This window comes from Citrobacter sp. LST-B2 (genome assembly GCF_057983045.1).
In genome coordinates this window covers 1960833-2186601 of sequence record NZ_CP192598.1, presented here as the reverse complement: position 1 = coordinate 2186601, position 225769 = coordinate 1960833, and the positions used below count along the sequence as shown (strand labels likewise).

Annotated in this window: 231 protein-coding genes, 1 tRNA gene, 1 other RNA gene and 4 pseudogenes (2 of these 237 only partly in view); 91 read left to right on the top strand and 146 right to left on the bottom strand. The window is 52.7% G+C overall.

Annotated elements, in window-relative coordinates; genetic code table 11:
• Positions 1-135, top strand: the 3' portion of a protein-coding gene (locus ACQ0PY_RS10455; RefSeq protein WP_044265499.1) for a YqhG/Tai3 family protein. 369 nt of this gene lie to the left of the window's left edge; the window shows 135 of its 504 coding nt (coding positions 370-504); its start codon lies beyond the left edge, outside the window; the stop codon is at positions 133-135.
• Between the two features lie 60 nt (positions 136-195).
• On the opposite strand, the gene ACQ0PY_RS10450 is transcribed toward ACQ0PY_RS10455, so the two are convergent.
• Positions 196-942, bottom strand: a complete 747-nt coding sequence (locus ACQ0PY_RS10450; protein ID WP_043000925.1) for a MipA/OmpV family protein — start codon at positions 940-942, stop codon at positions 196-198.
• A gap of 444 nt (positions 943-1386) precedes the next feature.
• Between ACQ0PY_RS10450 and yeaG the strand changes: the two genes are divergently transcribed.
• From yeaG to ACQ0PY_RS10430, 4 genes are all read left to right on the top strand, one after another.
• On the top strand, positions 1387-3321 hold the full coding sequence (gene yeaG / locus ACQ0PY_RS10445; protein ID WP_043000926.1) for a protein kinase YeaG: 1935 nt from the start codon (positions 1387-1389) through the stop codon (positions 3319-3321).
• A gap of 205 nt (positions 3322-3526) precedes the next feature.
• The gene (locus tag ACQ0PY_RS10440) at positions 3527-4810 is read left to right on the top strand and encodes a YeaH/YhbH family protein (protein WP_043000927.1); all 1284 of its coding nucleotides are present in this window, start codon (positions 3527-3529) and stop codon (positions 4808-4810) included.
• 137 nt (positions 4811-4947) lie between these two features.
• Positions 4948-6438, top strand: coding sequence for a diguanylate cyclase DgcJ (gene dgcJ, locus ACQ0PY_RS10435; RefSeq protein WP_044265530.1), 1491 nt, complete (start codon positions 4948-4950; stop codon positions 6436-6438).
• A 40-nt stretch (positions 6439-6478) separates the two neighbouring features.
• Positions 6479-6982 carry a YbaK/prolyl-tRNA synthetase associated domain-containing protein gene (locus tag ACQ0PY_RS10430; protein WP_044328181.1) on the top strand — a complete coding sequence of 168 codons (504 nt, stop codon included), beginning with the start codon at positions 6479-6481 and terminating at the stop codon, positions 6980-6982.
• 4 nt (positions 6983-6986) lie between these two features.
• On the opposite strand, the gene yoaI is transcribed toward ACQ0PY_RS10430, so the two are convergent.
• Both yoaI and ACQ0PY_RS10420 read right to left on the bottom strand, forming a co-directional pair.
• A complete protein-coding gene (gene yoaI / locus ACQ0PY_RS10425; RefSeq protein ID WP_086512617.1) occupies positions 6987-7091 on the bottom strand; it encodes a small membrane protein YoaI in 105 nt (34 codons plus the stop codon).
• 29 nt (positions 7092-7120) lie between these two features.
• Entirely contained in the window at positions 7121-7309 is a 189-nt protein-coding gene (locus tag ACQ0PY_RS10420; protein WP_157959993.1) for a hypothetical protein, read from the bottom strand.
• On the opposite strand from ACQ0PY_RS10420, the gene ACQ0PY_RS10415 reads away from it, so the two are divergent.
• On the top strand, positions 7296-7742 hold the full coding sequence (locus ACQ0PY_RS10415) for a DUF441 domain-containing protein (protein ID WP_043000929.1): 447 nt from the start codon (positions 7296-7298) through the stop codon (positions 7740-7742). The genes ACQ0PY_RS10420 and ACQ0PY_RS10415 overlap by 14 nt on opposite strands.
• Here ACQ0PY_RS10415 and ACQ0PY_RS10410 read toward each other — a convergent pair.
• Positions 7723-8517, bottom strand: coding sequence for an AraC family transcriptional regulator (locus tag ACQ0PY_RS10410; RefSeq protein WP_061070215.1), 795 nt, complete (start codon positions 8515-8517; stop codon positions 7723-7725). The two genes, ACQ0PY_RS10415 and ACQ0PY_RS10410, sit on opposite strands and share 20 nt — an antisense overlap.
• Before the next feature lie 99 nt (positions 8518-8616).
• Between ACQ0PY_RS10410 and ACQ0PY_RS10405 the strand changes: the two genes are divergently transcribed.
• Entirely contained in the window at positions 8617-9798 is a 1182-nt protein-coding gene (locus ACQ0PY_RS10405) for a CynX/NimT family MFS transporter (RefSeq protein WP_043000931.1), read from the top strand.
• Positions 9799-9833: 35 nt separating this feature from the next.
• Here ACQ0PY_RS10405 and ACQ0PY_RS10400 read toward each other — a convergent pair whose 3' ends face one another.
• Entirely contained in the window at positions 9834-10541 is a 708-nt protein-coding gene (locus tag ACQ0PY_RS10400) for a CTP synthase C-terminal region-related (seleno)protein (RefSeq protein ID WP_109740183.1), read from the bottom strand.
• Between the two features lie 154 nt (positions 10542-10695).
• Here ACQ0PY_RS10400 and ACQ0PY_RS10395 point away from each other — a divergent pair, with 154 nt between their 5' ends.
• Entirely contained in the window at positions 10696-11205 is a 510-nt protein-coding gene (locus ACQ0PY_RS10395; protein ID WP_109740182.1) for a 2-thiouracil desulfurase family protein, read from the top strand.
• The gene (locus ACQ0PY_RS10390; protein ID WP_090049953.1) at positions 11189-11536 is read left to right on the top strand and encodes a DUF488 domain-containing protein; all 348 of its coding nucleotides are present in this window, start codon (positions 11189-11191) and stop codon (positions 11534-11536) included. The genes ACQ0PY_RS10395 and ACQ0PY_RS10390 overlap by 17 nt, the downstream gene beginning before the upstream one ends.
• Here ACQ0PY_RS10390 and ACQ0PY_RS10385 read toward each other — a convergent pair.
• Positions 11522-11833: a hypothetical protein gene (locus ACQ0PY_RS10385; protein WP_044254899.1), complete on the bottom strand. Its 312-nt coding sequence runs from the start codon at positions 11831-11833 to the stop codon at positions 11522-11524. The two genes, ACQ0PY_RS10390 and ACQ0PY_RS10385, sit on opposite strands and share 15 nt — an antisense overlap.
• Before the next feature lie 188 nt (positions 11834-12021).
• Between ACQ0PY_RS10385 and ACQ0PY_RS10380 the strand changes: the two genes are divergently transcribed.
• Both ACQ0PY_RS10380 and yoaJ read left to right on the top strand, forming a co-directional pair.
• Positions 12022-12120 (top strand): YoaK family small membrane protein, encoded by a 99-nt coding sequence (locus ACQ0PY_RS10380; protein ID WP_042287604.1) that lies wholly within the window; start codon positions 12022-12024, stop codon positions 12118-12120.
• Positions 12121-12123: 3 nt separating this feature from the next.
• The gene (gene yoaJ / locus ACQ0PY_RS10375) at positions 12124-12198 is read left to right on the top strand and encodes a protein YoaJ (protein ID WP_086513017.1); all 75 of its coding nucleotides are present in this window, start codon (positions 12124-12126) and stop codon (positions 12196-12198) included.
• 62 nt (positions 12199-12260) lie between these two features.
• Here the strand turns inward: yoaJ and ACQ0PY_RS10370 are convergent, their stop codons facing one another.
• A complete protein-coding gene (locus tag ACQ0PY_RS10370; protein WP_043000937.1) occupies positions 12261-12509 on the bottom strand; it encodes a GlsB/YeaQ/YmgE family stress response membrane protein in 249 nt (82 codons plus the stop codon).
• 462 nt (positions 12510-12971) lie between these two features.
• Between ACQ0PY_RS10370 and fdhF the strand changes: the two genes are divergently transcribed.
• Complete coding sequence (gene fdhF / locus ACQ0PY_RS10365; protein ID WP_109740181.1) at positions 12972-15119, top strand: formate dehydrogenase subunit alpha; 2148 nt, start codon at positions 12972-12974, stop codon at positions 15117-15119.
• Between the two features lie 113 nt (positions 15120-15232).
• Positions 15233-15438: pseudogene (locus tag ACQ0PY_RS10360) on the top strand (site-specific integrase); the annotation flags it as partial.
• Between the two features lie 701 nt (positions 15439-16139).
• Here the strand turns inward: ACQ0PY_RS10360 and ACQ0PY_RS10355 are convergent.
• From ACQ0PY_RS10355 to ycgZ, 3 genes are all read right to left on the bottom strand, one after another.
• Positions 16140-16406 (bottom strand): biofilm development regulator YmgB/AriR family protein, encoded by a 267-nt coding sequence (locus tag ACQ0PY_RS10355; protein WP_043001947.1) that lies wholly within the window; start codon positions 16404-16406, stop codon positions 16140-16142.
• A 41-nt stretch (positions 16407-16447) separates the two neighbouring features.
• A complete protein-coding gene (locus ACQ0PY_RS10350; protein ID WP_051642342.1) occupies positions 16448-16753 on the bottom strand; it encodes a hypothetical protein in 306 nt (101 codons plus the stop codon).
• A gap of 70 nt (positions 16754-16823) precedes the next feature.
• Positions 16824-17063 (bottom strand): regulatory protein YcgZ, encoded by a 240-nt coding sequence (ycgZ, locus tag ACQ0PY_RS10345; protein WP_043000940.1) that lies wholly within the window; start codon positions 17061-17063, stop codon positions 16824-16826.
• A 324-nt stretch (positions 17064-17387) separates the two neighbouring features.
• On the opposite strand from ycgZ, the gene ACQ0PY_RS10340 reads away from it, so the two are divergent.
• Both ACQ0PY_RS10340 and ACQ0PY_RS10335 read left to right on the top strand, forming a co-directional pair.
• Positions 17388-18608: a diguanylate phosphodiesterase gene (locus ACQ0PY_RS10340; protein ID WP_099434072.1), complete on the top strand. Its 1221-nt coding sequence runs from the start codon at positions 17388-17390 to the stop codon at positions 18606-18608.
• Positions 18609-18829: 221 nt separating this feature from the next.
• Positions 18830-19561, top strand: coding sequence for a MerR family transcriptional regulator (locus tag ACQ0PY_RS10335; RefSeq protein ID WP_061070222.1), 732 nt, complete (start codon positions 18830-18832; stop codon positions 19559-19561).
• Between the two features lie 199 nt (positions 19562-19760).
• Here the strand turns inward: ACQ0PY_RS10335 and ACQ0PY_RS10330 are convergent, their stop codons facing one another.
• Both ACQ0PY_RS10330 and icd read right to left on the bottom strand, forming a co-directional pair.
• On the bottom strand, positions 19761-19970 hold the full coding sequence (locus ACQ0PY_RS10330) for a hypothetical protein (protein WP_224788339.1): 210 nt from the start codon (positions 19968-19970) through the stop codon (positions 19761-19763).
• 470 nt (positions 19971-20440) lie between these two features.
• Complete coding sequence (icd, locus tag ACQ0PY_RS10325; protein ID WP_043000943.1) at positions 20441-21691, bottom strand: NADP-dependent isocitrate dehydrogenase; 1251 nt, start codon at positions 21689-21691, stop codon at positions 20441-20443.
• A 171-nt stretch (positions 21692-21862) separates the two neighbouring features.
• Between icd and rluE the strand changes: the two genes are divergently transcribed.
• Genes rluE through purB form a run of 5 tightly spaced genes read left to right on the top strand, consistent with a single transcriptional unit; the run spans position 21863 to position 26206 of the window.
• Positions 21863-22528 (top strand): 23S rRNA pseudouridine(2457) synthase RluE, encoded by a 666-nt coding sequence (gene rluE, locus ACQ0PY_RS10320; protein ID WP_061070223.1) that lies wholly within the window; start codon positions 21863-21865, stop codon positions 22526-22528.
• Between the two features lie 3 nt (positions 22529-22531).
• Positions 22532-22993, top strand: a complete 462-nt coding sequence (locus ACQ0PY_RS10315; protein ID WP_044265517.1) for an NUDIX hydrolase — start codon at positions 22532-22534, stop codon at positions 22991-22993.
• Between the two features lie 54 nt (positions 22994-23047).
• Positions 23048-24154 (top strand): tRNA 2-thiouridine(34) synthase MnmA, encoded by a 1107-nt coding sequence (gene mnmA / locus ACQ0PY_RS10310; RefSeq protein ID WP_044254911.1) that lies wholly within the window; start codon positions 23048-23050, stop codon positions 24152-24154.
• Positions 24155-24190: 36 nt separating this feature from the next.
• On the top strand, positions 24191-24832 hold the full coding sequence (gene hflD, locus ACQ0PY_RS10305) for a high frequency lysogenization protein HflD (protein ID WP_109740623.1): 642 nt from the start codon (positions 24191-24193) through the stop codon (positions 24830-24832).
• 3 nt (positions 24833-24835) lie between these two features.
• Positions 24836-26206 (top strand): adenylosuccinate lyase, encoded by a 1371-nt coding sequence (gene purB / locus ACQ0PY_RS10300; protein WP_109740180.1) that lies wholly within the window; start codon positions 24836-24838, stop codon positions 26204-26206.
• A gap of 300 nt (positions 26207-26506) precedes the next feature.
• Here the strand turns inward: purB and ACQ0PY_RS10295 are convergent, their stop codons facing one another.
• Positions 26507-27817, bottom strand: coding sequence for an AppA family phytase/histidine-type acid phosphatase (locus tag ACQ0PY_RS10295; RefSeq protein ID WP_109740179.1), 1311 nt, complete (start codon positions 27815-27817; stop codon positions 26507-26509).
• Between the two features lie 608 nt (positions 27818-28425).
• On the opposite strand from ACQ0PY_RS10295, the gene iraM reads away from it, so the two are divergent.
• From iraM to roxA, 5 genes are all read left to right on the top strand, one after another.
• Positions 28426-28755: an anti-adapter protein IraM gene (gene iraM / locus ACQ0PY_RS10290; RefSeq protein ID WP_072185388.1), complete on the top strand. Its 330-nt coding sequence runs from the start codon at positions 28426-28428 to the stop codon at positions 28753-28755.
• A 618-nt stretch (positions 28756-29373) separates the two neighbouring features.
• Positions 29374-30297, top strand: coding sequence for a lipid A deacylase LpxR family protein (locus tag ACQ0PY_RS10285; protein WP_224788347.1), 924 nt, complete (start codon positions 29374-29376; stop codon positions 30295-30297).
• A 1048-nt stretch (positions 30298-31345) separates the two neighbouring features.
• Positions 31346-32017 carry a two-component system response regulator PhoP gene (gene phoP / locus ACQ0PY_RS10280; protein WP_043000951.1) on the top strand — a complete coding sequence of 224 codons (672 nt, stop codon included), beginning with the start codon at positions 31346-31348 and terminating at the stop codon, positions 32015-32017.
• Entirely contained in the window at positions 32017-33480 is a 1464-nt protein-coding gene (phoQ, locus tag ACQ0PY_RS10275) for a two-component system sensor histidine kinase PhoQ (protein ID WP_043000952.1), read from the top strand. The genes phoP and phoQ overlap by 1 nt, the downstream gene beginning before the upstream one ends.
• Before the next feature lie 96 nt (positions 33481-33576).
• On the top strand, positions 33577-34698 hold the full coding sequence (roxA, locus tag ACQ0PY_RS10270; RefSeq protein WP_044254920.1) for a [50S ribosomal protein L16]-arginine 3-hydroxylase: 1122 nt from the start codon (positions 33577-33579) through the stop codon (positions 34696-34698).
• A gap of 103 nt (positions 34699-34801) precedes the next feature.
• On the opposite strand, the gene pepT is transcribed toward roxA, so the two are convergent.
• The gene (gene pepT, locus ACQ0PY_RS10265) at positions 34802-36028 is read right to left on the bottom strand and encodes a peptidase T (protein ID WP_043000954.1); all 1227 of its coding nucleotides are present in this window, start codon (positions 36026-36028) and stop codon (positions 34802-34804) included.
• A 372-nt stretch (positions 36029-36400) separates the two neighbouring features.
• Here pepT and potA point away from each other — a divergent pair, with 372 nt between their 5' ends.
• From potA to potD, 4 genes are read left to right on the top strand one after another with little or no spacing between them, the layout of a single operon-like run.
• On the top strand, positions 36401-37537 hold the full coding sequence (gene potA, locus ACQ0PY_RS10260) for a spermidine/putrescine ABC transporter ATP-binding protein PotA (RefSeq protein ID WP_043000955.1): 1137 nt from the start codon (positions 36401-36403) through the stop codon (positions 37535-37537).
• Positions 37521-38378 (top strand): spermidine/putrescine ABC transporter permease PotB, encoded by an 858-nt coding sequence (gene potB / locus ACQ0PY_RS10255; RefSeq protein ID WP_043000956.1) that lies wholly within the window; start codon positions 37521-37523, stop codon positions 38376-38378. Before potA ends, potB begins: the two co-directional genes overlap by 17 nt.
• A complete protein-coding gene (gene potC / locus ACQ0PY_RS10250; protein WP_054176609.1) occupies positions 38375-39166 on the top strand; it encodes a spermidine/putrescine ABC transporter permease PotC in 792 nt (263 codons plus the stop codon). Before potB ends, potC begins: the two co-directional genes overlap by 4 nt.
• Entirely contained in the window at positions 39163-40209 is a 1047-nt protein-coding gene (gene potD, locus ACQ0PY_RS10245) for a spermidine/putrescine ABC transporter substrate-binding protein PotD (RefSeq protein WP_044254924.1), read from the top strand. The genes potC and potD overlap by 4 nt, the downstream gene beginning before the upstream one ends.
• Before the next feature lie 35 nt (positions 40210-40244).
• On the opposite strand, the gene cobB is transcribed toward potD, so the two are convergent.
• The 5 genes from cobB to lolC all read right to left on the bottom strand — a co-directional run bounded on the left by cobB (position 40245) and on the right by lolC (position 45220).
• On the bottom strand, positions 40245-41066 hold the full coding sequence (cobB, locus tag ACQ0PY_RS10240) for a Sir2 family NAD+-dependent deacetylase (protein ID WP_043000959.1): 822 nt from the start codon (positions 41064-41066) through the stop codon (positions 40245-40247).
• Between the two features lie 15 nt (positions 41067-41081).
• Positions 41082-41993, bottom strand: a complete 912-nt coding sequence (nagK, locus tag ACQ0PY_RS10235) for an N-acetylglucosamine kinase (RefSeq protein ID WP_150547112.1) — start codon at positions 41991-41993, stop codon at positions 41082-41084.
• A gap of 89 nt (positions 41994-42082) precedes the next feature.
• On the bottom strand, positions 42083-43327 hold the full coding sequence (gene lolE / locus ACQ0PY_RS10230) for a lipoprotein-releasing ABC transporter permease subunit LolE (protein WP_043000961.1): 1245 nt from the start codon (positions 43325-43327) through the stop codon (positions 42083-42085).
• A complete protein-coding gene (gene lolD / locus ACQ0PY_RS10225; protein ID WP_043000962.1) occupies positions 43327-44028 on the bottom strand; it encodes a lipoprotein-releasing ABC transporter ATP-binding protein LolD in 702 nt (233 codons plus the stop codon). The genes lolE and lolD overlap by 1 nt, the downstream gene beginning before the upstream one ends.
• Positions 44021-45220, bottom strand: a complete 1200-nt coding sequence (lolC, locus tag ACQ0PY_RS10220; RefSeq protein WP_044254927.1) for a lipoprotein-releasing ABC transporter permease subunit LolC — start codon at positions 45218-45220, stop codon at positions 44021-44023. The genes lolD and lolC overlap by 8 nt, the downstream gene beginning before the upstream one ends.
• 252 nt (positions 45221-45472) lie before the next feature.
• Here lolC and ACQ0PY_RS10215 point away from each other — a divergent pair, with 252 nt between their 5' ends.
• From ACQ0PY_RS10215 to ldtC, 3 genes are all read left to right on the top strand, one after another.
• Positions 45473-46546 (top strand): acyltransferase family protein, encoded by a 1074-nt coding sequence (locus ACQ0PY_RS10215; protein WP_109740178.1) that lies wholly within the window; start codon positions 45473-45475, stop codon positions 46544-46546.
• A gap of 109 nt (positions 46547-46655) precedes the next feature.
• Positions 46656-50102 (top strand): transcription-repair coupling factor, encoded by a 3447-nt coding sequence (mfd, locus tag ACQ0PY_RS10210; protein WP_043000965.1) that lies wholly within the window; start codon positions 46656-46658, stop codon positions 50100-50102.
• Between the two features lie 199 nt (positions 50103-50301).
• Positions 50302-51267, top strand: coding sequence for a L,D-transpeptidase LdtC (ldtC, locus tag ACQ0PY_RS10205; protein WP_044254958.1), 966 nt, complete (start codon positions 50302-50304; stop codon positions 51265-51267).
• A 96-nt stretch (positions 51268-51363) separates the two neighbouring features.
• On the opposite strand, the gene bhsA is transcribed toward ldtC, so the two are convergent.
• Complete coding sequence (bhsA, locus tag ACQ0PY_RS10200; protein WP_043001950.1) at positions 51364-51621, bottom strand: multiple stress resistance protein BhsA; 258 nt, start codon at positions 51619-51621, stop codon at positions 51364-51366.
• Between the two features lie 243 nt (positions 51622-51864).
• On the opposite strand from bhsA, the gene comR reads away from it, so the two are divergent.
• Together comR and ACQ0PY_RS10190 are read left to right on the top strand one after the other, a co-directional pair.
• Positions 51865-52500 carry a TetR family copper-responsive transcriptional repressor ComR gene (gene comR, locus ACQ0PY_RS10195; protein WP_043000966.1) on the top strand — a complete coding sequence of 212 codons (636 nt, stop codon included), beginning with the start codon at positions 51865-51867 and terminating at the stop codon, positions 52498-52500.
• Positions 52501-52730: 230 nt separating this feature from the next.
• Complete coding sequence (locus ACQ0PY_RS10190) at positions 52731-54917, top strand: TonB-dependent siderophore receptor (protein WP_044257981.1); 2187 nt, start codon at positions 52731-52733, stop codon at positions 54915-54917.
• Between the two features lie 57 nt (positions 54918-54974).
• Here ACQ0PY_RS10190 and ACQ0PY_RS10185 read toward each other — a convergent pair whose 3' ends face one another.
• From ACQ0PY_RS10185 to hinT, 8 genes are all read right to left on the bottom strand, one after another.
• Positions 54975-55514, bottom strand: a complete 540-nt coding sequence (locus tag ACQ0PY_RS10185) for a glycine zipper 2TM domain-containing protein (protein ID WP_043000968.1) — start codon at positions 55512-55514, stop codon at positions 54975-54977.
• Positions 55515-55699: 185 nt separating this feature from the next.
• Positions 55700-57004 carry an NADH-quinone dehydrogenase gene (gene ndh, locus ACQ0PY_RS10180; RefSeq protein WP_044267520.1) on the bottom strand — a complete coding sequence of 435 codons (1305 nt, stop codon included), beginning with the start codon at positions 57002-57004 and terminating at the stop codon, positions 55700-55702.
• A 245-nt stretch (positions 57005-57249) separates the two neighbouring features.
• Entirely contained in the window at positions 57250-57792 is a 543-nt protein-coding gene (ycfP, locus tag ACQ0PY_RS10175; RefSeq protein WP_043000970.1) for an alpha/beta hydrolase YcfP, read from the bottom strand.
• A 21-nt stretch (positions 57793-57813) separates the two neighbouring features.
• Positions 57814-58839, bottom strand: coding sequence for a beta-N-acetylhexosaminidase (gene nagZ / locus ACQ0PY_RS10170; protein ID WP_043000971.1), 1026 nt, complete (start codon positions 58837-58839; stop codon positions 57814-57816).
• Positions 58840-58849: 10 nt separating this feature from the next.
• Entirely contained in the window at positions 58850-59674 is an 825-nt protein-coding gene (thiK, locus tag ACQ0PY_RS10165; RefSeq protein WP_043000972.1) for a thiamine kinase, read from the bottom strand.
• Positions 59655-60287, bottom strand: a complete 633-nt coding sequence (lpoB, locus tag ACQ0PY_RS10160) for a penicillin-binding protein activator LpoB (RefSeq protein WP_043000973.1) — start codon at positions 60285-60287, stop codon at positions 59655-59657. Before lpoB ends, thiK begins: the two co-directional genes overlap by 20 nt.
• 22 nt (positions 60288-60309) lie before the next feature.
• Positions 60310-60684, bottom strand: a complete 375-nt coding sequence (locus ACQ0PY_RS10155) for a YcfL family putative periplasmic lipoprotein (protein ID WP_043000974.1) — start codon at positions 60682-60684, stop codon at positions 60310-60312.
• The gene (gene hinT / locus ACQ0PY_RS10150) at positions 60684-61046 is read right to left on the bottom strand and encodes a purine nucleoside phosphoramidase (protein WP_043000975.1); all 363 of its coding nucleotides are present in this window, start codon (positions 61044-61046) and stop codon (positions 60684-60686) included. Before hinT ends, ACQ0PY_RS10155 begins: the two co-directional genes overlap by 1 nt.
• A gap of 351 nt (positions 61047-61397) precedes the next feature.
• On the opposite strand from hinT, the gene fhuE reads away from it, so the two are divergent.
• Positions 61398-63593: a ferric-rhodotorulic acid/ferric-coprogen receptor FhuE gene (fhuE, locus tag ACQ0PY_RS10145; RefSeq protein ID WP_109740177.1), complete on the top strand. Its 2196-nt coding sequence runs from the start codon at positions 61398-61400 to the stop codon at positions 63591-63593.
• Positions 63594-63653: 60 nt separating this feature from the next.
• On the opposite strand, the gene ptsG is transcribed toward fhuE, so the two are convergent.
• From ptsG to yceD, 14 genes are all read right to left on the bottom strand, one after another.
• Complete coding sequence (gene ptsG, locus ACQ0PY_RS10140; RefSeq protein WP_042319612.1) at positions 63654-65087, bottom strand: PTS glucose transporter subunit IIBC; 1434 nt, start codon at positions 65085-65087, stop codon at positions 63654-63656.
• A 265-nt stretch (positions 65088-65352) separates the two neighbouring features.
• Positions 65353-66177: a metal-dependent hydrolase gene (locus ACQ0PY_RS10135; RefSeq protein ID WP_043000978.1), complete on the bottom strand. Its 825-nt coding sequence runs from the start codon at positions 66175-66177 to the stop codon at positions 65353-65355.
• Positions 66178-66187: 10 nt separating this feature from the next.
• Positions 66188-67192, bottom strand: a complete 1005-nt coding sequence (gene holB, locus ACQ0PY_RS10130) for a DNA polymerase III subunit delta' (RefSeq protein ID WP_109740176.1) — start codon at positions 67190-67192, stop codon at positions 66188-66190.
• A complete protein-coding gene (tmk, locus tag ACQ0PY_RS10125; RefSeq protein ID WP_043000980.1) occupies positions 67189-67830 on the bottom strand; it encodes a dTMP kinase in 642 nt (213 codons plus the stop codon). Before tmk ends, holB begins: the two co-directional genes overlap by 4 nt.
• Positions 67820-68842: a cell division protein YceG gene (gene yceG / locus ACQ0PY_RS10120; protein WP_109740175.1), complete on the bottom strand. Its 1023-nt coding sequence runs from the start codon at positions 68840-68842 to the stop codon at positions 67820-67822. The genes tmk and yceG overlap by 11 nt, the downstream gene beginning before the upstream one ends.
• 2 nt (positions 68843-68844) lie before the next feature.
• Entirely contained in the window at positions 68845-69654 is an 810-nt protein-coding gene (gene pabC, locus ACQ0PY_RS10115) for an aminodeoxychorismate lyase (RefSeq protein ID WP_150547111.1), read from the bottom strand.
• Between the two features lie 119 nt (positions 69655-69773).
• The gene (gene fabF, locus ACQ0PY_RS10110; protein WP_043000983.1) at positions 69774-71015 is read right to left on the bottom strand and encodes a beta-ketoacyl-ACP synthase II; all 1242 of its coding nucleotides are present in this window, start codon (positions 71013-71015) and stop codon (positions 69774-69776) included.
• 86 nt (positions 71016-71101) lie between these two features.
• Positions 71102-71338, bottom strand: a complete 237-nt coding sequence (gene acpP / locus ACQ0PY_RS10105; RefSeq protein WP_000103754.1) for an acyl carrier protein — start codon at positions 71336-71338, stop codon at positions 71102-71104.
• Between the two features lie 277 nt (positions 71339-71615).
• A complete protein-coding gene (fabG, locus tag ACQ0PY_RS10100; RefSeq protein ID WP_042319622.1) occupies positions 71616-72350 on the bottom strand; it encodes a 3-oxoacyl-ACP reductase FabG in 735 nt (244 codons plus the stop codon).
• 12 nt (positions 72351-72362) lie between these two features.
• Positions 72363-73292, bottom strand: coding sequence for an ACP S-malonyltransferase (fabD, locus tag ACQ0PY_RS10095; RefSeq protein WP_043000984.1), 930 nt, complete (start codon positions 73290-73292; stop codon positions 72363-72365).
• Between the two features lie 15 nt (positions 73293-73307).
• Positions 73308-74261 carry a beta-ketoacyl-ACP synthase III gene (gene fabH, locus ACQ0PY_RS10090; RefSeq protein WP_043000985.1) on the bottom strand — a complete coding sequence of 318 codons (954 nt, stop codon included), beginning with the start codon at positions 74259-74261 and terminating at the stop codon, positions 73308-73310.
• 77 nt (positions 74262-74338) lie between these two features.
• Positions 74339-75415 carry a phosphate acyltransferase PlsX gene (gene plsX, locus ACQ0PY_RS10085; protein WP_046402096.1) on the bottom strand — a complete coding sequence of 359 codons (1077 nt, stop codon included), beginning with the start codon at positions 75413-75415 and terminating at the stop codon, positions 74339-74341.
• A 146-nt stretch (positions 75416-75561) separates the two neighbouring features.
• The gene (gene rpmF / locus ACQ0PY_RS10080; protein ID WP_000290727.1) at positions 75562-75735 is read right to left on the bottom strand and encodes a 50S ribosomal protein L32; all 174 of its coding nucleotides are present in this window, start codon (positions 75733-75735) and stop codon (positions 75562-75564) included.
• 16 nt (positions 75736-75751) lie between these two features.
• The gene (yceD, locus tag ACQ0PY_RS10075; protein ID WP_109740174.1) at positions 75752-76273 is read right to left on the bottom strand and encodes a 23S rRNA accumulation protein YceD; all 522 of its coding nucleotides are present in this window, start codon (positions 76271-76273) and stop codon (positions 75752-75754) included.
• A gap of 197 nt (positions 76274-76470) precedes the next feature.
• Here yceD and ACQ0PY_RS10070 point away from each other — a divergent pair, with 197 nt between their 5' ends.
• Positions 76471-77055, top strand: coding sequence for a Maf family protein (locus tag ACQ0PY_RS10070; protein WP_043000988.1), 585 nt, complete (start codon positions 76471-76473; stop codon positions 77053-77055).
• 107 nt (positions 77056-77162) lie between these two features.
• On the opposite strand, the gene rluC is transcribed toward ACQ0PY_RS10070, so the two are convergent.
• A complete protein-coding gene (rluC, locus tag ACQ0PY_RS10065; RefSeq protein WP_043000989.1) occupies positions 77163-78116 on the bottom strand; it encodes a 23S rRNA pseudouridine(955/2504/2580) synthase RluC in 954 nt (317 codons plus the stop codon).
• A 573-nt stretch (positions 78117-78689) separates the two neighbouring features.
• Here rluC and rne point away from each other — a divergent pair.
• On the top strand, positions 78690-81986 hold the full coding sequence (rne, locus tag ACQ0PY_RS10060) for a ribonuclease E (protein ID WP_150547110.1): 3297 nt from the start codon (positions 78690-78692) through the stop codon (positions 81984-81986).
• Positions 81987-82025: 39 nt separating this feature from the next.
• Here the strand turns inward: rne and ACQ0PY_RS10055 are convergent, their stop codons facing one another.
• Positions 82026-82961, bottom strand: a complete 936-nt coding sequence (locus tag ACQ0PY_RS10055) for a LysR family transcriptional regulator (protein ID WP_109740172.1) — start codon at positions 82959-82961, stop codon at positions 82026-82028.
• A 110-nt stretch (positions 82962-83071) separates the two neighbouring features.
• Between ACQ0PY_RS10055 and ACQ0PY_RS10050 the strand changes: the two genes are divergently transcribed.
• Complete coding sequence (locus ACQ0PY_RS10050) at positions 83072-84265, top strand: MFS transporter (protein ID WP_104010320.1); 1194 nt, start codon at positions 83072-83074, stop codon at positions 84263-84265.
• An 83-nt stretch (positions 84266-84348) separates the two neighbouring features.
• Here ACQ0PY_RS10050 and flgL read toward each other — a convergent pair whose 3' ends face one another.
• From flgL to flgB, 11 genes are all read right to left on the bottom strand, one after another.
• Positions 84349-85302, bottom strand: a complete 954-nt coding sequence (gene flgL / locus ACQ0PY_RS10045) for a flagellar hook-associated protein FlgL (RefSeq protein ID WP_043000994.1) — start codon at positions 85300-85302, stop codon at positions 84349-84351.
• A gap of 14 nt (positions 85303-85316) precedes the next feature.
• Positions 85317-86951 (bottom strand): flagellar hook-associated protein FlgK, encoded by a 1635-nt coding sequence (flgK, locus tag ACQ0PY_RS10040; RefSeq protein ID WP_044258013.1) that lies wholly within the window; start codon positions 86949-86951, stop codon positions 85317-85319.
• Positions 86952-87016: 65 nt separating this feature from the next.
• Positions 87017-87967, bottom strand: coding sequence for a flagellar assembly peptidoglycan hydrolase FlgJ (flgJ, locus tag ACQ0PY_RS10035; RefSeq protein ID WP_109740171.1), 951 nt, complete (start codon positions 87965-87967; stop codon positions 87017-87019).
• Positions 87967-89064, bottom strand: a complete 1098-nt coding sequence (locus tag ACQ0PY_RS10030) for a flagellar basal body P-ring protein FlgI (protein WP_043000997.1) — start codon at positions 89062-89064, stop codon at positions 87967-87969. Before ACQ0PY_RS10030 ends, flgJ begins: the two co-directional genes overlap by 1 nt.
• 12 nt (positions 89065-89076) lie before the next feature.
• Positions 89077-89775, bottom strand: a complete 699-nt coding sequence (gene flgH / locus ACQ0PY_RS10025) for a flagellar basal body L-ring protein FlgH (RefSeq protein WP_042319652.1) — start codon at positions 89773-89775, stop codon at positions 89077-89079.
• A gap of 57 nt (positions 89776-89832) precedes the next feature.
• On the bottom strand, positions 89833-90615 hold the full coding sequence (gene flgG, locus ACQ0PY_RS10020) for a flagellar basal-body rod protein FlgG (RefSeq protein WP_042319653.1): 783 nt from the start codon (positions 90613-90615) through the stop codon (positions 89833-89835).
• Positions 90616-90628: 13 nt separating this feature from the next.
• Positions 90629-91384: a flagellar basal-body rod protein FlgF gene (gene flgF / locus ACQ0PY_RS10015; RefSeq protein ID WP_044258017.1), complete on the bottom strand. Its 756-nt coding sequence runs from the start codon at positions 91382-91384 to the stop codon at positions 90629-90631.
• A gap of 20 nt (positions 91385-91404) precedes the next feature.
• Positions 91405-92685: a flagellar hook protein FlgE gene (gene flgE / locus ACQ0PY_RS10010; protein ID WP_044258019.1), complete on the bottom strand. Its 1281-nt coding sequence runs from the start codon at positions 92683-92685 to the stop codon at positions 91405-91407.
• A 25-nt stretch (positions 92686-92710) separates the two neighbouring features.
• Complete coding sequence (flgD, locus tag ACQ0PY_RS10005; RefSeq protein WP_043001000.1) at positions 92711-93409, bottom strand: flagellar hook assembly protein FlgD; 699 nt, start codon at positions 93407-93409, stop codon at positions 92711-92713.
• A 12-nt stretch (positions 93410-93421) separates the two neighbouring features.
• Positions 93422-93826: a flagellar basal body rod protein FlgC gene (flgC, locus tag ACQ0PY_RS10000; RefSeq protein WP_043001001.1), complete on the bottom strand. Its 405-nt coding sequence runs from the start codon at positions 93824-93826 to the stop codon at positions 93422-93424.
• A gap of 3 nt (positions 93827-93829) precedes the next feature.
• Positions 93830-94246, bottom strand: a complete 417-nt coding sequence (gene flgB / locus ACQ0PY_RS09995) for a flagellar basal body rod protein FlgB (RefSeq protein ID WP_042319669.1) — start codon at positions 94244-94246, stop codon at positions 93830-93832.
• Positions 94247-94402: 156 nt separating this feature from the next.
• Between flgB and flgA the strand changes: the two genes are divergently transcribed.
• From flgA to flgN, 3 genes are all read left to right on the top strand, one after another.
• The gene (flgA, locus tag ACQ0PY_RS09990) at positions 94403-95059 is read left to right on the top strand and encodes a flagellar basal body P-ring formation chaperone FlgA (protein WP_043001002.1); all 657 of its coding nucleotides are present in this window, start codon (positions 94403-94405) and stop codon (positions 95057-95059) included.
• Between the two features lie 93 nt (positions 95060-95152).
• Entirely contained in the window at positions 95153-95446 is a 294-nt protein-coding gene (flgM, locus tag ACQ0PY_RS09985; protein WP_043001003.1) for a flagellar biosynthesis anti-sigma factor FlgM, read from the top strand.
• Between the two features lie 8 nt (positions 95447-95454).
• A complete protein-coding gene (gene flgN, locus ACQ0PY_RS09980) occupies positions 95455-95877 on the top strand; it encodes a flagella biosynthesis chaperone FlgN (RefSeq protein WP_043001004.1) in 423 nt (140 codons plus the stop codon).
• An 84-nt stretch (positions 95878-95961) separates the two neighbouring features.
• On the opposite strand, the gene murJ is transcribed toward flgN, so the two are convergent.
• The 4 genes from murJ to rimJ all read right to left on the bottom strand — a co-directional run bounded on the left by murJ (position 95962) and on the right by rimJ (position 99774).
• Positions 95962-97497, bottom strand: a complete 1536-nt coding sequence (gene murJ, locus ACQ0PY_RS09975) for a murein biosynthesis integral membrane protein MurJ (protein WP_109740170.1) — start codon at positions 97495-97497, stop codon at positions 95962-95964.
• Between the two features lie 110 nt (positions 97498-97607).
• The gene (locus ACQ0PY_RS09970; RefSeq protein WP_043001006.1) at positions 97608-98531 is read right to left on the bottom strand and encodes a Gfo/Idh/MocA family protein; all 924 of its coding nucleotides are present in this window, start codon (positions 98529-98531) and stop codon (positions 97608-97610) included.
• Position 98532: 1 nt separating this feature from the next.
• Positions 98533-99180, bottom strand: a complete 648-nt coding sequence (locus ACQ0PY_RS09965; protein WP_044266033.1) for a YceH family protein — start codon at positions 99178-99180, stop codon at positions 98533-98535.
• Positions 99181-99189: 9 nt separating this feature from the next.
• Complete coding sequence (gene rimJ, locus ACQ0PY_RS09960; protein WP_043001008.1) at positions 99190-99774, bottom strand: ribosomal protein S5-alanine N-acetyltransferase; 585 nt, start codon at positions 99772-99774, stop codon at positions 99190-99192.
• A 292-nt stretch (positions 99775-100066) separates the two neighbouring features.
• Here rimJ and mdtH point away from each other — a divergent pair, with 292 nt between their 5' ends.
• From mdtH to ACQ0PY_RS09910, 10 genes are all read left to right on the top strand, one after another.
• Entirely contained in the window at positions 100067-101275 is a 1209-nt protein-coding gene (gene mdtH / locus ACQ0PY_RS09955) for a multidrug efflux MFS transporter MdtH (RefSeq protein ID WP_044258032.1), read from the top strand.
• Positions 101276-101338: 63 nt separating this feature from the next.
• Positions 101339-101986, top strand: coding sequence for a glutaredoxin 2 (gene grxB / locus ACQ0PY_RS09950; RefSeq protein ID WP_109740169.1), 648 nt, complete (start codon positions 101339-101341; stop codon positions 101984-101986).
• A gap of 130 nt (positions 101987-102116) precedes the next feature.
• Complete coding sequence (locus tag ACQ0PY_RS09945; RefSeq protein ID WP_043001011.1) at positions 102117-102677, top strand: lipoprotein; 561 nt, start codon at positions 102117-102119, stop codon at positions 102675-102677.
• A gap of 102 nt (positions 102678-102779) precedes the next feature.
• Positions 102780-103826 (top strand): dihydroorotase, encoded by a 1047-nt coding sequence (gene pyrC, locus ACQ0PY_RS09940; protein WP_043001012.1) that lies wholly within the window; start codon positions 102780-102782, stop codon positions 103824-103826.
• Between the two features lie 76 nt (positions 103827-103902).
• Positions 103903-104148 carry a DNA damage-inducible protein I gene (gene dinI, locus ACQ0PY_RS09935; RefSeq protein WP_042319691.1) on the top strand — a complete coding sequence of 82 codons (246 nt, stop codon included), beginning with the start codon at positions 103903-103905 and terminating at the stop codon, positions 104146-104148.
• A 333-nt stretch (positions 104149-104481) separates the two neighbouring features.
• The gene (bssS, locus tag ACQ0PY_RS09930) at positions 104482-104736 is read left to right on the top strand and encodes a biofilm formation regulator BssS (RefSeq protein ID WP_043001951.1); all 255 of its coding nucleotides are present in this window, start codon (positions 104482-104484) and stop codon (positions 104734-104736) included.
• 115 nt (positions 104737-104851) lie between these two features.
• Positions 104852-105973 (top strand): N-methyl-L-tryptophan oxidase, encoded by a 1122-nt coding sequence (solA, locus tag ACQ0PY_RS09925; RefSeq protein ID WP_043001013.1) that lies wholly within the window; start codon positions 104852-104854, stop codon positions 105971-105973.
• Positions 105974-106019: 46 nt separating this feature from the next.
• On the top strand, positions 106020-106133 hold the full coding sequence (locus tag ACQ0PY_RS09920) for a YceO family protein (protein WP_043001014.1): 114 nt from the start codon (positions 106020-106022) through the stop codon (positions 106131-106133).
• A gap of 261 nt (positions 106134-106394) precedes the next feature.
• Positions 106395-106967, top strand: coding sequence for a cytochrome b (locus ACQ0PY_RS09915; RefSeq protein ID WP_044258037.1), 573 nt, complete (start codon positions 106395-106397; stop codon positions 106965-106967).
• Positions 106964-107539, top strand: a complete 576-nt coding sequence (locus tag ACQ0PY_RS09910; protein WP_044258038.1) for a YceI family protein — start codon at positions 106964-106966, stop codon at positions 107537-107539. Before ACQ0PY_RS09915 ends, ACQ0PY_RS09910 begins: the two co-directional genes overlap by 4 nt.
• Before the next feature lie 51 nt (positions 107540-107590).
• On the opposite strand, the gene trhO is transcribed toward ACQ0PY_RS09910, so the two are convergent.
• A complete protein-coding gene (gene trhO / locus ACQ0PY_RS09905) occupies positions 107591-108643 on the bottom strand; it encodes an oxygen-dependent tRNA uridine(34) hydroxylase TrhO (RefSeq protein ID WP_044258040.1) in 1053 nt (350 codons plus the stop codon).
• 224 nt (positions 108644-108867) lie between these two features.
• On the opposite strand from trhO, the gene ACQ0PY_RS09900 reads away from it, so the two are divergent.
• The 3 genes from ACQ0PY_RS09900 to ACQ0PY_RS09890 all read left to right on the top strand — a co-directional run bounded on the left by ACQ0PY_RS09900 (position 108868) and on the right by ACQ0PY_RS09890 (position 111624).
• On the top strand, positions 108868-109788 hold the full coding sequence (locus tag ACQ0PY_RS09900) for a Kdo(2)-lipid IV(A) acyltransferase (RefSeq protein WP_044327398.1): 921 nt from the start codon (positions 108868-108870) through the stop codon (positions 109786-109788).
• Between the two features lie 159 nt (positions 109789-109947).
• A complete protein-coding gene (gene mdtG, locus ACQ0PY_RS09895; protein WP_061070248.1) occupies positions 109948-111168 on the top strand; it encodes a multidrug efflux MFS transporter MdtG in 1221 nt (406 codons plus the stop codon).
• Positions 111169-111249: 81 nt separating this feature from the next.
• Complete coding sequence (locus ACQ0PY_RS09890) at positions 111250-111624, top strand: MysB family protein (RefSeq protein ID WP_043001020.1); 375 nt, start codon at positions 111250-111252, stop codon at positions 111622-111624.
• Here ACQ0PY_RS09890 and ACQ0PY_RS09885 read toward each other — a convergent pair whose 3' ends face one another.
• The 3 genes from ACQ0PY_RS09885 to mdoG form a co-directional block, all read right to left on the bottom strand.
• A complete protein-coding gene (locus ACQ0PY_RS09885) occupies positions 111625-111864 on the bottom strand; it encodes a YceK/YidQ family lipoprotein (protein ID WP_192927005.1) in 240 nt (79 codons plus the stop codon).
• A 72-nt stretch (positions 111865-111936) separates the two neighbouring features.
• The gene (mdoH, locus tag ACQ0PY_RS09880; protein WP_109740167.1) at positions 111937-114465 is read right to left on the bottom strand and encodes a glucans biosynthesis glucosyltransferase MdoH; all 2529 of its coding nucleotides are present in this window, start codon (positions 114463-114465) and stop codon (positions 111937-111939) included.
• The gene (gene mdoG, locus ACQ0PY_RS09875; RefSeq protein WP_080343312.1) at positions 114458-115993 is read right to left on the bottom strand and encodes a glucans biosynthesis protein MdoG; all 1536 of its coding nucleotides are present in this window, start codon (positions 115991-115993) and stop codon (positions 114458-114460) included. Before mdoG ends, mdoH begins: the two co-directional genes overlap by 8 nt.
• Before the next feature lie 280 nt (positions 115994-116273).
• Here mdoG and mdoC point away from each other — a divergent pair, with 280 nt between their 5' ends.
• Positions 116274-117434, top strand: coding sequence for a glucans biosynthesis protein MdoC (gene mdoC, locus ACQ0PY_RS09870; RefSeq protein WP_044266051.1), 1161 nt, complete (start codon positions 116274-116276; stop codon positions 117432-117434).
• A 14-nt stretch (positions 117435-117448) separates the two neighbouring features.
• Here the strand turns inward: mdoC and ACQ0PY_RS09865 are convergent, their stop codons facing one another.
• The 6 genes from ACQ0PY_RS09865 to csgB form a co-directional block, all read right to left on the bottom strand.
• Complete coding sequence (locus ACQ0PY_RS09865; protein ID WP_044266054.1) at positions 117449-118930, bottom strand: phospholipase D family protein; 1482 nt, start codon at positions 118928-118930, stop codon at positions 117449-117451.
• On the bottom strand, positions 118872-119405 hold the full coding sequence (ymdB, locus tag ACQ0PY_RS09860; protein ID WP_044266056.1) for an O-acetyl-ADP-ribose deacetylase: 534 nt from the start codon (positions 119403-119405) through the stop codon (positions 118872-118874). Before ymdB ends, ACQ0PY_RS09865 begins: the two co-directional genes overlap by 59 nt.
• 89 nt (positions 119406-119494) lie before the next feature.
• Positions 119495-119818 carry a type 1 fimbrial protein gene (locus ACQ0PY_RS09855; protein WP_044266059.1) on the bottom strand — a complete coding sequence of 108 codons (324 nt, stop codon included), beginning with the start codon at positions 119816-119818 and terminating at the stop codon, positions 119495-119497.
• Between the two features lie 145 nt (positions 119819-119963).
• Positions 119964-120296, bottom strand: coding sequence for a curli assembly chaperone CsgC (gene csgC, locus ACQ0PY_RS09850; RefSeq protein WP_043001026.1), 333 nt, complete (start codon positions 120294-120296; stop codon positions 119964-119966).
• Between the two features lie 60 nt (positions 120297-120356).
• On the bottom strand, positions 120357-120809 hold the full coding sequence (gene csgA, locus ACQ0PY_RS09845; RefSeq protein ID WP_044258048.1) for a curli major subunit CsgA: 453 nt from the start codon (positions 120807-120809) through the stop codon (positions 120357-120359).
• Between the two features lie 40 nt (positions 120810-120849).
• Positions 120850-121305, bottom strand: coding sequence for a curli minor subunit CsgB (csgB, locus tag ACQ0PY_RS09840; protein WP_043001954.1), 456 nt, complete (start codon positions 121303-121305; stop codon positions 120850-120852).
• A gap of 762 nt (positions 121306-122067) precedes the next feature.
• On the opposite strand from csgB, the gene csgD reads away from it, so the two are divergent.
• From csgD to csgG, 4 genes are read left to right on the top strand one after another with little or no spacing between them, the layout of a single operon-like run.
• Complete coding sequence (csgD, locus tag ACQ0PY_RS09835; RefSeq protein ID WP_044258049.1) at positions 122068-122718, top strand: biofilm master transcriptional regulator CsgD; 651 nt, start codon at positions 122068-122070, stop codon at positions 122716-122718.
• 4 nt (positions 122719-122722) lie between these two features.
• Positions 122723-123112: a curli production assembly/transport protein CsgE gene (gene csgE, locus ACQ0PY_RS09830; protein ID WP_043001029.1), complete on the top strand. Its 390-nt coding sequence runs from the start codon at positions 122723-122725 to the stop codon at positions 123110-123112.
• A gap of 26 nt (positions 123113-123138) precedes the next feature.
• Positions 123139-123555, top strand: a complete 417-nt coding sequence (gene csgF / locus ACQ0PY_RS09825) for a curli production assembly/transport protein CsgF (protein ID WP_044258050.1) — start codon at positions 123139-123141, stop codon at positions 123553-123555.
• A 25-nt stretch (positions 123556-123580) separates the two neighbouring features.
• Positions 123581-124414, top strand: a complete 834-nt coding sequence (csgG, locus tag ACQ0PY_RS09820; RefSeq protein ID WP_044258051.1) for a curli production assembly/transport protein CsgG — start codon at positions 123581-123583, stop codon at positions 124412-124414.
• A gap of 31 nt (positions 124415-124445) precedes the next feature.
• On the opposite strand, the gene ACQ0PY_RS09815 is transcribed toward csgG, so the two are convergent.
• From ACQ0PY_RS09815 to ghrA, 4 genes are all read right to left on the bottom strand, one after another.
• Positions 124446-124937 carry a DUF1097 domain-containing protein gene (locus ACQ0PY_RS09815; RefSeq protein ID WP_130097828.1) on the bottom strand — a complete coding sequence of 164 codons (492 nt, stop codon included), beginning with the start codon at positions 124935-124937 and terminating at the stop codon, positions 124446-124448.
• A 100-nt stretch (positions 124938-125037) separates the two neighbouring features.
• Entirely contained in the window at positions 125038-125592 is a 555-nt protein-coding gene (locus ACQ0PY_RS09810; protein ID WP_043001033.1) for a TorD/DmsD family molecular chaperone, read from the bottom strand.
• 23 nt (positions 125593-125615) lie between these two features.
• On the bottom strand, positions 125616-126353 hold the full coding sequence (locus ACQ0PY_RS09805) for a phosphatase (RefSeq protein ID WP_043001034.1): 738 nt from the start codon (positions 126351-126353) through the stop codon (positions 125616-125618).
• Positions 126354-126439: 86 nt separating this feature from the next.
• Positions 126440-127378, bottom strand: coding sequence for a glyoxylate/hydroxypyruvate reductase GhrA (gene ghrA, locus ACQ0PY_RS09800; protein WP_043001035.1), 939 nt, complete (start codon positions 127376-127378; stop codon positions 126440-126442).
• 234 nt (positions 127379-127612) lie between these two features.
• On the opposite strand from ghrA, the gene ACQ0PY_RS09795 reads away from it, so the two are divergent.
• Both ACQ0PY_RS09795 and ACQ0PY_RS09790 read left to right on the top strand, forming a co-directional pair.
• Positions 127613-127700, top strand: a tRNA-Ser gene (locus tag ACQ0PY_RS09795).
• Between the two features lie 43 nt (positions 127701-127743).
• Positions 127744-127876: non-coding RNA, RtT sRNA (locus ACQ0PY_RS09790), on the top strand.
• 188 nt (positions 127877-128064) lie between these two features.
• On the opposite strand, the gene phoH is transcribed toward ACQ0PY_RS09790, so the two are convergent.
• From phoH to putP, 5 genes are all read right to left on the bottom strand, one after another.
• Positions 128065-128853: a phosphate starvation-inducible protein PhoH gene (phoH, locus tag ACQ0PY_RS09785; protein ID WP_043001036.1), complete on the bottom strand. Its 789-nt coding sequence runs from the start codon at positions 128851-128853 to the stop codon at positions 128065-128067.
• A 518-nt stretch (positions 128854-129371) separates the two neighbouring features.
• Complete coding sequence (efeB, locus tag ACQ0PY_RS09780) at positions 129372-130655, bottom strand: iron uptake transporter deferrochelatase/peroxidase subunit (protein WP_043001038.1); 1284 nt, start codon at positions 130653-130655, stop codon at positions 129372-129374.
• Positions 130656-130660: 5 nt separating this feature from the next.
• Entirely contained in the window at positions 130661-131788 is a 1128-nt protein-coding gene (efeO, locus tag ACQ0PY_RS09775) for an iron uptake system protein EfeO (protein ID WP_109740165.1), read from the bottom strand.
• A 56-nt stretch (positions 131789-131844) separates the two neighbouring features.
• Positions 131845-132678, bottom strand: coding sequence for an iron uptake transporter permease EfeU (gene efeU / locus ACQ0PY_RS09770; RefSeq protein ID WP_046402040.1), 834 nt, complete (start codon positions 132676-132678; stop codon positions 131845-131847).
• 223 nt (positions 132679-132901) lie between these two features.
• Entirely contained in the window at positions 132902-134410 is a 1509-nt protein-coding gene (gene putP / locus ACQ0PY_RS09765) for a sodium/proline symporter PutP (protein WP_043001041.1), read from the bottom strand.
• 397 nt (positions 134411-134807) lie between these two features.
• On the opposite strand from putP, the gene putA reads away from it, so the two are divergent.
• On the top strand, positions 134808-138770 hold the full coding sequence (gene putA / locus ACQ0PY_RS09760) for a trifunctional transcriptional regulator/proline dehydrogenase/L-glutamate gamma-semialdehyde dehydrogenase (protein WP_109740164.1): 3963 nt from the start codon (positions 134808-134810) through the stop codon (positions 138768-138770).
• Positions 138771-138829: 59 nt separating this feature from the next.
• A complete protein-coding gene (locus ACQ0PY_RS09755) occupies positions 138830-139225 on the top strand; it encodes a lysozyme inhibitor LprI family protein (RefSeq protein ID WP_043001955.1) in 396 nt (131 codons plus the stop codon).
• On the opposite strand, the gene rutR is transcribed toward ACQ0PY_RS09755, so the two are convergent.
• Both rutR and ACQ0PY_RS09745 read right to left on the bottom strand, forming a co-directional pair.
• A complete protein-coding gene (gene rutR / locus ACQ0PY_RS09750) occupies positions 139222-139860 on the bottom strand; it encodes an HTH-type transcriptional regulator RutR (protein ID WP_044258058.1) in 639 nt (212 codons plus the stop codon). The genes ACQ0PY_RS09755 and rutR overlap by 4 nt on opposite strands.
• 163 nt (positions 139861-140023) lie before the next feature.
• The gene (locus ACQ0PY_RS09745; RefSeq protein ID WP_043001044.1) at positions 140024-140197 is read right to left on the bottom strand and encodes a con-10 family general stress protein; all 174 of its coding nucleotides are present in this window, start codon (positions 140195-140197) and stop codon (positions 140024-140026) included.
• Between the two features lie 383 nt (positions 140198-140580).
• Here ACQ0PY_RS09745 and wrbA point away from each other — a divergent pair, with 383 nt between their 5' ends.
• Complete coding sequence (wrbA, locus tag ACQ0PY_RS09740; protein WP_043001045.1) at positions 140581-141177, top strand: NAD(P)H:quinone oxidoreductase; 597 nt, start codon at positions 140581-140583, stop codon at positions 141175-141177.
• 20 nt (positions 141178-141197) lie between these two features.
• A complete protein-coding gene (locus ACQ0PY_RS09735) occupies positions 141198-141425 on the top strand; it encodes a YccJ family protein (RefSeq protein WP_042319758.1) in 228 nt (75 codons plus the stop codon).
• Positions 141426-141461: 36 nt separating this feature from the next.
• Here the strand turns inward: ACQ0PY_RS09735 and agp are convergent, their stop codons facing one another.
• The 16 genes from agp to ACQ0PY_RS09655 all read right to left on the bottom strand — a co-directional run bounded on the left by agp (position 141462) and on the right by ACQ0PY_RS09655 (position 157057).
• Positions 141462-142703, bottom strand: a complete 1242-nt coding sequence (gene agp, locus ACQ0PY_RS09730; RefSeq protein ID WP_043001046.1) for a bifunctional glucose-1-phosphatase/inositol phosphatase — start codon at positions 142701-142703, stop codon at positions 141462-141464.
• Positions 142704-142790: 87 nt separating this feature from the next.
• A complete protein-coding gene (locus tag ACQ0PY_RS09725; RefSeq protein ID WP_044258062.1) occupies positions 142791-143498 on the bottom strand; it encodes an ArsR/SmtB family transcription factor in 708 nt (235 codons plus the stop codon).
• A 49-nt stretch (positions 143499-143547) separates the two neighbouring features.
• Positions 143548-144306 carry a sulfite exporter TauE/SafE family protein gene (locus ACQ0PY_RS09720; protein ID WP_044327673.1) on the bottom strand — a complete coding sequence of 253 codons (759 nt, stop codon included), beginning with the start codon at positions 144304-144306 and terminating at the stop codon, positions 143548-143550.
• A gap of 86 nt (positions 144307-144392) precedes the next feature.
• Positions 144393-144881, bottom strand: a complete 489-nt coding sequence (locus ACQ0PY_RS09715) for a MarR family transcriptional regulator (protein WP_044327672.1) — start codon at positions 144879-144881, stop codon at positions 144393-144395.
• A gap of 24 nt (positions 144882-144905) precedes the next feature.
• Positions 144906-145391, bottom strand: a complete 486-nt coding sequence (locus ACQ0PY_RS09710; protein ID WP_043001050.1) for a TlpA family protein disulfide reductase — start codon at positions 145389-145391, stop codon at positions 144906-144908.
• Positions 145378-146073, bottom strand: a complete 696-nt coding sequence (locus ACQ0PY_RS09705) for an ABC transporter ATP-binding protein (protein WP_043001051.1) — start codon at positions 146071-146073, stop codon at positions 145378-145380. Before ACQ0PY_RS09705 ends, ACQ0PY_RS09710 begins: the two co-directional genes overlap by 14 nt.
• Positions 146074-146077: 4 nt before the next feature.
• On the bottom strand, positions 146078-147208 hold the full coding sequence (locus ACQ0PY_RS09700; RefSeq protein ID WP_109740163.1) for an ABC transporter permease: 1131 nt from the start codon (positions 147206-147208) through the stop codon (positions 146078-146080).
• The gene (locus tag ACQ0PY_RS09695; protein ID WP_044327670.1) at positions 147198-148481 is read right to left on the bottom strand and encodes an ABC transporter permease; all 1284 of its coding nucleotides are present in this window, start codon (positions 148479-148481) and stop codon (positions 147198-147200) included. Before ACQ0PY_RS09695 ends, ACQ0PY_RS09700 begins: the two co-directional genes overlap by 11 nt.
• 2 nt (positions 148482-148483) lie before the next feature.
• On the bottom strand, positions 148484-149863 hold the full coding sequence (locus tag ACQ0PY_RS09690; protein ID WP_109740162.1) for a Fe-S-containing protein: 1380 nt from the start codon (positions 149861-149863) through the stop codon (positions 148484-148486).
• 66 nt (positions 149864-149929) lie between these two features.
• The gene (locus ACQ0PY_RS09685; protein WP_042319779.1) at positions 149930-150457 is read right to left on the bottom strand and encodes an iron transporter; all 528 of its coding nucleotides are present in this window, start codon (positions 150455-150457) and stop codon (positions 149930-149932) included.
• A 29-nt stretch (positions 150458-150486) separates the two neighbouring features.
• Entirely contained in the window at positions 150487-152424 is a 1938-nt protein-coding gene (locus tag ACQ0PY_RS09680) for an FTR1 family iron permease (protein WP_109740161.1), read from the bottom strand.
• Positions 152425-152687: 263 nt separating this feature from the next.
• Positions 152688-153440, bottom strand: coding sequence for an NADH:ubiquinone reductase (Na(+)-transporting) subunit C (nqrC, locus tag ACQ0PY_RS09675; RefSeq protein WP_109740160.1), 753 nt, complete (start codon positions 153438-153440; stop codon positions 152688-152690).
• A gap of 191 nt (positions 153441-153631) precedes the next feature.
• Positions 153632-154138, bottom strand: coding sequence for a protein disulfide oxidoreductase (locus ACQ0PY_RS09670; RefSeq protein ID WP_044258074.1), 507 nt, complete (start codon positions 154136-154138; stop codon positions 153632-153634).
• On the bottom strand, positions 154128-154769 hold the full coding sequence (locus tag ACQ0PY_RS09665; RefSeq protein WP_109740159.1) for a DsbA family protein: 642 nt from the start codon (positions 154767-154769) through the stop codon (positions 154128-154130). Before ACQ0PY_RS09665 ends, ACQ0PY_RS09670 begins: the two co-directional genes overlap by 11 nt.
• A complete protein-coding gene (locus ACQ0PY_RS09660) occupies positions 154766-156646 on the bottom strand; it encodes a cytochrome c biogenesis protein CcdA (RefSeq protein WP_109740158.1) in 1881 nt (626 codons plus the stop codon). The genes ACQ0PY_RS09665 and ACQ0PY_RS09660 overlap by 4 nt, the downstream gene beginning before the upstream one ends.
• 48 nt (positions 156647-156694) lie before the next feature.
• The gene (locus ACQ0PY_RS09655) at positions 156695-157057 is read right to left on the bottom strand and encodes a hypothetical protein (RefSeq protein ID WP_043001957.1); all 363 of its coding nucleotides are present in this window, start codon (positions 157055-157057) and stop codon (positions 156695-156697) included.
• 181 nt (positions 157058-157238) lie between these two features.
• Between ACQ0PY_RS09655 and cbpA the strand changes: the two genes are divergently transcribed.
• The 3 genes from cbpA to ACQ0PY_RS09640 all read left to right on the top strand — a co-directional run bounded on the left by cbpA (position 157239) and on the right by ACQ0PY_RS09640 (position 159661).
• A complete protein-coding gene (cbpA, locus tag ACQ0PY_RS09650) occupies positions 157239-158159 on the top strand; it encodes a curved DNA-binding protein (protein WP_109740157.1) in 921 nt (306 codons plus the stop codon).
• Positions 158159-158464, top strand: coding sequence for a chaperone modulator CbpM (gene cbpM, locus ACQ0PY_RS09645; RefSeq protein WP_044258082.1), 306 nt, complete (start codon positions 158159-158161; stop codon positions 158462-158464). Before cbpA ends, cbpM begins: the two co-directional genes overlap by 1 nt.
• Before the next feature lie 117 nt (positions 158465-158581).
• Positions 158582-159661 (top strand): 4Fe-4S binding protein, encoded by a 1080-nt coding sequence (locus ACQ0PY_RS09640; RefSeq protein ID WP_109740156.1) that lies wholly within the window; start codon positions 158582-158584, stop codon positions 159659-159661.
• A gap of 40 nt (positions 159662-159701) precedes the next feature.
• On the opposite strand, the gene ACQ0PY_RS09635 is transcribed toward ACQ0PY_RS09640, so the two are convergent.
• Positions 159702-160817, bottom strand: coding sequence for an AI-2E family transporter (locus ACQ0PY_RS09635; RefSeq protein WP_043001062.1), 1116 nt, complete (start codon positions 160815-160817; stop codon positions 159702-159704).
• A 305-nt stretch (positions 160818-161122) separates the two neighbouring features.
• Complete coding sequence (locus tag ACQ0PY_RS09630) at positions 161123-161905, bottom strand: lipoprotein YafT (protein ID WP_044264196.1); 783 nt, start codon at positions 161903-161905, stop codon at positions 161123-161125.
• A 395-nt stretch (positions 161906-162300) separates the two neighbouring features.
• Between ACQ0PY_RS09630 and pitA the strand changes: the two genes are divergently transcribed.
• Positions 162301-163800 (top strand): inorganic phosphate transporter PitA, encoded by a 1500-nt coding sequence (pitA, locus tag ACQ0PY_RS09625; RefSeq protein ID WP_044264045.1) that lies wholly within the window; start codon positions 162301-162303, stop codon positions 163798-163800.
• A 69-nt stretch (positions 163801-163869) separates the two neighbouring features.
• Here pitA and ACQ0PY_RS09620 read toward each other — a convergent pair whose 3' ends face one another.
• Positions 163870-164604 (bottom strand): dTMP kinase, encoded by a 735-nt coding sequence (locus tag ACQ0PY_RS09620; RefSeq protein ID WP_109740155.1) that lies wholly within the window; start codon positions 164602-164604, stop codon positions 163870-163872.
• A gap of 171 nt (positions 164605-164775) precedes the next feature.
• Between ACQ0PY_RS09620 and ACQ0PY_RS09615 the strand changes: the two genes are divergently transcribed.
• From ACQ0PY_RS09615 to lptG, 7 genes are all read left to right on the top strand, one after another.
• Positions 164776-165519 (top strand): nucleoside/nucleotide kinase family protein, encoded by a 744-nt coding sequence (locus ACQ0PY_RS09615; protein WP_044258095.1) that lies wholly within the window; start codon positions 164776-164778, stop codon positions 165517-165519.
• 11 nt (positions 165520-165530) lie between these two features.
• On the top strand, positions 165531-166322 hold the full coding sequence (locus ACQ0PY_RS09610; RefSeq protein WP_044258098.1) for a nucleoside/nucleotide kinase family protein: 792 nt from the start codon (positions 165531-165533) through the stop codon (positions 166320-166322).
• A 92-nt stretch (positions 166323-166414) separates the two neighbouring features.
• A complete protein-coding gene (locus tag ACQ0PY_RS09605; RefSeq protein ID WP_174217527.1) occupies positions 166415-167770 on the top strand; it encodes a lipopolysaccharide biosynthesis protein in 1356 nt (451 codons plus the stop codon).
• Positions 167767-168591 carry a hypothetical protein gene (locus ACQ0PY_RS09600; RefSeq protein WP_109740153.1) on the top strand — a complete coding sequence of 275 codons (825 nt, stop codon included), beginning with the start codon at positions 167767-167769 and terminating at the stop codon, positions 168589-168591. The genes ACQ0PY_RS09605 and ACQ0PY_RS09600 overlap by 4 nt, the downstream gene beginning before the upstream one ends.
• Positions 168592-168643: 52 nt before the next feature.
• Positions 168644-169216 (top strand): YtfJ family protein, encoded by a 573-nt coding sequence (locus tag ACQ0PY_RS09595; protein ID WP_109740152.1) that lies wholly within the window; start codon positions 168644-168646, stop codon positions 169214-169216.
• Positions 169216-170286, top strand: a complete 1071-nt coding sequence (lptF, locus tag ACQ0PY_RS09590; RefSeq protein WP_109740151.1) for an LPS export ABC transporter permease LptF — start codon at positions 169216-169218, stop codon at positions 170284-170286. Before ACQ0PY_RS09595 ends, lptF begins: the two co-directional genes overlap by 1 nt.
• Positions 170283-171350: an LPS export ABC transporter permease LptG gene (gene lptG / locus ACQ0PY_RS09585; protein WP_061070265.1), complete on the top strand. Its 1068-nt coding sequence runs from the start codon at positions 170283-170285 to the stop codon at positions 171348-171350. Before lptF ends, lptG begins: the two co-directional genes overlap by 4 nt.
• Positions 171351-171439: 89 nt before the next feature.
• On the opposite strand, the gene spt is transcribed toward lptG, so the two are convergent.
• From spt to ACQ0PY_RS09565, 4 genes are read right to left on the bottom strand one after another with little or no spacing between them, the layout of a single operon-like run.
• Positions 171440-172612 carry a serine palmitoyltransferase gene (gene spt / locus ACQ0PY_RS09580; protein WP_043001070.1) on the bottom strand — a complete coding sequence of 391 codons (1173 nt, stop codon included), beginning with the start codon at positions 172610-172612 and terminating at the stop codon, positions 171440-171442.
• Positions 172599-172859 (bottom strand): acyl carrier protein, encoded by a 261-nt coding sequence (locus ACQ0PY_RS09575; RefSeq protein ID WP_043001963.1) that lies wholly within the window; start codon positions 172857-172859, stop codon positions 172599-172601. Before ACQ0PY_RS09575 ends, spt begins: the two co-directional genes overlap by 14 nt.
• Before the next feature lie 29 nt (positions 172860-172888).
• A complete protein-coding gene (locus tag ACQ0PY_RS09570; protein WP_109740150.1) occupies positions 172889-173803 on the bottom strand; it encodes an NAD-dependent epimerase/dehydratase family protein in 915 nt (304 codons plus the stop codon).
• The gene (locus tag ACQ0PY_RS09565) at positions 173800-175533 is read right to left on the bottom strand and encodes a fatty acyl-AMP ligase (RefSeq protein ID WP_206268216.1); all 1734 of its coding nucleotides are present in this window, start codon (positions 175531-175533) and stop codon (positions 173800-173802) included. Before ACQ0PY_RS09565 ends, ACQ0PY_RS09570 begins: the two co-directional genes overlap by 4 nt.
• A 383-nt stretch (positions 175534-175916) precedes the next feature.
• Here ACQ0PY_RS09565 and ACQ0PY_RS09560 point away from each other — a divergent pair, with 383 nt between their 5' ends.
• Positions 175917-177041: an N-acetyltransferase gene (locus ACQ0PY_RS09560; protein WP_109740148.1), complete on the top strand. Its 1125-nt coding sequence runs from the start codon at positions 175917-175919 to the stop codon at positions 177039-177041.
• A gap of 100 nt (positions 177042-177141) precedes the next feature.
• Positions 177142-177299 (top strand): annotated as a pseudogene (locus ACQ0PY_RS09555) (deoxyribose-phosphate aldolase); the annotation flags it as partial.
• A 51-nt stretch (positions 177300-177350) separates the two neighbouring features.
• On the opposite strand, the gene ACQ0PY_RS09550 reads toward ACQ0PY_RS09555, so the two are convergent.
• The 9 genes and pseudogenes from ACQ0PY_RS09550 to ACQ0PY_RS09510 all read right to left on the bottom strand — a co-directional run bounded on the left by ACQ0PY_RS09550 (position 177351) and on the right by ACQ0PY_RS09510 (position 183688).
• The gene (locus ACQ0PY_RS09550) at positions 177351-177842 is read right to left on the bottom strand and encodes a hypothetical protein (RefSeq protein WP_446894207.1); all 492 of its coding nucleotides are present in this window, start codon (positions 177840-177842) and stop codon (positions 177351-177353) included.
• Complete coding sequence (locus ACQ0PY_RS09545; RefSeq protein ID WP_164593909.1) at positions 177824-178804, bottom strand: IS5-like element ISKpn26 family transposase; 981 nt, start codon at positions 178802-178804, stop codon at positions 177824-177826. Before ACQ0PY_RS09545 ends, ACQ0PY_RS09550 begins: the two co-directional genes overlap by 19 nt.
• 40 nt (positions 178805-178844) lie before the next feature.
• Positions 178845-179135, bottom strand: a complete 291-nt coding sequence (locus ACQ0PY_RS09540) for a hypothetical protein (RefSeq protein ID WP_446894202.1) — start codon at positions 179133-179135, stop codon at positions 178845-178847.
• Positions 179136-179810: 675 nt separating this feature from the next.
• Positions 179811-180557, bottom strand: a complete 747-nt coding sequence (locus ACQ0PY_RS09535; protein ID WP_061070267.1) for an SAM-dependent methyltransferase — start codon at positions 180555-180557, stop codon at positions 179811-179813.
• Between the two features lie 55 nt (positions 180558-180612).
• Positions 180613-181160: pseudogene (locus tag ACQ0PY_RS09530) on the bottom strand (GNAT family N-acetyltransferase).
• A gap of 10 nt (positions 181161-181170) precedes the next feature.
• The gene (locus tag ACQ0PY_RS09525) at positions 181171-181428 is read right to left on the bottom strand and encodes a YjhX family toxin (RefSeq protein ID WP_043001077.1); all 258 of its coding nucleotides are present in this window, start codon (positions 181426-181428) and stop codon (positions 181171-181173) included.
• A 378-nt stretch (positions 181429-181806) separates the two neighbouring features.
• Positions 181807-182004: pseudogene (locus tag ACQ0PY_RS09520) on the bottom strand (tryptophan synthase subunit alpha); the annotation flags it as partial.
• An 18-nt stretch (positions 182005-182022) separates the two neighbouring features.
• Positions 182023-182415 (bottom strand): VOC family protein, encoded by a 393-nt coding sequence (locus tag ACQ0PY_RS09515; RefSeq protein WP_044258118.1) that lies wholly within the window; start codon positions 182413-182415, stop codon positions 182023-182025.
• Between the two features lie 481 nt (positions 182416-182896).
• The gene (locus ACQ0PY_RS09510) at positions 182897-183688 is read right to left on the bottom strand and encodes a PhzF family phenazine biosynthesis protein (RefSeq protein ID WP_109740146.1); all 792 of its coding nucleotides are present in this window, start codon (positions 183686-183688) and stop codon (positions 182897-182899) included.
• A gap of 235 nt (positions 183689-183923) precedes the next feature.
• Here ACQ0PY_RS09510 and ACQ0PY_RS09505 point away from each other — a divergent pair, with 235 nt between their 5' ends.
• The 4 genes from ACQ0PY_RS09505 to ACQ0PY_RS09490 all read left to right on the top strand — a co-directional run bounded on the left by ACQ0PY_RS09505 (position 183924) and on the right by ACQ0PY_RS09490 (position 189056).
• Positions 183924-184712 (top strand): IclR family transcriptional regulator, encoded by a 789-nt coding sequence (locus ACQ0PY_RS09505; protein ID WP_043001081.1) that lies wholly within the window; start codon positions 183924-183926, stop codon positions 184710-184712.
• 4 nt (positions 184713-184716) lie between these two features.
• A complete protein-coding gene (locus ACQ0PY_RS09500) occupies positions 184717-185622 on the top strand; it encodes a dihydrodipicolinate synthase family protein (protein WP_043001082.1) in 906 nt (301 codons plus the stop codon).
• 10 nt (positions 185623-185632) lie between these two features.
• Positions 185633-187612, top strand: a complete 1980-nt coding sequence (gene yjhG, locus ACQ0PY_RS09495; RefSeq protein ID WP_109740145.1) for a xylonate dehydratase YjhG — start codon at positions 185633-185635, stop codon at positions 187610-187612.
• Between the two features lie 94 nt (positions 187613-187706).
• Positions 187707-189056, top strand: a complete 1350-nt coding sequence (locus tag ACQ0PY_RS09490; RefSeq protein ID WP_043001084.1) for a GntP family permease — start codon at positions 187707-187709, stop codon at positions 189054-189056.
• Between the two features lie 118 nt (positions 189057-189174).
• On the opposite strand, the gene ACQ0PY_RS09485 is transcribed toward ACQ0PY_RS09490, so the two are convergent.
• The gene (locus ACQ0PY_RS09485; protein WP_044264009.1) at positions 189175-189567 is read right to left on the bottom strand and encodes a YdeI family stress tolerance OB fold protein; all 393 of its coding nucleotides are present in this window, start codon (positions 189565-189567) and stop codon (positions 189175-189177) included.
• A gap of 155 nt (positions 189568-189722) precedes the next feature.
• On the opposite strand from ACQ0PY_RS09485, the gene ACQ0PY_RS09480 reads away from it, so the two are divergent.
• The 5 genes from ACQ0PY_RS09480 (at position 189723) to ACQ0PY_RS09460 (ending at position 193569) form a co-directional block, all read left to right on the top strand.
• On the top strand, positions 189723-190211 hold the full coding sequence (locus tag ACQ0PY_RS09480) for a hypothetical protein (protein ID WP_224788345.1): 489 nt from the start codon (positions 189723-189725) through the stop codon (positions 190209-190211).
• A gap of 9 nt (positions 190212-190220) precedes the next feature.
• On the top strand, positions 190221-190667 hold the full coding sequence (locus tag ACQ0PY_RS09475; protein ID WP_043001087.1) for a DUF421 domain-containing protein: 447 nt from the start codon (positions 190221-190223) through the stop codon (positions 190665-190667).
• A 741-nt stretch (positions 190668-191408) separates the two neighbouring features.
• Positions 191409-191678, top strand: coding sequence for a hypothetical protein (locus tag ACQ0PY_RS09470; RefSeq protein ID WP_044258129.1), 270 nt, complete (start codon positions 191409-191411; stop codon positions 191676-191678).
• A 384-nt stretch (positions 191679-192062) separates the two neighbouring features.
• Positions 192063-192752, top strand: coding sequence for a helix-turn-helix transcriptional regulator (locus ACQ0PY_RS09465; protein ID WP_109740143.1), 690 nt, complete (start codon positions 192063-192065; stop codon positions 192750-192752).
• Between the two features lie 70 nt (positions 192753-192822).
• On the top strand, positions 192823-193569 hold the full coding sequence (locus ACQ0PY_RS09460) for an SDR family NAD(P)-dependent oxidoreductase (RefSeq protein WP_109740142.1): 747 nt from the start codon (positions 192823-192825) through the stop codon (positions 193567-193569).
• 884 nt (positions 193570-194453) lie between these two features.
• On the opposite strand, the gene ACQ0PY_RS09455 is transcribed toward ACQ0PY_RS09460, so the two are convergent.
• From ACQ0PY_RS09455 to ACQ0PY_RS09430, 6 genes are all read right to left on the bottom strand, one after another.
• Positions 194454-194828 (bottom strand): hypothetical protein, encoded by a 375-nt coding sequence (locus ACQ0PY_RS09455; protein ID WP_150547107.1) that lies wholly within the window; start codon positions 194826-194828, stop codon positions 194454-194456.
• Positions 194825-195355 (bottom strand): lysozyme, encoded by a 531-nt coding sequence (locus ACQ0PY_RS09450; RefSeq protein WP_150547106.1) that lies wholly within the window; start codon positions 195353-195355, stop codon positions 194825-194827. Before ACQ0PY_RS09450 ends, ACQ0PY_RS09455 begins: the two co-directional genes overlap by 4 nt.
• Complete coding sequence (locus ACQ0PY_RS09445) at positions 195336-195563, bottom strand: phage holin (RefSeq protein ID WP_150547105.1); 228 nt, start codon at positions 195561-195563, stop codon at positions 195336-195338. The genes ACQ0PY_RS09450 and ACQ0PY_RS09445 overlap by 20 nt, the downstream gene beginning before the upstream one ends.
• A gap of 107 nt (positions 195564-195670) precedes the next feature.
• Entirely contained in the window at positions 195671-198223 is a 2553-nt protein-coding gene (locus tag ACQ0PY_RS09440) for a tail fiber/spike domain-containing protein (protein WP_150547104.1), read from the bottom strand.
• A gap of 20 nt (positions 198224-198243) precedes the next feature.
• Positions 198244-199854, bottom strand: coding sequence for a phage terminase large subunit (gene terL, locus ACQ0PY_RS09435; protein WP_150547103.1), 1611 nt, complete (start codon positions 199852-199854; stop codon positions 198244-198246).
• On the bottom strand, positions 199851-200192 hold the full coding sequence (locus ACQ0PY_RS09430; protein ID WP_150547102.1) for a hypothetical protein: 342 nt from the start codon (positions 200190-200192) through the stop codon (positions 199851-199853). The genes terL and ACQ0PY_RS09430 overlap by 4 nt, the downstream gene beginning before the upstream one ends.
• A 133-nt stretch (positions 200193-200325) precedes the next feature.
• On the opposite strand from ACQ0PY_RS09430, the gene ACQ0PY_RS09425 reads away from it, so the two are divergent.
• Positions 200326-200739 carry a hypothetical protein gene (locus ACQ0PY_RS09425; RefSeq protein ID WP_150547101.1) on the top strand — a complete coding sequence of 138 codons (414 nt, stop codon included), beginning with the start codon at positions 200326-200328 and terminating at the stop codon, positions 200737-200739.
• On the opposite strand, the gene ACQ0PY_RS09420 is transcribed toward ACQ0PY_RS09425, so the two are convergent.
• The 27 genes from ACQ0PY_RS09420 to ACQ0PY_RS09290 form a co-directional block, all read right to left on the bottom strand.
• A complete protein-coding gene (locus tag ACQ0PY_RS09420; protein WP_150547100.1) occupies positions 200736-203627 on the bottom strand; it encodes a hypothetical protein in 2892 nt (963 codons plus the stop codon). The genes ACQ0PY_RS09425 and ACQ0PY_RS09420 overlap by 4 nt on opposite strands.
• A complete protein-coding gene (locus tag ACQ0PY_RS09415) occupies positions 203627-206335 on the bottom strand; it encodes a transglycosylase SLT domain-containing protein (protein ID WP_150547099.1) in 2709 nt (902 codons plus the stop codon). The genes ACQ0PY_RS09420 and ACQ0PY_RS09415 overlap by 1 nt, the downstream gene beginning before the upstream one ends.
• On the bottom strand, positions 206335-206778 hold the full coding sequence (locus tag ACQ0PY_RS09410) for a hypothetical protein (RefSeq protein ID WP_102602531.1): 444 nt from the start codon (positions 206776-206778) through the stop codon (positions 206335-206337). The genes ACQ0PY_RS09415 and ACQ0PY_RS09410 overlap by 1 nt, the downstream gene beginning before the upstream one ends.
• On the bottom strand, positions 206778-207224 hold the full coding sequence (locus tag ACQ0PY_RS09405; protein WP_150547098.1) for a GNAT family N-acetyltransferase: 447 nt from the start codon (positions 207222-207224) through the stop codon (positions 206778-206780). Before ACQ0PY_RS09405 ends, ACQ0PY_RS09410 begins: the two co-directional genes overlap by 1 nt.
• Positions 207225-207226: 2 nt before the next feature.
• Positions 207227-209215 carry a phage tail protein gene (locus ACQ0PY_RS09400; protein WP_150547097.1) on the bottom strand — a complete coding sequence of 663 codons (1989 nt, stop codon included), beginning with the start codon at positions 209213-209215 and terminating at the stop codon, positions 207227-207229.
• A gap of 1 nt (position 209216) precedes the next feature.
• On the bottom strand, positions 209217-209780 hold the full coding sequence (locus ACQ0PY_RS09395; protein WP_102602534.1) for a phage connector family protein: 564 nt from the start codon (positions 209778-209780) through the stop codon (positions 209217-209219).
• 57 nt (positions 209781-209837) lie between these two features.
• Complete coding sequence (locus ACQ0PY_RS09390) at positions 209838-210749, bottom strand: phage capsid protein (protein ID WP_150547096.1); 912 nt, start codon at positions 210747-210749, stop codon at positions 209838-209840.
• Positions 210750-210962: 213 nt separating this feature from the next.
• Positions 210963-211133 carry a hypothetical protein gene (locus tag ACQ0PY_RS09385; RefSeq protein ID WP_164566086.1) on the bottom strand — a complete coding sequence of 57 codons (171 nt, stop codon included), beginning with the start codon at positions 211131-211133 and terminating at the stop codon, positions 210963-210965.
• Between the two features lie 33 nt (positions 211134-211166).
• Complete coding sequence (locus tag ACQ0PY_RS09380) at positions 211167-211991, bottom strand: hypothetical protein (protein WP_150547095.1); 825 nt, start codon at positions 211989-211991, stop codon at positions 211167-211169.
• Positions 211978-212211, bottom strand: coding sequence for a Bbp19 family protein (locus ACQ0PY_RS09375; RefSeq protein WP_150547094.1), 234 nt, complete (start codon positions 212209-212211; stop codon positions 211978-211980). Before ACQ0PY_RS09375 ends, ACQ0PY_RS09380 begins: the two co-directional genes overlap by 14 nt.
• Positions 212208-213830: a portal protein gene (locus ACQ0PY_RS09370; protein WP_150547093.1), complete on the bottom strand. Its 1623-nt coding sequence runs from the start codon at positions 213828-213830 to the stop codon at positions 212208-212210. The genes ACQ0PY_RS09375 and ACQ0PY_RS09370 overlap by 4 nt, the downstream gene beginning before the upstream one ends.
• Positions 213831-213833: 3 nt before the next feature.
• Positions 213834-214112, bottom strand: coding sequence for a hypothetical protein (locus ACQ0PY_RS09365; RefSeq protein ID WP_224788344.1), 279 nt, complete (start codon positions 214110-214112; stop codon positions 213834-213836).
• Positions 214113-214123: 11 nt separating this feature from the next.
• Positions 214124-214546: a hypothetical protein gene (locus tag ACQ0PY_RS09360; protein WP_150547092.1), complete on the bottom strand. Its 423-nt coding sequence runs from the start codon at positions 214544-214546 to the stop codon at positions 214124-214126.
• A gap of 30 nt (positions 214547-214576) precedes the next feature.
• Complete coding sequence (locus tag ACQ0PY_RS09355; RefSeq protein WP_110494401.1) at positions 214577-214873, bottom strand: helix-turn-helix domain-containing protein; 297 nt, start codon at positions 214871-214873, stop codon at positions 214577-214579.
• A 155-nt stretch (positions 214874-215028) separates the two neighbouring features.
• Positions 215029-215331 carry a Ref family recombination enhancement nuclease gene (locus tag ACQ0PY_RS09350; RefSeq protein WP_110494402.1) on the bottom strand — a complete coding sequence of 101 codons (303 nt, stop codon included), beginning with the start codon at positions 215329-215331 and terminating at the stop codon, positions 215029-215031.
• 11 nt (positions 215332-215342) lie between these two features.
• Positions 215343-215939: a DUF1367 family protein gene (locus ACQ0PY_RS09345; protein WP_150547091.1), complete on the bottom strand. Its 597-nt coding sequence runs from the start codon at positions 215937-215939 to the stop codon at positions 215343-215345.
• A 447-nt stretch (positions 215940-216386) separates the two neighbouring features.
• On the bottom strand, positions 216387-216725 hold the full coding sequence (locus ACQ0PY_RS09340) for a hypothetical protein (RefSeq protein WP_150547089.1): 339 nt from the start codon (positions 216723-216725) through the stop codon (positions 216387-216389).
• Positions 216725-218701, bottom strand: coding sequence for a DNA cytosine methyltransferase (locus ACQ0PY_RS09335; RefSeq protein ID WP_150547088.1), 1977 nt, complete (start codon positions 218699-218701; stop codon positions 216725-216727). The genes ACQ0PY_RS09340 and ACQ0PY_RS09335 overlap by 1 nt, the downstream gene beginning before the upstream one ends.
• Entirely contained in the window at positions 218698-218958 is a 261-nt protein-coding gene (locus ACQ0PY_RS09330) for a hypothetical protein (protein ID WP_150547087.1), read from the bottom strand. Before ACQ0PY_RS09330 ends, ACQ0PY_RS09335 begins: the two co-directional genes overlap by 4 nt.
• On the bottom strand, positions 218955-219557 hold the full coding sequence (locus tag ACQ0PY_RS09325; RefSeq protein ID WP_150547086.1) for an MT-A70 family methyltransferase: 603 nt from the start codon (positions 219555-219557) through the stop codon (positions 218955-218957). Before ACQ0PY_RS09325 ends, ACQ0PY_RS09330 begins: the two co-directional genes overlap by 4 nt.
• The gene (locus ACQ0PY_RS09320; RefSeq protein ID WP_150547085.1) at positions 219550-219798 is read right to left on the bottom strand and encodes a hypothetical protein; all 249 of its coding nucleotides are present in this window, start codon (positions 219796-219798) and stop codon (positions 219550-219552) included. Before ACQ0PY_RS09320 ends, ACQ0PY_RS09325 begins: the two co-directional genes overlap by 8 nt.
• A 3-nt stretch (positions 219799-219801) precedes the next feature.
• The gene (locus tag ACQ0PY_RS09315) at positions 219802-220482 is read right to left on the bottom strand and encodes a hypothetical protein (protein ID WP_150547084.1); all 681 of its coding nucleotides are present in this window, start codon (positions 220480-220482) and stop codon (positions 219802-219804) included.
• Positions 220483-220521: 39 nt separating this feature from the next.
• Entirely contained in the window at positions 220522-221910 is a 1389-nt protein-coding gene (locus tag ACQ0PY_RS09310; RefSeq protein ID WP_150547083.1) for a replicative DNA helicase, read from the bottom strand.
• Positions 221907-222890 carry a helix-turn-helix domain-containing protein gene (locus ACQ0PY_RS09305; RefSeq protein ID WP_164566085.1) on the bottom strand — a complete coding sequence of 328 codons (984 nt, stop codon included), beginning with the start codon at positions 222888-222890 and terminating at the stop codon, positions 221907-221909. The genes ACQ0PY_RS09310 and ACQ0PY_RS09305 overlap by 4 nt, the downstream gene beginning before the upstream one ends.
• Positions 222891-222892: 2 nt before the next feature.
• On the bottom strand, positions 222893-223117 hold the full coding sequence (locus ACQ0PY_RS09300) for a hypothetical protein (RefSeq protein ID WP_150547082.1): 225 nt from the start codon (positions 223115-223117) through the stop codon (positions 222893-222895).
• A gap of 22 nt (positions 223118-223139) precedes the next feature.
• Positions 223140-223586 carry a toxin YdaT family protein gene (locus ACQ0PY_RS09295; RefSeq protein WP_150547081.1) on the bottom strand — a complete coding sequence of 149 codons (447 nt, stop codon included), beginning with the start codon at positions 223584-223586 and terminating at the stop codon, positions 223140-223142.
• A 64-nt stretch (positions 223587-223650) separates the two neighbouring features.
• Positions 223651-223854, bottom strand: coding sequence for a Cro/CI family transcriptional regulator (locus tag ACQ0PY_RS09290; RefSeq protein ID WP_150547079.1), 204 nt, complete (start codon positions 223852-223854; stop codon positions 223651-223653).
• 78 nt (positions 223855-223932) lie between these two features.
• On the opposite strand from ACQ0PY_RS09290, the gene ACQ0PY_RS09285 reads away from it, so the two are divergent.
• From ACQ0PY_RS09285 to ACQ0PY_RS09275, 3 genes are all read left to right on the top strand, one after another.
• The gene (locus ACQ0PY_RS09285) at positions 223933-224334 is read left to right on the top strand and encodes a helix-turn-helix domain-containing protein (RefSeq protein ID WP_150547078.1); all 402 of its coding nucleotides are present in this window, start codon (positions 223933-223935) and stop codon (positions 224332-224334) included.
• A 498-nt stretch (positions 224335-224832) separates the two neighbouring features.
• Positions 224833-225156 carry a hypothetical protein gene (locus ACQ0PY_RS09280; protein WP_150547077.1) on the top strand — a complete coding sequence of 108 codons (324 nt, stop codon included), beginning with the start codon at positions 224833-224835 and terminating at the stop codon, positions 225154-225156.
• Between the two features lie 46 nt (positions 225157-225202).
• A protein-coding gene (locus ACQ0PY_RS09275; RefSeq protein WP_150547076.1) for an exonuclease family protein crosses the window boundary here: on the top strand, positions 225203-225769 show its beginning. 1704 nt of this gene lie beyond the right edge of the window; the window shows 567 of its 2271 coding nt (coding positions 1-567); its start codon is at positions 225203-225205; its stop codon lies beyond the right edge, outside the window.

The window sequence follows — 225769 nt, the reverse complement described above, 5'->3', positions numbered from 1 at the left end:
GGCGTCTATCTGAAGAAAGAAGACAGGAGATGGAAAATCTACAGAGTCAAAAACGTCACCGATGGCTATGAGCACTTTATTTTTGACAGGCAGGCTATTGAAAAAGCAAAGCGACATGCCAAAGAGGTCGAATGACTCTGTGACAAAAAAGCCCGCGCTGCGGGCTTTTATCGATTGCACTGTGATAACGCACAATCAGAACTTATAGGTGATTCCGGTAGAAATCAGACCAGTCCAGGATTTATCCACCATCGGGCTGTCGGTAATTTCATCAGACAGACGGGTGTAGCGTGCGGTACCGTAAACGCTCCAGTCACCGAGGAAGTTGTAGTTCGCGCTCAGTTCCAGGTACGGATTCCAGCTATCGTCCGGGTTGTAACCCCGCATACCACTGCGTGAGGATTCTTTACGTGACACGCCGTAGTAGTAGTCGTTCTGATTTTCACTATTCCACTCCACACCGATACCCGGCGTCAGGGTCAGGCCGCCGTTGGTATAGCGGTACAGCCAGGCCAGATCCCAGACGATGCCGTTACTGTTGTCCAGCGTATCCCCGGCGAGCGTGGTGCGCAGGAAACCATATTCGGTATGGTGAGAGTATGATAAGCCCGCCATCATGGTGCTCTTACGCTTATCAAGACGACGCATCTGACGATCGTCGCTGTCACCCGGTTTGAAATACATCGGGGACCAGTAAGCGGTGATCGACAATTTGTCGGCGGCGTCGTTCCACAGGTAGTACCCACCACCCAGACCACGGAACCAGAAGTTATCGCCTTCGTAATTAATCACCGGAACCGGATAAACATCCGCGTCGTAATCTTTATATGGGTGTTCAACCACACCAACGCCAGCGCCAAGCGTCAGGTTGCTTTCAGCATGCACCACGGTAGCAGACGATGCGATTAACACGCCAAGTGCCAGAAGTTTGAGTTTGGTCACAATCCATCTTTCCTTTTTCAAATGTTCAGCGGCAAAAGTGTAACCGCCAATACGTTACAACCCAACCATTTTACAAATTAATGAAAGAATGTAACCGTCTAATTTTGCAGGCTGAGATGACACTTGGCTTACAGTACGGTGAAAACGGTGTGATCTTCCACTGCATTATTTACATTTGCTATGCACTTTTTGCGGATGAGTTATTGATATGCCATTGAAAATCATTTGCGGGTGCATGCAAGTTTTGCAAATGCCATCTACGCTTTAGTTTAGAAGTTGTATCGCCGGGCACGTTGGTCTCACGCGGTGAAAGCTGGCATGAGAGTTGCTGTTTTTTTGATACGAGACAGTAAATGACGTCGTTCAGTCTACCTCTTCCGGGAGCCTCTACTATTCATATGAACGGCTCTTAACCTGTGCTAAAAAACGAAAGGACGGCATATCATGAATATATTCGATCACTATCGCCAGCGTTATGAAGCTGCCAAGGACGAAGAGTTCACACTGCAGGAGTTTCTTACCACTTGTCGGCAAGATCGCAGTGCTTATGCCAACGCGGCAGAACGGCTATTGATGGCTATTGGTGAACCCGTCATGGTCGACACTGCCCAGGAACCCCGACTTTCTCGCCTCTTCTCGAACCGGGTCATTGCACGTTACCCGGCATTTGAAGAGTTTTACGGCATGGAAGACGCGATCGAACAGATTGTCTCTTATCTGAAACACGCGGCTCAGGGGCTGGAAGAGAAGAAACAGATCCTGTATCTGTTGGGGCCTGTAGGGGGCGGGAAGTCATCGCTTGCCGAACGACTGAAATCGTTGATGCAGCGTGTCCCGATTTATGTGCTGAGCGCCAACGGTGAACGCAGCCCGGTGAACGATCATCCGTTGTGCCTGTTTAATCCGCAGGAAGATACCCAGATTCTGGAAAAAGAGTACGGTATTCCGCGCCGTTATCTCGGCACCATTATGTCACCGTGGGCGGCCAAACGCCTGCATGAGTTTGGTGGGGATATCACCAAATTCCGCGTGGTGAAAGTGTGGCCGTCGATTCTTGCGCAAATCGCGATTGCCAAAACGGAACCGGGCGATGAGAACAACCAGGACATTTCCGCGCTGGTCGGGAAAGTGGATATTCGTAAACTCGAACACCACGCTCAGAACGATCCGGACGCGTATGGCTATTCCGGCGCATTGTGCCGGGCCAACCAGGGGATCATGGAATTCGTCGAGATGTTCAAAGCACCGATTAAAGTGCTGCATCCGCTGCTGACCGCCACTCAGGAAGGTAACTACAACGGCACTGAGGGGATCTCCGCCCTGCCGTTTAACGGCATCATTCTCGCCCACTCGAACGAATCGGAATGGGTGACGTTCCGTAACAACAAAAACAACGAAGCCTTCCTCGACCGTGTTTACATCGTGAAGGTACCGTACTGCTTACGCATTTCCGAAGAGATCAAAATCTACGAGAAATTGCTAAACCACAGCGAATTGACGCATGCGCCGTGCGCGCCGGGAACGCTGGAAACGCTGGCACGTTTCTCGATTCTCTCCCGCCTGAAAGATCCGGAAAACTCGAGTATCTATTCGAAAATGCGCGTCTATGATGGTGAGAGTCTGAAAGATACCGATCCGAAAGCGAAGTCGTATCAGGAATACCGCGACTACTCCGGCGTCGATGAAGGGATGAACGGTCTGTCGACCCGTTTCGCGTTTAAAATCCTCTCGCGCGTCTTTAACTTTGACCATGTCGAAGTCGCTGCGAACCCGGTTCATCTGTTCTATGTACTGGAACAGCAGATCGAGCGCGAACAGTTCCCGCAGGAGCAAGCTGAGCGTTATCTCGAGTTCCTGAAAGGCTATCTGATCCCGAAATACGCCGAGTTTATTGGTAAAGAGATCCAGACTGCCTATCTCGAATCCTACTCGGAATACGGACAGAATATTTTCGACCGTTATGTCACGTATGCCGACTTCTGGATTCAGGATCAGGAATACCGCGATCCGGATACCGGTCAGCTGTTTGACCGTGAATCGCTGAACGCGGAGCTGGAGAAAATTGAGAAACCGGCGGGGATCAGCAACCCGAAAGATTTCCGTAATGAAATCGTCAACTTTGTGCTGCGTGCGAGAGCGAACAACAGCGGACGAAATCCGAACTGGACCAGCTATGAAAAACTGCGCACGGTCATTGAGAAAAAAATGTTCTCCAATACCGAAGAGCTGCTGCCGGTCATTTCGTTCAATGCCAAAACCTCGACCGATGAGCAGAAGAAACACGACGACTTTGTCGACCGGATGATGGAGAAAGGCTACACCCGTAAACAGGTGCGTTTACTGTGCGAATGGTATCTGCGCGTACGTAAATCGTCTTAACAGCATAAATGACCCGGAAGATTTTCTCCGTTTACCGGGCAAATAGTTCGTTTGTACGCGAAATCATTCAAGGTGTATCAAGGCGGCAAATGAGTGAATCCCCAGGAGCGTACATAAGTACGTGACTGGGGTGAGCGAATGCAGCCAACGCCGGGATAACGTGAAGGATGAAGCGTAAAGTTGGCAAATGCAGTACGGGGGGCATATGACCTGGTTCATTGACCGACGACTTAACGGCAAAAATAAGAGCACGGTTAACCGCCAGCGCTTTTTACGCCGTTATAAAGCACAAATTAAACAGTCGATCTCCGAGGCCATTAACAAGCGTTCGGTGACCGATGTAGACAGCGGTGAATCTGTCTCCATTCCGACGGAAGATATCAGCGAACCGATGTTTCATCAGGGGCGCGGCGGCCTGCGCCATCGCGTTCACCCAGGTAACGACCATTTCGTACAAAATGACCGTATCGAGCGTCCGCAGGGCGGAGGCGGCGGTTCAGGTAGCGGACAGGGCCAGGCCAGTCAGGACGGTGAAGGCCAGGATGAATTCGTCTTTCAGATCTCTAAAGACGAATACCTGGATCTGCTTTTCGAAGATTTAGCGCTGCCTAACCTGAAACAAAACCAGCAGCGCCAGCTTACGGAGTATAAAACGCACCGGGCGGGTTATACCGCCAACGGCGTTCCGGCCAATATCAGCGTCGTGCGTTCGCTGCAAAATTCTCTCGCCCGGCGCACGGCCATGACGGCCGGCAAACGACGCGAGTTACACGCGCTGGAACAGGATCTCGACACCATCAGCAAAAGCGAACCGGCGCAACTGCTGGAGGAGGAACGATTACGCAAAGAGATTGCTGAGCTGCGGGCCAAGATAGAACGCGTGCCATTTATCGACACCTTCGACTTGCGCTACAAAAATTATGAGAAGCGTCCCGATCCGTCCAGCCAGGCGGTGATGTTCTGCCTGATGGACGTCTCCGGCTCCATGGATCAGTCGACGAAAGACATGGCCAAACGCTTTTATATTCTGCTCTACCTGTTTTTGAGTCGAACCTATAAGAATGTGGAAGTGGTCTATATTCGTCACCACACCCAGGCAAAAGAGGTCGATGAGCATGAGTTCTTCTACTCTCAGGAAACCGGGGGAACCATTGTTTCCAGCGCCCTGAAGTTGATGGATGACGTTGTGAAAGAACGTTACGATCCTGCGCAGTGGAACATCTACGCCGCACAGGCATCGGATGGGGATAACTGGGCAGATGACTCTCCGCTGTGCCATGAGATTCTGGCGAAGAAACTGCTACCGGTGGTTCGTTACTACAGTTATATCGAAATTACCCGCCGCGCGCATCAAACCCTGTGGCGCGAATATGAACATCTGCAAGCCACGTTTGATAATTTTGCAATGCAACATATTCGCGATCAGGATGATATTTACCCGGTGTTCCGCGAACTTTTTCATAAACAAGGTGCCACCAGCACCAATTAAACGACAGCCAGCCAGGAAAATAATCTCCTGGCTGGTTCATTTCATGCCTTTTGCACTCCATATCCCCGCTGGCCGGTAGGTTGCACCTGTGACGTATGATAAAATAGATTATCTGACCTGGAGAGTTGTTGTTTATCATGAAATTGCCCCATAAAGCGCTCAGGCTCTTTATTTCCGCAAGCGTTGTCGTTTTGACATCTTCCTTTTTGATCTATGAACTTATTGCCAGCTATAAGTCAATGAATGGCTATATGCGCTATATCATCGAAAAAGCAGACTCCTCATTTCTGTATGATAAATACCAGAATCAGAGCATTGCCGCCCATCTGATGCGCACACTGGCAACACCCGAGAAAACGCTCCCGGCGGATACCCGCCATACCCTTTGCCAGTCGTTTGAAAGTGTTAACTCGGTGTATGGTTTGAATCTGACGCAGCATAATTATCCCGCGCTCCACGGTACGTTACAAACCTCCATTGATGACTGTGCGCGTATCGCGGACGATGTGCTGTTGCTTCCTGCTTTTGATCAGGCCGTGAAGGTTAACCGGGAACAGGTTGATTATGGAAAAGGCCTCGCCACGTCAGAAGAGAAATTTCATTATTATCTGGATTTACAAAATCAATATATTTATTTCTATGATCCGATCAATACGCGTCAGTTTGCCATGCATCACTGGGCTTTTTTACAGAAAGGCTCATTAGGTATTCATCAGGCCGATATTGATGAATTGTTTTCTGGACGTACTGTGCTGTCGAGTATCTATCAGGATGATCGTACCGAACTTAACGTGATGAGTTTTTTAACACCGGTCTATCTGCACGGTAAGTTAAAAGGCATCGTGATGGTGGATATTAATAAGCACAACTTGCAAAATATTGTTTTTACTCACGACCGCCCACTGGTCTGGCGTTATCTCAATGCCAGCGTCACCGATACCGACTCGGATAAGACGATTATTATTCATCAAAGCGAGAATAATCTTTTCCCGTACGTCAATTACATCAGCGATCTGCCTGGTGGTCTGCACGTCGAGCTGTCACTCGATATCTTGTATTTCATTGTCTCGTCCTGGAAGCTGTTTCTGTTTTACCTTCTGGCAACTGCCCTGCTCCTCAATATGGTCCGGCTGCATTTTCGCCTTTACCATAATGTTACCCGTGAAAATATCAGCGATGCGATGACAGGCCTGTATAACCGTAAAATTTTAACCCCGACGCTTGAGCAGCGATTACAGCGATTTGTCAGCACCGGAACGCCAGTAACCTTTATCGCTATCGATCTCGATAAGCTGAAGATGATTAACGATACGCAGGGACACCACGAGGGCGATCGGGCGATCACCTTGCTGGCAAAAGCGATTGAGGCATCGGTGCGCAAAAGCGATTACGCCATCCGTCTGGGCGGCGATGAATTTTGCATCATTCTGGTGGATGCAGAGCCAGATATGGCGGCTCGTCTGCCGGAACGGATAGCCAACCACCTGCGGACCGTGGCACCTGAGAAGGATATTCGTTTTTCATCAGGCAGCTACAGCATGCAGCCGAACGATTCGCTGCATGATGCCTACACCGCTTCTGACGAGCAACTCTACCTCAACAAGCATCAAAATCGTCAGCGTTCATGATAATCTTTACCGTGTTTTTTCGCGCAAACAGGAGTAAAAAATGAGCGAAATGGAGAAAGGCAGCGAAACCCATCAGCGTTTACTCGATTTATTGTCTCTGGAGGGCGCCCGTTATCGCGTCGTCAGCCATGAGGCTGTTGGGAAATGCGAGGCCGTATCAGAAATTCGGGGCACCGCACTGGGTCAGGGAGCAAAGGCGCTGGTCTGCAAAGTGAAAGGGAATGGGGTAAATCAGCATGTACTGGCTATTTTACCTGCCGACCAACAGGCCGATCTTGGTCAACTGGCGACGTATCTTGGCGGTCTGCGTGCGTCCCTTGCCAGCCCGGCAGAAGTGGACGAACTCACCGGTTGCGTATTTGGCGCGATCCCGCCTTTCAGTTTTCATCCACAGTTAATGCTGGTCGCCGATCCGCTGCTGTTCGAACGTTATCGTGAAATCGCCTTTAACGCCGGCGTGCTCACGAAATCGATTATTCTCAATACTGACGATTATCTGCGTATTGCCCGGCCAGAGTTGGTGGCATTTCACCGCGCATCGTAAGCGTTCAGCTACCACGTTCGAGAATTAAAACAGAAATCACGATAACGGCGGCGATAGCGAAAAAGGATGAACTAATAATGAGCGTTTCAATAAACATCTGATCGTTCATGGCTACACCTCAAAATGAGCGAGACCGGTTCATCTGCTATTGATAGTCCGCAATAATGGCAATTTGATGACAAAATAAAAAATTGCCTGTTTTTCGCCGTCAGGCATTTGCCCGAAATAGCCAGCAGATTCTAAAAAAGTCGGTTCTGCGTGGCGTTTGGGCGTAAAGTAAACAGGCTTAACTTTTTTTGGCAAGGAAACCACGATGTTTGATGTCACTCTGCTGATCCTGCTCGGACTGGCAGCTCTGGGCTTTGTCAGCCATAACACCACTGTCGCCGTTTCAATTCTGGTGCTGATTATTGTCCGCGTTACCCCGCTCAATACCTTTTTCCCGTGGATTGAAAAACAGGGGCTGACCATCGGGATTATTATCCTGACAATCGGCGTCATGGCGCCTATCGCCAGCGGGACACTGCCACCTTCCACCTTGATCCACTCTTTCCTTAACTGGAAATCGCTGGTGGCGATTGTGGTTGGCGTGGTGGTCTCCTGGCTCGGCGGCCGCGGCGTGACGCTGATGGGCAGCCAGCCACAGCTGGTCGCCGGTTTGCTGGTCGGCACCGTGCTTGGCGTGGCCCTGTTTCGCGGTGTACCTGTTGGTCCGCTTATCGCGGCCGGTCTGGTCTCGCTTATTGTGGGAAGGCAGTAGTCAATCCCGCCAGATAACGGCCTGGCGTCTGTCCCAGGCCTTTTTTGAACATGGTGATAAACGCCGTGGTCGAATCATACCCCAACAGTTGCGCCACCTGCTGCACGTTCTGCCCGCCGACCAGGGCCTGTAGTGCCAGAATGAGCTGTAGCTGATGTCGCCAGCGACGAAAGCTGAGCCCTGTCTCTTTCACTACCAGTCGGGCAAGGTTACGCTCGCTCATCGCAAATACGCTGGCCCACTGCCCCAGCGTTTGCCATTGCGCCGGTTCGCGCGCCATGGTGTCAACCATCCGGCGGATCTTTGGGTGCGCTGAAACCGGCAGCTGCATCTGCTCCTGCGGTTGTTGCGGAAGTTCATCAAATAAGACCTGCGTCAGGCGCTGCGTTTGCGGCTCTGCCCGCTGAGCGTCACTACGCCTCGCCAGCGAGAGGATCAGCTCCCGACAAAGCGGAGAAATTTTTAACGTACAGCAACGTCCCGGTAGTGTGACGGCTTCCGGTTCGATAAAGAGAAAGCAGAGCTCCGCGCCTGCCGTTACGTGATTACTGTGGGGAACGCCGCCGGGGATCCAGACCGCGTACTGCGGCGGCACCATCCACATAGCGCACTCAACATCACAGGTGATAGCCCCATGCAGTGCCATAATCAGTTGTCCTTTACGATGCTGGTGCTGCGCGCTAAACAGCTCATCAGGGCGAGCGCGGATACGAAACGCCACGGCGGCATCGTGGTGCAGATCGGGGTCATATCCGTCGAGTCGCAGGCTGTACATCATTTTGTCCGAATTTAGCGATAAACTGTCATTTTAGCTTGATTCACAACACAGATAAACGCGGTAAGGTACGGCCTCACCTGTTGATATGAGAGAACAATGACTTCTTCACCACCACGCGGCAACCACGGTGCCCTGCTGATTGCCGGTATCCTGATGATTGCCACCACGCTGCGCGTGACGTTTACCGGCGCCGCCCCTTTGCTGGAAGCGATTCGCACGGACTATGGTCTTACGACTGCCCAGACGGGATTATTAACCACCCTGCCGCTGCTGGCGTTTGCGCTGGTTTCTCCGCTTGCCGCCGGCATTGCCCGCCGTATTGGCATGGAACGCAGTCTCTTCGCGGCAATGCTGCTGATTTGCGCCGGGGTTGCCGTGCGCTCACTGCCGAACGCCTCTTTACTGTTTCTTGGCACTGCCATCATCGGCTGCGGTATCGCCCTCGGCAACGTGCTGCTGCCAGGGCTTATCAAACGCGATTTCTCGCAGCACGTCGCCAGACTGACCGGTGCTTATTCCCTGACGATGGGTGCTGCCGCCGCGTTGGGCTCCGCGCTGGTGGTTCCGCTGGCGCTAAGTGGGTTTGGCTGGCGCGGGGCGTTGCTGCTGTTGATGGTGTTTCCGCTACTGGCGTTGCTGATCTGGCTGCCGCAGTGGCGTCATGCCGCCCACGCGAACGTAACCACCTCGCGCACCCTGCACGCACGCGGCATCTGGCGTTCACCGCTGGCCTGGCAGGTGACGTTATTTCTTGGAATTAACTCGCTTATCTATTACGTAATTATCGGCTGGCTGCCAGCAATCTTAATCAGCCACGGCTACAGCGAGGCACAGGCCGGTTCGCTGCATGGTTTGCTCCAGTTAGCAACCGCCTCTCCCGGTTTACTCATTCCGCTGGTGCTGCACCGTTTTCACGATCAGCGCTGCATCGCCGCACTGGTGTCGTTGATGTGCGCTGTGGGTGCCGCTGGCTTCTGGTTTATGCCGGATCAGGCGGTGCTATGGACGCTGCTGTTTGGATTCGGCTCCGGTGCAACGATGATTCTGGGGCTGACCTTTATCGGCCTGCGCGCCAGTTCTGCGCATCAGGCAGCAGCGCTTTCCGGCATGGCGCAATCCGTCGGTTATCTGTTAGCCGCTTGCGGGCCGCCGCTAATGGGCAGGATCCATGACGCCCAGGGAGACTGGCAGATCCCGCTGCTGACCGTTGCGGCGCTGGCGATAGCGATGGCGATATTCGGTTTCTATGCGGGACGAAATAAAGAGATTACCGCCTGATAAGCTCAGGGCAGACGTGATGTCTGCCCTACTGATTAGCCTCGCGCAGCGCGCAGCATCGCTTGCGCCAGGGGAACCGGTTTCCCCGTAAGAGCGCCACGTTCGGGCTGGAAAAGCGTGGCGACAAAGAACGGATGCGTCACCAATTCCACCGCCCGAATATCCCCGTTATCATCCCAGCCGGTCACCCGCAGATCACCGCTATCCAGTTCAGCCGCAAACGCCTCAGCAATGCCGTAGTTACACTGATAGCCCTCCGAAATCACCGGCTGACCATAGGCTTTAGCAATCAGCGTATTGGGCCGCAGTTCAACTTCGTCGGTTTTTTCCACCAGCGAACAGGCAAGTGGCGCAATAACCATCCGGCCCGTTGTGTCAGTTTCCGCATGGGCAGCATCTGACCAGCCCAGCACATTACGCGCATATTCAAGGATGGCGTGTTGAAAACCGCCACAGGTTCCCAGGAAAGGAATGCTGTTTTCGCGGGCATAACGGATGGCCGTCAACGCGCCTTCGGTATTTTTATAGGGGCTGCCAGGCACCACCCAGATGGCGTCATAGCCCACCAGATCTTCTGCACTGGTGATTTCAGTGCTGGACAGCCAGTCGTAATCCGCCAGCAGTTCCAGAACCGCAGCAGCGTCGTCGATGGCCAGAGGAATCGCCTGATGCGCCGTGATGCCAGCGTTGTAATCACCCACCAGCGCAATACGCAGCGTATCTTTTACAGGGGATATTTCCATGGAGAATTCCTTACGTCAGAACAATTGGGGACAACATAAGGAACCTCAGCCTACCGATCTTTTACTGCCATCACAATCCCTTAATTTAGGGATGAACGCGTGCGAAGTGATATAGTGATCGAGAGCAGTTTTTCTGCCGGACGAGGCAAATGCGATGAAAAGTAAGGTTTTAGTGAGCGCTTGCCTGATGGGGCTGAAGGTGCGTTATAACGGCAGCGAGAAAGCGCATCCCGCTGCGAAACTGGCGCGTTTGCAGGCAGAACAGCGTCTGGTCATCCATTGCCCTGAACTGGCCGCAGGCTTGCCGACACCACGCCCACCGGCGGAAATTGTTCGGGCCAATGGCAACGATGTGATGCACGAGCGCGCATCCATTGTGGAAAAGAACGGTCAAGATGTCACCGGGCACTATCAGCTTGCCGCCTGGCTGGCGCTGCGCACGGCACAGGAGACCGGCTGTGACGTTGCGCTACTCACCGACGGCAGCCCGACATGCGGCAGTCAGTTTATCTACGACGGCAGCTTCAGCGGACAACGTCATCCCGGTATGGGAGTGGCCACCGCGCTGCTACGCCAGCACGGAATCACGGTTTTTTCCGACCAACAGCTCGATGAGTTTTGCGCCTGGATTGAGGAGAATGACAAACATGAATATTCAGTGTAAACGCGTCTACGACCCGGCAGAAGACAGCGACGGCTACCGGGTGCTGGTTGACCGACTGTGGCCACGCGGGATCAAAAAAGCGGATCTCGTGCTCAATGAGTGGGTCAAAGCGCTCACTCCCTCGACAGAGCTGCGCAAAGCTTTTCACGCAGAAACGATCGATTTTCAGCATTTTACTGAGCAGTACCGCGCTGAACTTGCCACGCAGAAGAAGGAAGGCGAGCGGCTGGCGCAGATTGCCCGCCAGCAGACACTGACGCTGCTGTACGCCGCCAAAAACAGCGAACAAAATCACGCCCTTGTACTGGCAGACTGGTTACGCGAGTTGTGATTCGCGGGTAACCGTCGATTCAGGCTGAATATCCGGCAACAGAGGCATCAAGTGTTCCGCTCTGACCCAGGCAAAACCCTGCTGCCCGTTTGCCGACACCACCTCCCCCGTCACCAGCCAGAGCGCACGTGGCGTCTCTTTCGGCAGCATGGTGGTAAATCCATTTATGGGATTAATAAATACCTCACCTGGCTGGCAGAGATGGAACAATTCCACCGTCTTGCCGATATTGCCGCGTCCGGCCGATGTTTTCGCACCAATAATCAGCGCCAGGGTGCCCGGCTTTAGCTGGAACATACTTCTCTCGTTGCGCGCTTGCGACTGTGTTTAAGATAATTCTGAGAAATAATAGCCTGCCGAAAGCGTACTTGTCACGTCCTGGCGACTCGCAGAATAAGCGAAAAGCGTGAGGACAAAACCCCTTTTGTCACCCATTAACCCCTGTTATCCTTGCAGCTCTTTGCATAATTCAGACAGGTGATCGCATGAGGCTGGGCATACTGTTTCCCGTCGTCATTTTTATTACGGCCGTGGTTTTTTTGGCCTGGTTTTTTATCGGTGGCTATGCCGCACCGGGGGCGTAAATCATGAAAAAAACGACGCTGATTATGATTGTCGTCGCGATAGTCGTGGTGCTGGGTACCGAACTGGGTTGGTGGTAACGCCAGGCCTGAAATGACAAAGGCCACCCTCAGGTCGCCTTTTGTCAGTCAATTATTGCGCCTTAGCTTTTGATTTTTCTGTAAATAAGCAGGACGACGATAGCACCAATAACCGCCACCACAAAGCTGCCGAAATTAAAACCATCGACTTTCCCAAAACCAAGCAGCGTACTGATCCAGCCGCCCACTACGGCACCGACGATCCCCAGAATGATCGTCATAAAGAATCCACCACCATCCTTACCAGGCATAATCCACTTCGCCAGAATACCTGCAATCAAACCAAAAATAATCCATGAAATAATGCCCATTTTTTCCTCACTTATCGATTTTACAGTAGCGGTTTATTCGCCGTTAAAAAGGATAGCACAATGTCAGGAAATTGAAGTTTGTGATGAACATCACTTAATTTAGCTTTCTGATTTCTCCCACAAAAGTTGGGGTTGCAAGTTTAGATGATAAGGATTATCTTTCTCATCACTGAATAGTTGAGTAAATAACTCGGGTATTCAGTACGACATTGCTCACATTGCTTCCAGTATGTCTTGCCCGCCTCTGTGCGGGCTTTTTTTTGACGTCCGTTCGTCATTTATGTCGAATCCGCTGTCATTTTTCCTGCAGCTTGTGCCTCGTTCTGCGTCAGCCCAGGCTTTGCCACTCTGGCACGTATTGTGCTTATCCCCTGCGTCATGACGACAACCCGAAGCTTCAGCGGCTCCGCTCAGGCTTCGTCACAATTCGCGCTATTTCAGCTTTTAACAGGTCTGTTATTGATGAAAAAAATCACCAGTGTCTGTCCCTACTGTGGGGCCGGGTGCAAGCTCAAGCTTGTTGTTGAAAATAACAAAATCATCCGTGCTGAAGCGGCTGAGGGGGTGACTAACCAGAACCAACTTTGTCTGAAAGGTTACTATGGTTGGGATTTCCTTAACGATACCCGCCTTTTGACTCCCCGCCTCACCCGCCCATTGATCCGCTACCAGAAAGGCGACAAATTTACCCCGGTCACCTGGGATGAAGCGATTCGCTATACCGCCCGACGTTTACTGGAAATTCGCGACAGCGCGGGCCCCCGCGCCATTATGACAACCGGTTCCTCTCGCGGTACCGGCAATGAAACCAACTATGTGATGCAGAAATTCGCGCGTGCGGTTCTCAACACCAACAACGTGGACTGCTGCGCCCGCGTGTGTCACGGGCCTTCGGTCGCTGGCCTCCAGGAAACGCTGGGCAATGGTGCAATGAGTAATTCCATCAGCGACATCGAAAACTCAAAATGTCTGCTGATCTTCGGTTATAACTGCGCAGACTCTCACCCAATTGTGGCGCGCCGGGTGATCAAAGCGCGGCAGAATGGCGCGAAGATCATCGTCTGCGATCCCCGCCGTATTGAAACCGCACGCATTGCTGACCAGCATCTGCAACTGAATAACGGGTGCAACATGGCGCTGGTGAATGCGTTTGGTTACGTCCTCATTGACGAACTGCTTTACGACAAGGAGTACGTGAATAAGCACACGCAGGGGCTGGATGCTTACTGGCAAACGGTTAAAGACTATGCGCCGGAAGCGGTCGAGCATTTAACCGGCGTTCCGGCGTCGCAAGTTCGTCAGGCGATGCGGACCTTTGCCGCCGCCCCTTCCGCGACAGTGATGTGGGGAATGGGCGTGACGCAGTTCGGTCAGGCCGTGGACGTGGTGCGTGGATTATCGAGCCTTGCCCTGCTGACCGGTAACCTGGGTCGTCCACACGTCGGCGTCGGCCCGGTTCGCGGGCAGAACAACGTCCAGGGTGCCTGCGACATGGGCGTATTACCGAATCTTTTTCCGGGATATCAGGATGTCACCGATGCGGCCGTCAGAGAGAAGTTCGCCAGAGCCTGGGGCATTGACGCCAGCCGGATGGATGACAAGGTCGGCACACGCATTACCGAAGTCCCGCATCTGGCGCTGGAAGGGAAAATTAAAGCCTACTACATCATGGGGGAAGATCCGCTGCAAACGGAAGCCGATCTGGGGCTGGTGCGTGACGGTTTCGCGGCGCTGGATTTTGTCGTGGTGCAGGATATCTTTATGACCAAAACCGCCGAGATGGCGGACGTCATTTTACCCGCCACCTCCTGGGGCGAGCACGGCGGCGTATTCACCTGCGCCGATCGCGGCTTCCAGCGTTTCGAAAAGGCCGTTGACCCCACTGGCGACGTGAAGCGAGACTGGGAAATTATCAGCCTGCTCGCCAGTGAAATGGGCTATCCCATGCACTATGAAAACAATCAACAGATCTGGGATGAGATGCGTGAACTGTGTCCGCTGTTCTACGGCGTCACCTGGGAAAAGATGGGCGACCTGGGGCATATCCAGTGGCCCTGCCCCGACCTCGACCATCCCGGCACGCCCTATCTGTATGAAAACAGCCGCTTCGACACGCCAGACGGTAAAGGCAAGCTGTTTGCTGCACCGTGGCGCGCACCCGCGGAAGTGCCTGACGAGGCCTATCCGCTGGTTCTGTGTACGGTGCGCGAAGTCGGTCACTACTCCTGTCGTTCCATGACCGGCAACTGTGCCGCCCTGCAGGCGCTTGCCGATGAGCCTGGCTATGTGCAGATCAGCACGCAGGATGCGCAAAAGGCAGGAATTCGCCATCGCGACCTGGTGTGGGTCAGTTCACGTCGGGGAAAAGTGATCAGTCGGGCGGATGTCTCCGGGCGCATCAATCAGGGAGCGGTATACATGACCTATCAATGGTGGATTGGCGCGTGTAATGAACTCACGCAGGATAATCTCGACCCTATCTCAAAGACGCCGGAAACCAAGTATTGTGCGGTTAATGTCGAGAAGATCGACGATCAGTCGTGGGCTGAACGCTATGCCGCGCAGGCCTATAGTGACATGAAGACGCGCCTTTGCGAGGCGATAGGATAACGGAACGGACGTAATAACGGGAGCCTGATGGCTCCCGTTCACATACAGCCCAGAATCTGGATTACATGTTTTTGATGATCGCATCTGCGGCTTCGAACTACTGCATGTGACGCATCAATTTTAGCAAAGCAAGAGACCTTGCAGGCATTGAATGGGGAGAAGGAACGCCGGCAATTTTCCATGAACAGAGTTTATTATCTGAGCGTCTGTACAAAGTACAGGGTTAGATATACAAAAACTACCTGGCCATAAAACGCATCAACAAACCGATCGTTATCACGATGACTGCGGCAAAGGATGGAGCAAAGTAACGTTGTGAAAATTTAAGCATCCCAACGCCACCTTGATTAAGGATAGCGTTGCATCGACCCATTGAACTCACAGCGAAAAACAGACATAGACTTATCCAGACTCCAAAGGGATTCAAATGTAGCCGATGTAGCTTTCTGGGATAATTACACATTAGCGACTGAATCGCCTCGAGTTTTAATCTTCGCACCACCTGAACATTCTGCACGTTTGTTCCAAACGTCACATTGATGATATAAAAGATAGCATCAGAAAAGGAAAGTATAATGACGCGCAGCCTTCTATATATGTTATACGTGACTTACGACTTTGCTCACACAAATAAGTTCGCTCACTCAAGGTAACGAATATCGCACCAGGAATATCTACATATTAATTGCAATGCATTTCAACGTGATATCAATGATACTGATGACTTTCTGCCTCGATCGCAGTTATATTTCAGGACGTCAATGTATTGGTTCTCGGTTAAAACACGTATCGTATTGCAGTATTCCCAAAGGAAATGTGTTCTAAAATGCTTTCCATTCCCCACCTGAGATAATTATCTGACAACCAGAGGTCGGCATGCGCTGACTGCACCTAGTTTTCGCTACGCATGATTTATTTTCCAGTTCAGGAAAACCAGGAACATAAGGTCGGCAATAATCGACTGACCCAACGCTGAGCATTTAAATAGAGCAGAAAATTGACTTCCCCCCGTTAAATACATCAAATATCGTCTATAGTATGTCCGACAACAATTTCCAGGGTTTTTCTTATCACATCTGCATGTACGATGTCATCCGTGACTTCCAGCGTTTGTATCAGAGATAAAATGATATTTTTGTTATTAATATGCTCACCCTTTATAAGAATATGGCGTATAGCTGCGCCCAAAACCATTGCTTCTTCAGCAAGGGCGTCGCCGGCATGACGAAAATAATCTGAAAGGACGTGATCAGGCAAAGCACTATAAATATCAGGTTGTTGTGTGATTGCTGTGTTCATCATTTTCACCATCATTAAAAGTTAAGCGTTTAGTGAATTTTTCCTTTTCCTGGCTTCAGGGTTGTCCCTGAAAGTGAGCGGACGGTGTCCATTTGACCGCTATGTCTGGATGTCGGTGTTGACGTTGCTTTATCAGCTATCACCGCTTCAATGTAAGAAATAATTAGCGGAAATACCTCTCGACGACGGGCGTCCATTTCAGTTTCCTGCATAACGCGGAGTTGAGTGACCAGGGCCATTGAATTCACCGCCGCTTTACGTTTCAGCAGCGTCAACACTGCCTGGCCGATAAGTTCGTCTGTGAGTTGTTCAATGTCACTTCTGTTCATCATCATTCTCTCTTCTGCCGTGTTGCCAGGGACAGGAACACAGCATCATGTTGATTCACGATTTTAATACGAGGGCTCAGCGCTCAAAAAGCAAACCAATCAGCGCGTTATAATGACCCTCCTCTTCTACACAGGTCGCTTTTTCCAGACGACCAAGTAATTTTGTACACAGTGTCTTGCGATTCAGATTGCGCCCGTCCATTAGAATTTCCACCACAATCTGCCCCAATGTTTCCTGCTGAGTCGGCAAATTGGCCTTACTGAAATACTGTGCAATGGCGTTAGCTGTATCTGAAATGTAACCATTTTGCTGCATGAGTCTCTCCTGTGCGAATCAGTAAAAGGTTAATGCTGCGTTATTCAAAGTTAGAAAAATTGTACACAAAACCTGTACAAATGCATGATTTCATTTTTGACAAAAAGTGCTAATGGTTTATTTTCAATAAGTTATAACTTATACATAGGTATTGTTCTGATAGTTATCTGTACACTACTTTGAGGCTCATTTTTTGGTGATGCCATCGCTATCCTCCACTTCCAACCCCACCTGCCACTTTTAAGTAAAACTTTCGTTAATTTAATGTGTTATATCTCCTCCATTCTGTTAGGGTTAAACATCATTCCTCAATGCCGGAAAATCATGCTCACTACCATTATCTACCGCAGTCATCTCTGTGATGACGTCCCGGTGAAGGCGCTCGAAAGTATGGTCGCCGCCGCTAACCTTACAAATGGGCGTGCTGACGTGACAGGCATTTTGCTGTTTAACGGCACACATTTTTTTCAGCTGCTTGAAGGCCCTGATGAAAACGTAAAGGCTATTTATCAGGCGATTTGTGAAGACAAGCGCCACTATAATGTTGTCGAACTGCTGTGCGATCACGGTCCCTCCCGCCGCTTTGGGAAAGTGGGAATGGAGCTTTTTGATTTACGGGAACATGATCGGGAGGAGGTATTACAGACCATTCTCGACAAGGGCACATCCCGATACCAACTTACCTACAACGACCGTGCGCTGCAGTTCTTCCGCACCTTCGTGGAAGCCACTGAAAAAGAGAATTATTTTGAGATCCCTCCCTCTGACACGTGGGATTTTATTGCGACCGAATCCGCTCGCACGATTCCCCTGACGTCAGTCAGTGAGGAGGCCAATTGCAGCTTTGCTTTTCAGCCCATCATCGATCCTTTTGCTCAGGAAATTGTCTCTCTGGAAGCGCTGCTGCGTACCCGTTCGGGTGATTCGCCACAGCGCTATTTTGACAATATTAAGGGCGACGATATTTATCTGGCCGACCTGGAAAGTAAGAAAGTCGCTTTTACACTGGCGACCTCACTGGGTCTGCGCGATCAGGTTTTGTCCGTGAATCTGTTGCCCATGACGTTGGTGAAGGTGCCGGATGCAGCCAGCTATTTGCTCAATGCCATTGCTGACAGTGGTCTTGTTCCGGAACAGATCATCGTTGAGTTCACTGAACGCGAGGTTATCTCCGAGTTTGAAGCCTTTACGGAGACGGTGAGAACCCTGAAATCCTCTGGGATCAGTATCGCCCTCGATCACTTTGGTGCCGGTTTTGGCGGTCTGCGGCTGCTGGCGCAGTTCCAACCCGATCGCATCAAAATTAATCGCGACCTCATTTGCGATGTTCATAAAAGCGGCCCACGACAGGCCATCATCCAGGCCATGATTAAGTGCTGTGCGTCTCTGGAAATTGCGATATCAGCCGTCGGGGTTGAAAAGCCCGAAGAATGGATGTGGCTGGAATCGGCGGGTATTTCTCAGTTCCAGGGGCATCTTTTTGCCGCGCCTTGCTTCTGTGGAATTCCACCGGTTGCATGGCCTGAGAAAAAAACACCGCTGTAATCCTCTTATTTCGCCTGCTGTATTCATGGCGGCAGGTGAACCTCGCTACACCATCAGGGGATGCTGTACACGTTTCCTGTCTCATCAGTCTTGTTTACCTGACGTTCATTATTTTTAGCTAGGCTTACTACGAGGCTGTTGTACAATAAATAATAAATTGTACAAACACGGCTGATTCGTTAGTTTGTAAGGAACGATTCGGTCCACGTATGAGGGACACTATGGGATTTTACAGCATAGGCGATGTCGCTGAACGATGCGGTATCAACCCCGTTACCCTGCGCGCCTGGCAACGGCGCTATGGATTGTTAAAGCCCCGGCGCAGCGAAGGCGGCCATCGTCAGTTTGATGAAGACGATATCCAGCGCATTGAAGAGATCAAGCGATGGATTAAAAGCGGTGTGCCGGTAAGCAAGGTCAAAGTGTTGCTGGAACAAAGCACTGTGGCAACCCATAATGACTGGACCACTTTGCAGGAAGAAATGATGGGCGTGCTGCGTTTTGCTCATCCGGACAGGTTACGGGCCAAAATCGGTGCTCTTGCCCGTGAGCATACTTCAGACGATCTTATCGATCACATTTTCGTTCCCGTACGCCAACGCCTTAACCTCGACCATAATACAGCCCGCATCATGTGCAGCTTGCTTGATGGCGTGCTGATTGAATTTGTGACCGCCTGTATGTCCGAAGCCCGCAAAAAAGCAGGCAAAGATGCGTTGTTGATTGGCTGGGATACCGAAGACCGCGCACGTCTGTGGCTGGAAGCCTGGCGTTTGTCTCAGCAAGGCTGGCACATCGCCGTACTGGCTGAACCGCTGGATTCTCCACGTCCGGAACTCTTTCCTGGACAACAGTTGTTTGTCTGGACCGGCATCGAACCGACCCGCCGCCAGCAGGAATTGCTTCAGCATTGGCACGAGCAGGGTTATTCGCTGGTCTTTCACCATCCCTGATGCCATCACCGTTCGTCCATGATCTCACCCTGAGTGACGCTGTTCATACTCCAATCTCCTTAATGTGGGAGAGATGAGCAGGATTGTTCCTTATGAGCGAAAAACGGCCTAAAGTTGTTGTTTCAAACATGCGAAGATGACCGATCTCCTGCCTGGTTTCAAAAGGACGACAGACTGCCAGTCCTGCGGGGAAATGACTTCAGCTCCAGCGCCCTTGTACATGGGCAATAACGCGTTGATGAGCGTTTGCCGCCGTAGCTTCAGTGATTTGTTTCGCCATTTCAGGAACAGCCCCACCACATACGGAGTACCAGACCTCACAACCGGCATTTAATCCCAGCCCCGCATACGTATTGCCACTGATAGCGATGGTTACGCCAGCGCGCAGATGTTGACGTAACGCATTCACCCGCTCAGTCGCTGCAGCAGGGCTATCCGGGACGCCAGGGATCTTGACCGCGCGAACACCTCAAATGATGAGAGACGACCGTGTAGTTCGCCCGTAAAGGTAAAATGCGTAATGCCATCTCTTTTTACCGTAAGGTTGGGTTTACCGAAGTGGGTGAACATATCTTCCAGGTTGGGCTGATCCGCAAAGAGATATCATTATGAAACGCTCAACTTGTGTTAGCTGAACAAACATTAAGACGCCCGCACCTGGCCCAGAACGGACCTAACTATTAACGAGCATCCACCACCAAAACTGAGAAATGACTAATGGGAACCGGGCAGTGGAGCTGTCATCTGATCGACCAGCCTACCCCAGACTACCAGGGGTTTTGATAACTTGTTTTGATAAAATTTTGATAACCGTTAGCAGCCTAACAAAAAACAACGGGAGCGTTACGCTCCCGTTAATAGATTTAACAATTATCGCTATTACATATTCGCGATGATCGCGTCACCAAACTCTGAACATTTCAGCAGCTTAGCGCCTTCCATCAGACGTTCGAAGTCATAGGTCACGGTCTTCGCGGCGATCGCGCCTTCCATGCCTTTAACAATCAGGTCTGCGGCTTCGAACCACTGCATGTGGCGTAACATCATCTCAGCGGACAGGATGATAGAGCCCGGGTTCACTTTGTCCTGGCCGGCGTATTTCGGCGCCGTACCGTGCGTTGCTTCAAACAGCGCACACTCGTCACCGATGTTAGCGCCAGGGGCGATACCAATACCACCTACCTGTGCTGCCAGGGCGTCAGAAATGTAGTCACCGTTCAGGTTCATACAGGCAATCACATCGTATTCCGCCGGGCGCAGCAGGATCTGTTGCAGGAACGCATCAGCGATCACATCTTTGACCACGATCTCTTTGCCGGTATTTGGATTCTTGATTTTCATCCACGGGCCGCCATCGATCAGTTCAGCGCCGAATTCGTCACGCGCTAACTGGTAACCCCAGTCTTTGAACGCGCCTTCGGTGAACTTCATGATGTTGCCTTTATGCACCAGGGTCAGAGAGTCACGGTCGTTAGTGATTGCATATTCGATCGCCGCGCGAACCAGACGCTTGGTCCCTTCTTCGGAGCATGGTTTGATACCGATACCGCAGTGTTCAGGGAAGCGAATTTTCTTCACGCCCATCTCTTCACGCAGGAATTTGATCACTTTTTCCGCATCTGCAGAATCCGCTTTCCACTCAATACCGGCGTAAATGTCTTCTGAGTTTTCACGGAAGATAACCATGTCGGTCAGTTCCGGATGTTTAACCGGGCTTGGAGTGCCCTGATAGTAACGAACAGGACGCAGGCAGACGTACAGGTCAAGTTCCTGACGCAGCGCAACGTTCAGAGAGCGAATACCGCCACCGACTGGGGTAGTCAGCGGGCCTTTAATCGCCACGCGGTAGTCACGAATCAGATCCAGGGTTTCAGCTGGCAGCCAGACGTCCTGGCCGTATACCTGGGTAGATTTCTCACCGGTGTAAATTTCCATCCAGGAGATTTTACGCTCGCCTTTATAGGCTTTCTCGACAGCGGCATCGACCACTTTCAGCATGGCAGGGGTTACGTCAACACCGATACCGTCGCCTTCGATAAACGGGATAATCGGATTCTCAGGAACGTTGAGTTTGCCGTTTTGCAGGGTGATCTTCTTACCTTCCGCCGGAACAACTACTTTGCTTTCCATTCACCTCTCCTTCGAGCGCTTCTGGTTTGCTCGTCTGTCATCGCGCTGCATGTGCCTTTGCGTCCTGCTGCACGACTGCGTTAGAGCAATTTTTTGTTAATGTTTTGTAATGAGCATGTCAATACTACCCTAATGTTCGCTGCCATGAAAGACACTCGTTATTAGGCTATAATGCGGCAATTGATAAGATCTGAAAATACCATGCAAAAAACTTCTTTTAGAAATCACCGGGTTGAGCGATTCAGCCAACGACAAGTCACTAAGCCCCGGAAAGAAAACCAGCCAAAACGCGTGGTTTTGTTCAATAAACCTTACGATGTTTTGCCACAATTTACCGACGAGGCCGGACGCCGCACGTTAAAAGATTTTATTCCTGTGCAGGGCGTATATGCCGCAGGTCGTCTCGACAGAGACAGCGAAGGGTTGCTGGTGCTCACCAATGACGGCGCATTGCAGGCGCGTCTGACACAACCCGGCAAGCGCACCGGGAAAATTTACTATGTACAGGTGGAAGGCGAACCGACAGTGGAAGCGCTGGAAGCGTTGCGCAATGGCGTGACGCTGAACGATGGTCCTACCCTGCCCGCAGGAGTTGAGATCGTCGAGGAACCTGAGTGGCTGTGGCCGCGCAATCCGCCGATTCGCGAACGTAAAAGCATCCCCACCGCCTGGCTGAAAGTGACCTTATATGAAGGGCGTAACCGCCAGGTGCGGAGAATGACCGCGCACGTTGGCTTCCCCACACTGCGCCTGATCCGCTATGCGATGGGTGATTACACCCTGGGAAACCTGAGCAACGGTGAATGGCGGGATGTCACTGATCAAAAGAAAGGATAAATCATGTTCAAACCGCACGTCACGGTCGCCTGCATCGTCCATGCAGAGGATAAGTTTTTAATTGTTGAAGAGACCATCAACGGTAAAGCGCTGTGGAACCAGCCCGCCGGACATCTGGAAGCCGACGAAACGTTAGTCCAGGCCGCCACGCGTGAACTGTGGGAAGAGACCGGCATCCAGGCGCAGCCTCAGCACTTCATTCGCATGCATCAGTGGATTGCGCCGGACAATACGCCGTTTTTGCGTTTCCTGTTTTCGATTGAACTTGCCAATATGTGCGACACCGAACCCCATGACAGCGATATCGACTGCTGCCGGTGGGTGAGCGCCGACACCATCCTTACCGCCCCAAACCTGCGTTCTCCGCTGGTTGCCGAAAGTGTTCGTTGCTATCAAAACGGCGTGCGTTACCCACTGGAGACGATCGGCGCATTTAACTGGCCGTTTACAGAGGGTGTCAACTAAAAGGGGTGCGTGATAGAATACGCCGCCTTGAAGTTCAATGTCGTGAGTATTCCAATGTCAGAAAGCCCAAAAAAAGTGATCGTCGGCATGTCCGGCGGTGTCGATTCCTCCGTTTCCGCCTGGCTGTTGCAACAACAGGGTTATCAGGTAGAAGGCCTGTTCATGAAGAACTGGGAAGAGGACGACGGTGAGGAATATTGCACAGCGGCCGCCGATCTGGCTGACGCTCAGGCCGTTTGCGACAAGCTCGGCATTGAACTGCATACCGTAAACTTTGCCGCAGAATACTGGGATAACGTCTTTGAGCTCTTCCTTGAAGAGTACAAAGCTGGCCGTACGCCGAATCCGGATATTCTGTGCAATAAAGAGATCAAATTTAAAGCCTTCCTGGAGTTCGCTGCAGAAGATCTGGGCGCTGATTATATCGCTACCGGGCATTATGTCCGCCGGGCAGATGTCGACGGCAAAAGTCGCCTGCTTCGCGGCTTAGATAGCAATAAAGATCAGAGCTACTTCCTCTACACGCTGGGCCATGAGCAGATCGCACAAAGTCTGTTCCCGGTCGGCGAACTGGAAAAACCGCAGGTGCGCAAAATTGCCGAAGACCTGGGACTGGTTACCGCGAAGAAAAAAGATTCTACCGGCATTTGCTTTATCGGCGAACGTAAGTTCCGCGAATTTCTGGGCCGTTATCTGCCAGCGCAGCCGGGTAAAATCATTACCGTGGACGGCGAAGAGATTGGTCAGCATCAGGGGCTGATGTACCACACGCTAGGTCAGCGTAAAGGTCTGGGCATCGGTGGCACCAAAGAAGGCACGGAAGATCCGTGGTATGTGGTGGATAAAGACGTTGAGAACAACATTCTGGTGGTCGCTCAGGGTCATGAGCATCCGCGTCTGATGTCCGTCGGCCTGATTGCGCAGCAACTACACTGGGTTGATCGCCTGCCGTTCACCGGCACAATGCGTTGCACAGTGAAAACCCGCTACCGCCAGACTGATATTCCGTGCACCGTCAAAGCGCTGGACGCCGAACGCGTAGAAGTGATGTTTGACGAGCCGGTTGCCGCCGTCACGCCGGGCCAGTCAGCGGTCTTCTATAACGGCGAAGTGTGCCTCGGTGGCGGTATTATCGAGCAGCGACTGCCCCTGCCGGTATAATTATTCTTAACAGACTGATACAAGGAAGCAGTGACCGTGGCAAAGAATTATTATGACATCACCCTCGCACTGGCTGGGATCTGCCAGTCTGCACGCCTGGTGCAACAACTGGCGCACCAGGGACATTGTGATGCCGATGTGCTCCACGTCTCACTGAACAGCGTTATCGATATGAACCCCAGCTCAACGCTGGGCGTGTTCGGCGGCAGCGAGGCGAATCTGCGTCTCGGCCTGGAAACCCTGCTCGGCGTACTGAATGCCAGCAGCCGTCAGGGGCTGAACGCGGAATTGACCCGCTACACGCTAAGTCTGATGGTACTCGAGCGTAAACTCACCGCCGCCAAAGGTGCTCTGGATACACTGGGCGAGCGGATCAACGGCCTGCAACGCCAGCTCGATCACTTTGATCTGCAATCCGAAACGCTGATGAGCGCGATGGCCGGAATTTATGTCGATGTCATCAGCCCGCTCGGTCCGCGCATTCAGGTGACCGGTTCCCCTGCTGTATTGCAGAGCCCGCAGGTACAGGCCAAGGTTCGCGCCTCGCTTCTGGCCGGCATTCGCGCTGCCGTGCTCTGGCACCAGGTTGGCGGTGGACGTCTGCAGCTCATGTTTTCTCGTAATCGCCTGACCACTCAGGCAAAACAAATTCTTGCTCATTTAACCCCGGAGTTGTGATCTATGGAATTATCCTCACTGACCGCCGTTTCCCCTGTCGATGGACGCTACGGCGATAAAGTCAGCGCGCTGCGCGGGATTTTCAGCGAATACGGTTTGCTGAAATACCGCGTACAGGTAGAAGTACGCTGGCTGCAAAAACTGGCCGCGCACGCAGCGATCAAGGAAGTTCCTGCTTTTGCTGCCGACGCAATCGGTTTCCTCGACGCTATCGTCGCGAACTTCAATGAAGAAGATGCCGCGCGTATTAAAACTATCGAGCGCACCACCAACCACGACGTCAAGGCGGTTGAGTATTTCCTGAAAGAAAAAGTGGCGAATGTGCCGGAACTGCATGCAGTATCCGAATTCATTCACTTTGCATGCACCTCGGAAGACATCAATAACCTGTCTCACGCGCTGATGCTGAAAACCGCCCGCGATGAAGTGGTGCTGCCTTACTGGCGTCAACTGATCGACGCGGTCAAAGATCTGTCCGTACAGTATCGCGACATTCCCCTGCTCTCCCGTACCCACGGCCAACCGGCTACGCCGTCAACGCTGGGTAAAGAGATGGCCAACGTCGCTTATCGTATGGAGCGTCAGTTCCGCCAGCTTAATCAGGTGGAAATTCTCGGTAAAATCAACGGTGCCGTCGGCAACTATAACGCCCACATCGCCGCTTACCCGGAAGTAGACTGGCATCAGTTCAGCGAAGAGTTCGTCACCTCGCTGGGTATCCAGTGGAACCCGTACACCACACAGATCGAGCCGCACGACTACATTGCCGAACTGTTTGACTGCATCGCCCGCTTTAACACCATTTTGATCGATTTCGATCGTGACGTCTGGGGCTACATCGCGCTGAACCACTTCAAACAGAAAACCATTGCCGGTGAGATTGGTTCTTCCACCATGCCGCACAAAGTGAACCCAATCGACTTCGAAAACTCCGAGGGCAACCTGGGTCTGTCTAATGCGGTATTGCAACATCTGGCGAGCAAACTGCCGGTTTCCCGCTGGCAGCGCGATCTGACGGACTCCACCGTTCTGCGTAACCTGGGTGTGGGTATCGGCTATGCGCTGATCGCCTACCAGTCCACGTTGAAAGGGGTAAGCAAGCTGGAAGTGAACCGCGACCATCTGCTGGACGAACTGGATCATAACTGGGAAGTACTGGCAGAGCCGATCCAGACCGTGATGCGTCGTTACGGTATTGAAAAGCCGTACGAAAAGCTGAAAGAGTTAACCCGTGGAAAACGTGTCGACGCGGAAGACATGAAGCAATTCATCGACAGCCTGCCGCTGCCGGATGACGAGAAAACCCGCCTGAAAGCCATGACTCCGGCCAATTATATTGGTCGAGCCATCACCATGGTGGATGAGCTGAAATAATCACTTGCCCGGTGACACGACGTCACCGGGCCGACTTTCGCGCATGGCTCGCGCCGCCCCCGGCACGTCCCTTCCCCGGTTTACGAAATATTGATCCCCACAACACCATCATCAGCACAAACTACGCAGACAAAAAACAGTATCAAAACAAAACATTATATTAATACCGAGACATTAGAGAAGGATTTGCTCCCAAATCCTGCCCCAAAACGCGCACCTGAAATTCCCAAAACTTCGCTTTTAAACGTTCACCTGTTTGCCACTACCGTTCTTAATCTCCCTATTCTCTACGAATTATATTTAACGGTTTACATCAGCCATCACTGCACATTGTGGAATACGTGCTGTCTGCACAATATCAATAAAATGCTTTAATGGACACATACCCTCAGGATTTTTATCCTGACAAGAGGGCAACGTAAGCACAATCTTGTTTGGGAGAGACGAAGATGAAAAAGGTTTAAACTCACGCATTTGTTGAAGAGTCTGATAAACAAACGAAATTTGAATCCAGTCGGTGTTATCACTCACTCGCGTCCATCTTTCGAAAACCAGCTCCCCGCCAGGAGGTGTATTATCTGGCTGCCCAGGTAGAGACCAGTTAAGATCAAATACCCCACTGAGATTTGCAAGATTGGTATCATGACCAGCAATAAACAATAATGAGACGGGTAATTTAATTCCGTAATGATTTTCTGTTGACCCATCACTCACTAATGCTTCGCTGATCAAATCGAGTAATGGTGTTGCTCTGCTGCGGGCAACTTCGGGAGTTCTTTGCAAAAGGTCAAACTGAGCATTATGCAGACTTAATAATGCTGTCCATTCTTTCTCCCCGTGAATTCGTCCCCACGCAACCTCTGGCATTCCCTGCGCCTCTTGCAATAGAAATATTTCCGTCAGCATGGAAGAAAGACTCCACGCGCCAGATAATGCAACGGTATCCGCAGAAACCCTGAGTTCTGAAGGTAAGGTTCCTGGTAGCGTGCAACCAGACTGGCTTGCTGATCGGCATGCTGCTGACCGGGAGAAATTGAGAACCTGTTCCAGAGTACGGAATGCAGAGTCATAACGCTGAGTGTACCGTTCAATGTTTCCTTCGGCACGTGTCAGAATCGCTTCCTGAGTTTTTTGTACATTAAAAGCGCACACCCCCATTTTTACTGGATTAAAAAGAGGATCTTTTTTATCGTGATCTTTTTGATAATGAACCTTATTTTTACATCCCGGCGCAAATCCAGCCAGAAATGCCTCACCGGTTTTACGAGTGCGCTGATCGGTATCGGCAATAACTGCCACCTGTTCTGGTGACGGACATACATTACTTTCCAGAACGCCGTTATCGATTAATACTTTTTGTTGATATCGTCCCATTTCGGTGACGAGCTCACCACCCCGAGCCGTCAACCAGCCCAGGGGAACATCCCATTGCGGCCAATGGTAAGGTGTGATTTCCTGCATCAATGGGGTGAACTTTGTTGGTGCTCTTACACCGTGGCGACTTACTATCACAACTCGTTCAAGCTTCATGTCATCTGGCACTTCCGCCTGTAATGGGAAAGAACCAAACATGAATATAAACATTATTAATCGAAAAAGTAGCGTATTCATTGCCAGCCAACCTTATAGTTAATGAACCATAAATAGTTAACATAGGGATTACTGTATAATCATCTTATCACATAAACATTCATCCCACGCCACTATTCCAATGAACCTCATCGCATAAGAAAGAGAGACCACTACCAGGCCGACGCCGTTATTTTTCACTACGCGAAAGCCTTCTTCCATTAGCGCCCACGAGAGACATAACCACGACTTAACGTGATAACTGGCCTCCCAGGTGCAACATGATTTGTACTAGTCATAAGAATCGACCTTCAACATACAGGCTGTATCACCATCTCTAAAGAAAAGGATAAGGCATGTCACTATGCACAATGACAAATAGGGGTATCACAGATTAAATAATTCACTCTCACCCTGAAAAAATCTATGTTTATAATTTGACCACCAATTTTATAAAGACTTATAAAAAAGAAATACAAATATTAAAAAAGTGAAACAAAAAGATTCAACAAAAGATCGTTATAATAATAAAATCAATAACTCACGAACAAAAACACCATAAAAAAATGATCTTTTTCAATGAGTTATCAAAAAACAACTACACTTTTCATCTATGAAAAATTGTCATTAGTAATGTTAAGGTCTCTAATATGGAATGGTTAGTTGTTGACACTATTGTCTGTTCTTCGAGTGGAATTTCATTTTCAATCCTCTGGTGTAAAATAAAGCTTATTATTTGGTATGAATCTGATGTTTTCCTTCCTCCAGGTTCCAGTGTCTCGCAGACTGACTCAGGGATTTACATTGACGGGAAATTTTTTCCATTGACAATTTATAACGTCACTCCCTTTAACAAGATCTTCTGGAAAATAATCGAGTGCAGCAATGAATGTCCTGGAAGGCAAAGCATTAAAGGAGCCCAATGTACAAGTGCTCTACACTGCAGAATAGCCATTTGTCCGTACGGATTGATAAAATAGTGTGTTCTCATAGCCATGTTACACTCTATCATCACGCAAAAAAGAAACAAAATGATAATAATATGAAAAGATCAGCATAATTAGCCTATGACACATTGAATAAACCTTCGTTATTTATTACAGTGTTCTTGCGAAATTCAGATGTGTTTAATATTCTTCCCAATGGTTTACCGCATAGCAATATGCGGTTTTTTTTGCATAAAAAAGCATAACCAAAATGAACATATTCATTGCAGTAGAGTCGATGACATGCATCATATCCCGCGCTTCAGGACAGGAATAACACTCATTTATCTTTCTGCTTTACAGAAAAAAAAACAATATCCCCCCGTAAAAACGCACAACTCCATCAAGAACATCCCATATATGCAATAAATACGGAAGAGTTTTTCAAAAGTGCATGACTGTTCATATCCATCCCTCCTGAAAAAACTTTTACCACACATAAGCCATATAAAGCGATAAAAAAAATAACACATTAACCACATTTTATTGCAGAAAGGCAGGTGTTTATTTTATGTTAATTTATGAAAGAAGTAATACCTGGCCGATTAAAAAAGGGAAATTCTCAGGAGGCTGCTTATGAATAAGTCATTAACCCGCATTGCGTTATTCACAATGTTTTTCATGACACCTGTTGTTCAGGCTGATAGCATCGCATTATCATTGTCAAATGATGACGCAGGTATCTTTCAGCCTGCGCTTAACAAAATTTATAGTCATAAAGATGAAGCTCGCGATGATTATACACAAGGTCTCTTCCTGGGTTATAGCCATGATGTTACAGACTCAAGCCAGTTATCGTTTCATATCGCACAAGATATCTACTCACCATCAGGAGACAATAAGCGGTTACCGACAGCAATAACCGGAGACAGAGCTTTTAGTGCATTTCTGTACACGGGTGTTGAATGGAATTCTTTAGCGACTAGCTGGTTTCGCTATCGCCTGGGGACAGACGTCGGCGTGATAGGACCAGATGCTGGCGGTCAACAAGTTCAGAATAAAGCTCATCAAATGATTAATGCTGAAAAATATCAAGCATGGGATGATCAAATCGAAAATCGCTATGGATATACGGTTAAAGGAATGCTATCGCTGACTCCTGATGTGGATATCCTGGGAACGAATGTTGGTATTTATCCAGAAATATCCGCGGTAAGCGGAAATCTTTTTGAATATGTAGGATACGGTGCAACGCTTGCCATAGGCAATGACAAAACCCTGAACTCAGATAACGGGTATGGTCTGCTTGCGACTCGTGGGTTAATGCATACATCAAAAAATGATGGTTTAATATACAAGATATTTGCCGGGATGGAACGTCGGGAAGTTGACCGTAACTATACATTACAAGGAAAAACGCTTCAGACCCGAAATGAAACCGTCTCCCTTAATCATACCGTTGATGAATATCGCATCGGAGCCACTTTAGGTTATTCTCCGGTCGCTTTTACCTTATCTTTTAATCGTGTATCACCGGAGTTTAAAACTGGAAAAGATTATTCATTTGTCAACGGTTCTGTGACCTTCCTCTTTTAATCATCCGCCAAAACATAACGATAAGTATCTGCGGGGCTGTCGCTGATAAGTGGCAGTCCGCACACTTTTATATGCTTTTCACCCTCACCGCGACCTATAATCCCTGGAGATACAGATGAAGTTTCACTCCCTCAGTTATCTGTGAGAAAGATTAAGTGACCGCGAATACTATAACCTGACCGTACATTTCCCCGGACAGTCCTGCCCATCATGCCTGTCCGTCTGCATGGCAATATAGGGTAACCCTGCAATGCCAGAATTCATCAAAAAAGGTCGCTCCCCTTCAACAGTAAATAAACAAATGGCAGTTTTATCGTAAATGCTGAAGCTTGCGAACAGAAGTCAGTTTATATTACATGCACCTTATGAGGGGGTATCGAGGCTCCAGCTCGTTAAAACAGATCCCGATCCACTTTTACTTCATGAGTATCAGGCGCTGATCTTGGCACTTCCCCACAAACTTGCCTTCATCATTATAGTGGCAACACACACGGGGATAAGACCAGGGGAAATATGTGCGCTGGCCTGGGAGGATGTAGACCTGAAAAAGGTGAGATCCATGTATCCAGAGACCAGACGAATAAACATTTGTGTGTTCCGCCCATAACGGTTGCTGGCATAAGAACGTCGCGTTGTCTTTATCCCCGGATCGGGTTCATACACTAAAGAAGGTTTCTTTTCCAAATACTCGATTTCCTGCAGCGGGAAACGTGGTACTAAACTTTCAGGTATCTGGCAGAGAAATGCCTGTCAGTCACGGCATAATTATGCTGGCTGGATGCTAATGGCCGCAGCGAACCCTTCATTCATTGCCCGCCAGATGGGGCATGAAGATGCTCGCATGGTGTGTGAGGTTTATTCTACGTGGATTGGTGACATGACCCAGGACCAGGTCAGCCTGCGGAATAATCAAATGCCAACAGCATTGCTCCAGGGATTATCCCAAGGGCGGGGCCTGATAAAAAAGTCATTTAATTTCATTGTGCTGGTTTCAACTTACATAATCAGCGTTAAACTATTCATACCGTAAATAGAGTGAGAAAAGATGATGCGTGTACTGGTTGTTGAGGATAATGCGTTATTACGTCATCACCTGAAAGTTCAGCTTCAGGATGCCGGACATCAGGTTGACGACGCCGAAGATGCCAAAGAGGCCGATTATTACCTTAACGAACACTTGCCTGACATCGCTATCGTCGATTTGGGTCTTCCGGATGAAGATGGACTTTCACTGATCCGCCGCTGGCGGAGCAATGACGTTTCTCTCCCGGTTCTCGTCCTGACCGCCCGTGAAAGCTGGCAGGACAAAGTGGAAGTGCTGAGCGCAGGTGCAGATGACTACGTCACCAAGCCGTTCCATATTGAGGAAGTCGCCGCGCGGATGCAGGCGCTGATGCGCCGTAACAGCGGCCACGCTTCGCAGATTATCTCTATTCCGCCTTTTCAGGTTGATCTCTCGCGCCGCGAACTCTCGGTCAATGATGAAGTGATCAAACTGACCGCGTTTGAGTACACCATCATGGAAACGCTGATCCGCAATAATGGCAAAGTGGTCAGCAAAGACTCGCTGATGTTGCAGCTGTATCCGGACGCCGAGCTACGTGAAAGCCACACTATCGACGTGCTGATGGGCCGCCTGCGTAAAAAAATACAGGCGCAGTATCCGGATGAAGTCATTACCACTGTGCGGGGTCAGGGATATCTTTTTGAATTGCGCTGATGAATAAACTGTTGCGTCATCTTTTTCCGTTGTCACTGCGCCTGCGTTTTCTGCTGGCCACCGCAGGCGTAGTGCTGGTGCTTTCTCTGGCCTATGGCATGGTTGCGCTGGTCGGCTACAGCGTGAGTTTCGATAAGACCACGTTTCGTCTGCTGCGCGGCGAAAGTAATCTCTTTTATACGCTTGCAAAATGGGAAGGTAATAAGATCCACGTCGAACTTCCCGAGCACCTCGACATGCAGAGTCCCACGATGTCGCTGATCTATGATGAGAACGGCAAACTGCTGTGGGCCCAGCGTAACGTCCCCTGGCTGGTCAGACTGATTCAGCCCGACTGGCTGAAAAGCAATGGTTTTCATGAAATAGAAGCCGACATCAGCGCCAGCAGCTCGCTGCTCAATGACGATCACTCCGTTCAGGAACGATTGAAAGAGGTTCGGGAAGATGACGACGACGCCGAAATGACCCACTCGGTGGCGGTTAACGTCTACCCGGCTACCGCGCGCATGCCGCAACTGACGATTGTGGTGGTAGACACCATTCCGATTGAGCTTAAACGTTCGTATATGGTCTGGAGCTGGTTTATTTATGTGCTGGCTGCCAACCTGTTGCTGGTCATTCCCCTGCTCTGGGTGGCGGCATGGTGGAGTTTGCGCCCCATTGAAGCACTGGCTCGTGAGGTGCGCGAACTGGAAGAACACCACCGCGAACAGCTTAACCCTGCAACGACGCGGGAATTGACCAGCCTGGTGCGTAACCTGAACCGCCTGTTGAAAAGCGAGCGCGAACGTTATGACAAATACCGCACCACGCTGACCGATCTCACCCACAGCCTGAAGACGCCGCTCGCCGTGCTGCAAAGTACGTTGCGTTCGATGCGTAGCGATAAGATGAGCGTCAGCGAGGCAGAACCGGTAATGCTCGAACAGATCAGCCGGATTTCACAGCAAATCGGCTACTATCTGCATCGCGCCAGTATGCGCGGCGGGGGTGTCCTGCTGAGCCGCGAGCTGCATCCGGTCGCACCGCTACTGGATAATCTCACCTCGGCGCTGAACAAAGTGTATCAGCGTAAAGGCGTGAACATTAGCCTCGATATCTCACCGGAAATCAGCTTTGTCGGCGAGCAGAACGATTTTGTCGAGGTGATGGGCAACGTGCTGGATAATGCCTGCAAGTACTGTCTCGAGTTTGTTGAGATTTCTGCCCGCCAGACCGACGATCATCTGTACATCGTGGTGGAAGATGACGGTCCAGGGATCCCACTCAGCAAGCGCGATCTGGTCTTTGACCGCGGTCAACGCGTGGATACGATGCGTCCGGGGCAAGGGGTCGGGTTGGCCGTGGCGCGTGAAATTACCGAGCAATACGATGGCAAAATCGTTGCCAGCGACAGCCTGCTCGGCGGTGCACGTATGGAAGTCATTTTTGGACATCAACAGCCGGGGCCGAAAGACGACTAAACCAAAATGTAATAAATATGAGCCAACTGCACGCATCTGGTTAAGCATCCGTTATAATCGGTGACAGATACCCGCCCCAGCCTGTGGAAGCTCAATATGGAATACCAATTAACACTCAACTGGCCCGAATTTCTTGAACGTCACTGGCAAAAGCGCCCAGTGGTGTTAAAACGCGGCTTTAATAACTTCATCGATCCCCTCTCCCCTGACGAACTGGCAGGGCTGGCGATGGAAAGTGAAGTCGATAGCCGCCTGGTAAGCCATCAGGATGGCAAATGGCAGGTAAGCCATGGTCCGTTCGAAAGCTATGACCATCTCGGCGAGAATAACTGGTCGTTACTGGTGCAGGCGGTGAACCACTGGCATGAGCCAACCGCCGCGCTGATGCGCCCCTTCCGCGCCCTGCCTGACTGGCGTATCGACGATCTGATGATCTCATTCTCGGTCCCTGGCGGCGGCGTAGGTCCCCATCTCGATCAGTATGATGTGTTTATCATTCAGGGAACCGGTCGTCGTCGCTGGCGCGTGGGTGAGAAGTTGCAGATGAAGCAGCACTGCCCGCATCCGGACCTGCTGCAGGTCGATCCTTTTGAAGCCATCATCGATGAAGAACTGGAGCCGGGCGATATTCTCTACATTCCGCCAGGATTCCCGCATGAAGGCTATGCGCTGGAAAACGCGATGAACTATTCCGTCGGTTTCCGCGCACCAAACACCCGTGAACTGATCAGCGGGTTTGCCGACTACGTCCTGCAACGTGAGCTGGGCAGTACTTATTACAGCGACCCGGACATGCCGTCGCGTGAGCATCCTGCTGACGTCCTGCCGCAGGAAATGGACAAACTGCGCACTATGATGCTGGATCTGATTAATCAGCCGGAGCATTTTAAACAGTGGTTTGGCGAGTTTATCTCCCAGTCGCGTCATGAACTGGATATTGCGCCGCCGGAGCCGCCGTATCAACCTGATGAAATCTACGATGCCCTGAAACAAGGCGATGTGCTGGTGCGTCTGGGGGGGTTACGGGTACTGCGTGTGGGTGATGACGTTTATGCCAACGGCGAGAGAATTGATTCTCCGCACCGTCCGGCGCTGGAAGCCCTTGCCAGCCATATCGTGCTGACTGCAGAGAACTTTGGTGACGCGCTGGAAGATCCATCGTTCCTCGCGATGCTGGCAGCCCTGGTCAACAGCGGGTACTGGTTCTTCGAAGGGTAACATTGAAATGATGCCGGATGGCGGCGCTAACGCGTCTTATCCGGCCTACGGTTCACATGTCCTGTAGGCCAGATAAGCGTCGCGTCAACTGGCATCAACCACGCTACGACCGCTTCGCCGTTAATTCGGCAATCCGCACAATCACCTGCACCGCTTTTTCCATCCCTTCCAGCGTCACAAACTCATGCTTGCCATGATAGTTGTAGCCGCCAGTGAACAGATTCGGGCACGGTAATCCCATGAAAGAGAGCTGTGCGCCGTCGGTACCGCCGCGAATCGGCTTCATATCTGGTTGAATATCGCAGTCACGCATCGCCTGCTGTGCGATATCCAGAACATGCGGATGCTCAACCACTTTTTCGCGCATATTGTAATAACTGTCTTCAATCACCAGTTCAATATAGCAGTCCGGATGCAGCCCCTTCCCGACCTTCCTGGCAATCTCCATCATCTTACGTTTGCGCGCTTCAAACTGTTTGCGGTCGAAGTCGCGAATGATGTAGTGCATATCGGCGCGATCCACGGTGCCTTTCATGCTCGCCAGATGGTAGAAGCCCTCATATCCTTCAGTCATTTCCGGGCTTTCATCCGCAGGAACCTCGGCGTGAATACGCGCCGCCAGCGATAATGCGTTGACCATCACGCCTTTTGCCGTCCCCGGATGCACGTTATTGCCGACGATTTTGATATTCACCGAAGCGGCATTGAAGTTCTCAAACTCAAGTTCACCCACGCCGCCGCCGTCGACGGTATAGGCCCATTTGGCGTCAAAGGCTGCTACATCAAAGTGTTTCGCCCCTTTGCCCACCTCTTCGTCCGGTGTAAAAGCGACGCGAATATCGCCATGCGGAATATTTTTATGCTTCAGTACCGCCAGCGCGGTCATGATTTCCGCCACACCCGCTTTGTCGTCCGCCCCCAGCAGCGTTTTGCCGTCGGTGGTGATCAGCGTTTGACCAAGCAACTGATGCAGCACCGGGAACATCACCGGCGACAACACTTCATCACCAATGCCCAGCGCGATATCACCGCCGCGATAGTTCTCCACGATCTGCGGATTTACGTGCTTACCGCTGAAATCCGGTGAGGTATCCACATGGGAAATGAAGCCAATAGCAGGGATATCGCCAGGGACATTCGCCGGCAACGTTGCCATCAGCGTCCCTTTGTCACTTAACGTCACATTGACCAGCTCCATCTCTTCGAGCTGCTGTTTGAGCAAATTTAATAACTTCCACTGTCCCTCGGTACTGGGAACCTGTCTCACACCCGCTTTCGATTGGGTATCCAATGAAACGTAGTGTAAAAAACGCTCAAGTAGTTTATCCATGCAGTCACCCTCACTATTTGTGACAACATTATCAGTAAGCCACAAAAGACAAATATTGCGTCAGGTCACTTTTATCCCCGCAAACGAGAATATTTCGCTTCCGGACCCCTTTATTCAGGAAATATATCCACAAAAGCGTACAGGATGCATCGCGGCGGCAAGCGATTGAATCCCCCAGGCGCGAACAAACCGTACGTGACTGGGGTATGTGAGTGCAGTCTACAAACAGGCAGTCTGAAGGATGAAGTGTAGAGTAATTAGCAACAAACATTGGCGATGACAACGGTTTGCCGTAGAATTACGGCCCTTATTAAGAGTCACCAAGGTGGTCAACCACAAACCCCGCATCGGTCAGCCATCCGTTGCGTCTACATGGGACAGAGTAAAAAATTGAATAAACAACCGCGTTCGCTTTCACCGCTGGTTCTTTTGTCAGGTATCAGCAAAAGCTTCGATGGAAAAGAGGTCATTTCTGAACTGGATTTGACAATCAATAATGGCGAGTTCCTCACGCTGCTTGGCCCTTCTGGCTGCGGTAAAACAACCGTTTTGCGCCTGATTGCCGGTCTGGAAACCGTAGATTCCGGGCACATCATGCTCGATAACGAGGATATCACTCACGTACCGGCAGAAAACCGTTATGTGAATACCGTCTTTCAAAGCTATGCGCTATTCCCCCACATGACTGTTTTTGAAAATGTGGCCTTCGGTTTGCGTATGCAGAAAACCCCTGCAGCCGACATCACGCCACGCGTACTGGAAGCCCTGCGGATGGTGCAACTGGAAGAGTTTGCACAGCGTAAACCACATCAACTTTCCGGCGGCCAACAGCAGCGCGTAGCGATTGCCCGTGCTGTGGTCAATAAACCCCGCCTGTTGCTGCTGGATGAATCCCTCTCCGCGCTGGACTATAAGCTGCGAAAGCAGATGCAGAACGAACTGAAAGCCTTGCAGCGTAAGCTCGGCATCACGTTCGTGTTCGTGACGCACGATCAGGAAGAAGCCCTGACCATGTCCGATCGCATCGTCGTGATGCGCGATGGGCGCATCGAACAGGACGGCACGCCGCGTGAAATTTACGAAGAGCCGAAAAACCTGTTCGTCGCCGGATTCATTGGCGAAATCAATATGTTTAACGCCACGGTGATCGAACGTCTGGACGAACAGCGCGTTCGTGCTAACGTCGAAGGCCGTGAATGCAATATCTACGTCAACTTCGCCGTTGAGCCAGGACAGAAACTGCACGTTCTGTTACGCCCGGAAGATTTGCGCGTGGATGAAATCAACGATGACAACCACATTGACGGCCTGATCGGCTATGTCCGTGAACGTAACTATAAAGGTATGACGCTGGAGTCGGTGGTTGAACTGGAAAATGGCAAGATGGTGATGGTCAGCGAATTCTTCAACGAAGATGACCCGGACTTTGACCACTCTCTCGACCAGAAAATGGCCATTAACTGGGTAGAAAGCTGGGAGGTCGTACTGGCTGATGAAGAACACAAGTAAATTCCAGAATGTGGTGATTGTCACTATCGTCGGTTGGCTTGTGTTGTTTGTCTTTCTGCCCAACCTGATGATCATTGGCACCAGCTTTTTGACCCGCGACGATGCCAGCTTCGTCAAAATGGTCTTTACGCTGGACAACTACGCGCGCCTGCTCGATCCGCTCTATTTTGAAGTGCTGTTGCACTCGTTGAATATGGCGCTGATCGCCACCCTCGCCTGCCTCGTGCTCGGCTATCCATTTGCCTGGTTTCTGGCGCGACTGCCAGAGAAAGTCCGCCCACTGCTGCTATTTCTGCTGATTGTTCCCTTCTGGACCAACTCGCTGATCCGCATCTACGGGCTGAAAATTTTCCTTAGCACCAAGGGCTATCTGAACGAGTTTCTGCTTTGGCTCGGGGTGATCGATACGCCGATGCGCATTATGTTTACCCCGAGCGCAGTCATTATTGGTCTTGTGTATATCCTGCTGCCGTTTATGGTGATGCCACTGTATTCCAGTATTGAGAAACTCGACAGACCGTTGCTGGAAGCGGCAAAAGATCTGGGTGCCAGTAAATTGCAGACCTTTATTCGGATCATCATTCCGCTAACCATGCCAGGGATTATTGCGGGCTGCCTGCTGGTAATGCTGCCCGCGATGGGACTGTTCTACGTCTCCGATCTGATGGGCGGCGCGAAAAACCTGCTGATCGGTAACGTGATTAAAGTTCAGTTCCTCAATATCCGCGACTGGCCGTTTGGTGCCGCAACCAGCATTACCCTGACGATTGTGATGGGCCTGATGCTGCTGGTTTACTGGCGCGCCTCCCGATTGCTGAACAAAAAGGGAGAACTCGAATGATCGGTCGTCTGCTTCGCGGCGGTTTTATGACCGCTATCTACGCGTACCTGTATATTCCGATCATTATTTTGATTGTGAACTCCTTTAACAGCTCGCGCTTTGGCATTAACTGGCAGGGCTTTACCACCAAATGGTATGGCCTGCTGATGAACAACGATAGCCTGCTGCAGGCGGCGCAACATTCGCTGACGATGGCTATTTTTTCCGCAACGTTCGCCACCGCTATCGGGTCGTTAACGGCCGTGGCGCTGTATCGATACCGTTTTCGCGGCAAGCCGTTCGTCAGCGGGATGCTGTTTGTGGTCATGATGTCGCCGGATATCGTGATGGCGATTTCACTGCTGGTGCTGTTTATGCTGCTGGGCATTCAGTTGGGCTTCTGGTCACTACTGTTCTCACATATCACCTTCTGCCTGCCTTTCGTGGTTGTGACGGTCTATTCGCGGCTGAAGGGGTTTGACGTGCGGATGCTGGAAGCAGCAAAAGATCTGGGTGCCAGCGAAATGACTATCCTGCGTAAAATCATTCTGCCATTAGCGATGCCAGCAGTCGCCGCTGGCTGGTTGTTGAGCTTTACCCTGTCGATGGACGATGTGGTGGTTTCGTCGTTCGTCACCGGGCCGGGTTATGAAATTCTACCGTTGAAGATCTACTCAATGGTGAAAGTCGGCGTTTCACCGGAGGTGAATGCGCTGGCGACTATTCTGTTGGTGTTATCGCTGGTTCTGGTGATCGCCAGCCAACTTATTGCTCGTGATAAAACTAAAGTTCAGGGGACGTTAAAATGAAAAAATGGTCACGCCACCTGCTCGCGGCAGGCGCTCTCGTCATGGGAATCAGCGCTGCGCACGCGGACGACAGTAAAACACTCTATTTCTACAACTGGACCGAGTATGTTCCGCCAGGACTGCTGGAACAGTTCACTAAAGAGACCGGCATCAAGGTTATTTACTCGACCTACGAGTCGAATGAAACCATGTACGCCAAGCTCAAAACGTACAAAGACGGCGCATATGACCTGGTCGTGCCATCGACTTACTATGTCGATAAAATGCGTAAAGAAGGCATGATTCAGAAGATTGATAAGTCGAAGTTATCCAACTTCAACAATCTCGATCCGGAGATGCTGAACAAGCCGTTCGATCCCAACAACGACTACTCCATTCCGTACATCTGGGGCGCGACGGCCATTGGCGTGAACAGCGACAGCATCGACCCGAAAACCGTCACCCGTTGGGCTGACCTGTGGAAACCGGAATACAAAGGCAGTCTGCTGCTGACCGACGATGCGCGCGAAGTGTTCCAGATGGCGCTGCGTAAACTGGGCTATTCCGGCAACACCACCGATCCTAAAGAGATTGAAGCAGCCTATAACGAGCTGAAAAAGCTGATGCCTAACGTTGCCGCGTTTAACTCCGACAACCCGGCGAATCCGTATATGGAAGGCGAAGTGAATCTGGGGATGGTGTGGAACGGCTCTGCCTTCGTCGCCCGTCAGGCCGGTACGCCGCTGGAAGTAGTCTGGCCGAAAGAAGGCGGGATCTTCTGGATGGACAGCCTTTCAATCCCGGCAAACGCCAAAAACAAAGAAGGCGCGCTGAAGTTGATCAACTTCCTGCTGCGCCCGGACGTGGCGAAGGAAGTGGCGGAAACCATCGGCTATCCGACGCCAAACCTGGCGGCACGTAAGCTGTTAAGCCCGGAAATCGCCAACGATAAATCACTCTATCCGGATGCAGAAACCATCAGTAAAGGCGAATGGCAGAACGATGTAGGCTCCGCCAGCACAATTTACGAAGAGTATTATCAGAAGCTAAAAGCAGGACGCTAATCCAGCAAAAGGCCCGGAAAATCCGGGCCTTTTTATTACAAACCTTTCAATAACTTCTCCACAAACTCAGGTACAACCTGGCTTGCCGGACCGTAATATTTCTCTTCAAACTCACTGCCGACCTGGCTTGGTTCCAGATTCAGCTCAACCGTATGCGCGCCATGCAGCTTCGCTTCGTGGACAAAACCAGCCGCCGGATAAACGTGTCCGGAGGTGCCGATGGCGATAAAAACATCCGCCATGGCCAGCGCCATATAGATTTCATCCATCCCGAGCGGCATCTCACCAAACCACACCACGTGCGGACGCAGCGGCGCAGGAAACTGGCAACAGTGACATTTATCTTCCGGCGTCACATCGCCCGTCCACTCCAGAATTTGTCCGCTCTGCGAGCAGTGCACTTTCAACAGCTCGCCATGCATATGGATGATGTTCTGGTTACCCGCCCGCTCATGCAGGTTATCGATATTCTGTGTCACCAGCAAAAAGCGGTCGCCCAATGCCTCTTCCAGCTTTGCCAGCGCGATGTGCGCCGGATTAGGCTGGATTTCAGGCTGCTGCAATTGCCGACGGCGGGCATTATAGAATGACTGCACCAGCGCGGGATTACGGGCAAAGCCTTCCGGCGTCGCCACATCTTCAACCCGGTGTTCTTCCCACAGTCCATCAGCGGCGCGGAAGGTACGAATACCAGACTCCGCGGAGATCCCTGCCCCTGTAAGCACCAAAACTCTTGGTTTTTCCATCACTTCCGGTACCACTCTGTCTCTGAAAAAGATCCGTTGACGAAGGCGTTCGCGCAGATGGCGTTTGTTTTTCCGAAATCGACTTAACCGATGACCCCGACGCGACAGCATAGCAACCTCTTTTGATTAATCGGTAAGATGTAAGAAGGCAGCACCACGCATCCCACCGGCATCACCATGTCGTGCTCGCTCAATGCGGGGCACTCGTGCCACGGGAAGCAGATGACGCGGTAGTCTGTCCGCCAGATCGGTGGTAATGGCGGTAAAATTCGACAATCCGCCGCCGATGACGACCAAATCCGGATCGACAATAGTCAGGATATTTCCCAGACACACCGCCAGCAAATCCAGATAACGCTCAACATGCGCCCGCGCCTGTTCATCGCCTTGCTCCCACAGTGAAATGATTTCAGGCGCCTGTAACGGTTGATGATAATAATGCTGATACAACCAGGCAAATCCTCGCCCGGACAGATAATTTTCAATACAGCCGAGTTGACCGCAGCCACAGCGGCGCAACGGGAAATCGAGACCCATCAGGGTGAGCGCATCGACCGGCAGACGCATATGACCAAACTCGCCGGTAATGTAACTGCGCCCGGTAATCGGTTTTCCGTTGAGGATTAAACCGCCGCCCACCCCGGTGCCCAGAATCAAGCCCATCACCAGCGGATAGCGGGTGAATTCATCATCCCAGGCTTCAGACAGGGCAAAACAGTTTGCATCGTTGTCGAGACGAACGTCGCGATCAAGGCGCGCGCTAAGATCGGCGCGCAGGGGTTTGCCACTGGTAGCAGGGACATTCGCGGCGTACAGCGTGCCATCTTCGGTTTCCGGCATTCCGGGGATGCCAATGCCCACCGAACCTTTCACGCCAAAACGCTGATCGGCTTCCGCCACCAGCCCGCAAACAGCCTCTAAAAAAGCGTCATAGCTGTCGCGCGGCGTGGGAACACGCTTTTCCCACCGTAATTTCCGCTCGTTGTCAAAGACGCCTAGCGCAATTTTTGTCCCACCAATATCAAACCCGTAATACATTGCCGCTCCTTGTTTTATACACTTCATCCTTCAGGCGGCCGCTGTTCTGGTCACAGGGAGGTTGTTGTGTATCTCTCACGCAATTATGGTTACTGGCCGCTAAGTACTCTTGCAGGATCGATGTTACTGGCGCGCCGCGCCGGATACCAACTCGCCAACAAACTCAGCAACAGTGCGGTGACCAGCACATAAATCACATCCAGCCAGTGCAATTCGGATGGCAGGAAGTCGATAAAATAGATATCCCCGGAAAGGAACTGATGGCCGATCAGCGTTTCGATGCCGTTAATGATTGGCGTCAGCTGTAGCGAAACCACCACACCAATGACCACGCCGATCAGGCTGCCGAACAGTCCTGCCAGCAAACCGTACCAGACAAAAATGGCGCGGATCAGGCCATCTTTCGCCCCCAGCGTTCTTAATACCGCAATATCGCCACTCTTGTCTTTTACCGCCATCACTAATGTTGAGACAATGTTAAAACAGGCGACACCGATCACCAGCACCATCGCCAGATACATAATGGCGCGAATCATCTGGATATCGCGGTACATATAGCCATAGGTGCCAATCCAGCTCTTGATGTAAACATAGCTGTTGGTCACTTCACCAGCATCACGCACCAGTTTGTTGGCGTTGAAAACGTCGTTGACCTTCAGCGCGATGCCGGAAACCGTGTTGTTCATCTCCAGATACTGCTGGGCATCGGCCATCGGGATCATCGCGAAGCTGTGATCCAGTTGACCGCTTAACTGCAAAATGCCAGCAACGTGTAGCCGCACGCGTTTCGGCTGCATCAGCTTATGATCGGCATTTGAATTGGGGATCATGATGGAGACCCAGTCCCCCTGCTTCACCTTCAGCGCGTCTGCAACGCCCTTACCGATAATGATTTGTTGTTCACCAGCTTTAAAATCAGCCCAGGCGTTATTCTGCACAAACGAGGGCAACGCGCTCAAACGCTGTTCCTGCTGCGGATCCACGCCTTTTACCTGAATAGCGCGCAAATTCGCCCCGCTCTCCACCAGTCCGGTAAAGTTGATGTACGGCGCTGCGGCGGTAATACCCGGCACTTTTTGAACCTTCTCCAGCGCGTCGCGCCAGTTGGTCCACGGTTGATTAACCGCTTCAATCTCGCCGTGCGGCACCACGGCCAGAATGCGGTTGTTCAGCTCACGCTCAAAGCCGTTCATCGCGCTCAGGCCGACGATCAGAACCGCCACCCCCAGCGCGATACCGATAGTCGAGATCACCGAAATCAGCGATACCATACCGCTGCGCCGCCGTCCCCGGCTAAAGCGCAGACCGATTAATAACGATAAAGGCGAGGCCATTACTCCGCCCCCATCAGGCTCAGTTCTGCCGTCAGGCGTCCGTCACGCATTTCCAGTTGGCGACTCATGCGCTTCGCCAGCTGCAGATCGTGAGTGACGACCAGAAACGCGGTGCCCTGCGAGCGGTTCAATTCGCCCAGAAGCTGGAAGATGCTGTCGGCGTTGCGCGCATCCAGATTACCGGTTGGTTCATCCGCCAGCACCAGTCGCGGGTTGTTGACCAGCGCGCGGGCAATCGCCACACGCTGACGCTCACCGCCAGACAGTTCAGACGGACGATGGCTGGCACGATGATCCAGCCCTACCGCTTTCAGCATTTCACGCGCCCGTGCGTTAATTTCAGCCGGTTTGTGTTTGCCAATCAGCAGCGGCATCGCCACGTTTTCCAGCGCGGTGAAATCCGGCAGCAGGTGGTGGAACTGATAAATAAAGCCGAGCTTCTGATTACGCAGCTCCGCTTTCGCCGCCGACGACAGTTTACTCATCGGCTGACCGCTAAAAATGACATCGCCGGAGGTCGGGGTATCCAGCCCGCCCAGCAGGTGCAACAACGTACTTTTGCCGGAGCCGGAGCTGCCGACAATCGCCATCATTTCGCCTTCGCCCACGCTGAAGCTGACATCGTGCAACACGTCGGTTTGCACGGAACCTTCCTGATAGCGTTTGCACAATTTGTCGCATTGCAACAGGATCTTATTCATAACGTAAAGCCTCAGCGGGTTGAGTAGCGGCAGCGCGCCAGGAAGGATAAAGCGTGGAAAGCAACGCGATGGCCATTGCCACCAGCGCAATGATGATGACCTGCAGCGGCTCGATCGCCACCGGCAGCGCCGCACCGTCCAGCAGGATACCGATCACCGGCATCAGGGTATTGAGCTGACTGGCCAACAGCGCACCCAGCGCGGCACCCAGCAGCGCGCCAATAATCCCGGCGCTGGCCCCCTGTACCATAAAGACCATCATGATCTGTCGCGGCGTCAGCCCCTGCGTTTGCAAAATAGCCACTTCTCCCTGCTTCTCCATCACCATCAGACCCAACGAGGTAATAATATTGAACGCGGCAACCGCTACGATCAGGCTCAACAGCAGCCCCATCATGTTCTTTTCCATCCGCACGGCCTGGAACAGTTCGCCTTTACGCTCGCGCCAGTCCTGCCATTTCGTCCCTTCCGGCAACGTCTGCTGACTGAGCGAATCCACCTTCAGCGGCTCATTCAGCCACAAACGCCAACCGGTGATATTCCCGGCCGGGTAGCGCATGATGCGCGAGGCGTCCTGAATATTGGTCAACATCTGGTAACCATCGACTTCACTGTTCGCTGCAAAGGTGCCGATCACGGTAAACAGACGCTGGCTTGGCAGACGGCCCATCGGCGTGAACTGACTGGCAGACGGCACCATCACGCGGATCTGATCGCCACGATTAACCCCCAACTGGCCTGCGAGCTGCTCACCGAGGATGACATTATACTTACCTGGCTGCAGATCGGTTTGCTTCACATTGACCAGATACGGCGTAAGCGGATCTTTTTGTGCCGGGTCGATACCCAACATAACCCCGACCGCCACGCTGCGCGCGCTTTGCAGCACGACATCGCCGGTTGTCAGCGGCGCAATACGATTGACACCGTTCAGTTTTACAGCGCTTTCCGGCAGTTGCTGTGGATTCAGAGAGCCTTGTTCCGCAGAAAGGATGGCCTGGGGCATCAACCCCAGGATGTTATTTTGCAGTTCACGTTCAAAACCGTTCATCACTGACAAAACCGTGACCAGCGCCATCACCCCAAGGGTAATGCCGATGGTTGAAAGCCAGGAGACAAAGCGACCGAAGCGATCTGCTGCACGCCCGCGCATGTAACGCAGGCCGATGAATAGAGCGACAGGTTGGTACATGAAATCCGTCTGGTTGCTGTTAGCAAAGTCACGAGTATATAAGCGAAAGCCGCATGGGTAAACGCCTGAACCGTAAGTGTTCGTCAGTACACAGTTGAAAGGGATCCACCGCGCGACAGGCGCAGGATACCGTCCTCACTGACCCTGATCCTTTTCTTAAAAAAATCAAAAAACAGAATGTTACGCATTACAGCACCAGAGTCACCCCGCAGGATCACAGGCTATGTTGAATAACGCGAGCGTGCTGTCCTGATGAAAAAGAAAGAACTATGGATTAATCAAATCAAAGGGTTATGTATCTGTCTGGTCGTCATCTATCACTCAGTCATCACCTTTTACCCGCATCTGACCCACTTCCAGTTGCCCCTTTCACAGCTGCTGTCGAAATGCTGGGTTTACTTTAATCTCTATCTCGCCCCGTTTCGCATGCCGGTATTTTTCTTTATCTCGGGCTTTTTGATTCGCCGCTACATCGACAGCGTGAGCTGGAAAGAAAGCGTTAATAAGCGAATCTGGAGTATTTTCTGGGTGCTGGCGCTGTGGGGTGTGGTCCAGTGGCTGGCGCTCAACGCCCTGAACAACTGGCTGGCGCCGTCACGCGATCTGCTTCATGCGTCCAACGCCGCTTACGCCAGTTCCGTTAGCCAGTTCCTTCACGGCATGCTGACTGCCAGCACCAGCCTGTGGTATCTGTATGCGCTCATTGTCTATTTCATAGTCTGTAAAGTGTTCAGCCGCTGGGCCGTGCCGCTGTTCGCCCTGTTTGTTGTACTGAGCGTGACGGTCAACTTTTCTGCCACCCCGTGGTGGGGAATGAACAGTGTGATCCGCAACCTGCCGTATTACAGCCTCGGTGCCTGGTTTGGCGTCCCGCTGATGGCAGGGATTAAAGAAGTGCCGTTGCGCCGATATGCGCTGCCCTGCGCAGCTGCCTTCGTGCTGGCTATCGCCGCATGGCTGTTTAACGTCTCATTGCTGCTGTCGTTGGTCTCTATTGTGCAGATCATGAAGCTGTTTTATCAGTATGAGCAGCGCTTCGGTATGCGTGAATCCAGTCTGCTTAATGTGATCGGTTCGAATACTATCGCGATTTATACCACGCATCGCATTCTGGTCGAGGCGTTCAGCCTGCTGCTGATCCCGCAAATCAATGCCGCCGTCTGGTCCCCCGAACTGGAACTGGCCCTGTTGTTGATCTATCCGTTTGCCAGTCTGTTGGTGTGCACGCTGTTGGGTCTTGCCATGCGTAAAGTGTCGCAGGACCTGTTCGGCGATATCCTCTTCTCTCCCCCTTCTCGCCCGCAAACCGTTAGCTATTCCCGCTAAACTTTTCGCCCTCCGGTGAGGGCGATTCAATTTGCTAATGAGGAGCGATCACGGATAATAAAGGGCATTGCTTATCAGACGACTACCTAAAAGAGATTCTGACAACCGAATGCCTGAACAACAACGTTACACGCTGCCCGTGAAAGCGGGCGATCAGCGCCTGTTAGGTGAACTGACCGGGGCTGCCTGCGCCACACTGGTGGCGGAAATTGCCGAACGTCATGATGGTCCCGTCGTGCTCGTGGCGCCCGATATGCAAAACGCGCTGCGCCTGCATGATGAAATCCGTCAGTTTACCGATCAGATGGTCATGAGCCTCGCGGACTGGGAAACCCTGCCCTACGACAGTTTCTCCCCGCATCAGGAAATTATCTCCTCACGTCTCTCCACGCTGTATCAGTTGCCGTCGATGCAGCGCGGCGTGCTGATCGTCCCGGTCAATACCCTGATGCAGCGCGTCTGCCCGCACAGCTATCTGCACGGTCATGCGCTGGTGATGAAAAAAGGCCAGCGTTTATCGCGCGATGCCCTGCGTTTACAGCTCGACAGCGCTGGTTACCGGCACGTTGATCAGGTCATGGAACATGGCGAATACGCTACCCGCGGCGCGCTGCTGGATTTGTATCCTATGGGCAGCGAACAGCCCTATCGTCTGGATTTCTTCGACGATGAAATTGACAGTCTGCGCCTGTTTGACGCGGACACCCAGCGCACGCTGGAAGAAGTCGACGCCATCAATCTGCTGCCCGCCCACGAGTTCCCAACCGACAAAACGGCGATCGAACTGTTTCGCAGCCAGTGGCGCGATACCTTCGAGGTGAAGCGCGACGCAGAGCATATTTATCAACAGGTCAGCAAAGGCACTTTGCCGGCGGGGATCGAATACTGGCAGCCGCTGTTTTTCAGCGAGCCGCTGCCGCCGCTGTTTAGCTATTTCCCGGCCAATACGCTGGTGGTCAATACTGGCGATTTAGAAAACAGCGCCGAGCGTTTCCAGGCCGATACGCTGGCGCGTTTCGAAAACCGTGGCGTGGATCCGATGCGTCCGCTGCTGCCACCGGAGTCCCTCTGGTTGCGTGTCGATGAGCTCTTTTCTGAACTCAAACGCTGGCCGCGCGTGCAGCTCAAAACCGACCACCTTCCCGCCAAGGCGGCTAATACCAACTTAGGCTTCCAGTCGCTGCCGGATCTCGCGGTTCAGGCGCAGCAAAAATCACCACTGGATGCGCTGCGCAAATTCCTCGAGACCTTCAACGGGCCGGTGATTTTCTCGGTTGAGAGTGAAGGCCGCCGTGAATCTCTGGGTGAACTGCTCGCCAGAATCAAAGTCGCGCCGAAGCGCATTATGCGTCTGGATGAAGCGACGGAGGCTGGACGCTACCTGATGATTGGCGCCGCCGAGCACGGGTTTATCGATACGACGCGCCATCTGGCACTCATTTGTGAAAGCGACCTGCTGGGCGAGCGCGTGGCGCGCCGTCGTCAGGATTCACGCCGCACGATTAACCCGGATACGCTGATCCGCAACCTGGCAGAGTTGCATCCGGGTCAACCCGTGGTGCATCTGGAGCACGGCGTTGGACGCTATGCCGGGATGACCACGCTGGAAGCGGGCGGGATCAAAGGTGAATATCTGATGCTCACCTACGCTAATGACGCCAAACTGTACGTCCCGGTCTCCTCTTTGCATCTGATCAGCCGTTACGCCGGAGGCGCAGAAGAGAACGCACCGCTGCATAAACTCGGCGGCGACGCCTGGTCACGCGCGCGACAAAAAGCGGCAGAGAAAGTGCGCGACGTGGCAGCCGAGTTGTTGGACATCTACGCCCAGCGCGCGGCAAAAGAGGGCTTCGCCTTCAAACACGATCGCGAGCAGTATCAACTGTTCTGCGACGGTTTCCCCTTTGAAACCACCCCCGACCAGGCGCAGGCGATTAACGCAGTACTTAGCGACATGTGTCAGCCGCTGGCGATGGACCGCCTGGTGTGTGGTGACGTTGGATTTGGTAAAACCGAAGTGGCGATGCGCGCCGCGTTTCTCGCGGTCGAAAACCACAAGCAGGTGGCGGTGCTGGTGCCAACCACTCTGCTCGCCCAGCAACACTTTGATAATTTCCGCGACCGTTTTGCCAACTGGCCGGTGCGCATCGAAATGCTTTCCCGCTTCCGTAGCGCCAAAGAACAGGCGCAGATCCTGGAACAGGTTGCCGAAGGGAAAATTGATATTCTGATCGGTACGCATAAACTGCTGCAAAGCGATGTGAAACTGAAAGATCTGGGGCTACTGATCGTCGATGAAGAGCACCGCTTCGGCGTGCGGCATAAAGAGCGGATCAAAGCGATGCGCGCCGATGTGGACATTCTGACGCTGACCGCCACGCCAATCCCGCGTACGCTGAACATGGCCATGAGCGGCATGCGCGATCTGTCGATTATCGCCACGCCGCCAGCGCGGCGTCTGGCGGTGAAAACGTTTGTTCGCGAGTACGATGCACTGGTGGTCCGTGAGGCAATTCTGCGTGAAGTGCTGCGCGGCGGGCAGGTCTACTATCTTTATAATGATGTCGAGAACATCCAGAAAGCCGCCGACAGGCTGGCGGAGCTGGTGCCGGAGGCGCGAATTGCCATTGGTCATGGGCAGATGCGCGAACGCGAACTGGAACGCGTGATGAACGACTTCCACCATCAGCGTTTTAACGTGCTGGTCTGTACCACCATTATCGAAACCGGGATTGATATCCCGACCGCCAACACGATTATTATCGAGCGTGCGGATCACTTCGGTCTGGCACAGTTACACCAGTTGCGCGGCCGCGTAGGACGTTCACACCATCAGGCGTATGCCTGGCTGCTGACGCCGCATCCCAAAGCGATGACCACCGACGCGCAAAAACGCCTGGAAGCGATTGCCTCGCTGGAAGACCTGGGGGCGGGCTTTGCGCTGGCGACTCACGATCTGGAGATCCGCGGCGCAGGTGAACTGCTCGGGGAAGAACAGAGCGGTTCGATGGAAACCATCGGCTTTTCGCTGTATATGGAGCTGCTGGAAAACGCCGTCGATGCCCTGAAGGCCGGACGCGAGCCATCGCTGGAAGATCTCACCAGCCAGCAAACTGAAGTCGAACTGCGTATGCCGTCGCTGCTGCCGGACGATTACATCCCGGACGTGAATACCCGCCTGTCGTTCTACAAGCGTATCGCCAGCGCGAAGAGCGAGAATGAACTGGAAGAGATCAAAGTGGAGCTGATCGACCGCTTCGGTCTGCTGCCCGATCCGGCGCGTACCCTGCTGGATATCGCCCGCTTGCGTCAACAGGCGCAGAAGCTGGGTATCCGCAAACTGGAAGGCAATGAGAAAGGCGGCACTATCGAATTCGCCGAGAAGAACCATGTTAACCCAGGCTGGCTGATTGGACTGCTGCAAAAACAGCCGCAGCACTTCCGTCTTGACGGGCCGACACGACTGAAGTTCATCCAGGATCTGACCGAGCGGAAAACGCGGATGGACTGGGTGCGTCAGTTTATGCAGCAACTGGAAGAAAACGCCGTAGCGTGATTGAGTGGTGCCGGATGGCGGTTGCGCCTTATCCGGCCTACACATCGATTCCTGGCCGTAGGCCTGATAAGCGCCGCGCTATCAGGCAAGGTTCCGCGATCTTTACAACTCTTTGCACTTCCCTTGCATTTTAAGACACGCCGCCCCGCCATAATTATTATTGGATTCTTCTGGCATAATAACCCTTTGATTTGTGATGATAATGAACAAGATGCGACTTTCCCGCTGGCTGGCCTTTTTTGCGCTCGCCGCCAGCATTACGCTTGCGCTTCCCGCACAGGCGAATACCTGGCCTCTTCCTCCGCCTGGCAGCAAACTGGTTGGGGAAAATAAGTACCACGTTGTTGAAAATAACGGAGGTTCGCTGGAAGCCATCGCGAAAAAATATAACGTCGGTTTTCTCGCGCTGTTGCAGGCGAATCCCGGCGTGGATCCCTACGTTCCCCGCGCGGGCAGCGTGCTGACCATCCCCTTGCAGACGCTGCTACCGGATGCTCCGCGTGAAGGCATTGTTATCAATCTGGCTGAACTGCGTCTCTACTACTACCATCCGGGGAAAAATTCGGTCACCGTCTACCCTATCGGCATTGGCCAGTTGGGCGGTGATACCCTGACTCCAACGATGGTCACGACCGTCTCCGACAAGCGCGCCAACCCAACCTGGACGCCGACGGCGAATATCCGTGCCCGCTATAAAGCGCAAGGAATTATCCTTCCGGCGGTGGTGCCTGCCGGACCGGATAACCCGATGGGACACCATGCCATTCGCTTAGCGGCGTATGGTGGCGTCTATCTGCTGCATGGCACCAACGCTGATTTCGGTATCGGCATGCGCGTCAGTTCTGGCTGTATCCGCCTGCGTGATGGCGATATTGAGACCCTGTTCAGACAGGTTACACCGGGCACCAAAGTGAATATCATCAATACCCCGATCAAAGCCTCGGTTGAGCCGGACGGGACGCGGCTGGTCGAAGTCCACCAGCCGCTGTCGAAAAATATAGATGATGACCCGCAGGTTCTGCCTATCGTATTGAACAGCACTCTGCAATCGTTTAAAGATTCCGCACAGACGGACGCGGCGGTGATGCAGCATGTGATGGACGTTCGCTCCGGGATGCCGGTCGATGTCCGACGCCATCGCGAGGTGGATCAGCAGTCGATGTAACGATTCCGGACATGAAAAAGCCCCGCTGAAATACAATCAGCGGGGCTTTTTTTATCACGTTATTTTGCAGCAGCAGGCATCAATGAGGGTTAATGCTTATTTATAAATTACCGCGGTACCGTGCAGGTTGTTTGGACCCGTCACAGAAGTAATGCGGAATGATTTCGCCCCCATGGCATCCGCTTTCTGCGCCAGTTCGTCCTGCAATGAACTCAGGTTAGTCCCTGCATTTGCAGAGATGGTGCCGACTTTTTGCTGACCGGCAGGCGTGGACTGAACTTCTACAGCCGCGAAGCTTGCGAATGACAGTGAACTCAGAACAGCAGCAGCGATGAGGGTTTTTACGTTTTTCATAATAGTGACCTTTTGCAGATGATTGGGCGTCGTAAGCATTTACTTAACGATCGATAGATAAATGATAGATGTGATCCAGGTCACACGTCAACTCATTTTTTATAACGATCGTTATATAAAAACAAAAGCACTTATCTTTCATACAACTAAGCAGAAAAACTTTTTCTCACGAATGCGCTGGAGCCTGTGCGGGTTTATTTTTATAATGGTTGCTCACTAAGCCCATTAAGGTACAACGGCATCATGACAACTGAATCGACAGGTTGTGTTAAAAAAAGCCGTGGCCGACCAAAAGTGTTCGACAGGGAAGCCGCGCTTGATAAGGCCATGACACTCTTCTGGCAGCACGGTTATGAAGCAACATCGCTTTCTGACCTTGTTGAAGCGACGGGTGCGAAAGCGCCAACGCTGTATGCGGAATTCACCAATAAAGAGGGTCTGTTCCGCGCGGTGCTGGACAGATACATCGCCCGCTTCGCGGCAAAACATGAAGCGCAGTTATTCTGCGAAGAGAAAAGCGTTGAAGCGGCACTGGAGGATTACTTCACCGCAGTGGCAACCTGTTTCACCAGCAAAGACACCCCCGCTGGCTGCTTTATGATTAATACCTCCGCGACGCTTGCCGCCGCGTCACGCGATATTGCGCATACGGTGAAATCACGTCACGCCATGCAGGAACAAACCCTGACGCAATTTCTTCGTCAACGGCAGGAACGCGGCGAGATCCCGGTGCACTGCAATGTGCAATATCTTGCCGAGTATCTGAGCTGCATTTTGCAGGGGATGTCCATCAGCGCCCGGGAAGGCGCCAGTTTCGACAAGCTGCAGCAAATCACCCACACTACCCTACGCCTGTGGCCTGAACTGCTGAAGACCTGATCGCTTTGTTGACCGGGAAACGTCATTTCCCGGTCCTTCCACACCATGATTCCCGCATAATAACTAATGTTATCACTGAGTTAGGTTCACTTTTTTGTAAAAAAACATTGATAATAACAATTATTATCAGCAATATTCGCATTTGATTTTGTATCTGTTTCACAATGTAACAGCCGGCTACGACCGGTGAAAACCTTCACCTGCACAGATATTTTCAGAAAGGAATGCGAATGAATAAGCGTCTTTGGGTTCTCAACCCTGTCCTGTTAGCCTTGACTCTGCCCGCTGCGGCGGCGCAAACAGAAGAAGAAAACCTCATCGTCAGCGCTAACCGTAGCCAGAAAACCGTCGCCGAGATGGCACAGACCACCTGGGTCATTGAAGGCCAGGAGATTGAACAACAGGTTCAGGGCGGCAAAGAGTTCAAAGACGTGCTGGCGCAACTGATTCCGGGCATCGATGTCAGCAGCCAGGGACGTACCAACTACGGAATGAACATGCGTGGTCGTGCGATTGTCGTGCTGATCGACGGCGTACGCCTGAATTCTTCACGTACCGACAGTCGTCAGCTGGATTCTATCGATCCCTTTAACATCGCCCACATTGAGGTCATTTCAGGCGCAACCTCGCTATATGGCGGCGGCAGTACCGGCGGCTTAATCAACGTTGTGACCAAAAAAGGCCAGCCGGACCGCCAGGTTGACCTTGAACTGGGCAGCAAATCGGGTTTTAACAACAGCAACGATCACGACGAGCGCGTTGCCGCCGCGGTCAGCGGTGGAACGGATCGCGCGTCTGGTCGACTGTCCGTAGCCTATCAGCGCTTTGGCGGCTGGTACGACGGTAACGGTGATGCCCTGATGCTCGACAACACGCAAACCGGCCTGCAGCACTCCGATCGTCTGGACGTAATGGGGACCGGCACCCTCGATATCGATGACAACCGCCAGATACAGTTGGTCACCCAGTACTATAAGAGTCAGGGCGATGAAGATTACGGGTTATACCTGGGCGAAAACATGTCCGCCGTTACCGGTAGCGGCACCGCCAGCACACGCAGCGGACTGAGTTCAGACCGTATTCCGGGGACGGAGCGCCATCTGATCAGCCTGCAATACTCTGACGCTGACTTCTTCGGCCAGAATCTGGTCAGCCAAATCTATTACCGCGACGAGTCGCTAAAGTTCTACCCCTTCCCGACGCTCAGCAAAGGTCAAGTGACCAGCTTCTCGGCGTCGCAGCAGGATACCGACCAGTTCGGAGCCAAAATCACTCTCAACAGTCAGTTGATGGACAACTGGGAGCTGACGTGGGGCGTCGATGCGGATCATGAAACCTTCGACTCCAACCAGAAGTTCTTCGATCTGGCCTGGTCTGTGCCGTCAGGCGGGATGGACAATCGCACGGCCTACACGACCGGACGTTATCCCGGATACAGCATCACCAACTTCGCTCCGTTCCTGCAAAGCAGTTACGACATTAACGACATCTTCACTCTGAGCGGTGGTGTGCGCTATCAATGGACAGAAAACCGCGTTGATGATTTCGTGGGTTACGCGCAGCAACAGGGGATTGCCAACGGTTTAGCAAGTTCTGCCGATGTCATCCCTGGCGGCAAAACCGATTACGACAACTTCTTGTTCAATGCCGGGCTGTTGGCGCATCTCACCGAACGCCAGCAGACTTGGTTTAACTTCTCCCAGGGCGTTGAGCTACCGGATCCCGGGAAATACTACGGCAACGGCACTTACCAGTTGGTGGGCGATCATTACCAGCTCCAGCGCAGCGTGAACGTGGCGGATTCGCGTCTCGAAGGGATCAAGGTCAATTCGTATGAGCTGGGCTGGCGTTATACCGGCGATAATCTGCGTACCCAGCTGGCGGCGTACTATTCGACGTCCGATAAGTCGATTGTGATTAACCGTAGCGATATGACGATCCGCGTGGAACCTGACGATCGCCGGATTTACGGCGTGGAAGGCGCGGCGGATTACTTCATCCCTGACACTGACTGGAGTCTCGGTGCGAACTTTAACGTCCTGAAATCTGAAGTGAAAAAGAACGGGAAATGGGAAAAATGGGACGTAACGCTCGCGTCGCCGTCCAAAGCCACCGCCTGGGTCGGCTGGGCGCCCGAGCCGTGGTCGCTGCGGGTTCAGACCCAACAGTCGTTTGATCTCACCGATGCCAGCGGCAACAAGCTGGATGGCTATAACACCGTGGACTTTATTGGCAGCTATCAACTCCCGCTGGGCAAACTGACCTTCAGCATTGAAAACCTGCTGGATGAAGATTACACCACCCTGTGGGGACAGCGCGCGCCATTGCTGTACAGCCCAACCTATGGCAGTCCATCGCTGTACGAATATAAGGGCCGGGGTCGCACCTTTGGTCTGAACTACGCCTTAACTTTCTGATAAAAAAAGCCCCTCAGCCTGAGCGAATGAGGGGCTAACTTACAGAGTACCGCTTTTTTACGCGTTGTTATTCAGAATCAGCTGGCCGTTATTATCCAGCGGGATCTGTGTGCCGGGATCTTTATCCATGCGAATCTTGCCCTGCTGGTCGCCAATCTTATAGGTGACATCGTAACCGAGCATTTTTTCCGACTTGTCATAGACGGTTTTGCAGCGCTGCTGCGTGGACGTATAGGTGTCGTTTTCCTGCATCGAGCCCTGGATCTGGTTACCGGCGTAACCGCCCCCCAACGCCCCGACCACCGTTGCCACATCCTTACCTCGTCCGCCGCCGAACTGATGACCAATCACGCCACCGGCAACCGCGCCCAGCACTGAACCGGTAATGCGGTTCTCATCCTGGACAGGCTTGCGATGCGTCACCGTCACGTTGCGACACTCCTGCCGCGGCGTCTTAATCGTCTCTTTGATAGGTGTTGCAGAAACCACCTGAGCATACTGTGGGCCACGATCAAACACGTTAAGACTGGCAACCGCCGCCACACCCAGCGCAGCAGCTACGCCAATCCCTATACCCGCCAACATCGATTTATTCACGGGAGATCCTCCTTCTTTGCTATTGGTTACAATTTTGCAACCAATGCAATAAGAAGCCCATCAGACTGCGGATGAAAATATCGTTGGTCGTCGTTAAAACAGGATGATTCAGAGAACTCTGAAGGAAGAGGCAGAACGGAGAAGGCACTCAGCACCGCCCACGGGCGATGCTGAGTCAGGCGGGATTAATGCAGTTTCAGACGCGGGCGGATCACACGGTTAATGCTGCCCACCAGCATCATCAGACCGGTTTTAAAATAGCCGTGCAGTGCGATCTGGTGCATACGGTACAGTGAGATGTAGACGAAACGAGCAATACGCCCTTCCACCATCATCGACCCTTTGGTCAGATTGCCCATCAGACTGCCGACGGTCGAGAAGTTGGAGAGCGACACCAGCGAGCCGTGGTCTTTGTACTGATATGCTTTCAGCGGCTTACCGTTCATCTGCGCCAGAATATTGTTCATCGCACAGGTCGCCATCTGATGCGCAGCCTGAGCACGTGGCGGCACAAAGCCCCCTTCCGGACGCGCACAGGAAGCACAGTCGCCAATCGCGTAAACATCAGGATCGCGGGTGGTTTGCAGCGTCGGTTCGACCACCAGTTGGTTAATCCGGTTGGTCTCCAGACCGCCAATCTCTTTCATAAAGTCCGGCGCTTTGATGCCCGCCGCCCAGACCATCAGATCGGCTTCAATATATTCACCGTCTTTAGTGTGCAGGCCGCCCGCATCCGCGCTGGTCACCATCGTCTGGGTCAGTACGCGAACGCCGAGTTTCGTTAATTCGTTATGCGCCGCCGAAGAAATACGCGGTGGCAGTGCAGGCAGAATACGTTCACCGGCTTCCACCAGCGTCACGTTCAGCGCGTCGTTGGTCAGTCCTTTGTAGCCGTAGCTGTGCAGCTGTTTCACTGCGTTATGCAGTTCCGCCGACAGTTCTACGCCCGTCGCGCCGCCACCGACAATCGCAATATTCACCTTACCGTTCGCGCCCAGATTGGCGGAATACTTCAGGAACAGGTTCAGCATTTCCTGGTGGAAACGACGCGCCTGATGCGGGTTATCAAGGAAGATACAGTGTTCTTTCACGCCCGGCGTGTTGAAGTCGTTGGAGGTGCTACCCAGCGCCATCACCAGCGTGTCATAGGCAATTTTGCGTTCAGGCACCAGCAGCTCACCTTTCTCATCGCGCAGTTCTGCGATAGTGATGGTTTTCGCTTCGCGATCGATGTTCATCACCGAGCCCAACTGGAACTGGAAGCCATGGTTACGGGCATGCGCCAGATAGCTCAGCGCGTCCACGCCTTCATCCAGCGAACCGGTCGCCACTTCGTGCAGCAAGGGTTTCCACAGGTGGCTGTGGTTTCTGTCAACCAGCGTAATTTTCGCTTTTTTCTTGCGACCCAGCTTGTGTCCCAACTGCGTCGCCATTTCCAGCCCGCCAGCTCCCCCGCCGACAATCACGATCTTTTTCAATGGTGTAGTCAACGTGACCCCCTTAAAATGATTAACCAATTGTTAATTAAACGTTATAAACATAGCCTTTAATTAACAACAAGTTACGACAATGAAAATGTCCTTCGAGAGTGAGAATAACACATGCGGTGCATTGGTCATACCAAAATTGATGTGTATCAAGTTTTGCTGCTGAAAAGATAGACAACGCCAGAAAAACAGGCAAAAAAAACCAGCCCGAAGGCTGGCTTGATTCGACAATTCTGACAGACAAGGGGTCAACCCAGGGTCTTAAACGCTTTGATGCGCTGCAAGTGCGGCGAAATATTCTTAAACTTATGTGTCTGCTCTTCATCCCACACGATCTCATAGAAATGGTGTAGCTCTTCTGACGACCGTTGGCTGTTCAGGGCTTCGTCATGACGCGAGAGAATAACCAGGCAACGATCGCGATTCTTCTCGCGGAAGTTGGTCACGCACTTAGTGGCGATATCGGCATACTCTTCCGGACGATCGATCTTGCCTTCCATGTTCTCATACGGGAACAGGTTCGGATTAAACACCACCTGGCGAACATCGCAGAGAAAACCAATGCGTTCTGCCCAGTAGCCGCCGAGGCCAACGCCGCAAATCAACGGTCGCTCATCAACATTAAGCTGCAACATTTTGTCCACTTCTTTCAGCAGATGCTGCATGTCATGTTTCGGATGACGCGTGCTGTAGCTTATCAGTCTGACGTCCGGGTCGATAAACTGCAGCTGCAAGACTTTTTCGTGGTTTCCCGGACTGTTAGAGTCGAAACCGTGTAAATAGATAATCATCGCATCCTCACCAAACGTGCGTTAATGACCTGCTTTCTCTTCCTGCCAGCGTTCATGTAACTGGTTGAGCTGCGCGCTGACGGTTTTCCAGCGTGCCGAGTCCATCAGTTCCTGACGCGAAAATGAACCTTTATGATACAAACGTGTAACACGCTCTGCATTGATCGGCGACAGATTATCTAACACACTGACTGCCCCTTTACGATTATTGCAGACCAGAATCATATCACAACCCGCATCCAGCGATGCCTGCCCACGCTCAGCATAGCTGCCCATGATCGCGGCCCCTTCCATCGACAGATCATCAGAGAAAATGACGCCGTCAAAACCTAACTCCTGACGCAGAACTGTTTTCAGCCAGTGCGGAGAGCCGCTCGCCGGACGCGGATCAACGTCGCTGTAAATGACGTGCGCCGGCATGATAGCGTCCAGCTTGTTTTCGGTAATCAGCGTGCGGAACACGGACATATCTTTCGCCCGAATTTCCGCTTCCGGACGCGGATCGGTCGGCGTCTCTTTATGCGAATCGGCGGTTACCGCGCCATGACCGGGGAAATGTTTGCCGGTGGTTTTCATTCCTGCCGCGTGCATACCGTCAATAAAACGGGTCGCCATCGCCAGCGCTTTGATCGGGTCAGCATGATAGGAACGTTCGCCAATCGCGGCGCTGATATGCCCGACATCCAGTACCGGCGCAAAGCTGATATCAATATCCATCGCGATCATTTCACTGGCCATCAGCCATCCGGCCTCTTCCGCCAGTTTACCGCCTGTTTCCAGCCCGTGCAGCGCCGCAAAAGACTGTGCGGCGGGCAGTCGGGTGAATCCTTCCCGGAAACGCTGTACGCGCCCACCTTCTTGATCGACGGCCACTACCAGATGGTTGCGCGACGCCGCACGGATCTGGCGCACCAGTTCACGTAACTGTTCCGGGTCGTGGTAATTGCGCGTAAACAGAATCAAACCGCCCACCAGCGGATGGGCCAGAATCTCACGCTCTTCCGCATCCAGCTCAAACCCTTCGACATTCAACATTACTGGACCCACACTGCTCTCCTTAATCCTTCGTTGCCAGTTGCCGCCAGGTTGCATCGGCCAGACTGATAAATTGTCGTTCGCCGGTCTGTTGCCAGCGGTATTCAAACCAACCGGCCTTCAGCATCAGTATCCACGGATACCAGCGTCTGACCTGTTGCCATAATTTGTGCCCGTCTATGCGTGCGCTAACGGCATACGCATCGACCAGTTGCCGGTGTTGCTCAACATCGTCCACCCACACCGCCGCCAGTTCAAGAGCGATATCACCGTCTCCGGCATATTCCCAGTCGATCAGCCGTAGCCCTGCCGGTCCATGAACGATGTTGGCGGCGTGGACATCCATATGCAGCGGCGCGAGGCGTAGCGGACGAGGCTCCCCTCGCTTGCGCAGACGTTTTAACTCTCTTAACCAGCGTGGTGTTCGCCGTGCCGGATCGCTTCCCTGCCAGTATTGTTCCAGCAGCGGTAGCAGACAGATACGCCAGCCAAAGCAGGGCTGCTGATGAAGATAATACAGTAAGCTCGCCAGTTCGTCGGCTCCCGGCAGTCCGGATTTTATCTCACCCGGAACATAGTCCACCGCCATCCAGCCGTTCAGGTAAAAACGCGGCTTCGGCGCAAGGCTTTCAGGCAGCCGCGATAAAGCATGATACTGGCGTAAAAAATGCGCTTGCGGCGCATCGGGATCGTGATGGCGGCGAAGAACCAGCCGCTGGGTTGGACTTTCAATAATCACACTCCCACCGCTAAGACCGCTCTGGCCTTCAGCGACGGGACGATAGTGCGGAAAGTAGCGCGACAACACCGCGTCGCGCTCTGGGATATTATTGCTGCTGAACGGCACCTTTACCTGACCAGATTATCTCGCCAGTTTGTACCAGCATTAGTTGCATTTGCAGTGATGGCGCGTTGACGTTACCCGAGGCGCTGGAATAAAGCACGTAGTGCGCGCCAACGTTACGGGCAATACCAATCGCTTTGCTACGCGTTCCCAGACTGTCCTGCGGCGACAGCCCTAACTGCTGTTTTGCCATCGACAACTGTTGCGCAGAGACCAGGGTAAATTTGCCATTGTTCGCCAACGCATTGCGCAGCGTTTCAGTGGCTTCACCCGCGTTCAGCGAACCGTTAGTACGGTTATTCACGCTATCGACCAGCAGTACGCTCCCCGCCGTCACGCCGTCGGCCTGCAACATTTTGCCCACCATCGGCTGCATCGCGCTATTCCAGTCGTAATGACGTATGCGCGGCGCCGGTGCCGCAGTCTGATCTTCATGTTCAATAGGCCCCGGCTGCCCCGGGATCGTGGGCACCGAAGGGACCCCAGGAGCAGGTTCTTGCGGCTGTGCGGGCTGTTCCGGCGTGGGTTTCACCTCTTCAACCGGAGCAGGTTCACGTTGCACCACACAACCGGACAGGAACATCGCCAGCGCGGCTATCAATGCGTAGCGACTCATTTTTGTCTTCAAGATTCACCCCTTACAAATAAAGATAAAGTCTGACTTTGTGCGCCCCCAGATAATTGGCGCTGCCATACAGCGTGACCGACGAATGCGCCGGAATCGTCACGCTGCGCGGCGCTTCCAGAGGATGCATTTCTAACCCCCTGGCGTCATACCAGTAAAAGCGATAATGAACGGTAACGGGTTTTTGCCTTTCGTTATACAGCGTTGAGGATGCAGAGGGCTGAATATCAGACGTGGTCAATGTCGGCGCTTGCGCGGTGATACCCGCTGCCAGCAGCGTCGACTCCATCACCAGCGACTGTTCATCGCTTACCGGGATCTCAGGATGAGAACGGCACCCGGCAAGTAAGAGCAGACCCAGTGACAGCGCAATGCATCCTCTGGTCATCATGACAGGCCTTTGTGCGCGAGCATAGGACCGAGCGCGCGACCGCCCAGCAGATGCATATGGATGTGATACACCTCCTGACCGCCATGACGATTGGTATTCATGATCAGGCGGTAGCCATCTTCGGCAATGCCTTCCTGCTCGGCAATTTTTGCCGCCACGGTAATCATCCGTCCCAGCGCCTGCTCATGCTCTGCGCTGACGTCATTGACCGTCGGGATCAGAACGTTGGGAATGATCAGGATGTGTGTAGGCGCCTGAGGTGAAATATCCCGGAATGCCGTCACCAGGTCATCCTGGTAAACGATATCGGAAGGGATTTCACGACGAATAATCTTGCTGAATATAGTCTCTTCTGCCACGACGTTTTCCTTTTCTAAAAATTGCCATGCGTGATGTCATGCTACGCTGAGCCACATTGCGAGTATAGAGTATGATCGACTTAAACCTGCTCTTTCAACCTTAACCCACGATTTCTTAAGCAAAAAACCATCACAATGGCGCTCTTATAACCATTTATCCCCTCTCCTGTGCCAAAAAGTAATGAAACAAGATTTCAGAAAGCAAGTTACATCTGTTTACATAGTAAATATGAATGCGTATATTTCGCATTTGCATTTTCATGCGTATTAAATGGTTAGAAAAATAAAAAGGGGCTCATCGCCACCTTACACGGCCTGAGCCAGAGTTCGTTCACTATTAAGGGCTTTCTGATGTCTTTCACAACACACAACAAGGATGAACAATGCCAGGCTGGCGCAACACCCTCGTTGCTGGCAGCCTGCATCGCGATGGCATTGATGCCATCCATGAGTTTCGCGGCGACCACACCGGAAGAGACCGTCATTGTTGACGGTTCTGCGCCAGCAACCTTTGCGGACAACGACGAACAGGATTACAGCGTCAAATCCACCACCGCCGGAACCAAAATGATGATGACCCAACGCGATATTCCGCAGTCGGTCAGCATCGTCAGCGAACAACGTATGGAAGACCAGCAGTTGCAAACGCTGGGCGACGTGATGGACAGCACGCTGGGGATCAGCAAAAGCCAGGCGGATTCTGACCGCGTCAGTTACTTCTCCCGTGGTTTCCAGATTGATAACTATATGGTTGATGGTATTCCGACCTGGTTCGAATCCCGCTGGAACCTGGGTGACGCCCTCACCGATATGGCGCTCTATGAGCGCGTGGAAGTGGTACGCGGTGCAAACGGTCTGATGACCGGCACCGGCAACCCGTCAGCCTCCATCAATATGATCCGCAAACACGCCACCAGCCGCGAGTTCAAAGGTAACGTCTCGGCGGAATATGGCAGCTGGAATAAACAGCGCTACGTGATGGATCTGCAAAGCCCGCTCACCGATGACGGTAATGTACGCGGCCGCATAGTGGCGGGTTATCAGGACAACGACTCCTGGCTCGATCGCTATCACAACGAGAAAAACTTCTTCTCTGGCATCATTGATGCTGACCTGGGTGAAACCACCAGCCTGGCCGCCGGGTATGAGTACCAAAAGATCAGAGTGGATAGCCCAACCTGGGGTGGCCTGCCGCGCTGGAACACCGATGGCAGCAAAAACAGCTATGACCGCGCCCGTAGCACCGCGCCAGACTGGGCGTATAACGATAAAGAGATCAATAAAGTCTTTGTCACGTTCAAACAGCGTTTTGCCGACACCTGGCAGGCGACGATGAATGCCACTCACTCGGAAATCAAGTTCGACAGTAAAACGATGTATGTCGATGCGTATGTGAATAAGGCAGATGGCATGCTGGTCGGTCCTTACAGCAACTATGGACCGGGGTTCGATTACGTTGGCGGTACGGGCTGGAACAGCGGCAAACGTAAAGTCGATGCGCTGGATCTTTTTGCTGACGGCAGCTATGACCTGTTTGGTCGCCAGCATAACCTGATGTTCGGCGGCAGCTACAGCAAACAGAACAACCGCTATTACAGCTCCTGGGCTAACGTCTTCCCGGATGAGATCGGCAGTTTCAATAACTTCAATGGCAATTTCCCGGAAACCGACTGGGCACCGCAATCACTGGCCCAGGACGACACCACGCACATGAAGTCGTTGTACGCCGCAACGCGCGTTTCACTGGCTGATCCGCTGCACTTGATCCTCGGCGCACGCTATACCAACTGGCGTATTGATACCCTAAGCTACAGCATGGAAAAAAACCACACTACGCCCTATGCCGGTCTGGTTTATGACATCAATGATAACTGGTCTACTTACGCCAGTTATACCTCCATCTTCCAGCCTCAGAATAAACGCGATAGCGGCGGAAAATACCTTACGCCCATCACCGGTAACAACTATGAGGTTGGCCTCAAGTCTGACTGGATGAACAGCCGACTGACCACCATCCTCGCCGTGTTCCGCATTGAGCAGGATAACGTTGCCCAGTCGACCGGTTCACCGATTCCGGGTAGCAATGGCGAAATCGCCTATAAAACAGCGAACGGGACCGTCAGTAAAGGGGTTGAGTTCGAAGTTAACGGCGCGATTACCGATAACTGGCAGATGACCTTTGGCGCGACGCGTTACGTCGCAGAAGACAATGAAGGCAACGCCGTTAATCCGAATCTGCCACGTACCAGCGTCAAGCTTTTCACCCGCTACCGTCTGCCGGTGATACCTGATTTGACCGTCGGCGGTGGCGTGAACTGGCAGAACCGCGTCTACACCGATACCGCGACGCCGTACGGTACCTTCCGTGCTGAGCAAGGCAGTTACGCGCTGGTGGATTTGTTCACCCGCTATCAGGTAACCAAAAACTTCTCCGTGCAGGGTAACGTCAATAACCTGTTCGATAAAACCTACGATACCAACGTTGAAGGGTCGATTGTTTATGGTGAGCCACGCAATGTGAGCATCACCGCAAACTATCAGTTCTGATTGTAGCCCGTAAAAAAGGCAGCCATTCGGCTGCCTTAGTTCTCCCCAACTTCTTAGGTCTTAGCTGTTACGGATGTATTCATCCATCTCAGTTTTCAGGTTATCGGATTTCGTACCGAAAATTGCCTGAACACCGGAACCTGCGACCACCACACCAGCGGCACCCAGTTTCTTCAGGCCAGCCTGATCCACTTTCGCCACGTCAGCCACGCTGACACGCAGACGGGTAATGCACGCATCCAGGTTAGTGATGTTTTCTTTACCACCGAATGCCGCAATCAGCGCAGGAGCCATTTCACTGGTCGCGCCCGCTTTCGCGTCATCGGTATTATCTTCACGACCCGGAGTCTTCAGATCCAGCGCTTTGATCAGCACGCGGAAGATGGTGTAGTAAACAATCGCGTAGCCCGCACCGACAATCGGGAACAGCCACAGCTTGCTGCTGTTACCGGACAGCACGATAAAGTCGATCAGACCGTGTGAGAACGACGTACCGTCACGCATACCCAGCAGGATACAGATTGGGAACGCCAGACCCGCCAGAATCGCGTGGATAACGTACAGGATCGGCGCAACGAACATGAAGGAGAATTCGATCGGTTCGGTGATACCGGTCAGGAACGAAGTCAGCGCCGCGGAGATCATGATGCCGCCCACTTTGGCGCGGTTTTCTGGTTTCGCAGAGTGCCAGATAGCGATCGCAGCCGCCGGCAGACCATACATTTTGAACAGGAAGCCGCCAGACAACATGCCCGCCGTCGGATCACCCGCCATGTAGCGAGGGATATCGCCGTGGAAAACCTGACCTGCCGCGTTGGTGTATTCGCCGATCTGCATCTGGAAAGGAACGTTCCAGATATGGTGCAGACCAAACGGTACCAGGCAGCGTTCAATGAAGCCGTAGATACCGAACGCCACAACCGGGTTCTGATACGCAGCCCACTGAGAGAATGTCTGGATTGCCGTACCGATTGGCGGCCAAATGAAGGACAGAACCACACCGGTAAAGATCGCCGCCAGACCAGAGATGATCGGCACGAAACGCTTACCAGCAAAGAAGCCCAGATACTCAGGCAGCTTGATACGGTAGAAGCGGTTAAACATGTATGCTGCAATCGCACCGGAGATAATCCCCCCGAGTACACCCGTATCCGCAAGGTGTTTTGCTGCGATTTCTTCAGCAGGTAAATGCAGAACCAGCGGCGCGACCACGGCCATGGTTTTCACCATGATGCCATAGGCGACAACCGAAGCCAGAGCCGAAACGCCATCGTTGTTGGTAAAGCCAAGCGCGACACCGATAGCGAAAATCAGCGGCATGTTTGCAAAAACAGAACCGCCGGCTTCTGCCATCACGTGCGATACAACGGCTGGCAGCCAGCTGAAGTTTGCGGACCCGACGCCCAGCAGGATACCTGCGATAGGCAATACGGATACCGGCAGCATCAGCGATTTACCGACCTTTTGCAGGTTAGCAAATGCATTCTTAAACATAATTGAGAGTGCTCCTGAGTATTTGTGCTTTCTACGTTCACACGCATTGGCGAGGGGGGAGAACCCCGCCGTGGACAGGGCATCTAAGTGCCCTTTATTTATTACACAGAGTAAAATAAATCGGCGAAATATAGTTTGACGGCTATCACGTTTCAACTCTGGACAGCGCGTTAAGTTGCACATTTTGACAAAAAAGGTATCAGAATGTGTCAGTTCGCTCATTCACCGCCCACTTTGTGGCGGTGAACTTTACTCGCTTTAGTTATTAATTACGAGCTTTAAAAAAACTCAACGACGAGGCTGACTGCAGGCGGGAAGCGTTGATATGGAACAGGCGGGCAAAGTTATCGGTGGTGATCTGCGCCAATTCTTCAACCGCCACACCTTTCAATACGGCCATGTATTCCGCCACGTCGCGGACCATCGCTGGCTGATTCTCTTTACCCCGATGCGGTACCGGCGCGAGATACGGAGAGTCCGTCTCCACCAGCAGTCGATCCAACGGCACATATCGCGCAGCGTCACGTAATTGTTCAGCATTACGGAAGGTCACAATGCCGGAAAAGGAGATATAAAAACCCAAATCCAGGAGTTTACCCGCCGTTTCTCTGTCTTCTGTAAAACAGTGTAGTACGCCGCCACAATCCGTCACGTTTTCATGACGAAGAATCGCCAGCGTATCGGCGCGGGCATCGCGCGTGTGGACGATCACCGGTTTGTTCAGTTCACGGCCGATCTGGATATGATGAATGAACGACGCCTGCTGGCGCACTTTTGTTTCGGGAGTATAAAAGTAGTCCAGTCCCGTCTCTCCCATCGCCACCACGTCGTCATCAGCCGCCAGATGACGCAGTTCTTCCACGTCATACGGTTCGTCCTGATTGAGTGGATGTACGCCGCACGAGAAAACGACGTTATCGCGCTGGCCGACCAGTTCCCGCATTCCGCGGTACCCTGGCAGCGTTGTCGCCACCGCCAGACAGAATTTCACATCGCGCGCAGCGGCTTTCGCCAGCACGTCATCCACATCCTTATGCAGAGATTGATAATCCAGGCCATCGAGATGGCAGTGCGAGTCGACTAAAAACATAATGTCTCTCTTACAGGTGGGGAACAGGCAACACAGTGCCTGGTTGCAGGTAATGCTCGATTTGCAAAAGAAGATCGGTTAACACCAGTTCACGGTTTATTCCGGTCACGTTAAGCAGTTGTTCGCGGCAGTGGCAGATGGCATTGAGGATTGCCTGAATACGCGTCTGAGAAAGCTGACCGGCAATCGTGGCGATCAGTTGCCCGGCATCCGCGTTGGTCATCACACTGGCCCCGTGCTGACGTTTAAGCGCATCCATCATTAACGTCGCCAGCCAGTGCAGTCTGACAGGCGCCTGTTCATGGTTAAGCACCGTCAATAATGAGTACCAGTCACCAGCAGGAATGCTGCTCGCCAGCGCCTGACACAACGCGTCACGTTGGGACCAGCTTTCGGACCCCAGGAGCGTCAGCGCCGCCCCCGGAGAACCGGCACTCAGGCGCAGCGCAGTCAATAACGCATCTTGTGACGCTGTCACTTCTCGTGCAAGCCACGATACCGCGTATGATTCACTCGGCGGCGCGAGATGATGTAAACGACACCGGCTGCGCAGCGTTGCCAGTAACTTCGCGGGTTCACGGCTGGCGAGAAAGAACCAGGTTTGCGCGGGCGGTTCTTCCAACGTTTTGAGCAGCGCATTGGCGGCGGCATCAGTCATCAGCGCCGCATCCGGGATCCAGACCACTTTGGCTCCGCCCAGTCGCGCACGCTCATACAGTTTTTCACTCACTTCACGCACAGCATCAATGCCCAGCGTGCTTTTCCCTTTTTCCGGGAACAGTGAATAGTAGTCCGGATGCGTTCCTGCCTGCATCAACTGGCAACCACGGCAGTGGCCACAGCTTTTATGTCCATCCGGTTGTTGACAAAGCAGGTAGCGGCTCAACGCATAGATCAAAGCATCGTCGCCCATCCCCGGTAGGGCCTGAATCAGTAACGCATGGTGACCCCTTCCCGCCTGATAGCTCGCTACCAGCTTCTCGAAGTCAGGTCGTAACCATGGATACCATTTCATTCTCCCTGCTCCTTCACCCACTCGGTGATGGTGGTACGGATATCGCTCATCACCGTATCCAGCGGCTGCGTCGCATCAATCGTGCGGATACTGGCATCCTGAGCGGCAAGCTCGAGGTAACGAGCGCGAGTACGATTAAAGAAATCAAACGATTCCTGTTCGATGCGGTCCAGTTCGCCACGGGCGCGAGCGCGCTTCAGACCCACCTCTGGCGTGACGTCGAGGTACAGGGTTAAATCCGGGCGGAAATCCCCCAGTACCGCATCACGAAGCGTCGCCAGCATCTGCTGATCGACCCCGCGACCACCACCCTGATACGCCTGCGTGGACAGATCATGACGGTCGCCAATTACCCATTTACCTTCTGCGAGCGCAGGTTTAATGACCGTCTCAACCAACTGCACTCGCGCGGCATAGAACATCAGCACTTCGGCTTTTACGGTAATGGTTTCGTCACCGACCGAACGAATGTCCAGTACCAGGCTACGCAGTTTTTCTGCCAGCTGCGTACCGCCCGGCTCGCGGGTAAAAACCATCTCGCGAATGCCGAGTTGTTCAAGCGTCTCAACCACAACATTCTTTGCAGTCGTTTTTCCGGCGCCTTCCAGCCCCTCGATGACGATATACTTACTGCGCATTTTTTTCCTTAAGCACTTTCAGATAGTCCTGCACTGACCGGTTATGGCTGGCAAGATTAGTATTAAAAGTATGACCGCCTTTACCATCGGCCACAAAATAGAGATACGGCGTTTTGGCCGGATGCGCCGCCGCTTTTAGCGAGGCTTCACCCGGCATCGCAATCGGTCCTGGCGGGAGTCCTGTTATCGTGTAGGTATTATAGGCCGTTGGCGTTTCCAGGTCCGCGCGCGAGATCTTGCCATTATAACGCTCCCCCATTCCGTAAATCACCGTTGGATCGGTCTGGAGACGCATCCCGATCCGCAGGCGGTTAATAAAGACAGAGGCGACCTGATCGCGCTCGCTGGCAATGGCCGTCTCTTTTTCAATAATCGAGGCCATCGTCACCAGTTGGTTTTGATCTTTATACGGCAGTCCTTCCGCACGCCCTTCCCAGACGCGCTCAACCGCCTTCACCATTTTCTGATGTGCGCGCTTAAGCAAGGCAACATCCGTGGTATTGGCGGTATACATCCAGGTATCGGGCCAGAACCAACCCTCCAGCCCATCCGTACTTTCAAGGCCCAGCGCTTTTGCAACGGTTTCGTAGCGATCGTCGCTCAGGGTATGCTTGATATACGGCGCATCACGCAGCTGTTTGAGATAGTCGCTTAAGCGCATACCTTCTACCAGCCGCAGTGGGAATTGCGCCTCTTTGCCACTTTCCAGCAGTTGCAGCATCTCGCGGACGCTCATACCCGGCGTTAAACGGTAGGTTCCGGCCTTAAAGTGGGAGAGTTCTGGCTCGACGCGCAGCAACCATTGAAACACGCGCGGGCGGTTAATCACCCGATCCGCATACAGCTGATCGCCCAGGGCCAGACGCCCGGTACCCGGCTTAAGGGTAAAAATGGTCTCTTCTTTGATCAGGATTTTACTGTCCGCCAGATGGCGAACCTTCCACATTCCCGCCCCTGCGGCAATGCCCAATACAACAACCAGTAAAAAGACAACACGAAACATTTTTTTCATGACTAATTCGGATGCTCACACAGTGGGGCCAGAAACTGAAATAATACACGTGAAGACAACGTGTTAGCGCCATAAGCCCGCACAGGTACAATCGGCATCAGCGCATTGCAGACCACCATTTCATCGGCATGTTGCAGCGCTGCTTCGCGGGCATGGGTTTCGACAACCTGAAAAGACGATTGTGCCAGTTTCCGGATACAGAATTGTCGCATAATACCGTTCACTCCCGCCTGATCGAGGCGCGGCGTATAGACCACATAGTCTTTTCGCCAGAATAAATTAGCCGCACAGCATTCCGTAACCCAACCCTCACTGTCAAGAACCAACGCCTCTTCGGCGTCCGTCTGCTCAAGATGAGAACGGATCAGCACTTGTTCGAGCCGGTTCAGGTGCTTGATGCCCGCGAGCAAAGGGTTACGCCCCAGACGAACCGGGCTTAAGGCAAGCGTGATCCCCTGTTCGCGCCAGCGGTCATAATGCTGCGGATAGGCAGACACAGAGAGAATGCGGGTGCTGTCACGACACTGCGCGCCGCTGTATCCTCGTCCCCCACTTCCACGGCTGATAATCACCTTCAGTACCGCACGTGGATGGCCCGCGGCCAGCACGGTCATTTCGCGCTCAAGCACATCCCAGTCATCAAAGGCAATCAGCAACGTTGCGCAGGCCGCCTGCAAGCGCCGCAAATGCGCCGCCAGCAGCGATACGGTGCCGTCGAGAATGCACGCAGTGGTAAAGCAGCCATCGCCAAACTGGATGGCGCGATCGCTTGCGGGAAGAGATTCCTGTTCACGGCCATTGATCAAGAACATGGTGGCTCCTTATGCATGGCCCGTTAGTGTCGCAGGATGGTTAGCGCAGGACAAGGGAAGAAAACGCAATAAAAAAGGCCCGACAAGCGGACCTTTTAACCAGGAAGGCAGAACGGCGGTCAGACCTTTTTAAAGATCAATGAACCGTTAGTCCCACCGAAACCGAAGGAATTACACAGCGTGTACTCCATTCCGCTGACCTGACGCGCTTCGTGAGGAACGAAGTCCAGATCGCAACCTTCATCCGGGTTATCCAGGTTGATGGTTGGCGGAACAGCCTGATCGCGCAGCGCCAGGATAGAGTAAATCGACTCTACCGCGCCCGCTGCACCCAACAGGTGACCGGTCATGGACTTGGTGGAACTCACCATCACACGGCTTGCCGCATCGCCAAAGACAGATTTAACAGCCTGCGCTTCAGCTTTATCGCCTGCCGGCGTGGACGTCCCATGGGCGTTAACGTAGCCAATCTGGCCAGGTTCAATCGCCGCATCACGCAATGCATTGACCATCGCCAGGGCAGCACCAGCGCCGTTTTCCGGCGGCGACGTCATGTGGTAAGCGTCACTGCTCATCCCGAAGCCAACGACTTCAGCATAAATTTTTGCGCCGCGCGCTTTAGCATGCTCGTACTCTTCCAGTACCACCATGCCTGCACCGTCGCCCAGAACAAAGCCATCTCGCTCTTTGTCCCACGGGCGGCTTGCCGCTTGCGGGTTATCGTTACGGGTAGACAACGCACGTGCTGCGCCAAAGCCGCCTACGCCCAGTGGCGTACTGGCTTTTTCAGCACCGCCCGCGACCATCGCGTCCGCATCGCCGTATGCAATGATACGCGCGGCATGACCGATGTTATGTACGCCTGAGGTGCAGGCGGTCGCGATAGAGATGCTTGGCCCACGCAGGCCATACATGATGGTCAGGTGACCCGCCACCATGTTAACAATCGTCGACGGAACGAAGAATGGGCTGATTTTACGCGGTCCACCGTTCACCAGAGAACTGTGGTTTTCTTCAATCAGTCCGAGACCGCCGATACCGGAGCCAATAGCGGCGCCAATACGGGATGCGTTCTCTTCCGTTACTTCAAGGCCAGAATCCTGCATGGCCTGAACGCCAGCGACAATTCCATATTGAATGAAGGCATCCATCTTGCGCTGTTCTTTGCGCGAGATAATGTCATCACAGTTAAAATCCTTTACTAAGCCAGCAAATTTCGTTGCATAGGCGCTAGTATCGAAATGGTCGATCAGGCTGATGCCACTCTGACCGGCAAGGAGAGCTTTCCAGGTAGACTCTACGGTATTGCCGACAGGAGACAACATGCCCAGTCCGGTCACAACTACACGACGCTTAGACACGGTTGTCCTCCAGGGAGGGATAATTGATTCAAGTGGGACAAAAAGATAAAACTCAGGCGGTCGAATGACCGCCTGGAGATGTTCACTTACGCCTGGTGGCCGTTGATGTAATCAATGGCAGCCTGAACGGTGGTGATTTTCTCAGCTTCTTCGTCCGGAATCTCAGTATCAAACTCTTCTTCCAGAGCCATTACCAGCTCAACGGTGTCAAGAGAATCTGCGCCCAGGTCTTCAACGAAAGAAGCATTGTTGGTAACTTCTTCCTGCTTAACGCCCAGCTGTTCGCCGATAATTTTCTTAACGCGTTCTTCGATAGTGCTCATACTCTTAAATTTCCTATCAAAACTCGCTTTCGCGATGGTTTTCGTAGTGTATAAAATGTTGAAAAATTTGCAACTAAATCCCGGCAGGTCTTACCACGATTTTACGTTATTTTGAGGCCAAGACCTATAATAACGCAAATATTTTTCTACGCTTTATCCTTCAAATTGTCTCTGTGTTGGCTGCATCCTCAAACTCTGGTCACATAGTCATCTATGCTCGCCGGCTTTTCGGTCTTGCCGCCTTGATACAATTTGGATGATTTTGCGTATCTCGTGGTTAAACCATATACATCCCGCCGTTGACGTGCAAAGTCTCACCCGTGATGTAACCTGCTTCGTCAGAGGCTAAAAATGCAACCGCACTGGCGATCTCTTTCGGATCGCCAAGACGACCTGCAGGAACTGCCGCCAACGTACCCGCACGCTGCTCATCAGTCAGCGCACGCGTCATGTCCGTTTCAATAAAGCCCGGAGCAACAACGTTCACTGTAATACCGCGGGACGCAACTTCGCGTGCCAGCGATTTACTGAAGCCGATCAGACCCGCTTTCGCCGCAGCGTAGTTTGTCTGACCCGCATTTCCCATGGTACCAACCACAGAACCGACAGTGATAATACGTCCATGACGCTTTTTCATCATAGCGCGCATTACCGCTTTTGACAGGCGGAAAACAGATGAAAGATTGGTTTCGAGAATATCGTTCCACTCATCATCTTTCATTCGCATCAGCAGGTTATCACGTGTGATACCGGCATTATTGACCAGGATATCCACTTCACCAAATTCTGCGCGAATTTTTTCCAGAACAGATTCGATAGATGCTGGATCAGTCACATTCAACATCAGACCTTTACCTTTAGCACCTAAGTAATCGCTGATGGCCTGAGCGCCACTTTCGCTGGTCGCGGTACCGATAACGGTCGCGCCACGGGCAACAAGCGTCTCTGCAATTGCGCGGCCAATGCCACGACTTGCACCGGTAACCAGCGCGATTTTTCCTTCAAAACTCATGGTGTTCCTCTTTTATTGCGCAAGTGCCGCCGACATTGCCGCCGGTTCGTTCAGAGCCGAGGCAGTCAGGGTATCAACAATACGTTTCGTCAGGCCCGTAAGCACTTTACCTGGTCCCACTTCATACAGGTGCTCGACACCCTGAGACGCCATTAATTCAACGCTCTTCGTCCACTGTACCGGACTGTACAACTGGCGCACCAACGCATCGCGAATGGCGTCTGCGTCAGTTTCACATTTCACGTCCACGTTGTTGATAACCGGTACAGATGGCGCGTTAAAGGTAATTTTCGCTAATTCTGCTGCCAGTTTTTCCGCTGCTGGCTTCATCAGCGCACAGTGAGACGGTACGCTCACCGGTAACGGCAGCGCACGTTTTGCACCGGCGGCTTTACAGGCGGCACCAGCACGCTCAACGGCTTCTTTATGCCCGGCGATAACGACCTGTCCCGGTGAGTTATAGTTCACCGGCGAGACCACCTGGCCTTCTGCGGCTTCTTCGCACGCTTTTGCAATGGACGCATCATCGAGACCGATGATAGCAGACATACCGCCTGTGCCTTCCGGAACGGCTTCCTGCATGAATTTACCACGCAGCTCAACCAGACGCACTGCGTCAGCAAAATTAATGACACCGGCGCAAACCAGCGCAGAGTATTCACCAAGGCTATGACCCGCCATCAGCACAGGCGCTTTACCGCCCTGCTGTTGCCAGACGCGATACAGCGCAACGGACGCGGCTAACAGCGCAGGCTGCGTCTGCCAGGTCTTGTTCAGTTCTTCAGCCGGCCCCTGTTGAGTCAGCGCCCACAGGTCATAGCCCAGCGCCGCAGAAGCGTCGGCAAACGTCTCTTCGACGATGGGATAGCTTGCCGCCATATCGGCTAACATCCCAACGGTCTGGGAACCCTGTCCAGGGAACACAAATGCGAATTGCGTCATGTTTAAATCCTTATACTAGAAACGAACCAGCGCGGAGCCCCAGGTGAATCCACCGCCAAAGGCTTCAAGCAACACAAGCTGACCTTCTTTGATACGTCCGTCACGCACGGCTTCATCCAGCGCGCAAGGAACGGAGGCCGCAGACGTGTTGCCGTGTCTGTCCAGAGTCACCACCACATTGTCCATCGACATGCCCAGTTTTTTGGCCGTCGCGCTGATGATACGTAGGTTAGCCTGATGCGGAACCAGCCAGTCAAGTTCTGAACGATCCAGGTTATTGGCCGCCAGTGTCTCGTCGACAATGTGTGCAAGTTCGGTAACAGCCACTTTGAACACTTCGTTGCCTGCCATCGTCAAATGAATCGAATTTTCCGGATTCACGCGATCGGCATTCGGCAGCGTCAGCAGTTCGCCATAGCGGCCATCAGCATGCAGATGGGTAGAGATGATGCCCGGCTTGTCAGAGGCGCTCAGTACCACGGCACCGGCACCATCGCCAAAAATAATGATTGTGCCACGATCGGTTGGATCGCAGGTGCGGGCCAGAACATCGGAACCAACCACCAGCGCGTATTTGACCGCACCCGTTTTAACGTACATGTCGGCGACGCTTAATGCGTAAGTAAAGCCGGCACAGGCTGCGGCGACGTCAAACGCCGGGCAGCCTTTGATGCCCAGCATGTTCTGAATCTGGCATGCTGCGCTGGGGAATGCATGTGTCGCTGAGGTGGTCGCTACCACAATCAAGCCAATCTGTTCTTTATCAATGCCCGCCATTTCCAGCGCGCGTTGAGCCGCCGTAAAACCCATCGTTGAGACGGTTTCATTCGGCGCAGCAATATGGCGTTCACGAATACCTGTACGGGTGACAATCCACTCGTCAGACGTATCGACCATTTTTTCCAGATCGGCGTTAGTCCGCACCTGTTCAGGCAGATAGCTGCCAGTACCAATAATCTTTGTATACATGTACGCTCAGTCACTTTTTGGTTATATACCGCGCATCACAACGGCTAAGATGCTGGGGCTCTCACGCCACACCGTAATCAGTGTGGCTGCGATGTGTCGCCATTACCAGCATCCAGCATTGTAAATCCAGCTGGGTATACAGATTCCAGGCGAGCGGCAATTCGCTGAGGAACTTGTCGCTGCACCGCCTGCACTGCCTGTTCAATCGCGACGGTAAACGCTCGCTGATTGGCCGCACCATGACTTTTTATCACCGTGCCGCGCAATCCTAACAGACAGGCGCCATTATACTGGTCGGGGTTGAGGTGACTGAATCGCCTCGCCAGGCTTTTTTGTAACCAACGTTTTAATATCAGCAGCCACCACGACCGTTTTTTACCCTCACCCTGAGATTTCAGCAGTGAAAGGAACATTCTGACAACACCTTCCATCGTCTTTAATGTGACATTGCCTGTAAAACCGTCACATACCAGCACATCCGTTTTCCCCGTCAATAACTCATTGGCTTCAAGATAGCCGATGTAATTGATGGAAGGGATCGTTTTTAGCACCACAGAGGCATCCCGAATGCTGTCGAGCCCCTTGGTTTCTTCTTCACCAATGTTGAGCAGGGCCACACGAGGGTTGTTAATACCGACCACTTCTTCCGCAAGCACCGAGCCCATAATGGCAAATTGCACCAGCATCTTGCTGTCGCAATCGACGTTCGCCCCCAGATCGAGGACCACCGTCTTCCCTTTCTGCTGATGCGGCAAAACCGTCACCAGCGCAGGACGCTCAATACCGTCGAGCGGTTTGAGCAATAATTTTGCAAGTCCCATCAGCGCACCGGTATTTCCGGCGCTGATGCAGGCTTGTGCTCGCCCTTCCTTCACGAGTTCCAGCGCCACACGCATTGAGCTCCCGCGACTGGCGCGGATTGCCTGCGAAGGCCGGGCATCACTGGCGATAACTGACTGTGCAGGGATAATCTGCAGACGCGAACGTTGTTCAAAGTCAGCTTTAGCAAGTAATGGCGTGATAGTATCGGGATCCCCGACTAAAAGAAGTGTGAGTTGTGAATTAGAATTCAGTGCCTGCAATGCTGCAGGCACTGTCACGGAAGGGCCAAAATCACCCCCCATGACATCTAACGCCAGGGTTAGACGTGTCAAAGTCGTTTCGCCGCCTGGTTTGGTATTTCCCCGCAGCAACGGGGAATTTCCTCACTAAGCTTCATCACACGGTTTCTCTTCGTTTCTTACGCGAAAGAGGCATTAACAGCCTGCCTGTTACGTAAAATTCGTTGAGTAACGCGTGATTACTTAGCGATTACCTTGCGGCCACGGTAGTAACCGTCGGCGGTGATGTGGTGACGCAGGTGTTTTTCACCAGAAGTTTTGTCTACAGACAGGCTGGTGACTGCGGTCAGAGCGTCATGAGAACGACGCATGCCACGTTTGGAACGGGTTGGTTTATTCTGTTGTACGGCCATGGACCTTACTCCTCAATTACTTACGCTTTAAGCTGGCTAATACGGCAAATGGGTTTGGTTTTTGCGCTTCATCAGGCAGTTCACCAAAGACCATGTCCGCCTCGGACACTTCACAGTGTTCAGAATCATGCACCGGAACTACCGGCAAGGAGAGGATAATTTCATCTTCCACCATTGCAAGCAGATCGATTTCACCGAATTCGTTAACCTCAATCGGCTCATACGCTTCCGGGAGTGCTTCAGCCTGTTCGTCGGAACGAACCGGACTGAAACAATACGTTGTGTGAACATGATGAGGAAACGGCTTCCCGCAACGCTGACATGCGAGCGTTACCGAAACCTTCGCATCACCGCTAATCACGGCAAGACGTTGGTTATCGATAGCAAACGACATGGCGCATTCCACATCACTGTCCACACTGACTACAGAATCGGCGACGCGCTCTACCAGATCAGAAGTATAGATACCTTCATAATCGAGGCGTTTTTGAGCCGTACGAACCGGATCAAGAGTCAGGGGTAATTTTACCTTTTGCATAGGGCGCGCATATTAACTTTGTAACGTCATATAGTCAAAGAAAAAGGCAGCCTGCGGTTGCCTTTTGCCAATAATTCGCACACATTGCGGTTTACAGACTTATTTTCGCTCAGGAGACGCCACAACGGCACGCCTGAAGGACGAAGAGCATAGTTTAAAATGGCTCTCATCAATACGCTATATCTGGTGGAAAAAATATGCCTAATCTCATTCTTGCCTCCACATCTCCCTGGCGCCGCGCCCTGCTGGAAAAACTGGCGATGCCCTTTGAATGCGCGGCCCCTGAGGTTGACGAAACGCCGATGCCCGGAGAGAGTCCTCGCCACTTAGTCAACCGACTGGCGCAAGAGAAAGCGCAATCGCTGGCTCACCGCTTTCCGTCTCATCTTATTATTGGTTCCGATCAGGTATGCGTACTGGATGGCGAAATCGCCGGTAAGCCCTTAACAGAAGAGAAAGCCTGCCAACAGTTAGCCAAAGCCAGCGGCAATATCATTACATTCTATACCGGTCTGGCGCTGTATAACTCCGCGACGGGACATTTACAGACCGAGGTGGAACCCTTTGACGTTCACTTCCGCCATCTCAGTGAAGCGGAAATTGAAGACTACGTGCGTAAAGAACGCCCGCTGCACTGCGCAGGGAGTTTTAAAAGCGAAGGTCTGGGGATAGCGCTCTTTGAGCGCTTAGAGGGGCGAGACCCAAACACGCTGATTGGTTTACCGCTGATCGCACTGTGCCAGATGTTACGTCGGGAAGAGATGAACCCGCTGAAAACCTGATTAATGGTACTATCCAGTAGGCGGGAGAATACAACGCCTTCAGGCGTAAACCTGCCGGATGGCGACGTAGACGTCTTATCCGGCAGGTTTAGCGCGATAAATGCGCATCAGGCCGGCTTACGTAACACCTGTAAACAGCGTTTCAGTTGGTCGTCCATCGGCGCTTCAATGCGCAGCACCTCACCCGTACCCGGGTGGGTAAATTTCAGTGCTGCTGCATGCAGGAACAGACGCGACAATCCGGTTCCTGCCAGTTGTTTATCGAAGTCGCGGTCACCGTAGCGATCGTCAAAAGCAATCGGATGACCCGCGTACTGAGTGTGCACGCGAATCTGGTGTGTGCGGCCCGTCACCGGGCTACAGCGAACCAGCGTGGCGAACGCGTAACGTTCTTCCACCTTAAAACGCGTTTCCGACGGTTTGCCTTCCTGATTCACCCGCACAATACGCTCGCCGCTTTGCAGAATGTTCTTCAATAACGGTGCCTGTACCGTTTTGACATGTGACTGCCATTGCCCGCGCACCAGGGCGAGATAATCTTTTTGCATCCCCTTCTCGCGCAGTTGCTCATGTAGCGAACGCAGTGCTGAACGTTTCTTCGCGACCAACAGCACGCCCGACGTATCGCGGTCAAGACGGTGTACCAGCTCAAGAAAACGCGCCTCAGGACGCAGCGCACGTAACCCTTCAATCACGCCAAAGCTTAACCCGCTGCCGCCATGCACCGCGGTTCCCGACGGCTTGTTCAGCACCAGAATATGGTCGTCTTCATAAAGGATAACGTCCGCCAGCGCCGCCACTTTTTGCAGATGCGGCGAAACGGCCTCTTCTTCACGCTCCGCCACGCGAACCGGCGGAATGCGCACTTCATCACCCGCTTCCAGTTTGTATTCGGGTTTGATGCGTTTTTTATTCACCCGCACTTCGCCTTTACGCAAAATGCGATAAATCATACTTTTCGGCACACCTTTGAGCTGTGTGCGCAAAAAATTATCAATGCGTTGCCCCGCTTCGTCAGCAGTAATAGCAACAATTCTTACGGATGGAGTCTCTGTTTTCATGGGGGCCGATTCTAAATAGCCACAAGGATTAGCGCCACTCATTTTTCTATGCTTATATTTATCTTTATCCTTCGTCACTCACGTGTTTCATGACTGATTTGGTGGTTATTAAACCAATCACCGCGCATAAGTGAAAAAACTGTGAGTAAGCGGGTGATAAATGGTAAAAGTCATCTTGCTATAACAAGGTTAGCAGTGGAATAATGTCACCGCTTCCGTGCTGAATCTTGTTAAAACAAGGAATTTTACGGAAAGACCCAATTTTGTCCGGACGATCATCCACGCAGCAATGGCGTAAGACGTATTGATCTTTCAGACAGTTAGCGGGCTGCGGGTTGCAGTCCTTACCGGTAGATCGGATCTTCTCTGGAGAGTAATACCCAGGCGGTTCCCCTGATAATTGCGCTGCGTTTCCGTATGAAATGCAGGCAACCGACACTCTGCGCCTCTTTGAGCTGACGATAACCGTGAGGTTGGCGACGCGAATAGACACGAGGCCATCGGTTCACACCCGGAAAGGCAATACTCTGCCCGCAGCTTAGTCGTCAATGTAAGAATAATGAGTAAGTTACGATGAAAAGAATGTTAATCAACGCAACTCAGCAGGAAGAGTTGCGTGTTGCCCTTGTAGATGGGCAGCGTCTGTACGACCTGGATATTGAAAGTCCTGGACATGAACAGAAAAAAGCGAACATCTATAAAGGCAAAATTACCCGTATTGAACCGAGTCTGGAAGCGGCTTTTGTTGATTACGGCGCTGAACGTCACGGTTTCCTCCCGTTAAAAGAAATTGCCCGCGAATATTTCCCCGCTAATTACAACGCTCATGGTCGTCCAAACATCAAAGATGTGCTGCGCGAAGGCCAGGAAGTTATTGTTCAGATTGATAAAGAAGAACGTGGCAACAAAGGCGCTGCGCTGACCACTTTTATCAGCCTGGCGGGCAGCTATCTGGTTCTGATGCCAAACAACCCGCGTGCGGGGGGTATCTCTCGTCGCATCGAAGGCGACGACCGTACCGAGCTGAAAGAAGCGCTGGCAAGCCTTGAACTGCCTGATGGCATGGGCCTTATTGTACGTACTGCGGGCGTAGGCAAATCTGCCGAAGCGCTGCAGTGGGACTTAAGCTTCCGTCTGAAACACTGGGAAGCCATTCAGAAAGCCGCGGAAAGCCGCCCTGCTCCGTTCCTGATCCATCAGGAGAGCAACGTGATTGTTCGCGCCTTCCGCGACTATCTGCGTCAGGATATCGGTGAAATCCTTATCGATAACCCGAAAGTGCTCGAACTGGCGCGCCAGCATATTGCGGCGTTAGGTCGTCCGGATTTCAGCAGCAAAATCAAACTTTACACCGGTGAAATCCCGCTGTTCAGCCACTATCAGATCGAGTCGCAGATTGAATCCGCGTTCCAGCGTGAAGTGCGTCTGCCTTCCGGCGGCTCTATCGTTATCGACAGCACCGAAGCGTTAACCGCCATCGACATTAACTCCGCTCGCGCAACCCGCGGCGGCGATATTGAAGAAACGGCGTTCAACACTAACCTGGAAGCGGCCGATGAGATCGCCCGTCAGTTGCGCCTGCGTGACCTCGGCGGCCTGATCGTTATCGACTTCATTGATATGACCCCGGTACGCCATCAGCGTGCGGTGGAAAACCGTCTGCGTGAAGCGGTCCGCCAGGATCGAGCGCGTATCCAGATCAGCCATATTTCACGCTTCGGCCTGCTGGAAATGTCACGTCAGCGCCTGAGCCCGTCGCTGGGCGAGTCCAGCCATCACGTCTGCCCACGCTGTAGCGGTACCGGCACCGTGCGTGATAACGAGTCGCTGTCCCTGTCTATTCTGCGTCTGATTGAAGAAGAAGCGCTGAAAGAGAATACTCAGGAAGTCCACGCGATTGTCCCAGTGCCAATTGCCTCCTATCTGCTCAACGAAAAACGTACCGCCGTTAATGCGATTGAAACCCGACAGGATGGCGTGCGTTGCGTGATCGTACCTAACGATCAAATGGAAACGCCGCACTACTCCGTACTGCGCGTGCGTAAAGGTGAAGAGACGCCGACTCTGAGCTACATGCTGCCGAAGCTGCATGAAGAAGCGATGGCGTTACCGTCTGAAGAAGAGTTCGCCGAGCGTAAACGTCCTGAGCAGCCCGCTCTTGCCACCTTCGCCATGCCAGAAGTTCCGCCTGCGCCAACGCCTGCCGAACCGCCAGTGAAAGCCGCTGCGTCGAAGGCCGCCGTTGCGCCAGCCGCTCCGGCAGAGCCGGGGCTGCTGAGCCGTTTCTTTGGCGCACTGAAATCACTGTTCAGCGGTAGTGAAGACGTGAAACCTGCCGAGCAGCCTGCGCCGAAAGCCGCGGAGAAGCCGGAGCGTCAGCAGGATCGCCGTAAACGCCAGAACAACCGTCGTGACCGTAACGATCGCAACGAACGTCGTGACAACCGCGATAACCGTGGCGAACGTTCAGAAAATGGCGAGAACCGCGACGAGAATCGCCGTAACCGCCGTAATGCGCAGCAGAATGCCGAAAACCGTGATAACCGTCAGCAAGCGACCGACGTAGCGGATAAAGCAAAGTCTGGTGATGAGCAGCAGCAGCAGCAGCCACGTCGCGAACGTAACCGCCGTCGCAGTGATGATAAACGTCAGGCTCAGCAGGAAGTAAAAGCGCTGAATCTTGATGAGCAGCAGACTCCAGAGACCGAACAGGAAGAGCGCGTTCGTCAGGCTCAGCCGCGCCGTAAACAGCGTCAGCTGAACCAGAAAGTTCGTTACCACAACCAGGCCTCAGAAGTGGCAGAGGTAGAAACCGCCACCACGGAAGAGAACGTTGTCGCACCAGTTGCAGCACAGGCTGCGCCAGCGCAAAGCACTGAACTGGTGAAAGTGCCGCTGCCTGTCGTGACAGAAGCAACCCCAGAGCAGGATGACAATGGTGAAGCACGTGATAACGCCGGTATGCCGCGTCGTTCGCGTCGTTCCCCACGTCATCTGCGTGTGAGCGGCCAGCGTCGTCGTCGTTATCGTGACGAACGTTACCCACTGCAGTCGCCGATGCCGCTGACTGTCGCCTGCGCCTCGCCAGAAATGGCGTCCGGCAAAGTGTGGATCCGCTACCCGGTAGCCCGTCCTCAGGATGCGCAGCCAGAAGCACAGGAAATCGAACAGGTACAGGCCCAGCCTGTTGTGACCGAACCGCAAGCCGTGGCAGCCGCCGTTGAAGCTGTTGCCGCAGTCGAACCCGCCGTTGAAACTGTCGTTGAAACGGTAACAGAAGCACCGGTTCAGGCTGAAGCCGTGGTTGAAACGACGCATCCGGAAGTCATTGCCGCCCCGGTGGTTGAACAGCCGCAGGTGATTGCCGACGCCGATGTGCCGGTCGCCGAAGAGGTTGCCGCTCAGGCAGAGCCTGTCGCTGAAACGCAGGAAACCGCTCCGGTCGTTGAAGAGACACCAGACGTGGTTACGGTCGAGCCTGAAACAATGACTGTCGTGCCTGACGTGGTTGCGGCTGAACCTGTCGCCGTTGAACCTGAAGTGGTTGCAGAGCCTGAAGTCATTGCAGAACCGGTTGCAGCGCCTGTGATCGCTGAAGCACCCACAGCGCCTGCGCCAGTATCCGAACCCGTTGTCGTTGCACCGATCGCAGAAGCCGCAGCGCCAGTCGTGGCAGAACCTGTTGCTGAGCACAGCCACGCAACCGCACCGATGACCCGTGCGCCAGCGCCGGAATATGTGCCTGAAGCGCCACGCCACAGTGACTGGCAGCGCCCTGCTTTCGCCTTTGATGGTAAAGGCGCCGCAGGTGGTCACACTGCCTCGCACAGTGCCTCTGCTGGACCGACTCGTCCTCAGCCTGTCGAGTAAAATCGATAGCGTAAAAAGCCGACCTCAGGGTCGGCTTTTTTATTCCCCTTCAGGTCGGCGCATTCCCGCCAGTTCCGGCATCACCTTTTTCATCAATTCCAGAAAGTTACGCAGGCGAGTGGGATAATAACGCGCCCAGGGATAGACCAGGTGTACTGGCAAAGGTGCGGCCTGCCAGTCAGGAACCAGCTCGACGAGTCGTCCTTGCGCGATATCCTCGGTCACCGTCCAGCTTGACACCACCACCACGCCTAACCCCGTCAGCGCTGCATTGCGCGCTACGTAGATACTGTCGGTACTCAGTCGCGGCGTGATCGGAAAGGTCACCGGTTCCCGACTGTGCTGATGGCTAAGTGAGACGTTGTGTTGATAGAAGGTGTTGACGGCAATCCAGGGCAGCGACGATAGCTGTTCTGGCACCGCGATCGTTGCAAATTGCGCCAGCAGCGCCGGTGACGCGACCACGCTACGCGGCACTTCCGCTAGCAGCACCGAAACCGTTGCCGGATCGACCTCCGCGCCCACGCGGATCGCGCAGTCGATATTGTCGCTGAGAAAATCGACCGTTTTATCGTTGAGCATCCACTCCACCGACAGATTGGGGTAGCGCGCTAAAAAGTGCAGTAATGGCGTGAGGAGCTGCTGCTGACCAAAAGCATGCGGAGCCCGCACCCGCAATGTCCCGACGGGCTCATCTTCCGTGACGTTGAGTCCGTCCTCCAGTGCCAGCCAGGCGTCAATGATATGTTTGGCGTGCTGGTATCCGCGCTCGCCGTCGTCCGTTAGCTTCATGGCGTGCGTGGTACGTAAGACCAGTTTTACCCCCAGCATCGCCTCCAGCGACTGCAACCGCCGACTGATTGTCGCCTGGGTCGTGTTCAACTGACGAGCGGCAGCTGACAACGATCCGGCCTCCACGATGCGCACAAACGTTCGCATCAGTTCCACCCTGTCTATACGCTCATTCTTTTTCATTCATTCGATGCTCATACGCTTTACGTATAATCGTTTTACCACTTCGCTGACTACCAGACCACCGCCATTCAGAGAAAAATAGCCTCACACCTGTGATTGAGGATTTTGAAATGCACACACCGTCTCGTTGGCTGATCTTTGTTCTGGCGCTGGGCGCAGGCTTCAGCGTTGCCGCCATCTACTATGCACAACCGTTGTTACCGCTAATGGGGGCCGATTTGGCGCTCAGCATCACCGGCATGGGACTGGTGCCCACGTTAACGCAGGCCGGCTATGCGTTAGGGATCCTGTTTTTATTGCCGCTCGGCGACCGTTACGATCGGCGCTGGCTCATTCTGATGAAAAGCGCCGCGCTCGCCCTGTTGCTGCTGGCCTGTAGCGTCACAGGCCAGGTGCATTCTCTGCTGACCGTAAGCCTGTTGCTGGGGATGGCCGCGACGATGGCGCAGGATATCGTCCCGGCGGCGGCGATTCTCGCCCCAGAGGGCAAACAGGGAAAAACGGTCGGGACAGTGATGACCGGCCTGCTGCTGGGCATTTTATTGTCACGCACCGTGAGTGGTCTGGTCGGAGAAGCCTTTGGCTGGCGGGCAATGTATCAACTCGCCGCGCTCAGTATTGCCCTTGTCGGCGTATTGCTGTGGAAAGTCCTGCCCGCATTTACAGCCCATTCCACGCTGAGTTATCCCGCACTGATGGTGAGCCTGGCGCAGTTATGGTGTCGCTACCCGGCACTACGTCGTGCCGCCCTGGCGCAAGGTTTTCTGTCCGTCGCGTTCAGCGCGTTCTGGTCAACGCTGGCCGTGATGCTGGCAGAAAACTATCAGATGGGCAGCGCCGCCGCGGGGGCATTTGGTATCGCCGGGGCTGCCGGAGCGCTGGCTGCACCGTTGGCCGGTCATCTGGCAGATAAGATAGGCGCAGAAAAAGTGACGCAACTGGGGGCATTGCTGGTGACCGTTTCTTTTGCGCTGATGTTCCTGTTACCCGCGTTGCCCGTGCACGCGCAGTGGTTGCTGATTGCGCTCTCCGCCGTCGGCTTTGACCTGGGACTGCAATCGAGCCTGGTGGCGCACCAGAATCTGGTCTATAGCCTCGAACCGCAGGCCAGGGGGCGTCTGAATGCACTACTGTTCAGCGTCATCTTCATTGGCATGGCGCTGGGCTCGGTGCTCGGCAGTCAGGTGTATGCGCTGGCAAACTGGCAAGGCGTCGTCACGCTGGCCACCCTCAGTGGCACCCTTGCGCTGATCATCAGACTGGCGGGAAAGCGTTCCTCTGCCCCTCTGAGGGTTAGCGTGTAACCGACAAAAAAATGCCCGCTCCGGGGTGAGAGGGAGCGGGCAGATAAAACATACCCAGTTTCATGATATGTTTCAAATCGGTATTAGCGGTTGAGCTGGAATAGCGACATCCCCTGCATATCGGTAAAGGCTTTATAAGAGGCCTGGAGCGCCGCCTGCTGCATGACGTACGACGAAATGGCCGCGTTCCAGTCCACATCCACCAGATTACTCATCTGCTGCGTTTGTCCTAGTGCGCGATCGGTGCCCAGCGAGTCCAGACTCTCCAGTTCCTTCAGTTGCGTCCCCAGTTCCGCACGCACGCTCAGTACATTATTAAGCGAGTTTTTCAGACCGCGGTTGGTTTTATCAATCACCGCTTTTGCCTGTTCTTTCAGCGTCGCATCGTCACCTACAGGGGAATTCAATGAGGCAATCGCCGAATCCAGCATTTTGAACAGGTTGGTTTCGGACGTCCCGTTGTTCGGTTCCGGAACCGCATTACTGGTGATCTTGTCGAAAATTTTGTTGCCGGTGTGGCCGATGGTCATCGAACGGGAGGCATCCACCTGCTGAGTGATGTTCTCCGTACCGCCGTTGTAGGTACCATCAGCCTGAGCAAACGGAGCCGTTTCCGTTTTATAACCGGCAAAAATATAGCGACCGTTACCGTCGGTACTGTTTGCCAGGTTCATCAACTGATCGCGGATACCCTGTAAGTCCGTCGCCAGCGAGGCGCGGTCATCGTCACTCAGCGTTCCGTTACCGGCGCTGACGATTTTTTCCTGCGCGCTTTGTATCGCCGTCGTCACCTGGTTTAACACGTTCTCTTCCAGCGAAACCTTCTGCGTGGCGAAAGTCCTCGCCAGGGCGAACTGGCTGTTCTCCGACTGCGCCTGTGACAACACCACGGCCTGGGATGCGGCGATAGGATCGTCAGACGGATTGATTACCCGCTTCCCTGTCGACATCTGCTCACCGTATTTCATCCACTCCGCCTGGGAATTGGTGATACCACGCATGTTCTGCTGGTACATCATTTGGGTACTGATACGCATCGTTTCCTGCTCCCTTAGCGAATACTCAGCAGTGCATCAAACAGAGAGTTGGCGGTTTGCAACACCTGGGCATTGGCCAGATAATACTGCTGGAAGCGTTGCAGGTTGCCGTACTCTTCATCAAGGTTAACGCCGGAAATGGACTGTTGCTGATTGCTCAACTGCGTCACCACGTTGCCCTGGGTGGTGCTGCTGGTTTTCAGCGTTGCAGTTTTGCTGCCCACGTTGCTGACCAGCGTAGCGTAGGCGTCGTTAAACGATTTTGAACCACCTACCGTTGTGCTGTCCTTTTGCAAATCCAGCAACGCCTGACCGTTACGGTTGTCGCTTTCACCGGCCGTTGCGTCCTTCGCCATCGCAATTTGCGATTCGTTGGTCACCAGAACGCCCATATTGATGATGGCGTCGCTGACCGGCTTGACGATGAAGCTGTCATTTTTAGCAGGGCCAACATCGATGTTAATCTCCAGGCCATCAAAGGTCAGTTTGCCCGCGTTTTCGGTCGCTTCAAAAGAGGTGTTATCCGCAAGACGCGTCACCTGCCATTTCGCTCCGTCATAAACCACTTTATAGTCAGTCGCCTGAACCTCTGAGGCGGTTTTAACGGTCGCGCTGATGCTGCCGGTATTCTTGCTATTTCCATACACAGCCGGGTCGCCGATGCTGAAGAAATCGACATTATTTTTGCCGTTCGCATCATACCCTTCGCGGTGCTGCTGGTTAAACGCATCGGCGAACGCCAGCGCCAGTTGTCCCAGCGTGTTGCGCGTCTGATCCAGATCCTGGGAACGGAAGGTCAGCAGACCACCGAGCGAACCGGTCGTGATCAGTTTTTCCGGAATTTCGATGTTGCCCGCGATGGAATCGACATAGGCAACGGTGATTCGTGAAGGGTCGGACTGCGACTGTACCGCCGCTAGCTGACGGGCATTACTTCCCTGCACCAGTGAATAGCCGTTCGCCATCGTGATGTTATAGGTGCCGCCGTCCTGAACGCTGACTTCCACGCCGACAATTTTGTTCAGCTCACTGACCAACTGGTCGCGCTGATCAAGCAGGTTATTCGGCGATGCCCCGGCACCCACACCGGTCAGACGCGAGATCTGGTCGTTCAGGCTGGCAATCTGCTTACTGTAGTTGTTGATCTGATCGACGCTGGAACCAATCGCGATATTGACCTGCTTGTCCTGATCGCGCAGATACTGGTCGGTCGTTTTAAACTGGTTAACCAGCCCATTGGCTTTGCCAATCAGCGTCTGGCGCGCCGCCGGGTCTTCGGCGTTACTCACCAGCGTTTGCAGGCTGGTGAAAAAATCCTGCATGGACGAGGAGACAGAGCTGGTTTTGCTGGCCAGCAGGTTGTCGATTTTGGACATCTGCTCATAACGGGTCGTCAACCCGCTACTCTGGTTCTGCGCCGCGCGCAGTTGATTGGTGATGAACGAATCATATTCGCGCTGTACACCGGAAACATAAACACCATTGCCCACCCAACCGCCGGCACCCAGCGTGCTATTGGCTTGCGCCATAATGGTCGTCTGACGGGTATAGCCCGCAACGTTATAGCTGGAAATGTTGTTACTGGCAGTATTCAGCGCCGCCTGAGCCGCGCTCAGCCCGCTCATGGCGTTATTAATCAAGCTGGACATGGAAGTTCCTTTTAATCCTTCAGTTACAGATTATTATCGGCAGCAGGTCACAGGACTTGAGCCATTTAGAAGAGATTGTCGAGATTCGTGTTGTAGGCGTTGCTCACCTTCTCGCTCATCGACTTCAGCTGTTGGATCATACTGGTCAATTTACGTGCATAGTTCGGGTCGGTGGCATAACCGGCGCTTTGCAGTGCCTGCGCGCCCTGTTCCGCGGTAACCGCCGTGGTCACCGCCGCATAGCGTGGATTGCGGGTCAGCAGACCGACGTAATCTGACAACGCTTCAAGGTACGAGCTGTACACGCGGAATTTGGCCTTCACCTTTTTCGCTTCGCCGTTTTCATATTCGGTCGTGGTGATTTCCGTCACCGGCCCCTTCCAGTTACCCGAGGCCTTCACGCCAAACAGGTTGAAACTCGGCTCGCCGTTTTCCCGGCGAATCTGCCGCTGCCCCCAGCCGGACTCCAGCGCCGCCTGCGCCAGAATCAGGTGATGTGGCACGCCGCTCTGCTCACTGGCCAGACGGGCCGGCAGCGACAGTTGCGCCAGGAAGTCTTTGCTGTCGCCGGAGAGCGGTTCGTCATTGCTCTGCGGTGTTTTCGGCATCGCTTTACGCACCAGTTGCGTCAGCGCCTGGTTCTGGTAACTGGTCACCGTTTCCAGCGGGAATTTCATCGGCACCTGCGGCGTTTCTTCCGCAGGCTGCGCCTGCCCCTGCGTCATCTGTTTGACCATCATTTCCGCCAGCCCCAGACCTTTTCCGGCGGTCATCTGCTGCGCAATCTGCTGGTCATACATGCTGGTATACAGACGCGTTTGATCGCTGCTGAAGACGCCATCTTTTGGCAGCGCTTCACGCATGCTTTTCAGCATCATCTGGACGAACATGCCTTCCACCTGGCGGGCCACCGGGCGGATATTCGCCGCCGGATCCTGACCGGCTTTCGCCTTCAATTCATTCAGCGATTGCGCATCCCAGGCGGCGCTGGCCATCAGTTTGCTGTCGCTAATCATCAGATGATTTCCAGTTTCGCGCGTAAGCAACCGGCGCTCTGCATCGACTGCAGAATTGACATCAGATCCATCGGCGTCGCCCCCAGCGCATTCAGCGCACGGACCACGTTGTTCAGATTGGCGCTGGAACGAACGCTTTGCAGCGAACCGCCGCTCTGACGCAGATCGATTTGCGTTTGCGGTGTCACTACCGTCTGCCCCCCGCCAAACGGCGTATCCGGTTGACTGACATTAGCCTGACGGTTAACGGTCACGGAGAGATTCCCCTGCGCTACAGCACAGCTATCCAGCGTCACTTCGCGGTTCATCACCACCGAACCGGTACGTGAGTTGATCACCACTTTTGCATCCTGTGGCGTCACGTTCACTTCCATGTTCTGAATATCCGCCAGGAAGCGCACCTGAGAGCTGTTGCCGCTCGGTACGCGGACCTGAATCGTGCGCGCATCCAGTGCGGTGGCGCTGCCAAAGCCGCGTGACCGGTTGATGGTGTCAGCAATCTGCTGCGCCATGGTGAAGTCTTCATTATTCAGTTGCAGGTTCAGCGTATTACCTGCGCCGAACTGACTGGGCAACTCGCGCTCGATTGTCGCCCCGTTGGTGATCCGTCCGCCGTTAAGCTGGTTCACCTGCACGCTGCTGCCGCCCGCAGACGCCCCGGCGCCACCAACTAAAATGTTGCCCTGCGCCAGCGCATACACCTGGCTGTCGACCCCTTTCAACGGCGTCATCAACAGCGTCCCGCCGCGCAGACTTTTCGCGTTCCCCAGCGAAGACACCACTACGTCAATGGTTTGTCCCTGACGACCAAAGGCCGGGAAGGAGGCGGTTACCATGACCGCCGCGACGTTTTTCAACTGCATGTTCGTCCCGGTCGGTACGGTAATACCCAACTGCGAGAGCATGTTGTTCAGGGTCTGGGTGGTAAATGGCGTCTGGGTGGTCTGGTCACCGGTCCCGTCCAGCCCCACCACCAGGCCGTAGCCAATGAGCGAGTTTTCGCGCACGCCCTGCACGCTGGTCAGATCGCGGATACGATCGGCATGCGCCAGCGTGGCGACGAGGACCAGAACCAGTCCAACTACAGATTTCAACATGGGAGACCTCGCTTACATCGGCGACAGGTTAAGGAAGAAACGCTGGAGCCAGCCCATATTTTGCGCTTCGTTGATGTAGCCGTTTCCGACATATTCAATACGTGCATCCGCCACCTGAGTTGACGGAACGGAGTTGCTGCCGCTGATGGTGCGCGGATTCACAACCCCGGAGAAGCGGATGAACTCAGTGCCCTGGTTGATGGCGATCTGTTTCTCACCCACGACATGTAAATTGCCGTTAACCAGCACCTGATCCACGGTCACGGTCAGCGTGCCGCTAAAGGTATTGCTGGCGTTGGCCCCGCCCTTACCGTTAAAGGTGTTACCGCCGGACGCCTCGACGTCCGCTCGCGCATTGCCGAATAATCCTTGCAGATAGCGTGGTACGGTATCAAAGCCAAAGTTGGTTTTGCCGTCACGGCTGGCGTTGGCAGAAGAGCTTTTACTGGCGCTGACGTTTTCCTGCAGCACAATGGTCAGCGTATCGCCGATGTTGCGCGGACGACGGTCTTCAAACAGCGGCTGATAGCCATAGTTGATTGGCTGCGCGGACTGAAAAATCGAACCATTTGCCACCGGCGTCGGGCCAGGAACAGGCTGCGCCGTGGTCGCGCCCTGGACGAGCGGAGTGGAAGGAATCCAGGCACATCCTGACAGTGAAACCACCAACAGGGCCATGATCGGGTAAGCGTGCGCAGCGTTTTTTTGCATTGCCTTTATCTTCTGAATCAGGGTGCCGGTGAGACAGAAGCCTCACCGGACAACACCTTAGAGTTGCGTCAGTTTTTGCAGCATCTGATCGGTCGTTGAGACCGCTTTGCTGTTGATTTCGTAAGCGCGTTGAACCTGAATCATATTGACCAGCTCTTCCGCGACGTTGACGTTTGAGGTCTCGACATAGCCCTGGTACAACAGGCCCGCCCCGTTCAGACCCGGCGTGCTTTCATTCGGCGCGCCGGAAGACTGGGTCTCGGTATACAGGTTTTCACCAATGCTCTCCAGACCGGTATCGTTCATGAACGTGGTCAGATTAAGCTGCCCCACCTGCACGGGCGCCGCCTGTCCCTGTTGGGTCACGCTCACCACGCCGTCACGCCCGATGGTGATGCTCAGGGCGTTAGCCGGAATGGTAATCGCTGGCTGAACCTGGAAGCCGCCAGCCGTCACCAGTTGACCATTTTGATCGACCTGGAATGATCCATCGCGGGTATATGCAGAAGTACCATCCGGCAGCAGAACCTGAAAGAACCCCTGACCTTTGATGGCGACATCTTTACTGTTGTTGGTTTGCGACAGGTTGCCCTGGCTGTGCAGACGCTCGGTCGCCACCGGACGCACACCGGTACCGATTTGCAGACCGGACGGCAGCGTGGTCTGCTCAGAAGACTGAGCGCCAGGCTGACGAATGGTCTGATAAAGCAGATCTTCAAACACCGCGCGCTGACGCTTAAAACCATTGGTGCTGACGTTTGCCAGGTTGTTGGCAATCACATCCATGTTGGTTTGCTGCGCGTCCAGTCCGGTTTTGGCGATCCATAATGAACTGATCATAAAGTGTCCTGTATTAAGTCATCGACAGCAGTTGGTTAGCGCGACCAGCGTTGTCATCCACGCTGCTGATAACCTTCATCTGCATTTCAAAACGGCGGGCGCTGGCAATCATGTCGCTCATCGCTGACACCGCATTGACGTTGCTCCCCTCCAGTACTCCCGACATCACGCGAATGGTCGGATCGGCCTGCAGCACCGGGCCACGGGTTGCCTGTGCGGCAGCGGTCAGACGGAACATCCCGTCGTCGCCACGCTGTACTTCATTCCCCTCAGCCTTCACCAGTTTCAGACGTCCCACCGGCGCGATGGTGTTCGCCGGATCGCCGGGATTCAGCGCTGAGATGGTGCCGTCCGCCGCGATGGTGATTTCCGACCCTTCCGGCACCGCAATCGGCCCGGCTTCACCAATCACCGGGTGACCCTGAATGGTCAACTGTCCGGTCGGATCCACCTGAATGCTGCCGTTACGGGTATAGCCTTCGCTGCCGTTCGCGGTCTGTACCGCCAGCCAGCCATCCTGCTGTAACGCCACGTCCAGCGGACGCGAGGTGTAATCCATCTGGCCAGGCGTCATATCAGCCCCCGGCGTGGACGCCGTGACCAACGTACGCGTCGGCAATGACAGCCCTTCGACGGGGACGGCGCGCAGCGCATTGAGCTGTGCACGGAATCCCGGCGTCGAGGCGTTGGCCAGGTTGCTGGCCGTCACCGCCTGTTGGTTCAGCGTCTGACTGGCCGCCCCCATTGCGGTATAGATTGCGTGATCCATTACGTTATCCCGTCAGGCGCTTAGCGCAGGTTAACCAGCGTGTTGAGGATCTGATCCTGGGTCTTGATGGTCTGCGCGTTCGACTGATAGTTACGCTGGGCGACGATCATGTTCACCAGTTCTTTACTCAGATCCACGTTCGAAGACTCCAGCGCACCGTTGGTCAGCTTACCGAAGTTACCCGTTCCCGCCGTTCCCAGCAGTTCCACACCGGACGCCTGCGTGGCGGCCCAGACGTTATCGCCCTGAGAGGACAGACCTTCGTTGTTAGCGAAGTTCGCCAGCACGATCTGCCCCAGCACCTGCTTCTGTTCGTTGGAATAGTTTCCGACGACGGTGCCATCGTCGTTAATCTGATAGCTAACCAAATCGCCCGGCTTGTAGCCGTTCTGCGTGGTGGCGATAACGGCGTTAGTCCCGGTGTTCTGCTGCATGGAGTTTTGCAGGCTGAGGGTGAAGGTCGCAGGAACCGCGCCATTGACTGTACCGGTAGTAATGGAGAATGACGGTGTGGCATTTGCCGCGCCAAGCGTCCAGGTTGGTTCAGTGGCAGGTGGAACAGGCGCAACTTCAGTATATTCTTTTACGTTATCCAGACCGCCGTTCTTGTCGAATGTCATCTGCGCGGACTTCACCAACGGCGAGTTGGCGACGCTGGAATCCTGCGTCCAGATATCCCATGTGTTATCACCCGTTTTAACGTAAAACAGGTTGATGTCATGTTGATTACCCTGGCTGTCGAACACCGTCACGGGTGCACGTTTGTTGTAGCTGTCAGCATCGGTTGGTTTGAAAGGCGTGTTCGCCGGAATCTTGTCCGTCGAGTTCAGGTTGATCTGCATTGCCGCCGTGTCGGTGCTTTTCGCCCCCATCAGGGTATTCGGGATGGTGATCGGACCCGGGTTTGCCCCTTGCTGAATGGTCGGCGGCGTACCCGTTGCCGGATAGCCGGTCAGTTGCATGCCCTGCATGTTGACCAGGTTACGGTTTTCATCCAGTTTGAACTGGCCGTTACGGCTGTAGAAAACTGAGCCATTGCTGTCGACCAGACGGAAAAAACCGTTCTGGCTGATAGCGACATCCAGACCGCGACCGGTGTTGGTGGTCGTACCATCAGTAAAGTCCTGAGTAATGCCAGCGACTTTTACGCCCAGACCGACTTTAGAACCGGCAAACATATCCGCAAAAGACGCCGCGCCGGATTTAAAACCATAGGTCGCGGAGTTGGCGATGTTGTTACCAATGACATCGAGGTTGGTGGCTGCGGCATTCAGGCCGCTAACCGCTTGTGAAAAAGCCATGATGACTCCTGATTAGTGTAAAGGCTTAGATTATCTGCCGTACTTCGTCGAGGGTGGTGGTTCCGTAAGTGCCCAGATCCAGGGTGTTACCGCCATTGCTGCGAATCACCCCTTGTACCAGCGCAAACTGCAAGGGCTGCGCCACCAGTTGCGTCGAGCCGTTGCTGGCGTGAATCGCCACGTTATACGAGCCGTTCACCGCCGTGGTGCCATCCGTCAGAGTGCCGTCCCAGGTAAAGGTATGAACACCCGCCTTCAGCGCGCCAATCTCAATTGTGCGCACCACTTTGCCGTCTTTGTCGGTAATGGTGGCGGTGACTTTGTCAGCCGGCTGTTGCAGCTCAACGCCAAACGGCGTGGTGGTGGTGGTGGCTCCCTCTTCGGTGCCTTTGCCCGCCAGAACGGTGGTACCCGGGATCATCACACCATGACCAATCAGCGTACTGGCCTGTAGTGACTGGTTGTTGTCGATCTGTCCGGAGATCGACCCCAGGGTCGTATTCAGTTTCTCAATACCGCTGACGGTACTGATCTGCGCGAGCTGTGTGGTCAGCTCGTTGTTCTGCATCGGGTTGGTCGGGTCCTGGTTTTTCAGTTGCGCCACCAGCAGCGTCAGAAAGCTGCTTTGCAGATCGGCGGCATTGCTGCCCGACAGGGAACTCCCGTTGCTGCTGCTTTTCACACCGGTGTTGGTCGGATCGTTAACGTTTACCGCAATTGACATGGCTGTCTCCTTTTACTGGCCCAGTGTCAGCGTCTTAAGCATCATGCTTTTAACGGTGTTGAGGACTTCGACGTTCGCCTGATAGCTGCGGGAAGCTGACATGGTATTAACCATCTCACCGACCACATCGACGTTAGGCATCTTCACGTAGCCATTGGCATCGGCCAGCGGGTTACCGGGTTCATAGACCAGTTTGTCCGGCGCCTGGCTCTCAATGACGTCCGACACTTTCACGCCCCCCGTTACTGCACCGGGAGCGGCATCCACCTGGAAGACCACCTGCTTTGCGCGATACGGTTGACCATCCGGTCCCGTGACGCTGTCGGCGTTGGCCAGATTACTGGCGGCCACGTTAAGGCGCTTGGACTGCGCCGTTAATGCCGAACCGGCAATATCAAAAATATTCAGCAGCGCCACGGATTAGTTCCCCCCCTGTAGCACGTTCATCATGCCTTTAATCTGCCCACTCAAGGCAGTCAGGCTCATCTGGTACTTCAGGCTGTTATCCGCAAACTGCGTGCGCTCCCGGTCCATATCGACGGTATTGCCGTCGAGTGAAGGCTGGTCGGGAATGCGGTAGAGCAAATCCGTAGACGGTGCGGTGATGGCCTGGGCGGGAATATGCTGTGCGGAGGTTAATGCCAGCGACACACCGCTGGTTTCTTGCCGTCCGCGCACCATGACTTTTTTTAACTCACTGGCAAAATCCATGTCGCGCGCCTGATACCCCGGCGTATCGGCGTTCGCAATGTTAGCGGCCAACACCTCTTGCCGTTGGGCGCGCAAATTCAGCGCTTCCTGTTGAAAACGTAAGGCGGCGTCGAGCTTATCGAGCATATCTCCTCCGCAGATGACAAAATTCAGCCGACAGCTTAAATCCCATTACGCGCGCGTTATCGCTGGAATAAACGCAAAATGGGTCGCTATTTATTGCGTTGATGGTTGCGTCACACGGGTAGAATCCTGTCATTGCGAAAACGGCGGGAGGTGACGATGCAAACGTTAAAACGTGGATTAGCCATGCTGGCGCTGCTGTTCAGTCCCCTGACGCTGGCCCAGGATTTGAATGCGCAGTTGAACGACTGGTTCGGACAGCGTCTGGCCGGATTCAGCGATGATGTGGTCGTGACCGTGCGAACGCCCCCCAACCTGTTGCCGCATTGCGACACACCGGCGTTCAGCATGACCGGGGCAAAACTGTGGGGAAACGTGAATGTGCTGGCACGTTGCGCCAATGAAAAACGTTATCTGCAGGTCAACGTGCAGGCGACGGGAAACTACGTAGTCGCAGCCGCGTCCGTTGCGCGTGGCGGCACGCTTGGCCCGGCCAGCGTCACACTAAAACGCGGACGCCTTGATCAGCTCCCCCCCCGTACCGTGCTGGATATCAGCCAGGTTCAGGATGCGGTGAGCCTGCGCGATCTCGCGCCGGGACAGGCCATCCAGCTCAATATGTTGCGCCAGGCGTGGCGCATTAAAGCCGGACAGCGCGTGCAGGTCGTTGCCAATGGCGATGGATTTAGCGTCAATGCGGAAGGTAAAGCGCTGAACAATGCGGCGGTCGCGCAGAACGCACGAGTGAGAATGTTATCGGGTCAGATTGTCAGTGGCATAGTCGATCCTGATGGGAATATTCTTATTAACCTATAATGAGTTAAAGATTTTGTTGCGGCTGCCGATAGTGATTACACATTCGATGATAGCTGGCCGCTACAGCATAACCCCTCGATGAGGATGATAAAAATGAGCATTGACCGTACCTCACCTTTGAAACCCGTTAGCACCGTTCAGGCGCGTGAAAATACGGATACACCGGTCCTCAAAGCGCGTCAGGAAAAAACCTCGACGGCAACCAGCACCAGCGTGACGTTAAGCGATGCTCAGGCAAAACTGATGCAGCCCGGCGTGAACGATATCAATATGGAACGTGTTGAAGCACTGAAAACCGCTATTCGTAACGGTGAGCTGAAGATGGACACGGGGAAAATCGCCGACTCGCTGATCCGCGAGACGCAGAGCTATCTCCAGAGTGAGTAACTGACCGTATGACGCGCTTGTCAGAAATACTCGATCAGATGACGGCTGTCCTGAATGACCTGAAAACGGTAATGGATGCCGAACAGCAACAACTTTCCGTTGGCCACATTAACGGTAGCCAGCTGCAGCGTATTACAGAAGAAAAGAGTTCTCTGCTGGCGACCCTGGATTATCTGGAACAGCAGCGACGGCTGGAACAAGACCCGCAGCATAGCGCGAATGATGACGTCGCAGAGCGCTGGAAAGCGATTACCGATAAAACGCAGCACTTACGCGATCTGAACCAGCACAACGGCTGGCTGCTGGAAGATCAGATTCAGCGCAATCAACAGGCGCTTGAGGTTTTAAAGCCCTATCAGGAACCGTCGCTGTACGGCGCGAACGGTCAACCCTCTTCTGCCTCTCGCGGCGGGAAAAAATTTTCTATTTGATGATTACCGGATGGTGGCGTTTCGCCTTATTCAGCCTACAGCGTTCTGTAGGCCGAATAAGCAAAGCGCCATCAGGCATCGTGATTACACCGTCCGGCGCGCAAACTCTTTCACTTTAAAGCCCATCACCGCCAGTGCGGCAAAGTAGGCGGCAATGCCGGCCGCAACCACCGCCATCAGGCGAAGCAGACGCCACGGCATGGTCCCCAACGACCACTCCGGCATAATATGCAACATGCCAACCAGCACGGCTGACATCACCAGTACGGCGATAACGAGGCGAATCAGAAACCCCATCCAACCCGGCTGTGGGGTGAAAATGTTCTGCTTACGCAGTTGCCAGTACAGCAGTCCCGCGTTCAGACAGGCGGCAAGACCAATCGACAGCGACAGCCCGGCGTGCTTCAACGGTCCAATAAACGCAAGGTTCATCAACTGGGTCATGATAAGCGTCACAATGGCGATCTTAACCGGCGTTTTGATGTTCTGCCGCGAATAAAAGCCCGGTGCCAGCACTTTCACCACAATCAGCCCCATCAGCCCTACGGAATAAGCAATCAACGCACGCTGCGTCATCAGCGCATCGAAGGCCGTGAATTTACCGTACTGGAATAATGACGTAATCAAGGGGCCAGACAGGATCCCAATCGCCACCGCACTCGGCAGCGCCAGCAAAAAGCACAGACGCAATCCCCAGTCCATCAGGCGGCAATATTCGTCATGGTCGCCTTTTGCAAAGCTCTTCGACAGTGAAGGCAGCAGAATGGTCCCCAGCGCCACGCCCAGTACCCCCGACGGAAACTCCATCAGGCGATCCGCATAGTACATCCACGAAACGGAACCAGACGCGAGAAAAGAGGCGAAAATGGTGTTAATGATCAGTGAGATCTGGCTGACGGAGACGCCGAGTATCGCCGGGCCCATTTGCTTCACAACCCGCATCGCCCCCGCATCGCGGAAGTTAATCCGCGGCAGCACCAACATGCCGATTTTCTTCAGATGCGGAAGCTGATACACCAGTTGCAGCACGCCGCCAACGGTTACCGCCCATGCCAGCGCCAGCACCGGTGGATTAAAATACGGCGCGGCGAACAGCGCGAAACCGATCATGCTGATGTTCAAAAACGTGGGGGCAAACGCCGGAATGGAGAAGCGGTTCCAGGTATTGAGGATCGCTCCGACCAGCGACGCCAGCGAGATCAGTAAGATGTATGGAAAGGTGATTTGCAGCAGTTTGGTGGTTAACGCGAATTTATCGGCGGTGTCGGCAAACCCCGGCGCCGTCACCATAATCACCCATGGGGCGGCCAGCATCCCGGCAACGGTGACCACAGCAAGCGCCAGCGTCAGCAGTCCCGACACGTAAGAGACAAACACGCGAGTGGCGTCTTCGCCCTGCTTGCTTTTATATTCCGCCAGAATAGGGACAAAGGCCTGAGAAAAAGCGCCCTCCGCAAATATGCGGCGTAGCAGGTTAGGTAATTTGAATGCCACAAAAAAGGCATCGGTTGCCATCCCGGCACCAAAGATTCTGGCGACAATAGCATCACGTGCAAAACCCAGCACACGTGAAAACATCGTCATTGAGCTGACGGCGGCCAGCGATTTTAATAGGTTCATTGCTTTTTTATTCCAGACCCTACGGCAAAACGCCTGCAGTGCAGGCGTTGGAAGAGGCGCTTAGTCTACCTGGATTATGGTGAATTACTACCGCCAGATGTTACAGGTGATTATTCGCTCATCGCCTCGCGCCAGAGCTTTTCCACCACGCGCTGGGCAAGGATCGCCTGCTCGCCCGCGGTTTCCGGAACCGTCTGATTTTGTACACATTCCACAAAATGGCGTGCGCACCCCACGAATCCACGCTGTTCAAGCGTGGTTTGCCAGCCAGGAACCGGTTTGTGCAAGACACCCTGCCCGCGCTCTTCACGCCACTCGCGCATATCCGTCACGTCAATCAGCCCGCCATCGGTCACCGCCTGTACGCTCTCTCGCTGACTGCCCGCCCGGCGATGCATACTGGTGGTGATTTGCAACTGACTGGTCGCGAAATGGTGCTCTGCATACAGCATCTCGCCCGCGTCGTTGGTTTGTAGCGTCCCGCTGCTGAGCTGGGCGTTGCCGCCCGCCAGCCACAGTGCGGTGTCAACGACATGCAAATAATCATCCAGCAGCGTGAACCGCAGATCGTGAGGCCCCACGCTGTCGCTACGGTGTTTATCCATCCGCAGAGACGCCGCCGTCCCCAGTTCCGTCTTCAGCTCTCGGTACCGTGGCGCAAAGCGACGATTGAAACCGACCATCAGCGTCAGATTTTTCTTCGCCGCTAACGCCACCAGCCGCTCAGCATCACGTAAATTTTCCGCCAGCGGCTTATCAACGCAGACATGAACGCCGGCATTGAGTAATTCACTGACGACGGCGTAATGGGTTGCCGTGCTGGAGTGGACAAACACCGCGTCGCAGCCCGCGGCAAGATCGGTCAGCGAACCGGCATACGGAATGCGCCAGGCTGCGCAGATTTTCTCCGCTTTTTCACGCGACGGCGACCAGGCGGCCTGTAGCGTCCAGTCGCTGGCGGCACCAAGCACGGGTAACCAGGCCTTCTGGGCGATGCCCCCAAGCCCCACCACCCCGATACGTAATGTTGTCACGTTATTCTCCCAGATGTTCCAGTAGCGACTCGAGGCGCTGTTTCAGCGCGGCGACTTCGCTTTCCAGCACCTCGACGCGGGCCTGTAGATCTCCCGTCACCGCCTGTGGCTCATCGGCCAGGGCAACCGGCTCCTGCACGGCGCCACAGAACAGATGCATATAACGGCTTTCACGCTTACCCGGTTCGCGCGCCAGACGGACGACATAAGGGCCGTCTTCCCGCGTTGCCAGGCGTTCCAGCGTTGCCTCGACTTCCGCCATATCGCTGAACTCATACATTCGCGAGGCGCGACTGCGCAATTCGCCCGGCGTCTGCGCACCGCGTAGCAGCAGTGTCGTAACCAGCGCCACCTCCGCGGAGCTCAATTTCAGGTTGCCAAACTCCGAGTTACAGAAACGCTGCTCATACTTGGTGACGCGGCTACCAAAGCCGCTGACCGTGCGCAGAAAATGGCGCTTCACCAGATTGTCGAGGTGCTCCTGCACCTCGTGCTCCGCCATATTCATCACCGGTTCACGGTTGGTTTTCTGATTGCAGGCGGTGACCACGCCATTTACGGAGAGCGGATATTGCTCAGGCGTCGTGACCTGTTTTTCGAGCAGACAGCCAATCACACGGGCTTCAGCGGCAGTTAATTCATATTTCATAGGGTGTCCTCACCGACCTGCGGTCCATTCTGATGTCGTTAACGCCGTCAGCACGTGGTCGCGCCATTGCCCGTCAATCAACAGATAATCTTTTGCGTAGCCTTCTTTTTCAAAGCCAAGTCGCGCCAGTAAATCACCGCTGCGTTTATTGTGCGGCATGTAATTCGCCATAATGCGATGAATATGTTGCGTGCGTTGCATATAACGAATCGCGGCGGTCAGCGCTTCAAACATCAGCCCCTGCCCCTGCCATTTCTGCGCAATGGAATACCCCAGATAGCAGGCATGGAAAGACCCCCGCACCACGTTAGAAAAATTCGCTACCCCAATGACCTCTTTTTCATCCGGGTCCAGCAGCGCAAAGTAATAGGCGGAACCTTGCTTATGAAATTCGGCAATCATGCTCAGCCGCGCCTGCCAGCCGGAGGGATAGCAGTGGCTTTCATCACGAATCGGTTCCCAGGGTTTTAAGAAATGACGATTTTCCGCGTAATAATCTGCCAGACGCCAGGCATCACGCTCATGCACTAAACGCACGACCAGGCGGTCAGTGGTTAAGCGCACTTTTGGCACGTTACTGCGATAGCCAAACATATTTATTCCTACTCCTTCCCGAATCGCCGTTACACCCTGATTGACTTACTATACCTGTGCAAAACCACCCTGTGAAAAGTGCAATTTGCCATTTTTTGAATTATTCCGCCATTTTGATGAAAACTCTCTATCAAGATGGACTTTTGATAAAAAAATATTGTCCCGGCGAGGGTGGGCAAAAAGGCAGCAAAGCCGCAGAATAGGAGATACTTCGCTTTATCTACTCTCAATCATTCGAATGCCGCAAATTCCGCGCAACTCGAAGAATGACGAGTGTTTCCCGGGAGGGGAAATGTCGCGTGTCTCGCAGGCCAGGAACCTGGGTAAAACTTTCCTGCTCATCGATAATATGCTGGTCGTGTTGGGCTTTTTCGTCGTGTTCCCGCTGATCTCAATTCGCTTCGTCGACCAAATGGGCTGGGCCGCCGTGATGGTCGGCATTGCGCTGGGTCTGCGTCAGTTTATTCAACAGGGACTGGGCATTTTTGGCGGCGCGATTGCCGACCGTTTTGGCGCGAAACCGATGATCGTCACCGGCATGCTGATGCGCGCTGCCGGGTTTGCCACCATGGGGATCGCCCATGAACCCTGGCTTTTGTGGTTCTCCTGTTTCCTGTCCGGTCTCGGCGGCACGCTGTTCGATCCGCCGCGCTCGGCATTGGTGGTGAAGCTGATTCGCCCGCATCAGCGGGGTCGCTTCTTCTCAATATTGATGATGCAGGACAGCGCAGGGGCGGTTATCGGCGCGCTGTTAGGCAGTTGGTTGTTGCAGTATGACTTCCGTCTGGTTTGCGCGACCGGGGCAATATTGTTCGTGCTCTGCGCCGCCTTTAACGCCTGGCTGCTGCCCGCGTGGAAACTCTCTACTGTGCGTATTCCGGTACGGGAAGGAATGAGTCGGGTGCTCAGTGATAAACGCTTCGTCACCTATGTGCTGACGCTGGCGGGCTATTACATGCTGGCGGTGCAGGTCATGCTGATGCTACCCATTATGGTCAATGACATCGCCGGTTCACCTTCCGCGGTGAAATGGATGTATGCCATTGAAGCCTGCCTTTCGCTGACGCTGCTCTACCCCATTGCGCGCTGGAGTGAGAAACGGTTTCGTCTTGAACATCGCCTGATGGCGGGCCTGCTGCTGATGTCACTGAGCATGTTACCCGTGGGGTTGGTGAGTGACTTGCAGCAGTTGTTCACGCTGATTTGCACTTTCTATATCGGTTCGATTATTGCTGAACCCGCCCGTGAAACGCTCAGCGCCTCGCTGTCGGATGCCCGTGCGCGCGGTAGCTATATGGGCTTTAGCCGTCTGGGGTTAGCCATAGGTGGTGCCATCGGGTATATCGGCGGCGGCTGGCTGTTTGATATGGGGAAACTGCTCCAGCAACCCGAGTTACCCTGGATGATGCTGGGGATCATTGGCTTCATCACTTTCCTGGCGCTGGGCTGGCAGTTTAGCCATAAACGCACGCCGCGCGGCATGCTGGAACCCGGCGCCTGATTTGATACCTGTGCGTGTCTCCTCCATACTGAAAGGGAACTGACAGTCAAATGGAGGAGAAACGTGAAGCTTTATATTTACGATCACTGCCCTTTCTGCATCAAAGCCCGCATGATTTTTGGCCTCAAAAACATCCCCGTCGAACTGATTGTCCTGGCCAACGACGATGACGAAACCCCAACCCGAATGACTGGCCAGAAAATGGTGCCCATTCTGCAAAAAGACGACAGCCGCTATCTACCGGAAAGCATGGACATCGTCCATTACGTCGATCAACTGGATGGCAAACCGCTGCTCACCGGCAAGAAAAATCCTGCTATTGACGAGTGGCTGCGCAAAGTGAACAGCTACGCCAATCACCTGCTGCTGCCGCGTTTTGCAAAATCTGCGTTTGATGAGTTTTCCACCCCTTCGGCACGCAAATACTTTACTGAGAAAAAAGAGGCGATGATTGGCAGTTTTGCCGACCATCTTGCCCATTCCGCTGGCCTGACCAAAAAAATCAGTGAGGATTTACGCACACTGGATAAGCGCATTGTGCAACCCAATGGAGTAAACGGTGAGCTTTCCGAAGACGACATCCAGTTATTTCCCCTGTTGCGTAATCTGACGCTGGTGGCCGGTATCAACTGGCCGACACGGGTTGCTGACTATCGCGACAATATGGCGAAACAGACGCAGATCAATCTGTTATCATCAATGGCGATTTAACGTTTACCGGCGGTGGCTGAGTCATACAGGCTACCGCTTTTTTCAGTTTTTTCTACTGGCGAAGTTCGCGCTGGTGACACATGCTGCTTTATGTCAGGATTAAGACGATCGCATCGTGTAGAGGAACCCCATGAAGAAGATTTTTTTTGCTGCCGCGTTGATAGTTGGCGGCCTGTTGACCGGCTGTAATCAGCTCACACAGTACACCGTAAGCGAACAAGAAATTAATCAGGCGCTCGAAAAACGCAACAACTTTGCCAAAGATATCGGGCTTCCGGGCGTTGCCGATGCGCATATCGTCCTCAATAACCTCTCCAGCCAGATCGGTCGTGAAGAGCCGAACAAAGTGACGCTGACCGGCGATGCAAAGCTGGATATGAATTCGCTGTTTGGCAGTCAGAAAGCAACCATTAAGCTAAAACTGAAAGCGCTGCCAGTCTTTAATAAAGAAAAAGGGGCCATCTTCCTGCAGGAAATGGAAGTGGTGGATGCCACCGTGACGCCGGAAAAAATGCAGTCAGTGCTGCAAACCCTGATGCCTTATCTCAATCAATCACTGCGTAATTACTTTAACCAGCAGCCAGCGTATGTCCTGCGCGAAGACAGCAGCAAAGGCGAAGCGCTGGCGAAAAAGTACGCCAAAGGGATTGAGGTGAAGCCGGGCGAAATCATCATCCCGTTCACCGATTAAATGACAAAGGCGCTGCGGCGCCTTTTTTTACGTGCAAACGAAAACGTTTCCCCTTATCCTTTGTTTCCGGCAAAAATGACATCCCCCAGCCGGAGCATATTGATGACAGCACCCTCCCAGGTTTTAAAGATCCGCCGCCCAGATGACTGGCACCTTCACCTTCGCGACGGCGAAATGTTAAAAACGGTCGTGCCGTATACCAGCGATGTTTATGCACGTGCGATTGTGATGCCTAACCTGGCGCCGCCGATCACCACGGTAGATGCGGCAATTGCCTACCGCCAGCGCATCCTTGATGCGGTCCCTGCCGGACATTCCTTCACGCCGCTGATGACCTGCTATTTAACGGACACGTTGGATCCCGCTGAACTGGAACGCGGCTTTCGCGAAGGCGTGTTCACCGCTGCCAAACTCTATCCGGCAAACGCCACCACCAACTCCAGTCACGGGGTCACCTCCATTGATGCGATCATGCCAGTACTTGAACGCATGGAAAAACTCGGGATGCCGCTGCTGGTGCATGGCGAAGTCACCCACGCCGATATCGATATTTTTGACCGTGAAGCGCGCTTTATTGAGACGGTGATGGAGCCTCTGCGCCAGCGCCTGCCTGGGCTGAAAGTGGTCTTTGAGCACATCACTACCAAAGATGCGGCGGAGTATGTCCGTGACGGTAATGAATTATTGGCTGCGACGATTACACCGCAGCACCTGATGTTTAACCGTAACCACATGCTGGTTGGCGGTATTCGCCCACACCTCTACTGCCTGCCAATTCTGAAACGCAATGTCCACCAGCACGCTCTGCGCGAGCTGGTAGCCAGTGGCTTTGAGCGTGCCTTCCTCGGCACCGATTCGGCCCCACATGCCCGTCATCGTAAGGAATCGAGCTGTGGCTGCGCGGGATGTTTTAACGCGCCAACGGCACTGGCGAGTTACGCGAGCGTGTTTGAAGAGATGAATGCCCTGGCGCACTTTGAAGCGTTTTGTTCACTGAACGGTCCGCGATTCTACGGCCTGCCGGTCAATGACACTTTCGTTGAACTGGTACGTGAAGAGCAGCAGGTACCGGAGAGCATCGCGCTGACCGACGATACGCTGGTGCCGTTCCTCGGGGGCGAAACGGTACGCTGGACGATTAAAAAGTAAAAAAAATCGATGCCGCCTGTTGTAACCTGGCCAGGATGACTGTATAAATAACCAGTATATTCAACAGGGGGCCATTATGCGTATTGAAGTCACCATTGCTAAAACTTCACCTTTACCTGCCGGTGCTATTGACGCCCTGGCAGGTGAACTCTCCCGCCGTATTACTCACCACTTTCCCGATAACGACGGTAACGTGACCGTTCGTTATGCCGCTGCGAATAATTTGTCCGTGATTGGCGCGACGAAAGAAGATAAAGAACGGATCAGCGAAATTCTTCAGGAAACCTGGGAAAGCGCTGACGACTGGTTCATTAAAGAATAAAAATGCTATGCCGTAGTCTCTTTGCCGGGTCGCCCCGGCTTTTTTCTCTCATCTTTAAAGCAATCTTTTTTGCGGCATCATTTAGTATTCTCCGTTGCCTTCGGAATTGATTATATTTTCACCAGTCACTCAAAATTATTGCACAACATACTTAAAAAGAATGAACAAGATGGTGATTAATTACTCACAAATTCTTAATTTGCAGAAATTTATGCTCCCCCCTCTTTAAAATCTCAGTGAATACCCTTATTTATTGATATACTGAAGTTGCTTCAGATAAAAACGCATTGAACCTCGAAAACCGTTGTCTTGTAACACGAATTAGGGGGCATGATGGAAAAGAATAATGAAGTCATTCAGACTCATCCGCTTGTGGGATGGGACATCAGCACCGTAGATAGCTATGACGCGCTGATGCTGCGTTTGCACTACCAGACTCCAAATCGTCCCGAAACCGATGGTACAGAGGTCGGTCAAACGCTCTGGTTAACCACCGATGTTGCCAGACAATTTATTTCGATATTAGAAGCCGGCATAGCCAAAATCGAATCCGGCGATTACCAGGCCAACGAATACCGTCGGCATTAACGAGACGGACATTCTCACTTAAAAAGGCACCTTCGGGGTGCCTTTGCTATTTCTGGGTTGTATTACGCATTTCACTTATTTACTCTGCATCAAACGCGACAGCAGAGAGAAACTGATGAAATACGACTTAATCATTATAGGCAGCGGGTCCGTTGGGGCAGCCGCAGGTTATTATGCCACTCGCGCCGGGTTAAACGTTCTGATGACCGACGCGCATATGCCACCGCATCAACAGGGTAGTCATCACGGCGACACCCGGTTGATCCGCCACGCCTATGGCGAAGGTGAAAAATACGTTCCGCTGGTGCTGCGTGCGCAGGCGCTATGGGACGAACTCTCCACGCAAAATGAAGAGCCGATTTTCGTCCGCTCCGGCGTTATCAATCTTGGCCCCGCCGGTTCGCCCTTCCTGGCAAACGTCGCGCACAGCGCAAAACAGTGGCAACTGAACGTTGAGCAACTGGATGCCGCCGCCATCATGGCGCGCTGGCCGGAAATCCGCGTACCTGCAGACTACACCGGCCTGTTCGAAGCTGATTCCGGTTTTTTACGCAGTGAACTGGCGATCAAAACCTGGATCCGTCTGGCAGAAGAAGCAGGATGCGCTCAGCTCTTCAACTGCCCGGTCACAGCCATTCACCATGATGATGACGGCGGGGTCACTGTGGAAACCGCTGACGGCGATTACAGCGCGAAGAAAGCGCTGGTGAGCGCCGGTACCTGGGTTCAGGCTTTGCTCCCCGAGCTTCCCATCCAGCCGGTACGAAAAGTGTTTGCCTGGTACCAGGCCGATGGCCGCTATAGCATCAAGAATAAGTTTCCTGCCTTCACCGGTGAGTTGCCCAACGGCGATCAATACTACGGCTTCCCGGCGGAGAACGACGAACTGAAAATCGGTAAGCACAACGGCGGGCAACTTATCCACGCCGAAGCTGAACGCAAACCGTTTGCCAGCGTCGCCAGCGATGGATCTGAAGCATTCCCGTTCCTGCGCAATATCCTTCCGGGAGTGGGTTGCTGTCTGCACGGTGCGGCCTGCACCTACGACAACTCGCCGGATGAAGACTTTATCATCGACACGCTGCCCGGCCATGACAACACGCTGATCGTGACCGGGCTGAGTGGTCACGGCTTTAAATTTGCCTCCGTATTGGGTGAAATTGCCGCTGACTTTGCCCAGGAAAAGCCATCCGCTTTTGACCTGACGCCGTTCAGACTCTCCCGATTTACGGCATAATCGTTAAATGGCCTCGTAATGAGGCCTTTTTAATGGTGATTACAATATGCGTCGTCTGTTTCTTTATCTGGTCAACAATATTCGCGAGCATTTTATGCTCTACGTTATTTTATGGTCGCTGCTGGCGATTCTTGATGTTATTTATATCCTGTTTTACTGAGCCATCAGCATTGACAAATACTGACAAAAACTGAAAGTTATCTAATTTTTGTTTTGTTTTTTTGAATGACAAAACCCATCCCCTACCCCCACAAACCGTCATAAATCGGTCATTTCTGACGAATCCGTTGAATCAAAATCTACACTTAATACAAAATTATTGAATCAACGTTAAATCTCTCTCCCGGTGTTATTTTTTAGTTGCATTTATGTCTCTGTCAGGTCATTTTCATTCAATCCTGAAATATGAAATGGAATTTTTATGCAATTTTCAAATACGCCTCAACGGTATGGTTTTATTTCCGCCATGCTTCACTGGCTAACCGCGTTGGTGGTCTACGGGATGTTTGCACTCGGTCTCTGGATGGTGACGTTGAGCTATTACGACGGCTGGTATCACCAGGGACCGGAATTGCACAAAAGCATCGGGATCCTGCTGATGATGGGCCTGGTCGTTCGGGTCATCTGGCGTCTGATCTCGCCACCGCCGAAAGCGCTGAAAAGCTATTCGGCCCTGACCCGTGCTGGCGCAGCGTTGGGCCACCTCGCGCTATATCTGCTGCTGTTTAGCATTGTCATCAGCGGTTATCTGATCTCGACGGCGGACGGTAAACCGATCAGCGTTTTCGGCTGGTTTGATGTCCCGGCCACCTTCGCGGATGCTGGCGTTCAGGCCGATCTCGCCGGAAGCGTACACCTGTGGCTGGCCTGGACCGTCGTTATTCTTTCCATTCTGCATGGCCTGATGGCCTTTAAACACCACTTTATCGATAAAGACGACACCCTGAATCGCATGTTGGGTAAGTCGTCATCTGACTATGGAGCTCAAAAATGAAAAAAAGCCTGCTGGGTTTAACTCTCGCCTCTCTGCTGTTCACCACCGGTTCTGCCATCGCGGCGGATTATAAAATTGACAAAGAAGGACAACATGCCTTTGTTAATTTCCGTATTCAGCACCTGGGATACAGCTGGTTGTACGGCACGTTCAAAGACTTCGACGGAACCTTTACCTTTGATGAAAAGGATCCCGCCGCCGATAAAGTGAATGTGACGATCAACACCAACAGCGTGGATACCAATCACGCCGAGCGTGATAAACACCTTCGCAGCGCTGATTTCCTCAATGTCGCGAAATTCCCGCAGGCGACATTCACCTCCACCAACGTGAAAAAAGACGGTGACGAACTGGATATCACCGGGAATCTGACGCTAAACGGCGTAACAAAGCCGGTGACGCTGGAAGCGAAGATGATCGGTCAGGGTGACGATCCGTGGGGGGGTAAACGCGCAGGCTTCGAAGCCGAAGGTAAAATCAAGCTGAAGGATTTCAACATCACCACCGATCTGGGTCCTGCCTCGCAGGAAGTGGAGTTGATTATCTCAGTTGAAGGCGTACAGCAGAAGTAAACGAGGAATGATGCCGGATGGCGATGTTGTCGCCGCCATCCGGCCACACCATTACTCGGCAGGATCCGGAATACCCAGTTTCGTATTCAGTCGTCCACGCGACTTGTTGAAGATTTTATTGCCGTTCTCGCGTCCTGCGCGCAGGCGACGTTGCTCTTCTTCAGGTAATGCGCTCTCTTCGCAACAGATCTCGCTACAGCAGCCGTTGTACTTTTGCGCACATGCCGGGCACTGAATAAACAGCAGATGGCAGCCGTCATTTTTACAGTTGGTGTGGCTGTCGCACGGCGCGCCGCATTGATGACAATGCGCAATCACCTCATCTGAAATACGCTCACCCATGCGCTCATCAAACACAAAGTTTTTGCCGATGAAACGTACCGGTAACCCCTGCTCGCGGGCCTTGCGTGCATATTCAATGATACCGCCTTCAATGTGCCACACTTTACTGAAGCCATTGTGCTTCATCCAGGCGCTGGCTTTTTCGCAGCGAATACCGCCGGTACAGTACATCACAATCTTTTTATCTTTGTGTTCCTGCATCATTTCGACCGCTTTGGGTAACTGCTCGCGGAACGTGTCGGCCGGGATTTCCAGCGCGTTCTCAAAATGGCCCACTTCGTATTCGTAGTGGTTACGCATATCAATGAACAGCGCATCCGGGTCGTCGAGCATCGCGTTCACTTCCGCGGCCTTGAGATAGTCGCCGACATCGCTGGCATCAAAACTCGGGTCCTCAATGCCATCTGCCACAATCCGCTCACGCACTTTCATTCGCAGCACCCAGAAGGATTTCCCGTCATCTTCCAGCGCAATGTTCAGACGCACGCCGTCAAGTGCCGGATCAAAGGCGTACAGCTGCTGGCGGAACGTCTCCACCTGACTTTGCGGTACGCTGATTTGGGCGTTAATCCCTTCATGCGCCAGATAGATGCGACCGAAAACATTCAGCGCGGTTAACTTTTGATACAACGCATCGCGTGTGGCCTGCGGGTCTGCGATGGTAAAATATTTGTAGAACGAAATGGTCGTGCGCGGCTCAGTTTCAGCCAACATCCGGGCTTTGAGGGCATCATTGGAAATACGGTTATGTAACACTGGCATGGTGTACGGGTCCTGCGGCAGGTGAAATCAGAATCGGCGGCATCATATAGCAATCCGCGCCAATTTACATCCATACATTTTGCGCTACATTTCTTTCTTCAAACTAAAAAATTAACAACATTTGCTGAATTTATCGCCATTCCGGAGCCACAAATTTTTTCTGACGGCGAAAAAATGCAACAATACAGATAATTGCCCGTTTTAAGGTATACAACAGGAAAGACATGACGAATTTACCTAAGTTCTCCGCAGCACTACTGCATCCACGGTATTGGTTAACCTGGCTCGGTATTGGCGCACTTTGGTTGGTCGTGCAGTTGCCCTATCCGATACTCTATCGCCTTGGTCATATGATCGGTCACCTGGCGTATCGTCTGATGAAGCGGCGGACGAAAATTGCATATCGTAACCTCGAGCTCTGTTTCCCTGAAATGAGTGAGCGTGACCGCCATGCGATGGTGGTTAAAAATTTTGAATCCGTCGGTATGGGCCTGCTGGAAACCGGGATGGCCTGGTTCTGGCCCGATCGTCGCATTGCCCGCTGGACCGAAGTGATCGGCATGGAACATATTCGTGACGTTCAGGCTCAGCAGCGCGGTATTTTGCTGGTGGGGCTGCACTTTTTAACCCTGGAACTCGGTGCGCGTCAGTTCGGTTTGCAGGAACCCGGCATCGGCGTTTATCGCCCGAATGATAATCCCTTGATCGACTGGCTCCAGACCTGGGGTCGTATGCGCTCAAACAAATCCATGCTCGATCGCAAGGATCTGAAAGGGATGATTAAGGCGCTAAAGAAAGGCGAAGTGGTCTGGTATGCGCCGGACCACGATTATGGCCCGCGCGCCAGCGTGTTCGTCCCGCTTTTTGCCGTTGAACAAGCAGCCACCACCTCCGGCACCTGGATGTTGGCGCGAATGTCTAATGCCTGCCTGGTGCCGTTTGTACCGCGTCGCAAGCCCGATGGCAAAGGCTACCAGCTGATTATGTTACCGCCAGAATGCTCACCGCCGCTGGATGACGCAGAGACCACCGCCGCCTGGATGAACAAGATTGTTGAGAAGTGCATCATGATGGCGCCAGAACAGTACATGTGGCTACATCGCCGCTTCAAAACACGTCCTGCTGGCGTACCTTCCCGTTATTAAATCCTGCATAGCAGCCCCTTTTGGGCTGCTTTCTCACCGTTTTTAGCGATAAAAGCTCCCCACATTGCGACCCTCTGCATCCAGGCGCATAATGAATATGCTTAATTTATATTCGTTTTTTGCCCGATCGCGCCAACAGCGCATCACACGCGGATCGCTATGTCACCCTCTGATACTCCCATAAACTGGAAACGTAATCTCACTGTCACCTGGCTCGGCTGTTTCTTAACCGGCGCCGCATTTAGCCTGGTGATGCCATTTTTACCACTTTATGTCGAACAACTCGGCGTAACGGGCCACAGTGCGCTCAACATGTGGTCCGGACTGGTCTTTAGTATTACGTTTCTTTTCTCTGCGATCGCCTCTCCCTTCTGGGGCGGGCTTGCCGACCGTAAAGGCAGAAAGATTATGCTGCTGCGCTCTGCGCTGGGGATGGCAATAGTGATGCTGCTAATGGGCCTTGCGCAGAATATCTGGCAGTTTCTGGTGCTGCGCGCGCTGCTCGGGTTGCTGGGCGGATTCATTCCCAACGCCAACGCCCTCATCGCCACCCAGGTCCCACGCAATAAAAGCGGTTGGGCGCTGGGAACGCTCTCTACCGGCGGCGTCAGCGGTGCATTACTCGGCCCGTTAGCGGGCGGCCTGCTTGCCGACCAGTACGGCCTGCGCCCGGTTTTCTTCATCACCGCGACGGTACTGCTGATCTGTTTCTTACTGACGCTGTTTTTTATTCGCGAAAACTTCAAACCCATCAGCAAGAAAGAGATGCTGCGCGTCCGGGAAGTGGTTGCTACGCTTAAAAACCCGAAACTGGTGCTGAGCCTGTTCGTCACCACGCTGATTATTCAGGTCGCGACCGGTTCCATTGCACCGATTTTGACCCTCTATGTGCGGGAGCTGGCGGGTAACGTCAGCAATATTGCGTTTATTAGCGGGATGATTGCCTCCGTACCTGGCGTCGCCGCATTGCTCAGTGCGCCAAGATTAGGCAAGCTGGGCGACCGTATCGGACCGGAGAAAATCCTCATTGTGGCGCTAATCTTCTCCGTTCTGCTGCTGATCCCGATGTCTTTTGTGCAGACCCCGTGGCAACTGGCGGTACTGCGCTTTTTACTGGGCGCTGCCGACGGCGCGCTGCTGCCGGCGGTACAAACGCTGCTGGTCTATAACTCCACAAACCAAATCGCCGGGCGCATCTTTAGTTATAACCAGTCGTTCCGCGATATCGGCAACGTCACCGGCCCGCTCATGGGAGCAGCGATTTCCGCTAGTTACGGCTTCCGTGCCGTCTTCCTGGTCACTGCCGGGGTGGTATTGTTTAACGCCATTTATTCCTGGAACAGCCTGCGCCGTCGTGCTCTCACGCGAACAGCGGGATGATTTTTCAGCATTCATACTTGCATAACCGGAGAATCAGCTATTCTTTCCCTGATTACCTCATCAAATCAAAGGGAGACTCAGATGACCATGTATGCAACGCTGGAAGAAGCCATTGACTCAGCCCGTGAAGAATTTATGGCGGACCATCCTGAGCTTGAACAGGACGAAGCCAATGTACAGCAGTTCAACGTGCAGAAGTACGTGCTACAGGATGGCGACATCATGTGGCAGGTCGAGTTTTTTGCCGATGAAGGCGAAGAAGGCGAGTGCCTGCCGATGCTCAGTGGCGAGGCCGCGCAAAGTGTCTTTGACGGCGACTATGATGAGATAGAGATCCGCCAGGAGTGGCTGGAAGAGAATACACTGCATGAATGGGATGAAGGCGAATTTCAGCTTGAGCCCCCGCTGGATACCGAAGAGGGTCAAACCGCAGCAGATGAATGGGATGAACGGTAATTACTCGTAAGGGCCGTGATGCATGTCCAGCGGCAACAGCAGCGTGTCAAACACCAGCGAGAACGGCAGATCGAGGATAGTGACATAACGCCATGCTGAATCCCGGACATCCCACTGCACTCCCGGATAGTACTGGTTGCCATGCCCCTGTCCGGGGATTGTCCGGCTGATAATGCTGCCGCACCCGCTTAACAGCATCACCATGATGCCCACCGCTACGATTCGCACGTGATACCTCATTAATCGTTTTCTTCAGTATAAAAAAATACCGGCGCAAGCCGGTATTTTTCAGATGATTTCGCCGGGTGGCGCTTACGGCGTCTTCAGCGTCTGTGGGTTCAGGGTGATACCCTGATAATAACTCACCCACGATGAATACTTCTCTGGCGAATTCCAGACACGATAGTGCAAACGCGCCATCGTCACCGGATCGCTTAGCAGTACCAGACGACGGTCGCGATTCAGTTTTTCCGGGGTCTCGTTCAGCGCCTGCTCAACGTGACGATCGCGGGCAATCTCCAGTACCTGGCTTGCACGGTGACGTGCCGTCGCCATCGCAGTGGCCAGCGCGTTAAACGATGGGCTAAACACCGCGTGCATGAAGCCATCGTCAAGCGAGCGGTTGCGGTTCATCACCAGATACTTGTCGGTATCCACCAGCACCTGCGGCGGCGAATATTCTTCCGGGATCAGGAACAGCTTCCAGCGTTTGGTACGCAAACCGACCGTTGAACGGCTGGAGATCACCGAAACAAACGGTGACAGGATCAGCGAGAAGACAATCGGTGCCAGCCAGAACAGGAAACGCAGATCCAGCCACGCCATACCGACCGCCCATACCAGACCCAGCAGCAGTTGCGAACCATGACGCATAAACGCTTCGCCCCACGGCGTAGAGTCATCGTCACGCTGCGGCGAGTTCCACACCACTTCCCAGCCCAGGAAGGCGCTCACCACGAAGACGGTGTGGAACAACATACGCACCGGCGCCAGCAAGACGGAGAACAACACTTCCAGCAGCAGTGACAGCGTCACGCGAATAAAACCACCGTACTCTTTGGTGCCTTTACACCAGATGAGCAGAATACTCAGCAACTTCGGCAGGAACAGCAGCACCATTGTCGAGGCAAACAGGGCTATTGCCAGTTCAGGACGCCACTGCGGCCAGACCGGGAACAGCTGGCGCGGTTGCAGGAAGTATTGCGGCTCGGTAAGCGCATGGACTACCTGCAGCGCAGTCGACAGCGCGAGGAACATAAACCACAGCGGCGCGGAGAGATAAGACATCACCCCGGTCAGGAACACGGCGCGGTGAACGGGGTGCATCCCTTTTACAAGGAACAGACGGAAGTTCATCAGGTTGCCATGACACCAGCGCCGGTCACGCTTCAGCTCATCCAGCAGGTTCGGCGGAAGTTCTTCATAGGAACCGGGCAGATCGTAAGCAATCCACACGCCCCACCCGGCTCGACGCATTAATGCCGCTTCCACGAAGTCGTGCGACAGGATGGAACCGGCGAAAGAGCCTTCACCCGGCAGCGGCGCCAGCGCACAGTGTTCGATAAACGGCTTCACGCGGATGATGGCGTTGTGCCCCCAGTAATGGGACTCACCCAACTGCCAGAAGTGCAAACCCGCGGTGAACAGCGGTCCGTATACGCGCGTCGCAAACTGCTGACAGCGCGCATACAAAGTGTCCATGCCGGACGCCTTCGGCGATGACTGAATGATCCCGGCGTTCGGGTTCGCTTCCATCAGACGCACCAGACCACTCAGACACTCACCGGTCATCACGGAGTCAGCATCCAGCACCACCATGTAGCTGTACTGGCTGCCCCAGCGACGGCAGAAGTCATCAATATTACCGCTTTTACGCTTCACACGACGGCGACGACGGCGATAGAAAATCTGTCCTTCGCCCTGCACTTCTGCAATCAGCTCCATCCACGCCTTTTGTTCAGCAACGCAGATATCGGGGTTGTAGCTGTCGCTAAGAATATAGACATCGAAATGTTCGCCGTTGCCGGTCGCTTTTACTGATTCCCATGTCGCGCGCAGGCCAGCAAAAACACGATCAACGTCTTCATTACAGATAGGCATAATCAGCGCGGTACGGTGCTGCGGATTCAGCGGTTCGTCACCGACCGTTGACGCCGAAATACTGTACTTATCGCGACCAATCAGCAGTTGCAGGAAGCCCATCAACGCGGTCCAGAACCCGGCGGAAACCCAGCAGAACAGCACCGCAAAGAGGATCAAAATACCGGTTTGCAGCATGTACGGCAGCAACTGCATGAAGGAGACCCACAGGTCCTGCCCAACCATATCCGCCGGATTGATCAGCGCCCAGCCCTGATACGGCAGAATCGTCTTCATGTACCAGGTCGCGACGACCGTCTGCGCCAGCGTCAGCAGCAGCAGCGTATAGCGACGAAGGGTGCCAACGGTACGCCACTTCTGCTCGCTTTCCTGTTCTTCTTTCGTCAGACGCGCGAGATAGCGCGGCGTAACGTCACGTCCACGCAGACGATCCCAGAAACGCCCAACCGGGTTGGTGCGCCAGGGATCGGGAAACATCGAAGAACGTTTGGCTTTAGGCATTGCCTGAAGCTGATCGCGCCCTTCGTCATCTTTGATCAACTGCCCTTCGCCCAGCGAGTCTGGCCAGGCTTGTTGCAGACGCGCTTTGACAGAACCCTGCGGTGAATCGTCTTCTCGCGAGTAACGGCGATGCTCGGCATCCAGCGCTTCATGCACTGCGCGGATGTCAGTTGTCGGCAATGCCGCTTTCTCGATCTCCGAGAGCGGCATGGCGTCAATGTACTCAGTTGTCTTATTCATTGGCAGGTAACTGGTAGCTCCAGGTTTCACTCAACGTCTGATCGGCATTGACTAATGCCGCGCGCATTTCAGTGGTTTTCTTCACATCTTTCACTTTCACGCGCATCGTCATACGCCAACCTTTGGTGATCGGGTTGTAACGGACTGTTGTTTCCACGATCTCGCCGTTGTCGCCAATGCTGGTTTGCGCGGTGACCGGGGTATCCTGCGGCAGTTTTTTCATGTCCGTGCCGGTGAAGTCCACCACGAAGGCGATCGTGCCGTCAGGCTGGCGAATGAGATTAGACTGTTTGACATCGCCGGTTGAACGACGCGTCTGCTGCACCCAGGCGTTATCCGGCGCATGAAGTTTGTCTTCATCGCGGCTGAACGTCAGGGTGTATTTAAAGTTCATCTCTTTGCCAGGCTCAGGCAGTTGATCCGGCGTCCAGTAAGCGACGATGTTATCGTTGGTTTCGTCATTGGTCGGGATTTCAACCAGTTCAATCTTACCCTTGCCCCACTCGCCTTTCGGTGTAATCCAGGCGCTTGGGCGCAGATCGTAACGGTCGTCGAGATCTTCAAAGCGAGAGAACTGACGGCCGCGCTGGAGCAGACCAAACCCTTGCGGGTTTTCCATCGCAAAACTGCTCACCGCGAGGTGTTTCGGGTTATTCAGCGGACGCCAGATCCATTCACCGTTGCCGGCATGAATCGACAAACCGTTGGAGTCATGCAGTTCCGGACGATAGTTCGTCGCCGGTGAAGGCTGGTTTGGCCCATACAGGAACATACTGGTTAACGGCGCCACGCCCAGTTTACCCACCTTATCACGCAGGTAGACTTTCGACTGCACATCGACAACGGTGTCACGCCCAGGAATTATCACAAAACGATAGGCCCCGGTCGCACGCGGAGAGTCCAGTAAGGCATAAATCGTCAGGCGCTTGTCAGTTGGTTTTGGACGTTCGATCCAGAACTCACGGAAGCGGGGAAATTCTTCACCTGAAGGCAGCGCGGTATCAATAGCCAGACCGCGCGCAGAAAGGCCATACACCTGACCGGCCCCCAGGACGCGGAAGTAGCTTGCGCCAAGCATGCTGACGATTTCATCGTTTTTGTCTTTGCTGTTGATCGGGTACAACACTTTGAAACCCGCAAAGCCGAGATCTTTTACCGTGTCTTTATCATGCTGAACGTCGCCGAAATTGAAGTAGTCCGGGCTGTATTTGATTCTTTTAACCGTAGTTGCCGTGACTTCATTGATTTTGACCGGCGTGTCGAAGTACATACCCTGGTGGTAGAACTCGAGCTTGAATGGGGTCTTAAGATTACTCCAGTATGCTTTGTCGCGATTAAACTGGATCTGCTGATAGTCCGCATATTTCATGTCGCGGAAAACGGAGGGCAAGTTACTTTTTGGCGCCTCATAGCCTTTACCGGCTAAGGATTGAGCTTGCTTTGCAACATCATCGATGGAGAAGGCCCAGGCCGACGACGTGTACAGCGTTAACATAACTGCCGCACCCAACCAACGCATTTTCATCATTTGTGGTTTATGTTTCATAATTAGTAAGCACTTCCCCCTTTGTGTGCTTATATCGATCCGATCTATTTTAATGGATAATCAGGCATTAGGACAACTGAATCCCTGCATTGTTCAGCACGCTGGCTCATGGTTTAGACGCCTCGCCGGGCCCTTTTTCACTTTGCGTGCTTATCCTGGAGACAGGTCGTTGTACTTGGTGTAGGGTTGCCACCGACTGTAACGAGTAAACGCCTTACCGATAAGACGATTAGTCTGAGAATCTGAGAATACGAAAACCTTTATGAATCCCGTACCCGCACAGCGTGAATATTTTCTTGACTCCATCCGCGCCTGGCTGATGTTGTTGGGTATTCCCTTCCATATCTCATTGATCTATTCCGGCCATACCTGGCATGTGAACAGCGCCGAGCCCTCATGGTGGCTGACTCTGTTTAACGATTTTATCCATTCATTCCGGATGCAGGTCTTTTTCGTTATTTCCGGTTATTTTTCGTACATGTTATTCCTGCGTTATCCATTGAAACGCTGGTGGAAAGTACGCGTTGAGCGCGTAGGCATTCCGATGCTTACGGCTATTCCCCTGCTGACATTGCCGCAATTTATTATGCTGCAATACGTCAAAGGAAAAGCCGACAGTTGGCAAACGCTTTCACTGTATGAAAAATACAACACGCTGGCCTGGGAATTAATTTCTCATCTGTGGTTTTTACTGGTTCTGGTGGTATTAACAACCGTCAGTCTGTGGTTATTTACCCGGATGCGAAAAAACCTGGAAAGAGCGGAAAAAAAACGGCTGGCCGCCGTGTCGATGGGCAAACTGACGCTCATCTTTTTCTTACTGGGTATAGGTTATGCGGTGATACGGCGGACGCTGTTCATTGTTTACCCACCCATTCTTAGCGACGGCTTGTTTAATTTCGTGGTGATGCAAACGCTCTTTTATGTGCCTTTCTTTATGTTGGGTGCGCTGGCCTTTATCTCACCTGAGCTTAAAGCGCTTTTCACCACCCCTTCCCGGGGATGTACGCTGGCGGCGGCTTTCGCTTTCATCGCCTATTTGCTGAATCAGCGCTACGGCAGTGGCGATGCATGGATGTACGAAACGGAATATGTCATCACCATGGTGCTAGGATTATGGATGGTCAATGTAGTGTTTTCTCTCGGCCACCGTTTACTCAATTTCCAGTCAGCCCGCGTCACCTATTTTGTGAATGCGTCACTGTTTATTTATCTGGTACACCATCCGTTAACACTGTTTTTCGGCGCCTATATTACGCCACATATTACCTCGAATCTGTTGGGCTTTATCTGCGGGCTGATCTTTGTGGTTGGCATCGCACTGGTATTGTATGAGATTCATTTGCGCATTCCGCTGCTTAAATTCCTGTTCTCCGGCAAACCGCCGGTCAGACAGGAACAAAGCAAAAAAGTGACCGGCTAATGCCTGCGACCACGTTAAAGCAGCCACTCGACAGGCAATAGCGTCGCCAGTCGCACCAGAACCCGCTTCCAGAATCCTGTGGCGGGTTCTTTTTTTAACACCAGTTCTTCGTCCTGCTGCCGATCCACCCAGTTAATTCGCCCCCAGCGATCGAGGCGTAATTGCCAGGCCGCATCGCGTTGACTCTCAATGAACCGGTTATGGATAAGCGTCGCCAGCGTCTCGCTTTCAATCACAAATCCCATTTCCGTGTTCAGCAACGTGGAACGGGGATCAAAATTCAGTGAACCAATAAACACCTTACGCCCGTCAATACTGAACGTTTTGGCATGCAGGCTGGAACCGGAGTTCCCCGTAAGCCCCCTGTCGTGCAGTACCACCTGACGTTCACGCGTCGGCTTCAGTTCATAGAGCTCGACACCATAACGCAGTAGTTTCTTCCGCCAGCGCGCATATCCGGCATGTACCACCGCGACATCATTGGCGGCTAATGAATTGGTGAGAATCGCAATTTTGACGCCTTTACGCACCAGTTTCAGCAACTGCGCGACGCCTGCACGGGTCGGGACAAAATAGGCAGAAATAATGTCAATCCGCTCCGTCGGCGAACCCATCACGTCAAACAGTCGTTGTGGCAGTAAAGAGTGGCGCTGCGCTTTCCCCTGGCCTTTTAAGGGATCGTCACTTAACAGCCGGGTCTTCGCCCAGATAAGCGGTAGCGTTCCGCGATCGAGATGGGTCATAAACGGGCTGGTTTTCAGTTTATGCTGATATCGACGGGTGATGGGATCGTTGTACCAGGCGTCGGGTAGCTCAATGCGTTCGGTGATCTCTTGCTCGGAAAGTGCCAGTACCGATTTCAACGTCGAAACCGACGCGCAATGCCAGTAGCGTTCAAAATCCTCAGCAACCTCCCTGACGACGGGTCCGATGGCCATCACGTCCAGATCGGAGAACAGCGGCTCCTCGCCCGCGCCAAAATAGGCATCGCCAATGTTTCGCCCGCCTACCAGGGTGACAACACCGTCTGCGGTATAGCTTTTGTTATGCATCCGTCGGTTTAGCCTGGCGAAATCGGTCAGATAACCCAGCATCCGTAGCATGCGAAAAGAGAAAGGATTAAACAGGCGAACTTCAATGTTGGGATGGGCATCGAGCAGTTGCAGAGTGTCATCCAGCCCTGGCGTGTTGTTGTCATCAAGCAACAGGCGCACATGGACACCACGTTTCGCCGCCGCCAGAAGAACAGCGAACAGCAGTCGCCCGGACATGTCGTCTTCCCAGATATAGTACTGAACATCCAGCGTGCGCTCCGCCATTTCCGCCAGCCGGTAACGGGCGGCAAAGGCGTCCAGACTGTTATCGAGCGCAAGAATGCCGCACTCTCCGGGGTGATTGTCGCACAGAGGACGCGTGGCGCGGGCGAGGCGAGTCAGCTCATTCATCGCCTTGTTGGGTAAGTAGACGCTGGTAGAGTCGGGTTGTTTCGTCATCATAACAGACAAAGTATATCTGCTCAGGCAAAGCGCGGCGGGTAATAAATTCCGAAACGGTTTTTAGCGCAATTTCTGCGGCGGCGGCTCGCGGATAGCCATAAACTCCGGTACTGATTGCCGGAAAGGCAATGGACGCGTAGCCATTGGCCAGCGCCAGATTCAGGCTATTAACGTACGCATCCTGTAGCAGTTGCGCTTCGTTATGCTCGCCGCCACGCCAGACCGGGCCGACGGTATGAATGACCGCTTTAGCGGGGAGGTTTCCGGCAAGCGTGATCACCGCATGGCCCGTCGGGCACTCGCCCTGCTGCTGTCTGACTTTCATGCAGGCTTCCAGTAAGGCGGGGCCCGCAGCGCGATGGATTGCCCCATCAACACCTCCGCCCCCCATCAGCGAGGCGTTTGCGGCATTGACGATGACATCAACCACGACTGTGGTGATATCCCCCTGGATAACATGAATACGCGATTCCATAGAACCTCCTTGCGTCACTCTATTCTGTAAGTGTACAGCAGGGGATACCCTGAAATCGCTTTTTTCGTCTGTTTGTCTGAATGACCTGTTTAGCGGTAGCTGATGTTCATCACCGCCAGTTTTTTCTTCTCATCCAGATAGTGCAAGTTAACTGCGGCGATCTGTTTGAAGTGCTGTGGTGCTTTTAGCAGTTCCTGGGGTGAGTAATAGCGGGTTTGCGTGCGCCCCGTGTTATAGCACGACATTGCAAGGCGCTGTTGCTCCAGACTCACATTGCAGGGCGGTTCTACGATTTGACCGGTGAAGTGAATCACCCCGCCCTGTCCTCCCGCATCCGCCATTGCGGTAAAAGAAAACAGGGCAAGAAGCGCGAGCAGCGGAAGGCTTGTTTTACGCGTGACAGATAACAGCATGATGCTTTCCTCAATGAGTATTCATCCTTGAGGGGTGATGTATTCCCTGACGGCGACAGGCCCGGGAGTCACGCATTCCGCGTCACTCTATTCATAGTTCAGCCACCTCGCTTCTGCCAGCATCGACGCATTAATTGTCAGTCAGTTATGACGATTTCACAGAGGGCGGCCACTGTTGCGATAAATGCAGAGACTGGCCGTCAGAAACCGTAACCACGATTTTGACGGTGTCTTGTGCAGAGATATTTAAACTGAGTCTGGTCAAATCAATGGCCTGATTAGCGGGTAGAGACAGGGTCTTTTTCTGTCGTGACTGACTTTGCCCCGCCACACCGTCACGAAGGGCTAAAATCTGCACCTGGCACACACAGGGTTGTGTCAGGGTGACCTGCGGCGTAATCGTGTAAATGTCGCCTTGCTGGGTGGTTGCAAACGTTATCTGATTAGAGAGCGCCGCAAGGAGTAATAAGGTGTTCATGATGTCCTCCCGAAAAAAAACAGGGCTTTCGCCCTGTTTATCGTCAGCACATAAACTGAATTAGTACTGATTAGCGGTGGCGTTGTTGCCAAAACCAACCTGATGCACAAGAACGCTGGAATCGGACGCAGTCTGGTTCACCAGCGCGGCGTTATGTCCACCATACTGGCTCACAGTAATGTCCGAATTTTTGCCGTTCCACTGATCGATGGTGGCGTTGTTTTTGAAGCCGTTTTGAGTCAGATCGATGGTGCTGTTATCTGAGCCCTGGCCCACGTCGGCGCCGTTACCAAAGCCATTCTGATGAATGGTCGTATCAGATTTACGAGCGTCGCTTTGCAGCGCAAGCGCGGCGTTGTTGACCCCTGACTGATAAATGCTCAGGGTCGATTCCGGGCCGGAACTGCTCCCGCCGCCGCCACCACCGCCGCCGCCCCATTGCGGAACAGAACCAGCCAGAGCACTGCCAGAAACCACGATTGCTGCAAATGCTGCCACTTGTAAAAGTTTCATGGTAAACCCCCATCGGATTGATTTAAGCGTCGTCAATGGATTAGCGTTGAATAACGCGAATTGCCATTTGCGACTGTCTCTGCACTACAACTGCTGTTTTTTGCGTACCATACTGAGTAATATTTGCTTTATTTCCAGAACCTTTCTGGATAATCATCGCAGTATTACCGTAATTACTTTGCGATATACTGGCATCATTGGAATGACCCGACTGAGCAACATACGCAAAATTATAAGCTCCTGATTGGTCAACTTTGGCCCGGTTACTTCCACCTTCTTGTGAAACTACCGACAAAAGTTTAGAGCCCTCCTGGCGTATCTTTGCACTATTATTCGTGCCCACTTGACCAATAATGGCTGCCTGATTAAATGAAGACTTACTTAATTCATTTACCGCAAAGTTATATTCGGAATGCGCTAAATCATAACTTGTTGCGGAAGCAATTCCAGGCGCACCCAGTACTGTTAACATCATAAATAACAATTTGTTTTTCATGTTGTCACCCTGGACCTGGTCGCACATCGAGAAAATAACGTTCTCATCAATTTACCTGTTAACGCTAAACGTAATTTGTTAACGTCGCGTTACGATGAAGAGTATGTCTTCGGAAACATTTTAAATAACTCACCCGCCAGTGGTATTTTTATATTTTCGCTCACACCAAAGTACTAAGCAGGGCAGGAATAGCCTGTTATTTGCGCTTATTTTATTTTCTTCACGATTATCGGTAGTGCTTTTTCTCGCCGTCAGTCAGCAGGCTGTAAAGTGGACTTTCCAGGCTATGTTGTACGCTCGAAGAAGAGAGAGATGAGCAAGTCGTGACAAGGCTCGTTTTTTTCGTCATCAAAATGCACGACGCCGGCGAATGTCATCACTGAGCAATTCCCACACCGATGAAGTACCAGAGAGAATTGTGTTTATTACTTTAAATTCAATTAATTAATATAATTTGTATGATTTTTTAAATCTGTGCAATAAAGGCTGGATGTACAACTTTACTATCAAATCTAAACTTAAAAAAAGCCTTAAGATAACAAATTAATATATATTTTTACATTCTGTTACATGTTTAACACTTGCTTTAAGATTTGTAATGGCTAGATTGAAATCAGTTGTAGTTCATTTGTATTAATATTTGCCCCGTTCGGGCTGATTCTTATTTTACTACACACAGCAGTGCAACATCTGTCAGTACTTCTGGTGCCTCATTTCTGCAGGCAACTGTCAGATGTGCGACTAAAAAAGTGGGGTTTCATCATGTTTAATGAATTCCATAGTATTCATGGTCATACATTATTGTTGATCACCAAACCATCCCTGCAAGCTACAGCATTATTGCAGCATTTAAAACAATCTCTGGCCCTCACCGGAAAACTGCATAATATTCAGCGTTCTCTGGATGATATCTCCTCCAGCTGCATTGTTTTAGTCGATATGATGGAAGCGGATAAAAAGCTCATCCATTACTGGCAGGATAACTTAAGTCGGAAAAACAATAATTTAAAGACGTTATTGTTGAACACGCCTGATGATTATCCCTACCGGGATATTGAAAACTGGCCGCATATCAATGGCGTTTTTTACGTAGCGGATGACGAAGAGCGTGTCGTAAACGGTTTGCAAGGGATCCTGCGGGGAGAATGTTACTTCTCACAGAAACTGGCCAGTTATCTGATCACTCACTCAGGTAATTATCGCTACAATAGCAGTGAGTCAGCCCTCCTGACTCATCGCGAAAAAGAGATCCTGAATAAGCTGCGTATCGGCGCCTCCAATATCGAAATCGCACGTTCGCTGTTTATCAGTGAAAACACGGTCAAAACGCATCTTTATAATCTTTTCAAAAAGATAGCTGTCAAAAACCGTACCCAGGCGGTTTCGTGGGCAAATGATAACCTCAGGCGATAACGCCATGAAACGCTATTTAACCTGGCTTGCAGCGGCGCAGTTGCTGTTCGCTGCCAGCACGACGCAGGCTGTAGAAGTTGAAGTTCCTGGGCTCTTAACTGACCACACGGTTTCGTCTATTGGCCACGATTTTTATCGTGCGTTTAGCGACAAATGGGAAAGTGATTATCCAGGCAATTTGACCATCAATGAGCGACCCAGTGCACGTTGGGGAAGTTGGATCACAATAACGGTTAATCAGGACGTTATATTCCAGACTTTTTTATTTCCAACGAAAAGAGACTTCGAAAAAACTGTTGTCTTCGCGCTGGCACAAACTGAGGATGCCTTAAACCGACGGCAAATAGATAAAACACTATTGAGCACCGGCGATTTAACGCATGACGAATTCTAAAAAATGATTTTTGTCCGGAGGCTGTAATGCGTGTCAAACATGCAGTAGTAGTACTCATGCTTATTTCGCCATTAAGTTGGGCCGGAAATATGACCTTCCAGTTCCGTAACCCTAACTTTGGTGGAAACCCCAATAACGGTTCTTTTTTACTGAATAGCGCCCAGGCGCAAAACTCTTATAAAGATCCCAGTTATAACGACGATTACGGAATTGAAACTCCCTCCGCGTTGGATAACTTCACTCAGGCCATTCAGTCACAAATATTAGGTGGGCTGTTGACCAATATTAACACGGGGAAACCCGGCAGGATGGTGACCAATGATTTCATTGTGGACATTGCTAACCGGGATGGTCAGTTGCAGCTAAACGTCACGGACAGGAAAACGGGCAAAACATCGACGATCGAAGTGTCGGGTTTACAGTCGCAATCTACCGATTTCTAAGTACCGCCACGTAAGGACAATCATCATGCAGCGCTTACTTGTATTCGTCGCCGTCATTTTACTGAGCGGATGCTTAACCGCCCCGCCAAAAGAAGCCGCTAAACCGACCTTAATGCCCCGTGCGCAAAGTTATAAGGATTTAACGCATTTACCGATTCCAACGGGCAAAATTTTTGTCTCGGTGTATAACATTCAGGATGAAACCGGGCAGTTTAAACCCTACCCGGCCAGTAACTTCTCAACTGCCGTCCCACAAAGCGCCACTGCGATGCTGGTCACCGCGCTGAAAGATTCCCGCTGGTTTGTTCCACTGGAGCGCCAGGGACTGCAAAACTTGCTGAATGAACGTAAGATCATTCGTGCCGCTCAGGAAAATGGGACTGTCGCCATCAACAACCGAATCCCGCTACAGTCGCTGACGGCGGCAAACATCATGGTTGAAGGGTCGATTATCGGCTACGAAAGTAACGTGAAATCCGGCGGCGTCGGTGCGCGTTACTTCGGTATCGGCGCAGACACGCAGTACCAGCTTGACCAGATTGCTGTGAACCTGCGCGTAGTCAACGTCAGCACCGGTGAGATCCTCTCCTCGGTCAACACCAGTAAAACCATTCTGTCTTATGAAGTGCAGGCTGGGGTGTTCCGCTTTATCGATTATCAGAGACTGTTGGAAGGTGAAATTGGCTACACCTCCAACGAACCGGTGATGTTGTGCCTGATGTCCGCCATTGAGACGGGCGTCATCTTCCTCATCAACGATGGTATCGATCGTGGGTTGTGGGATTTGCAGAATAAAGCCGATCGCCAGAACGACATTCTGGTGAAATATCGTCATATGTCGGTACCGCCGGAATCCTGATGATCAGGATAAAAAAAGCGTGAGGATTTCCTCACGCTTTTTTATTTTCCGCAACGGTTCGCGTACTGTGTCTTTCTCGCCGGGCCGCCAGCCACAGTCCGCTGTTTTTCATGGCATAGCCAAAGAGCAAACCGACCGCCAGTGAAGGCAAGACCAGTTTCCAGTCCCCCTGCCCGGCAAACGTGGCGCATGCACCGATAAATGTGCCTGGCACAAATGACAGTAAAACTTGCTTTGCCTGGATACACATCAGGAAGGCCACCACGCCGGTAATCACATAACCCACCAGTTCGAGATGCGGCGTCAACGCGCTACCGTAAATAATGACCAACGCCCACACCACGCCGCTCAACAGCGTGGAGGCCGAAATGGCCACCCCCTTTAACCCACCCTGCGGACAGGCGAAATAGGCGGTACAACCTAAAAAGCCAGCCCAACTGAGTAAGCCAAGAGACACGGCCACCCATCCCCAGATACCGGAGAGAATGCCCGTTGTGATTGCAATGGAAAGAAGTATGTTCATGCCGCGCATGATAGCAGAAAACAACAATATGAATGAGATCACGCACACAATTTATGCAATGATTGAATCAAGTTGCATACAAAAGTGATGCATATCACAATTATTCATCAGTCTCTTCTTCCAGTTCATCCCACATCGCGCCAATGGCATCGCGTGTTAACGGCGCCATCGTTCGCCAGAAAGGGGTTGCGGCGTGCGCTTCCACTTTACCGAGGAAGGTATCACACCACGGAATGATGTAGTCCGCGAACAGAGTTTCCTGCGCCTCGCTTTCATCCTCCGCAGACTGATCTTCCAGCCAGGAGGCGGCCAGCAGCAACGTACCAATATGATCGGCTGGCGTTTCGCCAAGCGGCATACCCCGTGCAGAAAGGAAGGAGCGCACTTCTGATTCTGTCGCCCCTTCCACCCACGCGCTGCGATACGGTGGCACCGCGCACTCCGCACCGACAAACAGCGCGTTGTAATCCGCCGCCAACGGGGTCATATCACAGCTTTTCTGCAGACGCGCTAACAGTTCATCTTGCTCAAGCGGCCAGCTCGCCTGGAGTTTACCCTCGCGAATCAGGGTAAAAAGCGGAACCAGCAAAGGATCCTGCGGTTGACGGTAATACAGCGATCCCAGTACGCGGCACAGGATTGAAAACTCGTTCATCAAAATATTCCAGCTCGTGGTAGTTAAAGTTCAGCAAATTCAGGAATCGGCGCCATTCCGCGTGATTCCAGGAAATTGAGTAATCGCTTCGGGGTCACGTTCAAAATACGATCTTCCGGGAAATTCACCTCTTCGATAATTTTCAGACACTCACCGAAATCGCCCATTGTAAAGGCGGTATGAGAATCTGAGCCCAACGCCACCCAGCCGCCAGCATCACGTACCGCTGCCGCTACCGCGCGACAGTTTGCTTCACTGCCTTTGCGTGAATGAAGGAAGGAAGAGTTGTTAATCTCCAGTGCAACATTGTATTTTGCCGCAGCCTCGGCAATTGCCGTGATATCAACGGGATACTTCGGGTTTCCAGGGTGGCTAATGATATGCACAACGCCGCTCGCCATGGTGGCGATCATCGCCTGCGTATTGGTGGCTTCATCGTGGGGGGCGAAAACCGGCTCATGGAAGCCCGCGATGATCAGATCCAGTGAGGTGAGCATCGGCCCGGTGCAGTCGATTTCACCTTCGATATTTTTGATATTTGCCTCAATGCCTCGCAGGATCCCGACCCCATCCACCACGCGCGGCCAGATACGCATATTGATGAAATGCCAGTGGTGTGGAGCATCCGCCATGTCCGGACCGTGATCGGTAATTGCGAACAGTTTCAGTCCCTGACGCTTCGCCTGGGCGATGTAATCGCTCAGAGTACTATAAGCATGGGTGCTGGCGACGGTATGCATATGCAGGTCAACGGGATACATGTCTCTCTCCTGTGGTCATTTTTCGACAAGGATAGCAGGAATCGCCTGCGTTTATTAGTCGAAACCCGGCAGATGCCGGGTTTCCCTTAGTAACCGCGCTGACGGTCGACCTGCCCGGTCACCGCTTCGCCGTTTTCCAGATGCGAAATCGTACGGGAAATATAGGCGACGGCTTCAGCAGGACGCGTGACTGCCGCAATGTGCGGCGTCATCGCCACACGCGGATGTTTCCACAGCGGACTATCCACAGGCAGCGGTTCACGGCTGAAGACATCCAGCATCGCCCCTTTGAGTTTATTACTGTTCAGTGCGGCGAGCAGATCATCTTCATTAACGTGCACGCCACGCGCGAGATTCAGCAGATACGCCCCATCCTGCAGTTGGTCAAGCAGTTTGCCATTGATAATGCCGACCGTTTCCGCCGTATTGGGCAGCAGATTTATCAACACGCGAGTCTGGCTAAGGAATGCGCCTAACTCTTCAGTGCCAGCGAAACTCTCAACGCCAGGCCAGGTTTTACGACTGCGACTCCAGCAGCGCAGCGGGAAACCCCAGGCCTGCAAACTTTCAGCCACTTTCGCGCCCAGTACGCCAGCGCCCATGATTCCCACGGTAAACGTCTCGCGCGTATATTCCGGCAGCGGTCGCCATTGGCTCTCGTTTTTCAGCGCCTGGTAATCATCAAAACGGCGGAACCAGTGCAGCACCTGACTGACCGCGTATTCCTGCATCTGCAAGCCCATACCAGTATCTTCGAGACGAAAGAGAGGAATGGCGGGATCCAGCATCGTGGGATGGGCTTTCAGTTTGCTCAGGATCGAATCTACACCCGCCCCAAGTGCGAACACCGCCTTCAGTTTACGCCCTTCCAACATTTCTACCGGTGGATGCCAGACCAGCGCATAATCTGCCGGATCGGTATCGCCCTGCTTCCACTCCCGGACTCTGGCACCCGGAATAGCCTTTTCCAGGGCAGCGATCCACCAGGGGGTATCAAACGTAGGGTGATAGAAAATGATATCCATATTGACTCCTGCGGGTTGTTGTGCGGAATTTTTCGCACTTATTATCATCGTTTTCAAAGGGATCATCAGCATAGCAAATTCGCTGGCGCTGGCAAAAAAAGCAGTTTTCGCCTAATTAACCTACAGGTTGCTTGAAGTTTGTATAAACGCACGATTTTTTGGAAAAGTTGATTGACGCAGGCGGCGTATTTCCCTAAATTAGCGCCCGTTCCAGTCGTTGAGGAACAACAATATGGTGAGGTGTCCGAGTGGCTGAAGGAGCACGCCTGGAAAGTGTGTATACGGCAACGTATCGGGGGTTCGAATCCCCCCCTCACCGCCATATTTCAGATGAGAGCCGGTACTTATGTATCGGCTCTTTTCTTTTATATTCCTCAATGGGGGGGATGAGAATCCCCGACCGGGGGTCGACAACGGGCGCAGCCCGTTGGACGGAATGGCCGCAGGCCATGACGCCCGCAGGGCGAGCGAAGCGAGTCAATCCCCCCCTCACCGCCATATTTCAGATGAGAGCCGGTACTTATGTATCGGCTCTTTTCTTTTATATTCCCCAATGGGGGGATGAGAATCCCCGACCGGGGGTCGACAACGAGCGAAGCCAGTCAATCCCCCTCACCACCCTATGTGACATTCGCCTAAAAAACAAAGCCCGGTTTTCCCGGGCTCTGAGCGCAAAGATTGCTAACTTAACTGTACGCATTCAGCGTTCGTTGGCAGAGCGCCGAGCGAACGCAATCATCTTTATTGAAGCGAACAATCCCTATCATTTCATCTTCTTTAAAGCGGGCCAGCGCGTCACTGAGCCCTGACTGAACATGAGGGGGTAAATCGCACTGGGTAATGTCCCCGTTGACGATAACCGTCACATTCTCCCCGAGGCGCGTTAAGAACATCTTCATTTGCGCAGCAGTGACGTTCTGAGCCTCGTCAAGAATGACCACTGCATTTTCAAATGTACGTCCGCGCATGTAGGCGAACGGCGCGATTTCCACCTTACCGATTTCAGGTCGCAGGCAATACTGCATAAAAGATGCCCCGAGTCGTTTAACCAGCACGTCATAAACCGGCCGGAAATAGGGAGCAAACTTCTCCGATACATCTCCAGGTAAGAAGCCGAGATCTTCATCAGCCTGCAGAACTGGACGGGTGACAATGATCCTGTCTACATCTTTATGTATCAGGGCCTCTGCTGCTTTTGCCGCACTGATCCAGGTTTTACCACACCCGGCTTCGCCCGTAGCGAAAATCAGTTGTTTACTCTCGATAGCATTCAGGTAGTGCGATTGAGCCTCATTGCGCGCCATGATTGGCGTGGCGTCGCGACTGTCGCGCGCCATGCCAATCGCTTCTACGCCACTCATCTGCACAAGCGAGGTGACCGATTCTTCTTCACGCTGTTTATGACTGCGTGAGTCCCGTCTCAGCACACGTTTTGCTTCACGACGAGCTTTGATCACTGCTTTTTGTCTTCCCATGGATAGCACCTTGAGTTGTTGGTATTCATCACACGCGCCGTTGGCAGCGCGATTATGCGCACGAACATCTGCGGGTTGGCTTCCTTGTAAGCCATTGCTTGCCTTTCGAATAGACGCCACACACGGCTACGCGCACCGAATATGGCGTCAGTAACACGAAGAAGAGGGGAAAATGAGAGAAATTTAGCGGTGACGAGATGGCTACCGGAGGAGAGACTTCCGCGTAATAGGCTGCAAAAACTGTCAGAAACGTGTCCACGAGAGGACTTTACCATTCGCGATCTCCATAGTGAATAACCATCACTGCCGGGAACTACCGCTATTACGTATAATTACATCAGAACTTAGCAATAACGCAACAATATTTTTACCTGACGTTAACTAAATTCTCATTTCTGTTGGCAACAGTCTCTTACGGAGATATTACAAAATTATTTCAAAAAACGGATCATATAAAAAAAGAATATTTTCAGCCGCGTGAGACGCAACATACCCCGCCCACAGACGGGGTATCACTGTCAGGCTTCAAGCAGAGACTGGCCCAGATAGCGATCGGCCTGCTTGATTCCCGGTAGCGCGAAGAAATAGCCGCCGCCAATCGGCTTAACGTACTCTTCCAGCGCTTCGCCGTTTAGCCGCTTCTGCACGGTCAGGAACCCTTTTTCCAGGTCGTGTTGATAGCAGACAAACAGCAATCCCATATCAAGCTGTCCGGATGGCGTCACGCCAAGGGAGTAGCTGTATCCACGACGCATCATCAGGCTCGACTGCGTCTGCGCCGTGCGTGGATTCGCCAGACGAATGTGGCTGTCCAGCGCAATGACGTTGCCGTCCGGGTCGCTGGCGTAATCCGGCACATCATGTTCGTGCTGCATCCCCAACGGAGCGCCGGTGTGCTTATCGCGGCCAAAAATGGTTTGCTGCTCTTTGAGCGGCGTGCGATCCCAGAATTCGACGCGAAACTGAATCAAACGAACAGCCTGATAAGATCCGCCAATGGCCCACGCCGGTTCCCCCTGCTCCGCCGTCACCCACACCACGTCCTGCATCAGCTTTACATCGCTGCTGTCCGGATTCGCCGTACCGTCTTTAAAGCCCAGTAAATTGACCGGAGTCTCTTTACCCTTACTGCGCGCCGCATGGTCGGATATAAACCCTTCTCGCTTCCAGCGAACGCTCAGCAAATCCGGCGTATGTTTGATGATATCGCGCAGGGCATGGATCACCGTGTCCTGGGTGTTAGCGCAAATCTGTAGCAACACATCGCCATGGCATAACGCCGCATCCAGAGAGTCATTCGGGAAACGGGTCATTTTCTGCAACGTCTTTGGCATCTGCGCCTGTAGGCCAAAGCGCGTATCGAACAGCGAATGCCCCACCGACAGCGTCATGGTCAGGTTATCCGGCGCGATGAAGGCGCCGAGGATCCCGGAGTCCATTGGTGGCATACGCGGGTTCGGCGTTTCCGGTGCCGGGCCGCCAGTGGTCAGGAAAGCAATACGTTTCGTCAGCAGGCGAAACAATCGTTCGAGCTCACCTTTATCCGATGCCAGAACGTCAAATGCCACCAGCATCATTGAAGCCTGCTGCGGCGTCAAAATACCCGCCTGATGGGGACCGTAAAAAGGCTGAGTCTCGCTACGAGCATCCGGCGACAAGGTTCCCGGCGCGCTTTGCGGCTTTTGCGCATGGGCGACCGGACAACCGCCGGCCAACGCCAGCGCGCCGCCGAGCGCGCCCATTCCTTTCAACAAACGTCTGCGTGACGGTTCGCTCACGCCGTTTTTATTATCATGCTGCATGGTGCTTAATCCAGACCCAGTACACCGCGTAATTGCGCGAGATCTTCCGCCAGCGTCGTAATCGGGCCTTTCAGCGCGTTGCGATCTGCATCGGTCAGTTTATCGTAAGTCTCAAAACCGTCTTTGGTGCGATATTTCGCGAGGATGGTATCCACTTTTTTGAAGTTCGCATCCACTTTTGCTAACAGCTCGCTGTTCTCTTTTTGCAGTTGCGGACGCAGCAGGTCTACGATCTTCTGCGCTCCGTCAACGTTCGCCTGGAAATCCCACAGATCGGTATGGCTGTAGCGATCTTCCTCGCCGCTGATTTTACTGGCCGCCACTTCTTCAATCAGTCCTGCTGAACCGCCAACCACTTTTGACGGTGGGAATGCCAGTTCACTGATGCGTTTTTGCAGATCCAGAACGTCGGTATTTAACTGATCGGCGTAGTTCTCCATCCCTTTGACCGAGTTATCGCCAAACAGCGCTTTTTCCAGACGGTGGAAGCCGGTAAATTTCGGATCGGCGGCTTTTTGTTCGTAATCGTCTTCACGGGCATCGATGCTGCCGTCAAGATCGGAGAACAGCTCAGCAATCGGCTCGATACGTTCGTAATGCTGACGAGTTGGCGCATACAGTGACTTCGCTTTCTCCAGATCGCCCGCCTTAATGGCATCGGTGAAGGCTTTAGTTCCCGCCACCAGCTGCGCGGTCTCTTCGGTCACATAGGCTTTATAGTTGGTGATAGCGCCACCCAGACTCAGCAAAGTGTCACTCTGCGCGGCATCGGCCGTCGCGCTGCCCTTAACAATCAACTTCCCTTTCGGGTTAGTCAGCAGGCCACAGGTCATGTCATATTCGCCCGGTTGCAGATTGGCAGTCATCTTCTGGCTGAATCCCGGCGCGATGTTTTCGCGTTCTTCAACCACCATCACCCCCTTCAGGATCTCCCATTCCAGCGCTTTCTGACTGTGGTTTTGAATGATGAACTGGGTTTTGCCGGCATTAACCGTAATGCTCATCGGCTCACATTGTTTATCCGTTACCGTGACGTTAACCTGCGGAATATCCGCAGCATGGGCAGTAAAAGCAGAAGCAAACAGTGCAGCCATGCCAAGCTGCAGCGCACTACGGCGAAAGTGATTCGTCATGACCATCCCTTTAAATAAGTATGTTGTAACTACATAAGAGTTTGCGTCGCGAAGCGTCAAGGCGCTGCGCGGGACGCGGTTGTGCCTGTGCGCGGCGGCAATGCAAACACCACCAGCGCCGGTATCAGATAGATAAACCAGACCGCAACTTCACTGACGCTCGGAGCTTCCTGGTAGCCAAAAATGCCTTCCATCAAAGTGCCAAACAGCGAGTGCGTCGAAAGAATAGCGCTCATATCAAATGCCACGTCCTGGAAGTGATTCCACAATCCCGCTTCGTGGAAGGCGCGAATCGCGCCTGCAGCAAGACCGGCTGCCACCAGCAAAATGAACAGGCTGGTCCACTTAAAGAAAGCGCCCAGGTTCAGACGGATACCGCCCCAGTAGAGTAAGAAACCGAGAACAACCGCAGTCGCCAGCCCCAGCATGGCCCCCACTGGCGGCCAGATCCCAACATCCTGTTGAAAGGCCGCCAGCAGGAAAAAAACGGATTCCAGCCCTTCACGCGCCACGGCGAAAAAGACCATCATAATCAGTGCCCAGCCGTGGTGATTACCGCGCTGTAATGCGCTGTCGACCGCCTGCTCCAGTTGGACTTTGACGTTGCGCGAAACCTTACGCATCCAGAACACCATCCAGGTGAGGATCACCACAGCAATCACCGCGACGATACCCTCAAACAGTTCCTGCTCCTTCTGCGGAAACTCACCGGTGGTCTCGTTGATGAAGATCCCAAGGCCCAGACACAGCGCCGCCGCCAGAAATACACCAATCCACATCACGCCAATCCAACGGCCTCGTTGGGTACGCTTCAGATAGCTGGCAATCAGGCTGACTATCAGCGCGGCTTCCAGCCCTTCACGCAACATAATTAGAAACGGAACAAACATGCCAGACACCCTTAAACGTTATTCTTAGTCAACTGATGCAAAGAAAGGTAAATTACAGTGATAGTGATTATCATTACGACAAGAGAAAACTCAAGCAGAATGTAATGATAATGATGTCAGAATGTAAACACTTAGCGGGTTAATGATTGTGGCAGGAAGCGATAGCTGAAAAAGACAAAAAAGCCCGCACGAAGCGGGCCTGATTAGTCAGTGAACTGAGACGTTAGCCTTCCTGCAAACGCGATGGCGGTGCGGAATGATAGTGCGCGTCAGCCTCAGCAAAGCGTTTGAGCATCGCCGATGATGGCGCTTTACCCAACAGACTGAAGACGACGATACCGACGCTGCCGAAGATAAAGCCCGGAATGATTTCGTACAGATCCAGCCAACCGAAATGTTTCCAGACGATCACCGTCACGGCACCGATAATCATCCCGGCCAGTGCGCCGTTGCGAGTCATACGCGACCACATCACCGAGAACAGTACCACCGGACCAAACGCGGCGCCGAAACCAGCCCAGGCGTAGCTCACCAGACCCAGCACCCGGTTATCCGGGTTCGCCGCCAGGGCAATCGCCACCAGCGCGACCACCAGCACCATAATGCGCCCTACCCAAACCAGCTCCTGTTGGCTGGCACCTTTGCGCAGGAACGCTTTGTACAGATCTTCGGTAATGGCGCTGGAACATACCAGCAACTGACAGCTCAGCGTTGACATTACCGCCGCGAGAATCGCAGACAGCAGGATACCGGCAATCCACGGGTTAAACAGGATTTGCGCCAGTTCGATGAACACGCGCTCCGCGTTCTGATTCACCGAACCCGCCAGCGCCGGATTGTTGTTGAAGTAAGCGATGCCGAAGAAACCGACCGCGACCGCACCTGCCAGACAGAGGATCATCCAGGCCATGCTGATACGGCGGGCATGAACGATGCTGTGGTGGGAATCCGCCGCCATAAAACGTGCCAGAATGTGTGGCTGACCAAAGTAGCCCAGGCCCCAGCCCATCAGGGAAATGATGGCGACGAAATTCAGCCCTTTGAGCATATCAACGTTCTCAATGCTCTTCTGTTTAATGACTTCCAGCGAATCGCCAAAGCCCCCAACGCTGATGATGACAATCACCGGCGTCAGGATCAGCGCAAAAATCATCAGACTGGCCTGTACGGTATCCGTCCAGCTTACCGCGAGGAATCCGCCAATAAAGGTATAGAGGATGGTGGCCGCCGCGCCTGCCCACAGTGCGGTTTCGTAGCTCATGCCAAAGGTGCTTTCAAACAGACGCGCCCCTGCCACGATGCCGGATGCACAATAAATAGTGAAGAACAGCAGAATCACCAGCGCGGAGATAATGCGCAGAACCCGGCTCTTGTCTTCAAAGCGCCCGGTGAAGTAGTCCGGCAGCGTCAGGGCGTTATTATTATGTTCGGTGTGCACGCGAAGGCGCCCGGCCACCAGCTTCCAGTTGATCCACGCCCCTAACGTCAGGCCGATGGCAATCCAGCTTTCTGAAATCCCGGAAATGAAAATCGCGCCCGGTAAGCCCATCAGCAGCCAGCCGCTCATATCTGACGCGCCCGCAGATAATGCGGTGACAAATGGCCCGAGACTGCGGCCCCCCAAAATATAATCATCAAAGTTCTTGGTTGAACGCCAGGCGATAAAACCAATCAGTATCATGCCAAAAATATAGACACAGAACGTCACCAGCATCGGTGTGCTAATTGCCATAAAATCTCCAGACTCTTCTGTTTTATTGCTCTGCCGGAACGTGGCAAAGCCTGTTGTATTTCCCGGGCGACCGTATCCTGCCGGAAGCGCGGTTTATTCACAATCGATTTAACACATCATTTACATCAAATTTAAATGCAGATGAACACTATTTTCTGGCAGGTTGCACTCTCTCACATTTTTCGCGGTTGCACCTTTTAAAAGTGTTAACTGCCGCAGAGAAAAAGATAGCGTTATTATTTTTCCCAACGTCATACATCTTTCTTTTATTAACATTTCATTCATTTTTAAGCTTGTTATACAGGTCACATTTAACGTGGTTGCACAAAGTTGCAACATAGTAGATATTTCTCGATAACGATAAGCAGTACCTCACCGAACAACAGGAGCAGATGGCATGGGAACCACCACGATGGGGGTTAAACTGGATGACGCAACGCGCGAGCGCATTAGGTCAGCGGCAACGCGAATTGATCGCACCCCGCACTGGTTGATTAAGCAGGCAATCTTTAATTACCTGGAAAAACTGGAAAACGATGACACGCTGCCAGAAATTCCTGCGCTATTGGCCGGAGCCGCCAACGAAGGCGATGAATCCACGGCACCGCAGGAAGAGATCCATCAACCTTTCCTGGAATTTGCCGAGCAGATCCTCCCACAGTCGGTCTCGCGTTCCGCCATTACCGCCGCGTATCGTCGCTCTGAAACTGACGCGGTCTCGATGCTGATGGAACAGGCGCGTCTGCCGCAGCCGGTAGCCGAACAGGCCCATAAGCTGGCTTACCAACTGGCGGATAAACTGCGTAATCAGAAAACAGCCAGCGGCCGTGCCGGTATGGTGCAAGGCTTGCTGCAGGAGTTTTCTCTCTCTTCGCAGGAAGGGGTGGCGCTGATGTGTCTGGCGGAAGCGCTGCTGCGTATTCCGGATAAAGCCACGCGCGATGCCTTAATCCGCGACAAAATCAGCAACGGTAACTGGCAGTCGCACATTGGTCGTAGTCCGTCGTTGTTCGTCAACGCGGCGACCTGGGGTCTGCTGTTCACCGGTCGTCTGGTCTCCACCCATAACGAAGCCAGCCTTTCTCGCTCTCTGAACCGCATTATCGGTAAGAGCGGTGAGCCGCTGATCCGTAAAGGCGTCGATATGGCGATGCGTCTGATGGGCGAACAGTTCGTGACCGGAGAAACCATTGCCGAAGCGCTGGCGAATGCCCGTAAGCTGGAAGAAAAAGGCTTCCGCTACTCTTACGATATGCTGGGTGAAGCCGCGCTGACCGCAGCCGATGCGCAGGCCTATATGGTCTCCTATCAGCAGGCGATTCATGCAATTGGTAAAGCGTCGAACGGACGCGGGATTTATGAAGGTCCGGGGATCTCTATCAAGCTCTCCGCCCTGCACCCGCGTTACAGCCGTGCCCAGTACGATAGAGTGATGGAAGAGCTCTATCCGCGCCTGAAGTCGTTGACGCTGCTGGCGCGCCAGTATGATATCGGCATCAATATCGATGCCGAAGAGGCCGACCGTCTGGAGATCTCCCTCGATCTGCTGGAAAAACTGTGTTTTGAACCTGAACTGGCTGGCTGGAACGGTATTGGTTTCGTCATTCAGGCGTACCAGAAACGTTGCCCGTTCGTCATCGATTACCTGATCGATCTGGCCACCCGCAGCCGTCGCCGTCTGATGATCCGCCTGGTCAAAGGCGCCTACTGGGATAGCGAGATCAAACGCGCCCAGATGGACGGTCTGGAAGGCTACCCGGTTTACACGCGCAAGGTCTACACCGATGTCTCTTATCTCGCCTGCGCGAAAAAGCTGCTCGCCGTACCGAATTTGATCTACCCGCAATTTGCAACCCACAACGCCCATACGCTGGCAGCCATTTACCAGTTGGCCGGACAGAACTACTATCCAGGTCAGTATGAGTTCCAGTGCCTGCACGGAATGGGTGAGCCGCTGTACGAACAGGTCACCGGTAAAGTGACGGATGGCAAACTTAACCGTCCGTGCCGCATTTATGCACCGGTTGGCACCCATGAAACGCTGCTGGCGTACCTGGTGCGTCGTCTGTTGGAAAACGGGGCGAACACCTCCTTTGTTAACCGTATCGCGGATACCACGCTGCCGCTGGACGAACTGGTGGCCGATCCGGTCGAGGCCGTTGAAAAACTGGCGCAGCAGGAAGGTCAGACCGGTCTGCCGCATCCGAAAATTCCGCTGCCGCGCGATTTGTACGGCAAAGGGCGCGAAAACTCTGCCGGTCTGGATCTTTCCAACGAACATCGTCTGGCCTCCCTCTCCTCTGCCCTGCTCAACAGCGCGCTGCAAAAATGGCGAGCGTTGCCGATGCTCGAGACACCGGTTGCCGAGGGCGAAATGAGCCCGGTGGTCAACCCGGCAGAACCGAAAGACATCGTCGGTTATGTCCGTGAAGCCAGTGAAACTGAAGTCGAACAGGCGCTGCAAAGCGCGGTGAACAATGCTCCTATCTGGTTTGCGACGCCGCCGCATGAACGTGCCGCCATCCTCCATCGCGCTGCCGTGTTGATGGAAGGCCAGATGCAACAGCTGATCGGCATTCTGGTGCGTGAAGCCGGTAAGAGCTTCGCCAACGCCATTGCCGAAGTGCGTGAAGCAGTAGACTTCCTGCATTATTACGCCGGTCAGGTGCGTGACGATTTTGATAATGAGACCCACCGCCCGCTCGGTCCGGTTGTTTGCATCAGCCCGTGGAACTTCCCGCTGGCCATTTTCAGCGGACAAATCGCCGCCGCGCTGGCTGCAGGCAACAGCGTACTGGCAAAACCCGCGGAACAGACGCCGCTTATCGCAGCCCAGGGCATTGCCATCTTGCTGGAAGCTGGCGTACCGCCGGGCGTGGTGCAACTGCTGCCTGGCCGGGGTGAAACGGTGGGCGCGCAATTGACCGCCGACAGCCGCGTGCGCGGCGTGATGTTTACCGGTTCTACCGAAGTGGCGACGCTGCTGCAACGTAACATCGCGACGCGTCTGGATGCACAGGGACGTCCGATTCCCCTGATCGCCGAAACGGGCGGCATGAACGCGATGATCGTTGACTCGTCTGCCCTCACCGAACAGGTGGTGGTCGACGTACTGTCCTCGGCATTTGACAGCGCCGGACAGCGCTGCTCCGCGCTGCGCATACTCTGTCTACAGGATGATATCGCCGACCACACGCTGAAAATGCTGCGCGGCGCGATGGCCGAATGCCGGATGGGCAACCCGGGGCGTCTGACCACCGATATCGGTCCAGTGATCGACAGTGAAGCCAAAGCCAATATTGAACAGCATATTCAGGCTATGCGGGCGAAAGGTCGTCCGGTATTCCAAGCGGCGCGTGAAAACAGTGAAGATGTCCGTGAATGGCAAAGCGGTACATTCGTTGCGCCAACGCTGATCGAACTGGAAAGCATTGATGAGCTGCAAAAAGAGGTCTTTGGTCCGGTTCTGCACGTTGTACGCTACAACCGTAACAACCTGGACGCGCTGATTGACCAAATCAACGCCTCCGGCTACGGTCTGACGCTGGGCGTCCACACCCGTATTGATGAAACCATTGCCCAGGTCACCGGTTCGGCGCACGTAGGCAACCTGTACGTTAACCGGAATATGGTGGGGGCGGTCGTCGGCGTACAGCCGTTCGGCGGCGAAGGACTCTCGGGGACCGGCCCAAAAGCCGGTGGGCCGCTCTATCTCTACCGTCTGCTGGCAAATCGTCCGGAAAATGCGCTGGCCATCACTCTGGCGCGTCAGGATGCGGCCTATCCGGTAGACGCCCAGTTGAAAGCCGCGCTGATCCAGCCGCTGGAAGCGCTCAGCGAGTGGGCGGCCGATCGCCCTGTGTTACGTCAACTTTGCCAACAGTTTGGCGAACTGGCGCAGGCCGGTACGCAGCGTCTGCTGCCTGGCCCTACCGGGGAGCGTAACACCTGGACACTGTTACCGCGTGAGCGCGTACTGTGTATCGCGGATGATGAACAGGATGCGCTGGTGCAACTTGCCGCCGTCACTTCGGTCGGGAGTCAGATTTTGTGGACTGACGATGCTTTCCACCGTGATCTGGCGAAACGCCTGCCGGCAGCGGTTTCTGCCCGCATTGCGTTTGCGAAAACCGACAGCCTGACAACGCAGCCTTTTGATGCGGTGATCTTCCACGGCGATTCCGATCAGCTTCGTGCCCTGTGTGAAGCGGTAGCAGCCCGTGAAGGCGCGATTGTCTCGGTACAAGGTTTCGCCCGTGGTGAAAGCAATATTCTGCTGGAGCGACTGTACGTCGAGCGTTCGTTAAGCGTGAACACGGCAGCCGCCGGAGGTAACGCAAGCCTGATGACAATTGGCTAAGGCTGTGGTTAATTAAGGCTCCGGAAACGGGGCCTTTTTTTATGGAGCCAGAGGGAATGATGAAACGAATACTACTCACCTGCGCTGCGCTGCTGCTCAGCGGTCAGGCGCTGGCCGATGACTGCGCAAATGCCAGCACGCAAGCGGAAATGAATACCTGTGCTGTCACCCAGTATCAGACGGCAGACAAAGAACTGAATGAAACGTATCAGAATGCGCTGAAACGCGCAGCCCCGCCACAGCAGGAACTGCTGAAAAAGGCGCAGACCGCGTGGATCGCCATGCGCGATGCCGACTGCGCGCTTATCAGCTCCGGCACCGAGGGGGGAAGTGCTCAGGTGATGATCGCCAATCAGTGTCTGGCGGATAAAACCGCCGAGCGTGAAGCGTTTCTCGCCTCGCTGCTACAGTGCGAAGAAGGCGATATGAGCTGCCCACTGCCGCCTGCCAATTAACGAACGCGAATTCCCTCAATAATCATGCGTTGAACGTTTTCAACCGTCTGATTAAAAAAGGTTTCGTCACGCAGCGTTGCGCCCGTCACCGCCTCAACCTGAGGCGCAAAATCGGCGTAATGCTGTGTTGAAGCCCAAATCATGAAGATCAGATGATGCGGGTCGATCGGCGCCAGTTTGCCGCTCTTCACCCAACCGGCAATCAGGGCGGACTTTTCATCAATCAGCGTTTTCAGATCGCCGGTCAATTCATCCATCAACAGCGGCGCACCGGCCAGCATTTCCATGCAAAAAAGACGCGAGGCCTGCGGGTAATCACGGGACACTTCCAGCTTCAGCCGGATGTACTCTTTAATGGCAGCCAATGGCGCAAAATCTTCCCTAAACGCTTTTAAGGGCGCCAGCCAGATATCCAGAATTTGACGTAGCACGGCGACATACAGCGCCTCTTTTGACGGGTAGTAATAAAGAAGATTGGTTTTGGAGACGCCGGCCTGCTCGGCAATGTGTTCAATACGGGTGCCGTGAAAACCATATTGTGAAAACGTATTTAATGCGGCTGTCAGAATCGCTTCGCGTTTCGCGCTGACCGCCTGCGAGCGTTTACCTGTTTTTTTCTCAGCACGTTCGGCCATGCCCTTTCCTTGTTCGGTGAATCTGTCAGTGGCGCATAGTCTGCGTGGCGTTTCCTTTCAGTTCAACCTGACGGGCAAAAAAAACCGCCGGAGTATCCGGCGGCGGTGGCGTCATCACGCAGTTAGGGGAGGCTGAACATGATGATCGACAAGTGCGGCAATGCTAGCTGTTACGGCTACCACCACTGCTCTTGCCCCCTTTTTTACCTGCTTCAGAGGCACGCTGCGGGTCATTTTTAAAATTCCCCCCGCTGTGCTGACCACCTTTCTTACCTGCTTCTGATGCTCTTTCGCGGTCTTCGGCAAAATTACCGGAACCGCCTCGATGGTTTGCCATTACTGACCTCCGTCATTGATTAGACATCATATTGCATAGGTACTGAGGAGTGACTCCTCACGCCACGGATGGCGGATGCCATTCACCTCGCGACGTGAAACTAAGCTTAGGCAATACAGAGCGTTCGGCCCGCCGCTGGTAATATCCTGCAACAGCTTAAGTCCGTGTTGAGAAATAATTGCCTCAGTTTATCAATAAGCCTTTCTTATGATTAGCAAAATTTAGCGGCGAGAAAATGTATCATTTTGCTACAAAACAGGCTGTCCTAAAATTTGTTATAAATCAAAGAAATGGTCGTGATATTTGCACTCTCAGCGCCACGTCATATCTTTAAAGAGGGTAGCGAATCGCTACAGACACGGTTAATACGAGGAGTAGTACAAATGGCTAAAGTTCTGGTGCTTTATTATTCCATGTACGGACACATCGAAACGATGGCGCACGCGGTAGCGGAAGGGGCAAACAAAGTGGACGGCGCAGAGGTCGTGATTAAGCGTGTACCGGAAACCATGCCAGCTGAAATTTTTGCCAAAGCCGGAGGCAAGACGCAAAACGCGCCCGTCGCCACCCCGCAAGAACTGGCGGATTACGACGCCATTATTTTTGGTACGCCAACGCGCTTTGGCAATATGTCAGGCCAGATGCGTACCTTCCTCGATCAGACGGGCGGATTGTGGGCGTCCGGCGCGCTGTATGGCAAACTCGCCAGCGTTTTCAGTTCTACCGGGACAGGCGGCGGTCAGGAACAAACGATTACGTCTACATGGACTACACTTGCCCATCATGGGATGGTGATTGTGCCCATCGGCTACGCCGCACAGGAACTGTTCGATGTTTCGCAAGTTCGCGGTGGTACGCCTTATGGCGCAACGACCATTGCCGGGGGTGACGGTTCACGCCAGCCCAGTCAGGAAGAGCTCTCTATCGCACGTTATCAGGGCGAATACGTTGCCGGTCTGGCAGTGAAGCTCAACGGCTAATCTTCAACGGGAGGATAAGAATGCCAACTCAAGAAGCGAAGGCTCATCACGTCGGTGAGTGGGCAAGTCTGCGCAATACATCGCCGGAAATAGCCGAAGCCATATTTGAAGTTGCCGGATATGACGAAAAGCTGGCAGAAAAAATTTGGGAAGAAGGCAGCGATGAAGTGCTCATCAAAGCCTTTGATAAGACAGATAAAGACGCGCTCTTCTGGGGCGAACAGACCATCGAACGTAAAAACGTTTAAGCCGTTAAATCCCCCGCTTGCGCGGGGGAACCTCATTTATTTCGCCGCCTCATTCAGCAGCGCGTCAAACTTGTCGATCGGACAGAAACCGTTCGCATCGATCGGGCATCCTTTCAACTCCAGAGTCACGCGTTGCGCCGGGGCTTTCAGCGTCAGCACATCCGCATTACGCAGCTGCTCTGAACTCTGATACACATACTCAATTTTCATCAGATCGCGGTTGGCCTTCGTGTCATGCCAGCGCTGGAAGACAATTTTGCCGCCAATCGGCGTACGTTCGTTTTGATCATGTAACTGATAGGGTTTGAATTCCAGTGCGGTAAGCAGTGAGGCGATGTTTGAGTCATGCCCCACCAGCACGGTAATTTTCGGCGCTTTCGCCTGTTCGGTCACCAGCGCTTTGTCGATGTATTTCACCAGCGGTTTCGCCACGTTACGTGCGACCTCCGCAGAGGTAAACAGGCTGTCCTGATAGCCATTTTTGAGTTTCGACAACACCTTCCATTGCTGATCGGATTTAATTTCGCCCCAGGCCACCTGATCCATCGGGAATCCTTCGTAGTATTGCAGCGTGAAGGCGTCCACCAGCGAGTTCCCCACTTTCAGCGGTCCGGAGACACCGGGCTCCTGCTCATAGTTCGCGCTAAAGGTATCTTTAGCGTCAGTCAGCGAACACTGCTGTTTTTCCTTGCATGATGGCGAGTCTTTGTAGTTGATCATCTGTTCCAGCAACTTGTAGCTGTCATCAAGTTGCATCTGGCCGCGCTCTTTTTCCATCGCCTGTACGGCTTTCTCGCGGAAAGCCGCCGAATCATCGGTGATCACCGGGTTAAAGGTGGGGTCCATGGTGCCCATTTTTTCCTGGTGATGCACCGGAACATCGCAGCCAGGGAACGCACCGGTGATAAAGAACTGGGCGGTCGCGACCGTACGCTGCAGACTGTTGGCATAGGTATAGACCGTATCCGGTGCCGGGCACTCGCCGGATTTCACCATCCCCTGCTCTGCCAGCCATTCACGCATGTAATGGCCCATATACACTTCCAGCACGCCACCTTTGGTGGTGAGCTGTCCGCCCGGCACATCCCATTCAGGCCATTTATTCGGAGTGGACTGCTCCAGCACGCTGCCATTGTTCGCCAGCGGCGCACGTAAGTTATGTCGACTCATCATCAATACTTGCTGTAGCTGATAGCCTTCCGGTGCCGTTTGTGCCTGCGCGGCAGAAGACACCATCACAACCCCTGCCACAGCGGCGGCAATTAACGATTTGTTCATCCCTACGACCTCGTGTTGTTATTCGTCATTCATAAGTGTGACAGATATATGACACATTTTTGGGAACGAGACCGCAAAAACAGGGATTCAGCGCATCATATTGATGCCAAATATCATTTGCAGCTTGCGGATCCCGGAGGGCGTGAAGGTGACCTGGCGGCTTCCCGGTGCTGTTTTGATCCACCGCTGCCCGGTAAGCCAGGTCAGTAGCGCCGCGCCAAGTACACCACCCAGATGATAACGTCGCTCGCTCCAGTCCAGACAGCCGCAGCTAAATTTGCGTCGCGACACGCTGGCCTGTACGACAATGCCCAGATCCGCCAGTTTCTCCTCACCCAGAGGCGTCAAGGTTTCGCCATCTGCCGTCAGCCACTGTCGGGAAACCAGCGTATCAAACAGTCTCACCGCCACTTCTCCGGCCAGATGGTCATAACAGGTCCGCGCCTGACGCAAACTCAAAGGCGTAGTGATTTTCCGCGATGCCGTTGATGTCCAGGCGACGCCCATCAGACGCTCCAGCAGTTCCGCAATGTCTGCGCTTGCAAGGCGAAAATAGCGGTGCCGCCCCTGGGCGAGAGAAACCACGAACCGCTGCTCGCACAGACGGGCCAGGTGCGCACTGGCGGTAGACGGCGAGATATCCGCCACCGCGCTCAGTTCCGTCGCCGTCCATGCCCGGCCATCCATCAGCGCACACAGCATCCGGGATCGCGATTTGTCCGCCATCACCGCCGCCGTCAGCGCCATTCGTGATTCGAGTTCGCCGTCTTCTTCATTTACGACTATTGACGTCATACTAACCTCTCAGCCTCGGGGAGGGGTTAACCATGGCACGATTTTGTCATTAAGTCACAGCACGGAGCATCATTTCGATACTTAGCCCCAGCAGACAAAACAGAAAGCAACGTTTAAAGACAACGGGTGAGATGACCCGTCGGATACGAGTGCCTGCCCACTGGCCGAGCAGCGCCGGAACGATGGCGAATGCCGATAAGCTCAGCGACTGCGCGGGGAGCGCGTCGTGCCACCACAGACCCAGTGCTAACGCCAGCGTGGAAAAGGTAAAAGAGATACCGAGCGCCTGAACCAGTTCATCCTTCTCAAAGCCCAGCGACTGGATCCACGGCACCGCCGGCATCACAAAGACGCCCGTTCCGCCGGTCAACAAGCCGGTAGCGAATCCGACAACCAGTGAGAGCGGTTTTTCACGCCGCGGTGCGATCGCAATTCGTTTTCCCGCCAGGGTCCAGAGCGCATACACCATCAGCGCCAGCCCGAGCGCAAACTGTGTGCGGGAAGTCTCGCCACCGGTGATCCAGACGCTGGCCAACAGTGTGGCAATCACCACCGTTAGCAGCATAGGCCAGAGTCGCTTCAGCAACATCCGGGTATTTCCACCGCCGCCAAACTGAAACAGATTGCTGATAAGCGAAGGTAACAACAGCATAGCCGCCGCCGCAACCGGAGAGATCAGCGAGCCGAGGATCCCCATTGCCACAGTAGGCAGCCCCATGCCGGTGACGCCTTTCACCATCCCCGCAAGAACAAAGGTTAAGGCAATCATCACAACCTGGTCGGGGTCGAATGCAAAAAGAAGGGTCATGCTTCAGCGTCCTGTAAGGAGAAGATGACCTATCCTGAATGCTTGCGACGATGCTTGCTTCGTCAGCGAACGAAATGTGGTTTCCGCTATTCAGAGATAATGACTTCATGGCGGATGTTACGCGCGCAGTAGGCTGTCCCGTCTTTGAGATACAGTTCCTGAAAACGGCTGTTATCCATCGGTTGTTGCAGTCGCGTACGCTCGGTATCGACAAACTCTTTTTGCACGCGGTAATGCACCGCATCCTGTGTTTCGAACGCGATAAACTCGCGGGTGGCATAGGGCTTATGTTTCAGTTTGACATAGACGATGTACTGCACCGTGCTGAACGTAAGCCCGGTTCGCACGGCAATCTCCTTCATGGTCAGCGGTTCATCGGATTCATACAATGCCTGAACCTGTTGAATTCTCTTCTGGCTATACGCCGACACACGCAAACTGAGTTTCAGCCGGTAAGCCATATTGCGTACCACCGTCACATTGGTGCACAGCATCTGCGCAATGTGTTGCGTCGAGAGGACGCCCGCGTTTTCACGCAGGAGAGCCAGGCTCTCGTCGTTCCAGATAAATGCCATCAGCGGTATCCCTCCACCGAAAACTTATTGCCCCGCGAGACGGGCGAACGTGGCGGCTAATTCCGCCGGTTTACGCATTCCCTGATGCCACTCCAGCACCCGGCCTTGTGGATCAATCAGGACCGAGGTCGGTGTGCCGATGACCTGGTATCGTTCCTGAGTGATTTTCATCTGATCGCGAAGGACCGGATACGACACCTGGTGCTTCGCCAGAAGCGCATCCAGGTTGACCGTACCCGGATCGGTATTCACCGCCACCACTACCACGCTATCGCCCCATTTCTGGCTGAGCGTTTCCAGCGAATCCATCTCCGCCAGACAACCACCGCAGCCTGCCGACCAGAAATTGAGGTAGATGGATTTTCCCTGCCAGCGATCCAGTCCGGACTCCTGGCCTTGTAAATCGAAGGCCGCCAGCGCCGGAGCCGTTTCGCCGACAGCCAGCTTTTCCTCTTTACAGCCACTGAGCAATACCGCCAGTGAGAGAATGAAAACGTTAAGCCAGCGCATGTTGCATCGCCTCCTCTCCCAGATACTTTCCGTGTTGCAGACGCAAAATGCGATCGGCAAACTGCCCAAGCGCCGGGTTATGCGTCACCATGACTATCGTGCGCCCCTGGCGGTGCAAATCGGTAAGCAAATCCAACACCCGCTGTTCATTCTCTTCATCGAGGTTGCCTGTCGGTTCATCCGCGAAAATGACCGGCGGCTCATTCACCAGCGCCCGCGCAATACAGACACGCTGCTGCTCCCCACCGGAAAGCTGGCTGGGTAAATGGGTGACGCGGTGCCCAAGGCCGACCTGTTCCAGTACTTTTCTGGCTGCTGCCTCGTCCACCACGCTGTGGTAGTGCTGCGCCAGCATGATATTTTCCAGCGCGGTTAAAAAGGGAATGAGATGGAATTGCTGGAACACCAGGCCAATCTTCTCGGCGCGAAAACGACGCCGTCCCTCTTCATCCAGCGCGGCGGCGTCCGTACCCTCAAGAAACACCTGACCTTCCGTTGCGGTATCCAGACAGGTGAGGATGTTCATCAGCGTCGTTTTCCCGGAGCCGGAGGCCCCCATGATGGCGACAAACTCCCCTTGCGTAATTCGCAGGTTAATATCATCCAGGGCGGTAACGTCGCCAAACCGTTTATAGAGGTGACGTGTTTCGATCGCCACCTGTGGAATCTGCGTCACGGACATGGCGCTACTCTCCTTTCAGCACGTTAGCGGGTACGACGCTGACTGCACGCCGTACCGGAACAATCGCCGCCAGAATGGCGACCAGTAAAGACAATACGAGGGTGATGGGCAGCACCGGCAGACGCAGCGAGATCGCCGCGTTGAATACCGTCAGTCCCAACAGTTGCGCCAGCAAATACCCCAACAACCAGCCGCACACTACGGCCGCAAGGGCGATAATGCAGGTTTCCAGCAAGATTTGCCGTACGATGTCGCCATTGCTGGCACCCAGCGCTTTTTGCAGAGCGAACTCGCGGGCACGCTCGCCGACTATCGCCATCAGGGTGGTATTCACGCACAGGGAAGAGAGCGCCAGAATCACCAGCGATACCAGTCCCATCAGCCCTTTGATCTTATCCAGCACCTGTCCTTCTGAGGCGGAGACTTTACGCACCGGGCGAATCTCCAGATCCGGATACTGGCTTTGCAACCGGCTGGCATAGCGATCAACCTGGCCAACATCATTACTGACGCTCAACAGGCCGTGGCTGATTTTCCCCGGCTGATGCAGCCAGGCTTGCGCCACGTCGAGGCTGACGATCAGCATGTTGTCCGTGGCGTCACCGGCTTCGACAATGCCTTTAATCTGCAGGTTTTTCCGCTGGTTATGATCGACCAGCGTGACGTTATCGCCGGGCTGAACGTTGAGGCGCTCCGCCAGCTTGATGCCAATCATCGCGTTGCGATCGTCGAAGCTGACGCCAATCCAGCTCCCCTGAACCTGCCAGTAAGGCACCAGTTTTTGCAACGATTCAAACCAGACGCCGACGATCACCACTTTTTCCAGTTCGGTACGCGCCATGCCGTATAACCACGGACTGGCACCGTGAACCAGCCCCGCTGGCGCATCATCCAGAAGGGTCTGTAGCTCCCGCTGTGGCATACTCGCGCCGTGCCCCGGCCCGATGTAGAAGTTGGCGCCGAAGGTGCGTAACTCTTCACTCATTTTAGTATTGATGTCGAACCATACCGCGCTCAGCGCCGTCACGATGGTCGCCCCCACCATCAGCGCGGCAAAAACCACGCTGACCCGCTGAAAACGCAGGCGCAGCGCCCGCCACACCAGCAGCCAGAGCATTGTCCGTTTAGCGGCCATACAGCACCTCCACGGGATAAAGTCGCGCAATGCGCCGCGCCGGGAACCAAGTTCCGATCAGGGCAATCAACATCGCAACCACCAGTACACACGGCACCACAATCCACGCGAAATCGAGAGGAGCGTCGAACAGCATCACGCCAATCGCTTTCGCCAGCCCCCATCCGGCAACGCATCCCAGCGCCCCGCCTGCCAGCCCACTGGAAGCGGCTTCGAGGTAGAACAGCAGCATGATCTGCCACTGACGCGCGCCAAGCGCCTTCATCAGACCGATCTCTTTGGCGCGTTCCATAATCGTGCTGGTCATCAGCGAGGCGATCCCCATTGCCGATGCCGCCAGCGCGGCAATCGTCACCACCGCCATCAGCAACTGAATTTTGTCAATCACCACCCCTTCAGAGGCGGCGACTTGCCAGACCGGGCGCACCTCCGCCCCGGAGATCGCCTCCTCCAGTTGGTGGGCGATAGAAGAAACATAAGCAGTGCAGTACCAGAGGTCGTACTCTTCCGCATTAAGCGCATCCAGATTTTCCCGCGCGCGACGTGAAAGCTCATTTTCCGGTACCGTCAGCGCCGAAACACGAATGGCCTGCACCTTGCCGGGCAACCCCAATAGCGTCTGCGCTATCGCGAGCGGCATCACCAGTTGGTTATCTTCCTCGCCGCCGCTGGAGAGAATCCCGCTGACGGTGACAGGCACTGTTGTATCCGCGTTGTTTAATACCAGCGTATCACCCGCTTTCCATCCTGTTTGTCGCGCCAGCGCATGCCCCACGAGCGTTTGCGGTGGACTGTTCTCGCCTTCCTGCGGCCAGTCGCCGGTCACCTGCCAGAACGGGCTAACCGTTTTCTGTCCGGTTTCATATCCCTCTTCATCCGGAATATCGACCGGTTGGCTGAAGAACGTCCCGAGAATGCGCACCGCGTTATCGTTCACGGTGACTTCACCGCCCAGCATCGGCGCAAAACCGACAATGTTATTGCGCCAGAAAATATCTTTGATATTCGGCAATTCAGCTTCATCAAGGAAATCCTGCCCAGAGAGCGGATTACTGCTTTCGCTAAACAGCGCAGGCAATGTCGCTTGTCCGGCAGGCTCAATCAGGATGTTTGCGCCGTAGGATTTGAGCTCCCTCGACATTTTATCACCGATATCGATCGACACCGCCAGCAGCGCCGAGATCAGGCTGGCTGCAAGAAAGACCGTGATAATCGCCAGCCCTTTACGCCGCAGGTTGCGTCCCCAGGATTGTCGTAACATTCGCCACAGCATCGTTACTCCTCCCTCAGTTCAGCAGGAACAAACTGTTCCGGCGTTTGACGAAAACGGTCATAGTTCTCTTCGGAGGAAAAGAACCAGGTCTTACCGCCGTAGCTGTACTTGAAGTCCGCCGAGGTATTGGTCAACGTTGAACCATCAACCGGATCGGTCACCTGAATGGTCATCACCGTCGAGAAGTAGTTCACGCCAGCGGCCAGTTCTTTACCGGGGATCACTAACTCTTTTTCATCGTTGTGCCAGTTTTCAATCGGTACCGGATTGCAACCGCCGGGTTTGCCAATGGAAGGGATAAAAATATGTACCCCACAGGCGACGCAAATGACCTGATTGCCTTCCATCACATAGCCCTGATCGCCGCACAATAGACAGGCATCAAACACCACGCCAAAGCGCAGTTTGTCGGGATAACGGTTGATGATGAAAAAGCGCACGGCTTTGCCATCGTCAGCCACCCAGACAAAGCGATGCAACTTACCGTCCCGCAGTTGTTCAACCGGCAGATGAATACTGCCGTCGCTGGCGAGCGTTACCGGGATGGCTTGCGAAAGCTGCGGCGGCTGAGACGCGACGTTGTCCCACCACAGTTGCCCGGCAATCACCACCACGGCACAGCCGAGGGTGACCAGCCAAAGCCGTAGCGCATTACGCCGCTGCGCCAGCGCCAGGCGATGTGCAATCGGTTCTTCTGTTGCCCGCGTCTGACGATGGGCGCTCAGCAACGACGGCAGCCAGCACAGCGCCAGGAGCAGCAGTAATCCCACCGCCATCCAGTTATAGGCTGGCGCATTATTGGTCACTTTCGCCACAAAGCTCAGCAGCGATTTCGCCAGCGGCAGTACCTGTAGCTTCATCAACAGCAACAGCAAATTACCGCTTAACGGCAGCCACAGCATGACCAGCAGAATGAGGGTGAATGGCCAGTACAGCACGCGGATTCGGCGCAGCAGCATGGCGCAAAGCACGCCAGCCAGACAAAGGATCGCGAAGGCGAGCACCACTGCCGTCAAATTCAGCAGCAGTTCAGTATTCAGGACATGCGTGCTGGTTAAGCCACCGAGATTCGGATCGAGCGCCCAGTGACGCGCTGCGCCAAAGACCAGAATCCCTTGCCACAAATAGCGCACATGGTTTCCCGCCCACCAGAAGCTGAGCACAAACAGCAACGTGACCATCACTTCCGTTCCGACCAGTAACAGCTGTACCGGTTGTGAACCGCGCAGCGTCAGTCCTGCCAGCACGCCGGCTGCCAGACCAATAAGCAGCGTCCAGCCCAGAGGGCGTAAGGAAGGGGGATCGTTTCGACTCCAGAGAACGCCGGAGAGTAACGCGATGCAGAAAAAGACCTGTAACGTGGTGACGAAAAAGTAACTCATGACATCGACTCAGAACAGCGGATTGACTCGGCCGGGATGAGTTAGCATCCCGGCGCATCGGTTTTCTTAGTTCAGACCGACGTATTTAAATTCGTAGCTCACATCAAACGGTTTCCACCAGCGACCGACACCAGTGTCACTGTCGGTGTGACGGTGCATCCCCGCTTTTGACGGCGGTTCAATGTGGTAAGTCACTTTGTAGTTGCCCACGCCCATCATCTTGACGTTCGCGCCATAGTGAGGGCCATCGCTGGCGACCATCGGCATAAACGTTCCTTCCTGTTTTTCACCGGTATCGCTGTTGACCAGGGTGTAGCTGATGGTCAGATAGGGGATCCACTCTCCTGCGCCAAAGCCGTTTTTGCTGCCTTCGACCGCGTGAATATCCGCCTCAAGGTGAATATCGGCTTTGGCTGCCGGTAAGCCCATGCCGCGCGGCTCCATATCAATCGGCTGCAGATAAACGGCGGCCAGCTCCATTTCATTCATCACGACAGGCTCGCCCGCCGGGTACTCTTTAAAGGCGAACGCTGCCGGTGCGGTGAAAATTCCGGCCATCACTGCGCTGGCAATCAGGGTTTTCTTCATGGTCATCAGACATATCCTCTCGTCTAAAATCACAACTACAGAGTGTTTTTTATTGTTTCCCCAGGAACGGCGCTTTTTCGCCGCATAACCCACAGCGCAACCAGCGCAGCGAGCAGCAATACTGCCTGCGGTAACAGCGTTTCCACATAGGGATAAATCCCCAGCCAGCTGATTTCCGGGAAACCGTTAATCAACGTTGGCTGGAACAGTTTGCCTTCCACCAGCTCCAGTACACCTTTGCCCGCAAACACGAAGGCCATCAGGTACATGAAACTGCCGGTAAACATAAAGAAGGGTTTCAGCGGCAAACGCACCACCGAATAACGCATGACCAGCCACGCCGCCAGTAACACGACACAGCCAATAACAAAGCCCGCGCCAATCGCCATGTGTCCGGCGACATCTTTGGCATCGCCGATCAGGGCGTAGTAGAACAGAACCGTTTCGGCGCCTTCGCGATAGACCGCGAGGAAACTAGTCAGCCACAGCCCCACCAGCGACCCTGTCGTCAGTGAGTGGGACAGCTTGCCTTCCAGCCAGGCCTTCCAGTGTCGGGCTTCCACTTTGGACAGCAGCCAGTAGCTCATGAAGAACAGCATCACGACCGCAATCAACATCGTGATGCCTTCCAGCAGTTCCCGACTGGCGCCCGAGTTGGTGAACAGCAACTGGAAAATCACTGCGGTGATTACGCTGGCGACCAGGGCTACGATCACTGACTGGCGAATCAGCGGCAGCTTATCCTGATGATTGTTTTTCACCATGTAGGCGACAATCGCCGCCACGATCAGCAGGGCTTCCAACCCTTCACGGACGATGATCATCAGGCTGTAAAGCAGCAGACTCCATTGCGTCTCTTCTCCTTCGCCAAGCATCGTCACCGCTTTTTGCAGATCCTGCTCGAGCGCGCTCGCTTCTGACTGGAGTCTTTCTGCCGGTTGACCAGCCTTCATCAAGCTGACCAGACGGGTGAAGTAGGCTTCCAGCGTGGTTTTGAACGCCGAATCACGGGAGCCGATTTTGTTTTCCATGCCGCTGGCTTCGAAGCGATCGAAATAGCTGTCCTGAACATCCAGAATGGCATTCTGCGTCTCTCCGCGTTGATACCGCGCAATAGCGTCCTGAATGCTCTGATTGATTCCGCCCGCCACTTCACCCCAGTTTGTCCGCGTACTCTCCTCCGCCGCCGGACCGTTGTCTGCGGTTTGTGGGGCTGCAATCAGCTGATCGTCGCGGGTTGTCGGTAAGCCTGGCAGAATATCCTCAATATCCTGTAACAGCGTGGTGACCTGATAAGAGACGTCGTTGAGGCGATCGGGTTGAGCGGCAAGTGCAATCAGCGCGGAAAACTGTTGGTTGATGGCTGCGGCATCTTTGGCTGAGCGATTCTGCCTGACCGACATTTCCATCTCAGAGTTTTTGAATCCCTGATAGTGCGCCTGCTGGACATGCTGACTGGCCGTAGCGTAGTTCCCGGCCTGATAGTCATTCACCGCCTGGGCCAGCAGATCGTCGATAATACGGACGCTCTCTTGCCAGTGAACAGCGATATCCGTTCGGGTGAGCGCGCTGTGCTGCTCTTCCGCCACCGGTCGGTGTCCGCCGTCCAGCACCGGTTCGACTTCTCGTAGCGATGCCTTCAGCCAGTCGATTTTCGACTGCACATCAGCGAGCGGTTTTTTCTCGCCAATCATCCGCCGGATTTCACCGAAGGCGCTCTCCATTTCGTAACTTTTACTGGCGGAGATGTTGATGCGGATGGGGCCTTCGAGATTTTCAAACACCTCAAAGTAGGCCATTTGTACCGTGCGGCGCGCCTCATCGGTGCGCTGTTGAGAATAAAGTTCTGCTGTTTTATCAAGGCGTTGCTCAATATCCTCAATAAACGGAGCATAGTTTGTCGCGGCCCATACGCTAACGCTTATGAGCAGACTGAAGAGAGTTACCAGCAGTGAGAGGCAAAACTTACGCACGATACGCACCAAATAACACAAATGATAATTATTATCATTATCGATTTTTGCTGGCGTTGTACATGACCTGGATCATAAAAATGTCAACGGGTGACAAGTTATGTAAATTTATTTCATTGATATGTGATAGAGGGCGAAATCTGACGGCGGGTAATATACGCCCCCGACCGTCAGGAATTAAATGTTACGTTGCGTAAATCCGTAAAAAATGAGTGATACTGCGCCTACAGGCTTAAAGTAAATTATCCGCAGGTACACTTGATTCAGCGATACAACATCTCCGAGTCTTGTTTCAGTCGCTGCAAAAATGGGCCATAACCCTGCTCACTGATCCAGTAGTTAATACTCTTTTCAACGCCCGTTGACGTCAGCGTCGCACCAGAAATACCATCAACGGTATATTCATTATACTTCCCTGATTTCTCCTGAACTATTTTCAACGCCGGCGTTCCATTATCATCAGCCACCTTTTTCCCCGGCCATTGTTGACGCCAGCTTTCATCTTTCACTCTGGCCCCCAGAAATGGCGTCTCCCGCTGCTGATAATAATACAGATTGTTCACCGTACGACCGTCCAGTCCCAAAGAGAGAAATGCATGCATCATCGATTTCGCTCCTTTGCCCGAAACAGGAATGATAACCTGCTGAATCTTATTATACTTATCTTTTACCAGATAAACTTCCGCCAGCGAACAGCGTTGACGAATCTGTGCAGGGTCCTGATCCGGAGCGAGTTTTTTACATCCTTGTGCGGCCGTTTTATCCGTCACCCACTCGCCGGAATCGAGATTCACCGTGCGCACGATAATCACACGCTGATATAAACTCTCAATCGGTTTTTTATCCTGAGCATCCGTCTTAAGTAAGCCCGCAGCCTGTAAAACAGCAGTTTTTTTTTCTTCTGCCGTCGGCGCCGTCATTTCCCCCTGAAACAACATAAACCAGGCAATCGCAATCAGAAAAATAAGGACACAAAGCACCATCATTGATGCAATAATAACTTTACCCTTGCGCATTTATTTATAATCCCTGTAAGCATTAACATCGTTATATCGCTATATGATATGCCATTACTCCTTGTCATTTGCAATGATAAAAACCGCGAAAATATAGATTCAACCCGTTTACTTTCTGCCTTAAATATTTAAATCACATAGTGTTACGGCTATTTTATGGTGTAAAAAAACCGGGTTTCCCCGGTTTTGACTCAACTGATTTTCGCCCACCCTAGCCGCAGGCGCATCCCCCAGTAGCTGGTCCAGCCGCTGGTCGTAGAAACCACCTGCCCTTTTGACAACACAATCAGCGTGGGGGTGACGCTGATATCCCAACTGCGGGAAAGTGCGCCATTAGCATCGTTGACCACGGGAAAAGAGATCCCTTTACGCGCCAGCCAGCGCGCAATCGTCTGTTCATCTCCCGAACGCAGCGCGATGGTCAGCACCTTCTCCCCTTGAGCCTGCAAGCGGGCAACGTCCGGTGTGGTATAGCGGCAAACGCCACACCAGGTGGCCCAAAAATAGATCAGTAGCGGCTCTTCCTCACTTAATGCCGCCAGCGTTACCCGTTCGCCATCCAGCGTGTAAAGCGGTGTACTGTCGAAAGCCGTTGGTGCCTGTGGCGCGCGCCAGGCATCCATTAGCCACATTCCACCAGCCAACAGGAGCAAAAAAAACACACCTTCGCGCAGCCATCGCCGCAACTTACTGACCATTTGCCACCGCCAGTTTTTCTTTAACGACTTCTTCAAGCACCTCCCAGGAGACGGCCCCCGGGATCAGCTCATCACCAACGATCGTCGCGGGTGTTCCCTGAACGCCGACGAGTCGCGCCAGTTGCAGATTGGTACGTAGCGTTTCATTGCTTTTTTCATCCAGTATGACCGGGCTGGCCGCCGATTTTTCCTGCGCCTGTTTAATGCTGACGTCAGTGTGGTATCCCTTCTTTTGCATCAGCTTTTCATGCAGCGCGAGGAACTGCTGTGGATGCTCACGCCAGGTGGTGAGCGCCGTCCGCGCAGAGAGCACCGAGCTTTCGCCTTTAAACGGCAGCGGTTTGATAATCACCGCCACGTCAGGGTATTTCGCCACCAGTTTTTCCAGCAGCGGATCAAGCTGTTTGCAGTACGGACAGTTGTAGTCGGTAAAATTCACCAGCGTCAGTTTTGCCTGTTTTGCGCCAAATCGCGGACTGGCCGGATCGTTAAACAACGCCTCCTGAATGAGGGCTTCGATCTGTTTTTCTTGCTCCGGGGTAAACGGCGCGACATCTTTGGCATGGCTGAACGCGCTGAACGCGCTGAACGCGCTGAACAGGGTAAATAACAGGATGATCAGGGATTTCATGGCGTTTCTCCTTTCGCTTTAGCCAGTGTTTCTAACAGACCGTCGCGCGTTAATAACGTCGGCAGCGCCTGACCTTTCGGTAAGCCGGGACCATAGATTTGGTTATACGGTACGGCAACCTGGCCGCGTGATTTCAGAAACGCCGTAATGTCATCAGACGGCAGCGTCCAGTCGCCGCGCAGGGCCACGACATCCGGTTGCTGTAGCGCCGCCTGCACCGCGTCGGTGTTCAGCACGTTATATTTATTGACCTTGCAGGTAATGCACCAGTCGGCGGTCACATCGATAAATACGCGCTTATTTTGCGCAAGCGCGTCGGTGATCGCCTGCTCGCTAAGCGGCTGCCAGCGGACACTCTCTTTCGCCGCACTGTGGGAGGTAAAATCCAGATGAGGCAGAAGTAGCGTTGCCAGCCAGAGGGCCGAACCGAGCATCATTAAGCCGAGCAAGCGTCGCAGTCCGTTCATCCAGCGTCCCGGTCGCGGCAGACGAAGCGCCAGACCCGGACGCAGGGCGACCAGCAACCACGGCAGACTCATCCCAACGCCGAGGGCGAAGAAAAGCCCCCACAGCACGGGCAGCGATGCCGTCAGCGCCACCGCCACGGCTGTACCGAGAAACGGTGCGCTGCACGGTGTCGCCAGCAGCGTGGCAAACGCGCCCTGCCAGAAATGTCCCGCCAGGCCGTTACCACCGTAAGTCGCCAGTCGGGTGGTCATTGATGACGGCAGGCGAAATTCAAACAGGCCGAACAGACTGGCGCTGAAGGTCAGCATCACCAGCACCATCGCGCCAATAAACCACGGATTCTGGAACTGGATACCCCAACCGAGCGCCTGATTGCTCAGTCTTAGCACGGTCATCAGTAATGCCAGCGCCATGAAGGAGATCAAAATCCCCCCGACCGACGCGAGGAACTGCCGTCGTATCTGGTGGCGGTTTTTCTCCTCAACGAGCAAAATCGAACCCAGCTTCATCCCCAGCACCGGCAATACGCAAGGCATCAGATTAAGGATCACGCCTCCCATCAGCGCCATAAGAACCACCTGCCAGAGCGGGAGTCTGGCGGATTCTGTCACCGGCGCATCACCCACGATAAGCTGGCTCTCCTGCGCCACACCGTTATCCGCCAGCACCAGCGTGAGCGATTTGCCGCGTAAATTCGGCGCCCCTTCCCCCCAGCTATCGTGAACCGGCACCGTCGCGTGCAGTCTGTCGCCATCGACCCGGATCAGCGGTTTAGCAAAATCCGTGTCCTCTACGCTATCGAGGAACAGCTCGGGTGCGGTCCAGCCACCGCGGCGCTGCGCCTCGATCACCAACTCGCCGTCACGCGCACCAGCGATCAGGGTTTGAGTCAGACCCTGCGCCAAGGGCACACGTCCCATCGCCTGAGCATAATCATGCGCAAATCCGGCATCCTGTTGAGAGGCCGTAAGCGAAAACGGGTAGTCGGTCAGCAGACACACGTTGCTACAGGTAGAGAGCGTCAGCACACCGGCAATGCGGTCGGGAGTGTGTCCCCGGACGGCCAGCGGAAACGTGACCTGTTGGTGATAGCCCTTGGTGGTCATACCGGCGACGTCAAAACGGTCCGGTGTCGGCCAGAACCAGTCCACCACGGGCATCTCTCCTTGCCAGGCAATGGCAGGTGCAACGCCGCCTTCCCCCGGCGAACGCCAGTATGTCTTCCAGCCGTTTTCCAGTTTGACGTCGATCAGCAGACGGGTTTCCCCCTGTGCTGACGTATCGGCACGCAGTCGTACGCTGGCATGATCGTTCTGCGGGGAACGCAGCCAGCCGCTCTCTGTCGCCCACGATGCGGGCAGCCAGAGTAATAACAGGCAGATCAGTCCCTGCCTGAAGGCATACATCATAATTTTTCTCCATGAATGATTAACTTACTGTACGAAACAGCCGGTCTGTCATTCGCGGAAAACGCAGAATCTGAGATGGACCCGAAGTCTGGGGGGAGAAATAACGCGTTGTGGGAAGAACGGTAAGCGTACCGTCCTGAACGGCGTTAACAAGGCAAGGAGTAAACAGAGCGCGAGGATCGCGCCTTCAAAAACGACCGGTGGCGCGGCAAGCAGCGATTTCGCACTGAGCTCGCACGGAGTCACGGGAGATGCTTCCTCTGTCACGGACGTCGGCGACGCCGTCGCCGCGATCGCGGTGGTCTCCATCTGCAACGCATGCAGGCCCGCCATGCGCTGCGCGGTACAGACCATCACCACGACACATGCCAGGCAGAGGAACCACCATCCCATCCGTTGACGTTTCGCCATCACACCCTCACTCATTGACGCGAGTTATCTTAGCGGCTGGCGTGTTTTACGCAACCTCTGGGCTGTAAAGATATGTTGTTTCGCTGGTTGGCATTCATCCTCGACAGGATTACCCTACACTTATCGATGACACCTTTTAAGGGATCCCTTTAGCCTGTATTGATTAACCCGAGAGAACGCTATGGAATTAAAGGATTATTACGCCATCATGGGCGTGAAACCGACGGACGATCTCAAGACTATCAAGACCGCTTACCGCCGACTGGCCCGCAAATATCATCCCGATGTCAGTAAAGAACCCGATGCTGAAGCCCGCTTTAAAGAGGTCGCTGAAGCCTGGGAAGTGCTGAGCGATGAGCAGCGACGCTCGGAGTACGATCAGCTCTGGCAACACCGCAATGACCCGCAATTCAACCGTCAGTTCCAGCAGGGAGAGAACCAGAGTTACAACGCCGAAGACTTCGACGATATCTTCTCCTCTATTTTTGGTCAGCACGCGCGTCAGTCTCGCCAGCGCCATGCCAGCCGTGGACATGATATTGAAATTGAAGTCGCGGTTTTTCTTGAAGAAACACTCGCTGAACACAACCGAACCATTAGCTATAACCTGCCGGTCTACAATGCGTTTGGCATGATTGAACGTGAAATTCCAAAAACCCTGAACGTGAAAATTCCGGCGGGTGTCGGCAATGGTCAGCGTATTCGTCTGAAAGGCCAGGGGACGCCGGGTGAAAACGGCGGACCGAATGGCGATTTATGGCTGGTGATCCACATCGCACCACATCCCCTGTTTGATATCGTTAACCAGGATCTGGAAATTGTGGTCCCGCTCGCCCCATGGGAAGCCGCGCTGGGCGCAAAGATTGCCGTCCCCACGCTGAAAGAGAGCATTCTGGTCACCATTCCCCCCGGCAGCCAGGCCGGACAACGTTTACGCATCAAAGGTAAAGGTCTGGTCAGTAAAAAACAGACCGGTGATTTGTATGTCGTGCTGAAGATCGTGATGCCGCCTAAACCGGATGAACGTGCGACTGCGCTGTGGCAGCAACTGGCAGAGGCACAGTCAGGATTTGATCCGCGCAAAGATTGGGGGAAAGCATAATGGCTAACGTCACCATCACTTTTACGGTTACCGAATTTTGCCTGCGCACCGGCGTGACGGAGGAAGACCTGAACGAGATCGTGGGTCTGGGCGTCATCGAACCTTACACCGAAACGGCGGACAGCTGGCAGTTCGACGATCATGCCGCCACTGTGGTACAGCGCGCCCTGCGGTTACGTGAAGAACTGGCGCTTGACTGGCCGGGGATCGCCGTGGCGCTCACGCTACTGGAAGAGAACGCACGTTTACGACAGGAAAACCGGCTGCTACGACAGCGGCTCGCGCGTTTTATTACTCATCTATAAATATTGGGCAGCGTAAGCTGCCCAATTATCAGGCAATGATATAAATCAACGCTGGCTCAACGGGATAGCCGTACGATAGTAGCATTCAAAATGCCACTTTATGGACGTCAGAAGGCAATGAGCGAAAAAAGCAGAAAGCGCTGGCAACGCCGCCCCGGAACAACGGGCGGTAAACTGCCATGGAACGACTGGCGTAATGCCTCTACCTGGCGCAAAGCTACGCAGTGGCTGCTGATGGCGATCAATATTTATATTGGCGTGACGTTTTACTACTGGGTGCGTTATTACGAAACCGGCGGCACCAGTCTGTACGTTTCCCGACCTGGCGGCATTGAAGGCTGGCTGCCCATCGCAGGCCTGATGAACCTGCGCTATACGCTGGAAACCGGCATCCTTCCCCCTGTTCACGCCGCCGCCATGCTGCTGCTGGCCGCGTTTATGCTGGTAAGTCTGTTGCTCAAAAAGTCGTTCTGCTCGTGGCTGTGCCCGGTAGGTACGTTGTCTGAACTCATCGCCGATGTGGGTAAGAGATTGTTTGGTCGCAATTTTACGTTGCCCCGTTGGCTGGATATCCCTCTGCGCAGCCTGAAATATCTGCTGCTGGCCTTTTTTCTCTACATTTCGCTGTCGATGCCAGCGCAGGGCATTCAGTATTTTTTAATGTCGGCCTACGGGATTATTATCGATGTGAAGATGCTCGATTTCTTTCGCAATATCGGCACGATCACCCTGCTGAGCATCGCCCTTCTGGTGGTCATAAGCTTGTTCATTCGCAACGCGTGGTGCCGTTATCTGTGTCCCTATGGCGCCTTGCTCGGGCTGCTTTCCCTGCTCTCACCATTCAAAATCCGCCGCAATGCGCAAAGCTGTATTGATTGCGGGAAATGTGCCAAAAACTGCCCGTCGCAAATCCCGGTGGATAAGCTGATTCAGGTGCGAACGGTTGAATGCACTGGCTGTATGACCTGTGTGGAATCCTGTCCGGTGGCTTCAACGCTGACATTTTCCCTGCGGACGCCAACGGAAAAGGCTGAAATACGGCGGGGAACATTATCGGGTATGGCGATGACGCTGCTGGTACTCGGCATAATGTTTGCCCTTATCGCATTCGCGATGCTAATGGACGTCTGGAACAGCCCAGTGCCGGATCACCTCTACTTCCGGTTGATCCCGGAAGCGAGAATGATTGGTCATTAATGGATACCGGATGGGGCATCTGCCGCCATCCGGATTTGCATCACTCGGCTTTATTATCCTCAGCGATGCCATCCTCAATAAAATCTTTATCGAGTTCTTCGGTATTCCCCGCGTGATCGCGCCCGGAAAGAATGTTCCAGCAGGCGATAAACAGCGCGGCAACGAGTGGACCAATGACGAAACCATTGATGCCATAAATCTCCATTCCGCCCACCGTGGTGATAAGAATCAGGTAATCAGGCATTTTGGTATCTTTGCCGACCAGAATGGGGCGCAGAATATTATCCACCAGCCCTACCACCACCACGAAGAAACCGACGATGAAAAAGCCCTGCCACAGTTGCTGCGTCGAAAAAAGATAAATGGCGGCTGGCACCCAGACGATCGCGGAACCCACTGCCGGGATCAGGGACAGAAACGCCATCAGCGCCCCCCACAGAATGCTGCCATCAATCCCCACAATGTAAAACGCAATTCCGCCCAACGTCCCCTGCACGATCGCCACCACAACCGTGCCTTTTACCGTCGCCCGGGAGACCGCCGCAAACTTTGCAAACAGATGTTGCTTAACGAAATTCGACAACGGTAGCGAGTCGAGGATCTGCCGAACCAGAAACGGGCCATCCTTGAGCAGGAAAAAGAGCAGGTAGAGCATGATGCCGAAACTGATCGCGAAACCAAAGGTGCCTTTGCCAATCAGGAAGGCGCTCCCGGCCAGATATTGCCCGCCCTTTAGCACCACATCCGACAGCTTCTGCTGGATTTTTGCGGCGTTATCAAGGGAGTGATCGGCAAGAAACGAACGCGCCCACTCCGGCATATGCGCAAACAAGCTCGCCACCACTTCCGGGAACTGAGCGTCGTTATGCTGCAGCTTGGTGTACACCACATTCAGTTCAACGGCGAGTGAGGAGAGGATCAGCATTAACGGGATGAATACGATCAGGCAGATGATACCCAGCGTCAGCAGAGACGCTACCCCGTTACGCTCCCCTAACGCCGAACGCAGCCTATTTTTTACCGGGTAGAAGATAACCGTCAGAATCGCAGCCCATAAAATGGCGGAAAAGTATGGCGACAGCACGTCGAAGAAAGCCCATGTCACCATGGCGAGAAGAAAGAGGAAAAACCCTTTATTCAGTCCGTTAAAACGCATTAGAGGATCCTGTAAACAAAGAAACTCTGTGGACTATAGGACTGATTGCGGATTTTACAAAGCCGACAAGACGAAAACCGCCAGCCAATACTTCACATTCAAAATGTGATAGTGCTTATTGTTTCACCAAAAGGGTTGGCATTTCGCTCAAGGGTTGCTGAATGCGGCACACACGAAGGGAGTGCCGCTGTCTCCCCGTCTTTCTTGAATACACCTGTTTCGCCTCTCTGGACGGACGCCAGGTCAGTTTAGGGAAGCGTCTGCAACCGTCTGCCAGCAGGATGACCTATGGCAGACGTCGCGCGTTACTGATAACGCGCCACCAGGTCCTTAACCATTGCGGCATACGTTTGTTGCTTAAGTTGCACAATCTGCTGTTCCGTCACCGTCTCTACGGATGCCTTCTGTCCAGGCTGCGGGGTTAGTATTTTGGTCTCATAATTAAACGGTGACCAGGTCGCCCAATCGCCACTCGCGACATCCACCAGCGTGAAACGCACCAGATAGCGTAGCGATGTGCTGTCAGGCTGTTTCCCTGCTTTAAAATCCGACCAGACCATGCTTTTGGTCGCGGCATCAAATCTACCGGACTGCAACGTCTCCTGATAAACGATAATCGCTTTCTGATGCCCTTTCGCCGCAATGTAGCGTAGCGCCTGCATCCAGTTGGTATTCTCAGCAACCGCCGCGTCCTGGTTCTCGTCTTTGCTTTTGTCTTTACTACAGATCGCTTTTTTTTGTCTGTCCGGGATGCCAGAGAACGTCGCAACCGTGTAATAGCGACTCATTTCCTGCTGCATGACCGTCTCTGGCGCCCGATTGCCAGACTGTACCAGAATGACGGGTGAGTTCAGCGGTACGCGAAAATTGTCTTCTGCCAGTGCCGCCTGAATATCGTCTTCAGAGATCGCCAGCGTGGTTTCATTACCAAAAATATCTTTGTCCGTCAGCCAGGAGGGTGACGTCGTATTCCGGCCAGAACTTTCCACCTGCGATGTGGTTTTCTTCGCATCAATGGGGGAATGCGTGACACAACCCACCAAAATAGAGAGGGTTACACATGACAATATTACTGACCTGAAATCCATTTTACCCGGTTCCTTATCTAACCCAATATATTCCTGCATAGCAAAAATAATTATATACCTGAAGGAGCTCACCACAAAACAGGATTTTTCCATTTTCAATCATTCATAAAATAAATATTTATAAATCTTTTATAGATTCCGTTTTTATATTGTTGAGAATATATGCAGATTCGCCTAATGACTCAATCGATATTCACTCCATTATTAAAACCAGAAAAGCATGCCTCTCCTTTCTAAATTATCGCCTACCCCGTTGAATTAGATAAAAATAATCATCCAAAAAATAATGCGATACGGATGTCATATCAAAAAAAGGTGATATTTCACTTTGCCCGAATCACGAAAGTCACTGATAATGCGCCCGTTCGTCTCTTCAAAATGGCGGTATATCCCCTATGCTACATTTATTTTCTGGTCTGGATTTATATACCGGCTTGATGCTTTTACTTGCGCTGGTCTTTGTCCTGTTTTACGAAGCCATAAACGGATTTCACGACACCGCCAATGCGGTCGCGACCGTCATTTATACCCGTGCCATGCAACCCCATCTGGCAGTAATGATGGCGGCGGTTTTCAACTTCTTTGGCGTCCTGCTGGGCGGACTCAGCGTTGCCTATGCCATTGTGCATATGCTACCCACGGATTTACTGCTCAATATGGGGTCGTCACGTGGCCTCGCGATGATTTTTTCCCTGTTACTGGCGGCGATTATCTGGAACCTTGGAACCTGGTATTTCGGGTTACCGGCCTCCAGTTCTCATACCCTAATAGGCGCAATTATTGGGATTGGACTCACCAACGCACTGATGAACGGGACTTCGGTAGTCGATGCGTTAAACATCCCGGCGGTGGTCAATATCTTTGCGTCGTTGATTGCGTCTCCCGTCGTCGGAATGGTGATCGCAGGCGGCCTGATCTTCCTGCTACGCCGCTACTGGAGCGGCACTAAAAAACGCGATCGCATCCACCGTCTTCCTGAAGAACGGAAAAAGAAAGGCGGTAAAAAGAAACCCCCATTCTGGACGCGTATTTCGCTCATCTCCTCAGCGGCGGGCGTGGCCTTCTCCCACGGCGCGAACGATGGTCAGAAAGGGATCGGCCTGGTGATGCTGGTACTGGTGGGGATTGCGCCTGCCGGTTTCGTGGTGAACATGAGCGCTTCAGGCTACGAAATCACCCGCACGCGTGATGCTGTCAGCAATCTTGAAATCTACTTTCAGCAGCACCCTGACGTGATAAAACAGGTAGTGGATAAGGCTCAACCGCTTACTGTACCGACAGCGAATTCCTCCTCAACCACCGAATTTCATTGCCATCCGGCGAATACGATGGATGCCCTGGGTCGCGTGAAAACACTGTTACCAGCAAACCTGGAGAGTTACGACACATTAAGCGTGCCGCAACGCGGTCAGTTACGACGCATCATGCTGTGTATCTCCGATACGGCAGATAAAGTGGCAAAACTAGCGGATATCAGTCGTAGCGACGTGCATCTGTTGAAAAAACTGAAAACCGACATGCTGAGCACCATTGAATATGCGCCGATCTGGATAATCATGGCGGTCGCGCTGGCGTTGGGCATGGGAACAATGATCGGTTGGCGGCGCGTGGCCACCACAATTGGCGAGAAGATTGGCAAAAAAGGGATGACCTATGCCCAGGGAATGTCCGCACAGATCACGGCGGCGATCTCCATTGGTCTTGCCAGCTATATCGGGATGCCGGTTTCTACTACGCATGTGCTCTCTTCCGCCGTCGCAGGAACGATGATCGTCGACGGCGGCGGATTACAGCGGAAAACCGTCACCAGCATCGCGATGGCCTGGGTATTCACGTTACCAGCGGCGATTTTGCTGTCCGGGTTTCTGTATTGGGCTTCTCTGCTACTTATCTAAGTCAACTGCCGGCTTAGCGAAACGGAATATACCTGAGAATGCCCAGTTCGCCAGACTGGGCATCAATACTTACTGAGGATGAAAGCTAACGGCGGGCTGATTACCGTCAGTGTGATGATAGCCACGAGCAGCCATAAACGCGGTTATCGCTTTTTCCGCATCCGCCAGCACTTCATCCAGCGGCTGATTAGCATCGATATCAACCAGAGGCGCGCCGCCCAAGGTCAGTTGTGGTGTTATCGCGATTTTTCTTGCCAGCGCTTCTCTACGGTGATCGGGTTTACGTACACAAGCAACGTCGAGCTCAACATTCAGTTTTATCACTAAATCCGGCTTATGGCTGGCCATCCAGTGAAACGCCGAGCGTTCTTGTTCGGCCAACCAACTCACGAAGCGACTCCCCTCTGTATTGACGGGAAATACGGTACCATCATAAGCGCCGGGGATTTGTATCTGAGGGTAGCGATCGGCTAACACAATGAGGCCCTGCCGACGACACGTCAGCATATGGCGAAACCGCAATAACCGACGCGCAACGAAAAACATAATCACTAATGCAGGTACCACTCCAGGTAATTTTTTTGCAGTTTTAACTTTATTACGTTCGATAACGTTACCTAATGAATTACCCATTAACGGTAATTTAACCACGGCGCGCCCTACATTTCCTGCCTGTTTACCCAGATGAACTTTTTCAGTCGGGCCATATTTCTGCAAACAGATAACAAGATGTTCGCAGACCGTTGTTTTCCCCGAACCATCGCTGCCAATAACGGCTATTAGCGGAGGTTTAATTGATTGCATAAATACACCCTTAAACAAAAATACCCACCATGAATAATTTATTATCCGACTCTCCTTCCGGATATAATTGTTAATACTAAAACGACAATTACCCATTGTCACAACTTTATTGAACAGATATTCTTGGCACACAACCGCCGCCCTCAATTAATTATTTAAACTGGATCTTTCGTGAGTCAATATACTATTCCCACTATACCTCCCCCTTTCGCACGGGTGATTGCTATAGTCGGTTGCGATGGTTCAGGTAAATCAACCCTGGCAGCCAGCCTGACGTCGCATCTCGCCCTACAGTTGCCAACAAAACAGCTTTATCTCGGGCAGTCCTCTGGTCGTATTGGTGAATGGATTGAACATTTGCCTGTTGTCGGGGCGTTGTTGGGGCGTTATCTGCGAAAAAAAGCGGCACACGTACACCAGAGTCCTTCTGCGCCACCAGGAAACATCACGGCGCTGGTGATCTTCCTGCTCTCTTGCTGGAGAGCGTACAAATTCCGCAGCATGCTAATTCAGAGTCGGCAAGGCACGCTGTTCATCGTCGATCGTTATCCCCAGGCGGAAGTGCCCGGTTTTCGCTTCGACGGGCCGCAGTTGGCCAAAACGGCTGGCGGTAATCGGTGGGTACGACTCCTGAAAGCCCGTGAACTCCAGTTGTACCAGTGGATGGCCTCCTGGCGGCCTCTGCTGTTGATCCGGCTGGATATCGATGAAGAAACCGCCTTCTCACGTAAGCCTGATCATCCCCTTGCCGTGCTCCACGAGAAGATCGCGGTCACGCCGCATCTGACGTTCAACGGAGCACCAATCCTCGAACTGAACGGTCGGGAGTCGGCGGATAAAATTCTTACTGAGTCATTACGCTCAATTCAGACCTCTCTTCGCGATCACCGGATCGGATTTGCGAGTCCTTTTTAAGACGGAACGACATGGACACAGAGAACTTAAGCCCCCAGAACGGGCCATTACCGGAATATATTCCGGGACTGATTGCCGTGGTGGGCTGTGATGGCACCGGTAAATCCACGCTGACGGCGGATTTGGTAAAAAACCTGCAGCAAAAGTGGGTAACTGAACGCCGCTATCTGGGACTTGTTTCCGGAGAAGATGGCGACAAAATCAAACGTCTGCCGCTTATCGGGACATGGCTTGAACGACGACTGGCGACCAAGTCGTCAAAAACGCAGAGCATGAGTACCCGGGCTCCCGCACTTTGGGCGGCGTTAATTATGTACGGGTTCTCGCTACGCCGGATGGCTAACTTACGCAAGGTCCGGCGACTGGCGCAAAGCGGCGTGCTGGTGATTAGCGATCGATACCCTCAGGCCGAAATTTCCGGTTTTCATTATGACGGACCGGGGATTGGCGTCGAACGCGCAACGGGCTGGGTGAAAACCCGCATGGCCAGGCGCGAATCCCGCCTGTATCAGGAAATGGCGTTATATCGTCCTGAACTCATCATTCGTCTTGATATCGATATTGGTACCGCATTTTCCCGTAAGCCCGACCACGACTACAACGAGCTGCGCGACAAAATCGACGTCATGATGAAGCTCACCTACAACGGCTCGAGAATTCTCGATCTGGATTCCAGAGCGCCCTACCGCGAGGTGCTGGAAAAAGCGCTGGCAGCCGCCTCCGTTACGGCCCGGGATTCTCAGCGCAGGCGTGTTTTATCACAACACGCCAGCGTCCTGCCCGAAATCGGGGAGCACCCATAGCAAAAGAATCTCTGAACTCAGGCACGTACGCGTCACTGGCCTGAGATTTTATGCTGGGCGGGTTTGCTCCTGCTGAGTGATCATTAACAGGTCTGGCGGGTTTTTATCCCATGAAAAAGTGGTTTGCTGATGGCGCGTTTCGCACCATCATTCGTAACAGCGCCTATTTAGGCTCCAGCAATGTGGTGAGCGCCCTGCTGGGGTTACTGGCGCTTTCCTGCGCCGGTAAAGGGATGACGCCTGCGATGTTCGGCGTGCTGGTCATTGTTCAGTCGTACACCAAAGCCATTAGCGATTTTGCCAAATTCCAGACCTGGCAACTGGTCGTTCAGTACGGCACACCCGCGCTGGAAAATAATAATCAGCAGCAGTTCCGCGATGTGATCTCTTTTTCCTTTAGCCTGGATATCGCCAGCGGTGCTGCGGCGATCCTTTGCGGGATGGGGTTACTGCCGTTTCTTTCGCATTCATTAGGCCTCGATGCCGACAGCTTTTGGCTGGCAATGCTGTACTGCACGCTGATCCCTTCAATGGCCTCATCAACCCCAACGGGGATTTTGCGGGCGGTAAACCGTTTTGATTTGATTGCCGTACAGCAGGCCACCAAACCTTTCCTGCGCGCGCTGGGCAGCGTTATCGCGTATTTCGGCGATTTTGGGTTTGCCGGTTTTGTGATCACCTGGTACGCCTCCAGCCTGGTCGGCGGCACAATGTACTGGTGGTTTGCCGCGCGCGAACTGCGTAGCCGGAATATTCACGGTGCGCTACGCCCACGACTGTTTGAGTCGGCGCGCAGCCTTGAAGGCGCATGGAATTTTGTCTGGGCAACCAACTTTGCCCACACGATCTGGTCTGCTCGCAACTCCTGCAGCACGGTATTGGTGGGTGTCGTTCTCGGCCCTGCTGCAGCCGGGCTGTTTAAAATTGCGATGACTTTTTTCGATGCGACAGGAACTCCAGCGCAGCTGCTTGCAAAGAGCTTTTATCCCGAAGTGATGCGCTTAGATCCGCGCAGCAAAAAGCCGTGGCAACTGGGAATGAAATCCGCGTTGCTGGCCGGCGGGATTGGAATCGTCGTAGCACTTGCGGTGGTGATTGTTGGTAAGCCGCTTATTTCGCTGGTTTTTGGCGTCAAATACCTCCAGGCGTATGACCTCATCCAGATTATGCTTGGTGCAATTATCGTCTCAATGTTGGGGTTTCCTCAGGAATCGCTGCTGCTTATGTCCGGCAAACAGCGGGCTTTTCTGACCGCACAGACCCTGGCTTCTATCGCCTACATAGTCCTGCTACCAGGGCTGTCGCATCTCTTTGGCGTAATCGGCGCGGCATTTGCTTATTTCGCCGGACAATGCCTGGATGTGCTGCTTTCCCTGATCCCGACATTACACGCCTATCGCCATCGTCAGCGCTTGCCATTTACCGCAGGCAAAGAGACTCACTCATGACACACGAAAAATTCTCGCCAGACATTCTTCAACGCCTCTTTGCGGCGGTGGAAGAAGACGACATCATTGATCGCCATGCCACGCTACCGGAACATATTCATACCTACTGCACCGAGGACAATATCCGTCGCTGTTATGATTTGTGCCTGCAGTTTTGGGAGGAGGGTTTTACCCGAACGGACTTACTGCATTTGGTACTGAAACAATTACGCGGCGGCGAGCTGTCAGATAACGAACGGATGCAGTACAAATACATTCGCGCGCGTTATAAGCATTTACGTTTCGCGCTGCGTCTCTATCGCAAGAACCACCAGGCAGGCCGTTTATTTAGCAAAACCACCGTTTTTCTCGGCCACTTCCAGGACGGGTTTCGTAACGGAAATAAAACGATTATTGCCACCTATGGAAAGCGCTTGCGTCTTTTCCTGAGCCTTCCCGTCTGGTGGGTTGTCCAGTATTCCTTGCACCACAGTCAGCCAGAAACGGCCAACGGATTTACCACCTATTGTCAGGCGCAAATGCGCACGCTACGGGACCTGCTGGCCCAACCGCAACTGACAGGACGTGAATTCCACACTATGCGAAAAATCATCAGTCAGCAGGTTTCTTATTTCGATACGTTACGCTCTCTCGAACCTGACAATCACGATGCTCGCGCCATCTCCCGCTTTCTGGCTGCTATTAACGGTCTGATGGGAGACCGGCATGATGAGATGGTGGCCGATGCAATGGAAATGCGAACACCGTACGACGAGCCCTGCGCACTGAATGGCGATATTCGTGGCCGTATAGAGCAATGGCTCGCCCGTTATCCTCTGTAGATTGCCCGACACAGGATTCTCCATCCCGACTCAGCGAAATAAAGGATTTGCGATGCTGATACGTCGATTATTGATGATTTCACTTCTGCTCTCGCCATGGCTGGCGTCAGCACATAACTTTGTCGGTGGCCAGCCGGTTAAGCCCATTGTCATTACGGATCGCGGCGAATTACTGCTGGATAATCGCGATACGTTTAGCTACCGAACCTGGAATAGCAGTGAACTGGCAGGAAAGGTGCGCATTGTTCAGTATATTGCCGGGCGAAAATCGGCAAAAAAGAAAAACGCAATGTTGATAAAAGCCGTTAAGGCCGCCCATTTCCCTCTGGATCGCTTTCAACCGACCACCATCGTGAATACCGATGATGTGATCTTTGGTTCTGGTTTCTTTGTCCTCGGCAAGATAGAAAAAAACAAACGTCGCTACCCGTGGGCACAATTTATCATCGACAGCAGCGGACTGGGGCGCAAAACCTGGCAACTCAATGAGATGAGTTCAACCATTCTGGTGCTGGATAAAGAGGGCCGCGTCTCGTGGGCTAAGGATGGTGATCTGACGCCGAAAGAGGTGCATCAGGTCATCGCGATGGTACAAAAGATGGTTAACGAATCGCCAGGCCTGTGATGAAATTAATTGAACTCTACATCATGACCGGCATTTGTCGACTGGTGGTGACACTTGTGGGCTTTCTGATTTTTATTTTCGCCTGCTATTGCGCACAGCGCTACCTGACCGAAGCGGCCAACGGGACATTAGCCCTCGGCGTTGTGCTGAATGTTGTCTTCTATAAAGTTTTGATTGCGCTGGAGATGTTGCTTCCGGTCGGTCTGTATGTTTCCGTCGGCGTCACCCTTGGCCAGATGTATACCGATTCGGAAATGACGGCGATAGCCGCCGCTGGTGCCACGCCTTCACGTCTTTATCGCGCCGTGATGTTCCTCGCCATTCCATTGAGTATTCTGGTGTTGCTCCTGTCTCTGTACGGCAGACCCTGGGCTTACGCGCAAATTTATCAGTTAGAACAACAGTCGCAGTCAGAGCTGGATGTCCGTCACCTGCAGGCAAGAAAGTTTAACGTCAACAACAATGGACGGATGATCCTCGCCCGTCAGATTGACCCCGACGCAGCTCATTTGAATGATGCGCTGATTTACACCGCCTCTGCCAGTAAAACCAGTATCTTCAGGGCCAACAGCGTGGACGTTGTTGATCCCTCCTCCACGACGCCCTCAGTGATGTTGCACTCCGGTACCGGCTATGTCCTGGATCATCAGGGCAGTGATGATAACGAGCAAATTTTCCGCAATCTCAAACTGAATATGAAACCGTTCGACCAGAATGACGAGGTCAAACGCAAGGCGAAATCCATACAGACGCTCGCTCGTTCCTCTGCACCGGCGGATACCGCTGAACTGCAATGGCGGGAAAGTCGCGGAGTCTGCGCGTTGTTCATGGGGCTGCTGGCAGTCCCGTTAAGCCGCGTCAGGCCGCGCCAGGGACGGTTTTCCACACTGCTCCCGCTCACGCTCTTATTCGTCATCATTTTTTATGGCGGTAATATATGCCGTACGCTGGTTGCCAACGGTGCGTTGCCCGTCACGCCGGGACTATGGCTGGTCCCCCTGCTCATGCTGTCAGGTCTGGTGATTCTGTTGATTCGCGACGGCACGCTGCGATGGAAAACGTATAAATGAAAATCTTCAGTCGCTATATCATACGCAATCTCTTTTTAGGATTTGCGGCGGCTGCAGGGTTACTGCTTCCCCTGTTTACCACCTTTAATCTGATCGGCGAACTCGATGATGTGAGTCCAGACGGATACCGCTGGACGCAGGCGGTGATGGTCGTGTTGATGACATTGCCGAGGACCCTTATCGATCTTGGTCCGTTTATCGCTTTGCTCGGTGGCATTATCGGATTGGGACAGTTGTCGAAAAGCGGGGAATTAACCGCCATACGCACCACGGGATGCTCAATTTTCAAAATCGCCATAGTGACGCTAAGCGCGGGACTGATGCTAATCGTTGCCCTCGGCGTCATTGACGAATGGATTGCCTCGCCGATGCAACAACAGGCGTTGCAGATTAAAACGCGCTACAGCAATCACGATACGGCAGGAAACATTCTGTGGGCCCGGCGCGGCAATGTGTTTGTGACGGTAAAATCGCTGGATGCGCATCGCCAACCAGAAGGCATTGAGCTCTTTTACTACCGGGCGGACAACTCTCTGCAACGGTATATCTATGCGCGGACCGCCACCATTTCAGATAACGGCGTCTGGCGGCTTGAGGGCGTCAATCAAAAAGCGTGGGCCAACGGTAAGGAGACAACTGAGACGAAAGAGAACGTCGAGTGGTCATCTTTGTTCGCGGACATGAGTCTTGAGGAACTCACCCTGCCCAGCAGCAGTTTTTCAGTTAAACAACTCAGCCATTATATTTCCTACCTGAAGAGTACAGGTCAACCCAGTCTCGAATTTACGCTGGCGTTGTGGCTAAAGCTGGGACATCCGCTTTTAATCCTGGCGATGATTTTACTGGCGATCCCTTTCACCTTTAGCACCCCCCGCGCTCCCGGACTCGGGAGTCGACTGGCCGTCGGTGTGATCGTTGGTCTACTTACTTACGTCTGTGACCAGATCATCGTCAACCTGGGACTGCTCTATTCCCTGAACGTGCAAATGACAACGCTGGCACCGCCAATATTGCTCCTGGCGGTGGCATTAATACTGGTTTATCGATTCGATCGCCAACCCTGATATCGCAACATTCATCAGACGGCGTGATGGACAGGAGTAAGACATCGCAGCAGATATTCTCAGGAACAATATCTGCTGCGCAGAGCAGATTATTTTTTCAGCTGTGCAAATGCCTGAATAATCGCGTCAATCTGCTCGTAGGTATGCGCGGCATTAACACTGCAACGCAGCAACGTAATCCCGGCGGGGGCAGCCGGTGGCAAAATGAGATTCACATAAACGCCAGCGGCGATCAGTTCTCGCCAGATACGCAGTCCCTCTTCTTTTGCGCCAATAATCACCGGTACCACAGGGCTGATGTGCGAACTCAGCTCATAACCCAGTTTCTCAAGCCCTTCATACAGTCGCGCTGCGTTATCCCACAGCTTTTGGCGCAGCTCCGGTTGTGTTGCGATCGTTTTCAACGCAGAGCGGACGGTTGCAATGCTCGACGGCGATGGGGATGCGGTAAAAATGTAGGGACGACTGGCGTAACGCAGGACATCCATGCCCTGATCGCCGACGGCAAAACCACCAATAGAAGCCAGGCTCTTACTGAAGGTTCCCACAATAATATCGACATCCTGCTCCACACCGGCGGCTTCCGCCAGTCCCCGTCCCTTCGCTCCCATCACGCCGAAGGAATGGGCTTCATCGACAATTAAAAAGCCACCCAACCGTTTTTTGATCTCGACAATATCGACCAGTGGCGCAATGTCGCCCAGCATGCTGTAAATGCCTTCGACAATGATGATCGCGTCTTTGGCGCGCTCACCAAGGCGCATCATGCGCCGCTCGAGATCTTTCGCGTCATTATGACGAAAGCGGATAATTTCAGCTCCACCTAACGCGCAGGCATCATAAATGCTGGCGTGGCTGTCAGCATCCAGCAATACCACGGCATTGTGACTGGCAAGCGTGCTGATTATCCCCAAATTCGCGGTATAGCCTGTGGAGAATACGATGGCTGATGGCCGCTCAAAAAACTCGGCAATCTCCTTTTCTAAGGCTAAATGTGGTCCATAGCTGCCATTCGCCATTCGTGAACCGGTCGTGCCTGTCCCCTGACTGGCTAAAGCGGCCTGCCCCTCGGCAATCGCCTGTGGATTAAAGGTGAGCCCCAGATAGTTATTCGTACCTGCCAGAATAATTTTTTGGTTGCCAATCCGTCCTTCCGTTGCGGAAAACACCTCATCGATACAGGTGCCAAATGGGTTAATTCCTGCCATGCTAAATTGTTCCCGCTCGCAGGCCAGGCGCGAAAATTTATCATAGAGACTCATTGATACTCTCCAGATAAGGGATTAACGCTTCCATTAATTGCGCCGGGGTTCTGACATCCAGCAAAATATTAATAGGGATGGAAATGTCGAATTTATCTTCCAGCAACATTAATAAATCCATAACTTTAATCGATTCCAGCCCAAGATCATTAACCAGATCGCTGTCAGGATGGATATCTACGCCGCTTTCGACCATACCCTGTAAACACTCAAGGGTGTAATCCATTACTTCTTCATGATTTAACATAGAAAATAACATACCTGTAATATAAATAATTAAAATAACCCCTGCCGTAACGCATATTCCAGGCTAACCCGGGGAAACCAATTTATTTTCTCGCACAGAGAATTATTATTTGCCGACCAGTCAGAGTGGATTAACTCACAAACTTTACTCCTGGTTAACATCGGTTCTTTTCCGGCAAACCGACTGATTAACGTACTCGCGTCGGCAAACAATGTGAGTAACGGTAACGGAATGGTTACGGTGCGAACCGGTCCGTTGCGCACTGCGGCCGCAATTTCCTGAATGCGTTGCCAGTTGTAGCCACCGGCAACACCATCGCAGAGTTCATACGGATAAACCGGCGTCTGGTCGGCCATGAGCCATTGACTGACAGCCTGCGCTAAATCGCTCACGTGCAAAAATGACAAACGGGCTTCGGCAGCGCCAAAACGCGGAAGGTAACCGCGCAGCATCGCGCGAAACAGTGGTGTTAGCTCTTTGTCACCGGGTCCATACACTGCCGTAGGTCGAAAAATCCCCAGCGTAATTTCTGCGGCCATCGTCGTTAGCCGTTGTTCTGCGACATACTTGGAATTTGCATACCATGAGAGTTCCGGGTGACGTGCTGCAAGCGACGAGATAAACAGAAAGCGTCGACAGCTGCCGCTCTCTTTCGCGGCCTGCATCAGCCGTTGGCTGCCTTCAACATTGCAGCGGGTGAAGATCGCTTCTGTGTGTCCGCGAACCTGCCCTGCACAGTGGATGACATGTTCCGCCCCGGCGACCAGTTGCGCCAGTGCCTCACTGTCTTCCAGCGCCCCCCTGATCCAGACAAGATTATCGCGCACGTCGTGGCGAATCGTTCGGGTTAACACCCGAACGGCAAAACCGCGGGACAGCAGGTCATCAATAATATGCTTCCCGATAAAGCCGGTTCCACCTGTCACCGCAACCGTGATGCTCATTGCAAGTATCCCGGCATAGGGATCGGTGAGTTAAGCGACTCAGCAAAGAGATTCAGGTAGCGTTTTTTTGCTTCCGCACGCGCTGGTTTCCCGGATGATGTCCGTGGAATACTGTGCGGCGGCAAGAGTTCGATGCTGACAGAAACCCCAAACTCGCTTTGTACCCGTGCGGTCAGGCTATGGACGATCTGCGCCCGACGTTCTTCACAACTGACCCGGCACTGGATCTGTAAAATAATCCGTTCCTGAGACGTCACAAATGCTATCGCATCGCCGGAATGTATTTCCGGTTCCTGTTCCGCAATATACTCAATATCCTGTGGCCAGATATTCCGACCGCGAATAATGATCAGATCTTTTATACGTCCCGTCACGTACAGGTAGCCATCCAGAAGATAGCCCAGATCCCCGGTATCCAACCATCCCGTTGACTGGATATCCTTCTGCGAAACCGGATCCTGAAAATAACCACTCATCAGACTCGGACCGGAAATGCAGATATGGCCAACGTCTCTTTCAGGCAATGGGCTCCCAACTTCGTTACGAATTTCAATGCGGTGGCCGGGAAGCGCTTTACCGCAATTCACGAAGGTAGATATCGCCCGGGTACTTTTCGTCGGCGCAACCGCTTTACCCTGGCATTCGAGTACGTCGCGATCGACATCGTTCACCTGTGAGCCGGAGGCTTCATCAGAAAAGCTCACCGCCAGCGCATTTTCAGCCAAACCATAGCACGGCATGAATGCTTTGCTGTCAAATCCCGCGCGCTTGAAACATTCGCCAAACTGATTCAGTTGTCCGGCGGAAATGGGTTCTGCCCCCACTCCGGCTACGCGCCAGCAGGAGAGATCCAACCCGGCAAGTTCGTTGTCATTGATACGACGCAGGCATAAATCGTAACCGAAAGGCGGCGCAACGGAGACGGTGCAGCGGTTCTGACTGATTAATTTCAGCCACTGCAGCGGGCGCATAGCAAAATCCTGGGTGCGCAGATAGTCAACGGATAGCTGAGTCGCCACAGGCGTAAGCAGAAAGCCCACCAGCCCCATATCATGATAAAAAGGCAGCCAGGATACGCAACGGTCACTGTCTCGCAATTTGATTCCATCATGGCTAATCACATGCAGATTCGCCATAACTTCACGGTGAGTAATAATGACGCCACGAGGAAAACGCGTGCTGCCTGAGGTGTACTGAAGGTAAGCAATATCGTCTGGCGACGGTAATGGCAACTCAATATCCTTTTCCGGCAGCGCATTAAATTGCGCATTGCTGAGAATGCGGATTGCCGCACCATGCTCGTTGACCACATTTATCAGCGACAACCATTGGTCACTGCTGATGATAGCCGCAGGCTGACAACTGGCGAGCAGGCCCTGCAATTTCGCGGAATAAGAATCGCGTTGTCCAACCCCCATAGGAATGGCCAGCGGTACCGCCACCAACCCCGCATACTGACACGCAAAAAAGGCTTCGACAAAACCGACGCTGGTTTCCGCAATCAGCGCGACGCGATCGCCCTTGTTGAGATTCAATGAAAGCAACCGTCTGGCTCCGGCTTTAGCCCGCATTTTTAGCTCTCGGTATTCCAGTACCGCTTCAGGCTGAATGCGTCGATCATAAAAATTCATTCCTGCATTTCCCAAAGCGGCATAGTCCAGAGCTTCCACCAGGGTTGAAAAGTCAGCATAACGCATAGGAAGAGAATGAGTTGAGATTCTATTGGACATATACACCATGAAAATGTTTGAATTTAAAATCGATGGATATACAAAACAAATAATCGGCGGGTGATAATATAAATTAAATAGTCATTAAACAGTATCTCTTTTTTGGCTAAAAGATCATCAGCAAAATAAATGTTTTTCTGCATTTCAATTTCAATAATTATGATATTACCCAGCTAAATATTTTATTTCATTCTCCGAAGGGAGAGTTATCATTAAACGCCCTGTCCACCTCCTGTCTTATGTTTTACCGTCCTGTTTTATCACCAACCGCATTAAGTGGTAAAAGAGAGAAAGAAACATTCAGTAATTTATTTCGTTTCGACTGACAACATAGCAGTCAGTGTAATTATGTTTATTTCTGCACTTTTTATTTAAGGCTGTTTATGATTCAGATACAAAAAGTCATGAATAAACATGACCTCAACACGTTTATCTCTTTCCCTTCTTCACTTTATTGCGCCGACGACAGCTGGATCGCCCCCTTGCACCTTGAACGTGCAGAGCATCTGTCCGCGAAAAATCCGGGTTCTGAACATATTCGTTGGCAGGCATGGATCGCTAAAAAAGCAGGACGGGTCGTCGGACGCATCACGGCACAAATTGACACCCTGCATCGCAAACGGTATGGCAACGACACGGGTCATTTTGGCATGCTCGATGCCATCGACGACCCTGAGGTCTTTAGCGCACTGTTTGCCGCCGCCGAATCATGGCTGAAATCCGCCGGGGCGCAAAAAATCACCGGACCTTTTAGCCTGAACATTAACCAGGAAAGCGGCCTGCTGGTTGATGGCTTTGAGACGCCGCCCTGCGCGCTGATGCCACACGGGAAACCCTATTATGGCGCTCACGTGGAACAACTGGGATACACCAAAGGAATCGATCTGCTTGCCTATTGGATGCAGCGCACAGATTTATCTTTCTCACCGTCGCTGGTCCGACTGATGGATCAGGTGCGTCAAAAGGTCACCATTCGCAGCATCAACCGTAAGCGGTTTAGTGAAGAAATGCAGATTCTGCGTGAAATTTTCAACTCCGGATGGCAGCACAACTGGGGATTTGTCCCCTTCACGGAACACGAATTCGCCTCCATGGGCGAGCAGCTCAAATTCCTTGTTCCGGACGATATGATTCACATTGCTGAAATAGATTCGGTGCCTTGCGCCTTTATCGTTGGCCTGCCGAATATTAATGAGGCGATCGCCGATCTCAACGGTCGGCTGTTGCCTTTCGGCTGGGCCAAACTGCTCTGGCGACTAAAAGTGAGCGGTGTGCGCACCGCGCGGGTGCCTCTGATGGGCGTTCGTCAGGAATATCAGTTCAGCCGCATTGGCCCGGTCATGGCTCTGCTGTTAATAGAGGCATTACGCGACCCGTTTGCCAGACACCATATTGACGCGCTGGAGATGTCCTGGATTCTGGAGTCTAATAGCGGGATGCGCACAATCCTGGAACGCATCGGCGGAGTTGCCTATAAGCGCTATCGCCTGTACGAAAAACAACTCTGACTGCGGTCTGAAGAAGCAAACGCGGGTATCAGTAAGTTCCCTCTCTAAAGCAGGTCTTAGCCCATAACGTATGTTTTTCTGCTAACAGGCGTCGCAGTAAATGTTCGGTTTTAATGGCCCACATCAGGTAGCCAAAGCCATTCAATTCACGAACGTCAATCCTGACGTAACCCGGAAGGGCTTATCATCTGTATAGAATATCAGTCTGATGCGGCAAGGGGTGCCCCCTGCCGGATCTCCCTTGCCATAGACGTGCTGAACAGGACACGCGAAAAAGGAATCCGTAAGGATTCCCTTTTCTGTTACGTTTCAGTGCCCGTTGATCGTTTCATTCACTTCTGAGCCTGGTGGAAAATCCGCCACAGAAAGGACAATATTCAGGCCCTGAGGCCGGAATGTTGTTGAATGAATCAACATATATTTATACCAGCGAAAAAATAACCGCTTATCCCTTACGTTAATACGTTCAAGAATACTGTACAACCTTGAGTATATCGACTTCTGGCTCAACCCCAGATATTGCGAAGCGTCAGCATAGGTATCCAGACAAACAATCGCATTGAGCGTGTGTTTATCCGCCCGATTCATCCTCGCCATAAACTGGCAGAACTCACACGTCTGCTCCCCACTGTTAGGGAAGGTGCGAATAAGCAGGTCATTTCTTCCCAAGCTGACTCGCTGATTAAAATTTCGCGGATCTGGGCCGATTTTTTTCCCGCAAACACATCGAATCAGCCTATTTAGGCTATTTTTTCCACCATTTCTGGCGTTATTTCCGGTTTTTACTGAGATCTCTCCCACTGACGTATCATTTGGTCCACCCGAAACAGGTTGGCCAGGGTGAATAACATCGCCAGTTGGTTATCGTTTTTCAGCAGCCCCTTGTATCTGGCTTTCACGAAGCCGAACTGCCGCTTGATGATGCGAAACGGGTGCTCCACCTTGGCACGGATGCTGGCTTTCATGTATTCGATGTTGATGGCCGTTTTGTTCTTGCGCGGATGCTGCTTCAAGGTTTTTACCCTGCCGGGACGCTCGGCGATCAGCCAGTCCACATCCACCTCGGCCAGCTCCTCGCGCTGTGGCGCTCCTTGGTAGCCGGCATCGGCTGAGACAAATTGCTCCTCTCCATGAAGCAGATTACCCAGCTGATTGAGGTCATGCTCGTTGGCCGCGGTGGTGACTAGGCTGTGGGTCAGGCCACTCTTGGCATCGACACCAATGTGGGCCTTCATGCCAAAGTGCCACTGATTGCCTTTCTTGGTCTGATGCATCTCCGGATCGCGTTGCTGCTCTTTGTTCTTGGTAGAGCTGGGCGCCTCAATGATGGTGGCATCCACCAAAGTGCCTTGGGTCATCATGACGCCTGCTTCGGCCAGCCAGCGATTGATGGTCTTGAACAATTGACGGGCCAGTTGATGCTGCTCGAGCAGGTGGCGGAAATTCATGATGGTGGTGCGATCCGGCAGGGCGCTATCCTGGGATAATCGGGCAAACAGGCGCATGGAGGCGATTTCGTACAGGGCATCTTCCATGGCACCGTCGCTCAGGTTGTACCAATGCTGCATGCAGTGAATACGCAGCATGGTCTCCAGCGGATAGGGCCGTCGGCCATTGCCCGCCTTGGGATAAAACGGCTCGATGACAGCGGTCATATTCTGCCATGGCAGAATCTGCTCCATGCGGGAGAGGAAAATCTCTTTTCGGGTCTGACGGCGCTTAGTGCTGAATTCACTATCGGCGAAGGTGAGTTGATGGCTCATGATGTCCCTCTGGGATGCGCTCCGGATGAATATGATGATCTCATATCAGGAACTTGTTCGCACCTTCCTTAGCCTGCGCATCCTTAAGTTTTTCAATAATCAGACTAATAGAATCACTATAGTTTATATGTTGTTTCAGGAACAAATTATCTTGTTTATCTGAAATACTCACTAATGTATATTCAGCGACTATGGCGCAACAGCATCGTGTTTGTACCCACATTGCAGGAAGAAAGCAGAATGGTTTCCGATCTGATGGCCTCGCTGCCCAATTTTTTATTTCACTCAGCGCAAGAGCGATCAGTGGAGAAATTTTATCATCGACAACCACGTTATCCCTCCTTGTATCGCTATTCGCAAATATACACTTAACTTAAAAAAACTGCCAAATGATATAACTGTTCAATCTAATACATCATGATAGGAAAAAACTATCACTATTCTTATTTCTATCGTCACACCAGATCGGAATATTAACAAAAACCAACATATTTATATAAATATCAATTTGTTACAAAAAACAAAAAAGTCATATGGTGTAACAATACAGAAAACAAACAGAAACAATAAATCAACACAACAACGTGTTAAATCATAAAAAAACCAGGATTATTTAATCGCCATCCAGGAAAGTAAATAAATATCAGCATCAATCTTAGGAATTATCAAAAATACATTTTAAGAATCTTCTGAAAATACTGAATTATCCTACAAACACAAGAGAAGAGAATGTTAATTATTAACAAGAAATTATTTAACGTATTTAAAAACAGGCCCTAACCTTTTATGGATTATTAAATAATTATTATAACCGCGTCACAGAAACAATCCATTTTCGCTGTTTTAACGATTAATTGTGGACGCACCTGGCCGGACGTCTTTGTGAGACAGAAAGGAAGAAGGTTTCAGGTGTGATAATTATTTAATACGGTCGTTGCTTTCGCCACGACGCTTCTCTTCTGGAGAGAATACGACATAGCCCTCAGGCTATGCCGCATTACTTACTTTATCGTGCGATTAACGCAAATACGCCCCAACCGAAGTATTCCCGGGTGTAGGTGACATGGCGTTCAGGCGCTATCGTCAACTCCGCGCGAACCTCATCGGCAAAATCATCCTCTGCATTAGCTTCTAACCAACGGCGCATTGTCAGCCATTTCGCCGCTTCATATCGGTCCCAGCCCTCCTGGTCTGCCAGCACCATTTCCACAACGTCATAGCCGAGTTCGTTGAAAGAAGAGACGAGCCCAGGAAGGGTGATAAAATCAGCCTTCGACGAAACACCACAGGCCTGGGCGATCTCTTCCGTTGCGGGAACCTGACGCCAGTAAGGTTCACCGATCAGTATCATTCCGCCTGGCTTGAGGCTTTTTGCCAACAGCCCGACGCTTCCGGCTACGCCACCGGCAATCCAGGTCGCGCCAACACAGGCCGCCACGTCGCATTTTTCGTCCGTGACGTAACCCGCCGCGTCGTTATGAATAAAATGGACGCGTTCGCTGACGCCAAGCTCTTCAGCACGCTGTTTTGCCTGGGCAGTAAAAAGCTGGCTCATGTCGATACCGGTACCGTTAATGCCGTGATCGCGCGCCCAGGTGCAGAGCATCTCACCAGAACCACTGCCGAGATCAAGAATGCGCGCTCCCGGCTTCATGCGTAACACCCGGCCCAATGTGGCATACTTTTCCGGCGTAAACGGGTTATGAATGCGATGTTCGCTTTCGCTAATCGTAAAAATACGTGGGATATCCATTAGTTAATTCCTTTCATTGCGTTACGAGTAAGAGAGCGTTCAGTCTGATTGTTATTCACGCCAGTGCTCCGGTTTCATTAAGGCCTGCGCACATTGGATGTCGCCGGCACGATCAAAGGGTTGTGCGGAGAGGGACTGCATCATCCAGCAGGCCTTATGTTCCTCCGCAATGGGGTAAGGCGCGGGAAAGCCTTTGTCTCCTGCACAGGGTTCAAATCCATGTCGCGGATAGTAAGTGGCATGACCGAGAACAAAAACGCACTGGCATCCCATCGAGCGTAAGTGTTCTATACCGGTACGAATCAATAATCCGCCCACGCCCCTCCCCTGGTATTCAGGGATGACCGCCAGGGGAGCAAGGATATGCATCAGAGGGGAATCCATTTCTCCTTTGAATGTCGCCCGGGTAAACAGGATATGCCCGACGGCGTTACCTTCCTGTCTGGCCAGCAACGATAACGTTGGACGCGCAGTGTCGTCCTCGAGCAAAGAAGCCACCAGGCAGGCCTCTTTACTGTAGCCAAAGGCGCGGGTTTCGACTTCCCGGATGTCGTTGGTATCACTTTCATCGGTAATATGAATAGTGAAGTTGCGTGTTGTCATAACGCTCTCCTTAGCGGTTATCTGGCTGAGCACGCACGTTGTTCAGCCCGGTGGTATTAATGCGGTACGGCTGACCATTGACGGATTTGATCAGCTTTTTGGTTTTGAGTTTTTTGAAGACGGCAAGTGTACAGTCGGCGAGCAGCAGCCCTTCGCGGCTGTAGCATTCAACGGCGGTGACGCGGCCTGACGCATCGCGGACGTGCGCAATACGTCCACCTTTGGCGAGAACGTGTAAGGTACGTTGTTCCTGACGGGATAAATTCATACTGGAAAACCTGTTTAATCATCATGTGCAAAACGTGCAAACACACAGCGGTGTCCGCATTCGATTTCGGCGCATTGATAATCAGTCAGCCTGAAAAGGTCGGGGAAACTGATTATCAGATGATTACATTCTCCAGCATCAAAGCCTCGGGTTGAGTTGAAAGGTATTTATGAGATGAATGGTAACACGTAATTTCAGCAGGGATATGCGCAGGTCGGAAAAATGTGATCGCCGTCGAAATCACGCCCGTCGTCGCAGACATTGCCTCATTTACCATCCCAGGCCATATTTGCGAAGATGAGGATGACGGAATTGATCGCCAGATTCAGGGTCGCGTCACCCATTGCCTGCCGCTACCGACAGGCAATAGAAACGTACTTACTGCTGACGCGTTGCCGCTTTCATGCTCATCACAAATGCCTTTAACTCAGCCAGCATCGTTTCCTCATTATCTCTGTTTTTCTCAATGATCCTGACGATGGCAGAGCCTGAAATGGCCCCCGTCGCACCAGCGCTAATTGCATCCGCCACCTGATCGGGCGTGGAAACATCAAACCCCTGCAGTGTTGGTGGAGCCTGTTGCATAAGATATGTTCAGTATTCGTCTGCATAGTAGACAAACGCCAGCTTATTGCCGTCGGGATCTCTGACATAGGCGCTATGAAAGCCTTGTCCATACTGTGGTCTGTGACCCGGCGCGCCTTCATCCGCGCCGCCCAGGCGAAGAGCGAGCGCGTGAAGTTGTTGGATATGTTCGACGGATCGGGCATTCAGCGCCACCATCGTGCCATTACCGACACCTGCGGCCTGGCCATCAAAGGGTTTGCCAACGCACAATCCGGTGGTGTGGTTTTCACTGAACATCCCCCATGATGCGCCCTCTTCGCCGCGGCCTGCTTTCGGGTGCCCAAGCAGCTCCATTAACGGATCGTAGAAACCGATCGCACGTGGCAGATCGTTCGTACCCAGCATGATGTAAGAAAACATACTCCCTCCTCATTTGATGTCGCAGGGATTATCCGCTTGATCCCCCTGCGGGCGTCACCGTCAGGTTACGTGTGACTAACATACCGAACGGCAGCGAGTCGTTAAGCGCGTCAGATCAATAGAACAGACCTATACCATAATGAAGATTGATTGAACTTATATCCCCGGCGATCGCCGTTTTGCTGGTTTCAACGTATCTCTTGGCCGGTGAGCAGGATGGCAACGCTGGAATTTTTTTTCATGTCCCTTTTCCGCTCAGTACGCCATCCAGTATGTATGGATAAAATAAGATGGATGAGAATGCGGTTCTGACATTGCTCAATGAGCGGGGGTATGTATTTGCCGATCGGATTTATTACGGCTGTTGGCTTTTTACGGTCATTTTCCGACAGACGTTCAATCTGATGACATACTCCGGTTTAAGCATGATGCGCCTTCATCCTGACTTTGTGAGTTTTGTAGTGACTGGTATCAGTGCTATCTAGCGCAACACAACTTTACCCAGCAGATACGTGGTTGCCTGTCCGCCGATATGTACACGCTCCCCGGCACTCTGACAGCGTAGCTCCCCACCGCGTTCGGCCCCCTGATACGCCAGCATCTCCGTTTTGTTCAGTTTTTCCGCCCAGTAAGGAATGAGCATGCTATGCGCTGAACCGGTAACGGGATCTTCCGCTACGGCTTCTCCTGGACAGAAGAAACGGCTGACAAAATCGTATTTCCCTTCACCCGGTGCGGTGACACAAACCATTTTCCCTAAAGGGATCATCGCGTGGATATTCGGGCGCAGCGCGTCAACCTGCTGCTGATTATCCAGCACCACCATATAATCCCGCCCAACGCGCATGTCTTTGTATTCCGTGATACCCAACGCCTCCAGCAGAAGAGACGGCGGCGTGACGGACTCGGTTCCCCAGGCAGGAAAATCCAGCGTCAACCATTCACCGCTACGTGCAACAGTCAGCGGGCCAACAAATCGGGTAGTAAAATGGATACTGTCGCGCGGATAATCCAGATGTTCAAAGATGACATGAGCAGCCGCCAGCGTGGCATGCCCACACAGATTGATCTCTCCCTGCGTGGTAAACCAGCGCAGCTCAAAGCCGTTTTCAGCGGGGACAAAATAGGCCGTTTCTGACTGGTTATGTTGTTTAGACATCTTCAGTAACGTCTCATCAGGCAACCATTCGGTTAGCGGACAGACTGCTGCGGCATTGCCGCCAAACGTCGTGGTACTGAAGGCATCAACCATGTAAAAATCAATTTGTTGCATCGCGCAAACCTCGAATGTTCTTTGTGCAATTTACACTTTATCATGCCACGACGACCTGTCGTCTTTCATTTTCAGGTATTCATATTCAGCGTACTGGCAGTGCGATAATTCTGCTATTAAAACTGCGTACAAGATCACATTTAATCATCGCATTACGGTTCAGCATGTTGAACAAGGCATATTTTCAACTGTGCAATGCCGATATTATTTATTCTAACCACAGGAGGGAGCCAGTATGGTTCGCAAAGGGTGTAATTCATTAGTCCGTGCCGAAAAAATATTAACCCATATTGCATGGGTAGGCGTGGCGAGTTATATGGAGCTATTAAAAGAATTCCAGTATCCCAAAAGCAGCCTGCTTAATTTATTAAATGTGATGGTGGAGTGCGGCTTCTTAATTAAAAACAAAAACGGCCATTATTCGCTGGGAATAAAAAACTACGAACTGGGTTGTCAGGCACTGCACCGCCAAAATATCTTTGAGGTGACGAAACGGCCTATGCAGGAGCTGTCGCTGAAAAGCGGCCTGGTTTGTCACCTGGGGGCAATGGAGCGCTATTCTGCTATCTATCTCGACAAGGTTGAAAGCCCGGAATCAGTGCCAACGAGTAAAAGCTGGATTGGCAAAAAACTGGAATTACACATTACCGCGCTGGGTAAAGCGTTATTAGCCTGGAAAACACGGGAAGAACTGGATTATTTTTTAGATGCGATCACGTTAACGCCGCATACGCGCAATACGTTAACCGATAAAAAGTTATTTCTGGAGGAGTTGCAAAAAACACGACTTCGGGGATGGGCCATAGACAGTGAAGAATCAACCTATGGAGCGGTATGTTTAAGTATGCCGGTATTCAATATGTATAACCGGGTCAACTATGCGATCTCGCTGTCAGGCGATCCTGTGGTTTATTCAGGAAATAAGATCGACGGCTATCTGGAACTGCTCCGCAAATGTGCCGGGCAAATATCTTATGGGCTGGGCTACAGAAACGAAAATGAGTATTTACGAAAAGGAAACTGAGGTAATGAGAAAATTCAGCGGCATTATTCCACCGGTATCCAGCACGTTTCATCGTGACGGGACCATTGATAAAACAGCAATGCGTCAGGTTGCCGACTTCCTGATCAATAAGGGAGTCGACGGGCTGTTTTACCTTGGCACCGGGGGTGAATTTAGCCAGATGAATACCGCCCAGCGAATGGCGTTCGCCGAAGAAGCCGTTGCCGTTGTCGGTGGTCGGGTTCCGGTCCTGATTGGCGTCGGTTCGCCTTCTACTGATGAAGCGGTCAAACTGGCACAACATGCCCAGGCCTGCGGCGCTGACGGCGTCGTCGCAATTAACCCCTACTACTGGAAAGTCGCGTCACGCAATCTTGACGACTATTACCAGCAGATCGCCCGTAGCGTCACGCTGCCGGTGATCCTGTACAACTTTCCGGATCTGACCGGTCAGGACTTAACCCCAGAGACCGTGAAACGTCTGGCGCTGCAAAATGAGAACATCGTCGGGATCAAAGACACTATCGACAGCGTCGGCCATCTGCGCACGATGATTAACACCGTTAAGTCAGTGCGCCCGTCATTTTCGGTCTTCTGCGGCTACGACGACCATTTACTCAACACCCTGCTGCTGGGCGGCGATGGCGCAATATCCGCCAGCGCGAACTTTGCTCCGGAGCTCTCTGTCGGTATCTATCACGCCTGGCGCGAGGGCGATCTGGCAACTGCCGCTACCCTGAATCAAAAGCTGCTGCAACTGCCGGCGATTTACGCCCTGGAAACGCCGTTTGTCTCACTGATCAAATACAGCATGCAGTGCGTGGGATTGCCGGTGGAGACGTATTGCTTGCCGCCGATTCTCGATGTGTCAGAAGAAGCCAAAGAAAAAGTCCATGCACTGCTGGTCGCGCAGGGAATTATATCGCTCTGAGGAGAAGATCATGTCTGTTCGCTCTATTTTTGCTGACGAGAGTCACGATATCTACACCGTCAGAACGCACGCTGACGGGCCTGACGGTGAACTGCCGCTGACGGCGGAGATGCTCATCAACCGCCCGAGCGGGGATCTGTTCGGGATGACGATGAATGCCGGAATGGGCTGGTCTCCGGATGAGCTGGATCGCGACGGCATTTTACTGCTCAGCACGCTGGGAGGGTTACGCGGGGAAGACGGTAAGCCCATCGCACTGGCGCTGCACCAGGGTCACTACGAGCTGGATATCCAGATGAAAGCGGCAGCAGAGGTGATCAAAGCGAACCGCGCCCTACCCTATGCCGTGTATGTTTCCGATCCCTGCGACGGACGAACACAGGGTACAACGGGCATGTTTGATTCACTGCCATACCGTAATGACGCCTCAATGGTGATGCGCCGCCTGATCCGCTCCTTGCCCGATGCGAAAGCCGTTATTGGCGTGGCGAGCTGTGATAAGGGACTCCCGGCCACCATGATGGCCCTCGCCGCGCAGCATGACAAAGCGACAGTGCTGGTGCCTGGTGGCGCGACGCTGCCCGCGAAGGATGGAGAAGATAACGGCAAAGTGCAGACCATCGGCGCACGCTTCGCCAATGGCGAGTTATTGCTACAGGACGCTCGTCGTGCTGGCTGTAAGGCCTGTGCCTCCTCTGGCGGCGGCTGTCAATTTCTGGGTACCGCCGGGACATCGCAGGTGGTGGCCGAAGGTCTTGGGCTGGCGATCCCGCACTCTGCGCTAGCCCCTTCCGGTGAGCCGGTATGGCAAGAGATCGCCAGAGCCTCCGCGCGGGCAGCGTTGAACTTATGTAAAAAAGGTATCACTACCCGGGAAATCCTTACCGACAAAGCGATTGAGAATGCGATGACGGTTCATGCAGCGTTCGGCGGTTCAACAAACCTGCTGCTGCACATCCCGGCGATTGCCCATCAGGCAGGCTGCCATGTTCCGACCGTTGACGACTGGATCCGCATCAATAAGCGTGTGCCCCGACTGGTGAGCGTGCTCCCGAATGGTCCAGTTTATCACCCGACAGTGAATGCATTCATGGCAGGCGGTGTGCCGGAAGTGATGTTGCATCTTCGCAGTCTTGGATTGCTGCATGAAGACGTGATGACCGTAACCGGCAGCACACTGAAGGAGAACCTCGACTGGTGGGAACACTCCGAGCGGCGGCAGCGATTCAAACAGCTGCTGCGCGACCAGGAACAGATCGACGCCGACGAGGTGATCATGTCACCGCAACGCGCACGGGAGCGTGGCCTGACTTCAACGATCACCTTCCCGGTTGGCAATATTGCTCCGGAAGGATCGGTGATCAAATCCACCGCCATTGACCCTTCGGTAATTGATGATCAAGGCATCTATTACCATAAAGGGGTGGCGAAGGTTTATCTGTCCGAGAAAACAGCAATTTACGATATCAAGCACGACAAAATTAAAGCAGGCGATATTCTGGTCATTATCGGCGTTGGCCCTTCCGGTACCGGGATGGAAGAAACCTACCAGGTCACCAGCGCCCTGAAACATCTGTCTTATGGTAAGCATGTCTCCCTGATCACGGATGCGCGTTTCTCGGGCGTTTCCACTGGCGCGTGCATTGGTCACGTGGGACCGGAAGCCCTCGCCGGGGGGCCAATCAGTAAATTACGCACCGGGGATATTATTGAAATCAAAATTGATTGCCGCGAACTTCAGGGCGAAGTCAATTTCCTCGGAACCCGTAACGATGAAAAATTACCCTCACGGGAGGAGGCTACCGCAATATTGAACGCCAGACCCAGCCATCAGGATTTACTTCCTGATCCGGAACTGCCAGACGATACCCGGCTTTGGGCGATGCTTCAGGCAGTGAGCGGTGGGACGTGGACGGGCTGTGTTTACGATGTGAATAAAATCGGTGCGGCCCTGAACGATTATATGAATAACACCTTAAAGCAAAAATAATAATATCCAGACCGCTAAATAACCCGGCTACACATTATTAAAACATTGTGTAGTCGGACTATGACCGGTCGCAACCCTACAATGAGAGGACGTTATGCCACTAATTATCGTTGTGGCAGGGATTGCTTTACTCCTGCTTTTAACCATTAAAATTAAACTCAATACGTTTGTTTCCTTAATTATTGTCTCGATTGTTGTCGCCATTGCCAGTGGAATGGATCTGAATAAAGTCGTCACGTCGGTCGAATCCGGCCTTGGCGGTACGCTGGGCCATATTGGTTTAATCTTTGGCTTCGGCGTGATGCTCGGTCGCTTACTGGCTGACGCGGGTGGCGCACAGCGAATCGCCCTGACCATGCTGAATTATTTCGGTAAAAAGCGGCTTGACTGGGCGGTAGTCTGTTCAGCCTTTATCGTCGGTATCGCACTCTTTTTCGAAGTTGGCTTAATTCTTCTGGTGCCTATTTTATTCGCCATCGCCCGTGAAGCGAAAATATCGCCGATGTTTATGTGTGTGCCCATGCTTTCCGGTTTGCTGGTCGCGCACGGTTTTTTACCCCCGCATCCCGGCCCAACCGTTATTGCCCGTGAATATGGCGCAGATGTGGGACTGGTACTGATCTACGGCATTATTGTCGGCATTCCGACATTTATTCTTTGCGGGCCGATATTGAACAAATTCTGTCAGCGGATTATTCCTGACGCGTTTAAAAAAGAGGGGAATATTGCCTCCCTCGGTGCGACCCGCCGGTTCAGCGAAAACGAAATGCCCGGCTTTGGCATCAGCTTTCTCACCGCGATGCTGCCGGTGATCCTGATGGCGGTAGTGACAATTATCCAGATGACCCATGCTAAAAACGCCTCGGAGTCAGGCACGTTCTATAACGTATTACTGTTCTTAGGTAACTCGACGATTGCAATGCTGATCTCGTTGCTGTTCGCGATTTATACCATGGGTCTGGGTCGCGGAAAGACAATCCCTGAACTGATGGACTCCTGCGGCAAAGCCATTGCCGGTATCGCAGGACTGTTGCTGATTATCGGCGGTGGTGGCGCATTCAAGCAGGTGCTCATCGATTCTGGCGTGGGTCAGTACATTTCTACTCTGGTCTCAGGCATGGATATTAATCCGATTCTGATGGCCTGGGGCGTTGCCGCGTTCCTGCGTATTTGCCTGGGTTCTGCCACCGTAGCAGCGATCTCGACTGCCGGACTGGTTATCCCGCTGCTGGCGGTACATCCCAACACTAACCTGGCGTTGATTACGCTGGCCACCGGAGCGGGTTCCTGTATCTGCTCCCACGTCAACGATGCCAGCTTCTGGATGATTAAAGACTTCTTCGGCCTGACAACCAAAGAGACGCTGCTATCCTGGACGCTGATGTCAACGCTGTTATCCATCTGCGGACTGATATTTATCCTGCTCGCCAGCATGGTTCTTTAATTCTCCTCTCGCCAGTGGATCGCGTTGTCGATTCACTGGCGCCCCTCCCTTCACGTGGTATCAGAAAACAACTGTTAACAGCTTACAAACGTCAGCAATGGGCCGAGCAGCAGTATTGTTACTTTTGTATTCTGTTAACGCGAACCACAGGCGGTTGCGTTTTGGTGTCCAGACTGCCGTTAATACTGATCATTTGATCGGGTTTTACCGTGCGACCATCAAAGACAGAGAGTGGAATCAGCGTATGGATACTGCCGGTTTTATCACGAAAAACAAATTTATCATCACCCAGATCGTCAATCAGATTACCACGCAGAGAGATGGTTGCGCCGTCATGCATGGTTTTAGCTTGTTGAACCGTCATGGTTCTCGCATCTTCAACACCACGATACCCCTCATCCAGGGCGTGAGGCGGCGGCGGTGCCGTATCTTTTTTCAGCCCACCATTATCGTCAGCAAACACTGTCGGGATTAAAAAACAACATAGTAATGGTGCCACGGATAATTTCATTTCACCCTCATCTCATTGTCGACTTGACTTATTAAGTCTGATTGCTATTCCTTAATCTGGCAAACTGGAAGAGTCTTAAAAGGTAATAGTGTTACGAATCAGATAACTGACGGGATACAAGCGAAACGGTGAGGTTAAAGATGCCCAGAGAAAACATGAAAGTCCCCGGCATTGAAGAGAGTCAGCGTTTTCTGAATTTTGAAGCGAGATTTCATAAGATTGGGTTTGTTGTTTTACTGTGTATTATTTCCCTGGCCATAGTCGGTGTTTTTTCTGGTGGTTATTTCAGTGATTCGGTGAAAACGAATACTACCGGGGAGGTGACATTAAATTTTGAACGGTTTGGTCGATTGCAAACAGAATTTAAATTAAAAATCTCTGCTACAGACCAACGATCCGGGAAGAATATTTATCGCATTGGTGGAGATTTCAATTCTTTTTATGAGACAGCGAATATCTGGCCTCAACCTGACAGCATGTACAGCAAGGGAGAGGAGCTGTACCTGGTGTATAACACACATGAAAATCAGCAAGATACCTCTATCTGGTTACTCGTTACCCCCGTAAAGCCTGGCAGCGCAAAAAGTGTTATTCAATTAAACTCCGGCCCTGAAATCGATTTCAGGCAATTTATTTATCCATAGGAGGTCTGTATGGAAATGGTGCTGAGGGCCTTAGCCATATATCTTATTTTACTGGTCGTGTTTAAGATTGCTGGACGCCGGGCGTTATTACAGATGACCAGTTTCGACCTGATTTTACTGTTGATTATTAGCGAAGCCACACAGCAGGCATTATTAGGCAATGATTTCTCCGTTACCGGAGCAATGCTCACCATTGTCACGTTGGTGACGATCGACATATTGTTCGGATTCATTAAAAAACAGATGCATGGGGCTGAATCTGCTCTCGATGGATCACCGGTTATTCTGCTGGAACACGGCGAACCATTAATGGAAAAGATGAAAATGGTAGATGTCTCTCTCGACGATATCTTAGTGGCTGCCCGGCAGAGCCAGGGCATTACGGAGCCGGGTAAAATTAAATACGCCATTCTGGAGCGTAATGGGCATATTTCAATTATTCCTGATGAGGATTAAGGAAAAAGAGAATGAAAAAATCGGCATATAACGAAGCGAAAACCGCTGGCGTGTTAACGAAACAGTTCGCGAAGACGTTTATTGCCAAGGGCTTATCCTCGACCACAGCTGAATAGACATCTGGCTACCGCACTTTGCGCTGAGGCAGATATGTCCGCATTGATGATGCTTCGAATTCATTAAATTTGTTCTACGCTTATTTATGCTTGTCAGAAAGATAGACTGAGGTGAATGAATGGCTAATAAATATAATGAAAAACAGGTGGCTATTATGACAAAGACAGAGCGTTTTCCTGCTCGCCTTGTCCACCCCCACAACAACGCTTTGCGGAGCTTGTTGGAAAAATGCAACCACGTCCCGCTGCCCCGATCGTTGTGAAGAAAGCTATCCGGGATAGTGGTCGACTTTTTGGCAGCAAAAAGCAACCTTCAAGACCCATGTCTACTCAATATTATGGATTACCAAAGCGGCGATCGTTGCTTTTACAAAATCGCAGGCAAAGCGAGTGGCGCTGATAAATGCTGTTACTGGACGGTTTTACAATGTTGTGGAGACCAACCACAGGAGAACGACTGATGAAAGTACTGACCTGTCAGCGCTCTCAGCATGTCAACATCGATACACTCGCGGAGGACGATATCGTTGCTCTGGCTGAATATTTATCCACCCAGGGTTCATATAACCTTGATGTTATACGTATTTAGTTTGAATCCTCTATTCCCAGATACCCAGGAGATTACATGGCTGACGTAAATGAACGCATTGAAATCCTCGAGAAAAACCTTAATGATCTGAGCCTCGATCTGCACGCATCAAAGGTTGCTATTAACGTTTTATCTACGGTGGTAAACACCCTAAGTGGTGAACCTGGTTTACTTGAGAGATCATATGAGCAAACCAGAAGTTCTGCTCCACTTGTAAAGTTCAATCACCCGGTAGAGGAAGGTTATGAGGATAAACTTACGGAGAGAATATTGAATTTACTCTCGACTACCCAACACGAGCTTTAATAATCCACAGCTTCCTCAGAGGATAAGCGGAATATCCTCTCGGGAGGATCGCATTCCGGGCTCCCCCAGCCAGGGACAAATCTGCCCCGGAACGGGTGTTCCGATATGCACACTATTCCCCTCAATGGAAAACCTGGGCGCAGTAGTGACGTACGCACTGTCAGCCCATGGCATAGCGTGGACAAGCTGGCAAAACTGAAGGTCCCTATTGAACAAAGAGTAGATGTTTATGTCCATCATCACCGCTGAAGGACGCATAGCATATGGGGGATATCAATCAACGGGGAGTCACTCAACTTAAGCAGGTACATTTGTTTTGTATTAAGATGCTTATCCGGCAGGTGCTTTAAGATCAAGTCCCATGATCAAGATGGATTTTTCAACATGACCAGAACAGAAAGGCTTCTCGAATTATTACAGATATTAAGGGCGCAACGATATCCGATCACAGCTTCCGCTCTCTCAGATCGATTAGGAATAAGTGTACGCTCCCTTTACAGAGATATTAAAACGCTACAACACCAGGGCGTGTCTATTGAAGGAGGCACAGGAATTGGATATATCATCAGGTCAGACTTTCATTTACCTCCCTTAAATCTTTCTCATGAAGAAATCAATGCTATTATACTTGGGTTAAATTGGGTTTCTCATAATACGGATTATGATTTCAAAAACACCGCAAGGAATGCGCTTGCCAAAATACATGCCGTTATCCCCGGTGAATTAAAAAATCTTATTGAGAGTCAATCCTATCTGACCGGCCCTTCAGAAAAGAATGAGTTATTTTTCGAAGACATTCGTAGTGCTATTAAAAATCAAAAAAGAATCAACATAACGTATCGTGACAAGAAAGATGTTTACTCTTCTCGGGTCATATGGCCCATCGCGTTGATATATATGGAATCATGCTGGCTTTTGGTTGCATGGTGTGAGATGAGAAATGATTTTCGTCATTTCAGAACTGACCAAATCGAAGAGATTGTGCAACTGGATTCCACGTACAGGGAAAGCAGAACGACTTTATTGAAAAAATGGAGAATTAAAGAAGGAATCTGCGTGGGGAAAGAGTACTGACAAAAACTGTCACAGCGAGTTTGTATACTACCCCAGCAGTAAGACTCAATCCTACTTCATAGGGGGAATTATGGATTTTCAGAATAAAGTAGCTGTGATAACAGGAAGTACTACAGGTATAGGTGAAGCCGTCGCAGAGCAATTACACAAACAGGGTGCGAAGGTCGTCATTATATCCCGCTCATCAGAGCAGGCTAAACTAAAAGCGAAACGGTTATCTTCACAGGGACAACAAGCAATAGGGATCGGATGTGATGTGTCGCAGCCTGAACAAGTACGGAAAATGATAGATGACGTTATCAAACATTTTGGCAGGCTTGATTATGCTGTAAATAATGCAGGCTTAACAGGAGAGCATGATAAAAATATTAGAGAGCAGACAGTTGAAAACTGGGATAAGGTCATTGCCACCTCATTGAGCGGCATTTTTTACTGCTTAAAATACGAGATACCTCAGATGATAAAGTCTGGTGGCTCTATTGTTAATTTATCTGCAGTAAATGGACTGGTTGGCATTCCTGGGTTGGCACCTTATACCGCGGCTAAGCATGGTATAATCGGCTTAACCCAAACCGCAGCGCTTGAGTTTGCATGTCAAGGCATTCGAATCAATGCGGTCGCGCCGGGCTATGTCCAGACCCCACGAATGAGTGAATTCCCTGAAAATATCGTACGCAGTTTCGCAAATAGTCACCCAATGAAAAGGATGGCAAGAATGCAAGAAATAGCAGACTTCATATTGTTTTTGCTATCAGACAATTCAGCGTTTTGTACCGGAGGCGTTTATCCCATTGATGGTGGTTATTTAGCTGAGTAAAATTCACTTAACCCTTTTAAATGATAATAATTACTTCACCTGTGTGGTTGGCTAAACGGGAGCGACAGAACACCTGTCGTTCGCGCTTCCGTTGTAGGGCCAATAATAGACACATTATTCGCATGGATTGTCTGCTCTCCATTGGTCATACATGTGCCATTAACCCTATCTGCGTCTGGCATAACGCGAGCAGAATAAAAGATCATTAAGTCTGTTGTGCGCAAGAAGCAGAAATAATGAGCAACGCTATTGTTTATAGCAGCGCAGGCTTGATGCAGGATATCGTCGATAGCGCTATTGTGCTTAACGTGCACGAGATAAACACACTCTACAGGCAAAAAAATTCTCGCCATGCTGTGGACATGTTCCATTCGGACAGACTGACCGCACCCTTGACGTTTAAACAGAAATAGAAGCGATATGCATTTAAAACGATAAAAATCGTTGGCAAACGTTATTCGCCTGAGCACCAGGATCGCACAATGATAAGAAAAGATGACGGATATTATTGCCGTATGGGGAAATATACCAAGTGATTATACCCACACTATACCAACCGCAAAAAAAAGGGGTTACCTTTCGGTAACCCCTTTTTTTAATCTGGCGGAAGCGCAGAGATTCGAACTCTGGAACCCTTTCGGGTCGCCGGTTTTCAAGACCGAAAAAACATTATTAAATATCATACAGATAGCTACATTAAGAAGAATATAGCAAAAAATAACGCGTTATATAAATCAAATATATACGCGTAGTATAGTATCTGTATTCTTCTATTTTTATGCTATTCCGTCGCCTTATACCATGCCTGCCAGCGGTACTTATCCAGTCGCAACTGGCGAAGACATTCAGCAGTTTCTATATCGGCAAGGAGATCTTCGTCGCTGTCAGTTCCGGCTTTGCTCGCCCCCTTGCACGGCTCCTGCATCAAATCCGCTGATGGAGTTGGCCGCATCGAGGGCGCGCTGACGCAGCTGCACAGCGTGATCGTCAAAATCGCACTTAGTATGATTCGGGTCGCTAACATATTTCACCACATCATGATAAATGGTCCGGTAAATTACTTTTCCTTCACTGCTGGCGTTCGCCGCTTTCTGTTCGCCGGTGGCGACGGTCTTCTCAGCCTTTTTGTTCTTTTCTGCGTGCTCGCTGTTCACCTTGTCGCTGTGCGCATACCAGCCTTTCAGATATCCGGCGTAATATGTACCAGCGAACAGCGCCAGCAGAACGGCCAGCGCTGACAGTTTCGCTTTAAGGGTCACTGGTCTATCCCCCAGCACGTTAACGCGCTTTCCTGGTCACGGCGGGATACCTGCCCGTAGCAGTTATTGGAACGGATCCGGCAATCCTTACCGCCGTCTTTAATCCACCAGCGGATCGCTTCACATGCGCCTTTACGGTCACCGGCATTGATTCGTTTATAGAACGTGGAGGGGAAGCACTTGCCGGGGCCGATGTTGTACGGGCAAAACGACGCGATCCCCGCTTTCTGCGGTTCTGTCAGCGGCACTTTGATATTTCGCTCTACCCAGGCGAGAGCCTTATCACGCTCGATGGCGTTTACCTGGTCACATTTCGCCTGCGTCAGCCTCATGCCCTGCACTACCGGCTTGCCATCAACCATCGTGGCACCACGGCATATTGTCCAGATCCCACCGCCGTCACGATATGCTATCAGGCTGTTGCCCTCTTTCTCATTCAGGAACTGGTCGAGAATTACCGACGCTGGCGCACCGGCGAGTACCAGTCCCAGAACAGCAGCGCTAAGCTTAGTCCTGTTGCTGGCCATAGGGTTGAGCCTCTTTGCGACGATCTTTAATTTTGAAGTACAGATTAGTCAGATACGTGAGTAGCCCTAAAAGAAGACTACCGATCACACCGATAGCAGCCCACTGGCTTGGGCTGACTTTATCGAGTAATTGCAATAGCCAGTAGATACCACTGGTGCCGGACGTGATATAGGAGGCACCTGCCGCCAGATCTGAATGGTTGTTCATCCTCATGCCTTACCCCCGTGGGGTCCACTTAATTTAGTGGTGAGGGTAAGGCGTTAGCGTGGTCGGAATCCTGACTATCATGAAGACACGAACATTTCGATAGATAGTTATTGCAAGTAACCTTTTTTGTTTTTCAGCATCCGTGTTATAGCCTCTGTCCATGAAGCCATAATGCTTATTTGCCCCTCTACTGTCGGATGAATGTTGTCACCATACCACCCAATATTAGCCCCAAAGTTTCTACGCATATCAGCAAATTCATAGCCATTTTGTATGCAGAACTTTTTCAGCGCATGAGTATATTTTGCATGCGCGGCATAGTTAGCAGTAGTTACACCGTGAATACCGCTATTTTCCTCAACAGTAAAAATTGGGAAAATGCCAAAAACAGGGATAGCACCTGCGGCAACTATTTTATTTGCTATGGTCTGAACGTTTGTTACGTACTGAGCTACAGCGGTACCGCCTTGCTGGTCGTTGGTTCCGATCATGCAAAGTACAACGTTGTGAGATGAGTAATCTATTGTTGATCCTTCGCCAGTAGACCAATAAGATGAACTGGTCCCACTCACCGCATAATTTGTAATTGATACCTTACCTACGTTGTCTGAGTTCTGTATAAAAGAGGGCAATAGTTTTGTTATATCGTTGCTGCACCATGCGCCATAGCTAATTGAGTCACCTATTACCCCAATATTTAACGGACGCTTAACTCTCGCTTTGTAATTTGACGTTTTCAGACAATCCAGAAAAATAACACCTGTGGCGTCTCCGGCCTGTGACAAAATGAATCCTGCATTAACGACAGTTCCATTGAATCTATAAACTGGCAAGCCGTTAAGAATAAATGTCATTACTGAATCATTAACAACAAATCCAAGATTAACCTGCTGATTATTAACCCATCCATACGCCCCGCCGTTAGGGAGGGTGTAGGACTCATTTATTGTTTGAGTTCCTAAAAAATTAAAACCTCTAACACTTAAAGTTGCTGATGCAACTGTTACTGAAGCATAAATAACAAGGTTTGAAGTTTTTATGAATACTCCACAAGATTCTGACAATCCACTTGTGAATGCATTCATCTCATAAAGCGCACCATTCTCGAATGAAGCCGGATACAAGACTTGTGGGTTTGCAGAAAAATCTGCTGCCCATGTAACCTGGCTTGGTGTTACTGTACCAGTTCCTGATCCACTTATACTACCAGTAGAAACGTTGTAGACCGCCTGTGTCCACGTTGTCAAATCAATAATGGATGAATTCTCATTTAAAGACATATTAACTAAACCTGGAGCCACATTGTATAACTCTTTCAAGTCAATAAATGTATTTGCAGGTTTAATTAATGTTGTCCCGCTTACCGGATTTGAAATCCTTAAGTTTGTTAATAACAACAAGTCCTTTGTATTGGGGTTTTCATCAATGTTAAATGTGATGCCTTCATCAGCATGAATTTTTAATCCTGATAAATCAGGCCGACCGCCAGAGAAAAAAACAGTTCCAGCACCGTCAAAGTATAATGCTTCGCCAATGCCTGAGAGATAAGTACGAGCAGCATTATATCGAGTGAGAGAATCTGTTACACCATCGTACTTAATCCCCCACTGCCTTGCCCTTGTCGGATATAAGGACTCTACATACATGCCGCTTGCAATAGAAAATATATGCCCGCCATCATCAGTAGCGGATCCACTGCGGATTACTCCAATATTTCCACCGCCATCATTCTTGGAGTAATAACCAGACCATTCGACCATCATTCCATTGTACGATGAGTCAAAAACAACATGGTGCGCATTAGATAACACACCAGCCCTTAGATCTGCGACTGTAGAGAAAGTCAGTTTTACAACATTATTGTCGAGGTAATTCTCAAGTGTTCCAAAGTACTTATCGCCAATAAACGACGCCCCGTTACTGGACGCAAGATCAGACCTTAAGCTAGCATCGCCAACACTAAGCCACTTACCACTTCCTATCCCCCCGGAGCTCTCAGGTGTAGAGTCGGGGGGGACTACTTTTGGTAGTGTTCCATCCCACCTGAACCATTCGCCTGTGCTTTCCTGGAGAAGAATGTCGTTAGGATAGTCGAGGGTATTACCCAGCTCAAAAGACCTCTTCGTGTTATAGCCATATAATCCATTTTTTATTGTGTCTATCGCCGTTTGCACAGTTTGCATCAAATAAGCATAGATATCATCTACATATTGTTTATTTGCAGAGTCCTGAGGGTTTTCTGGTGTTGCCAGCTTCTCAATACGGTACCCCTCGGCATTGTATGGCCCTCCCAGCAGTGGACGACGAAGTGCCAGCCCCAGGTAGATAAATGAGCGCTGAATTGCCATCCAGAGACGGTCAAAATCTTTATTCACCGTGCTTGCCAACAGGTCACCGTTGTCCTGATAGTCGGTCAACCGATACGTCGGGACGACACGCTCAAGCATAACAACAGCACCATTAGCAGGCGGAGTTACAAACGTAATATCACCACCGCTAACGTTACCCACACCTGACACGGTAAAACCGGTAGTAACTGACGCGCCATTAATGCTCACCTGAATATCACTGGCGCTGATGATGTAGAACTCGAAGGGAAAAACGGTCGTCAGACCGTTGGCGTTATAAATAATATAGGGGGTCTGATTCGGTACCGGCATGGCGTGTAACCTCTGGCAGGTTAATAATCGACTTCAACCTCATGGTCTCCATCACTTAACTGCCAATGTTCGCGCGATTGCCCGGTCGGAATCCCGACCACTTTACCTATACGCACCGGAGTTGCACTAATCGCCCCCGCGCCGGAATCAATATAATCGTCCGGCTGGTTGGTCAGTGCCGGGTTGAAGTCACGCATCTGGTCGTACATAGGGCCATCCAGCACGTCGGTGTGCGCCCACAGGAACCGTGAGGACAGCGGCGCTTCGAACGCATCAAGTATGCGCTTCTGTTTATTGGTAACGCTGAACTCTTCCCGAACGCCGCAGCCGGTTCCTTTTAGTGCCTGCCGCAGCAATTTGCCCGCGAAGCTGCCGGGGCCGTTCACCTCAACGCAGACAACGGGGATCTGGTATCTGATAACCAGCTCTTTGATTTGCGCCACCTGCCCGCTGGCGATCTTGTCGTTATCGTCAAACTCAGCCAGCTCGCCAGTCAGTTCCTTGCAAACATGCCAGTACAAATGGCCGCGCGCATCAGTCAGTATCAGGGATAACGCCGAGGCGTCCGCTTTCACTTTGCCTGTTGCTACGTCCCACCATGCCACGGCACCAACAATTTGCGTGCTGCCGAGCCACATTGAAGCGGTGCGGTTGGCGTAGCGAATCTCCGGATGGATGTTGTATTCGCGGATACGTTCAGGATCGAGACGAACGTCGCCAACGGGTTTACTGTGCAACTGATACTGGCTGTCCCATTCGTTAATTGTGCGGGTTTCTTTCCGCCGGTTCTCCATTTCTTCGCGGTTAAAACGCTCCGGCCAGGCACAATCTGAGTAGAAATCAATAACCGTATCCGGCGCTACAGCGAACTCCACGCCGTCTTCGGTCAGCTTATAGTCAACATCCTCGACCAGCAATCGCGCCGCTTTATGGATCCCGGCAAAAACGTACTCTGGCCGGAACGGGATAACGTAGCGCAGCTGCGTGGCGTCTTTCGCCTCAATGCGCTTTTCTTTCTCAAACAGTTTAATGGTCAGACAGTCAGCGCCCATAGACTCAACCTCATCATAAAGGCTGTCGTGCGTGTGAGGGGTACCAATGTACAGCTTGCGCCCACCGGGGATCAGAATGTGGGTTTGTTCACCCAGGCGGTACCGCAGCTTTTCTCGCGCTTCCGGCGTCTGGATATTGCGGGGGACTTCCACGTCATCATTCTGGCATTCGTTGGCGCGTGCCGAAGTAACGTTAGACAGAATGCCCTTGGCGTACATGCTGCCGTTACGCATATCCAGCGCATCGTTTACCCACCATTGTTCAACGGTACCGAGTCCATCCGGCAACATGCCTTTCGTCAGCGGATGGTTTCGCAGTACGTTCTGTGTATCGCGGCTGGTTTTGTATGCTGTCGGATCAGATTCAGACTGGTGCAGAATACGGTACTGGCGGTCGCAGTAATACCGCCAGGCATTATACACTGCAAGAATGGTGGATTTACCGAACCCACGAAAACAGCGAAGCACCGCGAGATTTCCGCGATGCTCCAGCCAGTGACAGGCGCGATAGTGGCAGTCCGGAACGTCCCAGTTCATCCGCTCCGCCCACATTAAAAAGAAGGCGAGGAACGAAATCATTTTTTGCCTTTCTGCAGGCGCTCAATAATGGCGGCCGCTTCGCGCTCAGCCTTCGATACCTGCTGCCCCAGCGCAAAGGCTTCATCATCCTGTCCTGGATTGTCAGAAGGCGTACCTCCGCGCGTCTGCATGCCAATAAGTGAGTGCACCTTGATCAGCAATGTCAGCGATGCGGCTGCGTTCTTCTTGCCCCAGTATCGATCGCCGCGCTCGTCTTTGGTCAGTTCGCTGGGTTTCTTCCCCGCCCCCGGCCAGTTGTCCGGATCGGCTTCTTCGAGCACCACGTCAGTGAGTTTATCGCTCAGCGCGGTAAGGCGTGTTTTGTAATCCTGATGCATAAAAAAGCCCCGTAGTGAATACAGGGCTATGATGGCGCGGGTTGAAGGTCGGAATCCCGACCGATTACAGTAAAACCAAATCGCTGTGATAACCTTAGATGTACAGGTAGTTACTATTTATAAAGGATGTAAAATGCCTATTAACGCCGTACAGGACGATAATTCAAATCCAGTTGTTCCTATGCAACCGATAACGGCTGGTGAAGTACGTCCACTGCAACGAACAAATCCGCTTCCAAAAGAAAACATTAAAGAACCTGGAGTTCTTGACGCTCTAGCTCCAATCCCTAAATTTACAGAAGTAAAAGGATACAACCCTTACACTATAAAAGGAGAGTTAGTAGGGTATGAAGCATTCGGTTCAAAGTTCGCTGACTCCCGATCACCGCAAGAAACAGAAGCTATAAAGTATCAAATTGACGCTCAAAAAAGCGTATTTGGCATAGAAAGTGCTGGCGAATTTAAAACGCTAATGTCCGCCAGCACGGTTGGTTTTATTGTATTGGTTTTATTAATTTTTCTTCTTTACAGGAAAATAACCCGTTAACGCATACCGGGATCCACTTGGTTTATCAGGGGTGCGATCCAGAACAGGTTATTACCTGGCAACAGCGTACGCACATTGTGCAGAACCCGATCGCCGGCATCCCCATTCAGCACGCCAGCGGTCACGTCTGTGACGGTATCGAGCAGGCCAAACGTCGGGCCGAGTGCAGAGCCGATAAAACCACGACTGGCGTAACGGGACTGTGTGCCGGTGCCAAGAAGCGCCCCCAACCCGACCATACCGCCGGAAGCTTTTTCCGCCATATTGTTGTACTCCATCAGCGGGCCAAGAATACCAGAGCGGTCAACGCCCTCGATCACCAGTTTTTCAGGAGACCAGTCAACCTCTTTCCCTTTAGCCGCTTCTTTAAGTGCGTACGTCAGCGCGCCCAGGCCGATCTGAAATGCTGTACCGTAGTAGAACTGCGCTGTACCTTCCTGCAAACCGCCCAGCGTGGCGCGGTTATATGATGCGGTCGCAAACGATTTGAACTGGAATACTGTTTTGCCAAGCGGCGTACTGGCCCACAATGGCGTATCACCAATACCGGGAGTGATAACGGTATTGTTAACGTCTTTCAGAACAGCAGACTGAAACACCCCCGCCACATGCTGATCGTCCCATTTTTCAAAATTACCGATATGCCAGCCGTCGATAATCTCACCGTGTTTCTGAAACTCACTACGAATACGCGTGGCCATATTGTCGTTAATGCCAAGTTTCGCCAGGCGACGGCCGGCGAACGCCCCGGACAGAATGCCGTCAGATGTGATCATGCCGTTAACCGATTTGTTCATGTCGTCGAAATGCCCCATCAACGTGAGCTTGCCGAACACATCAGTAACTCGCTCCATACCCGCTTCCACCGCCGTAGTACGTGCGGAGCTGTCCACCAGATCGCCCATCGTACGCGCGCGGGTGTGCAGGATGGTTTCCAGCCCCACGGCCATCTTTTTCTGTTCGGCCTTGCTGGCAACCCACGCCGGGGATTTGGTTATCATGGCGCCATAGCCGCGCGTAACATTGCGGAAGCCGTTCACCATTACGCCACGGGCCAGATCCGGTATTGCGGATACCGTCATACCACCCAGTTTGGTGACAAAGTTAGCGCTACGCAGAAACGCACCGGCGCGGACAAAAAACGACGACGGGTCGTCAGGCATGCCGTATGTGCCGACAAGACGGTCGCGAAGCGCGGTAATATCGCGCAGATCGTTATCACGGGCTTTTGCCAGTTTAGCCTGGTCTTTGGGGCGGGAACGCATCAGCGCGTCGTACTCGTCCTGGATATCCTTAAGCTGTTTTTCCAGCGTCTTGTTACCAAAAGTGCGGGTCAGCTCAACCTCTGCGGATGCCTCACGGATATGACGCTGTAATACGTAGTTAGCATCGCTTTCCAGATAATCTTTCATCAGTCGATCGGGAACACTGAGCGTACGACCTTTGGTGCTGCCGGCGGATTTAACCATAAACACATTAGCGAAATCCTGCGGAATTTTTGCGCCCACGATTTTGTTAATGGTGGCATCCGCCGTGATTTCGGCCTCTTCCCTGGACATGGTTTTCTCGCCGCGTGACCACCAGTCCACCAGCATATCGCGGAACTTATCGCGCTCATTGACGATTTTCCCGACCTTGTACACGCGCGGGAAATAGCTGGTCTGCCCGATAGCTTTAAGCTCTTCATCCGGCGGCAACAGCCCAAGTTTTTGCTGTGCCACCTTCACACGGTTAACGACGGTGCGCATGGCCTGCGCCGTTTCCTGCACCACCGGGTTTGCATGAACATCGCCGCTACGCATGGCGTTGCCGACTTCCTCCCGGAACGATGCAAAGCTCATATCGCCGCCATCCGATTTATACTTTGCATATGCCTGTTTGTTGGTCACCACCACCGCAGCTTCTTCACGTCGCCAGCCACGAACGCGGGTTTCCGCTGCAACGGGCGTTTCAATACCCCGCGCATTCCCCTGGAGGGTGAAGTTATTCTCTGCCAGTTCCAGCGCCGTACGGCGTGCTGTTTTCGACGGTGACTCCATCAGGCGGGTGATCGGCGTCAGGTAGCTGCCTGCCCTGCGTGCTGCCTTGCCAATCGGACCACCAGTAACAGGGGTTAAATCTTCGAGTGTCGCTTCACTGATCCGCGCCGCACCAATACTCCCGCCATCAGGAAGCGAAGCCGCTGCGGTGTCCACCGGCGATGTGACGCGCATATTATCGAGCGCCTCCGCCACTTCCCGCGTTGCCGCAGTTTTCACCGAAGGCGTGAGCATGGCTCCGGCGCTGGCGAAAACGCCGCTCATCAGCGCGCCGGCGGCGACGTGTGCGGCGCTCTCACCCCACGTACGGGTTATCTGCTGGTTGTTGAGCGCAACCTCACTCAGCGCTGTACCCGCAGCCCCGATCACAACCTGCGAACTGATACGCGCCAGCGCACCGCCTTGCGCACCGGGAATAAACATCGACGCGACAGTTACCGGATCGACAACCCCGGCGGCGATGCTGGCTAACACACCTTCGCCCCCCGCCTCGGACAATACGCGACGGTCCTCGTTTTCGTCATCAATCTGCTGTTTCAGCCAGGCGGTTTCTTCCGGCGATCGGGAATCAGCGAACGCGGATCCCCACTGTTCGTAACCATGCAGTTCGTTTTTATCCATATACGGGTTGTAACCTTCCGCCGGTTCAAATTGTTTAGCCGGACGGAACATATCGCCCAGCAGGTTATTCTGGCGGAATGCTGCGCCCCAGATGGAAGGCTCCGGCTGCTGAGGCTCAGGATTAGTCCCCTCCGGAAGGGAAACATCAAAGCCCGTCGGTTCAGCCAGCACATTGCCCGACGGGGTAAATCCGTTATTCATTTCCTCAGCTTGTGCGTAGACCGGCATCAGTTCGTTCCCCCGCCATAAATAAACTTAGGCACACTGTTAATACGTTCGTTATGCAGACGTTTGTACTGCTCATCCAGCGCACGATGTTTGTCTTTAAACCCACGGATAGCCTGACCGCGCGTAATTTCCTCCTGGTCACGCTGTTCACGTTCCTGCTGCATCTTTTTATACGGTTCCCACTCTTCGAGCGACGGTTTCCAGCGCATGGGGCGACCGTGTTTATCGTAAAACGGCTGCACTGCCTCGATACCATCTTTATCCTTCGTCCGTACCATGATGGCGTAATCGCCCTGGCGTGATGTCAGCACATCCGGAGTGATCTCCAGTTCGCCACCGATACGACTCTCGGGTGTTTTTGTTTCAACTACAGGGGCGTTACCTGACGTGATCCCGAGCTGTGTCGGACTGGTGGTTATTGTCTCTTTGCGGTCGCCATACATAAGCTGCTCTTTTTCGGCTTTCCACTGTGCCGCCTGCCAGCCTGATGGGCCGTAGTTATAGAGCGCCTCCGGCGCGTACTTCATGAATTTAGCGTCGCCGTTCACCTCGCTGATACTCCAGGTGCGGGCAACCTGCTGGTTGGTCATTTTCTTCGCTGCATCAGCGTTGCCGCCAGTAGTGCGGTAATTAATGTCATACAGCGCCTGATAGTCATTTCGGAAGCGTGCCGCTTCCGGCGTCTGGTCATCTGCAGCCGGATCCCAACGGAACCACTGCGCCATGTTGCTGACAGCAGAGTCCATCGCCTTACTACGATCCTTTTTGTACTCTTTTGTGCTCTGCGTGGACGCCAGTTGTGCTTTAAGCGCGTCGGTCTGGTTGTACGTCAGGTTCTGCGCCTGTTCAATGGCAGCCTCAGAAGACATACCGGAATCGGTAAGCTGTTTGACCGTCAGGTAAAAGCCCTGCATATCTTTCGGCATGTCGCCGACAGACGCAGGATCTGTATCGTACAGTCGGTTGAACAGTTCAGCCCCCTGCCGTACTGCCTCAGGACTACGGGCGCGCGAAATAGCCGATAGTTGCGTGGTAACCTGTGACGGAATAATGCCGGTCTGCGCCACCTGCTGCACAATGCCGTCGTGCGTGGCGGCATCGTTAATACGAAAGCTCTGCGCAGTATCGGTCGCGTCGGCGGCTTTCTGCATGGATTTGTTCGACGGGTCGAGTTTCTCACCCATCGACAGCGCTTCATTAAAACGACGGGCGTCACGTTGCGTCTGGATGGCTTCATTACTTTTTTGTACCAGTGCGCCCAGCTTGCCGTAAGCGTCAAGTTTCAGCGCGTAATCAGGGTCATTGGCCTGAGGCTTCATTTTCGCAAGTTCGGCCTGCTGCTCTGCGGGTGAAACGTACTGGATAGCCTGAAAGGTACGGGCGCTATCGATGGCAATATCCAGTTGCTTAACAGCTTTCTCCCCCTGCTCACCATAGGCAAACATAATCGACGTCTTATCCGGCATCGCGTCAGGCACTTCGCCGTTATACAACTGCGTCATTGTATTATTGAGAATAGGGTCGATTTGCTGGCGCAGGGCGGTACGCTGCTCGCGTATCTGCGATTCTGCCATGTTATCGATTTTGTTTACCGCTACCGGATCCAGTCCGGTTTTGTTCTTATGGTACCGGGACAGCCAGCCGCGCGTTTCGGTTGGGAGTTTACTGATAAACTCCGCCTCGGAAATCTCACCCTTACGCGGGTCACCTACTTTCTCAATCAGATTGTCAACATTACCCATACCCCAGTTATACGCGGCCCCGGCCAGCGTTTCAGAGCCGTATTTACCGTACAACTGGTTTGCGTAATCGCTCGCCAGTAGCGCGTTCTGCTCTTCGTCAGCCGGGTTATATTCAACACCGCGTTTTGCAGCCAGTTCTTTCCCCGTGTCAGGCATTAACTGGTATTTACCCTGAGCGCCCGCCCTGGATGTCAGAATGCTGCCATCAGGTTTAAAATGCTTACCGCCGGACTCAACAAAGCTGATTGCTCGCATATCCATGCCGCCGCTGTCTTTAATGGGGAACTCACCGTTAAGCCAGCCCTGCGGATTGGTAACCGCATAGTTTTGCGCGCGCTGTTCCAAAGCGTTTAAATCAGCGGATGAAATAGCCTGCGCTATCTGTTCTGCTGACCATCCCTGCGCCTGCCCGTAAAGTTCAATCGAATGCTTACGCGCACCCCGTGCCAGTGCTGCGGCTTGTGGATCGTCGTATGCATTGGCTTCCTGCTGAACAGACGTTTTTACCGTGGTTTCAAACTGATTTTGCTGTGCTGTCGCTGTCTGAGCACGTTCGAAAGTATTGTAGGTGCTAAATCGCTTAACCTGGCTTGCCTTCCACTGTGCGTCAAAATAGTCCAGTTGGCTGGGCGGAATTTTTTTGCGGGCCTCCTCATAGTCCGACGCATCAAGTTTATCCATATCTGCGCCAACACCCGTAGAGTTAAACCCCTGTCTGGTGACCAGGGCACCTGTTTCCGGGTTTTCCCATCGATCTGTTGATTTGGCATAGAGATCATTTAACGCCGCCTGCGTCGCTGCAAGGTCTTTCTTATTCTGTTCTGCCTGTATTGCATCCGACACATTTCCCAGCGATGCGCCAACACGTGAAAGGGCCGCACCGACAGCACCAACATTTCCCTGAGAGATTCGCCCGGTTGTTGCCTGCGGCGTAAGGTTGCCGAAATTACCCGTTGGTATACGCATTATCGTTTCCACCCGCTATACATCTGAGATCCCGAAGACAGCAAAGAACTACCCGCATTCATCATTCCGGCTTGCTCCGCTTTTTTACCGCTGATCACGTCCGCCTGCGCCTGCGTACGCATCCGGTTAGAACTGTTGACACCGTTAAGAATGGTTGTGTAAGCATCCTGTTCAGCGTCACCCGCAATACCAGATGTGACACGCAGCGCGGTACCAGAATCTGTTTCAACACCGGACGCGCCAAAAGCGGATGTTGCCTGTGATGCCTGTTGCGCTCCCTGCTGACGAATACGCTGCGCCTGCACTTTGGCTGCAGCGGTATTGGCATCCGCATCTGCTTTTGCCTGCGCAGCGTTGTAATTCGCCGCCGCTTTTTCATCCTGCCCCTGTTTCATTGCGCCAAGCGCAGACACAGCCGCAGCCGCCAGAGCAACCCACGCCATTATTTACCTCCTGAAAATACAATGCCGACGTGCTTAAGCCCGAGACGCTCATACATTCGTCCGGTACGTTCTTCATCAATGCCCGTCGTGATCCCCATGTCGATCTGGTCAACATCTTTTGACTTCGCCCAGGTGATGTACTCTTTTGCCAGGCGGTAACCGGCTAACGTTCCGCGATGGGCTTTTTCAACATAAAGCCCCAGTTCGTACGAAATCGTTGCATCCGCGAAATAGTGTTCGGTAACAACCGCAGCGATCGCGCCGATGATAGCTCCGTCTTTTTCCGCCACAGCAACCATACCGTCGGGGGAATCGATCAGGCGACGTAACAGAGCAGAGAACTTGACTCCGTTGTATGGCAACGTCCGGTACCGGGATTCCTGGTGCATAATTTCCGAAAGTCGAATAATTTCCGGGATATCTGCGGTGCTGGCTGGTCTGATCATGTTTAGCCCCCGTTACTGGTGAACGTGAAAATAATGGCGAGAATATGGAAAGGCAGCGGCTGACGCTGTTGAATAAGCAGAGAATCTTCGCCGCGCTCCCAGCCGAGTTTTCCCCAGTAGTGATCGCCGGTGAACAACGGCGCGGGCTTATCCAGGACCTGCGGCCCGAAGCGACGGAACGGGATAACCTGACCGTTACACTCTGCGCCGGTGGTCTCAAGAAAACGCATGGTCACTTCGCTGGTCCGTTTTTTCGCGTTCTGCGTTGTTCCCTCAGTGGTGGCGACTTCCGGCGTTAGCGTCTGGATTGTGGTTTCGTAATGCAGGCCTGCTTCGATTGATTTCGCTTTTCGCGTGAGGGTGATTTGTCCACTGGATACTACCGACTGCGGCATGACAGAACCATCCGCAACCACATCAATGGTTTTCCCCTCGAGGTGAGAAAATCCCGTCCATGTTGTAGCGCCTTCGGTGCTGGTCCCTGTTACAGCGGAATCGGTACGCAGGGTGCTGTCCAGAATCTCAACAAAGCGTACCGTCTGCCCGTTCACCTCACGGCGTACCAGTACGTAAACCACATCGTCAGTATCGGAAGGAATACTGGTAACAGATTCGAAAGCGCCATCGGTGGCATGGCGTGACCATGCGATCACATCCTGCGTACGGTCTATCGCCATTGATGCCGCTGAACCATCTTTACGCGCTATCCACACGAACGGGTCCGGTTGCTGCTGATATGCCATGTCGCTGATACCGCTGGCCGTAATGTGCTCAGCCAGCACCGTCATATCATTGGCGGTGTACGCAACAAATGAATCGGGATCGTACGCTGCTGCATAAAGTTTTCGCCCGGCTCGCTGCACAAACATGATTTCAGTGCCGACGCGGATCGGGCGGATATTATTACAGCCGTACGGACTGGGGTTTTTAACCGAAATATTGGTCGGAGTGATAGCGGATTCATTGCCCGCAGTGATAGTAAACTCACCGCCATAGGTCAGCGCTATAAGGGTGTTCATCTGTGCCAGATGCACAATAGGATTGAGCTGATCGGAAGACAGCGTAAAGCTCATTGCATTATCGTCGTCTGTTCCCAGCTCGAACGACAGATAAACACCGGTTTCACTGAACCAGATCGTTTGTGGAAAACGCGGAGAACCGGCCAGAACCAGACGCTGCTGATACAGCGTAACCGCGCCTGGGTATCCCATACTGCCACCCCAGACGGAATCCTCACGTGTCCACGCGCCGGGTGATGCAGCCTGTGTAGCAGAAAGTACCTTGCGGATGGTTCCAACGGCCTTCTGTGAACTGGTTATGCTGTCAATCAGCACCAGCCCTTCATTGATGCGGACATAAGAACCCACATCTGCTGACACCCACCCGGCCCCTGTGAGCGTACCGTCACTACCTGCAGGCGGTTCGTCGTCGCTGAGGGTGAGCGTAACTTCTGAGCCGATAAATTCTTTGACGGAGGGCTTACACCACTTCTGCGGTGTATCACGAATCTCGTCGAATGGTTCAACAATAAACGGTGCCGGCTCAAGTACCCAGTTTGTCTGTCCGAGGCGTTGCAGACGTTGTGGCGGGACATTCTCATGCGCCAGAAACATGGTGTCAGCACCCTGCACATAGTTCACATCCGGCAGCATAGCGGCGGTGTAGGGACTGGCAATTTCATACGGCGTATTGTCGCTGTTGACCACCTGCTTACCATTCTGAAATACGCGCATGTAACCGTCGCCAAACTCCAGAACGTACGCCTGTGAGCGATTGAACACGTAAGGGATAAGGCGGGCTGTTTTGTTGCCGAATTTCGCAGCGGCCGCAAATCGCATACCCGGTCGGCGCACTACCCCACCCTGAACCACAACAACGCCATTCTCGATCACTTTGGCACCGTTGGCATAACGGGCAATATCAACGCGTCCCATCAGACGGGGGGACAACTCACCGGCGGTAAAATTGGTTTTTATCAGATTAGCGCGCATGTCAGAACCTTGATTCCAGCGTGGGGTAACCGTCCAGCGTTTCCGGTGGTTCCTCCTGCCCGTCGATAGATTTAGCCTGGCGCAGCAGGTAAGCCGCTTCCTGGGTCAGCGTGTCGCGCAGACTGGTGGATCCGGTGACCGCATAGGCAAGTTTCGCCTGCATGGTGGCTTCGGCAACGTTCACAAGCGCTGCGTCCCACGTGGATTCGTCTTCATTGCGGAAGACATAGCGCAGCAGTACAGCGTTGACGTTTGCCAGCAGTTTGTTGCCCTCAATGCGGTACGGAATATCATCCTGTGGCTCACCGATGGACAGAACGCGGATTAAATCGCCGGGGAGAGAAAACTGGTATCCGAACCCAAAAATCGGGGTGTCGCTGACAGGGGAAAGAACAACGCGCTTAATGGCGCAGTTCCACGGATGCGCGCGCAACAGGTTATTGCGAACGGTCGGATAAAGGTTTGAGCACAAGCGGGCGTGGTCGGTATCTTCGACAAAATCGTTGATTGGATGCGCACCCAGCGCCAGCAGTGCGTTTGAACAAATCGAGACGCTCGACGTCATGGTAATACCTCAGATGGAAAAAGGCCGGGGGTTACCCCGGCAAGTACACCAGCGGCATTAAGCAACAAAATCGATGGCGACGACTTTCTTCTCGTTGGCACGACCTGCACCGTAGGACGCATCAACAGAGATCTGAATGGTGTTGTTTTTATCGCGGCGCGGGCCGATATCGACGTTATACTCAGCGCCGGTACCGAAATGCACAGCGGATTTACACCACGCAGCTGCGGTTTTGGTGGTTACAGCTGGGTCACCTGCGGTCGCAGAGTCCAGCTTTTCGTAAGCCAGCCAGTTAAAGCCCAGCCACTTGGAAGACACCGCGCCTTCCTGGAGCATTTTCACCGCCATAAAATCAGCAGAAGTCAGCGTGGTATCGCTGAGGATCTGCGTCAGCATGTCGGCGTTGTACGTCATGTACAGCTCTTCGCCGTTCTGCTCGTCACACTCGTTACGGCGGAACATCGCTTTCGCGGCGATCAGCTTGGCCTTGGTCATACCTGTGCCACCCGCAACGATTTTCTGCGCAGCCGGGAGAGCAACCGGAGCGTATGCGCCGTTGTTCTCTGTCTTACGCAGAACGGTATCGAGCAGCGCGCGATAGATAACATCGTCTTTTTTGCGGTTGGCTGCTGCCAGGGTGAGTTGCAGATACGGCCCCTGCGGGTCAGCGATCAACTTGCGCAGGTCGCGTTTTTCAACCGGGACGAATACGGCATAGTCAGCCATCAGCGCATTACGGGTACCGGCTTCCGGCACATCCCAGACGGTGTCACCGAAACGCGTGGTGATCTGCGTCATTTCGATGGTGCCCATGTCGTTGATGGTGAACGACGCACCGGTAATCATTCCACGATCGTTTACCGCAGCCTGCAGGCGGGAATCCTTCTGCTGTGAGGCAATTTCAAAGGAATCATGAAACTGCGTTACAAACGCTGCGGTGATCATGTTTTTGTTAGCATCAAAAGCCATGACAATCACTCCAAAAATTATCGCCTTGCGGGGTATCGGTTTCCCGGCCCGAATATCACAATGCGACTGGCGCTTACGCACTGTGGGAAAAATCAGGTATCCGGCGTCCCCGCCGGGCTGGTTGTGGGAAGATTGTTAGCGAGGTGTGCGGTCGGAATCCCGACCAAATGAAAAAAGCCAGCAATTAGCTGGCCTTTGACTACAGATGGGGTGTTATGCGGTTAGTTTTGCAAAGGCTGCGTTGACCATTTCGGCCAGCGCTTCTGCCTCTTGCCTGGTTGATTGCTGCTGTAACATCATCTCAGCCAGTAAATTGGCTTTGACCTCGAACAAATACCCTTGCTGTCCTGGCGTTAACACTGGTGCGGTTTGTTTGTCGCTCATCGGTCTTTCCTCGATTTAAGTTGTCGTGACATGTCACGCTACGGACTGATCACCGTAGGTTTTCTGGTAGAACGCTTTGACCTGGGCGGATACGCGTTCGTGATCAGCGTGTTTCGGGTCCATATACGCCGGGGATTTCATCAGGTCGCGAATGGTCTGCTGCTCTGCGAGATTAATTTCGCCGCCCGCTGGCGCGTCTTCCTGCATTTCCGCGCCCACTTTCGCCAGCATGCGAATGACCATAGGGTTATTGCCGATCGCGTTGATATCGTCGCCCTGCTCTGCCAGTTGCGTAAACGCGCGGTAAGCCAGGCCGATATTCTTTTTAAAATCCGCGTCTGTCTTCCAGACTTCACGCAAAGACGTGGTCGCCGCTTCGGCATCCAGTTCCGCCGAACCAGTGGCAATCTGCTGGGCGTTCTTCACGTACTCACCCAGGATAAAACTCATCTGGTCATTGGTGATGCCTTTGGCATGAGCAGCTTTCAGAAAGCTTTGGGTGCTGGGGTCGGCTTTAAACTCATCCCACTTAAAACCCTCGACGTCTACCTTTGGCGCATACTCATCTGATGTTTTCGGCGCCGTGCCGATGCTCCCCATGCGCTTCTCCAGCGCGACATGAGCCTCCGCCAGCTTACGGGCTGATTGCTCAACGTTAAGCGCGCCATCTTCGCCGCTGACACGGTATTTTTCCGGTAACCAATCATTCGCGCCCGGTTCGCTCGCGCCGGTGCTGAGTAAAGAATTACCAGAAGGATCGCCAGTACCCGGATTATTACCGCCATCTTTATCACCTCCACCGCCAGACTGCTCTGCACCCGGCTCCACGTTCATGAATAAGTGTTTAAGCTTCCACATCGTCTTCTACTCCATCGGCTTTGTTGATTTCGCGCAGGATGAAATCCAGTACGGATCGCTGCCCTGCCCGGTAACATGTTTCACGGTCGCCCTCGGTACCGCCGGAGACATATGCCTCACGTCCGAAACGGCGGGTTAATTCCTCAAGCACCTGCTGACCACCCGGCATTTCCTCGAAAATGCGTTTGAAATCAGCGGGGGTTACCTGTTTTTTCATCAGCCACCTGCCAGTTGTTTGCCTAACGCTGCGCCAGCGGTCTGGCCTGCTGCACCCGCCGCCTCACTACCCGCCTGCATCATCAGCGCCTGCTGCTGGGCGTCAGCCTGTGCTTTACGGCGACGTTCGCGCAGGTCTGCTACCGCCTCCGTTGAACGAATGACCTTAGCCGGAACGCCGAGCGCAGCCGCCACAACGCGCGTGGCTTCGTCGGTATCAACGAGATCAACAACTTCCTGGTCGATTGCGGTGAGGTTTGCCACATTCGCGCCGAGGCGCTCAATAGCGGTGACGTCCTCCAACTGCTGCGCGCGTGCCAGCGGGGAGATGTAGCGTACGTTGAAATTCGCGTTCTGGAGGCTTTCAGGCGGTTGCGGGAATACTCCAGCGCGGAAGGCAATGCCGAAACAGCGTACAACCAGCGGTTGCAGGTATTCGGCCTGGAAGCGTCCATAGACCGGGCCGAGTAACTGGCGGATCAACGCAACGCGCACATGCACTTCCGTGGCGGTCATCGCTGGCCCGTCCTGCGGCTGGAGCTGGTCGGCCATCATGATCTTGCGGATAGACGCCTGCAGGCGTTCTTCTGCAGTGAATGCAACGTTGAAGTCTGCGCCAGTCAGCAACGGTTTCATGCTGTCCGTGCTGTTCGCCACGATGATGCGACGTGGGCCAACCTTGACCGTACGCGGGTTGAGTACGCCGTCGTCTTCGGCGATCCACATGCCGGAGATAGCCAGGTCCTGCGCGGCCTTCTCCATGCGTTTGGTTTCGTTCAGCTCTTTGCAGTCAGGCAGCGCGTCGTACACCGGGCCGATACCGTACGGACCACCGGGGATTTTCATCCAGCGCGGAACGCAGCAGGGAAATTCGTGATAACCGGATTCGCGCACAACGCGCTTATTGCTCACATCGATGTTGAACGATGCAAAACGCATGTTCTTCGCCATGCGGGCGTTAACGAGATAGGTGTCACGCGGGAAAATACAGTGCAGGAAATCAAATTTGTCGTCGGGCTTTTTCTTCGCCGCGTCGAGGATTTTCTCGCTGACATTGTCCCTGCCAAACTCTTTGATGGCCTGCTCTGCCGTGAGCTGGTAGCGGCGGTATATCGTGTCAACGATACCGTCTTTGCGGGTAGACGTGACAAAGCACTGCGCCAGCGGCCATTGCTGAAACATGAAGCCGCCCTCTTCGCGGTCTTCGTCGATGTACAGCACGAACCAGCCCGCGCATACCACATCGAGATTGGCCTCGTATCCTTCCGCGTCGAAGTTGGCAGCGTGGATATTTTCCCACACCAGCGTTGCGCACTCAGACAGCCAGGCTTTCGCATCGTCCGGGAGCGACTCGCTGTCGAGGTTCAGCCACTGCGCGTTTGCCGGGGTCATGCCGGACATGAGCGCAGACGCCAGCATGCGGGCGCTGTCGGTGGCAGTGCCGTCCAGTAGCTTAGCCACCTTGTGTTTTGCGCTCTGGGCGTCGAGCACCTCATCAGAGAATCCCGCGCCGCGCAGCGGATAGGTGTAGTCATAGCACTCGCGCCAGACGCTTTCGTGTTGCTGGCGGTTTGCTTTCAGCGTGTCAGAACGCTTGATCAGCTTTACGGCGAGTTCATCCATCAGTTACGCCCCCAGTGAACGTTTTGTTCCGGATGCCGCAGCACCGGAGCCGAGCAAAGAGGTGCCGGAATCGTCCGTTCCGCCTGCGCCACTTGCCAGCAGGGAAGAACCCTGTTTACGTTTCTTGCGTGCTGCTGCGTCAGCGTTAGCCGCTTTGGCTGCTGCGTTCGCTGCTGCATCGGCTTCCGCCTGTGGATCTGTGGTCTGGACGTCAGGCGTTTTGTCTTTGGTCCATAAGCCAGCGGGATCCAGTATTTTTTTAGGGTCAAATCCGCCACACATAGCGATTCTCCTTAGCCTGGTACGTGCCAGCCGTGTTCAGTCAGCACGGGCTTACCCGTCACCGGCTGGCGCTTGCCCTCTTCGTTCGTCACGTAGCCGTGCGGCGCAGCGGGTGCCGCCGTGGTGGCTTTTTTAACGAGTTCGAGGAAATCAATGCAGTTGGTCAGCGGGTTACCGACCAGGTCGGTGAAGGCGTAATCTTCAAAGCGAGCGATGATAGCCGCACCCTGTTCGTTGATGGTTGCCAGCACCGTATTGCGCTCATTAAGCGCTGCGTCGTCGAGCAACTCACCAACGCGCTGCTGAACGGTCTGTTCGTCGGCACGTGGTGCATTTACGGCATTACCAGCAACAGAATTAAGCAACAGTGCTTCTTCTGCCTGACTGGATTTTTCCTGCCCTGGCACCTCAACATTTTTTTTTGGTCGACCCATTTTGAATATCTCCGGATTAATGGTGAGCCGTCATTGTGGTTTGGGTGTCTGGTCAGTTTCCCGACCAAAACGCGATTTACGGAAAGTGAACCACTGACGGTGTAAAACTGTGGGGAGTTTTTTTCTGTCTGATGCTGTCGCCATACACCACAATGCGATCAATGCCTCACCATGACCGTGGCGAGGTTCAGATCCAGACTTCCAGCCCAGAACAGCAGATTTTGAAACGCCGAGTTCGTCAGCTATCTCCTGTGTAGTGAGATTTTTTCTGGTCAGGTCGGTAATGACGCGAAACCAGTCTGTCCGGAAGGTGGCGACCAGCGGCATCGATCACCCCACAAAACGCGCGCGCGCGCGAACATAGAGAGGGGCAAAATCGCCGCCCGCCTGAATGGGAAAAGAGCCTGAACAGAATTTCATGCTTTCCGGACTCGTTGGCCAACCACATTTTTTAGCGTTATCTGCTGCTCTTAGAGACGGAATTAAATTCTGCATAAGCGTAATTCCTTTACTTCGATAGTTACCTGTTCGAGCAATTCAGTCTCTGAACCGTAATTTTCTTCCCATGTTTTTTGCCCTGCGTGGATAGCTACGCCGTGTCCGCCGGTTCTGTGGTGTGGAGGGCAAAGCGGGAGCGTTTCTTTGTGGTCGGCGCGCTGAGCTATGCCTTGCCCTTTACGGATGTGATGGACTTCTGCGGGTGTGGCGCCATAGCCAAGATTTCTGCATACGACGCAACCCAGTGATGCAACATCTTCCAGCCAGCGTTTATCGTCTTTGGTCATGGCGATATTTCTCACGCGGCATAGCTGAATAATTGCGAGGCTGCGTTTTCTGCTGCCTGCTGAGTTGGGAATGTGCGGAATAAAATATAATTCCAGAGCACATCGAGAACGGATTTATATAGCTGGGAAAATTCGACATCGTCCATTTTTGCGAACGATATGGATTTTGGTTCGTTGCGGGTGGTGCCATCAGGCATTTCGTATCTGGTATAAAAACCAGCCTGGATAGTTACCCATGCGCGGAATGCTTCGAAGGATTTTACTGCGCTGATATTTCCGGCGCGTTTTTCCGCTTCTTCTCGGAGATACTGATCAGCCAGTTCCTGGAGTGTTTCTTCGTGACCAGCGTAGTGAGCCACCAGCTGCACATATCCACGAACCAGTTTTTTATCTGCCGGGGATATTGCACCGCCTGACGGTTGCCAGTAGTCAAAGCCGAGATTCAGCAGTGCGAAAAATTTACGGTGAAATGCTGCATTGCGAGCCTGTTTAAAGTCGGCATACAGGACAGCACCCAGACGGAATTTTTTCTCGATAAATTCGCGGGCGTCTGGTGTGGCCGGAATTAAAACGCCGCCTGCTGATTTTACAAATGAATACTGCGCCATTGGTTTCCCCTTTAGCGCAGCAATTGCTCAGAAATACAGGTTACCGGGTGTTCAGTCCGATACCGTAATTATACCCTAACTTTGCCTTTTTGAACAACGATACAGCCTGCTTGCTCTGCCAGTTCTAACAATGACTTAAGCGACGCGACATGCTCATCGTCATACACATTTCTTAAAGCCGTAACCTTGCCATTTTTGCAGGTGATGAGAACGCGACCGTTATCGGGGAGATGTTCCCCTACCTCCGCCTTTTTGAACACGCTCCCTCCCAACCAATGCACTGGATAAACATACAGTATATATACTCCCAAGTGGCAGGAAGTGCAAACTTTTAAAGGCACAAAACGTTAAAAAACGAAATCAGGTTAATTTTCAACCATATGTTTAATAAAGAAAAACCGCCATTATCTGACGGTTTAATTACGAGTTACAGACTGGTGTGACATGTCACATTGTCAGTTTCACAGCATGCCATCCGGACGTAACCCAGCACTGAGAATCACCTTCACAGGGGCATGACATAACCGGCAGCGCATCGCCGCATTTGCCGCATAAATTTGCACTGATAGATTTGATACGACCACGCACCCGCGCATCATCCTGGCGGATCAGCAGCGCGATATACTCCGACATTTCGTACGGCGCACGACCAGGACGCCGGGCGGCGCAGCCCCGCTCCAGCATGTCCAGTTCCTGAGCATCCAGCACCAGTTCAATTTTGCGCTCACCAGCGGCAGACTGGCGGGCACGTTGTGCCGCTTTGCGCTCTGCTGCGGATTTAGCCATTACGCTGCCTCCCTTCTTACACATAACTCAGGCAAATTGGCGCGCACCAGCGCTTCAGCGAACGGTGGCGGGACCGCATTGCCGCAGCGGGCCACTTGTTTATCTTTGGCGTAGCGCTTGCCGCGATAATCCTGATCGATGATGTACCAGTCAGGGAAGCCCTGTGCGCGATAGAGTTCGTGCGGCTGAAGCATGCGCATACCGATATCGACGATGCGGTACGTTATCCCATCGATGTCGACCATCCCGGTGCATTCCTCGCCGCAGTATTCACGCAGGAACGCCAGCGTTTGCTGTGCGCGCTGTTCGTCGTAGTCTTCGACCGCCAGTGTGGTTTTGACTTCCCCGACATGCAGGCCACCGGCCGTAACTGTCGGCATTGGTTCACTCGTGGGCTGACCATCGCGACAGGTGCCGCGCAGTTTTACCAGGTGGGAAGCAACCACCGCATGGTGATCGACAGTTGTCACCGAGTGGACTGGTTCATCCAGCCCGACGCCCGGCCCCGTATAGTTGCCGCCGTAGTGCTTCGCCAGAAATGCGCTGGCCACGGCGAACTTGTTACCACCAGCGGTTACTGTCCCCAGCGGCTTTTCAAGCTGCAACACACGCGGGTCCTGCCCCGGCCTTTCGCCGTACCCCATCTGGATCAACGTTGGCGTCACCAACTGCGAATGACCGCCGCCGCCCGCCGTAATCGTCGCGCTCGGTTCGTCTGCACGGTGACCGATGCTGGCGCCAAACTGGCGAGCGATGACCGGCGCAACCAGACAGGCACGAGACTGTTTCAGGATAGTGTGAGTGGGTTTATCCAGCGGACGCGGCTTTGCCTGGTACTCACTACCACCGTTACCAGCAAGGAACGGTGTAAGCGCGGCCTCAACGATACCGAGGGCATGACCATTCCCGCCCGGGCGCCGTGACGTACCGGCGGTGATTGTCGGGACAGGTTGTGTGACATCCTGCCCTGTCGCGCCTGTTCTGAACTTCGTCAGGTGCGGTACGGCAACCGCGTAGCCATGCGTTTTGGTGATTGTCTGCAGTGGTTCTTCCAGCGACTGGCCCCGGAAGCAGTCGTAATGCGTTTTGGTGCTGGTATGGTTGCACTTCACGATAAACGGCGACGCACTGTCGATAACGAAACGCTGAATACCGCGTGCAATGCGCTTGAGCGTGTTCACTGCCAGGGGCTTTTTGCGGTCGAAGATCGACAGCGCAGGAATGGTCCAGTCGATACACTCCGCAGCGGTGCGCCACGGTAACAGCTTGCCAGCCTGAACCGCCGGTGACTTCGGACTCCCGTGTGTTGGCTCCGGCCACACTATCGGTTTCCCGTCACAGCGCATAACCATGAAGAAGCGTTTTCTGATCGTCGGCGCACCGTAATCACAGGCGCGTAGTTCGCGATACTCAACGACATAACCCAGACCTTTTACCAGTCTGGCGGCGTCCTCGCTGTCGAGAGGAATACCCAGGAATTCACAGCACTCCACCAGCGCAGGATGATCGGGAGAAATCCCCGTCGTTAGCATGGCGACGAAAGCTCGGAAGGTTTCGCCAACACGTTCAGGGTCCGGGCGCATTTCACCAGCAAGAAGCGGCCCCCATGTTTTAAACTCTTCGACGTTCTCCAGCTTCATAACACGAGGCTTAACATCAAGCCCCCAGCGCAGTGTCACCCAGGCCAGACCGCGTATCGCTTTTTCTACTGGCTTCGCACCTTTAGCTTTCGAAAAATGGCGGCAATCCGGGGAAAACCACGCGAGCGCAACCGGGCGGCCAGCAGTCGCAACTTTTGGACTGACGTCGTATACAGATTCGCAGTAGTGCAACGTATCAGGATGGTTTGTCGTGTGCATCGCCACGGCGTTCTCATCGTGGTTTATCGCAATATCAACGCTACGCCCGATCGCCATTTCAATACCGGTTGACGCGCCACCGCCACCAGCGAAATTATCAACAATGATTTCTCTCACGCGTATTTCTCCATCGCGCTTGCCAGCGAACGGGCAGCAGTAACAATTGACGGTACCGGCATTTTTTCCAGCCACATCCGGTTGATGTGATGCAACAGGCGGCGCTGGTGATGTGCAGGGAGATCACCAGCATTCTCTATCTGAGAAAAAACCATATGCACTTCTGCTGGCCATACCGTCTCTGGAATATCAGGAAACAAAATGGTTTCGAGTTCAATCAACCTTCGATATGCGCTATCTAGCAAAGCATCTTTCATGCAGCCTGCTCCCCTGGTTCTTTGATTGATTCAGCGATCCCAGGCAAAAGTATTACATCGGGCGAATCACACTCATTTCCCCATACGTCAAAGCCATGCGAGGACTGCCGCGCAAACAATTCAATGCGTGGGATGTCACCCAGTAGTTGAACCAGCTTTTCACGTACAAAGTCAGGTTTTTGCGAATGCGCAAGTCGCGGTGCGGTAAATGACTGGATGATTCCGGCGTCAACACGTTCAGGAAGATTCCCCTTAACCGCAAAAAGACAATCTTCACTATTAGCGCGGGTCATATGACCCATTCCCATTACCAGTTTGTCTGTCTGACGGCTTCCGCACTTATTCCAGGTAAAGCCTTTCATTGTCATCAGCCGGAACCCCCACGCCTCGACCACCTTCAGTGCTTCAATCGGTTGTGTCGGTACCCACCACATAGCCAGCAGGCAGTTTTCTGCAGCGAGATCCCACACTGGCAGACGGCAGATATCGAGAACATTCATCACGGAATATTTGAACCCGGCGCCACGGTCACCGTCTGCAGCTTTGTCCCGGTATGCCCACGGCGGATCTGCATAAATTAACGTGTATTTTTTATTCACTCTTTTCCCCTTCTCGCTGCTGGCGCCAGTAATTTAAGCGTTGTCTGAAAAATTCCCGGTAGCTTTCCGGCGTCGCATCAATGTGCTGAATAACCGTCTGCCGAGTGACTTTTCGCTCATAGAGCTGACGAACGAGTGCGGCGGCGCGCATGTCGTAATGCTCCTGGAGTTGGCACTCTTGCGGCCATTTAGCACGATTGAACGGTAAGCCGGGCGGGAGATAATCCGATTGCCCGACCATGCCTCAAGCCCTCATGTTTTTCTCTGAGTGAACGTAGAAACGGGGATCAACACTTTTCAGCGTGAAGTGTGTAACAGGCATGTCGTCATGCCGCTCGATGCCGACCAGATTCGACATGCAAAGCGCAAAGACACGTTTCTGGAGTTGCTCCAGGGTAATTTTGATGTCCGGGTGATATTTCTTAATCGCAGACATAATTCCCTGGTATGACAGCGTTTTGCCCTTCATGATTGCCACCAACTGCGACGCTGGTAATTCACTGGATTTTGGCTGTACATCAGGCTTCGGGGATGTTGCTATGGGTTTAATTGAATCCAGCAGCAGGCGACAACGGCTGGTAACCCCTACCCTGTAACCCGTTTTTTTGTCGTAATTTTCTTTGCTGCCCGAAGTCCAGACAGTTGCAGTTTCACGAAGTTTTACTGTCTTCTCGCCACCGGAGTAGATCACTGTGCCGGTGTGAGTTTTACCGTGGCGCCGCGGTGTTGACTCCGCCGCTTTCGCCTTTTTCACTGTCGGTGTAACGCGTGCGGTTAAACCCGGCACCGGAACAGGACGGGGACACGGAACGTATATCGAACGGCTACGCGCTCTGGCACCGGCATTCATCCGCCAGATGATTACATTCGTCCAGTCACAGGCATCATCAACAGTCGCTACTTTCGGATAAATTAAATCGGTCATTGGTCTTTCCTCATTGGATTTCGCGCTGGTCAGGCGCTTTTAAAATGCATCGGTGTTGTACTTCTCTGCATACTTTCGTTGCTGTTTTCTGGGTTTTGCTGCCTCCAGTTGAATACGGGTCTTCTCTTTGCCGACGTGCTGATCGATCGGCAGAAAGTGACCGTTTTTAAATTCCTGATAAACCACAGTACCAGCAGCCGCAAACCGGCATTTGCCGAGAATGACCTCAGCCACACCAGCCGCCGGGCTTTCAGGGTTATAAACTTCATCGCGGTACAGAAACAGGATGCTGTCAGCGTCCTGCTCGATAGAGCCTGAATCACGCAGGTCTGACATTACCGGGCGACGCTGCGCCGCCGGACGCGCATCAACCGCGCGGGAAAGCTGGCTGAGCGCAAAGGTTGGTGTATGTAGCCGCATAGCCATCGTTTTGAGATTGCGGGAAATGTGCGCTACGGCAAGGTCGTTACGCTCTGCTTTCGGTTTCTTAATCAGGCCGAGATAGTCGACCATGATCATTGCCAGATGCGGATGGCGTCGCTTGTGTGTCTCTGCGATAGCGCGGATCTGTTCGACTGTGAGATCGGTCGCATCGACAATCCAGATGTCCCGGTCTGTAAGTTCTCCAATGGCTGCAGTCAATCGCGCCCAGTCCTCGTCGTACATGTCCTGAGGATTACGCAGGCGAGAAACGGACAGGTTTCCGGCACCAGCGAGCGAACGTTCAACAATCTGAGCCGCCGCCATTTCCATGCTGAAAATCAACGCACCGCCGCCCTTTGCCGTCACACCTTCCACTACGGTAAGCGCAAACTCTGTTTTACCCATGCCTGGGCGACCAGCCACGACAATAAGATCCTGCGGGTTAATACCGCCTGTTGCGTTATCAAGATCCGCAATACCAGTCAATAAATTGCGCGTGGATTCATCACCATCCATGCGTTTCTGTACTGTGTCCATGTAAGCGGGCAAAAGCTCGTTGATGTGTACCGGCTGAACGTCGCCACTATCAGCAGTCATGTCCAGCAGCTGCGCCACAGCATTTTCGACCACCTGATCTCGTTGCTCCTGGTTGGCAGCTTTGCGGATACCGTCAGCGCCATCCTGCAGAAGTTTCGCCAGCGCGCGGCTGCGCCAGGCCTTAACCATCTTCCCGGCATACCCTTTCAGGTTCGGCACTGTTGCGGGGATACGGGATATTTCAGACAGGTCAGCCAGACTTGAACCGCCCAGCGCTTCGCTGATGAATAACATGTCGATCATGCCGTTAGTCAGCGCCTGTTTTTTTATCTCGCTGAATGTACGGCGATGAAAACCAATGCTGAATGATTCCTCTGGCGTGGAGGCGATCACGTCAAATGCGTCAGGAGAAGCACCGCCATTCAGCAGGCCAGCCAGCACACACGCTTCCAGTTCCTGAGGAGTCATAGCGAACCTTCCCGGGTATTACGCAACGTTTCTGGTTTCATCAGGTAATCAAAACTTGCACGCCATCCCCCGTTTGCGCCGAAATAAAAATCCGGTGCGGCAGCGCGGAATTTTTCGAAGTAGCCGAGAAATGCACCCGTTGTTTTGTTTTTCATGTGGGCGGCAAGTCTGGTAATCATTCGACGGCGATCATCATCAAGCTCTGCTGTTGGCAACGTATCAGCGAAAATTTCGTTGTATCCGCTCATGACAGCTTCCGGATCAATTTCAGCTTCCAGTACAGCCCATGCCTCAGCGTCAGCCAGATAACCATCGAACCGTTTAACGCGGCAGATATTCGCCGGTTTCGGCAGACTGTCACCACGGCGGCGCCATGTGGCTAATACCCAGCGGATCACCAGTTGAATTTCTGCCAGGGTGTAACCTTCCCGGGTTGTGGTTGCCGTCAGCATCATCACAAACGGTTTCAGATCACGGCAGCGAGTGCCGGTTTTCTCGTTGTAAAACTCAAGCGCTTTTTGAGCATCAGACAAAATACGGTCTTCGCTTTCCCCCATTTGGGGGTTAGGGGGATCTTTAGGTTCATTGACTGGTTCAAAAGAGTGACTGGTTCTGGTGCCGCCACACGGCATAGGGGGTGTGCTTTCTGACGGCATACCTGTGCTTTCTGACGGCATAGGGGCTATGCTTTTTGGCGGCACAGGGTTATCCAGATTGAGGTAATACACATTCGACGTGTTGCCCTTGCCGTTATTCGCGCCGATACGATTCTCTTTTGCCAATAACCCCATAGAGATCAACGCATCAATGTGATCACGTACGGCGCTTTTGCTGCACTCGCAGTGATCTGCAATGTGTTTGTACGACGGCCAGCATTCGCCGTTGTCATTCGCATTATCAGCCAGTTTTATTAGCACCAGCTTGCGGATAGGGTTTCCGGTTTTAATTGCCATCGCTTTGGCCATCAGAGTCATGCTCATAATCAAATCCCCAGTGTTTCGGCGATTTGACGGCATGCCGCCTGATATTCCTCAGGTGACAATTCTATTTCGCGGAGTTCTTCTTTCAGTTTTTCATACTGCGCCCAGATAGATAGCGCAGCTGCGCGACGGCCTTCGAAAATATCTTCGATATCATCCAGGGTGGCTGGCGCCCCGTTTAGTCGAAATCCGTTCCGCCATGTAATGCGGTCGATTGAAGTCAGCATGTTGGTCTTTCCTCGATACAAGTTAAACGCTGGTCAGGCGCTGTGTTTCCTGTATGGCTTGTAATGCCTGTGCTATCCGCTGGGGTCGATCCCTGGCATCAAGTAGCAACGCGATAATTGCGGCGGCGAAATCACGGATCGCAATGCAAATTAAATGCTGAGTGGTCATTCCCAGCTGCGCGTATCTTTCCGCAGGCAGTGCAGCTTCCATCGCTTTGGCCAGCGCTTTGGTTTTGGTTCTCGCCGCTTTAGTCTCTCCACGTAACCAGCGAAAAATCTGCTGCCGGTTGTTGTTGATAGCCCGCCAGTCAGCATTACCTTTCGAATCCTCCATCTGGTGCAGTTTCACAGAGCTGGTATTGCCACCCATCCGAAACCACATACGGGTGATCTCGATGGCAACATGTTCCTGCCCGCGTTCCGCAGCCCAGTTGAAGATCTCTCTTTTCAGTTCGTCGAGGTTTTCCACTCGTTCGCGTCTCCTGTCGCTGAAAACCTGATTACGCTTAATCAGATTTTAAATACGCCTCTTGTTAAGCTGCGTTATCAGTTTTCGAAACATCCTGGTACTCGCACGGGTCATAAACGAGCTCGCCAGCGGTCATGAGAGCCAAACGAGCGGCTCTCTTTTCGGGGATATGCACTCCCCAACGAGAAACTGCGGGCTGAGATACGCCCAATGCTTTTGCCAATTTGGCCTTACTGCCAAAGTAATTAATTGCATCTTGAGTAAGCACATTCACCTCCTGGTATTAACGTTTGTTTGGAAATTACAACTTAACATAAGGTAAGTCAAATTAATTTACATTAACCCTATGAAGAACATCGAACTGAATGACCGCATCCGCAGCAGAAGAACACAACTCGGCATGTCGCAGCAAAAACTTGCAGATGCTGTGAAGGTTTCGCACGTCACTATTTTTAAATGGGAAAGCGGTGAAACACAGCCTCGAGGAAAGAATCTATTCACATTAAGTAAGGTGTTGAAGTGCTCTCCAACATGGCTGCTTTATGGTGATGAAGACCAAACACCATTACCACCATCAGAAATACCGACAGAGTTAGATGAGCGCCAACAGAAACTGCTTGAGCTTTTCGATTCCCTCCCTGAGTCAGAGAAAGATCGGCATTTGGCTGATTTGGAGCAAAAAGTTGATGACTTCAATGCTCTTTTCGAAGAACTACTAGCCGCCAGAAAAAAATCGCAAAAAAAATAACTCAATTATTCAATTAGTTATATTCTCTCGCCAACTAACTTAACTTTTTTTAAGCAAAAACCATTGACCACTAACTTACCTTTAATTAAGCTTTGCAACATCAACGACGCACTAACCACGCGGCAGTTGTTCAGAAAAACGTTCTGACAGTCTGGAAAGACAGGCAACGAATTCGCGGGTCGCCGCCAGTACGATGACATGCGGGAAAGACCGCAATGAATCCAAAATTGCTGTGTGTAGTCTTTGCCCAGCCACCACGGTGGGCACATTTTTTCACATAGCAACGAGCACAGAGGAAAGACCAACTCGGGCATGACCAGCCCTGACAGCCCGGAAAGACGGGCAACAGATGTAAAAAAACCCACCGAAGTGGGTCTCTTTACCCGGGACGGTGACCAAACCACCCGGAGGTGGTACAGGGGACCAACCCTGTACCGAGGAAAGACCAACGACATGAGCCGCTGATCGGCTCAAATTATACATCAGTAAGGAGCCGCTATGGAAGCGCTTACCATCCCTGTAACGCTGTACATCCATTACAACGCCAACACTTTTTCTCAGGAAAAAATCATTGTCGCCACCTGTGACATGTCACGTAGTTTTCCAGATCAATATGTCTTGCTGGAAACGCGCAATATCTCCATCGATGTAAACCAACCAGAGCCATTCGACATTATTGCTCTGCAGGTCGACCAGCTGCGTGACCAGAAAGAGAAAATCGCAACTTTGGCACAAAGTCAGATAGCCCTGGTTGACGACAAAATACAGCAACTGCTCTGTATTGATCACTCCCCTGTTCAGGAAAGCGACATCCCATATTGATCAACCGGCGCATGACCAGCGCCAGTAACCAAAGAGGAAAGACCAAGTGACAATCTACAACTGTCTGTTCGAGCCGAAAAAATCGGCTATCAAGGATGGTGCTGTTGCGTTGGCAATCAGCATCGAAGCGCCAAATAAAAAAGTCGCTGAAAGTATCATTATCGGCAAACTCTGGGAGCATTATCCCGCAAATGGCGACAACTATTTTAAGCCTAAAATCTGGGAAGATTCAGAGGGCCAGCCTCGTCCGGAAGTCGGAAAATTTGATGAGCAATTTGCTCAGGCGAACACATTCGACGGGGAAAAGTGGATCGCCAACAAATCAGACACCAGTACCCCAAATTTACCTGCCAACGATGAGATAATCGATCTGACGAAGCTGCCAGCTCGTGAACGCTTCATTGCCGTTCTTATGTTCAGTAATTCCCCCATTGACGGTGTACTTTACTCTCAGGTGCTGGATTATCTCGATAATCTGGAAAATAACCACGAGCCGTTTGATGATGACGATCGGCTGAATTCTAATATTCTTCATGCCCTGGAAAATAACGAACCCGTTCGTCACATGCATGTTGAGGGGTTAAACAATCTGATTCAGGCCATCTTCGCTAAA

What these genes read in the sequence shown, in the direction of transcription:
- yeaG (WP_043000926.1), top strand. Translation starts at nt 1,387, where the DNA reads ATGAATATATTCGATCACTATCGCCAGCGTTATGAAGCTGCCAAGGAC.
- ACQ0PY_RS10440 (WP_043000927.1), top strand. Translation starts at nt 3,527, where the DNA reads ATGACCTGGTTCATTGACCGACGACTTAACGGCAAAAATAAGAGCACG.
- dgcJ (WP_044265530.1), top strand. Translation starts at nt 4,948, where the DNA reads ATGAAATTGCCCCATAAAGCGCTCAGGCTCTTTATTTCCGCAAGCGTT.
- ACQ0PY_RS10430 (WP_044328181.1), top strand. Translation starts at nt 6,479, where the DNA reads ATGAGCGAAATGGAGAAAGGCAGCGAAACCCATCAGCGTTTACTCGAT.
- yoaI (WP_086512617.1), bottom strand. Translation starts at nt 7,091, where the DNA reads ATGAACGATCAGATGTTTATTGAAACGCTCATTATTAGTTCATCCTTT.
- ACQ0PY_RS10415 (WP_043000929.1), top strand. Translation starts at nt 7,296, where the DNA reads ATGTTTGATGTCACTCTGCTGATCCTGCTCGGACTGGCAGCTCTGGGC.
- ACQ0PY_RS10410 (WP_061070215.1), bottom strand. Translation starts at nt 8,517, where the DNA reads ATGTACAGCCTGCGACTCGACGGATATGACCCCGATCTGCACCACGAT.
- ACQ0PY_RS10405 (WP_043000931.1), top strand. Translation starts at nt 8,617, where the DNA reads ATGACTTCTTCACCACCACGCGGCAACCACGGTGCCCTGCTGATTGCC.
- ACQ0PY_RS10400 (WP_109740183.1), bottom strand. Translation starts at nt 10,541, where the DNA reads ATGGAAATATCCCCTGTAAAAGATACGCTGCGTATTGCGCTGGTGGGT.
- ACQ0PY_RS10395 (WP_109740182.1), top strand. Translation starts at nt 10,696, where the DNA reads ATGAAAAGTAAGGTTTTAGTGAGCGCTTGCCTGATGGGGCTGAAGGTG.
- ACQ0PY_RS10390 (WP_090049953.1), top strand. Translation starts at nt 11,189, where the DNA reads ATGAATATTCAGTGTAAACGCGTCTACGACCCGGCAGAAGACAGCGAC.
- ACQ0PY_RS10385 (WP_044254899.1), bottom strand. Translation starts at nt 11,833, where the DNA reads ATGTTCCAGCTAAAGCCGGGCACCCTGGCGCTGATTATTGGTGCGAAA.
- ACQ0PY_RS10380 (WP_042287604.1), top strand. Translation starts at nt 12,022, where the DNA reads ATGAGGCTGGGCATACTGTTTCCCGTCGTCATTTTTATTACGGCCGTG.
- ACQ0PY_RS10370 (WP_043000937.1), bottom strand. Translation starts at nt 12,509, where the DNA reads ATGGGCATTATTTCATGGATTATTTTTGGTTTGATTGCAGGTATTCTG.
- fdhF (WP_109740181.1), top strand. Translation starts at nt 12,972, where the DNA reads ATGAAAAAAATCACCAGTGTCTGTCCCTACTGTGGGGCCGGGTGCAAG.
- ACQ0PY_RS10350 (WP_051642342.1), bottom strand. Translation starts at nt 16,753, where the DNA reads ATGATGATGAACAGAAGTGACATTGAACAACTCACAGACGAACTTATC.
- ycgZ (WP_043000940.1), bottom strand. Translation starts at nt 17,063, where the DNA reads ATGCAGCAAAATGGTTACATTTCAGATACAGCTAACGCCATTGCACAG.
- ACQ0PY_RS10340 (WP_099434072.1), top strand. Translation starts at nt 17,388, where the DNA reads ATGCTCACTACCATTATCTACCGCAGTCATCTCTGTGATGACGTCCCG.
- ACQ0PY_RS10335 (WP_061070222.1), top strand. Translation starts at nt 18,830, where the DNA reads ATGGGATTTTACAGCATAGGCGATGTCGCTGAACGATGCGGTATCAAC.
- icd (WP_043000943.1), bottom strand. Translation starts at nt 21,691, where the DNA reads ATGGAAAGCAAAGTAGTTGTTCCGGCGGAAGGTAAGAAGATCACCCTG.
- rluE (WP_061070223.1), top strand. Translation starts at nt 21,863, where the DNA reads ATGCGGCAATTGATAAGATCTGAAAATACCATGCAAAAAACTTCTTTT.
- ACQ0PY_RS10315 (WP_044265517.1), top strand. Translation starts at nt 22,532, where the DNA reads ATGTTCAAACCGCACGTCACGGTCGCCTGCATCGTCCATGCAGAGGAT.
- mnmA (WP_044254911.1), top strand. Translation starts at nt 23,048, where the DNA reads ATGTCAGAAAGCCCAAAAAAAGTGATCGTCGGCATGTCCGGCGGTGTC.
- purB (WP_109740180.1), top strand. Translation starts at nt 24,836, where the DNA reads ATGGAATTATCCTCACTGACCGCCGTTTCCCCTGTCGATGGACGCTAC.
- ACQ0PY_RS10295 (WP_109740179.1), bottom strand. Translation starts at nt 27,817, where the DNA reads ATGAATACGCTACTTTTTCGATTAATAATGTTTATATTCATGTTTGGT.
- iraM (WP_072185388.1), top strand. Translation starts at nt 28,426, where the DNA reads ATGGAATGGTTAGTTGTTGACACTATTGTCTGTTCTTCGAGTGGAATT.
- ACQ0PY_RS10285 (WP_224788347.1), top strand. Translation starts at nt 29,374, where the DNA reads ATGTTTTTCATGACACCTGTTGTTCAGGCTGATAGCATCGCATTATCA.
- phoP (WP_043000951.1), top strand. Translation starts at nt 31,346, where the DNA reads ATGCGTGTACTGGTTGTTGAGGATAATGCGTTATTACGTCATCACCTG.
- phoQ (WP_043000952.1), top strand. Translation starts at nt 32,017, where the DNA reads ATGAATAAACTGTTGCGTCATCTTTTTCCGTTGTCACTGCGCCTGCGT.
- roxA (WP_044254920.1), top strand. Translation starts at nt 33,577, where the DNA reads ATGGAATACCAATTAACACTCAACTGGCCCGAATTTCTTGAACGTCAC.
- pepT (WP_043000954.1), bottom strand. Translation starts at nt 36,028, where the DNA reads ATGGATAAACTACTTGAGCGTTTTTTACACTACGTTTCATTGGATACC.
- potA (WP_043000955.1), top strand. Translation starts at nt 36,401, where the DNA reads ATGGGACAGAGTAAAAAATTGAATAAACAACCGCGTTCGCTTTCACCG.
- potB (WP_043000956.1), top strand. Translation starts at nt 37,521, where the DNA reads ATGAAGAACACAAGTAAATTCCAGAATGTGGTGATTGTCACTATCGTC.
- potC (WP_054176609.1), top strand. Translation starts at nt 38,375, where the DNA reads ATGATCGGTCGTCTGCTTCGCGGCGGTTTTATGACCGCTATCTACGCG.
- potD (WP_044254924.1), top strand. Translation starts at nt 39,163, where the DNA reads ATGAAAAAATGGTCACGCCACCTGCTCGCGGCAGGCGCTCTCGTCATG.
- cobB (WP_043000959.1), bottom strand. Translation starts at nt 41,066, where the DNA reads ATGCTGTCGCGTCGGGGTCATCGGTTAAGTCGATTTCGGAAAAACAAA.
- nagK (WP_150547112.1), bottom strand. Translation starts at nt 41,993, where the DNA reads ATGTATTACGGGTTTGATATTGGTGGGACAAAAATTGCGCTAGGCGTC.
- lolE (WP_043000961.1), bottom strand. Translation starts at nt 43,327, where the DNA reads ATGGCCTCGCCTTTATCGTTATTAATCGGTCTGCGCTTTAGCCGGGGA.
- lolD (WP_043000962.1), bottom strand. Translation starts at nt 44,028, where the DNA reads ATGAATAAGATCCTGTTGCAATGCGACAAATTGTGCAAACGCTATCAG.
- lolC (WP_044254927.1), bottom strand. Translation starts at nt 45,220, where the DNA reads ATGTACCAACCTGTCGCTCTATTCATCGGCCTGCGTTACATGCGCGGG.
- ACQ0PY_RS10215 (WP_109740178.1), top strand. Translation starts at nt 45,473, where the DNA reads ATGAAAAAGAAAGAACTATGGATTAATCAAATCAAAGGGTTATGTATC.
- mfd (WP_043000965.1), top strand. Translation starts at nt 46,656, where the DNA reads ATGCCTGAACAACAACGTTACACGCTGCCCGTGAAAGCGGGCGATCAG.
- bhsA (WP_043001950.1), bottom strand. Translation starts at nt 51,621, where the DNA reads ATGAAAAACGTAAAAACCCTCATCGCTGCTGCTGTTCTGAGTTCACTG.
- comR (WP_043000966.1), top strand. Translation starts at nt 51,865, where the DNA reads ATGACAACTGAATCGACAGGTTGTGTTAAAAAAAGCCGTGGCCGACCA.
- ACQ0PY_RS10190 (WP_044257981.1), top strand. Translation starts at nt 52,731, where the DNA reads ATGAATAAGCGTCTTTGGGTTCTCAACCCTGTCCTGTTAGCCTTGACT.
- ycfP (WP_043000970.1), bottom strand. Translation starts at nt 57,792, where the DNA reads ATGATTATCTATTTACACGGTTTCGACTCTAACAGTCCGGGAAACCAC.
- lpoB (WP_043000973.1), bottom strand. Translation starts at nt 60,287, where the DNA reads ATGAGTCGCTACGCATTGATAGCCGCGCTGGCGATGTTCCTGTCCGGT.
- ACQ0PY_RS10155 (WP_043000974.1), bottom strand. Translation starts at nt 60,684, where the DNA reads ATGACCAGAGGATGCATTGCGCTGTCACTGGGTCTGCTCTTACTTGCC.
- fhuE (WP_109740177.1), top strand. Translation starts at nt 61,398, where the DNA reads ATGTCTTTCACAACACACAACAAGGATGAACAATGCCAGGCTGGCGCA.
- ptsG (WP_042319612.1), bottom strand. Translation starts at nt 65,087, where the DNA reads ATGTTTAAGAATGCATTTGCTAACCTGCAAAAGGTCGGTAAATCGCTG.
- ACQ0PY_RS10135 (WP_043000978.1), bottom strand. Translation starts at nt 66,177, where the DNA reads ATGTTTTTAGTCGACTCGCACTGCCATCTCGATGGCCTGGATTATCAA.
- holB (WP_109740176.1), bottom strand. Translation starts at nt 67,192, where the DNA reads ATGAAATGGTATCCATGGTTACGACCTGACTTCGAGAAGCTGGTAGCG.
- tmk (WP_043000980.1), bottom strand. Translation starts at nt 67,830, where the DNA reads ATGCGCAGTAAGTATATCGTCATCGAGGGGCTGGAAGGCGCCGGAAAA.
- yceG (WP_109740175.1), bottom strand. Translation starts at nt 68,842, where the DNA reads ATGAAAAAAATGTTTCGTGTTGTCTTTTTACTGGTTGTTGTATTGGGC.
- pabC (WP_150547111.1), bottom strand. Translation starts at nt 69,654, where the DNA reads ATGTTCTTGATCAATGGCCGTGAACAGGAATCTCTTCCCGCAAGCGAT.
- acpP (WP_000103754.1), bottom strand. Translation starts at nt 71,338, where the DNA reads ATGAGCACTATCGAAGAACGCGTTAAGAAAATTATCGGCGAACAGCTG.
- fabG (WP_042319622.1), bottom strand. Translation starts at nt 72,350, where the DNA reads ATGAGTTTTGAAGGAAAAATCGCGCTGGTTACCGGTGCAAGTCGTGGC.
- fabD (WP_043000984.1), bottom strand. Translation starts at nt 73,292, where the DNA reads ATGACGCAATTCGCATTTGTGTTCCCTGGACAGGGTTCCCAGACCGTT.
- fabH (WP_043000985.1), bottom strand. Translation starts at nt 74,261, where the DNA reads ATGTATACAAAGATTATTGGTACTGGCAGCTATCTGCCTGAACAGGTG.
- rpmF (WP_000290727.1), bottom strand. Translation starts at nt 75,735, where the DNA reads ATGGCCGTACAACAGAATAAACCAACCCGTTCCAAACGTGGCATGCGT.
- yceD (WP_109740174.1), bottom strand. Translation starts at nt 76,273, where the DNA reads ATGCAAAAGGTAAAATTACCCCTGACTCTTGATCCGGTTCGTACGGCT.
- ACQ0PY_RS10070 (WP_043000988.1), top strand. Translation starts at nt 76,471, where the DNA reads ATGCCTAATCTCATTCTTGCCTCCACATCTCCCTGGCGCCGCGCCCTG.
- rluC (WP_043000989.1), bottom strand. Translation starts at nt 78,116, where the DNA reads ATGAAAACAGAGACTCCATCCGTAAGAATTGTTGCTATTACTGCTGAC.
- rne (WP_150547110.1), top strand. Translation starts at nt 78,690, where the DNA reads ATGAAAAGAATGTTAATCAACGCAACTCAGCAGGAAGAGTTGCGTGTT.
- ACQ0PY_RS10055 (WP_109740172.1), bottom strand. Translation starts at nt 82,961, where the DNA reads ATGAAAAAGAATGAGCGTATAGACAGGGTGGAACTGATGCGAACGTTT.
- ACQ0PY_RS10050 (WP_104010320.1), top strand. Translation starts at nt 83,072, where the DNA reads ATGCACACACCGTCTCGTTGGCTGATCTTTGTTCTGGCGCTGGGCGCA.
- flgL (WP_043000994.1), bottom strand. Translation starts at nt 85,302, where the DNA reads ATGCGTATCAGTACCCAAATGATGTACCAGCAGAACATGCGTGGTATC.
- flgK (WP_044258013.1), bottom strand. Translation starts at nt 86,951, where the DNA reads ATGTCCAGCTTGATTAATAACGCCATGAGCGGGCTGAGCGCGGCTCAG.
- flgJ (WP_109740171.1), bottom strand. Translation starts at nt 87,967, where the DNA reads ATGATTAGCGACAGCAAACTGATGGCCAGCGCCGCCTGGGATGCGCAA.
- ACQ0PY_RS10030 (WP_043000997.1), bottom strand. Translation starts at nt 89,064, where the DNA reads ATGTTGAAATCTGTAGTTGGACTGGTTCTGGTCCTCGTCGCCACGCTG.
- flgH (WP_042319652.1), bottom strand. Translation starts at nt 89,775, where the DNA reads ATGCAAAAAAACGCTGCGCACGCTTACCCGATCATGGCCCTGTTGGTG.
- flgG (WP_042319653.1), bottom strand. Translation starts at nt 90,615, where the DNA reads ATGATCAGTTCATTATGGATCGCCAAAACCGGACTGGACGCGCAGCAA.
- flgF (WP_044258017.1), bottom strand. Translation starts at nt 91,384, where the DNA reads ATGGATCACGCAATCTATACCGCAATGGGGGCGGCCAGTCAGACGCTG.
- flgE (WP_044258019.1), bottom strand. Translation starts at nt 92,685, where the DNA reads ATGGCTTTTTCACAAGCGGTTAGCGGCCTGAATGCCGCAGCCACCAAC.
- flgD (WP_043001000.1), bottom strand. Translation starts at nt 93,409, where the DNA reads ATGTCAATTGCGGTAAACGTTAACGATCCGACCAACACCGGTGTGAAA.
- flgB (WP_042319669.1), bottom strand. Translation starts at nt 94,246, where the DNA reads ATGCTCGATAAGCTCGACGCCGCCTTACGTTTTCAACAGGAAGCGCTG.
- flgA (WP_043001002.1), top strand. Translation starts at nt 94,403, where the DNA reads ATGCAAACGTTAAAACGTGGATTAGCCATGCTGGCGCTGCTGTTCAGT.
- flgM (WP_043001003.1), top strand. Translation starts at nt 95,153, where the DNA reads ATGAGCATTGACCGTACCTCACCTTTGAAACCCGTTAGCACCGTTCAG.
- flgN (WP_043001004.1), top strand. Translation starts at nt 95,455, where the DNA reads ATGACGCGCTTGTCAGAAATACTCGATCAGATGACGGCTGTCCTGAAT.
- murJ (WP_109740170.1), bottom strand. Translation starts at nt 97,497, where the DNA reads ATGAACCTATTAAAATCGCTGGCCGCCGTCAGCTCAATGACGATGTTT.
- ACQ0PY_RS09965 (WP_044266033.1), bottom strand. Translation starts at nt 99,180, where the DNA reads ATGAAATATGAATTAACTGCCGCTGAAGCCCGTGTGATTGGCTGTCTG.
- rimJ (WP_043001008.1), bottom strand. Translation starts at nt 99,774, where the DNA reads ATGTTTGGCTATCGCAGTAACGTGCCAAAAGTGCGCTTAACCACTGAC.
- mdtH (WP_044258032.1), top strand. Translation starts at nt 100,067, where the DNA reads ATGTCGCGTGTCTCGCAGGCCAGGAACCTGGGTAAAACTTTCCTGCTC.
- ACQ0PY_RS09945 (WP_043001011.1), top strand. Translation starts at nt 102,117, where the DNA reads ATGAAGAAGATTTTTTTTGCTGCCGCGTTGATAGTTGGCGGCCTGTTG.
- pyrC (WP_043001012.1), top strand. Translation starts at nt 102,780, where the DNA reads ATGACAGCACCCTCCCAGGTTTTAAAGATCCGCCGCCCAGATGACTGG.
- dinI (WP_042319691.1), top strand. Translation starts at nt 103,903, where the DNA reads ATGCGTATTGAAGTCACCATTGCTAAAACTTCACCTTTACCTGCCGGT.
- bssS (WP_043001951.1), top strand. Translation starts at nt 104,482, where the DNA reads ATGGAAAAGAATAATGAAGTCATTCAGACTCATCCGCTTGTGGGATGG.
- solA (WP_043001013.1), top strand. Translation starts at nt 104,852, where the DNA reads ATGAAATACGACTTAATCATTATAGGCAGCGGGTCCGTTGGGGCAGCC.
- ACQ0PY_RS09920 (WP_043001014.1), top strand. Translation starts at nt 106,020, where the DNA reads ATGCGTCGTCTGTTTCTTTATCTGGTCAACAATATTCGCGAGCATTTT.
- ACQ0PY_RS09915 (WP_044258037.1), top strand. Translation starts at nt 106,395, where the DNA reads ATGCAATTTTCAAATACGCCTCAACGGTATGGTTTTATTTCCGCCATG.
- ACQ0PY_RS09910 (WP_044258038.1), top strand. Translation starts at nt 106,964, where the DNA reads ATGAAAAAAAGCCTGCTGGGTTTAACTCTCGCCTCTCTGCTGTTCACC.
- trhO (WP_044258040.1), bottom strand. Translation starts at nt 108,643, where the DNA reads ATGCCAGTGTTACATAACCGTATTTCCAATGATGCCCTCAAAGCCCGG.
- ACQ0PY_RS09900 (WP_044327398.1), top strand. Translation starts at nt 108,868, where the DNA reads ATGACGAATTTACCTAAGTTCTCCGCAGCACTACTGCATCCACGGTAT.
- mdtG (WP_061070248.1), top strand. Translation starts at nt 109,948, where the DNA reads ATGTCACCCTCTGATACTCCCATAAACTGGAAACGTAATCTCACTGTC.
- ACQ0PY_RS09890 (WP_043001020.1), top strand. Translation starts at nt 111,250, where the DNA reads ATGACCATGTATGCAACGCTGGAAGAAGCCATTGACTCAGCCCGTGAA.
- ACQ0PY_RS09885 (WP_192927005.1), bottom strand. Translation starts at nt 111,864, where the DNA reads ATGAGGTATCACGTGCGAATCGTAGCGGTGGGCATCATGGTGATGCTG.
- mdoH (WP_109740167.1), bottom strand. Translation starts at nt 114,465, where the DNA reads ATGAATAAGACAACTGAGTACATTGACGCCATGCCGCTCTCGGAGATC.
- mdoG (WP_080343312.1), bottom strand. Translation starts at nt 115,993, where the DNA reads ATGATGAAAATGCGTTGGTTGGGTGCGGCAGTTATGTTAACGCTGTAC.
- mdoC (WP_044266051.1), top strand. Translation starts at nt 116,274, where the DNA reads ATGAATCCCGTACCCGCACAGCGTGAATATTTTCTTGACTCCATCCGC.
- ACQ0PY_RS09865 (WP_044266054.1), bottom strand. Translation starts at nt 118,930, where the DNA reads ATGATGACGAAACAACCCGACTCTACCAGCGTCTACTTACCCAACAAG.
- ymdB (WP_044266056.1), bottom strand. Translation starts at nt 119,405, where the DNA reads ATGGAATCGCGTATTCATGTTATCCAGGGGGATATCACCACAGTCGTG.
- ACQ0PY_RS09855 (WP_044266059.1), bottom strand. Translation starts at nt 119,818, where the DNA reads ATGCTGTTATCTGTCACGCGTAAAACAAGCCTTCCGCTGCTCGCGCTT.
- csgC (WP_043001026.1), bottom strand. Translation starts at nt 120,296, where the DNA reads ATGAACACCTTATTACTCCTTGCGGCGCTCTCTAATCAGATAACGTTT.
- csgA (WP_044258048.1), bottom strand. Translation starts at nt 120,809, where the DNA reads ATGAAACTTTTACAAGTGGCAGCATTTGCAGCAATCGTGGTTTCTGGC.
- csgB (WP_043001954.1), bottom strand. Translation starts at nt 121,305, where the DNA reads ATGAAAAACAAATTGTTATTTATGATGTTAACAGTACTGGGTGCGCCT.
- csgD (WP_044258049.1), top strand. Translation starts at nt 122,068, where the DNA reads ATGTTTAATGAATTCCATAGTATTCATGGTCATACATTATTGTTGATC.
- csgE (WP_043001029.1), top strand. Translation starts at nt 122,723, where the DNA reads ATGAAACGCTATTTAACCTGGCTTGCAGCGGCGCAGTTGCTGTTCGCT.
- csgF (WP_044258050.1), top strand. Translation starts at nt 123,139, where the DNA reads ATGCGTGTCAAACATGCAGTAGTAGTACTCATGCTTATTTCGCCATTA.
- csgG (WP_044258051.1), top strand. Translation starts at nt 123,581, where the DNA reads ATGCAGCGCTTACTTGTATTCGTCGCCGTCATTTTACTGAGCGGATGC.
- ACQ0PY_RS09815 (WP_130097828.1), bottom strand. Translation starts at nt 124,937, where the DNA reads ATGAACATACTTCTTTCCATTGCAATCACAACGGGCATTCTCTCCGGT.
- ACQ0PY_RS09810 (WP_043001033.1), bottom strand. Translation starts at nt 125,592, where the DNA reads ATGAACGAGTTTTCAATCCTGTGCCGCGTACTGGGATCGCTGTATTAC.
- ACQ0PY_RS09805 (WP_043001034.1), bottom strand. Translation starts at nt 126,353, where the DNA reads ATGTATCCCGTTGACCTGCATATGCATACCGTCGCCAGCACCCATGCT.
- ghrA (WP_043001035.1), bottom strand. Translation starts at nt 127,378, where the DNA reads ATGGATATCATTTTCTATCACCCTACGTTTGATACCCCCTGGTGGATC.
- phoH (WP_043001036.1), bottom strand. Translation starts at nt 128,853, where the DNA reads ATGGGAAGACAAAAAGCAGTGATCAAAGCTCGTCGTGAAGCAAAACGT.
- efeB (WP_043001038.1), bottom strand. Translation starts at nt 130,655, where the DNA reads ATGCAGCATGATAATAAAAACGGCGTGAGCGAACCGTCACGCAGACGT.
- efeO (WP_109740165.1), bottom strand. Translation starts at nt 131,788, where the DNA reads ATGACGAATCACTTTCGCCGTAGTGCGCTGCAGCTTGGCATGGCTGCA.
- efeU (WP_046402040.1), bottom strand. Translation starts at nt 132,678, where the DNA reads ATGTTTGTTCCGTTTCTAATTATGTTGCGTGAAGGGCTGGAAGCCGCG.
- putP (WP_043001041.1), bottom strand. Translation starts at nt 134,410, where the DNA reads ATGGCAATTAGCACACCGATGCTGGTGACGTTCTGTGTCTATATTTTT.
- putA (WP_109740164.1), top strand. Translation starts at nt 134,808, where the DNA reads ATGGGAACCACCACGATGGGGGTTAAACTGGATGACGCAACGCGCGAG.
- ACQ0PY_RS09755 (WP_043001955.1), top strand. Translation starts at nt 138,830, where the DNA reads ATGAAACGAATACTACTCACCTGCGCTGCGCTGCTGCTCAGCGGTCAG.
- rutR (WP_044258058.1), bottom strand. Translation starts at nt 139,860, where the DNA reads ATGGCCGAACGTGCTGAGAAAAAAACAGGTAAACGCTCGCAGGCGGTC.
- ACQ0PY_RS09745 (WP_043001044.1), bottom strand. Translation starts at nt 140,197, where the DNA reads ATGGCAAACCATCGAGGCGGTTCCGGTAATTTTGCCGAAGACCGCGAA.
- wrbA (WP_043001045.1), top strand. Translation starts at nt 140,581, where the DNA reads ATGGCTAAAGTTCTGGTGCTTTATTATTCCATGTACGGACACATCGAA.
- ACQ0PY_RS09735 (WP_042319758.1), top strand. Translation starts at nt 141,198, where the DNA reads ATGCCAACTCAAGAAGCGAAGGCTCATCACGTCGGTGAGTGGGCAAGT.
- agp (WP_043001046.1), bottom strand. Translation starts at nt 142,703, where the DNA reads ATGAACAAATCGTTAATTGCCGCCGCTGTGGCAGGGGTTGTGATGGTG.
- ACQ0PY_RS09725 (WP_044258062.1), bottom strand. Translation starts at nt 143,498, where the DNA reads ATGACGTCAATAGTCGTAAATGAAGAAGACGGCGAACTCGAATCACGA.
- ACQ0PY_RS09720 (WP_044327673.1), bottom strand. Translation starts at nt 144,306, where the DNA reads ATGACCCTTCTTTTTGCATTCGACCCCGACCAGGTTGTGATGATTGCC.
- ACQ0PY_RS09715 (WP_044327672.1), bottom strand. Translation starts at nt 144,881, where the DNA reads ATGGCATTTATCTGGAACGACGAGAGCCTGGCTCTCCTGCGTGAAAAC.
- ACQ0PY_RS09710 (WP_043001050.1), bottom strand. Translation starts at nt 145,391, where the DNA reads ATGCGCTGGCTTAACGTTTTCATTCTCTCACTGGCGGTATTGCTCAGT.
- ACQ0PY_RS09705 (WP_043001051.1), bottom strand. Translation starts at nt 146,073, where the DNA reads ATGTCCGTGACGCAGATTCCACAGGTGGCGATCGAAACACGTCACCTC.
- ACQ0PY_RS09700 (WP_109740163.1), bottom strand. Translation starts at nt 147,208, where the DNA reads ATGGCCGCTAAACGGACAATGCTCTGGCTGCTGGTGTGGCGGGCGCTG.
- ACQ0PY_RS09695 (WP_044327670.1), bottom strand. Translation starts at nt 148,481, where the DNA reads ATGCTGTGGCGAATGTTACGACAATCCTGGGGACGCAACCTGCGGCGT.
- ACQ0PY_RS09690 (WP_109740162.1), bottom strand. Translation starts at nt 149,863, where the DNA reads ATGAGTTACTTTTTCGTCACCACGTTACAGGTCTTTTTCTGCATCGCG.
- ACQ0PY_RS09685 (WP_042319779.1), bottom strand. Translation starts at nt 150,457, where the DNA reads ATGACCATGAAGAAAACCCTGATTGCCAGCGCAGTGATGGCCGGAATT.
- nqrC (WP_109740160.1), bottom strand. Translation starts at nt 153,440, where the DNA reads ATGCGCAAGGGTAAAGTTATTATTGCATCAATGATGGTGCTTTGTGTC.
- ACQ0PY_RS09670 (WP_044258074.1), bottom strand. Translation starts at nt 154,138, where the DNA reads ATGGTCAGTAAGTTGCGGCGATGGCTGCGCGAAGGTGTGTTTTTTTTG.
- ACQ0PY_RS09665 (WP_109740159.1), bottom strand. Translation starts at nt 154,769, where the DNA reads ATGAAATCCCTGATCATCCTGTTATTTACCCTGTTCAGCGCGTTCAGC.
- ACQ0PY_RS09660 (WP_109740158.1), bottom strand. Translation starts at nt 156,646, where the DNA reads ATGATGTATGCCTTCAGGCAGGGACTGATCTGCCTGTTATTACTCTGG.
- ACQ0PY_RS09655 (WP_043001957.1), bottom strand. Translation starts at nt 157,057, where the DNA reads ATGGCGAAACGTCAACGGATGGGATGGTGGTTCCTCTGCCTGGCATGT.
- cbpA (WP_109740157.1), top strand. Translation starts at nt 157,239, where the DNA reads ATGGAATTAAAGGATTATTACGCCATCATGGGCGTGAAACCGACGGAC.
- cbpM (WP_044258082.1), top strand. Translation starts at nt 158,159, where the DNA reads ATGGCTAACGTCACCATCACTTTTACGGTTACCGAATTTTGCCTGCGC.
- ACQ0PY_RS09640 (WP_109740156.1), top strand. Translation starts at nt 158,582, where the DNA reads ATGAGCGAAAAAAGCAGAAAGCGCTGGCAACGCCGCCCCGGAACAACG.
- ACQ0PY_RS09635 (WP_043001062.1), bottom strand. Translation starts at nt 160,817, where the DNA reads ATGCGTTTTAACGGACTGAATAAAGGGTTTTTCCTCTTTCTTCTCGCC.
- ACQ0PY_RS09630 (WP_044264196.1), bottom strand. Translation starts at nt 161,905, where the DNA reads ATGGATTTCAGGTCAGTAATATTGTCATGTGTAACCCTCTCTATTTTG.
- pitA (WP_044264045.1), top strand. Translation starts at nt 162,301, where the DNA reads ATGCTACATTTATTTTCTGGTCTGGATTTATATACCGGCTTGATGCTT.
- ACQ0PY_RS09620 (WP_109740155.1), bottom strand. Translation starts at nt 164,604, where the DNA reads ATGCAATCAATTAAACCTCCGCTAATAGCCGTTATTGGCAGCGATGGT.
- ACQ0PY_RS09610 (WP_044258098.1), top strand. Translation starts at nt 165,531, where the DNA reads ATGGACACAGAGAACTTAAGCCCCCAGAACGGGCCATTACCGGAATAT.
- ACQ0PY_RS09600 (WP_109740153.1), top strand. Translation starts at nt 167,767, where the DNA reads ATGACACACGAAAAATTCTCGCCAGACATTCTTCAACGCCTCTTTGCG.
- ACQ0PY_RS09595 (WP_109740152.1), top strand. Translation starts at nt 168,644, where the DNA reads ATGCTGATACGTCGATTATTGATGATTTCACTTCTGCTCTCGCCATGG.
- lptF (WP_109740151.1), top strand. Translation starts at nt 169,216, where the DNA reads ATGAAATTAATTGAACTCTACATCATGACCGGCATTTGTCGACTGGTG.
- lptG (WP_061070265.1), top strand. Translation starts at nt 170,283, where the DNA reads ATGAAAATCTTCAGTCGCTATATCATACGCAATCTCTTTTTAGGATTT.
- spt (WP_043001070.1), bottom strand. Translation starts at nt 172,612, where the DNA reads ATGAGTCTCTATGATAAATTTTCGCGCCTGGCCTGCGAGCGGGAACAA.
- ACQ0PY_RS09575 (WP_043001963.1), bottom strand. Translation starts at nt 172,859, where the DNA reads ATGTTAAATCATGAAGAAGTAATGGATTACACCCTTGAGTGTTTACAG.
- ACQ0PY_RS09570 (WP_109740150.1), bottom strand. Translation starts at nt 173,803, where the DNA reads ATGAGCATCACGGTTGCGGTGACAGGTGGAACCGGCTTTATCGGGAAG.
- ACQ0PY_RS09565 (WP_206268216.1), bottom strand. Translation starts at nt 175,533, where the DNA reads ATGTCCAATAGAATCTCAACTCATTCTCTTCCTATGCGTTATGCTGAC.
- ACQ0PY_RS09560 (WP_109740148.1), top strand. Translation starts at nt 175,917, where the DNA reads ATGATTCAGATACAAAAAGTCATGAATAAACATGACCTCAACACGTTT.
- ACQ0PY_RS09545 (WP_164593909.1), bottom strand. Translation starts at nt 178,804, where the DNA reads ATGAGCCATCAACTCACCTTCGCCGATAGTGAATTCAGCACTAAGCGC.
- ACQ0PY_RS09535 (WP_061070267.1), bottom strand. Translation starts at nt 180,557, where the DNA reads ATGGATATCCCACGTATTTTTACGATTAGCGAAAGCGAACATCGCATT.
- ACQ0PY_RS09525 (WP_043001077.1), bottom strand. Translation starts at nt 181,428, where the DNA reads ATGAATTTATCCCGTCAGGAACAACGTACCTTACACGTTCTCGCCAAA.
- ACQ0PY_RS09515 (WP_044258118.1), bottom strand. Translation starts at nt 182,415, where the DNA reads ATGTTTTCTTACATCATGCTGGGTACGAACGATCTGCCACGTGCGATC.
- ACQ0PY_RS09510 (WP_109740146.1), bottom strand. Translation starts at nt 183,688, where the DNA reads ATGCAACAAATTGATTTTTACATGGTTGATGCCTTCAGTACCACGACG.
- ACQ0PY_RS09505 (WP_043001081.1), top strand. Translation starts at nt 183,924, where the DNA reads ATGGTTCGCAAAGGGTGTAATTCATTAGTCCGTGCCGAAAAAATATTA.
- ACQ0PY_RS09500 (WP_043001082.1), top strand. Translation starts at nt 184,717, where the DNA reads ATGAGAAAATTCAGCGGCATTATTCCACCGGTATCCAGCACGTTTCAT.
- yjhG (WP_109740145.1), top strand. Translation starts at nt 185,633, where the DNA reads ATGTCTGTTCGCTCTATTTTTGCTGACGAGAGTCACGATATCTACACC.
- ACQ0PY_RS09490 (WP_043001084.1), top strand. Translation starts at nt 187,707, where the DNA reads ATGCCACTAATTATCGTTGTGGCAGGGATTGCTTTACTCCTGCTTTTA.
- ACQ0PY_RS09485 (WP_044264009.1), bottom strand. Translation starts at nt 189,567, where the DNA reads ATGAAATTATCCGTGGCACCATTACTATGTTGTTTTTTAATCCCGACA.
- ACQ0PY_RS09480 (WP_224788345.1), top strand. Translation starts at nt 189,723, where the DNA reads ATGAAAGTCCCCGGCATTGAAGAGAGTCAGCGTTTTCTGAATTTTGAA.
- ACQ0PY_RS09475 (WP_043001087.1), top strand. Translation starts at nt 190,221, where the DNA reads ATGGAAATGGTGCTGAGGGCCTTAGCCATATATCTTATTTTACTGGTC.
- ACQ0PY_RS09470 (WP_044258129.1), top strand. Translation starts at nt 191,409, where the DNA reads ATGGCTGACGTAAATGAACGCATTGAAATCCTCGAGAAAAACCTTAAT.
- ACQ0PY_RS09465 (WP_109740143.1), top strand. Translation starts at nt 192,063, where the DNA reads ATGACCAGAACAGAAAGGCTTCTCGAATTATTACAGATATTAAGGGCG.
- ACQ0PY_RS09460 (WP_109740142.1), top strand. Translation starts at nt 192,823, where the DNA reads ATGGATTTTCAGAATAAAGTAGCTGTGATAACAGGAAGTACTACAGGT.
- ACQ0PY_RS09450 (WP_150547106.1), bottom strand. Translation starts at nt 195,355, where the DNA reads ATGGCCAGCAACAGGACTAAGCTTAGCGCTGCTGTTCTGGGACTGGTA.
- ACQ0PY_RS09445 (WP_150547105.1), bottom strand. Translation starts at nt 195,563, where the DNA reads ATGAACAACCATTCAGATCTGGCGGCAGGTGCCTCCTATATCACGTCC.
- ACQ0PY_RS09440 (WP_150547104.1), bottom strand. Translation starts at nt 198,223, where the DNA reads ATGCCGGTACCGAATCAGACCCCCTATATTATTTATAACGCCAACGGT.
- terL (WP_150547103.1), bottom strand. Translation starts at nt 199,854, where the DNA reads ATGATTTCGTTCCTCGCCTTCTTTTTAATGTGGGCGGAGCGGATGAAC.
- ACQ0PY_RS09430 (WP_150547102.1), bottom strand. Translation starts at nt 200,192, where the DNA reads ATGCATCAGGATTACAAAACACGCCTTACCGCGCTGAGCGATAAACTC.
- ACQ0PY_RS09425 (WP_150547101.1), top strand. Translation starts at nt 200,326, where the DNA reads ATGCCTATTAACGCCGTACAGGACGATAATTCAAATCCAGTTGTTCCT.
- ACQ0PY_RS09420 (WP_150547100.1), bottom strand. Translation starts at nt 203,627, where the DNA reads ATGCCGGTCTACGCACAAGCTGAGGAAATGAATAACGGATTTACCCCG.
- ACQ0PY_RS09415 (WP_150547099.1), bottom strand. Translation starts at nt 206,335, where the DNA reads ATGCGTATACCAACGGGTAATTTCGGCAACCTTACGCCGCAGGCAACA.
- ACQ0PY_RS09410 (WP_102602531.1), bottom strand. Translation starts at nt 206,778, where the DNA reads ATGGCGTGGGTTGCTCTGGCGGCTGCGGCTGTGTCTGCGCTTGGCGCA.
- ACQ0PY_RS09405 (WP_150547098.1), bottom strand. Translation starts at nt 207,224, where the DNA reads ATGATCAGACCAGCCAGCACCGCAGATATCCCGGAAATTATTCGACTT.
- ACQ0PY_RS09400 (WP_150547097.1), bottom strand. Translation starts at nt 209,215, where the DNA reads ATGCGCGCTAATCTGATAAAAACCAATTTTACCGCCGGTGAGTTGTCC.
- ACQ0PY_RS09395 (WP_102602534.1), bottom strand. Translation starts at nt 209,780, where the DNA reads ATGACGTCGAGCGTCTCGATTTGTTCAAACGCACTGCTGGCGCTGGGT.
- ACQ0PY_RS09390 (WP_150547096.1), bottom strand. Translation starts at nt 210,749, where the DNA reads ATGGCTTTTGATGCTAACAAAAACATGATCACCGCAGCGTTTGTAACG.
- ACQ0PY_RS09385 (WP_164566086.1), bottom strand. Translation starts at nt 211,133, where the DNA reads ATGAGCGACAAACAAACCGCACCAGTGTTAACGCCAGGACAGCAAGGG.
- ACQ0PY_RS09380 (WP_150547095.1), bottom strand. Translation starts at nt 211,991, where the DNA reads ATGTGGAAGCTTAAACACTTATTCATGAACGTGGAGCCGGGTGCAGAG.
- ACQ0PY_RS09370 (WP_150547093.1), bottom strand. Translation starts at nt 213,830, where the DNA reads ATGGATGAACTCGCCGTAAAGCTGATCAAGCGTTCTGACACGCTGAAA.
- ACQ0PY_RS09365 (WP_224788344.1), bottom strand. Translation starts at nt 214,112, where the DNA reads ATGTGTGGCGGATTTGACCCTAAAAAAATACTGGATCCCGCTGGCTTA.
- ACQ0PY_RS09360 (WP_150547092.1), bottom strand. Translation starts at nt 214,546, where the DNA reads ATGGGTCGACCAAAAAAAAATGTTGAGGTGCCAGGGCAGGAAAAATCC.
- ACQ0PY_RS09355 (WP_110494401.1), bottom strand. Translation starts at nt 214,873, where the DNA reads ATGCCGCTGGTCGCCACCTTCCGGACAGACTGGTTTCGCGTCATTACC.
- ACQ0PY_RS09350 (WP_110494402.1), bottom strand. Translation starts at nt 215,331, where the DNA reads ATGACCAAAGACGATAAACGCTGGCTGGAAGATGTTGCATCACTGGGT.
- ACQ0PY_RS09345 (WP_150547091.1), bottom strand. Translation starts at nt 215,939, where the DNA reads ATGGCGCAGTATTCATTTGTAAAATCAGCAGGCGGCGTTTTAATTCCG.
- ACQ0PY_RS09340 (WP_150547089.1), bottom strand. Translation starts at nt 216,725, where the DNA reads ATGGCTAAATCCGCAGCAGAGCGCAAAGCGGCACAACGTGCCCGCCAG.
- ACQ0PY_RS09330 (WP_150547087.1), bottom strand. Translation starts at nt 218,958, where the DNA reads ATGAAAGATGCTTTGCTAGATAGCGCATATCGAAGGTTGATTGAACTC.
- ACQ0PY_RS09320 (WP_150547085.1), bottom strand. Translation starts at nt 219,798, where the DNA reads ATGGTCGGGCAATCGGATTATCTCCCGCCCGGCTTACCGTTCAATCGT.
- ACQ0PY_RS09315 (WP_150547084.1), bottom strand. Translation starts at nt 220,482, where the DNA reads ATGACCGATTTAATTTATCCGAAAGTAGCGACTGTTGATGATGCCTGT.
- ACQ0PY_RS09310 (WP_150547083.1), bottom strand. Translation starts at nt 221,910, where the DNA reads ATGACTCCTCAGGAACTGGAAGCGTGTGTGCTGGCTGGCCTGCTGAAT.
- ACQ0PY_RS09305 (WP_164566085.1), bottom strand. Translation starts at nt 222,890, where the DNA reads ATGAGCATGACTCTGATGGCCAAAGCGATGGCAATTAAAACCGGAAAC.
- ACQ0PY_RS09300 (WP_150547082.1), bottom strand. Translation starts at nt 223,117, where the DNA reads ATGCTGACTTCAATCGACCGCATTACATGGCGGAACGGATTTCGACTA.
- ACQ0PY_RS09285 (WP_150547078.1), top strand. Translation starts at nt 223,933, where the DNA reads ATGAAGAACATCGAACTGAATGACCGCATCCGCAGCAGAAGAACACAA.
- ACQ0PY_RS09280 (WP_150547077.1), top strand. Translation starts at nt 224,833, where the DNA reads ATGGAAGCGCTTACCATCCCTGTAACGCTGTACATCCATTACAACGCC.